The 230,686-nt window shown below is 67.4% G+C and carries 205 protein-coding genes, 7 tRNA genes and 1 other RNA gene (2 of these 213 running past the window's edge); 144 read left to right on the forward strand and 69 right to left on the reverse strand.

What is annotated here, in order from left to right:
* Window positions 1-500: the 3' portion of an ABC transporter permease gene (locus ASF06_RS15110; RefSeq protein WP_235497249.1), read on the forward strand. Its footprint begins 289 nt before the window's first position; only the last 500 of its 789 coding nucleotides appear in the window; its start codon lies off the left edge, out of view; it ends in the stop codon at window positions 498-500.
* Between the two features lie 27 nt (window positions 501-527).
* On the opposite strand, the gene ASF06_RS15115 is transcribed toward ASF06_RS15110, so the two are convergent.
* Window positions 528-1,508: an asparaginase gene (locus tag ASF06_RS15115; RefSeq protein WP_055948915.1), complete on the reverse strand. Its 981-nt coding sequence runs from the start codon at window positions 1,506-1,508 to the stop codon at window positions 528-530.
* Window positions 1,505-2,860 (reverse strand): 4-aminobutyrate--2-oxoglutarate transaminase, encoded by a 1,356-nt coding sequence (gabT, locus tag ASF06_RS15120; protein WP_082500991.1) that lies wholly within the window; start codon window positions 2,858-2,860, stop codon window positions 1,505-1,507. Before gabT ends, ASF06_RS15115 begins: the two co-directional genes overlap by 4 nt.
* A gap of 52 nt (window positions 2,861-2,912) precedes the next feature.
* Here gabT and ASF06_RS15125 point away from each other — a divergent pair, with 52 nt between their 5' ends.
* Together ASF06_RS15125 and ASF06_RS15130 are read left to right on the forward strand one after the other, a co-directional pair.
* A complete protein-coding gene (locus ASF06_RS15125; protein WP_055948922.1) occupies window positions 2,913-3,377 on the forward strand; it encodes an OsmC family protein in 465 nt (154 codons plus the stop codon).
* Entirely contained in the window at window positions 3,374-3,952 is a 579-nt protein-coding gene (locus ASF06_RS15130; protein WP_055948927.1) for a 4'-phosphopantetheinyl transferase family protein, read from the forward strand. The genes ASF06_RS15125 and ASF06_RS15130 overlap by 4 nt, the downstream gene beginning before the upstream one ends.
* 48 nt (window positions 3,953-4,000) lie before the next feature.
* Here ASF06_RS15130 and ASF06_RS15135 read toward each other — a convergent pair whose 3' ends face one another.
* Both ASF06_RS15135 and ASF06_RS15140 read right to left on the reverse strand, forming a co-directional pair.
* The gene (locus ASF06_RS15135; RefSeq protein WP_055948930.1) at window positions 4,001-5,335 is read right to left on the reverse strand and encodes a M1 family metallopeptidase; all 1,335 of its coding nucleotides are present in this window, start codon (window positions 5,333-5,335) and stop codon (window positions 4,001-4,003) included.
* A 7-nt stretch (window positions 5,336-5,342) separates the two neighbouring features.
* Entirely contained in the window at window positions 5,343-9,287 is a 3,945-nt protein-coding gene (locus tag ASF06_RS15140; RefSeq protein ID WP_055948934.1) for a Pls/PosA family non-ribosomal peptide synthetase, read from the reverse strand.
* 126 nt (window positions 9,288-9,413) lie between these two features.
* Between ASF06_RS15140 and ASF06_RS15145 the strand changes: the two genes are divergently transcribed.
* From ASF06_RS15145 to rbfA, 20 genes are all read left to right on the forward strand, one after another.
* Window positions 9,414-10,808 (forward strand): DHA2 family efflux MFS transporter permease subunit, encoded by a 1,395-nt coding sequence (locus tag ASF06_RS15145; protein ID WP_326942073.1) that lies wholly within the window; start codon window positions 9,414-9,416, stop codon window positions 10,806-10,808.
* On the forward strand, window positions 10,805-11,344 hold the full coding sequence (locus ASF06_RS15150) for a GNAT family N-acetyltransferase (RefSeq protein WP_055948940.1): 540 nt from the start codon (window positions 10,805-10,807) through the stop codon (window positions 11,342-11,344). Before ASF06_RS15145 ends, ASF06_RS15150 begins: the two co-directional genes overlap by 4 nt.
* A 101-nt stretch (window positions 11,345-11,445) precedes the next feature.
* Window positions 11,446-12,450, forward strand: coding sequence for an FKBP-type peptidyl-prolyl cis-trans isomerase (locus tag ASF06_RS15155; protein ID WP_055948944.1), 1,005 nt, complete (start codon window positions 11,446-11,448; stop codon window positions 12,448-12,450).
* 48 nt (window positions 12,451-12,498) lie between these two features.
* The gene (dxr, locus tag ASF06_RS15160) at window positions 12,499-13,578 is read left to right on the forward strand and encodes a 1-deoxy-D-xylulose-5-phosphate reductoisomerase (RefSeq protein ID WP_055948947.1); all 1,080 of its coding nucleotides are present in this window, start codon (window positions 12,499-12,501) and stop codon (window positions 13,576-13,578) included.
* A gap of 73 nt (window positions 13,579-13,651) precedes the next feature.
* Complete coding sequence (locus ASF06_RS15165; RefSeq protein WP_055948952.1) at window positions 13,652-14,974, forward strand: M50 family metallopeptidase; 1,323 nt, start codon at window positions 13,652-13,654, stop codon at window positions 14,972-14,974.
* Between the two features lie 101 nt (window positions 14,975-15,075).
* Window positions 15,076-16,401, forward strand: coding sequence for a sensor histidine kinase (locus ASF06_RS15170; protein ID WP_055948955.1), 1,326 nt, complete (start codon window positions 15,076-15,078; stop codon window positions 16,399-16,401).
* A complete protein-coding gene (locus ASF06_RS15175; RefSeq protein ID WP_055948960.1) occupies window positions 16,398-17,066 on the forward strand; it encodes a response regulator in 669 nt (222 codons plus the stop codon). The genes ASF06_RS15170 and ASF06_RS15175 overlap by 4 nt, the downstream gene beginning before the upstream one ends.
* A gap of 46 nt (window positions 17,067-17,112) precedes the next feature.
* On the forward strand, window positions 17,113-18,273 hold the full coding sequence (gene ispG, locus ASF06_RS15180) for a flavodoxin-dependent (E)-4-hydroxy-3-methylbut-2-enyl-diphosphate synthase (RefSeq protein WP_200920394.1): 1,161 nt from the start codon (window positions 17,113-17,115) through the stop codon (window positions 18,271-18,273).
* Window positions 18,270-19,265 (forward strand): AAA family ATPase, encoded by a 996-nt coding sequence (locus ASF06_RS15185; protein ID WP_055948963.1) that lies wholly within the window; start codon window positions 18,270-18,272, stop codon window positions 19,263-19,265. The genes ispG and ASF06_RS15185 overlap by 4 nt, the downstream gene beginning before the upstream one ends.
* Window positions 19,266-19,269: 4 nt before the next feature.
* Window positions 19,270-20,139 carry a DUF58 domain-containing protein gene (locus tag ASF06_RS15190; RefSeq protein WP_055948966.1) on the forward strand — a complete coding sequence of 290 codons (870 nt, stop codon included), beginning with the start codon at window positions 19,270-19,272 and terminating at the stop codon, window positions 20,137-20,139.
* Window positions 20,132-20,593: a hypothetical protein gene (locus ASF06_RS15195; RefSeq protein WP_055929322.1), complete on the forward strand. Its 462-nt coding sequence runs from the start codon at window positions 20,132-20,134 to the stop codon at window positions 20,591-20,593. The genes ASF06_RS15190 and ASF06_RS15195 overlap by 8 nt, the downstream gene beginning before the upstream one ends.
* Window positions 20,584-21,564, forward strand: a complete 981-nt coding sequence (locus ASF06_RS15200) for a vWA domain-containing protein (RefSeq protein ID WP_055948971.1) — start codon at window positions 20,584-20,586, stop codon at window positions 21,562-21,564. The genes ASF06_RS15195 and ASF06_RS15200 overlap by 10 nt, the downstream gene beginning before the upstream one ends.
* Window positions 21,561-22,568 carry a VWA domain-containing protein gene (locus ASF06_RS15205; RefSeq protein WP_055948975.1) on the forward strand — a complete coding sequence of 336 codons (1,008 nt, stop codon included), beginning with the start codon at window positions 21,561-21,563 and terminating at the stop codon, window positions 22,566-22,568. The genes ASF06_RS15200 and ASF06_RS15205 overlap by 4 nt, the downstream gene beginning before the upstream one ends.
* On the forward strand, window positions 22,565-23,272 hold the full coding sequence (locus tag ASF06_RS15210; protein WP_055948984.1) for a hypothetical protein: 708 nt from the start codon (window positions 22,565-22,567) through the stop codon (window positions 23,270-23,272). Before ASF06_RS15205 ends, ASF06_RS15210 begins: the two co-directional genes overlap by 4 nt.
* A gap of 227 nt (window positions 23,273-23,499) precedes the next feature.
* On the forward strand, window positions 23,500-24,645 hold the full coding sequence (locus ASF06_RS15215; protein WP_055929310.1) for an LCP family protein: 1,146 nt from the start codon (window positions 23,500-23,502) through the stop codon (window positions 24,643-24,645).
* A gap of 45 nt (window positions 24,646-24,690) precedes the next feature.
* Window positions 24,691-26,454, forward strand: a complete 1,764-nt coding sequence (locus ASF06_RS15220; RefSeq protein WP_055949717.1) for a proline--tRNA ligase — start codon at window positions 24,691-24,693, stop codon at window positions 26,452-26,454.
* Window positions 26,455-26,565: 111 nt separating this feature from the next.
* Window positions 26,566-27,585, forward strand: a complete 1,020-nt coding sequence (gene nusA, locus ASF06_RS15225) for a transcription termination factor NusA (protein ID WP_055948987.1) — start codon at window positions 26,566-26,568, stop codon at window positions 27,583-27,585.
* Window positions 27,586-27,625: 40 nt separating this feature from the next.
* Entirely contained in the window at window positions 27,626-27,943 is a 318-nt protein-coding gene (locus ASF06_RS19255) for a YlxR family protein (protein WP_082500992.1), read from the forward strand.
* Window positions 27,944-28,033: 90 nt separating this feature from the next.
* The gene (gene infB, locus ASF06_RS15230; RefSeq protein WP_055948990.1) at window positions 28,034-30,856 is read left to right on the forward strand and encodes a translation initiation factor IF-2; all 2,823 of its coding nucleotides are present in this window, start codon (window positions 28,034-28,036) and stop codon (window positions 30,854-30,856) included.
* Between the two features lie 52 nt (window positions 30,857-30,908).
* The gene (gene rbfA, locus ASF06_RS15235; protein ID WP_055948993.1) at window positions 30,909-31,400 is read left to right on the forward strand and encodes a 30S ribosome-binding factor RbfA; all 492 of its coding nucleotides are present in this window, start codon (window positions 30,909-30,911) and stop codon (window positions 31,398-31,400) included.
* On the opposite strand, the gene ASF06_RS15240 is transcribed toward rbfA, so the two are convergent.
* The 3 genes from ASF06_RS15240 to ASF06_RS15250 are packed head-to-tail and all read right to left on the reverse strand — an operon-like array spanning window position 31,397 to window position 34,066.
* A complete protein-coding gene (locus ASF06_RS15240) occupies window positions 31,397-32,401 on the reverse strand; it encodes a ketopantoate reductase family protein (RefSeq protein WP_055948996.1) in 1,005 nt (334 codons plus the stop codon). The genes rbfA and ASF06_RS15240 overlap by 4 nt on opposite strands.
* A gap of 31 nt (window positions 32,402-32,432) precedes the next feature.
* Window positions 32,433-33,095, reverse strand: coding sequence for a hypothetical protein (locus ASF06_RS15245; protein ID WP_055949000.1), 663 nt, complete (start codon window positions 33,093-33,095; stop codon window positions 32,433-32,435).
* 47 nt (window positions 33,096-33,142) lie between these two features.
* Complete coding sequence (locus ASF06_RS15250) at window positions 33,143-34,066, reverse strand: A/G-specific adenine glycosylase (protein ID WP_082500993.1); 924 nt, start codon at window positions 34,064-34,066, stop codon at window positions 33,143-33,145.
* A 30-nt stretch (window positions 34,067-34,096) separates the two neighbouring features.
* Here ASF06_RS15250 and ASF06_RS15255 point away from each other — a divergent pair, with 30 nt between their 5' ends.
* From ASF06_RS15255 to ASF06_RS15275, 5 genes are all read left to right on the forward strand, one after another.
* Entirely contained in the window at window positions 34,097-34,726 is a 630-nt protein-coding gene (locus tag ASF06_RS15255; RefSeq protein ID WP_055949003.1) for a hypothetical protein, read from the forward strand.
* A 35-nt stretch (window positions 34,727-34,761) separates the two neighbouring features.
* Entirely contained in the window at window positions 34,762-35,730 is a 969-nt protein-coding gene (gene truB, locus ASF06_RS15260) for a tRNA pseudouridine(55) synthase TruB (protein ID WP_082500994.1), read from the forward strand.
* On the forward strand, window positions 35,727-36,095 hold the full coding sequence (locus tag ASF06_RS15265; RefSeq protein ID WP_055929291.1) for a hypothetical protein: 369 nt from the start codon (window positions 35,727-35,729) through the stop codon (window positions 36,093-36,095). Before truB ends, ASF06_RS15265 begins: the two co-directional genes overlap by 4 nt.
* A 72-nt stretch (window positions 36,096-36,167) precedes the next feature.
* Window positions 36,168-36,617, forward strand: coding sequence for a hypothetical protein (locus ASF06_RS15270; protein ID WP_055949007.1), 450 nt, complete (start codon window positions 36,168-36,170; stop codon window positions 36,615-36,617).
* Window positions 36,614-37,543, forward strand: coding sequence for a bifunctional riboflavin kinase/FAD synthetase (locus ASF06_RS15275; protein WP_055929285.1), 930 nt, complete (start codon window positions 36,614-36,616; stop codon window positions 37,541-37,543). Before ASF06_RS15270 ends, ASF06_RS15275 begins: the two co-directional genes overlap by 4 nt.
* 42 nt (window positions 37,544-37,585) lie before the next feature.
* On the opposite strand, the gene ASF06_RS15280 is transcribed toward ASF06_RS15275, so the two are convergent.
* On the reverse strand, window positions 37,586-38,563 hold the full coding sequence (locus tag ASF06_RS15280) for an ROK family protein (protein WP_235501037.1): 978 nt from the start codon (window positions 38,561-38,563) through the stop codon (window positions 37,586-37,588).
* Window positions 38,564-38,645: 82 nt separating this feature from the next.
* On the opposite strand from ASF06_RS15280, the gene ASF06_RS15285 reads away from it, so the two are divergent.
* The 4 genes from ASF06_RS15285 (at window position 38,646) to ASF06_RS15300 (ending at window position 42,862) form a co-directional block, all read left to right on the forward strand.
* Entirely contained in the window at window positions 38,646-39,122 is a 477-nt protein-coding gene (locus tag ASF06_RS15285; RefSeq protein ID WP_055949009.1) for an SRPBCC family protein, read from the forward strand.
* Window positions 39,123-39,183: 61 nt separating this feature from the next.
* Window positions 39,184-40,716 (forward strand): SDR family oxidoreductase, encoded by a 1,533-nt coding sequence (locus ASF06_RS15290; protein WP_055949012.1) that lies wholly within the window; start codon window positions 39,184-39,186, stop codon window positions 40,714-40,716.
* Between the two features lie 45 nt (window positions 40,717-40,761).
* A complete protein-coding gene (locus ASF06_RS15295; protein WP_055949015.1) occupies window positions 40,762-41,337 on the forward strand; it encodes a GDSL-type esterase/lipase family protein in 576 nt (191 codons plus the stop codon).
* 28 nt (window positions 41,338-41,365) lie between these two features.
* On the forward strand, window positions 41,366-42,862 hold the full coding sequence (locus tag ASF06_RS15300) for a flavin monoamine oxidase family protein (RefSeq protein WP_055949020.1): 1,497 nt from the start codon (window positions 41,366-41,368) through the stop codon (window positions 42,860-42,862).
* Here the strand turns inward: ASF06_RS15300 and ASF06_RS15305 are convergent.
* Genes ASF06_RS15305 through ASF06_RS15325 form a run of 5 tightly spaced genes read right to left on the reverse strand, consistent with a single transcriptional unit; the run spans window position 42,838 to window position 47,159 of the window.
* On the reverse strand, window positions 42,838-43,512 hold the full coding sequence (locus tag ASF06_RS15305; protein ID WP_055949023.1) for a Pr6Pr family membrane protein: 675 nt from the start codon (window positions 43,510-43,512) through the stop codon (window positions 42,838-42,840). The two genes, ASF06_RS15300 and ASF06_RS15305, sit on opposite strands and share 25 nt — an antisense overlap.
* A gap of 5 nt (window positions 43,513-43,517) precedes the next feature.
* Complete coding sequence (locus ASF06_RS15310) at window positions 43,518-44,876, reverse strand: M20/M25/M40 family metallo-hydrolase (protein ID WP_055949026.1); 1,359 nt, start codon at window positions 44,874-44,876, stop codon at window positions 43,518-43,520.
* Between the two features lie 9 nt (window positions 44,877-44,885).
* Window positions 44,886-45,827, reverse strand: coding sequence for a carbohydrate kinase family protein (locus tag ASF06_RS15315; protein WP_162237717.1), 942 nt, complete (start codon window positions 45,825-45,827; stop codon window positions 44,886-44,888).
* Window positions 45,820-46,743 carry a pseudouridine-5'-phosphate glycosidase gene (locus ASF06_RS15320; protein ID WP_055949032.1) on the reverse strand — a complete coding sequence of 308 codons (924 nt, stop codon included), beginning with the start codon at window positions 46,741-46,743 and terminating at the stop codon, window positions 45,820-45,822. The genes ASF06_RS15315 and ASF06_RS15320 overlap by 8 nt, the downstream gene beginning before the upstream one ends.
* An 8-nt stretch (window positions 46,744-46,751) precedes the next feature.
* The gene (locus ASF06_RS15325; RefSeq protein ID WP_055929259.1) at window positions 46,752-47,159 is read right to left on the reverse strand and encodes a hypothetical protein; all 408 of its coding nucleotides are present in this window, start codon (window positions 47,157-47,159) and stop codon (window positions 46,752-46,754) included.
* Between the two features lie 79 nt (window positions 47,160-47,238).
* Here ASF06_RS15325 and ASF06_RS15330 point away from each other — a divergent pair, with 79 nt between their 5' ends.
* The 3 genes from ASF06_RS15330 to ASF06_RS15340 all read left to right on the forward strand — a co-directional run bounded on the left by ASF06_RS15330 (window position 47,239) and on the right by ASF06_RS15340 (window position 50,958).
* Window positions 47,239-48,249, forward strand: a complete 1,011-nt coding sequence (locus ASF06_RS15330; protein ID WP_055949733.1) for an epimerase — start codon at window positions 47,239-47,241, stop codon at window positions 48,247-48,249.
* 12 nt (window positions 48,250-48,261) lie between these two features.
* Window positions 48,262-48,618, forward strand: coding sequence for a DUF6804 family protein (locus tag ASF06_RS15335; protein ID WP_055949035.1), 357 nt, complete (start codon window positions 48,262-48,264; stop codon window positions 48,616-48,618).
* A gap of 219 nt (window positions 48,619-48,837) precedes the next feature.
* Complete coding sequence (locus ASF06_RS15340) at window positions 48,838-50,958, forward strand: DEAD/DEAH box helicase (protein ID WP_055949038.1); 2,121 nt, start codon at window positions 48,838-48,840, stop codon at window positions 50,956-50,958.
* Window positions 50,959-50,960: 2 nt separating this feature from the next.
* On the opposite strand, the gene ASF06_RS15345 is transcribed toward ASF06_RS15340, so the two are convergent.
* A complete protein-coding gene (locus ASF06_RS15345; RefSeq protein ID WP_055949041.1) occupies window positions 50,961-52,007 on the reverse strand; it encodes a glutathione S-transferase family protein in 1,047 nt (348 codons plus the stop codon).
* Between the two features lie 65 nt (window positions 52,008-52,072).
* Between ASF06_RS15345 and ASF06_RS15350 the strand changes: the two genes are divergently transcribed.
* Both ASF06_RS15350 and ASF06_RS15355 read left to right on the forward strand, forming a co-directional pair.
* Complete coding sequence (locus tag ASF06_RS15350; protein ID WP_055949044.1) at window positions 52,073-53,206, forward strand: magnesium and cobalt transport protein CorA; 1,134 nt, start codon at window positions 52,073-52,075, stop codon at window positions 53,204-53,206.
* A gap of 95 nt (window positions 53,207-53,301) precedes the next feature.
* Complete coding sequence (locus ASF06_RS15355; RefSeq protein ID WP_055929246.1) at window positions 53,302-54,924, forward strand: stealth family protein; 1,623 nt, start codon at window positions 53,302-53,304, stop codon at window positions 54,922-54,924.
* Window positions 54,925-54,932: 8 nt separating this feature from the next.
* Here ASF06_RS15355 and ASF06_RS15360 read toward each other — a convergent pair whose 3' ends face one another.
* From ASF06_RS15360 to ASF06_RS15370, 3 genes are all read right to left on the reverse strand, one after another.
* Complete coding sequence (locus ASF06_RS15360) at window positions 54,933-55,889, reverse strand: phosphodiesterase (RefSeq protein WP_055949047.1); 957 nt, start codon at window positions 55,887-55,889, stop codon at window positions 54,933-54,935.
* A 108-nt stretch (window positions 55,890-55,997) separates the two neighbouring features.
* Complete coding sequence (locus ASF06_RS15365; protein ID WP_055949050.1) at window positions 55,998-58,124, reverse strand: S9 family peptidase; 2,127 nt, start codon at window positions 58,122-58,124, stop codon at window positions 55,998-56,000.
* A complete protein-coding gene (locus ASF06_RS15370; RefSeq protein WP_055949053.1) occupies window positions 58,121-59,545 on the reverse strand; it encodes a maltokinase N-terminal cap-like domain-containing protein in 1,425 nt (474 codons plus the stop codon). The genes ASF06_RS15365 and ASF06_RS15370 overlap by 4 nt, the downstream gene beginning before the upstream one ends.
* Window positions 59,546-59,612: 67 nt before the next feature.
* Here ASF06_RS15370 and ASF06_RS15375 point away from each other — a divergent pair, with 67 nt between their 5' ends.
* Entirely contained in the window at window positions 59,613-60,452 is an 840-nt protein-coding gene (locus ASF06_RS15375; protein WP_055949056.1) for an aldo/keto reductase, read from the forward strand.
* Window positions 60,453-60,481: 29 nt separating this feature from the next.
* On the opposite strand, the gene ASF06_RS15380 is transcribed toward ASF06_RS15375, so the two are convergent.
* Complete coding sequence (locus ASF06_RS15380) at window positions 60,482-61,351, reverse strand: alpha/beta hydrolase (RefSeq protein ID WP_055949059.1); 870 nt, start codon at window positions 61,349-61,351, stop codon at window positions 60,482-60,484.
* 188 nt (window positions 61,352-61,539) lie between these two features.
* Between ASF06_RS15380 and ASF06_RS15385 the strand changes: the two genes are divergently transcribed.
* From ASF06_RS15385 to ASF06_RS15400, 4 genes are read left to right on the forward strand one after another with little or no spacing between them, the layout of a single operon-like run.
* Window positions 61,540-62,733, forward strand: a complete 1,194-nt coding sequence (locus ASF06_RS15385; protein ID WP_055949062.1) for an inorganic phosphate transporter — start codon at window positions 61,540-61,542, stop codon at window positions 62,731-62,733.
* Window positions 62,730-63,026: a hypothetical protein gene (locus tag ASF06_RS15390; protein WP_055949065.1), complete on the forward strand. Its 297-nt coding sequence runs from the start codon at window positions 62,730-62,732 to the stop codon at window positions 63,024-63,026. Before ASF06_RS15385 ends, ASF06_RS15390 begins: the two co-directional genes overlap by 4 nt.
* Window positions 63,027-63,051: 25 nt before the next feature.
* A complete protein-coding gene (locus tag ASF06_RS15395; protein ID WP_055949068.1) occupies window positions 63,052-64,446 on the forward strand; it encodes an aldehyde dehydrogenase family protein in 1,395 nt (464 codons plus the stop codon).
* Between the two features lie 54 nt (window positions 64,447-64,500).
* Window positions 64,501-66,051, forward strand: a complete 1,551-nt coding sequence (locus ASF06_RS15400; RefSeq protein ID WP_082500996.1) for an aspartate ammonia-lyase — start codon at window positions 64,501-64,503, stop codon at window positions 66,049-66,051.
* Here ASF06_RS15400 and ASF06_RS15405 read toward each other — a convergent pair.
* A complete protein-coding gene (locus tag ASF06_RS15405) occupies window positions 66,032-67,078 on the reverse strand; it encodes a YihY/virulence factor BrkB family protein (protein WP_055949072.1) in 1,047 nt (348 codons plus the stop codon). The two genes, ASF06_RS15400 and ASF06_RS15405, sit on opposite strands and share 20 nt — an antisense overlap.
* A gap of 55 nt (window positions 67,079-67,133) precedes the next feature.
* Here ASF06_RS15405 and ASF06_RS15410 point away from each other — a divergent pair, with 55 nt between their 5' ends.
* The 4 genes from ASF06_RS15410 to ASF06_RS15425 all read left to right on the forward strand — a co-directional run bounded on the left by ASF06_RS15410 (window position 67,134) and on the right by ASF06_RS15425 (window position 72,780).
* Window positions 67,134-68,564, forward strand: coding sequence for an FAD-binding oxidoreductase (locus ASF06_RS15410; protein ID WP_055949077.1), 1,431 nt, complete (start codon window positions 67,134-67,136; stop codon window positions 68,562-68,564).
* Between the two features lie 67 nt (window positions 68,565-68,631).
* Window positions 68,632-69,990 carry a PrsW family intramembrane metalloprotease gene (locus ASF06_RS15415; RefSeq protein WP_162237718.1) on the forward strand — a complete coding sequence of 453 codons (1,359 nt, stop codon included), beginning with the start codon at window positions 68,632-68,634 and terminating at the stop codon, window positions 69,988-69,990.
* Window positions 69,991-70,054: 64 nt separating this feature from the next.
* On the forward strand, window positions 70,055-72,343 hold the full coding sequence (locus ASF06_RS15420) for a HelD family protein (RefSeq protein WP_055949080.1): 2,289 nt from the start codon (window positions 70,055-70,057) through the stop codon (window positions 72,341-72,343).
* 65 nt (window positions 72,344-72,408) lie between these two features.
* Window positions 72,409-72,780 carry an FKBP-type peptidyl-prolyl cis-trans isomerase gene (locus ASF06_RS15425; RefSeq protein ID WP_200920223.1) on the forward strand — a complete coding sequence of 124 codons (372 nt, stop codon included), beginning with the start codon at window positions 72,409-72,411 and terminating at the stop codon, window positions 72,778-72,780.
* A gap of 18 nt (window positions 72,781-72,798) precedes the next feature.
* Here ASF06_RS15425 and ASF06_RS15430 read toward each other — a convergent pair whose 3' ends face one another.
* Window positions 72,799-73,533: an IclR family transcriptional regulator gene (locus ASF06_RS15430; protein ID WP_055949085.1), complete on the reverse strand. Its 735-nt coding sequence runs from the start codon at window positions 73,531-73,533 to the stop codon at window positions 72,799-72,801.
* Complete coding sequence (locus ASF06_RS15435) at window positions 73,526-75,001, reverse strand: APC family permease (RefSeq protein WP_055949088.1); 1,476 nt, start codon at window positions 74,999-75,001, stop codon at window positions 73,526-73,528. The genes ASF06_RS15430 and ASF06_RS15435 overlap by 8 nt, the downstream gene beginning before the upstream one ends.
* A 227-nt stretch (window positions 75,002-75,228) precedes the next feature.
* Between ASF06_RS15435 and ASF06_RS15440 the strand changes: the two genes are divergently transcribed.
* From ASF06_RS15440 to ASF06_RS15450, 3 genes are all read left to right on the forward strand, one after another.
* Window positions 75,229-76,716: an APC family permease gene (locus ASF06_RS15440; RefSeq protein WP_055949091.1), complete on the forward strand. Its 1,488-nt coding sequence runs from the start codon at window positions 75,229-75,231 to the stop codon at window positions 76,714-76,716.
* A gap of 73 nt (window positions 76,717-76,789) precedes the next feature.
* On the forward strand, window positions 76,790-78,814 hold the full coding sequence (locus ASF06_RS15445) for a primary-amine oxidase (protein ID WP_055949094.1): 2,025 nt from the start codon (window positions 76,790-76,792) through the stop codon (window positions 78,812-78,814).
* Window positions 78,811-79,368 (forward strand): hypothetical protein, encoded by a 558-nt coding sequence (locus tag ASF06_RS15450; protein WP_055949096.1) that lies wholly within the window; start codon window positions 78,811-78,813, stop codon window positions 79,366-79,368. The genes ASF06_RS15445 and ASF06_RS15450 overlap by 4 nt, the downstream gene beginning before the upstream one ends.
* Before the next feature lie 8 nt (window positions 79,369-79,376).
* Here ASF06_RS15450 and ASF06_RS15455 read toward each other — a convergent pair whose 3' ends face one another.
* Both ASF06_RS15455 and ASF06_RS15460 read right to left on the reverse strand, forming a co-directional pair.
* Complete coding sequence (locus ASF06_RS15455) at window positions 79,377-80,702, reverse strand: MFS transporter (protein WP_082500999.1); 1,326 nt, start codon at window positions 80,700-80,702, stop codon at window positions 79,377-79,379.
* A complete protein-coding gene (locus ASF06_RS15460) occupies window positions 80,699-81,547 on the reverse strand; it encodes a LysR substrate-binding domain-containing protein (RefSeq protein ID WP_055929198.1) in 849 nt (282 codons plus the stop codon). Before ASF06_RS15460 ends, ASF06_RS15455 begins: the two co-directional genes overlap by 4 nt.
* A 185-nt stretch (window positions 81,548-81,732) precedes the next feature.
* Here ASF06_RS15460 and ASF06_RS15465 point away from each other — a divergent pair, with 185 nt between their 5' ends.
* Window positions 81,733-83,007: an MFS transporter gene (locus ASF06_RS15465; protein ID WP_055949099.1), complete on the forward strand. Its 1,275-nt coding sequence runs from the start codon at window positions 81,733-81,735 to the stop codon at window positions 83,005-83,007.
* 119 nt (window positions 83,008-83,126) lie between these two features.
* Window positions 83,127-83,396, forward strand: a complete 270-nt coding sequence (gene rpsO / locus ASF06_RS15470) for a 30S ribosomal protein S15 (RefSeq protein ID WP_044438586.1) — start codon at window positions 83,127-83,129, stop codon at window positions 83,394-83,396.
* Between the two features lie 91 nt (window positions 83,397-83,487).
* On the opposite strand, the gene ASF06_RS15475 is transcribed toward rpsO, so the two are convergent.
* The gene (locus ASF06_RS15475; protein ID WP_055929192.1) at window positions 83,488-83,775 is read right to left on the reverse strand and encodes a hypothetical protein; all 288 of its coding nucleotides are present in this window, start codon (window positions 83,773-83,775) and stop codon (window positions 83,488-83,490) included.
* 62 nt (window positions 83,776-83,837) lie between these two features.
* Here ASF06_RS15475 and ASF06_RS15480 point away from each other — a divergent pair, with 62 nt between their 5' ends.
* The 8 genes from ASF06_RS15480 to ASF06_RS15515 all read left to right on the forward strand — a co-directional run bounded on the left by ASF06_RS15480 (window position 83,838) and on the right by ASF06_RS15515 (window position 91,586).
* Entirely contained in the window at window positions 83,838-84,305 is a 468-nt protein-coding gene (locus tag ASF06_RS15480) for a VanZ family protein (protein ID WP_055949104.1), read from the forward strand.
* 4 nt (window positions 84,306-84,309) lie between these two features.
* Entirely contained in the window at window positions 84,310-84,741 is a 432-nt protein-coding gene (locus ASF06_RS15485; RefSeq protein WP_055949107.1) for a hypothetical protein, read from the forward strand.
* 83 nt (window positions 84,742-84,824) lie between these two features.
* Window positions 84,825-85,250, forward strand: a complete 426-nt coding sequence (locus ASF06_RS15490) for a hypothetical protein (RefSeq protein ID WP_055949110.1) — start codon at window positions 84,825-84,827, stop codon at window positions 85,248-85,250.
* Window positions 85,251-85,290: 40 nt separating this feature from the next.
* Entirely contained in the window at window positions 85,291-85,929 is a 639-nt protein-coding gene (locus tag ASF06_RS15495) for a hypothetical protein (protein WP_055949112.1), read from the forward strand.
* 339 nt (window positions 85,930-86,268) lie between these two features.
* A complete protein-coding gene (locus tag ASF06_RS15500) occupies window positions 86,269-88,542 on the forward strand; it encodes a polyribonucleotide nucleotidyltransferase (protein WP_055929176.1) in 2,274 nt (757 codons plus the stop codon).
* Window positions 88,543-88,641: 99 nt separating this feature from the next.
* Window positions 88,642-89,574, forward strand: a complete 933-nt coding sequence (locus ASF06_RS15505) for an aldo/keto reductase (protein ID WP_162237719.1) — start codon at window positions 88,642-88,644, stop codon at window positions 89,572-89,574.
* Window positions 89,575-89,589: 15 nt separating this feature from the next.
* Window positions 89,590-90,987, forward strand: coding sequence for a M16 family metallopeptidase (locus tag ASF06_RS15510; RefSeq protein ID WP_055949115.1), 1,398 nt, complete (start codon window positions 89,590-89,592; stop codon window positions 90,985-90,987).
* Window positions 90,984-91,586 (forward strand): histidine phosphatase family protein, encoded by a 603-nt coding sequence (locus ASF06_RS15515; RefSeq protein ID WP_055929168.1) that lies wholly within the window; start codon window positions 90,984-90,986, stop codon window positions 91,584-91,586. The genes ASF06_RS15510 and ASF06_RS15515 overlap by 4 nt, the downstream gene beginning before the upstream one ends.
* Before the next feature lie 4 nt (window positions 91,587-91,590).
* Here ASF06_RS15515 and ASF06_RS15520 read toward each other — a convergent pair whose 3' ends face one another.
* Window positions 91,591-92,070, reverse strand: a complete 480-nt coding sequence (locus ASF06_RS15520) for a GNAT family N-acetyltransferase (RefSeq protein ID WP_055949118.1) — start codon at window positions 92,068-92,070, stop codon at window positions 91,591-91,593.
* 44 nt (window positions 92,071-92,114) lie between these two features.
* On the opposite strand from ASF06_RS15520, the gene dapB reads away from it, so the two are divergent.
* Window positions 92,115-92,861 (forward strand): 4-hydroxy-tetrahydrodipicolinate reductase, encoded by a 747-nt coding sequence (gene dapB / locus ASF06_RS15525; protein ID WP_055949121.1) that lies wholly within the window; start codon window positions 92,115-92,117, stop codon window positions 92,859-92,861.
* A gap of 37 nt (window positions 92,862-92,898) precedes the next feature.
* The gene (locus ASF06_RS15530; RefSeq protein ID WP_055949123.1) at window positions 92,899-93,342 is read left to right on the forward strand and encodes a tetratricopeptide repeat protein; all 444 of its coding nucleotides are present in this window, start codon (window positions 92,899-92,901) and stop codon (window positions 93,340-93,342) included.
* Between the two features lie 45 nt (window positions 93,343-93,387).
* Here ASF06_RS15530 and ASF06_RS15535 read toward each other — a convergent pair whose 3' ends face one another.
* Window positions 93,388-94,290, reverse strand: a complete 903-nt coding sequence (locus tag ASF06_RS15535; RefSeq protein ID WP_055949126.1) for a TIGR01777 family oxidoreductase — start codon at window positions 94,288-94,290, stop codon at window positions 93,388-93,390.
* 204 nt (window positions 94,291-94,494) lie between these two features.
* Here ASF06_RS15535 and leuA point away from each other — a divergent pair, with 204 nt between their 5' ends.
* Entirely contained in the window at window positions 94,495-96,261 is a 1,767-nt protein-coding gene (leuA, locus tag ASF06_RS15540) for a 2-isopropylmalate synthase (protein WP_055949129.1), read from the forward strand.
* An 18-nt stretch (window positions 96,262-96,279) separates the two neighbouring features.
* Here the strand turns inward: leuA and ASF06_RS15545 are convergent, their stop codons facing one another.
* A complete protein-coding gene (locus ASF06_RS15545) occupies window positions 96,280-96,996 on the reverse strand; it encodes a trimeric intracellular cation channel family protein (RefSeq protein WP_055949132.1) in 717 nt (238 codons plus the stop codon).
* Window positions 96,997-97,061: 65 nt separating this feature from the next.
* On the opposite strand from ASF06_RS15545, the gene recO reads away from it, so the two are divergent.
* Window positions 97,062-97,856, forward strand: a complete 795-nt coding sequence (gene recO / locus ASF06_RS15550; protein ID WP_082501000.1) for a DNA repair protein RecO — start codon at window positions 97,062-97,064, stop codon at window positions 97,854-97,856.
* Window positions 97,853-98,659 (forward strand): isoprenyl transferase, encoded by an 807-nt coding sequence (locus ASF06_RS15555; protein WP_055949135.1) that lies wholly within the window; start codon window positions 97,853-97,855, stop codon window positions 98,657-98,659. The genes recO and ASF06_RS15555 overlap by 4 nt, the downstream gene beginning before the upstream one ends.
* Window positions 98,660-98,859: 200 nt before the next feature.
* Here the strand turns inward: ASF06_RS15555 and ASF06_RS15560 are convergent, their stop codons facing one another.
* From ASF06_RS15560 to ASF06_RS15570, 3 genes are all read right to left on the reverse strand, one after another.
* Entirely contained in the window at window positions 98,860-100,059 is a 1,200-nt protein-coding gene (locus ASF06_RS15560; protein WP_157439230.1) for an HNH endonuclease signature motif containing protein, read from the reverse strand.
* Between the two features lie 20 nt (window positions 100,060-100,079).
* Window positions 100,080-100,754 (reverse strand): DUF222 domain-containing protein, encoded by a 675-nt coding sequence (locus ASF06_RS20225; RefSeq protein WP_082501001.1) that lies wholly within the window; start codon window positions 100,752-100,754, stop codon window positions 100,080-100,082.
* Between the two features lie 235 nt (window positions 100,755-100,989).
* Window positions 100,990-101,478: an aminoacyl-tRNA deacylase gene (locus ASF06_RS15570; protein WP_055929135.1), complete on the reverse strand. Its 489-nt coding sequence runs from the start codon at window positions 101,476-101,478 to the stop codon at window positions 100,990-100,992.
* A 113-nt stretch (window positions 101,479-101,591) separates the two neighbouring features.
* Between ASF06_RS15570 and ASF06_RS15575 the strand changes: the two genes are divergently transcribed.
* The 14 genes from ASF06_RS15575 (at window position 101,592) to ASF06_RS15635 (ending at window position 115,796) form a co-directional block, all read left to right on the forward strand.
* Window positions 101,592-102,293, forward strand: coding sequence for a DsbA family oxidoreductase (locus ASF06_RS15575; protein ID WP_055949144.1), 702 nt, complete (start codon window positions 101,592-101,594; stop codon window positions 102,291-102,293).
* Window positions 102,290-102,427, forward strand: coding sequence for a hypothetical protein (locus ASF06_RS19595; RefSeq protein ID WP_157439231.1), 138 nt, complete (start codon window positions 102,290-102,292; stop codon window positions 102,425-102,427). Before ASF06_RS15575 ends, ASF06_RS19595 begins: the two co-directional genes overlap by 4 nt.
* A gap of 110 nt (window positions 102,428-102,537) precedes the next feature.
* On the forward strand, window positions 102,538-103,740 hold the full coding sequence (gene dusB / locus ASF06_RS15580; RefSeq protein WP_055949147.1) for a tRNA dihydrouridine synthase DusB: 1,203 nt from the start codon (window positions 102,538-102,540) through the stop codon (window positions 103,738-103,740).
* Window positions 103,741-103,744: 4 nt separating this feature from the next.
* Complete coding sequence (locus tag ASF06_RS15585; protein ID WP_442853934.1) at window positions 103,745-105,022, forward strand: deoxyguanosinetriphosphate triphosphohydrolase; 1,278 nt, start codon at window positions 103,745-103,747, stop codon at window positions 105,020-105,022.
* Window positions 105,022-106,917 carry a DNA primase gene (gene dnaG / locus ASF06_RS15590; RefSeq protein ID WP_055929121.1) on the forward strand — a complete coding sequence of 632 codons (1,896 nt, stop codon included), beginning with the start codon at window positions 105,022-105,024 and terminating at the stop codon, window positions 106,915-106,917. Before ASF06_RS15585 ends, dnaG begins: the two co-directional genes overlap by 1 nt.
* Window positions 106,918-107,110: 193 nt before the next feature.
* The gene (locus ASF06_RS15595) at window positions 107,111-108,742 is read left to right on the forward strand and encodes an ABC transporter substrate-binding protein (protein ID WP_055949150.1); all 1,632 of its coding nucleotides are present in this window, start codon (window positions 107,111-107,113) and stop codon (window positions 108,740-108,742) included.
* Between the two features lie 108 nt (window positions 108,743-108,850).
* Window positions 108,851-109,951, forward strand: a complete 1,101-nt coding sequence (locus ASF06_RS15600; protein ID WP_055929116.1) for an ABC transporter permease — start codon at window positions 108,851-108,853, stop codon at window positions 109,949-109,951.
* A 2-nt stretch (window positions 109,952-109,953) separates the two neighbouring features.
* Window positions 109,954-111,015: an ABC transporter permease gene (locus tag ASF06_RS15605; protein WP_235501039.1), complete on the forward strand. Its 1,062-nt coding sequence runs from the start codon at window positions 109,954-109,956 to the stop codon at window positions 111,013-111,015.
* A complete protein-coding gene (locus tag ASF06_RS15610) occupies window positions 111,012-112,736 on the forward strand; it encodes a dipeptide ABC transporter ATP-binding protein (protein ID WP_082501004.1) in 1,725 nt (574 codons plus the stop codon). Before ASF06_RS15605 ends, ASF06_RS15610 begins: the two co-directional genes overlap by 4 nt.
* An 11-nt stretch (window positions 112,737-112,747) precedes the next feature.
* Window positions 112,748-113,560 carry an ATP-binding cassette domain-containing protein gene (locus tag ASF06_RS15615; protein WP_055949158.1) on the forward strand — a complete coding sequence of 271 codons (813 nt, stop codon included), beginning with the start codon at window positions 112,748-112,750 and terminating at the stop codon, window positions 113,558-113,560.
* A complete protein-coding gene (locus ASF06_RS15620) occupies window positions 113,557-114,552 on the forward strand; it encodes a D-isomer specific 2-hydroxyacid dehydrogenase family protein (protein WP_055949162.1) in 996 nt (331 codons plus the stop codon). The genes ASF06_RS15615 and ASF06_RS15620 overlap by 4 nt, the downstream gene beginning before the upstream one ends.
* Window positions 114,553-114,620: 68 nt before the next feature.
* Window positions 114,621-114,693: transfer RNA gene (locus ASF06_RS15625), tRNA-Asn, on the forward strand.
* A 75-nt stretch (window positions 114,694-114,768) separates the two neighbouring features.
* Window positions 114,769-115,494 carry an AzlC family ABC transporter permease gene (locus ASF06_RS15630; protein ID WP_055949166.1) on the forward strand — a complete coding sequence of 242 codons (726 nt, stop codon included), beginning with the start codon at window positions 114,769-114,771 and terminating at the stop codon, window positions 115,492-115,494.
* Window positions 115,491-115,796, forward strand: coding sequence for an AzlD domain-containing protein (locus ASF06_RS15635; RefSeq protein WP_055949169.1), 306 nt, complete (start codon window positions 115,491-115,493; stop codon window positions 115,794-115,796). The genes ASF06_RS15630 and ASF06_RS15635 overlap by 4 nt, the downstream gene beginning before the upstream one ends.
* 25 nt (window positions 115,797-115,821) lie before the next feature.
* Here the strand turns inward: ASF06_RS15635 and def are convergent, their stop codons facing one another.
* Window positions 115,822-116,388: a peptide deformylase gene (gene def, locus ASF06_RS15640; protein WP_055949171.1), complete on the reverse strand. Its 567-nt coding sequence runs from the start codon at window positions 116,386-116,388 to the stop codon at window positions 115,822-115,824.
* 42 nt (window positions 116,389-116,430) lie between these two features.
* Here def and ASF06_RS15645 point away from each other — a divergent pair, with 42 nt between their 5' ends.
* From ASF06_RS15645 to ASF06_RS15660, 4 genes are all read left to right on the forward strand, one after another.
* Window positions 116,431-117,348, forward strand: a complete 918-nt coding sequence (locus tag ASF06_RS15645; protein WP_055949174.1) for a DMT family transporter — start codon at window positions 116,431-116,433, stop codon at window positions 117,346-117,348.
* Window positions 117,349-117,412: 64 nt separating this feature from the next.
* Window positions 117,413-118,672 carry a glycosyltransferase gene (locus ASF06_RS15650; RefSeq protein WP_235501040.1) on the forward strand — a complete coding sequence of 420 codons (1,260 nt, stop codon included), beginning with the start codon at window positions 117,413-117,415 and terminating at the stop codon, window positions 118,670-118,672.
* A 54-nt stretch (window positions 118,673-118,726) separates the two neighbouring features.
* Window positions 118,727-118,803, forward strand: a tRNA-Ile gene (locus ASF06_RS15655).
* A gap of 218 nt (window positions 118,804-119,021) precedes the next feature.
* Window positions 119,022-120,347 (forward strand): hypothetical protein, encoded by a 1,326-nt coding sequence (locus ASF06_RS15660; RefSeq protein ID WP_157439233.1) that lies wholly within the window; start codon window positions 119,022-119,024, stop codon window positions 120,345-120,347.
* On the opposite strand, the gene ASF06_RS15665 is transcribed toward ASF06_RS15660, so the two are convergent.
* Window positions 120,344-121,900, reverse strand: a complete 1,557-nt coding sequence (locus ASF06_RS15665; protein WP_055949183.1) for an SPFH domain-containing protein — start codon at window positions 121,898-121,900, stop codon at window positions 120,344-120,346. The genes ASF06_RS15660 and ASF06_RS15665 overlap by 4 nt on opposite strands.
* A gap of 253 nt (window positions 121,901-122,153) precedes the next feature.
* Between ASF06_RS15665 and ASF06_RS15670 the strand changes: the two genes are divergently transcribed.
* The 4 genes from ASF06_RS15670 (at window position 122,154) to ASF06_RS15685 (ending at window position 127,386) form a co-directional block, all read left to right on the forward strand.
* Window positions 122,154-122,678 (forward strand): hypothetical protein, encoded by a 525-nt coding sequence (locus tag ASF06_RS15670; RefSeq protein ID WP_055929092.1) that lies wholly within the window; start codon window positions 122,154-122,156, stop codon window positions 122,676-122,678.
* Between the two features lie 164 nt (window positions 122,679-122,842).
* Window positions 122,843-123,775: an AAA family ATPase gene (locus ASF06_RS15675; RefSeq protein ID WP_235497248.1), complete on the forward strand. Its 933-nt coding sequence runs from the start codon at window positions 122,843-122,845 to the stop codon at window positions 123,773-123,775.
* Between the two features lie 3 nt (window positions 123,776-123,778).
* Window positions 123,779-125,101 carry a DUF58 domain-containing protein gene (locus ASF06_RS15680; protein WP_055949186.1) on the forward strand — a complete coding sequence of 441 codons (1,323 nt, stop codon included), beginning with the start codon at window positions 123,779-123,781 and terminating at the stop codon, window positions 125,099-125,101.
* Entirely contained in the window at window positions 125,098-127,386 is a 2,289-nt protein-coding gene (locus tag ASF06_RS15685; protein WP_055949188.1) for a transglutaminase family protein, read from the forward strand. Before ASF06_RS15680 ends, ASF06_RS15685 begins: the two co-directional genes overlap by 4 nt.
* Here the strand turns inward: ASF06_RS15685 and ASF06_RS15690 are convergent.
* Window positions 127,383-127,934 (reverse strand): PadR family transcriptional regulator, encoded by a 552-nt coding sequence (locus ASF06_RS15690; RefSeq protein ID WP_055949191.1) that lies wholly within the window; start codon window positions 127,932-127,934, stop codon window positions 127,383-127,385. The two genes, ASF06_RS15685 and ASF06_RS15690, sit on opposite strands and share 4 nt — an antisense overlap.
* Window positions 127,935-128,139: 205 nt before the next feature.
* On the opposite strand from ASF06_RS15690, the gene ASF06_RS15695 reads away from it, so the two are divergent.
* The gene (locus ASF06_RS15695) at window positions 128,140-128,643 is read left to right on the forward strand and encodes a DUF3145 domain-containing protein (protein ID WP_055929075.1); all 504 of its coding nucleotides are present in this window, start codon (window positions 128,140-128,142) and stop codon (window positions 128,641-128,643) included.
* Between the two features lie 82 nt (window positions 128,644-128,725).
* On the opposite strand, the gene ASF06_RS15700 is transcribed toward ASF06_RS15695, so the two are convergent.
* The 6 genes from ASF06_RS15700 to aceE form a co-directional block, all read right to left on the reverse strand.
* Window positions 128,726-129,964, reverse strand: a complete 1,239-nt coding sequence (locus tag ASF06_RS15700) for a beta-ketoacyl-[acyl-carrier-protein] synthase family protein (RefSeq protein ID WP_055949194.1) — start codon at window positions 129,962-129,964, stop codon at window positions 128,726-128,728.
* A 105-nt stretch (window positions 129,965-130,069) separates the two neighbouring features.
* Complete coding sequence (locus ASF06_RS15705; RefSeq protein WP_044438497.1) at window positions 130,070-130,318, reverse strand: acyl carrier protein; 249 nt, start codon at window positions 130,316-130,318, stop codon at window positions 130,070-130,072.
* A gap of 86 nt (window positions 130,319-130,404) precedes the next feature.
* The gene (locus ASF06_RS15710; RefSeq protein ID WP_055949197.1) at window positions 130,405-131,412 is read right to left on the reverse strand and encodes a beta-ketoacyl-ACP synthase III; all 1,008 of its coding nucleotides are present in this window, start codon (window positions 131,410-131,412) and stop codon (window positions 130,405-130,407) included.
* Window positions 131,413-131,446: 34 nt separating this feature from the next.
* The gene (locus tag ASF06_RS15715; RefSeq protein ID WP_055949200.1) at window positions 131,447-132,367 is read right to left on the reverse strand and encodes an ACP S-malonyltransferase; all 921 of its coding nucleotides are present in this window, start codon (window positions 132,365-132,367) and stop codon (window positions 131,447-131,449) included.
* Between the two features lie 88 nt (window positions 132,368-132,455).
* Window positions 132,456-133,688 carry a PucR family transcriptional regulator gene (locus tag ASF06_RS15720; RefSeq protein WP_055949204.1) on the reverse strand — a complete coding sequence of 411 codons (1,233 nt, stop codon included), beginning with the start codon at window positions 133,686-133,688 and terminating at the stop codon, window positions 132,456-132,458.
* Between the two features lie 66 nt (window positions 133,689-133,754).
* Window positions 133,755-136,481, reverse strand: a complete 2,727-nt coding sequence (gene aceE / locus ASF06_RS15725) for a pyruvate dehydrogenase (acetyl-transferring), homodimeric type (protein WP_055949208.1) — start codon at window positions 136,479-136,481, stop codon at window positions 133,755-133,757.
* A 244-nt stretch (window positions 136,482-136,725) separates the two neighbouring features.
* Between aceE and ASF06_RS15730 the strand changes: the two genes are divergently transcribed.
* The 7 genes from ASF06_RS15730 to ASF06_RS15760 all read left to right on the forward strand — a co-directional run bounded on the left by ASF06_RS15730 (window position 136,726) and on the right by ASF06_RS15760 (window position 146,764).
* On the forward strand, window positions 136,726-137,199 hold the full coding sequence (locus ASF06_RS15730; protein WP_055929058.1) for a peroxiredoxin: 474 nt from the start codon (window positions 136,726-136,728) through the stop codon (window positions 137,197-137,199).
* An 8-nt stretch (window positions 137,200-137,207) separates the two neighbouring features.
* Window positions 137,208-138,461 (forward strand): alpha-amylase family glycosyl hydrolase, encoded by a 1,254-nt coding sequence (locus ASF06_RS15735; protein ID WP_055949212.1) that lies wholly within the window; start codon window positions 137,208-137,210, stop codon window positions 138,459-138,461.
* Between the two features lie 94 nt (window positions 138,462-138,555).
* A tRNA-Val gene (locus tag ASF06_RS15740) sits at window positions 138,556-138,628 on the forward strand.
* Window positions 138,629-139,017: 389 nt separating this feature from the next.
* The gene (locus ASF06_RS15745; RefSeq protein WP_157439234.1) at window positions 139,018-141,144 is read left to right on the forward strand and encodes a hypothetical protein; all 2,127 of its coding nucleotides are present in this window, start codon (window positions 139,018-139,020) and stop codon (window positions 141,142-141,144) included.
* Entirely contained in the window at window positions 141,126-143,255 is a 2,130-nt protein-coding gene (locus tag ASF06_RS15750) for a toll/interleukin-1 receptor domain-containing protein (protein WP_055949220.1), read from the forward strand. Before ASF06_RS15745 ends, ASF06_RS15750 begins: the two co-directional genes overlap by 19 nt.
* Before the next feature lie 12 nt (window positions 143,256-143,267).
* Entirely contained in the window at window positions 143,268-144,305 is a 1,038-nt protein-coding gene (locus ASF06_RS15755; RefSeq protein ID WP_082501006.1) for a PASTA domain-containing protein, read from the forward strand.
* The gene (locus ASF06_RS15760) at window positions 144,302-146,764 is read left to right on the forward strand and encodes a GDSL-type esterase/lipase family protein (RefSeq protein ID WP_157439235.1); all 2,463 of its coding nucleotides are present in this window, start codon (window positions 144,302-144,304) and stop codon (window positions 146,762-146,764) included. Before ASF06_RS15755 ends, ASF06_RS15760 begins: the two co-directional genes overlap by 4 nt.
* A 62-nt stretch (window positions 146,765-146,826) precedes the next feature.
* Here the strand turns inward: ASF06_RS15760 and ASF06_RS15765 are convergent, their stop codons facing one another.
* From ASF06_RS15765 to ASF06_RS15780, 4 genes are all read right to left on the reverse strand, one after another.
* Complete coding sequence (locus tag ASF06_RS15765) at window positions 146,827-147,309, reverse strand: hypothetical protein (protein ID WP_157439236.1); 483 nt, start codon at window positions 147,307-147,309, stop codon at window positions 146,827-146,829.
* Window positions 147,302-148,078 carry a hypothetical protein gene (locus ASF06_RS15770; RefSeq protein WP_055949232.1) on the reverse strand — a complete coding sequence of 259 codons (777 nt, stop codon included), beginning with the start codon at window positions 148,076-148,078 and terminating at the stop codon, window positions 147,302-147,304. Before ASF06_RS15770 ends, ASF06_RS15765 begins: the two co-directional genes overlap by 8 nt.
* Entirely contained in the window at window positions 148,075-148,665 is a 591-nt protein-coding gene (locus ASF06_RS15775; RefSeq protein WP_055949235.1) for an RNA polymerase sigma factor, read from the reverse strand. The genes ASF06_RS15770 and ASF06_RS15775 overlap by 4 nt, the downstream gene beginning before the upstream one ends.
* 98 nt (window positions 148,666-148,763) lie before the next feature.
* Window positions 148,764-149,294 carry a hypothetical protein gene (locus tag ASF06_RS15780; protein WP_055949236.1) on the reverse strand — a complete coding sequence of 177 codons (531 nt, stop codon included), beginning with the start codon at window positions 149,292-149,294 and terminating at the stop codon, window positions 148,764-148,766.
* 141 nt (window positions 149,295-149,435) lie between these two features.
* On the opposite strand from ASF06_RS15780, the gene ASF06_RS15785 reads away from it, so the two are divergent.
* The 3 genes from ASF06_RS15785 (at window position 149,436) to rnpB (ending at window position 151,465) form a co-directional block, all read left to right on the forward strand.
* A complete protein-coding gene (locus ASF06_RS15785) occupies window positions 149,436-150,254 on the forward strand; it encodes a Nif3-like dinuclear metal center hexameric protein (RefSeq protein ID WP_157439237.1) in 819 nt (272 codons plus the stop codon).
* A 55-nt stretch (window positions 150,255-150,309) separates the two neighbouring features.
* Window positions 150,310-151,044 carry a zinc ribbon domain-containing protein gene (locus tag ASF06_RS15790; protein WP_055949239.1) on the forward strand — a complete coding sequence of 245 codons (735 nt, stop codon included), beginning with the start codon at window positions 150,310-150,312 and terminating at the stop codon, window positions 151,042-151,044.
* Between the two features lie 36 nt (window positions 151,045-151,080).
* An RNA gene (rnpB, locus tag ASF06_RS16845) (RNase P RNA component class A) lies at window positions 151,081-151,465 on the forward strand.
* Between the two features lie 32 nt (window positions 151,466-151,497).
* Here rnpB and ppgK read toward each other — a convergent pair.
* Complete coding sequence (gene ppgK / locus ASF06_RS15795; protein WP_055949242.1) at window positions 151,498-152,316, reverse strand: polyphosphate--glucose phosphotransferase; 819 nt, start codon at window positions 152,314-152,316, stop codon at window positions 151,498-151,500.
* A gap of 167 nt (window positions 152,317-152,483) precedes the next feature.
* On the opposite strand from ppgK, the gene ASF06_RS15800 reads away from it, so the two are divergent.
* The gene (locus ASF06_RS15800) at window positions 152,484-152,672 is read left to right on the forward strand and encodes a hypothetical protein (RefSeq protein WP_055929032.1); all 189 of its coding nucleotides are present in this window, start codon (window positions 152,484-152,486) and stop codon (window positions 152,670-152,672) included.
* Between the two features lies 1 nt (window position 152,673).
* On the opposite strand, the gene panB is transcribed toward ASF06_RS15800, so the two are convergent.
* Window positions 152,674-153,507, reverse strand: coding sequence for a 3-methyl-2-oxobutanoate hydroxymethyltransferase (gene panB, locus ASF06_RS15805; RefSeq protein WP_055929028.1), 834 nt, complete (start codon window positions 153,505-153,507; stop codon window positions 152,674-152,676).
* A 106-nt stretch (window positions 153,508-153,613) separates the two neighbouring features.
* Between panB and ASF06_RS15810 the strand changes: the two genes are divergently transcribed.
* The 3 genes from ASF06_RS15810 to ASF06_RS15820 all read left to right on the forward strand — a co-directional run bounded on the left by ASF06_RS15810 (window position 153,614) and on the right by ASF06_RS15820 (window position 160,013).
* On the forward strand, window positions 153,614-155,557 hold the full coding sequence (locus ASF06_RS15810) for an alpha/beta fold hydrolase (RefSeq protein ID WP_055949244.1): 1,944 nt from the start codon (window positions 153,614-153,616) through the stop codon (window positions 155,555-155,557).
* A 72-nt stretch (window positions 155,558-155,629) separates the two neighbouring features.
* The gene (locus ASF06_RS15815) at window positions 155,630-156,967 is read left to right on the forward strand and encodes a glutamine synthetase family protein (protein ID WP_055929022.1); all 1,338 of its coding nucleotides are present in this window, start codon (window positions 155,630-155,632) and stop codon (window positions 156,965-156,967) included.
* Window positions 156,968-157,022: 55 nt separating this feature from the next.
* Entirely contained in the window at window positions 157,023-160,013 is a 2,991-nt protein-coding gene (locus ASF06_RS15820; protein WP_055949247.1) for a bifunctional [glutamine synthetase] adenylyltransferase/[glutamine synthetase]-adenylyl-L-tyrosine phosphorylase, read from the forward strand.
* An 89-nt stretch (window positions 160,014-160,102) separates the two neighbouring features.
* Here the strand turns inward: ASF06_RS15820 and glnA are convergent, their stop codons facing one another.
* Entirely contained in the window at window positions 160,103-161,527 is a 1,425-nt protein-coding gene (glnA, locus tag ASF06_RS15825; protein WP_055929015.1) for a type I glutamate--ammonia ligase, read from the reverse strand.
* 155 nt (window positions 161,528-161,682) lie between these two features.
* Between glnA and ASF06_RS15830 the strand changes: the two genes are divergently transcribed.
* Entirely contained in the window at window positions 161,683-162,111 is a 429-nt protein-coding gene (locus ASF06_RS15830) for an RDD family protein (RefSeq protein WP_055929012.1), read from the forward strand.
* A gap of 6 nt (window positions 162,112-162,117) precedes the next feature.
* On the opposite strand, the gene ASF06_RS15835 is transcribed toward ASF06_RS15830, so the two are convergent.
* Window positions 162,118-162,837, reverse strand: coding sequence for a DUF4191 domain-containing protein (locus tag ASF06_RS15835; protein WP_055929010.1), 720 nt, complete (start codon window positions 162,835-162,837; stop codon window positions 162,118-162,120).
* A 151-nt stretch (window positions 162,838-162,988) separates the two neighbouring features.
* On the opposite strand from ASF06_RS15835, the gene ASF06_RS15840 reads away from it, so the two are divergent.
* Window positions 162,989-164,650, forward strand: coding sequence for a protein kinase (locus ASF06_RS15840; protein WP_055949250.1), 1,662 nt, complete (start codon window positions 162,989-162,991; stop codon window positions 164,648-164,650).
* Here ASF06_RS15840 and sucB read toward each other — a convergent pair.
* From sucB to ASF06_RS15855, 3 genes are all read right to left on the reverse strand, one after another.
* The gene (sucB, locus tag ASF06_RS15845) at window positions 164,644-166,140 is read right to left on the reverse strand and encodes a 2-oxoglutarate dehydrogenase, E2 component, dihydrolipoamide succinyltransferase (RefSeq protein WP_055949253.1); all 1,497 of its coding nucleotides are present in this window, start codon (window positions 166,138-166,140) and stop codon (window positions 164,644-164,646) included. The two genes, ASF06_RS15840 and sucB, sit on opposite strands and share 7 nt — an antisense overlap.
* A 73-nt stretch (window positions 166,141-166,213) precedes the next feature.
* Window positions 166,214-167,587 carry a dihydrolipoyl dehydrogenase gene (lpdA, locus tag ASF06_RS15850; RefSeq protein WP_055949255.1) on the reverse strand — a complete coding sequence of 458 codons (1,374 nt, stop codon included), beginning with the start codon at window positions 167,585-167,587 and terminating at the stop codon, window positions 166,214-166,216.
* Window positions 167,588-167,694: 107 nt separating this feature from the next.
* The gene (locus ASF06_RS15855; RefSeq protein ID WP_055949258.1) at window positions 167,695-169,212 is read right to left on the reverse strand and encodes a leucyl aminopeptidase; all 1,518 of its coding nucleotides are present in this window, start codon (window positions 169,210-169,212) and stop codon (window positions 167,695-167,697) included.
* Window positions 169,213-169,297: 85 nt separating this feature from the next.
* Between ASF06_RS15855 and ASF06_RS15860 the strand changes: the two genes are divergently transcribed.
* The 7 genes from ASF06_RS15860 to alr all read left to right on the forward strand — a co-directional run bounded on the left by ASF06_RS15860 (window position 169,298) and on the right by alr (window position 176,981).
* Window positions 169,298-170,233 carry a proteasome assembly chaperone family protein gene (locus ASF06_RS15860; protein ID WP_055928993.1) on the forward strand — a complete coding sequence of 312 codons (936 nt, stop codon included), beginning with the start codon at window positions 169,298-169,300 and terminating at the stop codon, window positions 170,231-170,233.
* Window positions 170,234-170,270: 37 nt separating this feature from the next.
* On the forward strand, window positions 170,271-171,587 hold the full coding sequence (locus tag ASF06_RS15865; protein ID WP_055949259.1) for an MFS transporter: 1,317 nt from the start codon (window positions 170,271-170,273) through the stop codon (window positions 171,585-171,587).
* Between the two features lie 200 nt (window positions 171,588-171,787).
* Window positions 171,788-173,122 carry an RNA polymerase sigma factor gene (locus ASF06_RS15870; protein WP_082501007.1) on the forward strand — a complete coding sequence of 445 codons (1,335 nt, stop codon included), beginning with the start codon at window positions 171,788-171,790 and terminating at the stop codon, window positions 173,120-173,122.
* 7 nt (window positions 173,123-173,129) lie between these two features.
* Complete coding sequence (locus ASF06_RS15875) at window positions 173,130-174,410, forward strand: MurT ligase domain-containing protein (protein WP_055928987.1); 1,281 nt, start codon at window positions 173,130-173,132, stop codon at window positions 174,408-174,410.
* On the forward strand, window positions 174,407-175,156 hold the full coding sequence (locus tag ASF06_RS15880; RefSeq protein WP_055949262.1) for a type 1 glutamine amidotransferase: 750 nt from the start codon (window positions 174,407-174,409) through the stop codon (window positions 175,154-175,156). Before ASF06_RS15875 ends, ASF06_RS15880 begins: the two co-directional genes overlap by 4 nt.
* Window positions 175,157-175,221: 65 nt before the next feature.
* Entirely contained in the window at window positions 175,222-175,911 is a 690-nt protein-coding gene (locus ASF06_RS15885; RefSeq protein ID WP_055949265.1) for an alanine racemase C-terminal domain-containing protein, read from the forward strand.
* Entirely contained in the window at window positions 175,908-176,981 is a 1,074-nt protein-coding gene (gene alr, locus ASF06_RS15890) for an alanine racemase (RefSeq protein WP_055949266.1), read from the forward strand. Before ASF06_RS15885 ends, alr begins: the two co-directional genes overlap by 4 nt.
* Before the next feature lie 42 nt (window positions 176,982-177,023).
* On the opposite strand, the gene ASF06_RS15895 is transcribed toward alr, so the two are convergent.
* A complete protein-coding gene (locus ASF06_RS15895; RefSeq protein WP_055949269.1) occupies window positions 177,024-179,108 on the reverse strand; it encodes a DNA gyrase/topoisomerase IV subunit B in 2,085 nt (694 codons plus the stop codon).
* Window positions 179,109-179,314: 206 nt separating this feature from the next.
* On the opposite strand from ASF06_RS15895, the gene ASF06_RS15900 reads away from it, so the two are divergent.
* Window positions 179,315-179,542, forward strand: coding sequence for a DUF7455 domain-containing protein (locus ASF06_RS15900; protein ID WP_055928973.1), 228 nt, complete (start codon window positions 179,315-179,317; stop codon window positions 179,540-179,542).
* Window positions 179,543-179,609: 67 nt separating this feature from the next.
* Here the strand turns inward: ASF06_RS15900 and ASF06_RS15905 are convergent, their stop codons facing one another.
* Complete coding sequence (locus ASF06_RS15905; protein WP_055949272.1) at window positions 179,610-182,102, reverse strand: DNA gyrase/topoisomerase IV subunit A; 2,493 nt, start codon at window positions 182,100-182,102, stop codon at window positions 179,610-179,612.
* Between the two features lie 114 nt (window positions 182,103-182,216).
* Here ASF06_RS15905 and ASF06_RS15910 point away from each other — a divergent pair, with 114 nt between their 5' ends.
* On the forward strand, window positions 182,217-183,362 hold the full coding sequence (locus ASF06_RS15910) for an alkaline phosphatase family protein (RefSeq protein ID WP_055949275.1): 1,146 nt from the start codon (window positions 182,217-182,219) through the stop codon (window positions 183,360-183,362).
* Window positions 183,363-183,382: 20 nt separating this feature from the next.
* Here ASF06_RS15910 and sepH read toward each other — a convergent pair whose 3' ends face one another.
* Complete coding sequence (gene sepH / locus ASF06_RS15915) at window positions 183,383-184,543, reverse strand: septation protein SepH (protein WP_235501041.1); 1,161 nt, start codon at window positions 184,541-184,543, stop codon at window positions 183,383-183,385.
* A gap of 161 nt (window positions 184,544-184,704) precedes the next feature.
* On the opposite strand from sepH, the gene ASF06_RS15920 reads away from it, so the two are divergent.
* The gene (locus ASF06_RS15920; protein ID WP_055928962.1) at window positions 184,705-184,998 is read left to right on the forward strand and encodes a DUF4193 domain-containing protein; all 294 of its coding nucleotides are present in this window, start codon (window positions 184,705-184,707) and stop codon (window positions 184,996-184,998) included.
* A gap of 32 nt (window positions 184,999-185,030) precedes the next feature.
* Here ASF06_RS15920 and ASF06_RS15925 read toward each other — a convergent pair whose 3' ends face one another.
* On the reverse strand, window positions 185,031-185,462 hold the full coding sequence (locus ASF06_RS15925; protein ID WP_055928958.1) for a DUF3093 domain-containing protein: 432 nt from the start codon (window positions 185,460-185,462) through the stop codon (window positions 185,031-185,033).
* Between the two features lie 40 nt (window positions 185,463-185,502).
* Between ASF06_RS15925 and dut the strand changes: the two genes are divergently transcribed.
* The 5 genes from dut to dxs all read left to right on the forward strand — a co-directional run bounded on the left by dut (window position 185,503) and on the right by dxs (window position 192,441).
* Entirely contained in the window at window positions 185,503-185,991 is a 489-nt protein-coding gene (gene dut / locus ASF06_RS15930) for a dUTP diphosphatase (RefSeq protein WP_200920395.1), read from the forward strand.
* Entirely contained in the window at window positions 185,988-186,656 is a 669-nt protein-coding gene (locus ASF06_RS15935; RefSeq protein WP_055949283.1) for a DUF3710 domain-containing protein, read from the forward strand. The genes dut and ASF06_RS15935 overlap by 4 nt, the downstream gene beginning before the upstream one ends.
* Entirely contained in the window at window positions 186,656-187,381 is a 726-nt protein-coding gene (locus ASF06_RS15940; protein WP_055949286.1) for a DUF3159 domain-containing protein, read from the forward strand. Before ASF06_RS15935 ends, ASF06_RS15940 begins: the two co-directional genes overlap by 1 nt.
* A gap of 166 nt (window positions 187,382-187,547) precedes the next feature.
* Complete coding sequence (locus ASF06_RS15945) at window positions 187,548-190,367, forward strand: aconitate hydratase (protein ID WP_055949289.1); 2,820 nt, start codon at window positions 187,548-187,550, stop codon at window positions 190,365-190,367.
* Window positions 190,368-190,503: 136 nt separating this feature from the next.
* The gene (dxs, locus tag ASF06_RS15950) at window positions 190,504-192,441 is read left to right on the forward strand and encodes a 1-deoxy-D-xylulose-5-phosphate synthase (RefSeq protein ID WP_055949292.1); all 1,938 of its coding nucleotides are present in this window, start codon (window positions 190,504-190,506) and stop codon (window positions 192,439-192,441) included.
* Between the two features lie 26 nt (window positions 192,442-192,467).
* On the opposite strand, the gene ASF06_RS15955 is transcribed toward dxs, so the two are convergent.
* From ASF06_RS15955 to ASF06_RS15975, 5 genes are all read right to left on the reverse strand, one after another.
* Window positions 192,468-193,013 (reverse strand): dihydrofolate reductase family protein, encoded by a 546-nt coding sequence (locus ASF06_RS15955; protein WP_055949295.1) that lies wholly within the window; start codon window positions 193,011-193,013, stop codon window positions 192,468-192,470.
* A 37-nt stretch (window positions 193,014-193,050) separates the two neighbouring features.
* Window positions 193,051-195,195 carry a 3-hydroxyacyl-CoA dehydrogenase NAD-binding domain-containing protein gene (locus tag ASF06_RS15960; protein WP_055949298.1) on the reverse strand — a complete coding sequence of 715 codons (2,145 nt, stop codon included), beginning with the start codon at window positions 195,193-195,195 and terminating at the stop codon, window positions 193,051-193,053.
* Window positions 195,192-196,403: a thiolase family protein gene (locus ASF06_RS15965; protein ID WP_055928933.1), complete on the reverse strand. Its 1,212-nt coding sequence runs from the start codon at window positions 196,401-196,403 to the stop codon at window positions 195,192-195,194. Before ASF06_RS15965 ends, ASF06_RS15960 begins: the two co-directional genes overlap by 4 nt.
* Before the next feature lie 75 nt (window positions 196,404-196,478).
* Window positions 196,479-197,777 carry an HRDC domain-containing protein gene (locus tag ASF06_RS15970; RefSeq protein ID WP_055949302.1) on the reverse strand — a complete coding sequence of 433 codons (1,299 nt, stop codon included), beginning with the start codon at window positions 197,775-197,777 and terminating at the stop codon, window positions 196,479-196,481.
* Window positions 197,752-198,348, reverse strand: a complete 597-nt coding sequence (locus ASF06_RS15975; RefSeq protein WP_055949305.1) for a DUF3000 domain-containing protein — start codon at window positions 198,346-198,348, stop codon at window positions 197,752-197,754. Before ASF06_RS15975 ends, ASF06_RS15970 begins: the two co-directional genes overlap by 26 nt.
* A 112-nt stretch (window positions 198,349-198,460) precedes the next feature.
* Between ASF06_RS15975 and ASF06_RS15980 the strand changes: the two genes are divergently transcribed.
* Window positions 198,461-199,663, forward strand: a complete 1,203-nt coding sequence (locus tag ASF06_RS15980) for an alpha/beta hydrolase family protein (RefSeq protein WP_055949308.1) — start codon at window positions 198,461-198,463, stop codon at window positions 199,661-199,663.
* Here ASF06_RS15980 and ASF06_RS15985 read toward each other — a convergent pair.
* The gene (locus ASF06_RS15985; RefSeq protein WP_055949310.1) at window positions 199,639-200,076 is read right to left on the reverse strand and encodes a SufE family protein; all 438 of its coding nucleotides are present in this window, start codon (window positions 200,074-200,076) and stop codon (window positions 199,639-199,641) included. The two genes, ASF06_RS15980 and ASF06_RS15985, sit on opposite strands and share 25 nt — an antisense overlap.
* Window positions 200,077-200,108: 32 nt before the next feature.
* Window positions 200,109-201,008: a sulfurtransferase gene (locus ASF06_RS15990; protein ID WP_055949313.1), complete on the reverse strand. Its 900-nt coding sequence runs from the start codon at window positions 201,006-201,008 to the stop codon at window positions 200,109-200,111.
* A gap of 160 nt (window positions 201,009-201,168) precedes the next feature.
* Here ASF06_RS15990 and zapE point away from each other — a divergent pair, with 160 nt between their 5' ends.
* Both zapE and ASF06_RS16000 read left to right on the forward strand, forming a co-directional pair.
* On the forward strand, window positions 201,169-202,209 hold the full coding sequence (gene zapE, locus ASF06_RS15995; RefSeq protein WP_055949316.1) for a cell division protein ZapE: 1,041 nt from the start codon (window positions 201,169-201,171) through the stop codon (window positions 202,207-202,209).
* A 245-nt stretch (window positions 202,210-202,454) separates the two neighbouring features.
* A complete protein-coding gene (locus ASF06_RS16000) occupies window positions 202,455-203,723 on the forward strand; it encodes an ammonium transporter (protein ID WP_055930720.1) in 1,269 nt (422 codons plus the stop codon).
* Window positions 203,724-203,818: 95 nt separating this feature from the next.
* Here the strand turns inward: ASF06_RS16000 and ASF06_RS16005 are convergent, their stop codons facing one another.
* Both ASF06_RS16005 and ASF06_RS16010 read right to left on the reverse strand, forming a co-directional pair.
* Entirely contained in the window at window positions 203,819-204,364 is a 546-nt protein-coding gene (locus ASF06_RS16005) for a Dps family protein (protein WP_055930717.1), read from the reverse strand.
* A gap of 79 nt (window positions 204,365-204,443) precedes the next feature.
* Window positions 204,444-206,222 carry a glycoside hydrolase family 15 protein gene (locus ASF06_RS16010; protein ID WP_055949320.1) on the reverse strand — a complete coding sequence of 593 codons (1,779 nt, stop codon included), beginning with the start codon at window positions 206,220-206,222 and terminating at the stop codon, window positions 204,444-204,446.
* Window positions 206,223-206,287: 65 nt separating this feature from the next.
* Between ASF06_RS16010 and ASF06_RS16015 the strand changes: the two genes are divergently transcribed.
* Window positions 206,288-206,866, forward strand: coding sequence for a type II toxin-antitoxin system PemK/MazF family toxin (locus tag ASF06_RS16015; RefSeq protein ID WP_082501011.1), 579 nt, complete (start codon window positions 206,288-206,290; stop codon window positions 206,864-206,866).
* Window positions 206,867-206,875: 9 nt separating this feature from the next.
* Here the strand turns inward: ASF06_RS16015 and ASF06_RS16020 are convergent, their stop codons facing one another.
* From ASF06_RS16020 to ASF06_RS16030, 3 genes are all read right to left on the reverse strand, one after another.
* Entirely contained in the window at window positions 206,876-208,312 is a 1,437-nt protein-coding gene (locus ASF06_RS16020; RefSeq protein ID WP_055949323.1) for an MFS transporter, read from the reverse strand.
* Complete coding sequence (locus ASF06_RS16025) at window positions 208,309-209,346, reverse strand: LLM class flavin-dependent oxidoreductase (protein ID WP_055949326.1); 1,038 nt, start codon at window positions 209,344-209,346, stop codon at window positions 208,309-208,311. Before ASF06_RS16025 ends, ASF06_RS16020 begins: the two co-directional genes overlap by 4 nt.
* 95 nt (window positions 209,347-209,441) lie before the next feature.
* Window positions 209,442-209,514, reverse strand: a tRNA-Val gene (locus ASF06_RS16030).
* A gap of 244 nt (window positions 209,515-209,758) precedes the next feature.
* Here ASF06_RS16030 and ASF06_RS16035 point away from each other — a divergent pair.
* The 16 genes from ASF06_RS16035 to ASF06_RS16110 all read left to right on the forward strand — a co-directional run bounded on the left by ASF06_RS16035 (window position 209,759) and on the right by ASF06_RS16110 (window position 223,739).
* Window positions 209,759-209,830 (forward strand) — tRNA-Gly (locus tag ASF06_RS16035).
* Between the two features lie 53 nt (window positions 209,831-209,883).
* Window positions 209,884-209,957, forward strand: a tRNA-Cys gene (locus ASF06_RS16040).
* 46 nt (window positions 209,958-210,003) lie between these two features.
* Window positions 210,004-210,075 (forward strand) — tRNA-Val (locus tag ASF06_RS16045).
* A 201-nt stretch (window positions 210,076-210,276) separates the two neighbouring features.
* On the forward strand, window positions 210,277-212,199 hold the full coding sequence (gene thrS, locus ASF06_RS16050) for a threonine--tRNA ligase (RefSeq protein WP_235497246.1): 1,923 nt from the start codon (window positions 210,277-210,279) through the stop codon (window positions 212,197-212,199).
* Window positions 212,199-212,762 (forward strand): HIT family protein, encoded by a 564-nt coding sequence (locus ASF06_RS16055; RefSeq protein ID WP_055930711.1) that lies wholly within the window; start codon window positions 212,199-212,201, stop codon window positions 212,760-212,762. The genes thrS and ASF06_RS16055 overlap by 1 nt, the downstream gene beginning before the upstream one ends.
* Window positions 212,763-212,804: 42 nt before the next feature.
* Entirely contained in the window at window positions 212,805-213,722 is a 918-nt protein-coding gene (gene pdxS / locus ASF06_RS16060; RefSeq protein ID WP_055928900.1) for a pyridoxal 5'-phosphate synthase lyase subunit PdxS, read from the forward strand.
* Window positions 213,712-214,335, forward strand: a complete 624-nt coding sequence (gene pdxT / locus ASF06_RS16065; RefSeq protein WP_055949328.1) for a pyridoxal 5'-phosphate synthase glutaminase subunit PdxT — start codon at window positions 213,712-213,714, stop codon at window positions 214,333-214,335. Before pdxS ends, pdxT begins: the two co-directional genes overlap by 11 nt.
* A gap of 33 nt (window positions 214,336-214,368) precedes the next feature.
* Entirely contained in the window at window positions 214,369-215,010 is a 642-nt protein-coding gene (locus ASF06_RS16070) for a hypothetical protein (protein ID WP_055949331.1), read from the forward strand.
* Between the two features lie 40 nt (window positions 215,011-215,050).
* On the forward strand, window positions 215,051-215,815 hold the full coding sequence (locus tag ASF06_RS16075; RefSeq protein ID WP_055928891.1) for a YebC/PmpR family DNA-binding transcriptional regulator: 765 nt from the start codon (window positions 215,051-215,053) through the stop codon (window positions 215,813-215,815).
* Window positions 215,816-215,828: 13 nt separating this feature from the next.
* Window positions 215,829-216,419, forward strand: coding sequence for a crossover junction endodeoxyribonuclease RuvC (gene ruvC, locus ASF06_RS16080; RefSeq protein WP_055928888.1), 591 nt, complete (start codon window positions 215,829-215,831; stop codon window positions 216,417-216,419).
* Complete coding sequence (ruvA, locus tag ASF06_RS16085) at window positions 216,416-217,033, forward strand: Holliday junction branch migration protein RuvA (protein ID WP_055949334.1); 618 nt, start codon at window positions 216,416-216,418, stop codon at window positions 217,031-217,033. Before ruvC ends, ruvA begins: the two co-directional genes overlap by 4 nt.
* Complete coding sequence (ruvB, locus tag ASF06_RS16090; protein WP_055928883.1) at window positions 217,030-218,082, forward strand: Holliday junction branch migration DNA helicase RuvB; 1,053 nt, start codon at window positions 217,030-217,032, stop codon at window positions 218,080-218,082. The genes ruvA and ruvB overlap by 4 nt, the downstream gene beginning before the upstream one ends.
* 89 nt (window positions 218,083-218,171) lie before the next feature.
* Window positions 218,172-218,597 (forward strand): preprotein translocase subunit YajC, encoded by a 426-nt coding sequence (gene yajC, locus ASF06_RS16095; RefSeq protein ID WP_082501013.1) that lies wholly within the window; start codon window positions 218,172-218,174, stop codon window positions 218,595-218,597.
* An 85-nt stretch (window positions 218,598-218,682) separates the two neighbouring features.
* Window positions 218,683-220,398: a protein translocase subunit SecD gene (gene secD / locus ASF06_RS16100; protein ID WP_055928877.1), complete on the forward strand. Its 1,716-nt coding sequence runs from the start codon at window positions 218,683-218,685 to the stop codon at window positions 220,396-220,398.
* Complete coding sequence (gene secF / locus ASF06_RS16105) at window positions 220,398-221,429, forward strand: protein translocase subunit SecF (protein ID WP_055949339.1); 1,032 nt, start codon at window positions 220,398-220,400, stop codon at window positions 221,427-221,429. The genes secD and secF overlap by 1 nt, the downstream gene beginning before the upstream one ends.
* Before the next feature lie 57 nt (window positions 221,430-221,486).
* A complete protein-coding gene (locus ASF06_RS16110) occupies window positions 221,487-223,739 on the forward strand; it encodes a RelA/SpoT family protein (RefSeq protein ID WP_055949341.1) in 2,253 nt (750 codons plus the stop codon).
* Window positions 223,740-223,751: 12 nt separating this feature from the next.
* On the opposite strand, the gene ASF06_RS16115 is transcribed toward ASF06_RS16110, so the two are convergent.
* The 3 genes from ASF06_RS16115 to ASF06_RS16125 form a co-directional block, all read right to left on the reverse strand.
* The gene (locus ASF06_RS16115; RefSeq protein WP_055949344.1) at window positions 223,752-224,351 is read right to left on the reverse strand and encodes a hypothetical protein; all 600 of its coding nucleotides are present in this window, start codon (window positions 224,349-224,351) and stop codon (window positions 223,752-223,754) included.
* An 85-nt stretch (window positions 224,352-224,436) separates the two neighbouring features.
* Window positions 224,437-225,666 (reverse strand): DUF349 domain-containing protein, encoded by a 1,230-nt coding sequence (locus ASF06_RS16120; RefSeq protein WP_055949754.1) that lies wholly within the window; start codon window positions 225,664-225,666, stop codon window positions 224,437-224,439.
* Window positions 225,667-225,730: 64 nt separating this feature from the next.
* On the reverse strand, window positions 225,731-226,531 hold the full coding sequence (locus tag ASF06_RS16125; RefSeq protein WP_055949347.1) for a peptidylprolyl isomerase: 801 nt from the start codon (window positions 226,529-226,531) through the stop codon (window positions 225,731-225,733).
* Window positions 226,532-226,692: 161 nt separating this feature from the next.
* On the opposite strand from ASF06_RS16125, the gene ASF06_RS16130 reads away from it, so the two are divergent.
* The 6 genes from ASF06_RS16130 to alaS form a co-directional block, all read left to right on the forward strand.
* Window positions 226,693-228,054: a replication-associated recombination protein A gene (locus tag ASF06_RS16130; protein WP_082501014.1), complete on the forward strand. Its 1,362-nt coding sequence runs from the start codon at window positions 226,693-226,695 to the stop codon at window positions 228,052-228,054.
* 279 nt (window positions 228,055-228,333) lie between these two features.
* A complete protein-coding gene (rpsD, locus tag ASF06_RS16135; protein WP_055930703.1) occupies window positions 228,334-228,963 on the forward strand; it encodes a 30S ribosomal protein S4 in 630 nt (209 codons plus the stop codon).
* A gap of 113 nt (window positions 228,964-229,076) precedes the next feature.
* Window positions 229,077-229,472, forward strand: a complete 396-nt coding sequence (locus ASF06_RS16140) for a DUF948 domain-containing protein (RefSeq protein WP_055928862.1) — start codon at window positions 229,077-229,079, stop codon at window positions 229,470-229,472.
* A 7-nt stretch (window positions 229,473-229,479) separates the two neighbouring features.
* Window positions 229,480-230,250, forward strand: coding sequence for a hypothetical protein (locus ASF06_RS16145; protein WP_055949351.1), 771 nt, complete (start codon window positions 229,480-229,482; stop codon window positions 230,248-230,250).
* Window positions 230,251-230,291: 41 nt separating this feature from the next.
* Entirely contained in the window at window positions 230,292-230,510 is a 219-nt protein-coding gene (locus tag ASF06_RS16150) for a hypothetical protein (protein ID WP_055949354.1), read from the forward strand.
* A 73-nt stretch (window positions 230,511-230,583) separates the two neighbouring features.
* Window positions 230,584-230,686: the 5' portion of an alanine--tRNA ligase gene (alaS, locus tag ASF06_RS16155; protein ID WP_055949357.1), read on the forward strand. 2,555 nt of this gene lie beyond the right edge of the window; the window shows 103 of its 2,658 coding nt (coding positions 1-103); its start codon is at window positions 230,584-230,586; the stop codon falls past the right edge of the window.

Here is a 230,686-nt window from a genome sequence, read left to right on the forward strand (position 1 = left end):
GCCTGCTGCTGTTCCTGCCGATGGCCACACCCGAGGTGGTGCTGGGCGCGGGCCTCGCCGCCCAGTTCCTGGCGCTCGGCACGCAGAAGGGCATCGTCACGGTGATCCTTGCCCATACGATGTTCTGCATCAGCTTCGTCGTCGTGACGGTCAAGGCACGGGTGGCGGGACTCGATCCTGCGCTCGAGGAGGCCGGACGCGACCTGTACGGATCTGCTGCGCAGGTCTTCTGGCGCATCACCTTCCCGTTGCTGCTCCCGGGCATCCTGGCCGCGGCACTGCTGTCGTTCGCGCTGAGCTTCGACGACTTCATCATCACGAACTTCAATGCGGGCTCGGTCGACACCTTCCCGAAGTTCATCTACATCGCGGCAGCCCGGGGGATCCCCGCCGAGGCGAATGTCATCGCGTCGGCCGTCTTCATCCTCGCGATCGCGATCGTCGTGGTGAGCCAGGTCAGTCGAGCGGCCCGGCAGAAGAGACTCGACCGGCTCTCGTGATCGCGGCGTGGGCGGCGAGCCTCCGAGTCAGGCGGTGACCCTGATCGCTCCGACGGGCTTGCCCCCGCCGAGCACGGTCAGGTCGAAGCGCGCGAGAAGAGTGTCGACGTCGCGGCGGTCGATCGCTTGCGCGCGCACGAGGAGTTCGAGCGCGACGAGAGCGGCCGCGCGCAGGCTGCCATCGAGGATCTTGAGTGCGACCGCCACGCCGGAGAGCGTGGACATGACCATGACCCCTTCGGCGCCGAGCTTCGCGAAGATCTGCAGCTCGTCGATCACCAGCGTGTTCTGTTCGCCGGGAGCGTCGACCGCCCAGCCGTTGGCGAGAACCGAGTCGACGAGCCATTCGGAATCGGGCGTGCTGCGCTGCGCTATGCGTGACACGCCGCGGGCGAGGCCTCGCAGCGAGATCGCGTGCACGGGTGCGCCGCATCCGTCGACACCGGATGCCACGATCGTCTCGCCGGTCTCCCGCTCGATGACCTCGCGCACGCGCAGCTGCAGGGGATGGCCCGGGTCGAGGTAGTCGGTCGTGCTCCAGCCCTGCTGAACGCACGCCAGCAGCATGGCGGCGTGCTTGCCCGAGCAGTTCATGAAGACACGCTGCACTCCGGCGTCGGCGCGGATCACGGCGTCGCGGGCGGCCCTGTCACCTGGCCAGTCCGCCGGGCATCCGAGGTCGGATTCCTCCAGAGACGCGAGTGCGAGGATCTCGCGCACGACCTCGACGTGCGCCGACGTGCCACCGTGACTCGCCATCGACAGGGCAGTCTGCAGGGGACTGAGGTGCACGCCCGCCTCGCGGATGGCCAGAGCCTGGAAGGGCTTGAGGCTGGAACGCGGAAACGCGGGCGCCCCGGCGTCGCCCAGTTCGTCGATGATCGCGCCGTCCGGTGCGACCACGACGGCCGCGCCCACATGACGCGACTCGACGAACCCGCTGCGCTCGAGGACCGCCAGCTCGACGGCCCCGTCGATCGTGACGGCGCCCGCTGCCACCGAGCTCATCGCAGGGTCGCCATGGCCTCGTCGATCACGCCGAGCGCGTCGGTGAGGAGCGCGTCGGAGATGGCCAGACTCGGCAGGAAGCGCACGATGTTGCCGTACGTTCCCGCATTCAGCACGAGGACGCCGTGCTCGGCGGCGTAGGCCACGATGGCGTCGACGGCCTTCGGGTTGGGCTCCTTCGTCGTCGCTCCTGTTCCGGGCTGCACCAGCTCCATCGCGATCATGGCGCCGACGCCCCGGATGTCGCCGATGATGTCGTATTTCGAGGCGAGGGTCTCGAGGCCGGTGACCAGCGTCTGCTCGATGCGTGTCGCTTCGGCCAGCAGGTTGTCGTTCTCGATCTGCTCGAAGACGGCGACGGCTGCTGCGGCGGCCACGGGGTTTCCGCCGAAGGTGCCGCCCAGGCCACCGGGGAGGGCTGCGTCCATGATGTCCGCGCGTCCGGTGACGCCGGCGAGGGGGAGACCGCCCGCGATGCCTTTGGCGCTCAGTACCATGTCGGGCACCAGGCCGAAGTGCTCGCTCGCGAAGTACGCGCCCGTGCGGGCCATGCCGCTCTGGATCTCGTCGGCGATGAAGACGACCCCGTTGTCGGTGCACCACTGCTGCAGTGCCGGCAGGTAGCCGTCGGCCGGCACGACGAAGCCGCCCTCGCCCTGGATCGGCTCGACCACCAGGCAGGCGAGGTCGTACGCTCCGACGGTCTTCTCGAGGTAGCCGATGGTGCGCTCCGCCGCCTCGGCGCCGGTGAGGCCGTCGTGGTAGGGATACGAGTTCGGGGCACGGTAGACGGCTCCCGCGAGGGGGCCGAATCCGGTGGCGTACGGCGCCGCCTTGAAGTTCATGGCCATGGTCAGGTTCGTGCGGCCGTGGTAGGCGTGCTCGAGCACGGCCACGCCCGTGCGGCGCGTGTACTTGCGTGCGATCTTGACCGCGTTCTCGACGGCCTCGGCTCCGGAGTTGACGAGGACGGTCTTCTTTGCGAAGTCGCCCGGGGTGTGCTCCGCGAGCAGCTCGGCCACGCGCACGTACTCCTCGTAGGGCGTGACCGTGAAGAGCGTGTGCGTCACCTTGCCCAGCTGGGCAGTCGCCGCCTCGATGACACGGGCGGAGGTGTGGCCGACCGTGGTCACGCCGATGCCGGCTCCGAGGTCGATGAACTGATTGCCATCGACGTCGACGAGGATGGCGCCGTTGGCCTTCTCGATGTAGACGGGAAGAGCCGTGCCGACCCCCACCGGCACAACGGCCAGTCGTCGCTCGTGCAGTTCGATGCTTCGAGGGCCGGGGATCGCCGTGACGACCTTCCGCTCCTGGGCGACGGTGTAGGAGGAACTCAGCGTGTCAGTCATGATGAGGGCAAGTTTACCGTCGGGTCGCTGGGCGCCCGGTTAGGCTGATCGCGTGAAAGCGCAGCATTCCTACACGGTGACCGTAGAGTGGCTTGGAAATCGGGGCACGGGCACGAGCGGCTACCGCGACTACGGGCGCCAGCATCTCGTCCATGCCGAGGGCAAGCATCCGATCGAGGGCAGCGCCGACCGCACCTTCCACGGCGACATCGACCGCTGGAATCCGGAGGAGATGCTGCTCGCTGCGCTCAGCCAGTGCCACATGCTCTCGTATCTCCACGTCGCCGTGCTGCACGGCGTCGTGGTCACGGGATACACAGACCAGGCGACAGGCACGCTGGCACTCGATCGCACGGGCGGTGGCCGCTTCACATCGGCGACGCTGCACCCGAGGGTCGAGCTCGCCGATCCCGACCAGGCCGAGCTCGCCCAGACTCTTCACGCCGAGGCGAGCGAGAAGTGCTTCATCGCCAACTCGGTGAACTTTCCCGTGCTGCACGAGCCGCGGGCCGGATGACGACGAGCCATGTACGGGTCGTGCTGGAATCGGCACCGGCGGTCGACGCGCTCGAACGAGCCGTCGCATCCATCGCCGGAGTTCGACCCGACCAGGTGGTCATCGACTCGTCGTGCGACGACTGCGGCAGGCCGCACGGCAAGCCGCGGGTGTCGTCGCCCAGAGCTCCGGACGGCTCCGAGATCGTGGTGAGCAAGAGCTCGGCCGGCGGTCTGGTCGCGGTCGCCGTGTCGATGGATGCCGCGGGTCGAGATCTCGGGGTCGATGTGGAATCGCGGACGAGCGTCTCGAGGGCCCGGGTCGACGAGGTGGCGTTCTCCGACGCGGAGCGCGACCTGATCGACGACGAGCCGGCCGCCACGCGCGCCCTGCTCCGCACGCGACTGTGGTCTCGCAAGGAGGCTTATCTCAAGGCGACCGGCCGAGGTCTGCGACTCGATCTCACGACCGTCGATCTCGCATCCGGTTCTCGTGTCGACGCCGTCATCGTGGATGTTGCCATGAACGACCCCGACCTCGTGCTCAGCGTCGTGCTGCTCGGCACGGACCCCGTGCACGTCGACCTGATCGAGTGATCGGAGACGGCGCCGAGGTCGGTGCGGTCGACCTCAGTGCTATCGACCTCAGTGCGGCAGAACCGGCAGTCGTTCGGAGAAGAGCCACGTCTCGAACAGCTCGCCGAGGTCGATCGGGCTGCGGTCGTTCGCATGAAGGTAGAAGCCCTCGGTCGTGACGTTGCCGTAGCGGTTCTCCGTCGCCCACGAGCTCAGCAGCTCGAAGAACGCGTCGTCACCGACGGTGAGGCGCAAGGCGTGAAGGGTGAGGGCGCCCCTCTTGTAGACGCGGTCGTCGAACATCAGCTCGGGGCCGGGATCGCCGATGGTCAGGTCCTGCGGCAGGTGCGACAGCCGGGCCCAGTGCTGGTGGGCGAGCCTGTCGGCAGACAGTCCTCCCGACTCCTCCGACCACAGCCACTCGGCGTAGCAGGCGAAGCCCTCGTGCAGCCAGATGTCCTTCCAGGTGGTCGCGGTGAGGCTGTTGCCGAACCAGGAGTGGGCGAGCTCGTGCGCGATGAGCCTCTCCGAGCCGCCGAGGCCGTCGATGTGGTTCTTGCCGAACACGGCGAACCCGTGGGCCTCGACGGGGATCTCGAGGTCGTCGTCGGTCACGACGACCGAGTACTCGCCGAACGGGTAGGGACCGAACGAACGCTCGAAGAGCGCGAGCATGCGTTCCTGGTCGGCGAAGTCGCTCCGCGCCCGTGAGACGATCGCGGACGGCGCGAACACGGATTGCGGCACGGGAACGCGCGCAAGGACGATCTCGCGATACGCGCCGATCTGGATGCTGGCCAGGTAGGTGGCCATGGGTTCGACGGTCTCGAACGTCCACGTCGTGCGGCTGGCCCGGCGCACCTTCGAGAGGAGCCGGCCGTTGGCCAGAACCGAGTACGACGACTCGGTCGTGATGCGGATGCGGAAGGCGGCCTTGTCGCTCGGGTGGTCGTTGCACGGGAACCAGCTCGCGGCGCCGCTCGGCTGCGAGGCGACCAGCACACCGTCGCTGAGCTCCTCCCAGCCGAGTTCGCCCCAGGGGCTGCGCACCGGATGAGGGGAGCCGCCGTAGCGCACGGTGACGACGAACTGCTCCCCGGCCGGGATCGTGCGAGCCGGCGTGATGGTGAGCTTCCTCGCCGACTCGACGAGCTTCGAGGGCGCGACGCCGTCGACGGTCACGCGGGTGGCGACGAGTCCGCAGAAGTCGAGGCTGAACCTGCTCAGATCACGACTGGCCGTGGCCGTGATGACGGCGGTGGCGGCGAGACGGTTGTTCGCGACGCGGTAGTCGAGGTCGAGATCGTACGACGAGACCGTGTATCCGCCGTTGCCGCTCGAGGGAACGTAGCTGTCGCCTATCGAGAGCGACCCGTGACTGGGGTGAAAAGGTGTGTGCGGCATCGGTCGCTCAAGTATTCCACGGGGCGATGGGGTTGCCGGTCCACCGGCTGGCCGCCGGAACGACCTCGCCCCGCATCACGAGGGAGGCGGGACCGACGGTCGCGCCGTCGTCGATGCGCGCCGCGGGCAGGATCACGCTGTGCGGGCCGAGGGTCGCGCCCGCTGCGAGCGCCACACTGTCGAGCGACATGACCCTGTCGTGGAAGAGGTGGGTCTGCACCACGCAGCCGCGGTTCACGGTCGAGCCGTCGCCGAGCGAGACGAGGTCGGCCTCGGGAAGCCAGTACGTCTCGATCCAGGTGCCCGCGCCGATGCGTGCGCCGAGGGACTTCAGCCACACGGCGAGTGCGGGACTGCCCGTCGCCGCCCGCGCGAACCATGGCGCGGCCACCATCTCGACGAAGGTGTCGGAGACCTCGTTGCGCCAGATGAACGACGACCAGAGCGGATGCTCGGTGGCGCGGATCCGGCCCACGATCGTCCACTTCGCGACGGTCGTGACCGCGGCCGCGACTGCTCCCGCCGCCAGCAGCACGGGACCGGACACGGCGATCGTCCACCCCAGTCCCCAGGCGACGAGCGCGGTCTCGAGAGCGAGCAGCACGCCGAGCCCGATGGCCACCGTGACCATGACCGGCACGAGTCTGCCCAGCTCCCACAGGGCCCGCGCGATTCTCAGAACACGCGACGGTTCGTAGGTGCGGCTCTCGTCGAATTCGGCCACGGCGCGGCGGAGGCGCACCGGGGGGTTGCCCAGCCACGACGATCCGGACTTCGCCTTGCGCGGCGTCGCCGACAGCACGGCCACGAGTCCGTTCTTCGGCACCGTGCGCCCCGGTCCCGTCATGCCGCTGTTGCCGAGGAACGCGCGTCGACCGATCTTGGCCTCGTCGATCCGCATCCAGCCGCCGCCCAGTTCATAGGACGCCACCATCGTGTCGTCGGCGAGGAAGGCGTGGTCGGCGATCGTCGTCATGGCGGGCAGCAGGAGCACCGTCGACGCCTCGACATTCGACCCGACCTTCGCGCCGAGAAGGCGGAGCCATAAGGGGGTGATGAGACTCGCGTAGAGGGGGAAGAGCATGGTGCGCGACAGATCGAGCAGGCGCTCCGTGGCCCACACCTGCCAGCCGACGCGCGAACGCACCGGATAGTGCCCCGGGGCGAGGCCGATGCCGAGGAGCCGCACGCTGCCCACGATGAGCGCCGCGAACACGACGCCCGCGGCCAACGTGGCGAGCGGAACCGACGCGAGGGCACGCAGGGCGAGCTCACCGAGCGAATCCGAGCCCCGCACCATCGCACCCGTGACGAGCGCGCCGACCGCGAGCGCCGCGAGGGGGAGAAGGGACAGCACGACCGAGCCCGCGCCGTAGGCCGCGACCCAGCCGGATGCGCGCGGCGGCCGTTCGGCCGGCCAGCCCGGGCGGGCCTTGCCCATCCGCTCGGCCGGCGAGCCCGCCCATCGTTCGCCGCCGGGCACTCGGCCGGACACCGATGATCCCGCGGCGATCTCGGCGCCTCGACCGACTCGGGCGCCCGGAAGCATCGTGCTCCGCGAGCCGATCGTCGCGTCCGCGCCGATCGTGATCGTGCCGATGTGCAGCAGGTCGCCGTCGATCCAATATCCCGAGAGATCGACCTCGGGTTCGATGGCGACTCGGGCTCCCAGCTTGAGCATTCCCGTGACCGGCGGCAGCGAGTGCAGATCGACGCCTTCTCCGATCGTGGCTCCCAGGGCGCGCGCGTAGTACGAGATCCACGGTGCGCCCGCGAGGCTGGCCGCACCCACCAGCCCGGCGACCTGCTCGGCGAGCCACAGGCGCACATGCACGTGCCCTCCACGCGGATACGAGCCCGGCCGCACGCCGCGCAGCAGGATGCGGGCGGCGACGACCGAGACGGCCATGCGGCCGACGGGCGTGACGAGCACCAGGAATCCGATGATCAGCCACCACCAGGAGATCTCGGGCAGCCAGTCGATGCCGGCGAACGCGGCGAGAAGGAGGTTCGCCGCGAGCAGGTAGACGCTCCAGCGCGCACCCACGATGATGTGGAGCGGGATGCCGAGGAGGGTCTGGGCCCACTGGGTGGAACGCGGCGTGGGAACGACGGTGCGGGGCTCAGCCGCCTCGCGTGGGGTGCGCGAGTCGAGTTCGGTGGCCAGCGCCCCGATGCGGGGGTGGTCGTAGATGTCGGACACCCGCGCTTCAGGGAAGCGTGCCCGGATCATGCTCGTGAGCTGGGCCGCGGCGAGGCTGCCGCCGCCGACCGCGAAGAAGTCGTCGGAGGAGTCGGACACGGCCGTGCCGAGGACGCTCGTCCAGAGCTCCGCCAACCATCCGGCGGTTCCCGTGAGCTCGGCAGTCGACCCGGGCTGACCGGCGCCGCCGCTCGCGGGCAGGGGCCACGGGAGTGCGGAGCGGTCGACCTTGCCGGAGATGCGCGTCGGAATGGACTCGACGACGGCCAGCGCCGGCACCAGTGCGGCCGGCAGCTCCTCGCGGAGCCTGGCCACGGCCGCCGCGCGGTCGAAGTCGGACTCGGCGATGCTCTGGTCGAGCGCGAGATAGCCGACGAGCACCTGATTGCCCGCGCCCGAGGTCTGCACGACGGCCGCGGCGCCCGCGACACCCGGCAGTGCCTGCAGGGCCGCCTCGATCTCGCCCAGCTCGATCCTTCGGCCGCCCAGTTTGATCTGGTCGTCCGCTCTGCCCTGGAAGACCAGTCCCGCCCGCTCGAATCGCACCAGGTCGCCGCTGCGGTAGGCGCGCGGCCAGCCGAGGCTGGGCATCGGCGCGTATTTCTCCGCGTCTTTGGCCGGGTCGAGGTAGCGGGCGAGTCCCACGCCTCCGATGATCAGCTCGCCGACCTCGCCCTCGCCCACCGGTTCGCCTGCCGCATCGACGACGGCCAGGTCCCAACCGTCGAGGGGGAGGCCGATGCGCACGGGCGTCGATCCGTCGAGGAGCGCGCCGCAGGCGACGACCGTCGCCTCTGTCGGCCCGTAGGTGTTCCACAGTTCGCGGGCCGGAGTGGCGAGCCGTGCCGCGAGCTCGGGCGGGCACGCCTCGCCGCCGAAGATGAGCAGGCGCACGTTCTCGAGCGACTCGGCGGGCCAGAGTCCGGCCAGGGTGGGAACCGTCGAGACGACGGTGATGCCGTGCGCGATGAGCCACGGGCCGAGGTCGGCGCCCGAGCGCACCAACGAGCGGGGCGCGGGAACCAGGCAGGCCCCATGCCTCCAGGCGAGCCACATCTCCTCGCACGACGCGTCGAAGGCGACGGAGAGGCCGGCGAGCACCCGGTCGCCCTCGTCGAGCGGTTCCGAGCGGAGGAAGAGGCGGGCCTCGGCGTCGACGAAGGCGGCGGCCGAGCGGTGGGTGACGGCGACCCCCTTCGGCACTCCGGTGGAGCCGGAGGTGAAGATGATCCAGGCGTCGTCGTCGGGAGTGGGCGAGCCGAGCGTGGTGATGGTTCCGGTTCCGGTGCGAACGGGCTCGAGGCCGACGCTCGGTCGGGTATCGAGTCGGCGCGTGCCGTCGGCCGAGGTCCGGGGCACGATCGTGCCATCCGCTCCGATGAAGCCCACGACGTCGGCCTCGCCGAAGACGAGTTCGGCCCGCTCCTCCGGATCGTCGGCGTCGACGGGCACGTAGGCGGCGCCGAGCACGAGCACGGCCAGGATCGAGATGTACAGCGTGCGGCCCCCCGAGGGGATGCGGATTCCGACCCTGTCTCCCTGGCGGACTCCGGCGATCGACAGCGCGACGGCGGCCTGCGAGACGAGCCGCATCAACTCGCGATAGCTGATCGATCCGTTCGCGTCGGCCAGCGCCGCCGATTCCGGATGCCTGTCGGCCGATTCCCGAAGGATGTCGACGAGGGTGCGCTCCGGCGGCGTTCGCTCGCTGCCCAGAAGGAGTCCGCGGTCGGCGGGGGAGTCGGTCACGTCAGTCTCCTGGTGTGTCGGTCGCCGCGCGCCCACGCGGCGCTCGAACCATAGGGGCCGGAGGTGGACGAGAGGTTAACGACCCGATCGGGTACGGATTCGTCGTCTGTGGAGTTAGCTAGGAATGTGTCCACACCTCCCACCCCCGTCATGCAGCGCCTGGTCCTGATCGTCGCCGTGCTCTCCGCCTTCGTCGCGTTCCTCGACGGTACCGTGATCACGGTCGCGCTCCCCGCCATCACACGAGAACTCGGAGGCGGCATCGTGACGCAGCAGTGGGTGATGGACGCGTACCTCATCACGCTCGGCTCCATCATCCTGCTGGCCGGTTCGCTGTCCGACGTCTTCGGGCGCAAGCGGGTGCTGTTCTGGGGTGTCGTCGGGTTCGGCGTGTCGTCGTTGATCTGCGCGGTGGCTCCCACCGCAGGGGTGCTCATCGGGGCGCGGGCGCTCCAGGGAGTCGCAGGGGCGCTCCTCGTCCCCAGTTCCCTCGCCCTGATCCTCTCCGCGTTCTCCGGCCCGGCCCAGGCGAAGGCGATCGGGTCGTGGACAGCGTGGACGAGCACGGCTTTTCTCGCCGGGCCACTCATCGGAGGCCTCCTTGTCGACCTCGTCTCGTGGCGGCTCGTCTTCGCCATCAACGTGATCCCGATCGCCGTGACCCTCTTCTTCCTCGCCCGGCTTCCCCACGACCGTCCGGCGGCGCCGGGATCCCGCGTCGATGTGATCGGCGCGGTGCTCGGAATCGTCGGCCTGGGTCTGCCCGTCTTCGCGCTTATCGAACAGTCCAGGTTCGGCTGGACGAGTCCCGTCATCATCGTTCCCGCATGTGTCGGTGTCGTCTCGTTCGTTCTCTTCATCGTGCACGAGCGGCGCACGGCGCAGCCGATGATGCCGTTGTCGCTGTTCCGGGTGCGCAATTTCTCGGTGGGCAACGTCTCGACGTTCCTCGTGTACGGCGCGCTCTCGCTGGGAACCTTCCTCCTCGCCGTGTTCCTGCAGCAGGTGGCCGGTTACACCGCCACCCTGGCAGGCCTGAGCATGCTCCCCACCACGATCATCAGCATCGCCCTCTCGACACAGGTCGGCCGGCTCGCCGGAAAGTACGGATCGCGGTTCTTCATGTTGGTCGGGCCGATCGTCGCGGGTGCCGGGTTCTTCCTGCTCCTGCGCCTCTCGAGCACGGCCGACTACTGGAGCGAGGTCTTTCCCGGGATCGTCGTGTTCGGACTGGGCATGACCATCACGGTCGCGCCACTGACCTCCGCCATCCTCGGTTCCATCGAGCCGGCCCGTGCGGGCATCGCCTCGGCCGTGAACAATGCGGTCTCCCGGGTCGCGGGCCTCATCTCGGTCGCGGCCGCCGGGCTCATCGTGGGAGCGAATCTCGATGTCGACGGATTCCACCGCGCCGCGATCGTCACCGGTGTGCTCCTCGTCCTCGGCGGCATCGTCTCAGGAATCGGTATCGTGAATCCCCGCCGCTCGGATGCGCCCGAGAAGGCGCCGACAGCGGCATGACGTCACCAGACGTGCGGCTGGCCTATCTCGGCGACGAGGTCTACGCGCTGCTGCAGGCCGGCGACCTCGCCGCGGCGTCGCTGCGGGCGGGCGTCGAGCTGCCTCGGCAGTTCACCACCACCGAATCGTGGCTCTGGCCCGTCTTCCGGGCAAAGCTCGCCGCAGACCCGCTGGCGGAGCCTCTTCTCGTCAGGGCGATCGTCGACCGGCAGACAGGCGTCGTCGTCGGCCACGCCGGGTTCCATGCATCTCCGGATGCCCGGGGCATGGTCGAGATCGGATACACCGTTCTCGAGAACCACCGCAGGCAGGGATACGCCACGGCGACGGTCGCCGTGCTGCTTCGTGAGGCGGCCTCGCGGGGAGCCCGCAGCGTGCGGGCAAGTGTCAGCCCGCAGAACGAGGCCTCACTCGCCGTCGTTCGGCGCCTCGACTTCGTTCAGGTCCGGCAGCAGATCGATGAGGAGGACGGGCTGGAGCTCGTCTTCGAGCGGGCCCCCGCCGGCGCGGTCGACGAGGCCCCTCCCAGCCGCTGAACAGGAACGCCCACGCTCGATGGTCCAGACTGGGCCACAGTCATCCGTCGCGCGCCGTGGCGCGCGATCTCGTCATCCCCGTCACCCTGTGAGGCCCGCTCGTGCGCAAATTTCCCGTCATCCTCGCCGTCTCGGCCCTCGCCCTGACCCTTGCTGGATGCTCCGGTTCGCCGTCGCCCAGCTCCACGCCGGGCGCGGGCGCGACGAGCGCGCCGCAGGCCGAGGCGGGTTCGTGCACCGACACTCCGAGCGGCGACGCCTCCGATTCGATCTCCGTCACGGGCGACGCGGGAGCGAAGGCGGAAGCGACGTTCGATTCGCCCGTCGACCTCGACACCACCCAGCGCACCGTGCTCTCCGAGGGCGACGGCTCCAAGGCCAACGTCGGCGATCTGGGCATCCTCAACTTCACCCTCTTCAACGGAACGTCGGGCGACGAGGTCTTCTCCACCTACGACGAGGGTTCGGCGGCGCTCAGCATGGTCGTCGACGCGACCCAGTTCCTTCCCGGGCTGGTGAAGGGCGTCGAGTGCCTCAACGGCGGCTCGCGCATCGCCGTGGCCGTTCCGGCCTCGGAGGGCTTCGGCGAGGCGGGCAACTCCTCGCTGGGCATCGCCGCCACCGACCCGCTCGTCTTCGTGGTCGACTTCGGCCAGGTCGTCGCGGTCACCGACCCCGACCAGCTCAAGGCGAACGGTGCCGTGCAGCCGGTCGTCGACGGTGTGCCGACCGTCGTCGATGCCGAGGACGGCACCCCGACGGTGACCATTCCCGACGCCGCGCCGCCGGCCGACCTCACCGTCACCGTGCTGAAGAAGGGCGACGGCAAGGTCGTCGAGTCGGGCCAGCCGTCGATCGTCCAGTACCAGGGCAGCATCTGGGGCAGCAAGACGGTGTTCGACCAGAGCTGGGGGAAGACGCCGTTCGCGGTTCAGCCCGGCAGCACAGTGCAGGGCTTCGAAGCGGCGATCACCGGCCAGACCGTGGGATCCCAGGTCATCGTCTCCATCCCGCCGGCGCAGGGCTACGGAGACCAGGGACAGGCGCAGGCGGGCATCTCCGGCACCGACACCCTGGTGTTCGTCATCGACATCCTCGCCGCGTAGCACCGCGCGCCCTCAGGGCCGTTCGCACCCAGGTGCGAGGATAGCGATGTGAAACGCGTAGTCATCCTTGGTTCAACCGGCTCGATCGGCGTTCAGGCGCTCGACGTCGTTCGCTCGAATCCCGAGAGATTCGAGGTGGTCGGGCTCGGGGCCGGACGCAATAGAGAACTCCTCGACGAGCAGGCCGCGGAGTTCGGAGTCGCCGACACCGCCCTGGGCGCCGACGAGGCCTCGCACCTCGTGCGAGACGTCGATGCCGACGTCGTCCTCAACGGAATCACGGGCTCTGTCGGGCTCGGGCCCAGCGTCGCGGCACTGAAAGCCGGACGCGTTCTCGCCTTGGCCAACAAGGAGAGCCTCATCGTGGGCGGCGACCTGCTGAAGGATCTCGCCCGCCCGGGCCAGATCGTTCCTGTCGACTCCGAGCACTCCGCGATCGCCCAGGCATTGCGCGCAGGGTCTCCGGAAGAGGTCGAGCGACTGGTGCTCACCGCGTCGGGCGGGCCGTTCCGCGGGCGGAGCCGGGCGTCGCTCGTCGACGTGACCCCCCGCGAGGCCCTCGCGCATCCGACCTGGGACATGGGGCTGGTCATCACGACCAACTCGGCCACGCTGGTGAACAAGGGCCTCGAGGTCATCGAGGCGCACCTGCTGTTCGACGTCGCCTACGGACGGATCGACGTCACCGTCCACCCCCAGTCGATCATCCACTCGATGGTCGAGTTCATCGACGGCTCCACCATCGCGCAGGCATCGCCGCCCGACATGAAGCTGCCCATCTCTCTCGGTCTCGACTGGCCCAACCGGGTGCGCGGCGTCGGCCGCCCCCTCGACTGGACGTCGGCGCAGACCTGGACATTCGAGCCGCTCGACTCCGAGGCGTTCCCCGCCGTCGAGCTCGCGAAAGAGGTCGGCAGGGCCGGGGGCAGCTACCCGGCGGTCTTCAACGCGGCGAACGAGCAGGCCGTCGCCGCGTTCCACGCCGGCCGCATCGGATTCCTCGACATCGTCGACACCATCCGCAGCGTCGTCGAGCGGCACGACGCACCGGCCGAGATCTCCCTCGACTCGCTGGCGGCGACGGAGGAGTGGGCGCGACGCACCGCCGATGAGCTCATCGCAAGCTGACTGACGGCGGGAACACGGCCGGCGTCCAGCGAAACGCCAGCAGTCGAACGACACCGCGCTGTAACGTGTGCACGTGGAAACGGTCCTGCAGTTCATCATCGGCGTGCTCGTCATCGTCCTGGGCCTCGCCGTCTCCATCGGCCTGCACGAGGTCGGACACCTCGTTCCGGCGAAGCTCTTCGGGGTCAAGGTCACGCAGTACATGATCGGCTTCGGGCCCACCCTGTGGTCCCGGCGCCGCGGCGAGACCGAGTACGGGCTGAAGGCCATCCCCATGGGCGGCTACATCTCGATGATCGGCATGTTCCCGCCCGCGAAGACGGGCGGCGCCGTACGCAATGCCAGTACCGGATTCTTCAACACCCTCGTGCAGGACGCACGCGAGGTGAGCGCAGAGACGATCGGCGACGACGACGACCGGTCGTTCTATCGACTCCCCGTATGGAAGCGCATCATCATCATGGCCGGCGGCCCCGCCATGAACTTCGTCATCGCCATCGTGGTCTTCGCGATCGTGCTCTGCGGTTTCGGCCTGTCGACCACCACCATCGGGTCGATCAGCCAGTGCGTGCTTCCCGCCACCAGTGAGCGGCAGACGTGCGAGGCATCCGACACCCCGGGCCCGGGCGTCACCGCCGGCTTCCAGGAGGGTGACATCATCACCGCCATCGACGGCGTTCCGGTGGCCGACTGGAACGAGTCGACCGCCATCATCCAGAAGTCGCCGAACAAGTCCCTCTCCGTCGAGGTGCAGCGCGGTGGAGGGCAGACGACCCTGACCGTCGTTCCCCTGCTCGCAGAGCGCTACGTGCAGAACGCCGACGGCGAGCAGAAGCTCGACGCAGACGGCCAGCCCGTCACGCAGGAGGTCGGCTTCGTGGGCATCGGTCCGAAGCAGGAGCTCGTGCCGCAGAGCCCCGCCGCCGTGCTGCCCTTCGTGGGTGAGAACATCGCCAATGTCGTGAACCTCATCCTCCACCTGCCGCAGAGACTCGTCGACGTGGCCAACGCCGCATTCGGGCCGGGGGAGCGCGATCCGAACGGCCCCATCAGCGTGGTCGGCGTCGGGCGTGCGGCGGGAGAGATCGCGAGCATCGAGCAGGTGCCCCTGGGTTCCAAGGTGGCAAGCCTCCTCGGCTTGGTGGGCTCCCTCAACGTCGCGCTCGGAGTGATCAACCTTGTTCCCCTGATGCCGCTCGACGGCGGACACATCGCCGGCGCCCTGTGGGAGGCCATCCGACGCGGCTTCGCGAAACTGTTCAAGCGCAGGGATCCCGGCCCCGTCGACACGGCTCGGCTGATGCCGCTCACCTTCGGTGTGGTCATCGTGCTGGGCGCGATGAGCGCGCTGCTCATCTACGCAGACATCGTCAAACCGATCAATCTCTTCGGCTGAGCACCGTCGTACTCCAGAAGCAGCTGTACTCCTGAGGGAGTATGGGCGGTCGCCCCGTCGGGCGGACGACGACGGGGGAGCCGCTCGCTAGCATCGAGACCATGAGACCGCAGCGACCGCCGCACGATCCGAATCCTCGGGGTCGTGACGACTGGGGCGCGCCGGCCTGGTCGCCCGGCCCCCATGGGCGATTCGGCGACGGCCGACGCCATCCGCACGGCCCGCATTCCGGATGGCGAGGCGCGTACGGCATCGGCCCACGGGGCCCGTTCGTTCCGCCGCAGGCCCGGCTCTGGCTGCCGGTCATCGTCTCTCTCGTCGTGCAGCTCGCCGTCGTCACCGCCCAGTTGTCGGCCGCGTCGCCCCCTGTTCCGCCTGCGGGTGTCGCCGTCGCGCTCCTTCTCTCGGTGCTCGGCCCTGCGGCCCTGATCGGTGCACGCCGCTTCGCCGGCCCGGCCGTGGTCGCCGTGACCGTGGTGGCGGTTGCGGATGCGCTCGTCGATCCCGCGGTCTTCTCCGCCTACGTGGCCGTCCTGTTCGCCGCGGCCCTCGCGGTCGTGCGCGGCGCCGGCGTGTGGGCCGTCGCATCCGTGACCGTGGGATGGGCCGCGAGCTTCGTGGGGGCCGGGCTCCTCGGAATAGCCTGGGAGCCGGTGCCGGTGGTGCTGCTGACGGCGGGGCTCGTCGTCTCGCTCGGATTCGGCTCGTCGATCCGCTCCAGACGGGAGCGCTTCGCGCAGCTGCGGACCCTGCAGAGTCGGCGCCGCGTCGATGCGGCACAGCAGGAGCGGGTGAGGATCGCCCGCGAGCTGCACGATGTGCTTGCGCACTCGCTGTCGTCGATCAATGTGCAGGCGGGCGTCGGGCTGCATCTCCTCGAGTCCCAGCCCGACAAGGCCGGTGAGGCCCTGGCCGCGATCAAGGCGACGAGCAAGCAGGCCCTCGATGAGGTCAGGAGCGTGCTCGGGATCCTGCGCGGCGATGCCGACGAATCCGAGGCGCCGCTCGTGCCCGAGGCCGATCTCGCGAGCCTGCCCCGGCTCGTCGAGAACATCCGGTCGGATTCCCTCTCCGTCGAGCTCGACTCCGATCTCCGCTCGGCGCCGTCTGCGGCGGCGCAGCTCGCGCTGTACCGCATCGCCCAGGAGTGCCTCACGAACATCGTGAGGCACTCCGGCGCGACGTCCGCCCGCGTCGAACTCCGGGAGGTCGGCGACGACCTGATCCTCCGGGTGAGCGACAATGGCAGGGGAGTCGCCGACGATCTCGGCGACGTGGCGGGAAAGGGCCTCTTGGGCATGCGGGAGAGGGCAGAGCTGCTCGGAGGACGCCTCGAGGCGGTCACCCTCGAGCCGCACGGCTTCGCCGTGACCGCGACCATTCCCCGGTCGACGGACCGCTCCTCTCCGATGGCCGGCACCCGATGATCAGGGTCGTGATCGCCGACGACCAGCAGCTCATCAGGGCCGGCTTCGCGGCGCTCCTCGCGAGCGAGGCCGACATCGACGTCGTCGGCGAGGCCTCGACCGGCGCCGAGGCCGTGGAACTCGTGACGCGACTGCGCCCCGACGTCGTGCTCATGGACATCCGGATGCCCGACGGCGACGGCATCTGGGCGACCCGGCAGATCGTGGCCGACCCCGAGAGTGCGGCGACCCGCATCGTGATCGTCACCACGTTCGAGCTCGACGACTACGTGGTCGACGCGATCCGCGCGGGCGCCTCGGGCTTTCTCGTGAAGGACACCGAGCCGGTCGAGCTCATCAGGGCGGTGCGGGTCGTGGCGGCGGGCGACGCGCTGCTCTCGCCCGGCGTGACGAAGCGGCTGCTGGGGCGGGTCGCCGGCGGCCTGTCGGCGGTGGTCGACACCGAGGCGCTCTCCGTACTCACCGATCGGGAGCGCGAGGTGCTGGCCCTGGTCGGGCACGGGCTCACGAACGAGGAGATCGCGGCGAGGCTGTTCCTCAGCCCTCTCACAGCGAAGACCCACGTGTCGAGGATCATGCAGAAACTCGGCGCCAGGGACCGAGTCCAGCTCGTCGTGACGGCCTATGAGACACACCTCGTTCGCACCGGCTGGAGCGGCCGATAGAGCGAGGCAGGCTCGGGCCGTTCGGGTGACGCCTACACTGGATGACGTGGCTGCTATCAATCTGGGAATGCCGAAAGTGCCTGAGACCCTCGCACCTCGGCGCAAGTCCCGTCAGATCAAAGTCGGCAAGGTTCTCGTAGGCGGTGACGCTCCCATCAGCGTCCAGTCGATGACCACCACCCCGACTCCGAACATCAACGCGACTCTCCAGCAGATCGCCGAGCTCACCGCGTCGGGATGCGACATCGTGCGCGTGGCCGTGCCGAGCCGCGACGATGCGGAGGCTCTGCCGATCATCGCGAAGAAGAGCCAGATCCCGGTCATCGCCGACATCCACTTCCAGCCCAACTACGTGTACGCCGCCATCGATGCGGGCTGCGCTGCTGTTCGGGTGAACCCCGGGAACATCCGAAAATTCGACGACCAGGTCGGCAAGATCGCCGCGGCGGCCAAGGCCGCGGGCGTCTCCATCCGCATCGGCGTCAACGCCGGGTCGCTCGAGCCCTCGCTTCTGCAGAAGTACGGAAAGGCCACGCCGGAGGCCCTCGTCGAGAGCGCCGTCTGGGAGGCCAGCCTCTTCGAGGAGCACGACTTCCACGACTTCAAGATCTCGGTCAAGCACAACGACCCGATCATCATGGTCAAGGCCTACCGCCTGCTCGCCGAGCGCGGCGACTGGCCGCTGCACCTCGGAGTCACCGAGGCGGGCCCCGAGTTCCAGGGCACCATCAAGAGCGCCACAGCGTTCGGCATCCTTCTCTCCGAGGGCATCGGAGACACCATCCGCGTGTCCCTGTCGGCACCGCCCGCGCAGGAGATCAAGGTCGGCCTGCAGATCCTGCAGTCGCTGAACCTGCGCGAGCGCAAGCTCGAGATCGTGTCGTGCCCCAGCTGCGGACGCGCTCAGGTCGACGTCTACAAGCTCGCCAACGACGTCACCGACGGTCTCGAGGGCATGACCGTGCCCCTGCGCGTCGCCGTGATGGGATGCGTCGTCAACGGACCGGGCGAGGCCCGCGACGCCGACCTGGGCGTCGCATCCGGTAACGGAAAGGGTCAGATCTTCGTCAAGGGAGAGGTCGTCAAGACCGTGCCCGAGTCCGAGATCGTGTCCACGCTGATCGCGGAGGCGAACCGGCTCGCGGCCGAGATGCCGCCGGCCGACACGTCGACAGGCAGCCCCGTCGTGACCGTCGGAGCCCGATGAGGCACGAGCCTCTCACTCCGGCCGAGATGGAGCGGGCGGGCACCGTGGTGCACGCCATCGAATCGTCGTATTCGGCCACCGTCGTCGGTCAGGTGACCTTGCGCCGCGCCCTGCTCGTCGCCCTCGTCGCCGGCGGCCACGTGCTGCTCGAGAGCGTTCCCGGGCTCGCGAAGACCACCGCGGCGACGACGCTGGCCCGGGCGATCCACGCCCAGTTCACGCGCATCCAGTGCACCCCCGACCTGCTGCCCAGCGACATCACGGGCACGCAGGTGTTCGACGCGCGCACCAGCACCTTCGAGACCCAGCTGGGCCCGGTGCACTCCAACTTCGTGCTGCTCGACGAGGTCAATCGTTCGAGCGCGAAGACGCAGAGCGCCATGCTCGAGGCGATGCAGGAGCGCCAGACCACCATCGGCGGCACCGTGCATCCCCTGCCGGAGCCGTTCCTGGTGATGGCGACGCAGAACCCGATCGAGCAGGAGGGCACCTACCAGCTGCCCGAGGCCCAGATGGACCGGTTCCTGCTCAAAGAGATCATCGACTATCCGACGATGGAGGAGGAGCTCGAGGTGCTGCGCCGCCTCGACGCCGGAGTCTTCGACGCCTCGAGCCAGCACGAGGGGTCCGTGTCGCTCGACGACGTGCTCTTCCTGCAGGACGCAGCGTCCCGTGTCTACGTCGACGACGCAATCCGCAACTACATCGTGTCGATCGTCTACGTGACGCGCAATCCGCTCAACTACATCGGCGAGGAGCTGGCGGGCTACGTCGAGTACGGGGCGAGCCCGCGGGGAACGATCGCGTTCATGCAGGCCGCCCGTGCGCTGGCCCTGCTGTCGGGCCGGGCCCACGTGGTGCCCGACGACGTCAAGGCCATCCGGCATGCCGTGCTGCGGCACCGCGTCATTCTGAACTTCGAGGCCGACGCGGAGGGTGTGCGTCCCGAGGCCGTCATCGACGCGGTCTTCGCGTCCGTCCATACGCCCTGACCCGATGGACGGTCTGCTCGTGCGAATCAAGTCGCGGATGTTCATCCACGCGCACCGCAAGGCGCTGCATCTGCTCGACGGTGAATACGGCTCGCTCGTCACAGGGCGCAGCATGGACTTCGAAGATCTGCGCAGCTACGTGGCTGGCGACGAGGTGCGCGACATCGACTGGAAGGCCACAGCCAGGCACGGTTCGACCCTGGTCAGGCGCTACACGGCTCTCCGCCGTCAGACCGTGCACTTCGTGCTCGACACCGGGCGCAATATGGCGGCCAGGGCGGCAGACGGCGAGGCGAAGAGCGAGGTGGCCCTCACCATCGTGGGCGTGCTCGGCTACCTCGCCGTGAGGCACGGCGACGAGGTCTCGCTGCTGTCCGGAGACTCCGAGCGCACGATCCGGCTTCCCGCCCGATCGAGCGAGAACCACCTCGAGCGGGTGCTGCGGGCGATCGACGCGGCGCACGGCCTCGACGCCCCGCCGAGCGACATCGATCGTGCGCTGGGGCTCGTCGCGCGCACGGTTCGTCGGCGGGCGATCGTCGTCGTGATCACCGACGACACCGTGCTCGGGCCGGAGCAGACCAGGGTCGTGCGGCGGCTGCGCGCCCAGCACGAACTGGTCTGGGTCACCGTCGGCGACATCGACCCTCTGAGATACGCGGGCGCCGCAGCCGTCGACGACGGCTGGAGAATCCCCGAGGCCCTTCGCGCTGATCGGCGGCTCACCGCCGAGCTCACCCGCTCGATAGACGACGAGATCCGTGCACGGCAGGCGATGTTCGACGATCTCGGCGTCTCGCACCGCCGCATCGGCCGGGTCGACGACGTCGTCCCGTCTCTTCTGCATCTGTTGAAGGCGCGGTCCCGTGCCTGATACCGAACTCATTCCCCCCATCGGCTACGGCGGCGGCCTTCTCGTCGTCGGCATCGTCCTGCTGGTGCTTGTCGTCGTCACGATCCTGCTCATCGCCCTGCTGCGCCGTCGTCGGCCCGCGACGTCGCCCGCTCCGATGCGGCCGGGCGGTCTCGCCGGAATCAAGGCGGATCACCACGCGAGAATCAGCGCCATCGAGGCGGAGTTCGCGGCGGGCACCCTGTCGGCTCGGCGTGCCCACCACCGGCTCAGTGCCGTGGTGCGTGACTTCGGACGGGCCGTCAGCGGCATCGACGCCCCGGTGATGACGCTCACCGAACTGCAGTCCGTGTCGCTGCCGACGGTCACCACGGCGGTCGCCGAGTACTACCCGGCGGCATTCGAGCCGGAGGACCGCACCGACATCTCCTCCTCCGTCGTGCGGGCGAGGCAGGTGATCGAATCGTGGGCCTAGCCAATGCCTGGATCCTCATCGGGCTCATCCCCGTTGTCGTGGCGGTCGTCGTCGCGTCGCGACTGGCGCGTCGTCGGCGACCATCGGATGCCGCCGTTCCGGTCGCGCACACGGGTCGCCTGACCCGGCTCCCGGGCTTCATCGCGGCCGTGTCGAGGATGCGTGCCCTCACGATCACGGCGATCGTGCTGGTCTCCCTCCTGGGCGCGACGGCGGCGGTGCTCGCGGCCCGACCCATCGTGACCTCGACGGAGAAGCCGGCCACGTTCACCCGAGACGTGGTGCTCTGCCTCGACGTGTCGGGATCGATGACCGATGTCGACATCGATGTGCTCGCTCGGTTCACCGAGCTCTCCGAGGGTTTCGAGGGGGAGCGTCTGGCGCTCGTCATCTTCAACTCCTCTGCCGCCCAGGTGTTTCCGCTGACCGACGACTACGACTACATCGCCGAGCAGCTCGAGGCGGTGCGATCGAGCCTCGACGGCACCGGCACGTTCAGCGACGCGTTCGGCGGAACGCTCACCGGAGAGGGGGCGTCGCTCATCGGTGACGGCCTCGCCTCGTGCGTGCTCACTTTCGACAGAACCGACGAGGAGCGCTCCCGTTCGGTGGTTCTGGCGACCGACAACGATATCAACGGCATCCCCATCATGACCCTCGACGAGGCGGGTGCATTCGCGAAGTCCCGCGATGTGCGGGTGTACGGCATCGATCCGAGCGTCTCGAACCCGGGCGACTCGGAGGATTCCGCCGAGTTCCAGCGGGTCGTCGACTCGACAGACGGCGACTACTTCGTGCTCGACTCGGCCGACACGGTGCCCGCCATCGTCGACAGCATCGAGGCGACGGAGGCGGCCCTGGTCGACGACGAACCTCAACTGCTCGTGACGGATCAGCCGGTCATCTTCACGATTCTCGCCATCGTGCTTCTCGGGGCACTGCTTGTCGTCGTCTGGAGGGCCAGGCTGTGACCCTCTCTCCCGCCTTCCCATTACCCCTCGTCGTCGCCGTGTTCGTCGTTCTCCTGGGATTCGTGGTGTGGCAGCTCGTGTCGCGAGGCAACCGCAGCCGCCGACTCTCGTGGTCGCTTCGGGCCGCGATGGTCGTCCTCCTGCTGTTGGTCGCCCTGCGCCCCGGAGTCTCGGGCGGCGGCGGTGTCGAGGCGACGACCGATGTCGACGTCTTCTTCGTCGTCGACACGACGACGAGCATCGTGGCCGAGGACTACGACGGCTCCGACCCGCGACTCGACGGGGTGAGGTCCGACATCGTCGACCTCGTCGAGGCCTACCCGGGAGCGAAGTTCGCACTCCTGTCGTTCGACAGCTCGGCGATCGTGCGTGTTCCGCTCACCTCCGACGCGACCGCGATCGCGAACGCATCCGAGGTCCTTGCCCCCGAGATCACCATCTACTCGACGGGAAGCAGCATCTCGCAGGCCAACGACCTGCTCGCCTCGACCCTCGAAAGGGCCGAACAGGCGGAGCCCGACCGCTCCCGCATCGTGTACTACTTCGGCGACGGCGAGCAGACCTCGTCGGCCCCGGTGGAGAGCTTCGAGGACTCGGCGCAGTTCGTGAGCGGCGGATACGTGTTCGGTTACGGCACCGACGCCGGCGGCGCCATGCGAGAGCAGACGGGGTACTACGACGACGACAAGAGCGACGACGGGTATGTGACCGACGATTCGGGTTCGCCGGCACGATCGGTGATCGACGAGCAGAACCTGCGCGCCATCGCCGACCAGCTGGGCGTCGAGTACGCGCATCGGACTGCTCCCGGGGGTGCGCCGCGCGCCGACGCCAGCGCGTCGTCGATCCGCTCCGACTCCGATCCGTCCGGGGGCGGCGTCATCGAGCTGTACTGGATTCCCGCCGCGGCACTCGTGCTGCTGGTCGCAGCCGAGGCCGTCGTGGTGCTGCGCCGGCTTCGCGAGATCCGTGCGGCTGCGGATCGACAGGGGAGCGGGGCATGATGCGCAGACGCACCAAGGCCGGCCTGATCGCCCTGCCCGCGACGGTGATCGCCACGGTGGTGGCCGTGAAGCTGATCGGCGTTGTGCTCGTGTCGGGGCAGGTTGCCGCAGCATACGAGCGGGAGGACTACGTCTCCGCGACATCGTCGGCCCGGTGGTTGACCGTGCTCAACGTCATCGAGCCGTGGAAGGCCCACTTCGCCGTCGGCGACGGGCTCGCCGGCCAGGGCCTCGATGCGGATGCGCAGGCCGAGTTCGAGCGGGCGCTCGGCATGGCCGCTCCCGCAGACCAGTGCCCCGTGCGGGTGAACCTCTCGCTCGTGCTCGAGCGGCAGGGCGACGCGGTGATCGCGGCCGATCCGACCGAGCGAGACGAGGCATCCGCGTTCTACGACCAGGCGCTCGAGGTCATCGACGAGGCGGACGAGTCGTGCACCCGGCCGCCGGAGAACGGGGAGGACGGCACCGACGACGAGCTGTCGGACTCGGAGCAGCGGCTCACAGACAAGAAGGAGGCGCTCGAGGAGCCCTCTGACGAAGAGTCCGACACCGGCGACGACCAGCCGTCCGACGACGGAACCCCGAGCGACGCCACCGTGGAGCAGCTCGAGGAGAAGCTCCGCGACGCCGGGCAGGACCGCAGCGACCAGCAGACCGCGGAGCGCACCCCGAGCAGTCCGGACTACGTCGACAAGCCCTGGTGATCGACGTGCAGGGCGGTCTTACGCCGCGAACACAGGGAATTCCGAAGTTCACTCGCTAGTTTCGGGAATCTTGCCGACCTCCCTCCGGGGCCCGACACAGGAATCCGATTCTCATCAGCTCGTTACGCTCCTCCTCATCCATCACTCCGCGACACGGCCGCCTCGGCAACCGCTCCAGCTTCTGGACTGTCATCCGGCTCGTCGCGATCGTCGCCGTCGTCGGCGTCGTGAGCACGGTCTCCATCGCGGCCATCGCCGTGAACAGCCTCGCCTCAGAGGTGCAGGCGAATACGGTCGATCTCGGCAATGAAGACGACGTGCAGCAACTCGTCGACGTGGGAGCGATCGAGGGTGGAGTCAACGTGCTGATCGTGGGCAGCGACACCCGCATCGATCAGCTGGCCACCCCGGGCGACGACACCGACGGCGCCCGCAACGACGTCACCATGCTGATGCACATCAGCCAGGATCACCAGAACGTCAGCGTCATCAGCTTCCCGCGCGACACCATGATCGACATGCCAGAGTGCACCGACCAGGGCGACGGCGAGGTCAAGCCCGCCCAGGACTACCAGCAGCTGAACACCGCCCTCGGCAAGGGAGGGCTTCCCTGTGTGGTGTCGGCCGTCGAGCAGATCACCGGCCTCACAATCCCCTACGCGGGCGTGATCGCCTTCGACGGGGTCGCCGCCATGACGAGCGTCGTCGGGGGAGTCGACGTGTGCGTCTCCCAGGCCATCAACGATCCCTACAGCCAGCTGTCGCTCAGCGCGGGCGTGCACACGCTGTCGGGAACCGAGGCCCTGGCCTTCCTGCGCACCCGCGAAGGCGTCGGAGACGGCAGCGACCTCGCCCGCATCAGCTCGCAGCAGGTGTACCTGTCGGCGCTCGTGCGCAAGCTGCTCTCGAGCGACACGCTCACCAACCCGGTCACGCTCTACGGCATCGCGCGTTCTGCACTGACGAACATGCAGTTCTCGACGCAGCTCGCCTCCGTCGACTCCATGGTCTCGATTGCGAAGGCCCTGCAGGGCGTGCAGCTCGACAAGGTCGCGTTCCTGCGGTATCCGGTCGCCGGAGATCCCGACGATCCCAACCGGGTCGTGGTGAACGAGGCCGACTCCGAGATCCTGAACCTCGCCCTGGCGAACGACACGCCGCTCGACCTCAGCCAGGTCGCGACGGCCGACTCGGCGACATCGGCCGACGGCACCGACGATGTCCCGGCCACCGATCCGGCGACGGATCCTGCGGCCGACCCGGCAGCCGATCCTGCTGCCACGGCGACACCGGATGCCGGGGGAGCCACCGTTCTGCCCGACTCCTTCACGGGTCAGACGGCGGCCGAGGTCACCTGCTCGGTGGGCAACTAGCCCCGCTGGCGGGTCTACGCCGCGTCGGTCAATAGACTGGTGGGCGTGTCAGTTCGCCTCAGCAACTATTTCCTCCGTACCCTCCGCGAAGATCCCTCCGATGCGGAGGTCGCCAGCCATCGCCTTCTCGTGCGCGGCGGCTACATCCGCAGGCAGGCGCCGGGCATCTTCGCCTGGCTGCCCATCGGCCTGCGGGTCAAGGCGCGCATCGAGAACATCATCCGCGAGGAGATGACCGCCGCCGGCGCGCACGAGGTGCATTTTCCCGCGCTGCTTCCCAAGGAGCCCTACGAGGTCACGGGTCGCTACACCGAGTACGGCGACGGCATGTTCCGACTCAACGACCGGCACGAGGCCGGCTACGTTCTGGCCCCGACGCACGAAGAGGTCTTCACTCTCCTCGTCAAAGACCTGGTGAACAGCTACAAGGATCTGCCGCTGTCGATCTACCAGATCCAGGACAAGTACCGCGACGAGGCTCGTCCGCGCGCGGGCCTGCTGCGCGGGCGCGAGTTCACCATGAAGGACGCCTACTCGTTCGACGTCACCGACGAGGGGCTCGAGGCCTCCTACCAGGCCCAGCGCGCGGCATACGAGCGCATCTTCACGAGGCTCGGCCTCGAGTACGTGATCGTGAAGGCCGACGCCGGGGCGATGGGCGGCTCGAAGAGCGAGGAGTTCCTGCACCCCACGCCCATCGGCGAGGACACCTTCGTTCGCAGCGCCGGCGGCTACGCGGCGAACGTCGAGGCGTTCACCACCACGCCTCCCGCACCCCGTTCCTACGACGGCCTCACTCCTCCCGATGTGCACGACACCCCCGACACCCCCACGATCCAGACTCTCGTCGACGTCGCGAACGCTAACCACCCCCGCCCCGACGGCCGCTCCTGGACCGCCGCAGACACGCTGAAGAACGTCGTCCTCGCCCTGCGTAACCTCGACGGCAGCCGCGAGCTCGTCGTCGTCGGTCTTCCCGGTGACCGCGAGGTCGACCTCAAGCGCGCCGAGGTGGCCTTCGCACCCGCCGAGGTCGAAGCCGCCATCGAGAAGGACTTCGTCGCGAACCCCGGCCTCGTCAAGGGCTACATCGGACCGTGGTCTGTCGACGGGCCCGTGCTGGGCACGACCGGCAGCACCGGCATCCGGTATCTGCTCGACCCCCGCGTCTCCGACGGCAGCGGCTGGATCACGGGCTCGAACCAGCATGGGCGTCACGTCTTCGGTCTCGTGGCCGGACGCGACTTCTCGTCGGACGGCACGATCGAGGTCGCCCAGGTGCTGGCCGGCGATGAGGCACCCGACGGCTCCGGACCCGTCGAGCTCGCACGCGGCATGGAGATCGGCCACGTGTTCCAGCTCGGACGCAAGTACGCGGAGGCACTCGGCCTGAAGGTTCAGGACGAGAACGGCAAGCTCGCGACCGTGACGATGGGCTCCTACGGCATCGGCGTCACGCGCATCCTGGCCATCATCGCCGAGCTCAACAACGACTCCAAGGGTCTTATCTGGCCCAAGGCCGTCGCCCCCTTCGACGTGCACGTCGTCGCCACCGGGCGCGACGCGGCCGTCTACGAGACCGCCGAGACGATCGTCGAGGCGATCGAGGCATCCGGCCTTGACGTTCTCTACGACGACCGGCCCAAGGTCTCGCCCGGGGTCAAGTTCGGCGACGCCGAACTGCTCGGCGTACCGACGATCGTGATCGTCGGCCGGGGCGCCGTCGACGGCGTCGTCGAGCTGTGGGACCGCGCATCGGGTGAGCGCACCGAGGTGGCGGTCACGGAGCTGGTCTCCCGACTCCGCTGATTCCTCCGGGCGGTACCGCGGAGTCGATCCGTCGGGTAAATTGGTCTGTTGGACCCGACGCCATCCGCGTCGGGGGACCACGAACTTAATACAGAAGAAGGAGGCCGGGTTATGGACATCGACCTCAGCGTGCTCAGGCTCTTGGAGCGCGAGCGGGAGATCCCGTTCGACGAACTGGTGGAGATCATCGAACAGGCGATCCTGACCGCCTACATCAAGCACACGACGCCGGTTCTGCCGGTCGACGCGCCGAAGGACACCCCGGCGCCCGTGGCCAAGACCGCGCGGGTGCACCTCGATCGCAAGAGCGGACACGTCAGCATCTACGTGCCCGAGGTCGACGACGAGGGCGCGGTCATCGGCGAGAGCGAAGACAGCCCGAGCGACTTCGGCCGCATCGGTGCGTTCGCCGCCAAGCAGGTCATCAACCAGCGTCTTCGCGACATCGCCGACGACGCCGTTCTCGGCGAGTTCAAGGGCCGCGAGGGCGACATCGTGGCCGGCATCATCCAGCAGGGCCCCAACCCGCGCATGATCCACGTCGACCTCGGCACCATCGAGGCCATCCTGCCTCCCGAGGAGCAGGTGCCGGGCGAGGACTACTCGCACGGCTCGCGCATCCGGGTCTACGTCACGAGCGTGTCGAAGGGCACCAAGGGCCCGTCGATCACCGTGTCGCGCACGCACCCCTCGCTGGTGCGCAAGCTCTTCGCCCTCGAGGTTCCCGAGATCGCGTCGGGCGCCGTCGAGATCGTCTCTCTCGCCAGAGAGGCGGGCCACCGCACCAAGATCGCCGTGCGTGCGACCGAGCCCGGCATCAACGCCAAGGGCGCGTGCATCGGCGAACTGGGCCAGCGGGTGCGAGCCGTCACGAGCGAGCTGGGCAACGAGAAGATCGACATCGTCGACTTCTCGACCGACTTGCCGACGTTCGTCGCGAATGCCCTGTCTCCCGCCAAGGTGTCGAGTGCGTTCGTCATCGACGAATCGTTGAAGGCCGTTCGGGCCCTGGTTCCCGACTACCAGCTCTCCCTCGCCATCGGCAAGGAGGGCCAGAACGCCAGGCTCGCCGCGAAGCTCACGGGTGCCAAGATCGACATCCAGCCCGATTCGGTGATGGACGAGGCCTGAGGCCGCGTCATCACAGGGATCGATTCGGGGGAGGTGTAGTATGGAACCCGTAAGAACGTGCGTCGGTTGCCGCGCGCGTGCCGATCGATCCTCACTTCTGAGGGTCGTCGCCCGGATTCCAGTCGTGGTCGTCGATGAGACGGCCGTTCTGCCCGGCCGGGGCGCGTGGGTGCATCCCCGCATCGAGTGCGTCGACACAGCGCGAACACGCAAGGCCTTCGGCCGGGCGTTGCGCGTCACGACGGCGCTCGACACGTCTCCTGTTCTCGAATTCCTCGAGCGGGAGACGATTCATCCATCAATCCGCAGACATTCAGTTTCTACAGAACAGGCTGAAACGTACATCGTGACCAACTAATGAGTGACAACTAATGAGCGGCTCCAAATGAGCCCCGCGCACAACTAATGGTCTGCCCCTGTTTGGGAGCGGATCCCAGACAGGAGAATTGTGGCTGCAAAACCACGCGTACACGAAGTCGCCGCCGAACTCGGCGTCGACAGCAAGATCGCCCTCGCGAAGCTGAAAGAAATGGGTCAGTTCGTCAAGGGCCCCTCGTCGAGCATCGAACCGCCCGTCGCCCGTCGCCTGAAGGAAGCCCTTCTCGCCGACGGTGCCGGTAGCGCGACGCCGACGCCCGCCCCGGCCAAGGCCGCCCCGTCGCCGGCCCGCCCCGGTGGAGCACGCACGACGGCGACGCCCGGTCCCGCTCGTCCCGCCGCTCCGGCAGCGCCGACCCCGGCCGCACCGGTCGTGGAGACCCCCGCCGCCCCCGCGCCAGCCGCCTCCCCGGCGGCTCCGGCGGCTCCGGCAGAGACTCCCGCCGCAGCTCCGACCCCCGCTCCCACGGTCGAGACCAGCCAGCCCGCGGCCCCCGTCTCCACGGGTGAGACCGCACCCGCCGGAGGTGCGCCCCGTCCGGGTGCCCCGCGTCCCGGCAACAACCCCTTCGCCAGCCAGCAGGGAATGCAGCGTCCGGGTGCCCCGCGCCCCGGCAACAACCCCTTCGCCAGCCAGCAGGGCATGGGCACCACCCCGGCACCCCGAGCGGGTACCGGCGGCGGCTCGACCGGCGCCATCCCGCGTCCGGCGGCTCCCCGTCCCGGTGCACCTCGTCCGGGCGCTCCGCGTCCCGGCGGCGCAGGCCAGGGTGCACGTCCCGGCGGATTCGGACAGCGTCCCGCAGGCGCCGGCGGCGGATTCCGTCCCGGTGGCGCGGGCGGCGCCCGTCCCGCGGGCGGCGGCTTCCAGCGTCCCGGCGGCGCTCCCGGAGCGACTCCCGGTTTCGGTGCTCCCCGTCCCGCGGGTGGTGGCGGCCGCGGTCGTGGCCCCGGTGGCGGCACGGCCGGAGCATTCGGTCGCGGCGGCGGTCGTGCCAAGGCACGTAAGTCGAAGCGCACGAAGCGGGCAGAATTCGAGCTGCGGGAAGCCCCGTCGCTCGGAGGCGTCAGCGTTCCCCGTGGTGACGGCTCGACTGTGGTGCGACTGCGCCGCGGCGCATCGATCACCGACTTCGCCGACAAGATCGACGCGAGCCCCGGAAACCTCGTGACCGTGCTGTTCCACCTCGGTGAGATGGCGACGGCCACGGAGTCCCTCGACGAGGCGACCTTCGACATCCTCGGAGAAGAGCTCGGCTACAAGATCCAGATGGTCTCCCCGGAGGACGAGGATCGCGAGCTGCTGAGCGGCTTCGACATCGACATCGACCAGGAGCTCGAAGACGAGACCGACGAGGATCTCGAGATCCGTCCGCCGGTCGTCACCGTCATGGGCCACGTCGACCACGGTAAGACCAGGCTCCTCGACGCCATCCGCAGTGCCAACGTGGTCGCCGGCGAGGCCGGTGGCATCACCCAGCACATCGGTGCCTACCAGGTCTCTGCCGAGCACGAGGGCATCGATCGCAAGATCACCTTCATCGACACCCCGGGCCACGAGGCGTTCACCGCCATGCGCGCCCGTGGTGCGCAGGTCACCGACATCGCCATCCTGGTGGTCGCGGCCGACGACGGCATCATGCCGCAGACGGTCGAGGCGCTGAACCACGCCCAGGCGGCGAACGTGCCGATCGTGGTCGCGGTGAACAAGGTCGACAAGGTCGGCGCGAACCCCGCCAAGGTGCGCCAGCAGCTCACCGAATTCGGCCTTGTCGCCGAGGAGTACGGCGGAGACGTGATGTTCGTCGACGTGTCGGCGCTCAACAACATCGGCATCAAGGAACTCCTCGACGCCGTGCTGCTGACCGCAGACGCCGGACTCGACATGCGGGCCAACCCCAACAAGGATGCCCGCGGCGTCGCCATCGAGGCGAAGCTCGACAAGGGCCGTGGTGCTGTCGCAACCGTGCTCATCCAGTCGGGAACGCTGCGCGTCGGCGACCCGATCGTCGCCGGAACCGCCTACGGCAAGGTCCGGGCCATGCACGATGAGGATGGAAACATCGTCACCGAGGCCACGCCCGCCCGCCCCGTGCAGGTGCAGGGACTCTCGACGGTGCCCCGCGCCGGCGACACCTTCCTGGTCACCGAAGACGACCGCACCGCTCGGCAGATCGCCGAGAAGCGCGAGGCCGTCGAGCGCAACGCCCTGCTCGCCAAGAGCCGCAAGCGCATCTCGCTCGAGGACTTCACCCGTGCACTCGAAGAGGGCAAGGTCGAGTCGCTCAACCTCATCATCAAGGGTGACGTCTCCGGTGCCGTCGAGGCACTCGAGGAGTCGCTGCTCAAGATCGAGGTCGACGATTCGGTGCAGCTGCGCATCATCCACCGTGGTGTGGGTGCCGTCACCGAGTCCGACGTCAACCTGGCAACGGTCGACAACGCGATCATCATCGGATTCAACGTTCGACCCGACACGAAGGCGCGCGAGCGCGCCGCTCGTGAGGGCGTCGACGTTCGTTTCTACTCGGTCATCTACTCCGCGCTCGAAGACATCGAGAACTCGCTCAAGGGCATGCTCAAGCCCGAGTTCGAAGAGGTCCAGTCGGGTGTTGCGGAGATCCGCGAGGTGTTCCGTTCCTCCAAGTTCGGAAACATCGCCGGTGTCATCGTGCGCTCGGGAACCATCACGAGGAACGCCAAGGCGCGGGTCATCCGCGACGGCGTCGTGGTCGGCGACAACCTGGCCATCGAGTCGCTGCGTCGCTTCAAGGACGACGTCACCGAGGTTCGTACGGACTTCGAGGCCGGTATCGGTCTCGGCAAGTTCAACGACATCCAGATCGGCGACGAGATCGAGACCATCGAGATGAAGGAGAAGCCGCGCGTCTAGTCCTCACGGACAAAGATTAGCGTCGGCTTCCGACAAGAGAACGGAAAGCACCATGGCTGATCCCGCCCGCGCCAGAAAAATGGCGGAGCGAATCCAGGTCATCGTGGCGAAGACGCTCGAGCGGGGGTTGAAAGACCCCCGCCTGGGCTTCGTCACCATCACTGACGTGAAGGTGACGGGAGACCTGCAGCACGCATCGGTCTTCTACACGGTGTACGGCTCAGACGAGGAGCGCGCAGACAGTGCGGCCGCTCTGAAGTCGGCCACGGGCATGCTGCGGAGCGAGGTGGGCAAGAACATCACCGCCCGCCTCACCCCGAGTCTGGAGTTCATTCCGGATGGCATCCCCGAGAACGCCCAGCTGATCGACGGCCTGCTGGCCGAGGCGCAACAGCGTGATGCTGAAACGCTCCGGCTCGCCCGCGAGGCGAAATTCGCCGGCGACGCAGACCCGTATGTGAAGCCCCGACAGCTCGACGACGATGACGACGAGTTCGACGGCGACGACGAAGACGATGAGCCGGTGACGGCTCCCCGTCACTAGCTCAGCAGTTCACGGAACACGGCGGCGACTTCCTCGACTTCGAGGAAGTCGCCGCTTTTCTCTACCCGGTGCACCAGCTCGGTCAGCGTCTCGTTGAGCGGAGCCGACATTCCTGCGGCGTGCGCGGCGCGCACCACGGCGCCATTGAGGAAGTCGATCTCGGTCGGTTGCCCGCGGCGGATGCTCTGGAGAGTCGATCCGGGATTGGGCGCGTCGCCCATGCGCCTCGCCATCACGCGCCCAAGAGTACGCGCGATCGGGATCGGCGCAATCGAGAACGCGCGCAGCAGGGGCTGGCTGAGACCCTGAAGTGAAGCGAAGCGCACGTGCGACGCGAGTCCGATGCGCACCGCCTCCCGCATGCTCGCGGCCACGATCGCGCCGAGAACCGGATGCCGCAGGGTCACCTGGGCGGAGAGGCCCGTGATGGCGGGCATCGCGTTGACCTGGTTGACGATCAGCTTCGACCACTGCGCACCTCGGAAGTCGCGCACCAGCCGCGTCGGCATGGCAGAGCCGAGCACCGCCTCGACCTCGCGGGCGACGCCCTGTCTCGCCGGGTCGTCGACGCCGACGAACGTGGGACCGGGGGCCGTGACATCCACATGCCCGGCGCGGAGGTAGCTGGCCGCGTACAGGGCGATCGCGCCGACGACGGGAGAGCCGGGCAGCAGATCCTCGGCGATCCGCACGCCGTCGAGACCGTTCTGCACGATGACCACAGGCACTCCGGCGAGCCGGGAGGCGTTCGCCGAGATGGCGGCGGCCGCATCCTGCGCCTTCGTGCACACGAATGCCATCTCCGGTGCCTCGTCGAGCACGGCGGATGCGCGGGGGCGCGCTGTGTGATCGCCCCAGCCACCCGAGATCTGCAGGCCGGATGCCCGGATCACCTCGAGCTGGTCGCCCCGTGCGGTGATGGTGAGGTCGTGCCCGGCGCGGTCGAGGAGAGCCGCGATGGTGCCTCCGATCGCACCGGCCCCGATCACGGCGATTCGCATACGGCCAGCCTAGGCGCTGGGGTGCACCGGCCTAGCCCCACACATCAGTGACGAGGGTGTCCATCAGCTGTGGCGTCGAGACATTGGCCTGGTTCACGCGGATGAACACGCCGTCGCGCACGAGCACGGTCTGACCGACCTCGACGTTGTACTTGCTCTCCGTCTCGAACTTCTCACACGTCTCGGCGGAATCATCCTGGGTGCAGCTGAACCCCTCGGCCGGCAGCGACTGCAGGTAGGCGGCCGAAATGGCGGGATCGACCTCGCCGATCTCGACCGACAGGTTCGTGATGTCGGCCTGCGGTTCTCTCCACACGCATCGGAGCTGGGTCGCAGACAGCATCGCCTCGAGCAGAGTGGCACCGCTCGGTGCGGGGGTCGGCGAGATGGAGCCGGACGGCGTGTAGTACGGCCCATCCGGGCTTCCGACCACGGCAGGGTCGTTCAACGGCCAACTTCCGAACGTGGACGTGAAGGGCGTGGAGGCGATGAGCGAGGCGCAGTCGGTCGGGATCGCGTATGCGGCCGACTCGGGAACCGGGGGCGTGGTCTCGGGAACGGCGGGTTCGGCGCTCGACGTGGGGGTTGCTGCCGAGGGCGGGGGTGTCGTCGCCTGGCCGTTCGACGGTGCCCCCGCGCATCCGGTCAGCACCACCGCGAGAAGGGTGACCGAAACGCCAAGGAGAGTTCTCACTGTGTTACCGCTTTCGTCGATCGACCTGGTGGCCAGCATACGGCCGCTCACGACGGCAGGGCGAAGCCATCGGGTGTGCGAGCGAGAAGGCCGTCGCGGACGAGCCCGTCGATGGCCCGCTCGAGCTGCACGCCGTCGTGCCAGACCGCATCCACTGCGCCGACGGGTACGCCGTGGGCGCCGTCGCTCGCGCGAAGGAGCGCGAGGACCAGACCGCGCACCTGGCGGTCGGAGCCCTCGAATCTCTTCTGCACCCTCTTCTTCGGCCCACCCGTCTCGGGGAAACCTGCTTGAAGCCACGCGCAGGAGGAGCGTACGGGGCAGATGTCGCAGTCCGGTCGGCGCGCCGTGCACACCACGGCGCCGAGCTCCATGATGGCCGCGTTGAATCGACGGGCGTCGTGCTCGTCGTGGGGCAGCAGGCGCTCCATGGCCTCGAGATCGCGCCGCGCGCTCGGCGGGCCCGCATTGTCGCGTCCTTCGATCGAGCGGGCGATGACGCGGCGGGTATTCGTGTCGACGACCGGATGCCTGTCGCCGTACGCGAAGACGGCCACGGCTCTCGATGTGTAATCGCCGATGCCCGGAAGCGCCCGCAGTGCCGCGACGTCGGACGGAACCACGCCGCCGTGCGTCTCGGTGATCGCGACGGCGCAGGCGTGCAGCCACAGGGCGCGCCGCGGGTATCCGAGCGACTGCCAGGCGCGCACGGCCTCACCGGGGGAGTCGGCGGCGAGGGCCGCGGGTGTCGGCCAGCGCTCGAGCCACTCGGCCAGGCGCGGAACGACCCTTGTCACGGGTGTCTGCTGCAGCATGAATTCACTGACCAGGATGCCCCAGGCCCCGAAGTCGGGAGCGCGCCACGGAAGATCGCGGGCAGATGCGTCGAACCACTCGATAAGCGCTCGCGCATAATCACTCGTCGTGCACTCCGCCTCGGTTGTGGCGTCGGGACAGGCGTTCGGGGTCACCGTGACAGCCTAGTTCGGTAGAATCGCGGCGTGTCCACAGACTCCGCAGACTCCGCAGACTCCGCAGCGCTCCGCAGTTTCTTCGACGCCCAGGCCTCGGAGATCGCCCACAACTACGGGCGGGGCCGAGCCGTCGTCGCCGTCGACGGGGCTGTCGGTTCGACGGAGTTCGGTCGCGAACTGGTGGCCGCCCTGGTGCGGGCGGGGCACGCATCCGTGTTCGCGTCGATCGACGATTTCGTGACACCGCGAACCGATCTGGTCGGGGCCCGTCAGACCGCGTCCGAGTACTACGAGCAGCGTTACGACTACGCGACCTTCAGGCGGGTCCTCATCGACCCCTTCCGGCTGGGCGGCAGCACCGGCTTCGTCGTGGCAGCCTTCGACGAGGCGGCATCCCGCAGCATCGAGCCGGTCTGGCGAACGGCGCCGCCCGACGCGATCCTCGTCGTCGCCGGTCCGTTCCTCGCGCGGCGGGAGATGCGGGGCACGTTCAACTACACGATCTATCTCGAGACGCCGCAGCGATCGCGCGATGTCGTTCTCGACGAGGCGCTCGACCACTACGCCGGCGTGGCCGAGCCCCGCTTCACGGCCACGGCCATCGTCGACACCACGAACCCCGACCTCCCGCGTCGGGTCTTCGCCGACAGCTGCTGAGCGGTGGGCCCCGACGCTGCGTCTAGGCTTGTCGAGTGCCAGATCCGTTCACCCGCCCCCGAGCCGAGCCGTCTACCCGCAGCGGCATCCTGCTCGTCGACAAGCCGGGCGGCATGACGAGCCACGACGTGGTCTCCGCCACCCGCCGTCTGGCGGGCACCCGCAAGGTCGGGCACGCCGGCACCCTGGATCCGATGGCAACGGGACTTCTCGTGCTGGGCGTCAACAGCTCGACGCGTCTTCTGACGTTCGTCGTGGGCCTCGACAAGGAGTACCTGGCCACTATCCGGCTCGGCGAGGCGACGACGACCGACGACGCGGAGGGCGAGGTGATCTCGACCGCCGCGGACGGAATTGTGGCCGCGCTGGATGACGACGTGATCGACATGCAGATCGGCCGGCTCACGGGCGACATCGTGCAGGTTCCCAGTACGGTGAGCGCCATCAAGGTCGACGGCAAGCGCGCCTACGCTCTCGTTCGCGAGGGCGTCGACGTGCAATTGAAGGCGCGTCCCGTGACGGTCAGCGAATTCGAGGTGCTCTCGCGGACATCCGCGACGAGCGCGTCCGGCGCCCCTGTGGTCGACCTCGAGGTGCGCGTCGTCTGCTCCTCGGGAACCTACATCCGTGCCCTCGCGAGGGACCTCGGCACATCCCTCGACTCGGGCGGGCACCTGGTCGCGCTGCGCCGCACTCGCATCGGCCCGTTCTCCGTGGAGGCGGCGGCCCACCTCGATACCGTAGTCGTTGCCGACGCGCTGCACTCGCCGTCTCAGGCCGCGTCGGAGCTCTTTCCGACGCTGCGGCTGAGCGAGGAGCAGACGATCGACCTCGGGCACGGCAAGAGGCTTGCGTTGAGCGATGTTCCGGATGCGTCGGGCCCGGTCGCCGCGATCGCGCCCGACGGCAGATTGGTGGGCCTGGTGGCGGTGTCGCACGGCACCGCGAAGATCCTCGCCAATTTTCCCTCGGACGAGCCCCAGACCAAGCCGGTCGACGCATGATCGAGTGGTTCACCACGGTGCAGGTCGCCGTCGCCGTCCTCGCCGGTGTGCTGTGTCTTGTGCTGGGCTTCGCCAAACGCGCGCCCAACGACATCACCCTCGGGGCGACGGCCCTCGTCGAACTCCTGCTCGTGGTGCAGCTCGTGGTGGCGATCGTGGCTCCGGCCGTGGGCAACCCGCCGAGCGGGGATCTGCTCGAGTTCTACACCTATCTGGTCTCGGCGCTGCTGCTGCCGATCGCCGGCGGCTTCTGGGCGCTCGTCGAGCGCAGCCGGTGGAGCACGGTGGTGCTGGGCGTCGTCTGCCTCGCCATCGCCGTGATGGTCTACCGCATGAACGTCATCTGGTTCGTGCAGCTCGCGTGATCGGCGTATTGGGCCCATCGGACGCATCAGACGCGTCGGGCAGGGCCGCGGCACCGGTAAACTGAATCGGCCATGGCACAGGACAAGACAATCGCACAACGCACAGGCCGCTCCTCGGGAGTCGGACGAGTGCTCATCGTGGTCTACGGCATCCTCGCCCTCGGAGCAACGGGCAGATCGTTCGTGCAGATCGCCGGCCTCGTCCGCGACTCCGAGCCTGTGTCGCTCGCCTATTGGCTCTCGGCTCTCGCGAGCGTCGTCTACATCGTGGCGACGGTCGCCCTCATCGCGCCGGGCCGCGCGTGGTATCGGGTCGCATGGACGACGATCACCTTCGAGCTCGTCGGCGTGCTGGTGGTGGGAACGCTGAGCCTCACCCACCCCGAGTACTTCGCCCGGCCGTCGGTGTGGTCCTGGTTCGGCAACGGCTACCTCTTCATTCCCCTGCTGCTGCCGGTGCTCGGCATGCTCTGGCTGAGGGCGCACCGGCCGTCCCGTGAGCCGGAGGGCACCGCGTCGTGAAGATCTTCACCGACCTCGAGTCCGTGTCGATAGACCGGGAGCGCTCAGCCGTCACGATAGGCAAGTTCGACGGGGTGCACGCCGGCCATCGGGCCGTCATCCGGCAGCTCCTCGACGTGGCGGCACGCAACGACCTCAGCAGTGTCGTCGTGACCTTCGACCGCCACCCGCTCGAGCTGCTGGCGCCGGGCAGTTGCCCCGCGACTCTCGTGGGCACGGAGCGCAAGCTCGAACTGCTGTCGTCGACGGGAGTCGAAGCGGCACTGGTCGTGGCGTTCGACAGGCCGTTCGCCGACCAGACACCCGAGGAGTTCGTCTCCCGCATCCTCGTCGACGCCCTGCACGCCAAGGTCGTGCTCGTGGGCAGGGACTTCCGCTTCGGCGTGCGCGGCACGGGCGACGTCGACGCCCTCCGACGCCTCGGCGAGGCCAACGACTTCACCGTCGAACTGATCGAGGACGTGCGGCTGGAGGACGACCGCCGCGTGTCGTCCACCTGGATCAGGGAGCTGCTGCGCGACGGCGATGTCGAGGGTGCCGCCGGCCTGCTCGAGCACACTCCCACGGTGCGGGGGGTCGTTGTGCACGGTGCCGCCCGTGGGCGCGAACTGGGATTCCCCACGGCCAACCTGTCGCCCGAGTCGCAGGGGCTGATCCCGGCCGACGGCGTCTACGCCGGATGGCTGACCGACCAGGGTGTGCGCTACAGGGCGGCGATCTCGGTGGGAAACAACCCCACCTTCACCGGCGTTCCGCAGAAGCAGGTCGAGGCCTTCGTCCTCGACCAGGACATCGACCTCTACGACCACGTCGTCGACGTCGAGTTCACCCATCGCATCCGGGGCATGGTCAAGTACACCGGCGTCGGGCCGCTCATCGCGCAGATGAACGACGACGTGCAGCAGGTCAGGCGCCTTCTGGCCTGACCTGTCGACAGGTCGAGGCCGTTGCAGTGGGGCGGGGTGCGGTCAGACCGAGCGGTACACGAGGGCCGCGGCGCCGATCAGTGGACCGTCGGTGTCGAGGCCGGTGGGAAGCACCTCGACGCGGCGTGCGTAGTCGAAGCGCGAGTAGCGGTCGATGGCCGTGCGGATGATGTCGAACAGGTCGGGGGAGACGCGCGCGAAACCGCCGCCGATCACCACGACCTCGAGGTCGAGCAGGGTCGAGACGGATGCGATCGCCCGCCCGATGGCCGTTCCGCTGCGGGTCACGGCCGCCACGGCGATGCGATCCTTCGCCGCGTAGGCGCGGGCGAGGTCCTCACCGGTCTCGCCCTCGAATCCACGGGCCTGCGCCCACGCGACCGTGTGCGGACCGGCGGCGATCTCCTCGAGCGTGCACGGGGCATCCACGTCGGTGAAACCGGGAACCTCGAGCTGCCCGATGTGGCCCGCGTTGCCGGAGAACCCGGCGACGACGGAGCCGCCGGAGATGACGCCGCCGCCGACACCGGTCGACACGATCATGCCCATCATGTTGTCGCGGCCACGGCCGGCGCCCACCCAGTTCTCGGCCAGGGTGATGCAGAGGCCGTCGAGGCGGAGCACGGCCGGGGCCGAGTGCCCGAACTCGCGGGCGACCGCGGCGACGGTGTCGCGCAGCGGAAAGTCGCGCCACACCTGGAGGTTGACGGGGGAGACGAGCCCCTTCTCGCGATCGATAGGCCCTGCGGCGCCGATTCCGATGCCGCGGATGGTGAGCCCTTCATCCAGGGCCTGGAGCGAGGACCTGCACACGGAGGAGACGGCCTCTGCGAGTTCATCGGCGGAACGGTCGCGGCCCGTCGGATGCCTGAAGCGGCTGCCCTCGAGAAGAGTTCCGTTCTCGTCGACCAGCGCCGACTCGACCTTGGTCCCGCCGAAGTCGACGGCGAGCACGACGCCCGTGGAACGCTCCGTCGGCTCGGAGATCGACGCGGTCGGATTCAGGCTCTCTGCTGGCACCGAACCAGCCTAGGGCACCTCGCCCGCCATGCGGTGAAAGCCCGACACGGGTGCTGTCGGAAGGGCCGGATATCGTGAGGGCATGGTGTTCGACGCGTCCGCAGCCGCCCCCAGGCCCCGCCGTGTCGTCGATCAGTCGGTCGTGCTCCCGTTCGCTCCGTCGATCGTCTGGCACTGCTTCGTCGACCCCGTGCTCGCCGACGGCTGGCTCGCGCATCTCCTGATCGACGAGCGCGTGGGCGGCGGGTATTCCGTCGTGTGGCCGACGGACGAACCGCACGAGGCCGACTGGTTCGGAACGATCGAGGAGATCGTTCCCGACGGTCGACTGCTCGTGAGCTTCGCACCCCACACGCTCCTCGAGTTCACGGTCACTGCGCACGACGGTGCTCCCGACGCGGCGGGCGACTCCTCGAGCGTGGTGCAAGTGAGGCACGAGTCCTTTCTCACCGCAGACGAGCAGCGCACGGTGCGCGCATTCTGGCGGGCCAGGCTCGTCGATCTGGGGCAGCTGCTGCGGGGCAGACCCGTCGAGTGGAACAGGAGCCCCGGCGGCTGAGTGTCATTGGCTGAGTGTCAATGCCTCGCCTGTGCGCGCCGGCGGGTCGTACCGTGAGCACATGGATTCCTCTGCTCTGCCCCTCGTCCTCGTCACCGGCGCGACGGGGTACGTCGGGGGCAGGCTCGTGCCCCGCCTCATCGACGCCGGATTCCGCGTGCGCGTCCTGGTGCGCGACCCCCTCAAGCTCACCGACGTTCCCTGGGCCTCAGACGTCGAGATCGCCACGGGCGATCTCGACGATGCGTCGACCCTGCCGGCGGCCACCGAAGGCGTCGAGGTTCTCTACTACCTCGTGCACTCCATGGGCAGGCCCGGACACTTCCGGGAGCAGGAGGAACGGGCAGCCCTGAACACCGCCCGCGCGGCGAAGGCCTCCGGTGTGAAGCGCATCGTCTATCTCGGCGGTCTGCACCCCGTGGAGGGCCGCCTGTCGGAGCATCTGGAGAGCCGCAAGCGCGTCGGCGAGATCCTGCTCGCCTCGGGCGTGCCCACGATCGCGCTGCAGGCCGGGGTCATCATCGGCTCCGGGTCGACGTCGTTCGAGATGGTGCGCCATCTGACCGACGTGCTTCCCTACATGCCGGCCCCGCGCTGGGTGCGCAACCGTATCCAGCCCATCGCCGTGCGCGACGTGCTCTACTACCTCGTCCACGCTGCCTCCGTGCCATCCGAGGTCAACAGGGCGTTCGACATCGGCGGGCCGGATGTGCTGCGGTACGGCCAGATGATGAACGGATACGCCCTCGAGGCGGGCCTGAAGCAACGGCCGATCGCCGCGCTGCCGGTGATGACCCCGTGGCTCGCGTCGCAGTGGGTCAACCTCGTCACGCCGATTCCTCGTGCTCTCGCCGTGCCCATCATCGCCTCGCTGCAGTTCGACTGCGTGGCGCACGACGAAGACATCCGGCAGCTGATCCCCGATCCCGAGGGGGGACTCACCTCGTACCGCCGTGCCGTTCGTCTCGCGCTGGGCAAGATGAAGGCGGGCGAGGTCGAGACGAGCTGGCAGAACGCCGTCGTGCGGGGCGCGGCGAGCGACCCGCTGCCCTCGGACCCGGAGTGGGCCGGCCACACCGTCTATCTCGATGTCAAGCAGCGGAGGAGCGGCGCAAGCGCATCCGAGCTCTGGAAGGTCATCGAGGGCATCGGGGGCGACAACGGGTGGTATTCGTTCCCCCTCGCGTGGGCCGCCCGGGGCTGGATGGACAAGCTGGTCGGCGGCGTCGGTCTGCGCCGCGGACGTCGCAGTGCCACGGAGCTGCACAGCGGAGACGCGCTCGATTTCTGGAGGGTGGAGGCGATCGAGCGGGGGTCGCTCTTGCGGCTTCGAGCGGAGATGAAGGTTCCCGGTCTCGCCTGGCTCGAGATGCGCGCCACCGCCGCGGACGACGGGCGTGGGTCCGTCTATGACCAGCGCGCCGTGTTCTTTCCCCGCGGTCTGGGAGGTCGTCTGTACTGGTTCGCCATCCTCCCGTTCCACGGCGTGATCTTCAACGGCATGGCGAATCGCATCACGGCGACGGCGGAGAAGGCGACCCGTGATCGGGGCGCTGAAGTGTCGTCTCCGCCGGAGGTGGTTCCCACCCCCTGAAAGGGGTGCCGCGTATCATGTCTGAAGAGCACTTACGGAGGCACGATGACTGACAAGCCTGTGACCGCATTCGTCGGAGACAGCATTACCGCAGCAGGAGCCTGGCAGGAGTGGTTCGCCGATGTCGATGCCCGCAACTTCGGAGTCGACGGTGAGACGACCGACGGGCTTCTCGAGAGACTCGATGCAGTGATCGAGAGCGACCCGCAGACGGTCGTGCTCCTTATCGGCACGAACGACCTGGCGGAGCGTCGCGGCATCGAGCGCATCGTCCGCAACATCGAGAGCGCCCTCGTGCGCCTGCACCAGGAGCTGCCGGACGCACGCATCCTGCTGCAGTCCGTCCTTCCCCGTGGGCGCGAGTACGCAGAGAACATCAGAGAGATCAACCGTCACATCTGGCAGTTCGCTGCAACCCAGAGGGTGCACTATCTCGATCTGTGGCCGGCGATGGCCGATGCCGACGGCGAATTGAAGGCCGACTACACCGATGACCGGCTGCATCTCAACGAGGCCGGATACGACGTCTGGCTGTCGGAGCTCCGCCCCGCGTTCGAGAGGGTGAACGACCTCCCTCCCATGTCTCGTCCGATCAGGCTGCCCGACCTCTCCGCGAAGTGACGCGCGCCCGAATACCGGAGCAGATGCAATGACCGTGGATCGTCGCACCTTTCTGCTGGGCGCGGCGACGGGAGCCGCCGTGCTCGCCCTGACGGCCTGCGTCGGTCCGCCCAAGCCCATCCCCACGACGGCAGCGGGCACGCCGACGCCCACGCCGGGCGCCGTTCCCCGTCCGAACGGATTCATCCGCTCCAACTGGGCGGCAGACCCGTTCTCGCTCGGCAGCACAAGCTACCTGCCCACGGGGTCGGCTCCCGACGCCCGCGAGGTGCTCGGTGAAAGCGTGTCCGACAGGATCTTCTTCGCCGGCGAGGCCACCAGCACGGAGTTCCCCGGCACCCTGAACGGTGCCCAGAGTTCCGGCGCGCGGGCCGCCGCCGACGTGCTCCAGGCGGCATCCGACGGCGAGCGCATCGGCATCATCGGCGCTGGCCTCGCGGGCGCTGCGGCCGCCAAGGCTCTCGTCGCTGCGGGCTACGAGGTTCTGGTGTTCGAGGGCCGCGACCGGGTGGGCGGCAGGGTGGATGCGCATGGGCCCGGAGACTGGCCGGTGGTCGTCGACCTCGGCCCGTCATTCGTGCGTGGCGTCGACTCCTCCACCCTCACCGACTCGCTCGCCGAGCTCGACGTGGTGACCGTTGCCGTCGACGCGACGTCGCGCGTGCAGCTGACCGTGGCATCCGATGCCGTGCCCGACAATGCCGTGGGACCGGATGCGCTGGCCGCTGCCGTGACCTGGGGCGCGATGCAGAGCAGAGACCCGAGCCTCACCGCATCGCTCGCCGGCTCGGGCGGTGCGTCGGTCGACGGCACCGCCGATGAGATCGGCGTCAGCCCCGCGTCCCGCGTGGCGGAGTACGTCGACCGCACGGTCGTCACCGTGCTCGGCGCAGACGCGGCACAGCTGTCGACCTGGTACGGGCTCGACGATGTGGCGCAGGGTGAGGGCGGCGACGCCTTCGTCGTGGGCTCGGCGCTCCCTCTTGTGACAGAGCTGCTCGACGGAGCAGACGTGGCCCTGTCGACGCCGGTTCGCGAGGTGTCGGTCGACGACGACGCGGTTCGCCTGAAGATGGCCACCGGCGAATCGCTCCGCGTCGACCGGGTGATCGTCACGGTGCCGCTCGGCGTGCTGCAGTCGGACTCCATCACCTTCGACCCCCCGCTTCCGTTCGCTCACAGATCCGCGATCGCGTCCCTCGGATCGGGAGCCGTCGAGAAGGTCTGGCTGCGCTACGACACCCCGTTCTGGACCGAGGAGGCCGCCTTCTGGAGCCTCGTGGTCGACTCGCCCCCGTTCAGTGCCGACGAGGCGTCCTCTCCCGCCGCCACGCCGACGCCGTCGCCGGATGCCGCGGATTCGATCCTGATCCGGCAGTGGATCAACCTCATGCCCCTGACGGGCGACGCCGTGCTGATCGGTCTCATCGGGGGCAGTGACGCGGTCGCCCTGTCGGAGTTGGGCGACGACGACGTTCGAGAGATCGCCCTGGCGAGCCTTCAGCCCTTCCTTCCCGCGCCCTGACGGCCTCTCCTCGAGAGTGCGATCAGACCGGCGGCAAGTCCCATGATGACGAGCAGGATGGCGCCGGAGTAGGCGGAGAATTCCAGGGGGCCCGACACCTGGCCCGGGTCGAGGAAGAAGTAGGGGTACCAGCCCACGATGGCGCCACGGACCATGGTGAAGCCTCCCCACACGAGCGGGTAGATGAGCACGAGCCAGATCTTCTTCCAGGCGATAGGAGTCCGCCCCGGGGCGAAGATCCAGTCGATGATGACGTACGACGGAATCCAGAAGTGCAGAAGCTGGCTCGACCACGGAACGACGATCCGGTAGTTGTAGTCGCCGGCCTGGCTCACGATGAGTCCGAAGACGATGCCGGAGATGATCGTGAAGGTGGCCGTCAGCATCCGGGCCGTCATGAGCCAGCCCGGGTCGACGGGTCTCCTGAACGAAAGCCACGCCCCGAGGCACATCACCACGACTCCGGCGGCGTTGCTCTGGTTGGTGAAGTAGGCGAAGTAGTTGGCTTTGGAGAAACTGCTGAACCCGAGGATGTACTGGTAGTCGCCGACGAGCGCGACTATGCCCACGATCGCCACGACGACGCGCGCCACCCCGAAGGCGGTGCGCGCTCTGCTCTGGCCGGAGGACGGCCCGGTACGACGCCGCACGCCGACTAGAGTCGCTCGATCAGGGTTCTGTAGAACCGGATTCCGGACAGGAAAGTCGCCACGTGCATCCGTTCGTCGATGGCGTGCAGGGTGGCACGCTCGTCGGAGGACATCTCGAAGGGCGTGAATCTGTAGACGAACGGGCTGATCGTGGTGAAGTGTCTGGCGTCGCTCGCCCCGAGCATGACGTAAGGCGACACGATCGCGCGGGGATAGACCGCCGAGATGGACTCGGAGATGAGCTGCCAGGCCTCACCCGAGGAGGGGGAGACGGGGGACGGTTCGCTCGGCGTGCTCGCGGCGACCACGACGAGAGGGTCGTGTATCGCTCGCCGGAAGTGGCTGAGCGTCTCGTCGACCGTGGAGTCGATGGCGATGCGGGTGTTCACCACGGCGACGGCCCTCTCGGCCAGCGCGTTGGCGGAGTCGCTCGCCCGCAGCTGCGTCACGGCTGCGGTGGTTCGCACCATGGCGTTCGTCTCGTCGCTGAGCCGGGCGAAGAGGGCGAGCAGAGGTCGCCTGAACGTGTCGACACGGGTGAAGACGAACCGCAGCAGCGGCGTCGAGTGCGCCCCGATCGTGCGGATCATCTCGATGTTGGGAGCGGTGAACGAGGCGGGGAAACGCCGGGCGTTCAGGCGCACGAGTGCCCGGGCCAGCCGGGTGGTCGCCGTCATGCGCGGGGGAGTCGAGGCGTGACCGCCGGACTGCTCGACCGTCAGCGAGATGTTCGCCATGCCCTTCTCGCTCACCCCCACGACCGCGCTCGGGCGACGCACACCCGGGAACACGTTCTCGATGACGGCACCGCCCTCGTCGAGAACGAGACGGGGGCTGACCCCTCTGCTCGAGAGCTCGGCCACGAGGCTCGCCGCTCCGGAGCCCGCCGTCTCCTCGTTGTGCCCGAAGCTCAGATAGACGTCGTGTTCGGGAACGAAGCCCGCGCGAAGGAGCTGCTCGACCGCCTCGAGGATGGCGGCAACCGCTCCCTTGTCGTCGAGGGTGCCTCGCCCCCACACGATCGCATCGGCACCAGCGCCGGTCACGACCGCGTCGAACGGCGGATGCGTCCAGGCCGCAGGATCGTCGGCCGCGACCACGTCGTAGTGCGCCATCAGCACGGCCTCCCGCTCGGGCCGCCTGCCGGCCCACCGCATGAGGAGCGCGTGGCCATCGACGACATCGACGACGAGTTCGCGATGCACGAGCGGATACAGCTCCTCGAGCGCGCCGATGAACTCGTCGAACCGCGCCCAGTCGATGCGCGACTCGTCGAGCCGCGACACGGTCGGGATTCTCAGGAGGGTACGCAGGTGCTCGAGCGCAGTAGCGTCGTCGTGCCGCTCGGTCGCCTCGTCTTCCACACGACGACTTTACGCGGTGGGCCGGGGCCTCGCTCCGATACTCGCCACGGCGAGGGCGGCGGCGTCGAGGCCGGACGACAACGCCCGCGAGAGAACATCCGGTTCTCGGGACGATTCCCGCAGGAGGACGGCGAGAAAGGATGCGCAGAATGCGTCGCCCGCGCCGGTGGTGTCGAGCGCGGAGATGGCCTTGCTCGGAGCAGTCAGCCGGATGCCCTCCTGCGTGCCGAGCGCCACCCCGTCGCGGCCCAGGGTCAGGGCCACGAGCGGAAAACGGGCGACGAGCGCGTCGAGCACCTCGGCCGGATCGTTCTCTCCGGTGAGCGCGCGACCCTCGTCGAGGTTCGGAACGATGATGTCGCTGCCGTCGATCGCCTCGAGGAATCTCTCGCCGCCGAAGTCGCCGATGAACCCCGCCGATCCCGGGTCGACGCTGACCGTCACACCCGCATCGTGGGCGCGTCGGATGAGGTCGGGGAAGTCCTCCACCCGCGGATGCCGGAACACCGAGTAGCCGGTGAAATGCAGGTGACCGGCCCTCGAGAGGCGGTCGGCGCCGATGTCGCGGGGAGTGAGCGCGGCGTTCGCGCCACGCTGGGTGAGCATCGTGCGCGCCCCGTCGGCCGAGACGATCACCACGATGGCCCCGGTGGGGAGATCGGGCTCGCCCAGCAGATGAGGGCTGACCCGTGCCTCGACCAGGAGGGCGCGGTGCCTGTCGAGATCGGTGACGTGCACGCGGCCGATGAAGTCGACATGGCACCCGGCCCACGCCAGCCACGCCGCCGAGTTGGCAGCGGAGCCTCCGGCCGTTCGAACGATGCTCGCGGGGGTGTCGGTGTCGGGCCGGATGTCGCCGGTCGGCGTCACGATGATGTCGTCGATGACGTCGCCGAAGACGATCACCCGCGGAGATCCCGCAGCGGCATGCGCGGAACCGAGCTCAGCCACGGACGGGCGCACCCTCGCTCCACGCCGTGGCGATCTCCGCGGCGAGGCGCACGTTGTTGCGCGCGATGTCGAGGTTCACTTCGAGGCTTCGTCCGCCCGAGGCGTCGACGATGTAGCCGAGCAGAAAGGGCGTGACCGCCTTGCCGTGAACGCCCGCGGCCTCCGCGGCCTCGAATGCCTGGGCGAGAACGCGGTCGTGCTCCTCCGGGTCCCACTGCTGCTCGAGGGGGATCGGATTCGCGACGACGATGCCCTGACCGTGACCCAGAGCATCCTGGTTGCGCATGACCGCCGCGATCTCGGCCGCCGAATCGACCGACCAGTCGATCGTGTGGCCCGATTCGCGGAGCCAGAAGCTCGGGAAGTTCGTGGTGCGGTACCCGATGACGGGCACCGAGAGGGTCTCGAGCCGTTCGAGCGTGGCGGGGATGTCGAGAACGCTTTTGACGCCGGCCGACACCACGGCGACGGGCGAGATCGCGAGGGCGGAGAGGTCGGCCGACTCATCGAAGGTCTGGTCGGCCCCGCGGTGCACTCCGCCCAGGCCGCCCGTGGCGAAGACTCGCACGCCCGCCTTCGCCGCGAGGTAGGCCGTTGCGGCGACCGTCGTCGCTCCGCTGATGCCCTTGGCAGCCAGAATCGGCAGGTCGCGCACGCTGGCCTTCGCCATGTCCTCCGACGCGATGCGCTGCACGCCGTCGGCCTCGAGGCCGATGCGGGGGATGCCGTCGAGGACGGCGACCGTGGCCGGGGTGACACCCCGGGAGAGCAGGATCTGCTCGAACTCGCGCGCTGCCTCGAGATTGCGGGGTCGCGGGAGGCCGTGCGAGATGATCGTGGACTCGAGCGCGACCACGGGGCGCCCGTCGGCCAGTGCCTCGGCGACGGCAGGAGAGACGAGGAACGGCGAGGTCATGCCCAGGGTCAGCCGAGTCGGCCGCGCAGCGCGGCGACGGGGTCGGCGGCCTGCAGGACTCCCGGGCCGAACCGCAGAACGGTGACCGTGTGGGAGACCGGGCCGGCACCGGCGGACAGACGCGTCGCGATGGTGGCGCGCTCCCAGGTGAGGATCGCCTCCTGGGCGAGCTGCACGGTCAGGGCCAGGGGCTGCGTGTTTCCGACGCGCTGGGCCGGCAGGGTGTAGCCGCCGAGGGCCGCGAGTGCGTCGTAGATGTCGGACACCTCCCTCTGGGGCAGCGGCGCGGATGCCTGCGGCTGGAACACGGCGACGAACAAGCGGGCGGCGAGTTCGACGGGGTCTGCGTTCCAGACGCCTTCCGGGCCGGAGAACAGTGCGGGGGACGGGGCGCCGAAGGGCACAGGAGAGGTCATAAGGAAAACCTAGCGTCGTGGCCCGCCGTGGACAATCGTCGTGACCGTGAATGTCGGCGCCATCGTCCAGACTGGTGTCATGACTCCCGACTCCAGAGGCGCACGAGCCCCGGGCCGAGCGGTGATCGCCGGCGCCGGTGGCTTCATCGGCCAGGTGCTGCAGCGCGAACTCCGTTCAGAAGGCTACGAGGTCGTGCTCATCGGTCGAGCGGCTCCGGCCGTGGGCTGGCACGATGCCGCCGCCATCGACCGGGCCATCGACGGAGCCGCGCTCGTCATCAATCTCGCGGGCAAGAGCGTGAACTGCCGCTACACCGAGCCCAACCGGCTCGAGATCAGACGCTCGCGCGTCGAGACGACGAGACTCCTCAGCGAGTCGATCGCCCGCGTCGCCTCACCGCCGCCCCTCTGGCTGAATTCCAGTACGGCGACCATCTACCGGCACGCAGAGGATCGACCGCAGACCGAGTCGACCGGCGAGATCGGCTCGGGATTCTCCGTCTCGATCGCCACCGACTGGGAGCGCGAGTTCTTCGACGCAGACCTTCCGAAGACCCGGCGGGTCGCGCTCCGCATGGCGATCGTGCTCGGTCGGGGCGGCGCCCTCGAACCGCTCGAACGGGTCGCCCGGCTGGGGCTCGGCGGCACCCAGCACGACGGCTGGTGGTTCCGGTCGCTCTTCGGTTCGGCCGCCCGTCGTCGGGCGGGCGTCTGGCACCAGAAGCAGGGCACGAAAGGCCTCCAGAAGTTCAGCTGGGTGCACATCGACGACGTCGTCGGTGTCGTCCGCTTCATCCGCGACAGGCCGAACATCTCCGGCGTCGTCAATGTCAGCGCCCCCGAGCCGAGCGACAACAGACGCCTCATGGCCCTGCTGCGCCGCAACGTCGGAGCTCCCGTCGGGCTGCCCGCATACCGGTGGATGCTCGAGCCGGCCATGTGGCTGCTCCGAACCGAGACGGAGCTTATTCTGAAGAGCCGGTGGGTGCTGCCGGAGCGACTGCAGAACGCGGGCTACGTGTTCCGTCACGGCACGCTCGAGCAGGCGCTCGACGAACTCGCGCGGCCCGCGCCCCGCCCGACGAGTTAAGCTGACGGCACGATGTCGCAGCGCTATCCGAACCCGTCCTTCGCCCGTCTCGCCCTTGCGCCCGGACTTCTGGCGGCGATCCTGCTGCTCGCGGGGGTCGCCCTGGTCGAGAGCGACTGGTTCACGATCTTCCGCTACGCGATCAGCATCCTGGCGGCCATCATCGGAGTCTTCGCGTTCCAGGCCCGCCAGTGGTGGTGGCTTCCGGCGCTTGCGGCCATCGTGGTCGTCTGGAACCCCATCGTTCCCCTGCAGCTGGAGCTGCTCGTGTGGCAGATCCTCCACCTCGTCGCCGCGGTGGTGTTCGTCGTCGCCGGACTGCTGATCAAGGTGCCTCAGGCGCCAGACCCCGCCTCCACGCGACGCTGAGCCTCTCGAACGACCGTGTTCGCGGCCGTGTTCGCCGTGTCGTAGACTTTCCGAAAGGCCGGGTTGCATCGCTCTCCCCGTCGACCGTGACCATGTCATGTTGCTCGACGCCACATCCGGCTTGCACGACCGCACCGATCCCGGCTCGGGATCGTTATTGAAGCCTCGTCGTCCACTGAGGGAGCACGGACGGCGGAGCCCACACTCCACAGGAGGAGCATGTCTCGATCCGGCGGACGCCGATCACCCAAGAGCGTCGACAACACCGGCCTCATCCCGATCCTCGCGCGCAAGGTGCGCGAGGTCGAAGCGGCAGCGCAGCGCGGAAAGGTCGCGCCCTCCAACCGCACGAAGTTCCTGGTCGTCGCCCTCCTCGCCCGGGAGGAGCGCACGGCCGTGCGCAACAACCCGGATCTGGCCGAGTCCGACCGAGCGGAGCAGATCAAGCGTCTCGACGGCATCGGTTCGATCCTCGCTAAGACGGCGGCCCGCGACACCTCGCTGATCACGCTGCTCGAGAACGATGCACCGATCTCCCCGGTCGCGCAGAAGCTGCGCCGTCAGTACCTCGAAGATGCAGGCATAGAGGTGCCCGACGAGATCGTCGAAGCGCCGAAGCAGACCACGATGCTGCCGCCCGAGCTGGCGGAGCGCCAGGTGATTCCACAGTCGGTCAAGGCGCGTCAACTCGCGAATCCGTTCCTCGCACCCGACTTCGCGTCGTTCGAGACGCAGAAGCACTCGACGCACGGCCGCCTCTCGAACTGGGAGCTCCTCGGACCGCTCTTCCGCGCGTTCGAGTACGGCGCCGGCGGCCAGGTGGCCAGCATGGAGCTGCCCGAGGCGCCGCGCATCGACAGGCTCTCCCCGCCCGGGCAGGAGCTCATGCGCCACCAGGCCCGCTTCGTCGCGAGCGTGTCCCAGGGGCACCGGTCCTTCCTGCTGGCCGACGAGCCCGGCCTCGGAAAGACCGCGCAGTCGCTGCTGGCCGCATCCGTCGCCGATGCCTACCCGCTGCTCGCTGTCGTACCCAACGTCGTGAAGATGAACTGGGCGCGCGAGGTCGAACTCTGGACCCCGCACCGTCGCGCCACCGTCATCCACGGCGACGGTGCAGGGCTCGACGCCTTCGCCGACGTCGTGATCGTGAACTACGAGGTGCTCGACCGGCACCTCGCGTGGCTCAGCACGCTCGGCTTCCGCGGCATGGTGGTCGACGAGGCCCACTTCATCAAGAACCTGTCGTCGCAGCGATCGAAGCACGTGCTCGCACTGGCCGAGCGCATCCGGTCGCAGGCGCCCGGCGGAAACCCGCTCATGATGGCGCTCACCGGCACCCCGCTCATCAACGACATCGACGACTTCCGGGCCATCTGGCAGCTTCTCGGCTGGATCGACGGCACCAAGCCCACCCCGCAGCTGATGCAGCGACTCGAGGAGACCGGGCTCACCCCGGCCGACTTCGGGTTCTTCTCCGAGGCGCGCGAGGCGGTCATCGACATGGGCATCGTGCGGCGACGCAAGCTCGACGTCGCGGCCGACCTGCCGGCGAAGAGGGTCGTCGACCTGCCCGTGGAGCTCGACGACGACCTCGGCCGTTCGATCCGCGAGGCGGAGGCGGAGCTCGGTCGCCGGCTCGTCACCCGATACACGCGCCTGCTCGCCGCCCGCACGAAGTCCGATCCCGATGCCGAGGTGTCGACCGAGAACCTCATGCGCGCCGTCGCCCGACAGGAGATCGAGGAGTCGAAGGCCCAGGGCGGAAGCGGAGACAACGTCTTCACGATGGTGCGGCTCATCGGCCAGGCCAAGGCGTCGCTCGCCGCGGACTACACGGCCCAGCTCGCCCGTTCGGTCGGCAAGGTCGTGTTCTTCGCCAAGCACATCGACGTCATGGATCAGGCCGAGGAGGCCTTCGCCAAGGCGGGACTTCAGACCGTGTCGATCCGCGGAGACCAGTCGGCGCTGCACAGGCAGAAGGAGATCGACGCGTTCAACAACGATCCCTCCGTCGCCGTGGCCGTGTGCTCCCTGACCGCCGCCGGTGTGGGACTCAACCTGCAGGCCGCATCGAACGTGGTCCTGGCCGAACTGTCGTGGACCGCGGCCGAGCAGACCCAGGCGATCGACCGGGTGCACCGCATAGGCCAGGAGGAACCGGTCACCGCGTGGCGCATCGTCGCCGCCCAGACCATCGACGCGAAGATCGCCGAGCTCATCGACAGCAAGCAGGGTCTCGCCGCGCGAGCACTCGACGGTAGCGACGAAGAGGTCTCGTCGGGCGACAGCGTGCAGCTCGACGCGCTCGTGCACCTGCTGGAGCAGGCGCTCGAGAGCTGAACCTAGACCAGGTCGGGCACGCGTTCGCCGGCCGGTGGCGGGGGAGGCGGGGTGCCGTCTCCGAACGGGCGGCCCCCGAGGCTCTCGCGGCCCGACGGCTCGAGCCAGCCCGTCGCATCCGGCCCGACGGGCACGATCTGCGTCGGGTTCAGATCGGTGTGCACGATGTAGTAGTGCTGCTTGATCTGCTCGAAGTCGATGGTGTCTCCGAAACCGGGCGTCTGGAAGAGATCGCGCGCGTAAGCCCAGAGCACGGGCATCTCGGTGAGCTTCTGCCTGTTCGTCTTGAAGTGGCCGTGGTACACCGCATCGAAGCGCACGAGTGTCGTGAACAACCGGATGTCGGCCTCCGTGATCGTGTCGCCCACGAGATACCGTCGGCGGCTCAGCCGGTGGCCGAGCCAGTCGAGCCGCTCGAAGAGGGTGCGGTAGGCGCGCTCGTAGGACTTCTGCGAGCCCGCGAAACCGCACCGGTAGACGCCGTTGTTCACATCGGAGAAGACCAGGGCGTTCACCTCGTCGATCTCGGCGCGCAGGTGCTCGGGGTAGAGATCGGGAGCTCCCTCGCGGTGCCAGGCCGTCCACTCCGTGGCGAAGTCGATGGTGATCCGGGGGTAGTCGTTCGTCACCACCTTTCCGGTCGGCACGTCGACGATCGCGGGCACGGTGATGCCGCGGGGGTAGTCGGGGTACCGGGCGAGGAAGGCGTCCTGCAGGCGCGGGATCTTCAAGACGGGGTCGAGTCCGTCGGGGTCGAGATCGAAGCTCCAGCTGCGTTTGTCGTGCACCGGGCCAGCGATGCCCAGCGAGATGGTGTTCTCGAGGCCGAGCAGGCGCCGTGAGATGACGGCGCGATTCGCCCATGGGCAGCCCCGGGCCACGATCAGCCTGTACCGGTCGGCCTCGGCGGGCCACAGCATCCGGCCCTCGGCATCGTGGCCGGACTCGGTGCCCGAGGCGGTGATGCGGTCGTCGATGTAGTTCGTGTCTCGGGTGAACTCGGAGCCGGGGGTCACATAGGAGCCGGCCGTGCTCAGGTCGTCGTTCATATCTCGTTCACATCCATGTGGCAAGGTTAACCGCCCTTGCCGGGGTATGTGCTGGAGAGGTGACTATGAAAAAGCCGAGTGTGTCGCAGGCCCTCCGGGTGATGTCGTCCCTTCGACCGGGTTCGCATGCCCCGACTCCTCCCGCGCAGCCGCCCAGAGCCGAGCCGCATCCCAAGCACAACAGCACCGTCGACAACGCCGTCTACGCCGAGGGGCGTCGCGTGCTGTCGCCGACCAGCCTCGAGGACACGCTGGCCGGATGCTCCCGGTACGCCTCGTCGATGGCCTGGATCGGCCTCTACCGGCCCGACGAGACCGAGCTCGCCGCCATCCAGAAGGAATTCGATCTGCACCCTCTCGCGGTCGAGGACGCCATCGGTGCCCACCAGCGGCCCAAGCTCGAGCGCTACGGCAAGACCCTGTTCGTCGTCCTCCGCGCTGCCAGCTACTCCGATGAACGGGAGGAGGTCGACTTCGGCGAGCTCCACCTGTTCGTCGGCCCCAACTTCGTGGTCAGCGTGCGGCACAGCGAGTCGCCCGACCTCGCGGTTGTACGCCAGCGCATGGAGGCGGAACCGGAGCTGCTCGCCCTCGGCCCCGTCGCCGTGCTGTACGGCATCCTCGACGCGGTCGTCGACCAGTACCTGCCGGTCGTGTCGGGCCTCGAGAACGACATCGACGAGATCGAGGCCCAGGTCTTCGCCGGCGATGCCGAGGTGTCACGACGCATCTACGAGCTCTCGCAGGAGGTGCTCGACTTCCAGAGGGCCACGCTGCCCCTCGTCGGGATGCTCGAGACGCTGAGAGAGGGATTCGACGCGTTCGAGACGAACCTCGAGCTGCGTCGCGCGTTGCGAGACGTGGCCGATCACGTGGCGGTCGTGAACGATCGCGTCGACGGGTTCCGCAGCACCCTCCGCGAGATCCTCGCCGTGAACGCGACCCTGGTGGCCCAGCGCCAGAACGAGGACATGAAGGTTCTCGCCGAGGCCAGCAACCGGCAGAACGAGGAGGTGAAGAAGATCTCGGCGTGGGCGGCGATCTTCTTCGCGCCGACCGTGATCTCCGGCATCTACGGCATGAATTTCGCGGCCATGCCGGAGCTGCAATGGCAGTTCGGCTACCCGGTCACGATCGGCGTCATGCTGGTCGCGATGACCGGGCTCTACGTGATGTTCAAGCGTCGAGGGTGGCTCTGAGACCACCGAGCGACGTGGGCGGCCGCGCAGGATAGAATTGTCGTCAGCACAGACTGGGGCCGCCTGGGTACTGCTCAGAAAGGCTTGATATCTACTTGACCGGAAGCTCCGCCACTCACAACATCGACCTCGACGAGAGCGTCGAGGCCTTCACCCCCGAAGAGCTCTTCACTGCAGCCACGGGGGTGCACGGTGCACCCCGCTCGTGGCCCGAGCTGCACGGCAGGCCCGACGTCGTCGTCAAGAAGGGTCTCGCGACCCTCATCAACACGTCGCTGACTCCTCATCAGGCGCTCGTCGAAGACCTGCTCTTCATCCGCGACGCGTTCATCGCGGCCGGCATCGACTTCGTGCTGGTTCGCGGCAACGACGAACGGCCCGTGCTCGTGGTGGATGCTCCGCTGCGGCGCCGGGTGGAGAAGGCCCTCGCGGTCGCCTGCGCGAACGAACCGTTCTACTCGCGAACGGTCGGCGGTCGACGCAGGCCGCCCGTGCTGCTCGGCGACGGTCTGCTGTCCGAGAAGCGCAAGGCGAAGATCTTCCGGCTCTTCCGTCCGAGGCTCGAGCCGCTCGGCGGTCTCGCCTACGGGTCGTCGACCGGCATCGAGCTGCAGTTCTGGAGCATCGAGGGCGACGACTACATCTGCCCCGTCGAGAACTCCCTGACCCGCCGCGTGCTTCCGCTGGTCGAGGCCATTCCCGCCACGGTCGAGCTGTTCGGCCGCAACTGGGACACGTTCCAGGGCATGTTCGAACCGCACGCCACAGACGTGACATTCGACATCGACGTCGTCTTCTCCTGGGTCGACGGCAACGATGTCGAGTACCAGAAGGCGCGCGCCGCGCGCATGGAGGGCGTCGTGGTCGGCGAGGGCGACGAGGCGGATGCGCGCTACCGCCAGGTCGACGAGCTCAAGTACGCCCTCCGCTCCGTCTACCTCTTCGCACCCTGGGTGCGCAACATCTTCATCGCGACGGACTCGCCGCGACCCGCCTGGCTCGACGAGCACCCTCGCGTGCAGCTGATGCGCAGCGAGCAGTTCTTCGCCGACCCGTCGGTGCTGCCCACGCACAACTCGCAGGCCGTCGAGAGCCAGCTGCACAACATCCCCGGGCTGAGCGAGCACTTCCTGTACTCCAACGACGACATGTTCTTCGGTCGGCCTGTGCAGCCCTCCATGTTCTTCTCGTCGGGCGGCGTCACCAAGTTCATCGAGGCGACCACGCGCATCGGACTGGGATTCAGCGATCCGAGCCGCAGCGGCTTCGAGAACTCCGCCCGGGTCAACCGCGACCTGCTGCTCAAGAAGTTCGGTCACGTGATCACGCGCCACCTCGAGCACACGCCCGCCCCGCTGCGCAAGAGCGTGATCTCGCTGCTCGAGGCCGACTTCCCCGAGGAGTTCCGGCGTACGGCGGCGAGTCGCTTCCGCTCGAAGTCCGACATCTCGGTCACGAACTCGCTGTACCACTATTACGCACTGCTCGAGGGGCGCGCCGTCACCCAGGAGGACGCGAAGGTCCTCTACGTCGACACCACGCTGAAGAGCGGCCTGGGCCGCCTGCCGGCTCTCCTCCGCCGTCGTCAGTACGATCTCTTCTGCCTCAACGACGGCAGCTTTCCCGAGGTTCCCGCGGGGGAGCGCGCCGCGCTGATGGTCGACTTCCTCGAGAAGTACTTCCCGATCGCCGCTCCGTGGGAGAAGACGACGAACTGACCGTCGGCTCAGGGAGCCAGGGCGGGCTCCTGAGCGACCAGCTGCGGAACGGTGAGGACATCGTCGACGGGCAGCTCGATCGCTCGGGCAGGCCGGATGACGACGTTCTCGCGTTCGAGGATGCGAGCGGTCTCCTCCGCCGACGTGTACGACGTCGTGCTGTAGGAGCCGATCGGCACGACGGTATGAAGGATCGTGTTCTCGTACACGTGCACGAGGTTGAACCCCTGCGCCCCGTCGCGCGCCCGTGTTCCGCCGACCGGCACGTTGAGGTCTTGGGTGTAGCACGTCGCCGATGCGACGGAGACGGGGATTCCGGCGAACGTGGCCGTGCTCGAGTAGTGCAGGTGGCCCGCCAGGATCGATCGCACGTCGGATCCCTCGAGCACCTCGGCCAAGGCCGACTGGTCGCGAAGCTCCACGAGCACGGCGAGGTCGAGGACGCTCGGAACGGGAGGGTGGTGCAGGGCGAGGATCGTGCCGTGCGGCGCGGGGGAGGAGAGTTCCTCTGCCAGCCAGTCCAGTTGCTCGGGCGCGATCTCGCCGTGGTGGGCACCGGGCACGCTCGAGTCGAGCGCGATGATCCTCAGCCCGTTGACGTCGTGCACCCGGTCGATCGGCTTCATCGAGGGCAGCTGACCCAGCAGGCCGGCGCGGAACGACGCCCGGTTGTCGTGATTGCCCATCACCCAGATGAGCTGGGCGCCGAGCCGAGCGGCGACGGGCTCGACCATGGCGCGCAGCTTCTCGTATGCGCGGGGGTCGCCCTTGTCGGCGAGATCACCCGTGAAGACGATGGCCTCGGGGCGGGCTTTCGAGCTCTCGAGTTCGTCGAGCAGCTGGGCCAGGTGTGCCTCGGCGTCGACGGCCCCGTAGAGAAGGCCGTCACCGCCGATGAAGTGCGTGTCACTCAGGTGCAGGATGAAGTGATCGGGGCGGGCGTACTCGGCGGTTCTGACAGACATGTCAACCTCGGGTGTATGCCGGAGGTTCGCTCGACCTCCGTGCGGTTGCACCTAATAAACCATGTCCGACTGAACGATGGGTAAACGGCGCGCAGATTCGACGGTATTTCAGACCGGCGTCGCAGCCGTCAGCCCGAGGCGATCGAGCACCCAGGCGTACTCCTCGGCGACTTCCTTCCAGCGCTCGTAGCGCCCGCTGACGCCGCCGTGCCCGGCTGTCATCTCGGTGAGGAGAAGCACGGGCGCGCCCGCCTGGCGGAGCCGCGCCGTCCACTTGGCGGGCTCGACGTATAGCACGCGTGTGTCGTTGAGGCTCGTCACAGCAAGGATCGGCGGATAGGCGACGTCGTCGCGCACGTTCTCGTAGGGCGAATACGACTTCATGTAGGCGTAGACCTCGGCGTCGTGCAGCGGGTCGCCCCACTCGTCCCACTCGATGACCGTCAGGGGAAGATCGGGGTCGAGGATCGAGGTCAGCGCATCGACGAACGGCACCTGGGCCAGGATCCCGGCGAAGCGGTCGGGGGCCATGTTCGCGACCGCGCCCATGAGCAGTCCGCCGGCGCTTCCGCCCTGGGCGACCATCAGATCCGCCGTCGTCCTGCCGGAACGGATGAGTTCGTCGGCCACGGCGACGAAGTCGGTGAAGGTGTTCTTCTTCGTGAGCGTCTTGCCCTGCTCGTACCAGTGGCGGCCGAGCTCGCCGCCGCCGCGCACATGGGCAATGGCGAAGACCACTCCACGATCCAGCAGCGAGAGCCTCGGCACGGAGAAGCCGGGATCGATGCTCGCCTCGTACGAGCCGTAACCGTAGAGGAGCGTCGGCCGCGGCATCCCGTGCTCGTCGATCCGACGTCGCACGATGGAGACGGGAATGCGCGCGCCGTCGTCCGCCGTCGCCCAGACGCGCTCCTGCTCGTAGTCGAGCGGGTCGTAGTCGCCCTGAACGGACTGACGCTTCAGCAGCGTCATCGAGCCGTCGGTCACGGAGTAGTCGAAGACGGTCGACGGGGTCACGAACGAGGTGTAGCCGAGCCGTACCGTGTGCTGTGTCCACTCGGGGTTGCCCCCGGTGCCGACCTGGAAGAGGGCCTCGTCGAAGGGGATCTCCTCGATGGGGCCGAACGGATTCTCCGCATCGCCGAGCCGGATGACGGCCACGCGCGTCAGGCCGTCACGACGGTATTCGAGCGTGAGGTGATCGGCGAAGGCGTCGACCTCCTCGATGCGGCGGCCGGGGCTCGGCGCGACCACCGTTCGCCGGGTCGTCTCGTCGTGCGGGCTTGCTACGGGCACATCGACCACCTGGAAGTCCTCGGCGCCGTCGTTGTGCACGATGAGCAGGCGGTCCTCGCCCGAGACCACCGCGTGCTCGACCTGGTACTCGACTCCCTCTCGTCGCGGCCACACGACCTGGAACTCGCCCTCGAGGTCGTTCGTGTCGAGGATGCGCACCTCGCTGGTGATCTTCGAGGCGATGTCGAGCACGAGATAACGGCCGCTGCGGGTGAGTCCGACACCGACCCAGAACCTCTCGTCGGGCTCGGAGAAGACCGCGACGTCGTCGGACGGATCGGCGCCGACCGTGTGCCGCCAGATGGTGTCGGGGCGCCACGAATCGTCGACGGTCGGGTAGAAGACGACGCTCGCGTCCGGCGAGAACGTGGCCCCGGGGAAGGTGTCGGGAACCACGTCGGACCGGTTTGCGCCCGTGTCGAGGTCCCGTATGCGGAGCGTGTACCGCTCGTCTCCCGTCGTGTCGACCGAATAGGCGAGAAGGCGGCCGTCCAGCGACACGTCGAAGCTGCCCAGGGAGTAGAAGTCCGTTCCCTCCGCTTCGAGGTTGTCGTCGAGCAGCACCTGCTCCCGGTCGTCCTGCGCCGCGAGGTCGGGTGGCGTCCAGTCGTCGTCGCCGGAGATCGGAATACGGCAGTGGATGCCGTACTGCCGGCCTTCGACGGTGCGGGAGTAGTACCAGAATCGGCCATGGCGCACGGGCACCGAGAGGTCGGTCTCGAGCGTGCGCGCCTTGATCTCGTCGAAGATCGACTGGCGGAGTCCCTCGAGATGCGCGGTCGATGCGCGGGTGAACTCGTTCTCGGCATCGAGATAGGCGCGAACCGCCGGGTCGTCCTTCTGGCGCAGCCATTCGAACTCGTCGATGACCGTATCGCCGTGGTGGGTGCGCTCCGACGGGCGGCGCTCCGCTCGAGGAGCGTCGGGAACACGCGTCATATCAGGGCGACCAGTCTCGAGATGGCGGTCACGGGGATCGGCAGCCAGGCGGGGCGGTTGCGTGCCTCGTAGATGGACTCGTAGAGGGCCTTGTCGATCTCGAACGCGTCGAGGAGAACCCGGAAACGCTCGATGTCGACTCCGGCCCGGTCGGAGTATCCCTCGAGGAACGCCGTTCGCGAGGCCTGCGCCCAGCTCGCGGCGGATGCTCCGGGATGCGACTGCTCGAAGGATCCGGCCACATAGTCGAACGACCTGAGCATCCCGGCGACATCGCGAAGGGTCAGATCGGGGCGCGATCTCTCCGCCAGCGGCCTGAGCGGCTCGCCTTCGAAGTCGAGGAGCACCCACCCCCGATCAGGCACCGCGACCACCTGTCCCAGATGGTAGTCGCCGTGGATGCGTTGGAGCCTCGGCCACTCGGCCGACTCCGCTCCGGTGATGATCGCGTCGACCGCCGAGGCGTAGACGCCCAGTTCGGGCACCTCGGCGACGGCGGCGCCCAGGCGGCGGCGCATGCGGGAGGCCACCCCCGCCCGCTCCTCGGCCGTCGCGGCCACCGTCGGCATGATGTCGGCGAGCACGGCGTGCACCTCGGCCGTCGCGGCCCCGAGGCTGCGAGCCCGATCGGAGAAGTCCTCGTTCTGCTCGACCGCGTCGAGCGCCACGCGCCACGCGTCGCGCACTCCGGGGAGGAACCGCTGCGCGAAGGCGAGGTGGCCGCCATCGATCGGCGAGTCGAGTGATGCCTCGGCGCGCCAGGTGCCCGAGACGAATCCCACAGACGGCGGAACCAGCGTGCACCCGGCCTCCGCGAGCGCCGACTGCACGATGATGTCGGGATTCTCTCCGTGGTGCAGCGTTCGGAAGACCTTGCAGATGATGGGAAGGGAAGGCTCGCCTGAGGCATCGACCGTGTCGAAGATGATCGAGGTGTTCGACTGCTCGCCTCGGAGAACCTGCGAGTGAGCGAACGACGAGTGCGAGGCCGTGGGATGGCGATGACCGGCAGCGGACGCTCCCGAGGAGCGCTCGCTCTGCACCCCGACGCCTCCATCGAGGATGAACTCCAGAAGGGCCGCGCAGTAGGCGGGATCGTGCGGCGCGTCGTACACCCAGAGCGTGGCAGGCGCGCCGTCGACGATGCCGTCGACCGTGCCGACGAGGGTCGTTTCCGCCGCATCCGGTCTCGGCGCGGAGCGGTAAGCGAGGGGCACCTGGTAGAGCGTGGATGCCGCGCCCGAACTGTCGCGCAGCAGGTGCGTGACGAAGGCGGTGCCGTCGGGCCCAGGTGGCAGCAGCCATTCGCCCACGAGCGCGAGGTCGGGATTCGACCCTGCACTCTGGTACCAGCGCTGACGCGCGACCCACTCGGGGAGGGTGTTCGGACGGCGATCAGGACGGACAACACCAGCGGTCATTCCTTGACCCTACCTCGGGCACGGTGCGAGTCAGGGGGGCTTGCCCGCACGGGATTAGGCTCGAAGCATGACGAGTGCACCCACACACCTGCTGGCCGACGGCAATTCTCTTCCCGCCGTGGGGCTGGGAACCTACCCGCTCACGGGTCCGGATGCGGTCGCCGCCGTGAGCGCGGGGCTCAGGGCCGGTTACCGCCTGGTCGACAGTGCCGTGAACTACGGAAACGAGGATGCCGTCGGCGAGGCGATCCGCACCGCAGGGATACCTCGCGACGAGATCGTCGTCACGACGAAACTGCCCGGTCGAGACCACGGCTACGAGAGCACGCTCTCCTCGTTCCAGTCGTCGCTCGACAGGCTCGGGCTCGAGCGCATCGACCTCTATCTCATCCACTGGCCGAACCCGGGCGACGACAGGTACGTCGACAGCTGGCGGGCCATGGTGCACCTGCACGAACAGGGCCTCGCCCGGTCGATCGGTGTCTCCAACTTCACCGAGGACTACCTGACGCGGCTGCAGTCCGAGACGGGCGTTCTTCCCACCGTGAACCAGGTGGAGCTGCACCCGTACTTCCCGCAGCTCGCATTGCGCGAGTTCCACGAGCTGCACAACATCCGCACCGAGTCGTGGAGCCCGCTCGGCAAGGGTTCCGACGTGCTCGCCTCGCCGGTAATCGTTCGCGCGGCCAGGGCGCATGGAGTGACGGAGGCGCAGGTCGTTCTGCGCTGGCACGTGCAGCTCGGCAGTGTGCCGCTGCCGAAGTCGGCCGACCCGGCGCGGCAGGCCCAGAACCTCGACATCTTCGGCTTCGAGCTCACCTCAGAGGAGATCGAGGAGATCACCCTGCTGGGCCGGCCGGACGGCAGGCTGTTCGGTGCCGACCCGGTGACTCACAACGAGCGGTGACCCGCAACGAGCAGTGACGTTCGGTCCGCTCAGCCGAGCGATCCGATGATCGACTCGACGATCGCCCGGGCTTCGTCGCCCGCAGTCCCCGGCGTCATGGTGAAGATGTGGTCGGCACCCGAGAAACTCGTGAGCTCGAAGTCGACGCCGGCGGCCTCGGCGCGGGTCTCGAGCACGAGTGTGTCCGGATAGAGGATGTCATTCGTTCCGGCGAGCACGGTGGTCGGGGCGAGGCCGGTGAGGGTGCCGTTCACCGGACTCAGCCGGTACCCGGACGGATCGTCGCCGTGGGCCCAGGCGAGGCCGTTCGGCACCAGCGCGTCTCGGTCGAGCAGCACGTCTGTCGTGTCGATCGCGGGGATGGCGGGATTCGTCAGGGTCAGATCGAGCCAGGGCGAGAGCAGCACGATGCGATCGGGCTGGGCGACCCCCGCCTCGAGCAGGCTCTCCGCGAATCCGAGAGCCAAGCCGCCGCCGGCGGAACCGCCCATCAGCACGATCGGCGAATCGGGATGCGATCTGCGGAGCTCGAGGTAGACATCCATGATCTGCTCGTACGCGACCCGGTAGCCGTACTCCGGCGCAAGGGCGTAGATCGGCATCGTGATGGTCGCATCGACGGTGTCGAGGATCCGATCGAAGAACGGGGCGTGCAGCGCCGAGGCCTCATGCACGTACGAGCCCCCGTGAATGAAGAGCACCTGCACGTCGGAGGCCTTCTCCGCGCTCGAGAAGACCTCGGAGGTGACACCGGCGACGAGCGCCTGTTTCGGTGGCAATGCGGCGGATGCGGCGGCGACCCGGTCCGCGTCGTTGCGGCCCGACCACGCCTGCCCGCAGGCGACGACGAGGAGCCCGACGAGGAGCATTCCGCACAGGGCGACGAGAAGACGACGCATCGGCACTACCCGTCCATCTGCTCGGGACCCGCCGAAGAAGTTGACCGTGCGGATCGAAGAATGCCAGTATCGACATGCCCGTCAACAGGGCAACCCTAGACACCCTAATAGTGTGTGAACTCATCGCGAACGAATGCGGTGTAATTCGCCTTACGCGAACGTGTGTGCACCTCTAGAGAGAGTCGCTGGTGGATCTCACCCTCATCGTTGTCCTGGTCGTCGTCCTGGCCCTCTTCTTCGACTTCACGAACGGTTTTCACGACACCGCGAACGCCATGGCGACGCCGATCGCGACGGGTGCGCTGAAACCCCGGATGGCCGTCGGGCTCGCCGCCGTGCTGAACCTGGTGGGCGCGTTCCTCAGCACGGAGGTCGCCCGTACGATCTCGGGCGGCCTGATCAGGGAGGGCGACGGGGGCATCCAGATCACCCCGGAGATGATCTTCGCCGGGCTCATCGGTGCAGTGTGCTGGAACATGGTCACGTGGCTGTTCGGCCTGCCGTCGAGCTCGTCGCACGCCCTGTTCGGCGGACTCATCGGGGCCGCGATCGTCGGAGCCGGCGTCGGTGCGGTCGACTTCAGCGTGCTGGTCTCCAAGGTCGTTCTGCCCGCACTCGTCGCTCCGATCGTGGCCGGCTTCGTCGCCTTTGCGGCCACGCGGCTCGCCTACGCGATCACGCGCGACCCCGCCACGGGCCGAGGGCTCGGGCGCGGCAACTTCCGGTACGCGCAGATCTTCTCGTCGTCGCTCGTCGCGCTCGCCCACGGCACGAACGATGCCCAGAAGACGATGGGCGTGATCACCCTCACCCTGATCGCCACCGGCTCGCAGGCGGTCGGCACGGGCCCGGAGTTCTGGGTCATCGCGGCCTGCGCCCTGGCCATCGCGCTCGGCACGTACACCGGCGGCTGGCGGATCATCAAGACGATGGGAACCGGACTCACGGACATCAAGCCGGCCCAGGGCTTCGCAGCGGAGACCTCGACCGCCGCCACCATCCTCGCCTCGAGCCACTTGGGCTTCGCGCTCTCGACCACGCAGGTCGCCTCGGGCTCCGTGATCGGCTCGGGACTCGGACGCAAGGGTGCGTCCGTGCGATGGCGCACCGCGGGCCGCATCGGCGTCGGGTGGCTGCTGACGCTTCCGGCCGCTGCGGCGGTCGGTGCGATCGCCGCCCTTCTCGCCACCATCGGACCGGTCGGCATCGTCATCGACGCCGTGCTCGGCCTGGGAGTGATCGTGGCGATCTTCGTCATCTCCTCCCGCGACCAGGTCACCAGCGGCACGGTCGTCAGCGAGGTCGACGCGGCCGTCGGCGCCGTGCGTACCCCCAAGGCCACACGCAGGAACCTGAAGAAGAAGAGGCAGGCGGCCGAATGATCGACTGGGCAGCATTCGCCATCGTGGCCGTGGCCGCGCTCGTGTCGGCGTCGGTGGTCGTGAGTCTGTTCGCTTTCGGGCTCCGCCTGTTGAACGTGGGACGAGGCGTCGACGCCGACGACAGTCCGGGCGCGATAGAGACCACCGAATCCGGCTCCGTCTCGGTCGTGCCCGCACAGCAGGAGGGCCGTCCACGATGGGCCACATTCTGCGCGGTGATCTGCTTCGGCCTCTGCATCCTGGCCGTGCTGTTCGGCATCTACCTGATCGTGCCGTTCTTCCACGCGAGCTGAGGCGAGGGGCGCTAGTCTCGGGGCCATGGATTCCTCGACGGCCATTCCCGATCTCGTCGCCGCCGTGCGCGGCCGCTTCGACTCGGGGCGCACGCGTTCTCTCCGCTGGAGGCTCGAGCAGCTGACGGGACTCCGCGACTTCCTGATCGAGCGGGGTCCTGAACTCGAGAAGGCCCTCCGTTCCGACCTGGCGAAGAACCCGAGCGAGTCCCAGCTCACAGAGATCGGCGTCGTGCTCTCCGAGGTGACGCACACGATCTCGCAGCTACGGGCATGGCTCCGCCCGCGTCGGGTGGGCGTTCCCCTCGCCCTGGCTCCGGCCACCGCGTCCGTCATGCTCGAGCCGCTGGGCGTCGTGCTCATCATCTCGCCGTGGAACTACCCCGTTCAGCTCCTGCTGGCGCCGCTGGTCGGCGCCCTCGCCGCGGGCAACGCCGTCGTGCTCAAGCCGAGCGAGCTCGCTCCCGCGACCTCGGCCGTGATGGCCCGCTTCCTGCCGCGCTATCTCGACGACCGCGCCGTCGCGGTGGTAGAAGGGGCGGTCGACGAGACCACCGAGCTGCTCGCGCAGCGCTTCGACCACATCTTCTACACCGGCAACTCGAGGGTTGCGCGCATCGTGGCGCAGGCGGCGGCGAAGAACCTCACGCCCGTCACCCTCGAGCTCGGAGGCAAGTCGCCCGTCTACGTCGATGACACCGTCGACATCGACGCCGCAGCCAGGCGGATCGCGTGGGGCAAGTTCCTCAACGCCGGGCAGACATGCGTGGCGCCCGACTACGTTCTGGCGACGCCGGATGTCTCGGCTCGCCTCGTCGACGCTTTGCGCGTCGCGATCTCCTCGCTCTACGGCGGCGACGCGCACGAGACGGCCGACTACGGCCGCATCGTCAACGACGCCCAGTTCGCGCGGCTCACGGGTCTCCTGAACGACCAGCAGGCCGCCATCGGCGGTCGATCCGAGGCGACGGAGCGGTACATCGAGCCGACGGTGCTGGTCGACGTCGGTCTGCACGACGAGGTCATGACGCAGGAGATCTTCGGACCGATCCTGCCGATCGTGACCGTCACCGGCCTCGACGACGCACTCGCCGTCATCCGTGCCGGTGACAAGCCGCTCGCGCTCTACGTGTTCAGCGACGACAAGGATGCCCGCCGCCGGTTCCTGACCGAGACGTCGTCGGGCGCGGTCGGCTTCGGTGTGACGGTGGCTCATCTCAGTGTGCCCGGGCTGCCGTTCGGCGGAGTGGGGGAGAGCGGCACCGGCAGCTATCACGGGCGGAGGAGCGTGGAGACGTTCAGCCACGAGAAGGCCGTGCTGTCGAAGCCGCTTGCGCCGGACACCCTCGGTCTGGTCTACCCGCCCTACACGCCGAAGCGCAGCTCGTTCATCAGAGGCCTGCTGCGCAGGCTGAGTTAGGGTTGTTTCCGGGGGCCACGAGCCCCTTTCCCAAGCAATGGAGCTGATATTCACATGACGAATGCCTCGACGACCGCGCCTACGACCGCCGCGGAGAGACTGGCCGCGCAGACCTCCGCAGAGACGGCCGCGAGCCCCTCGAAGGCCACCCGCTTCCGCACCGAAACCGACTCGCTCGGAAGCGTCGACATTCCGTTCGATGCCTTCTGGGGCGTGCACACGGCCAGGGCCCTCGAGAACTTCCCCATCAGCCGTCGCCCCATCTCCGTCTACCCTGACCTGATCGACGCGCTCGTGATCGTGAAGCAGGCGGCGGCGAGGGCGAACGTCGAGATCGGTGTTCTGACGGCCGAGAAGGGCGAGATGATCGACGCCGCGTGCGAGGCGATCCGCCGGGGGGAGTACCACGACCAGTTCGTCGTCGGCGTCATCCAGGGCGGCGCGGGCACCTCGACCAACATGAACACGAACGAGGTCATCGCCAACGTGGCCCTGCAGCTGGCCGGCGAAGAGAAGGGGCGCTACGACCTGCTGCACCCCCTCGACGACGTGAACCGCAGCCAGAGCACGAACGACACCTACCCCACCGCTGTCAAGCTCGCACTCGTCTTCTCCCTGCAGCGGCTGCTCGTCGAGCATGCGCTGATGCGCGACTCGTTCGGCGCCAAGGGCAAGGAGTTCGCGGGCATCCTGAAAGTGGGTCGCACCCAGTTGCAGGACGCCGTGCCGATGACGCTCGGCCAGGAGTTCCACGGGTTCGCCACCACCCTCACCGAAGACCTCGAGCGCATGGAGGAGACCGTTCCGCTGCTGTGGGAGATCAACCTCGGCGCCACGGCGATCGGCACCGGAATCACCGCCGACCCCCGCTACGTCGAGTCGGTACGCGCCCACCTGAGCGCGCTCACCGGCTACGAGCACATCACCGCCGTCGACCTCATAGAGGCCACCAGCGATGCGGGCGTGTTCATGCAGCTCTCCGGCATCCTCAAGCGCAGCGCGATCAAGCTCTCGAAGATCTGCAACGATCTGAGGCTGCTCTCCAGCGGCCCGCAGGCCGGCTTCGGCGAGATCAACCTTCCCCCCAGGCAGGCGGGGTCGAGCATCATGCCGGGCAAGGTGAACCCGGTGATCCCCGAGGTCGTGAACCAGATCGCCTTCTCTGTCGCGGGCGCCGACCTCACCGTGACCATGGCGGCCGAGGGTGGCCAGCTGCAGCTGAACGCGTTCGAGCCCGTCATCGCCCATTCCCTGCTGCAGAGCCTCGCGTGGATGAGGCAGGGATGCCGCACACTGCGCATCAACTGCATCGACGGCATCACGGCCAACCACGAGAGGCTCGACGCCATGGTCGCGTCGAGCGTCGGCGTCGTCACCGCCCTCACGCCGTACATCGGATACGCCGCCGCCTCGTCGCTGGCGCACGCGGCCCTGCTCACGAAGCGCAACATCGCCGACCTCGTGGTCGAGGCGGGCCTCATGGATCGGGAGCGCGTGCTGAAGCTGCTCTCTCCGGCCCGGCTCTCCGGCCTGGAACCCGTGACCGACGTGCTGCAGGTGATCGCGCAGGCAGAGGCAGAGGCCTCTACTCGCCAGGACCCGTAGAACGCGCTTCCGTCTCTCGCAGCATCTGCGAGAGACGGCGCAGTTCGCGACCGTCCGAGACATCGGCCGACCAGCGGCGGGCCAGGATGCTGTTGCGTGCGGTGTCTCGCAGCGGCACCTGGATGGTCTCCTCGGCCGGCAGCCCGGCCAACAACTGGCGCGCCCGGGTGAGCTCGGCATCCACCTCGACGCCGATCATCAGCACGACCGACGAGATGTACAGCCAGATGAGCGCCGCGATGGGAACGCCGAGCCAGCCGTACAGCCGGTCGTAGTTCGCGAATGTCGCGAGGTAGAGGCCGAAACCGACCGCGGCCAAGGTCCAGATGGCGACGGTGAAGGTGGCCCCGACCGACAGCCAGCGCAGTCGCGGCCGATGCAGGTTGGGCGTGCCGTAGTACAGGAACCCGACGGTGAAGATGGCCACGAGCGCCAACGGAATCCACTTGAGCGCCGACCAGAGCTCTGCGACGACGCGGGGCCAGCCCAGGGAGTCCACCAGAGCTCCGGCCACGGTGGGTGTGAGCCCGACGATGACACCGATCACGAGATAGCACACGATCAGTCCCGCGGCCACGCCGAGCATCAGGATGCGGTTCTTCGTGAGCCGGCGTCCTTCCTCCACCTCGTACACGTTGTTCATGGCGCGGCCGAACGCCGTGGCGAACCCGGACACGGTCCAGAGAGTGAGCACCGTTCCGATGAGCAGCGCCCAGCCGGAATTCGGCAGCAGCGACAGCTGGTCGAAGATCGCGCGGACGGCCTGCGACGTGTCCGGCTGGGAGAGGCGCCCGACCACGTCGAGGATCAGCTGGATCGTCGCATCCCCGTTGTCGAACAGGGCCAGGCCGGAGACGATGGCGAGGGCGGCCGGGAAGAGCGACAGGGCGGAGAAGAAGGTGATCGAAGCGGCCGCGTCGATGTCGCGGTGGAGGATGAAGCCGTGCCAGGTGCGACGGATGGCGTAGCGGGTGGCCCTGCGATCGAGCTGCCTGCGGGTGAGAAGGGGATCACCCGCGCGCGTCATGATTCGATAGTAGAGGCGGCCCGCACAGCGGAGTGACACGGCTTAGCATGGCCGTATGCACGTTGCCGAGACCGCGCCGCAGGTGATCGTCGAACTGCTCGAAGCAGAGTTGGGCGAGGCCGTGTCGACCGATCCCGCGCTCCTGCAGTCCGTTCGCACAGACAAGTCGGGCTGGGTCGCGCCCGGCACGCCCCTCGCGGTCGTACGCGCACGCACTGTCGATCAGGTTCAGGCGGCCATGCGCATCGCCGCGCGGTACCGCGTTCCCGTCGTTCCCCGGGGAGCGGGCACGGGCCTGGCCGGGGGAGGCGTGGGCACCGATGGCGCGCTCGTCATCTCGACCGAGCGCATGGCCGAGGTCGTCGAGGTGAACCTCGCCGACGAGCTCGCCGTCGTTCAGGCCGGCGTCATCAACCAGCACCTGAGCGATCTCGCGGCACCGCACGGCCTCGTCTTCTCGCCGGATCCCGCATCCAAGGCCATCTCGACGATCGGCGGCAACATCGCCACGAACGCCGGCGGGCTCCTCTGCGCGAAGTACGGGGTGACCAGAGAGGCGATCCTCGGTCTTCTCGTGGTGCTGCCCGACGGATCGCTGCTCCGCACCGGCCATCGCAGCGTCAAAGGCGTCACGGGTTACGACCTCACGGCCCTCTTCACCGGCTCGGAGGGCACGCTCGGCATCATCGTCGAGGCCACTGTGCGTCTTCGACCCATTCCCCCCGGCGACGTCGTGACGATCGGTGCTTTCTTCGCCGACCTGGCGGCCGCCGCCTCCGCTGCAGCGGCCATCACCGCCGCCCGCATCAGGCCGGCGGTCATGGAGCTCATGGACTCCGCCTCGCTGGTCGCGATCGACGCCTACTCCGGCACGCGGCTGGCCGAGGGCGGCGCGGCGTACCTCCTCGTGCAGACGGATGCCCGCGGTGCCGCAGACGAGGCAACGGCGATCACCGAGATCCTCGCGTTGGCAGGGGCCGACGTCAGGCTCGCACGCGATGCCGCGGAGGGCGAGGCCCTGCTCGCCGTGAGGCGGAACTTCCACCCGGCCCTGGCCTCCCGGGGCGAGGTGCTCATCGAGGACGTCTGCGTTCCCCGCTCACGGCTCGTCGAGATGTTCGCGGCCATCGAGGACATCTCGAGGCGCTACGGCATCTCCATCCCGACCGTCGCGCACGCGGGCGACGGCAACCTGCATCCGAACTTCGTGCTTCCCGAGCGGCCGCCACGACCGGTCGGCGGCCTTGCAGGCAGTGGGGCGGGCGTCGACGAGCAGTGGGTGCCCGATGCGGTGTGGGCGGCGGCCGACGAGCTCTTCCAGGCGGCCGTGGCGCTCGAGGGAACGCTGACCGGCGAGCACGGTGTCGGAGTGCTCAAGAAGCGCTGGCTCGAGAACGAGATCGGTCCGCATTCCCTCGCGCTCCAGCGCGGTATCAAAGCGGTGTTCGACCCGCAGTCGATCATGAATCCCGGCGCGGTGTTCTGACGCATCGGCCTCCCCGAATCATCGCCGTGCCGATAGGCTCGGTGGCCTGTCCCCGATGAGGAGTCCCGTGACCCAGCCTTACCAGCCCGGCTACTACGCGCAGCAGCAGGCAGCACCTGCATTCGCCCCCGCTCCCCAGCAGGCGGTGAACCCCGTCTACGCCGAGCAGGCGGTGTGGAGCGCACCCACCCCGCCGACGCAGAAGTCGACGGGGCTCGTGCTGTCGATCATCGGCATCAGCGTTCTGGGCTTCGTCTTCCTCGCCGTCCTCGTCTACATCCTCATCGGACTCGGCCCGTTCGCGCTCTTCGTCTGCGGCCTCGTGGCGCTCATCCCGCTCGCCGTCGTCATCCTCACCATCACGTGGATCGACCGGTGGGAGCCGGAACCGCGGGGGGCCCTCTGGTTCGCCTTCCTCTGGGGCGCGGCCGCATCCGTCGCCATCGCCCTGCTCGTCGGTCTCGGCGTGCAGCTCGCGGTCTACTACGCCACGCAGGGCCAGGGCGGCGTCGGCGACTTCTTCTCCGCCGTCATCCAGGCTCCGCTGGTCGAGGAGGGCGCCAAAGGCCTGGGCGTACTGATCCTGTTCTTCGTGCTGCGCCGCCACTTCGACGGTCCGGTCGACGGCCTCGTCTACGGTGCCACTGTCGCCGCCGGCTTCGCCTTCACCGAGAACATCCTCTACTTCGGCTCGTCGCTGATCGAGTCGGGAGGAATCGGGCTCGGCTTCACGTTCTTCCTGCGCGGCATCATGTCGCCCTTCGCCCACGTGATGTTCACCGCCTGCACCGGCGTGGCCCTCGGCTTCGCATCGCAGAAGAAGGGCTGGCTGCCCGGCATCGGCTTCTTCTTCATCGGGCTCGTCCCCGCTGTTCTCCTGCACGCCCTGTGGAACGGGTCGTCGTTCATCGTCGAGGGCCTGGGCGGCTTCTTCATCGTCTACGCCCTCGTCCAGGTTCCCCTGTTCGCCCTGGCCATCGTCGCCGTCGTGTTCCTGCGCAAGCGCGAGGCCGCACTCACGCGGGTTCGACTCGACGAGTACGCGGCGGCCGGGTGGTTCACGCCCGAGGAAGTGGCGATGCTGTCGACCGGCACCGGTCGGCGGCAGGCTCGCACCTGGGCGAAGGCGCAGGGTGGAGACAAGGGCACGGTCATGCGACGGTTCACGCAAGATGCGACGCGCCTCGCCTTCGCGCGCCAGCGCGTCGTCACCGGGCGTGACGGAATCGGCGGACGCCGAGACGAGGCCGACCTCTTGCAGGCCGTGTCCACCGACCGCGCCATGCTGCTGTCGACAGGGCCCCAGGCGCCGGTTCAGGGTTCGTACTCACCGCCCGCCGCCGATCCGTATTCGCCGCCGGCTGCCGACCTTTACTCGTCGCCATCTCCGCAGCAGCCTCCGCATCAGGGTCCGCCCGTCATCTGACGGCGGGGGCGGCGTCCTCAGACCCGCGTAAACTGGTTGGCCGCTGCCAAGGAGTGTCAAAAAAGTGGTTTCAACCGAGCTCGCCCAGGAACGTCGCTATGTCGAGGGGCTGTACACCCGCCTCGACGCCCTGAGGGCGGAGGCGCGCACGGCTCTCGAGAGGGTGCGGCGCGAGAGCGTGGGCGGCAACCATCAGAGCCGCTCCGAGCGCGACGCGTACGCCCGGCTCTACGAGGACCGCATCGCCCAGCTCGACGAGGTCGACGACCGGCTCGCGTTCGGGCGGCTCGAGCTGGTCGACGTCGACGCCGAAACGGCCGAGGCTGCCGACGATCCCGACGACAGCTCCCCGTTCCGCTACATCGGTCGCATCGGTCTGCGCGACGAGCAGTTGAGGCCGATCCTGCTCGACTGGCGGGTGCCGCAGGCAGCCGCGTTCTACCAGGCCACCGCCGCCACGCCGCTCGGCGCCCGGGCACGGCGGCACCTCATCACCGAAGGCCGCACCGTCACGCGTATCGACGACGAGATCTTCGATGCAGAGCTGCTCGTCGAGCAGGCCGATTCGCTGCAGGGCGAGGCGGCGCTGCTCGCCGCTCTCACGAGCCAGCGAACGGGCCGCATGTCGGACATCGTCGCCACCATCCAGGCCGAGCAGGACAGGATCATCCGTTCCGAGCTCGGGGGAGTGCTCGTCGTGCAGGGAGGGCCCGGCACGGGAAAAACCGCCGTGGCCCTGCACCGCGCCGCCTACCTGCTGTACTCCCACCGTGAGCGACTCGCGTCATCCGGTGTGCTGGTGGTCGGCCCGTCGAGGGCCTTTCTGCAGTACATCGAGGCCGTGCTGCCGAGCCTGGGCGAGACGGGTGTCGTCGTCTCGAGCGTCGGGGGCCTCTACCCGGGCCTCGAGGCGACGCACGACGATGCCCCGGAGACCGCGCAGGTGAAGGGAGCCGCCGAGATGGCGGCACTCATCAAGCGCGCTGTGCGCTCGCGCCAGCGTGTGCCCGCCGAGGCGACCGACCTCGAGGTCAACGGCGAGCGACTCACCCTCGAACCCGGGCTCATCTCCTCGGCCATGCAGCGGGCATGGGAGAGCCGCAAGCCGCACAACGAGGCACGGGTCGTCTTCGTCAAGAGCGCGTTGAACCAGCTGAGCCGACTGCTCGCCGATCAGCTGCGCTCGCACGGCAACACGGTCGACGATGCCGACCAGGCCGTGCTCCGCGAAGACCTGCGCACATCGCCCGATGTGGTCGTGGCGCTCAATACGGCGTGGCTGCCGCTCACGCCCGAGAAGCTTCTCCAAGACCTCTACGCCCGGCCGCAGTGGCTGGCGTCGTTGACCCCGTCGTGGAGCGATGCCCGACGCGCACTGCTGCGTCGCGACCGCGATGCGCCGTTCACGATCTCCGACGTGCCCCTGCTCGACGAGGCGGCCGAACTGCTCGGCGAGTACAACGCCCAGAACGCCGCCCTGAAGCGCGAGGAGAAGCTGCAGAAGAAGCGCGACATCGAGAACGCCGAGAACGCGATCCGCAACATGCAGGTCGAGGGACTCGTGCACGCGGAGGATCTGGCCGCGGGATTCGCCGAACGCAGCGTGCGTGGCACGACGGCCGAGCAGGCCGCAGCTGACAGAACCTGGACCTACGGGCACATCGTCGTCGATGAGGCGCAGGAGCTCTCCGCGATGCAGTGGCGTGTGCTCGCCCGCCGCTGCCCTCTGCGATCGTTCACCGTCGTGGGCGACATGGCCCAGGCGAGCTCGGCGGCCAGTGCCCGCAGCTGGCAGGATGCCGTGCGCCCGCTCGTCGGTGCGTCGCCCCTCGGAGAGAAGTGGCGCCTCGAGGAGCTCACCGTCAACTACCGCACACCCGCTCAGATCGCGGCCGAGGCCGAACGGATGGCCGAGCGCAACCACCTGCCGATCACCCGTGCGACCGCCGTGCGCGAGAGCGAGTGGCCCGTCACCACGACGACGGTCGAGCTCAGCCCGGCCGGTCGCGCCGCCGATCCCGACGCCTTGGGCGATGCGGTGATCACGGTGATCGAAGACGATCGCGACATCGACTCCCGGGGCACGGTCGCGGTGATCGCGACCGAGGCGACGGTGGATGCGCTGTACCCCGCCCTGTCGGAATCGTTCGGCCGCGACATCGGGCTCGGTGCACAGGGCCTCAACCGCTCGATCGCCGTGCTGACGGCGCAAGACGCGAAGGGCCTGGAGTTCGACGCGGTCGTCGTCGTGGACCCCGACAGCATCCTCGCCGAGTCGACCCGCGGGGCATCCGGCCTCTACGTCGCCATGACGAGGCCCACCCAGCGCCTGCACCTCGTGCGCCCGGCGTGACACTCGCGATTACCCCGTGAGAGAACGCTTTTGACCGGCGCACCCGGGAACGGTTGGATGGTGTCATGACCGAAAACATGAACACCAAGCCCGAGATCGATTTTCCCGAGGGCCCCGCTCCGACCGAGCTCGTCATCGAGGACATCGTCGTCGGAGACGGCGCAGAAGCGACGCCCGGTGCAACCGTCGAGGTGCACTATCTCGGTGTCGAGTACGAGACCGGCGAGGAGTTCGACTCCTCGTGGGGTCGCGGCGAGACCATCAGCTTTCCGCTGAACGGCCTCATCGCGGGCTGGCAGGAAGGCATCCCGGGAATGAAGGCGGGCGGCCGACGCAAGCTCACCATTCCGCCCCACCTGGCCTACGGCCCCGCCGGCGGTCACTTCCTCGGCGGAAAGACCCTGGTCTTCGTCATCGACCTCATCAGCGTCCCGTAACCACCCATCGTGGCCGGACTAGGCGAGCAGGGGTGCCAGTGAGCGTCCCGAGTTCGCGAGTTCGGCCACGATCCGTTCAGGGCTTTCGATGCGAGTGCGCGGCCCGGAGAAGCACAGCCCGGCCACGAGCAGCCCGCTGGAGTCCCTGATCGGCACCCCGATACATCCGAAGCCCGGAACGAATCGCCCGATCTGGCTCGAGTAGCCGCGGGCGAGCGCCGCAGCGAGATCGTCGTCGATCCCGCGTCCCGCGTGTGCCGTTCGAGCGCTGGCCCGGCCGAGGCTCCTCTGCTCCGCGAGCAGCAGCAGTCCGATGGCCGATGCGTCGAACTCACGGAGCACTCGCAGCTCGTCGTTGAGCGGAAAATCGGGGTCGCTGTCGACGATGCTGATGCTGTCGTCGCCGTATCGCACGACGTGCACGCCCCCGCGGATCCTCTGGCGCAGCTCCGCGATCACCTCGCGGGCGGCCTGAGGTGGACGCGACGGCGCTACCGAGCCGACGAGTTCCGTCACCTTCCGACCCAGCGCGAAGCCGCGCAGGTCGGGCATGCGCACCAGGTACTCGTCCTGCACGAGCAGGTTGAGAAGTCGGTAGGTCGTCGCCCGGGGCAGACCGAGGCCCTCGGAGACCTCTCGTGCGGTGACGCCGGCGCCCGCCCTGGCGACCTCCTCCAGCACCGTCAGGGCGCTGTGGATCGCCTTCGGCTGCCGCGCCCGAAGTTCGCCGGATGCGCCGAGAGGATCAGCCACCGAGCACGTCCTCCCTCGTGGGCTCGTCGTATGCGCCCACACTGCGGCGCCGGTCGGGATACCGGACTCCGAGCAACCCATGCCCGGCCACGGCGAGGAGCACGATCACGACGACGATGACCACGCTGGGCCACTGTGGTGTCGCCAGTTCGGCGACGAGATAAACAGTGAGCACGATCGCGAGGGCGACCGCGGCCACCGACGCGCGTACGACCGGCCAGACGGTCGCCTCGCCGATACGCCCGAGAAAGACGGGCACGGCGGCGCACACGAGGATGTAGGCCGCGATGTACCCGCCGGCCGCCCCGACGATGAAAAAGCTCATCGCCTGCCAGGCGTCGTTGCCCACGGCGATCACGAGCACGGGAACGAGCGTCAGGATCGGCAGGGTCACGCAGATCGCGACGATCGGAGTCGAGAAGCGGCGATGCGTGCGGCCGAACGCGGAAGGGAGAAGGCCCTCCCGCCCCATGGCGAAGACGACCCGCACGAGCGCAGTGGTGGAGCTGACGGCACAGGCGAAGAACGATGCGGCGATGCTCACGTCGAGCAGCAGCCCCATCCACTCCACGCCGTAGGCGGTGGCCAGGTCGTTGACCGGCGATCCACTGTCGACGAAGTCGCGACCCAGGCCGGAGAAACCGACGAACTGCGTGTAGGACGCCACGAGATAGAGCAGGCCGGAGACGATCACGGTCCACACGATGGCCCGGGGGATCGTGGCCAAGGGCCGTCGGGCCTCGACGCCGAGCGTCGCGGAGCTCTCGAACCCGACGAAGGCCGTGATGGCGAGCACGGCTCCGATGGCGAAGTCTCCGGCAGTGGTATCGCCGAGCGAGAGCAGGGACCAGTCGATTCCGGGCCCCTGCGTCGAGAGCAGTGCCACGACGAGAACGAGGATGATGCCCACCGAGAGGGTCTCGACCAGAAGGGTGACCCTGGTCGAGATTCGGATGCCTCGGGCGAGCACCACGAACGAGAGGCCACCCATGGCGACGATCAGGATGCACACCAGCAGCCCGGACGATTCGGCGCCGGGCACGAAATGGCCGACGAGGATGGCGAGGTAGTACCCGGCGCCCGCGAGGGAGAACATGGCGATGAAGCCGTAGCCGATGAGCAGCGTGACACCTGTGATGAATCCGGCACCGCCGCCCAGGCCCTTCGACACGAATGTGAAGAGCGAGCCCGGTGCCGACAGGCGACGGGTGAACTGGTTGACGGTCGTAGCGACGAGCAGACACAGGAGCAGGGCGGCGAACAGCGCCAGAACCGTAGCCTTGCCCGCGGCCGCGGCGACCATGAGCGGAACGGTCGTCGCTGCGGCCGACGGAGCGACGGCCGATACCGACTGGGCCAGCACATCGTAGAAGCCGACGCTTCTCCGTGCGAGTCCAGCCATGGGAGAGCGATCGCCGAGGCCCTCGACGGGTCGGGGATCGGCGATTGCGCGTTCGAGAGCTGTCACGGACCGACGCTAACCCGCACGCATTGCGCACACGTTCCGATCGTGTTTCGGCTTCGAGTTGTGCAAATGAGACACCTCGCGCCCGGTGTCTCGTTTCGGATGCGGAGAGCTTCATCCGAGCGGAACGCGCCCGCAACGAGCCCCCGCGATGCTGGATCGCGAACGAGCGAATCGTTCCATCCGAGACCACCACCAGGCACGTCCTCACCCCCAGGGAGCACATCGACATGACCTCAACACGCGATCAGGCAGCGGCCGGCCTCAGCGGCCTTCCTGCCACCAGACGGAGTCTCAGCGGTTCGCTGGGAGTGGGGCCCATCGTCTTCATGGTGGTCGCCGCCGCTGCTCCGCTCACCGTCATCGGCGGCGCTGCGCCGCTCGGCATCCTGCTCGGCAACGGCGTCGGCTTTCCGAGCCTCTACGCCGTCTCGGCGGTCATCCTCGTGTTCTTCGCCGTCGGCATGGTGGCGATGACGCGCAAGGTTCCCAAACCGGGAGCATTCTTCACGTACGTGGGCTACGGGCTCGGCAAACCCGCCGGACTCGCGACGGCCTACCTCGCGCTGCTGACCTACACCACCATCCAGATCGCCGTTCACGGCTACGTCGGATACATCCTCGAGGTCACGGTGGCGGGCATCGGGGGACCGGACATCCCCTGGTATGTCTACTCGATCGCATCCATCGCCATCGTGGGAGTGCTGGGCTATCGGCACATCGATCTCAGCTCGAAGGTCCTGGGCGTTCTGCTCGTCGCCGAGGTGGGCATCGTGCTCGTGCTCGTGGGCGCGGTCGTATTCTCGGGCGGTGCCGCCGGCCTCTCGCTCGAGCCGTTCGAGCCGAACAACATCTTCTCGGGATCTCCGGGCGTGGGACTCATGTTCGCCATCGCCGCGTTCATCGGATTCGAGGCGACCGCCATCTTCCGCGACGAAGCCAAGAACCCGGACCGCACGATTCCTCGAGCGACCTATACCGCCGTGATCGGAATCGGCATCTTCTACACGCTGGCGTCCTGGGCGATCGTGATGGCGTGGGGCCCGGACAACGTGCTCGCCGCCGCCGCCGAGGATCCGGGCGCGATGGTCATCGTCACCACCCTGAACTACCTCGGGGTGGTCGGTGAGATCATCATCAACGTGCTGCTCATCACGAGCATGTTCGCCTGCGTGCTGTCGTTCCACAACGTGATCACGCGCTACCAGCACACCATGTCTAATGCCGGGCTGCTTCCGGCCAGGGTCGGGTCGGTGCACTCCCGGCACCTGTCGCCCCACCTGTCGTCGCTCGTTCAATCGGGCACGGCGCTGGTGCTCATCGTCGTGTTCGCGCTGCTCGGCCTTGACCCGGTACTCCAGGTGTTCACCTGGTTCTCCGGTGTGGCCACACTCGCGATCGCCCTGCTCATGGCCCTCACCAGCGTCGCGGTGATCGTCTTCTTCGCCCGCACGAAGTCGGACAGGCGGATCTGGAACACCGTCGTCGCTCCGGCCATCGGCTTTCTCGGCCTCATCGGCTCGGCCGTCGTGATCGCCGCGAACTTCCCGATGCTCGTGGGCGACGTGGATGCCGACGGCGCTCCGGAGTTCGGTGTCATCAGCGCTGTGCTGCTGGCCCTCATCGTCATCTTCCCGCTCATCGGCGTCGTGCAGGCGCTCGTCCTCCGAAAGCGGAGCCCCAAGACCTACGACGCGATCACCGACGCGATCGCCTGACGCCCGATCCCCGACGTCCGCTCACCACCCTCAACGTCCCCGCCACCAGAACCACACAGAAAGACGGCATCTCATGACCTTGCTCGAACCGAAGACCGACCCGACCGCTGCCTCGACCACCTCGTCACGCGGCCCGCTCGCCAGCCTCAGCACCGACGAATTCACGCGCATCCAGCAGATCGTGCTGGGCAGCGGCCTCACGACGCCCAGCACCCGGTTCGCCTACGTGGGCCTCGAGGAACCGCACAAGAACGAGGTGCTCGCATTTCAGGCCGGCGAGGGCCCGACGCCCGACCGGCGAGCCCGCGTCATGCTGCTCGACATGACCACCGGTCACTCGACCGACTCGGTGCTCTCCGTGGCCACGGGCGAGGTCCTCAGCACGACGGTGCTCGACGGCAGCACGGGCCAACTGCCCATTCTCATCGAGGAGTTCGACGCGATCGGCCCAATCGTCGCCGCCGACCCGCGGTGGGTCGACGCCCTCGCGGCCCGAGGATGCACGGTGGAGAGCGTGATGTGCGTGCCGCTGTCGGCGGGGTCCTACGGATTCCCCGAGGAGCAGGGCCGGCGCATCGTGCGGGTCCTCGCATTCCGCCAGGACTATCCGGAGGATCACCCCTGGGCGCATCCCGTCGACGGCCTGTGCGCCTACGTCGACGTCGCGGCCCGCACGATCACTCGGCTGATCGACAGCGAGGTCATGCCCATCCCCTCCGAAGGCGGCAACTTCGACGACGCCGTCATGCAGGGGGAGCCGCTCACGACGCTGAAGCCGATCGTCATCTCCCAGCCCGAGGGACCGAGCTTCACCGTCGACGGCGAGACGGTCAGCTGGGCCAACTGGAACTTCCAGGTGGGTTTCGACTCGCGCGAGGGACTCATTCTGCGTCAGCTCAGCTACACCGATGGAGGCGAGGCGCGACCCGTGATCTATCGGGCCTCCATCAGCGAGATGGTTGTTCCCTACGGCGACCCGTCGCCGGTGCGGTTCTGGCAGAACTACTTCGACACGGGCGAGTACCTCTTCGGACGGTTCACGAACTCCCTGGCCCTCGGATGCGACTGCGTGGGCGAGATCCACTACTTCGACTGCGTGCTGTCCGACGAACTGGGCAATCCGTTCACGATCGAGAATGGGATCTGCATGCACGAGGAGGACTACGGAACGCTGTGGAAGCACAGTGACATGTTCACGGGCTCGAACGAGGTGCGTCGGCAGCGCCGACTCGTCATCAGCTTCTTCACGACGGTCGGCAACTACGACTACGGCTTCTACTGGTACCTCTACCTCGACGGCACGATCGAGTGCGAAGCCAAGCTCACCGGTGTCCTCTTCACGTCGTCGTACCCCGGAGCCGGCTACCCGTATGCGAGCGAGGTCGCACCCGGGCTCGGGGCGCCCTATCACCAGCACCTCTTCAACGCCCGGCTCGACATGATGGTCGACGGCCTGGCCAACGCCGTCGACGAGGTCGAAGCCGTGCGGCTGCCGGTCAGCGATCAGAACCCGCACGGCGGCGCCTTCACCAACAGCACGACGAGGCTCACGGAGCCGTCCGACGGCAGGCTCGCCAGCTCGTCGACAGCGCGCGCCTGGCACATCGTGAACACCGAGAAGACCAACAGGCTCGGCGGCCAGACGGGATACGTGCTCTATCCGGAGGAGAACCCCACGCTGATGGCCGACCCGTCGTCATCGATCGCGCAGAGGGCGGCCTTCACGACGAAGCACCTGTGGGTCACGCCCTACGACCCGAGTGAGAAGTACGCCGCGGGCGACTTCGTGCACCAGAACCCCGGCGGCGCGGGCATTCCCGCCTACACGAACACCGAGGCGTCGATCGACGGGCAGGACATCGTGCTCTGGCACACGTTCGGCCCGACCCACTTCCCTCGCCCGGAGGACTGGCCCGTGATGCCGACGGACTACGCGAAATTCACCCTGAAGCCCTACGGGTTCTTCGAGCGCAATCCCACGCTCAACGTTCCCGCCAATGAGCCTGTGCACATGTGCTCGCACGGGCACGACCAGACGGCGCACGTCGAGCATGCTGCGCACCAGCATGCTGCGCACGACCACACGGCGCACGGATGATCGAGGCGCTGCACGTCGGAGCCCTCCTCCCCGCGACTGTCGGTCTCTGCTGCACGGCGGCCTCGCCGCGGCAGCGCGGCTTCTCCGCCGTCGCGGGGTGGGCTCCGGCCGGCGTGATGACCGCGGCGATGGCCGACGCAGCCCTCGGTTCGCGTCTGGTTCCGGCGGTGCTCTGGACAGTCCTGCTGGTCGTCGTCGCAGTCCTGCCCGCGGCGCAACTCCGGAGAGAGCGTATGCGGGCCGGCCTGCCGGTGGCGAGACACGCGACGGCGATGGCCATCCATCGCTCTCTCGGAACGCTGCTCATGGGCGGCCTCATGCTTGTGATGGCGACCCCGGCGCTGGGCGCGGGTGCCGCGACCCCCGCGCACCATGCCGGCGGGGGCGGGGGTGTCGAGTGGATGCTCGGCGCCTCGTCGATCGCATTCGTCGCGCTGAGCGCGTGGCTGCTGGGCCGGGTTCAGCGAGCGCCCCATCCGGCGCGCATCGTGGCGCTGGAGGTGGTCTCGATGTCGCTGTCCGTCGGGACGACGGCCGTGGCGCTGCTCGTCTGAACCGAGCGCTACGGCGCGGGGGCGAAGGCGTCGTACTCGCGGAGCGACCGGTGCAGTGCGATGGCGGCGAGCGAGAAGACCACGACGACGATGCCGCCGAGAAGCGGCGGCAGCCACAGCAGCGCTGTGGCCGCCGCCAGGCCGACGTAGGCGTCTCCGAGCCTGGGCCCTCCGGTCACGACCACGGTGAACACACCCTGGATGCGACCGCGCATGATGTCGGGAACGGCGGACTGCATCATGGTCTGCCGGAAGATGGCGCTGACGTTGTCGGCCGCACCCGCACCCGCCAGGGCGATGCTCGCCAGGGCGAGCGCGGGAAGATTCGCGTCCTCGAAGGCCGACGTGATGCCCTCGATCGGGCCGTGGTCCATCACGAGGAGGACGAGGCCGAACGCGGCGATGAAGGCCCCGTAGACGGCCACGGCTCGTCCGATCGCGCGCCCCTGCAGACGCACGTGCCCCAGTCGACCGGAGAACACCGATGAGAGCAGGGCTCCGACGGCGAAGGCGGCCGAGAGGATGCCCACGGTGATCGCGCCGCCGCCGATGAGGAGGGCGCCGACGGCCGGGAACACGACTCGCGGCATACCGAAGGTCATCGCCACGATGTCGATGAGGAAGGACATGCGGATGTTCGGGGCGCGTTTCAGGAACGCCAGGCCCTCCCAGACGGCCGCGAAGCCGGCCCGCCGGCTGCCTCCCTCCGGAACGATGCGGGGCAGCGTGACCACGCCCGTGAATGCCGCGATGAACAGCACGACGTCGACGGTGTAGGTCCACTGGAATCCGACGGTGGCCACGAGCACGCCGGCGAGGGCCGGGCCGACGGTGACCTGCACGCCGAAGCTGATGCCTCCGAGCGCTGAGGCCGCCGGAAGCAGATCGGGCGTGAGCAGCCGCGGCACGATGGCCGAGCGTGTGGCGCCGATGACCGTGGTGGCGACGGCCGTCACGGTGGTGAGCGCGTAGAACATCCACAGCTCGTCGATGTGGTTCCAGGCCAGCAGGGCGAGCCCCAGCGTGGAGCCCCATGCGAGGAACTCGGCGATGAGCACCACGGTTCGCCGGTCGAAGCTGTCGGCGAGCACCCCGCCGTACACCCCGGCGATGATCATCGGAACGAGCGCGAAGACGCCCACGAGCGAGACCGCCGTCGTCGAGCCGGTGATGTCGTAGATGTGCAGGCCGACCGCGATGATGGTCATCTGGCCACCGATTCCCGCGATCAGGCCTCCGAGCCACAGTCGGAAGAACGCCGGGCTGCGGCGGAAGGGGGCGAGGTCGACGAAGTGGGTGCGGCGGGTCTCTGCCGGCGCCGGTGAAGTGCTCACCTGTTCAGCGTACGGCCCATGATGGCCGAGATGAGCGCGTCGACCGGCTCGGCCGGTGCACCGGGGTTGCGCAGCAGCGTGAGGTCGACCTCGCCGAGAACGGGCAGGGCGAAGCGCGTGCCGACGACGACCAGATCGTCGGGAATCAGCGAGCGGGGGAACACGGCCACGCCGAGACCGGCCCGCACCGCGGCGAGCAGGCCGTTCACCTCGCGCGTGTTGCAGGTGATGCGCCACCGCCGCCCCGCCTGCTCGAGCGCTTCGATCGCGCTCGTGCGGCTGACGGTCGTTCCCTGGTACGTGATGAGCGGAACGGGAGCGCCGAGTTCGACGATCGTCTTCTCCTGTCCCACCCACACGAGCTGGTCCCGTCGCACGACGGTGCCGTCCGTGGTCTCCGGCTTCTGCTTGATGAAGATGAGATCGAGCGACCCGGCGTGCAGCTTGCGGAAAAGCGGGGCCGACTGGTCGACGGTGAGCTCGAGGTTGATCTGCGGGTAGAGCTGGCGGAAGTGCCTGAGGATGCGGGGGAGCTGGGTGATCGCGAGGTCGTCGGCGGCGCCGAACCGCAGCTTGCCCTTCATGGCGGAGCCGCTGAAGTAGTCGTCGGCCGCGCTGTGTGCCGCGAGGATCGTGCGCGCGAATCCCGCCATCGCATCCCCGTTGTCCGTCAGGGAGACGTCTCGGGTGTCGCGGGCCACGAGCAGTCGTCCGGATGCCTGTTCGAGCCGCCGGACGTGCTGGCTGACCGTGGGCTGGCTGATTCCCAGACGCTGGGCCGCCAGGGTGAAGCTCGAGGTCTCGGCGACGGCGAGGAAGGTGCGGAGCAGGGTGGGGTCGAACATGCGCCTCATTCGAAAAGGTAATGGGAGTTATAGGGTCAATTTACTCGGGGAATGATCCGGTGGGGCAATAGCGTTGAGGAATCGGATGCCCGGCATCCGCACCCATACGAAACCGCCTTTCTCATCTCGCACCTGGATTACTCGTGACACCGCCTCCTTCCGACCCGTTTCCCGTTACCGCCCCCATGCCCGTCCTGGCCTCCGCGCCACCGTGGAGAGACACGTTCTCCTCACTGAGGGTGCCGAACTTCCGCCTCTTCACCTCCGCGAACATCGTGGCCATGACCGCACTCTGGATCCAGAGGATCGCCCAGGACTGGCTCGTGCTCGAACTCTCCGGCAGCGTCGCCGCCGTCGGCATCACCGTCGCGCTGCAGTTCGCGCCGATGCTCTTCCTCGGCCTCTACGGCGGCGTCCTCGTCGACCGATACTCCAAGCGGATGCTCCTGGCGATCACCCAGAGCGTGTCGCTCCTCGCGAGTGTCGCCCTCGCCGTGCTGGCACTGACCGGCGTCGTCGAGGTGTGGCACATCATGCTCGTCGCCCTCATCGTGGGCCTCGCGACCGTGATCGACAACCCCACCCGCCAGGTCTTCGTCAACGAACTCGTCGGTCCGAAGTACCTGCGCAACGCCATCAGCCTCAACTCCTCCGTGTTCCAGCTCGGAGCGCTGATCGGACCCGCGATCGGAGGCGTACTCCTCGTGTCGGTCGGCGCCGGCTGGTCGTTCGCGATCAACGCTGTGGCCTGCCTGGGGGTGGTCATCACCGTGCTGATGCTCAACCCGAAGACCCTCTATCCCGCACCCGTGGCGCCGCGGGCCAAGGGGCAACTCCGCGAGGGCCTCTCTTACGTCTTCGCCAAGCCGACGATCCTCTGGACCGTCGTGATGGTCGCGTTCGTCGCCGTGTTCGCGCTGAACATGCCCGTGCTCCTCGCGGCATACGCATCCGACGTGTTCGACACGGGCCCCGGCGGATACGGCCTCTTCAACTCGCTCGTGGCCGTCGGCGCGCTCGCCGGAGCCGTCCTCTCGACGCGGCGCACGAGCATCCGGCTTCGCGCCGTGGTGATCACGGGTCTCGCCTGGGGAATCGTGCAGGCGATCGTCGCGGGCGCGCCCTCGGAGCTGGTCGTCGGCATCCTGCTCGTCTTCGTCGGATTCTGCACGCTGCAGTTCCTGACGGGCGCCAATCAGCTGATCCAGCTCTCGAGCAACGTGTCGATCCGAGGCCGAGTCATGTCGGTGTACGTGCTCGTGCTGCTGGGAGGACAGGCGCTCGGTGGGCCGCTCATGGGGTGGCTCGTCGAGAGCTACGGCCCCCAGTTCGGCATGCTCGTGTCTGGTGTCGTTCCGGCCGTCGCCGCCCTCGTCGTGGGAATCGTGCTCGCCAGGAGCGGCAGGCTCACCGTGCGGCTGCGCCGTCGGCTGCCGCTCGTGGCCATCGTGCAGCATTGAGCGGCGCGAATCGTTCATCTGCTAGAATCTCAAGGTTGCCGTCTGACGGCCGCGGATAAAGAGAGCCCGCACATTCTGTGACGGGCACCGCGCAATGAGGAGAAAGGGGATCACCAACTATGGCTCTTGAAGCTGATGTCAAGAAGGCGATCATCGAAGAATACGCAACCCACCCCGGTGACACCGGATCCCCAGAGGTCCAGGTCGCGATGCTCACGCGTCGCATCAAGGACCTCACGGAGCACCTCAAGGAGCACAAGCACGACCACCACTCGCGTCGTGGCCTCCTGCTCCTGGTCGGACAGCGTCGCCGACTGCTGGGTTACCTGGCCGATGTCGAGATCGAGCGCTACCGTGCTCTGATCGAGCGTCTCGGCCTGCGTCGATAGTTCGCCGCATTTCTTGACGATGGGCCGTTCTCCCTCACGGGAGAACGGCCCATTCTCGTTGTGCGGCCGGGTTGTGCGGCGGCGCTGAGGATCAGACGCGGTCGTCGTCGCCGAGTTCGGCCGCGCTCTCCGCCTCGTAGTCCTCGTCGTCGAGATCGTCGTTCGTCTCGTCGGGGTCGTCGATCTGCAGGGTGTCGATGTCGTTCTCGACACCGAACTCGGTGTCGGCGCCGTCGAGCAGTCCCTCGTCGAGGCTCTCCTCGTCGTCGACCGACGGGTCGCCCGGATTCGTGAACTCGGCGTCACCGCGACCATCGAGTTCGCTCGATACCTCGAGCAGGTCTTCGTTGCTGTATTCGTCTCGCTCTTTGTCAGTCATATCTCGACTCTAGAACAGCGGATGCACACGATCCACCAAGACTCGTACGGCAGGATCGACACATGTTCCGACGCCACCCCGTGCTCTCCGTGCTCACGGTGCTCTACCTCGCGGGGGTCGCCTGGGTGACGCTGGGCCCGGAGCCCTACGACTCGGACACGAGCGGGGTGCTCTGGCGTTTCCTGCGCTTCTTCGCGCGGTACGAGGCCACCGACTGGATCACGTTCGGTCGGGTCGAGTTCACGGCCAACATCGCCATGTTCGTGCCCCTGGGCGTCTTCTTCGTGCTGCTGTTCGGTCGGCGGCACTGGTGGCTCGCCATCCTCCTGTGCGGCGCGCTGTCGTGCGCCATCGAGATCTCACAGGGCGCGCTGCTTCCCACGCGTGTCTCCGATCTCGCCGACGTCATCGCCAACACCTCCGGCGGCGCGATCGGCGCCGTCCTCGGCGTCGTGCTGATGTCGATCTCCCTCGCGCGGCGCAGCCGACGCGGTCGTGTTCGCGCGAACGCCGCGCACGCGCTTGGATAGGGTCATGAGATTCTTTTCGTTCGGTCGCCTCAACAATCCGAACCTCGCGAAGACCGATCAGGGCACGGGCTCGCTCGACGACTACCTCTACGACCTCGTGCCGCGCAACAAGCGGGTGCGCATCCAACTCGCCGACAGCGACCCCTGCCAGGACGCACTGCGCACCGTGATCGAGCAAGGCGTGACAGAGACCGAGGCTTTCATCACTCGCCGGAGCGCGGCCGATGAACGAACGGATGCGCCGACGCCGGTGCGCCTGTTCGTGAACCAGCGGCCGACCCCGGTCGTCGGCTTCGTGCCCCGCGGCCTCGAGGCTCCTGTCGAAGCCGCCCTCGGGCGCCTCGCGGACTCGGGAAAGTCGACGCGCATGGAGGCGACGATCCGCGAGACGAAGAACGGTCTCAGGGTCGACCTGGCCATCGGCCTCACGCGCTGAGGCCCACAGCCACGGGGCCGGCTCACCCGCTGGCATCGTCGTTCCCGCTTCCCTCGCGCGCCGCGGAGGGGTTGAATGGCGATATGGTCATCGGCGATCCTCGGCGCTCAGGCGTTCCCGACCGGCACGATGCCGGGACGGGCTCGCTGGCCGACTACACCTACAACCTCTTTCCCCGGTTCACGAGCGTGGTGCTGCGGGTCGCCGGCAGCACGCCGTTCCAGTCCGAGCTGCGAGAACTCCTCGAATCGCCGACGCCACCGCATGACGCGTTCGTCGAGCGACGGCCGCCGGCGGAGGACCGTGTCGACGCACCGATGCCCGTGCGCCTCTGGATCGGATCCGAGCTGAGCGGGATGGTCGGGTACGTTCCCCGGGGCCTCGAGGCACCCGTCGACGCGTGCCTCGGCCGACTGTCCGACAGGGGCAAAGGACCGCGGATCCCGTGCACGATCGTCTCGACCCGGCACGGGCTGCGGGTCGACCTCGGCATGGGGCGGGCCTACTGACTCGTCGCTCCCTCATGGGCGAACGTGCTTGGATTGACGGATGCATCCCCGGTCTCGCAAGCTCCCGCTGTTCGACTGGGAGCCCTTCCTCCTGGGTATCGTGCTCCTCGCGGCCCTCGCCGCGTCGCTCACGGTACGGCTCGCCGTGACCGGAACGATCGTGGGAGTGATCGCCGCACTCGTGGCCCTGCCCGCGATCGTGCAGCTCGTCAGGATCGGACTCAGGACCGGGGGAGAGCGCAACTCGGCGTCGAGGCTGGTGCGCCTCGACGGATTCGACCTGCGGCCCGTCGCCACGGACGGAACGCTCATGCTCGACGAGACGAACAGGCGCCAGGACTCGATCGACCTCGCCCTCGGATGGACCGAACACTCCTTCACCGTCGTGCTCTGGCCCTCTGCCACCCGCTGGCTCGGTCGCGAACTGCGCACCGAGGCGTACTTCGTCGGGGGCCCGCGACCCGCCCGGGCGGGATTCCTGCCCCGCGGAACCGACGCATCCATCGGCGAGGCCCTCGAGAGCCTGCGTGATACGGGCGTGCTGGTCACCGTCGACGCACGCATCTTCGGCGACGGCAAGCTGCCCGATCCCACTCGGCCGTTCACTCGTCTCGCCCGTCCTCTCACCGTCGAGGTCGGCCGACCCGTCGACGACGCACTGGCCGGCATCCGGCCCTGATCAGCCCCCGCCTGCTAGGATCGGCTTGTCGCCCTTACTGGGCGGCGCGAATAAATCAATACACGAGCACCAATGCGGAGCAGGCCGGCAGGACGCTGGTCACCGGTGGTGGGTTTCGGAACGCGACGCGCGGTCCGAGGTTTTCTACTGTTGGCCAGACATGCGCCCCTACTCTCAGGGTTCCAATGCGCGTACGTGCACGGGTCTCGCAATCGGCGAGCACCCCCATGTCGCTCTGTCACCCCACTCCGCTGTACGCATCGCGAGAGCCCACACGGGGCCGCGAATCCCCTGGGCCTGCATGGCAGGGGGAGACAAAACAAAAGGAGAAACCCCCATATGGAGGGTCCAGAAATCAAATTCGCCGAAGCCGTTCTCGACAACGGCAAGTTCGGCACCCGCACGGTCCGCTTCGAAGCGGGTCGTCTGGCACAGCAGGCACAGGGCGCCGTCGCGGCCTACCTCGACGAGGAAACCATGCTGCTGAGCGCCACCAGCATCGGAAAGCACCCGAAGGACAACTTCGACTTCTTCCCGCTCACCATCGATGTCGAAGAGCGCAGCTACGCCGCCGGAAAGATCCCCGGATCGTTCTTCCGCCGCGAGGGCCGCCCCTCGACCGAGGCCATCCTGGTCTGCCGCCTCATCGACCGCCCCCTGCGCCCGTCGTTCGTCAACGGCCTCCGCAACGAGGTCCAGGTCGTCATCACGGTGCTGAGCATCGCGCCCGACGAGTTCTACGACACCCTGGCGATCAACGCGGCTTCCGCGTCGAGCCAGATCTCGGGAATCCCGTTCTCGGGTCCCATCGCCGGTGTGCGCCTCGCACTCATCGGTGACCAGTGGGTCGCCTTCCCCAAGTACTCGCAGCTCGAGGAGGCCGTCTTCGACCTCGTCGTCGCCGGCCGTGTCGTCACCGACGCCCAGGGCAACGAAGACGTCGCGATCATGATGGTCGAGGCCGAAGCCACCGAGAACAGCTGGAACCTGATCCAGGCCGGCGCCACGAAGCCCAATGAGGAGATCGTCGCCCAGGGCCTCGAGGCCGCCAAGCCGTTCCTCAAGCAGCTCGTCGCCGCCCAGGCCTCGCTTGCCGCGCAGGTCAACAAGGCCGTTCGCGACTACCCCGTCTTCCCCGCCTACAGCCAGGCCGGATACGACGCCGTCGCGGAGCTCGCCTACGACGAGCTCGTCTCGATCTACCAGATCGCCGACAAGACCGAGCGCCAGGACGCAGACGACGCGCTGAAAGAGCGCGTCAAGCTGGCGATCAACGACAAGGTGACCGCGGGCGAGCTGTCCGGCGACATCCCGCCGATGGTCTCCGCCGCCTACAAGTCGGTCACGAAGACGGTCGTCCGCGGCCGCATCCTCACCGAGGGCATCCGCATCGACGGTCGTGGCCTCGCCGACATCCGTCCGCTCGACGCCGAGGTGCAGGTCATCCCGCGCGTCCACGGCTCTGCCATCTTCCAGCGCGGTGAGACCCAGATCCTGGGCGTCACCACGCTGAACATGCTCAAGATGGAGCAGCAGATCGACTCGCTGAGCCCGATCAAGAAGAAGCGCTACCTGCACCACTACAACTTCCCGCCCTACTCCACCGGAGAGACGGGTCGTGTCGGTTCGCCGAAGCGTCGCGAGATCGGGCACGGCTTCCTCGCCGAGCGCGCCATCGCGCCGGTGCTGCCGAGCCGCGACGAGTTCCCCTACGCGATCCGCCAGGTGTCCGAGGCTCTCGGCTCCAACGGATCCACGTCGATGGGTTCCGTCTGCGCCTCCACCCTGTCGCTGCTGAACGCCGGTGTGCCGCTGCGCGCACCCGTGGCCGGTATCGCCATGGGCCTCGTCTCCGACACGATCGATGGAGAGACCCGCTACGCGGCGCTCACCGACATCCTCGGCGCTGAAGACGCGCTCGGCGACATGGACTTCAAGGTCGCTGGAACGTCCGAGTTCATCACCGCGATCCAGCTCGACACGAAGCTCGACGGTCTGCCCACGAGCGTGCTCGACGGCGCCCTGAAGCAGGCGAAGGCTGCGCGTACCGCGATCCTGAACGTCATCAACTCCGCGATCGACGCTCCCGACGAGATGGCACCGACCGCGCCCCGCGTCATCAGCGTGCAGATCCCCGTCGACAAGATCGGCGAGCTGATCGGCCCGAAGGGCAAGACGATCAACGCGATTCAGGACGAGACCGGCGCCGACATCTCGATCGAGGAAGACGGCACCGTGTACATCGGAGCCGTCGACGGTCCTTCCGCAGAGGCCGCGCGTGCGCAGGTCAACGCGATCGCCAACCCGACCAACCCCGAGGTCGGCGAGCAGTTCCTCGGAACCGTCGTCAAGATCGCGACGTTCGGTGCGTTCGTCTCGCTGCTGCCCGGCAAGGACGGCCTGCTGCACATCAGCGAGGTCCGCAAGCTCGCCGGTGGCAAGCGCGTCGAGAACGTCGAAGACGTGCTCGGCGTCGGCCAGAAGATCCTGGTCGAGATCACCAAGATCGACGACCGCGGAAAGCTGTCGCTCGCTCCCGTGGTCGCCGACGACGCAGACACCGAGGGCTCCGCTGCCGCCAGCGAGGGCCCCGAGGCTCCGGCCGAAGGCTAGTCACGCGTCAGTCGAATGCCCGTCCCACTGAAGGTGGGGCGGGCATTCGTCGTTGGGGGCATTCGTCGTTTGGGTCCCCTGCCCAACTACACTGCCTTCATGACGCCGAACGACGACGCCAGCACCTCTACGGCCTTGCCACCTGCCCGATTCCGACTCGCGATCGACGGAAGCATCTTCGGATGGGCCTCGGGAGTCGAGGCCACGGCCGCCGTTCTCGACGCGTTCTACGACGCGGGCGGTCGTCTGATCTCTACGGCGGACCACTACGCGGGCGGCCGCAGCGAGGTCATGATCGGCAACTGGGTGCGCACGCGCAAGAGGCGTTCGCAGGTGTTTCTCGCGACCAAGATCGGTCGTCACCCGGATGCGCCGGGGCTGAGCGCCCACAGCATCGCGGCAGCGGCCGACGCGTGTCTCGAACGGCTCCAGACCGACCACATCGATCTGCTCTCGTTCGATGGAGATCATCCCCAGACGCCTTTGGAGGAGAGTCTCGCGGCCGCAGCGGCTCTCATCGACAGCGGCAAAGTGCGAGCCCTCTCCGCATCGTCGTATTCGGGCGCGCGCCTCCTGCAGGCCAGGCAGGCTGCCGACGAACTCGGACTGCCGCGATTCAGGGCCGTGTTCAGCCCGTACAGCCTCATGACCCGTCGCCCCGTTGAGAACGACCTGCTCCCGGCCGTGTCGACCCTCGGCATCGGCATCTTCGCGCGACTGCCCCTCGCGAACGGCTTCCTCACCGGCGCCTACCGCAGTCAGAACGATGTCCCCGACTCCGTCATGTTCGTCGACGCCGCCCAGCATCTCGGTCGAGCCGGCTTCAGGGTCCTCAAGGCGCTCGAGCAGGTCGCGTCCGAGCAGGGCGCATCGCTCGGCGCGTGCGCCCTGGCCTGGGTGCGTTCCAGACCCAACGTCATCGCCCCCGTGGTGCGGGCGGCGTCGGCCGATCAGGTCGCCGAACTCGTGGCATCCGTCGATATCGTTCTGCAGCCGCACCAGCTCGCCGCCCTCGATCGCGCGTCGGAGTGACATAGGCTGGGCGCGATGAACACCGCCGTGCCACTGCCCTTGACCCTGCCTGAACTCCGCGTCGAAGCCTCGGGTGGTTCGCTGGTCCGCCGCACGATCCTGCCGTCGGGGGTGCGCATCCTCACCGAGAAGATGCCCGGCGCCCAGAGCGCAACGGTCGGCTACTGGGTCGCTGTGGGCTCGCGCGACGAACGCGGCAGCGTGCTCGCGGGACCGACGGAGGCCGCCGTTCCCTCGCGTTTCGGCTCGACGCATTTTCTCGAGCACCTGCTGTTCAAGGGAACGCCCACTCGGTCGGCCCTCGACATCGCCGTGGCCTTCGACGCCGTGGGTGGAGAGCACAACGCCGCCACCAGCAAGGAATACACCTGCTACTACGCCAAAGTGCGAGACCAGGACCTGCCCATGGCGATCGACGTGATCGCCGACATGCTCACGTCCTCGCTGATCGAACCCGGCGAATTCGAGACCGAACGGGGCGTCATCCTCGAGGAGCTGGCCGAGGCATCCGACGACCCCTCCGACGTCGCGGGTGAACGATTCTTCGAGGCCGTGCTGGGGGATCATCCGCTCGGCCGTCCCGTCGGTGGCAGCGCCGAGACCATCCGGGCCGTCTCCCGTGACGCGGTCTGGCAGCACTACCTCGAGAACTACCGCCCTCAAGACCTCGTCATCACAGCCGCCGGCGCGGTCGACCACGACGAGCTCGTGTCGAGGGTCACGGCGGCGCTCACCGCTGCGGGCTGGGACCTGAAGCGCACAGCCGATCCTGTGGCCCGTCGCGAATCGGCCGGAGCCGTCGTGCGCCGGGGATCTCCCCTCGTGGTGGTTCAGCGCCCGAACGAGCAGGCGAGCCTGATCGTGGGCACCTCGGGTTTCACAGCGAACGACGAACGCCGTTCCGCACTCAGCGTGCTCGGCTCGGTATTCGGCGGAGGCATGTCGTCGAGGCTGTTCCAGGAGATCCGGGAGAAGCGGGGGCTGGCCTACTCGGTGTACTCGTTCGCTCCGTCGTACTCCGACGCCGGACTCTTCGGCATGAACGCGGGCTGCACGCCGGCCCGTGTCGGCGAGGTCGCCGAACTCATGATCGACCAGCTGCACCTGCTCGCCGACCAGGGCATCACGGCAGAAGAGTTGCGACGCGCGCACGGGCAGCTCTCCGGTTCCGCGGCCCTTGCGCTCGAAGACTCCGACACGCGGATGTCGCGGCTCGGGCGGGCGGAGATCACCCAGGGCGAGTTCGTCGATCTCGACGAGGCTCTGCGACGACTCGACCGGGTCACGCCGAGCGACGTGCAAGATCTGGCCCGCGACATCGCCTCCCGTCCGCTCTCCATCTCGGCCGTGGGCGCCATCTCGGACGGCGCGTTCGATCGCCTCGAGGCAACGCTCGCGGGAGCGACATCGTGACCCGCACGCTCTACCTCGTGCGGCACGGCGAGCAACAGGATGCCGAGTACGGCATGGACGACGGCCCCCTGTCGCCGAGGGGCCAGCGACAGGCTCGGCTCATCGCGGAACGACTCGGGGGCGTGCCCTTCACCAATGTCTGGCATTCGCCTCTTCAGCGCGCCGAGGACACGGCCGCGATCATGGCGGAGCATCTGCCGGCGCTGCAGCCCGAGTCCACGGCTCTGCTGTTCGACTGCGTCCCCACCGGCTACTCGCCCCAGATGCCGCATGCGTTCCAGCCGTTCTTCAACTCCGTGACCATCGAGCAGGTCGACGCCGGCAGGGCGCAGATGGCCGACGCCGTCTCGGAGTTCCTCTCACCGACCCGTGAGACGACGAACGACCTGCTCATCACGCACAACTTCGTCATCGGCTGGCTCGTGCGCGAGGCCATGGGCGCTCCCGATTGGCGCTGGGTCGGCGTCAATCAGGCCAACTGCGGGCTCACGATCATCAACATCAAGGCCGGCAGGCTGCCCGAACTCGTGACGCACAACGACCTGGGCCATCTCCCTGTCGAACTGCGCACCGGTCTTCCCGAGGCCCAGCCCTACTGACCGACTACCCAGCGGCAGCCAGCTGCTTCGCGTACCAGACGGTCGCGTTGGGGTTGTCGTTGTAAGGATCGACGCGCACATAGCCCCGCTTGGAGTACAGTCGCCCGGCGTCGGTGAGGGTGTGATGCGTGTCGAGAACCATCACGTCGGCCCCGAACTGCCGAGCACGGGACTCGAGCTCGGTCATCAGGGCTCCGGCCACCCCCTGCCCCCGACTCTCCGGCGCCAGCCAGAGGTGCTTGACCTCGAAACGCACCCGGCCGTGCTCGTCGGGCGAGATCCGGCGGATGCCGCCGCATCCGACCGGCCGGTCGTCTCCGGCGAGGAGGAACACCCCGTCCGGCTCCTGGAACGCGCTCGGATCGGGGTAGACCACGGTGTACGCGCCCTGCGCCGGCGGGAACTCGATGGCCCTCCACGTGAAGTAGTCGGTGAGCAGCCGGTGGGCTTCGGGGGAGTCCGTTCTGGCCTCGCGTATGGTCATACGTCAAGGCTAGGCGAGGTGCCGCGACTTGGTAGGTTGGTTCAATGACTACGAAGGTCGCCGTCGTCGGCGCATCCGGCCGCATGGGACGACTCGTCTCGAAGATCGTCACCGAGACGCCGGGCTTCGAGCTCTACGCGCAGATCGGATCGACGGGCGACCTGTCGGAGATGCTCGGAGCCGACCTCGCCGTCGACGTCACCATTCCCGCCGTGTCGCACACCATCGTCGAGTTCGCCGTCTCCCACGGCATTCCCGTGCTGGTGGGCACCTCGGGCTGGTCCGCCGACCGCATCCGCGCGCTCGAGAGGCGTCTGGCCTCGACCCCCGACCTCGGCGTGGTCATCATTCCGAACTTCTCCGTCGGGTCGGTGCTCGCCAGCTCGTTCGCCGCCATGGCGGCACGATTCTTCGACTCCATCGAGATCGTCGAGGCGCACCACGCCACGAAGATCGACTCGCCGTCGGGCACGGCGGTCAGAACCGCGGAGCTCATCGCCGCAGCCAGAGGAACACTGGGCCCGGTCTCGGCCCCGCACACGGATCAGCGCGCGCGTGGCCAGCAGGTCGCGAGCGTTCCCATTCACAGCCTTCGCCTGCAGGGCGTCGTGGCCAAGCAGGACGTGATCCTCGGGGGAGTGGGCGAAGTGCTCACGATCAGTCACGAGACCCTGGCCCCGAGCGCATACGAGGCCGGAATCGCCATCGCACTGCGCGCGAGCATCGAGGCTCGCGGTGTGGTCGTCGGGCTCGACAGGCTCATCGACCTCTCGGCAGGACAGGGCGATTGAGCACCGTGCTCCCCATGATGTTCGACCGGGCCGGCCGATGAAGGGGCGCATCGCCGCCCTGTCGATGGCCGTGCTTCTGGCCCTGTACCTCGTGCTCGTCGCCGATCGCGCGATACGCCTCGTCGCGACGGGTGTGCCCGTTGCCATCGGACTGGGTGTCGCGCTCATCGTCTTCCCGTTCATCGCCGCCTGGGCGCTGATGAGGGAACTCCTCTTCGGCATCCGCACCGAACGATTGGTCAAAGACCTCGCGGCGGAGCACGCCCTGCCCGAGGACGACCTGCCGAGACGGCCGAGCGGGCGTCCCGACAGGGAGGCCGCCGACGCCGAGTTCGATCGGTATCGGGCAGAGGTCGACGCCGCCCCCGAGAGCTGGCGCGCCTGGTTCAGGCTGGGCCTGGCCTACGACGCGAGCGGCGACCGACGCCGGGCTCGGGCGGCCCTGCGGCGAGCTATCGCCCTGAACCGCCAGGCTGCCTGACCGCCAGGCTGCCTGACCTCTCGAGCGCTGGCAGTTCGCCCCGTGCTACTTCGACAGGGCCGTGGTCAGGCCCTGATCGACGCTCTCGTCGCGGAAAGAGAACCCGTCTGCCACGAGCAGCTGCGACGACACGTTCTGATCCGACAGGAGCAGCTCCTTGCCGGCATCGGCGAGGGCCGCCTTGATGGCCCATCCGGGTGCGGGAAGCCAGAACGGCCTGTTGAGCTTGCGCGCCAGGGTCTCCGACAGCTCGGTGGCCGTCACCGGATGCGGCGCCGCGAGGTTCACAGGCCCGACCAGCGACGAGTGGAGTGCGAGGTGCATGATGGCCGCAGCCTCGTCGTGGAGGCTGATCCAGGGCCAGATCTGGGTTCCGGCGCCGAGCGGTCCGGCCACGCCGAGTCGGGCGAGGATCTCCAGTGGCTTCAGGGCGCCGCCATCACCGAGAACGAGACCGGTGCGAGCCATCACGACCCGTGTATTCGACGAGGCCTTCGATGCGGCGCGCTCCCAGGCCTCGACGACCTTGGCGAGGAATCCATCGCCCTGCGCCGAGGTCTCGGTGAGGATCTCGGCCGGACGGTCGCCGTAGAAGCCCACGGCCGAGCCGTTGACCAGCGTGTGCGGGGGAGAGGACGACTTGGCGATCGCGGCCGCGATCGTGCTCGTGGCCTGGATCCGCGACGAGAGGATCTGCTTCTTGTACGGCAGGGTCCACGGCAGTCGTGAAATGGATGCGCCCGACAGATTCACGATGACGTCGGCGGCATCGACGGTGGCCACGTTCAGCCACGAGACCTCCGGGTCCCACTGGCGTTCCTTCGGGTGGTGGGTGGGGTGCCTCACGAGGCGGATCACCAGGTGACCGGCCTCCTCGAGCTGGCGCGTCAATTCGGTGCCGATCATGCCGGATGCGCCGGCAATGACGATGGTCTGCTGTTCAGGCATACGGCCTCCCCTTTGTTCCAGCCTAACCGCCTCGTCTGCTCCGGCCTCGAACGTCTTCGCCGGCGTGGGCAATCGGTGCTACCGTTGCAGGGTGTTGTTCGGTCTGCTCCTTCTTAGCTGCCGCGACGAGTCCTAGTCTCAGGCCTCCCTCGTCGCGGAGTTCGCCGTTGGCTGACCATCTGAAGACCTAAGAGGAACCAGACCGTGAAGAACAATCAATCAGCGTCGGCCATGCCGATTCACAAGTACCGACCGTTTCACGAGCAGATCGTCGTCGACCTGCCCGATAGAACATGGCCCGCGAAGCGCATCACCGAGGCGCCCCGCTGGTGCGCCGTCGACCTGCGCGACGGGAACCAGGCGCTCATCGACCCGATGAGCCCCGAGCGCAAGCGTGTGATGTTCGACCTGCTCGTGCGCATGGGCTACAAGGAGATCGAGGTCGGGTTCCCGAGCGCGAGCCAGACCGACTTCGACTTCGTACGCAGCCTCATCGAAGAGAACGCCATCCCCGACGACGTCACGATCCAGGTCCTGACGCAGGCTCGCGAACACCTCATCGCCCGCACCTACGAGTCGATCGCCGGGGCGAAGCAGGCGATCGTGCACCTCTACAACTCCACCTCCATCCTGCAGCGCGACGTCGTCTTCCGCAGCGACAAGCAGGGCATCATCGACATCGCCCTGGCCGGCGCTCGCCTGTGCCGCCAGTACGAGAAGACCGTGCCCGAGACGACGGTGTACTACGAGTACTCGCCCGAGAGCTTCACGGGCACCGAGCTCGAGTTCGCTCTGGATGTCTGCAACCAGGTCATCGAGATCTTCGAACCGACCGCAGATCGCAAGGTCATGATCAACCTGCCGGCCACCGTCGAGATGGCGACGCCCAACGTCTACGCCGACTCGATCGAGTGGATGAGCCGCAGGCTCGCCCATCGCGAGAACATCGTCCTGTCGCTGCACCCCCACAACGACCGGGGAACGGCCATCGCCGCGGCGGAGCTCGGCTATCTGGCCGGCGCCGACCGCATCGAGGGATGCCTGTTCGGCAACGGCGAGCGGACGGGCAACGTCGACCTGGTCGCGCTCGGCATCAACCTGTTCACCCAGGGCATCGATCCGCAGATCGACTTCTCCGACCTCGACGAGATCCGGCGCACGGCCGAGTACTGCAACCAACTGAAGGTCCCGGAGCGCAGCCCGTGGGCCGGCGACCTGGTCTACACGGCCTTCAGCGGCTCCCATCAAGACGCGATCAAGAAGGGCTTCGAGGCCATGGCCGTCGACGCCGCCGCCCAGGGCAAAGACGTCGACGACCTGGTCTGGGCCGTGCCCTATCTGCCCGTCGACCCCAAAGACCTGGGTCGCAGTTACGAGGCGGTCATCCGCGTCAACTCCCAGTCGGGCAAGGGCGGCGTGGCCTACCTGCTGAAGAACGACCACGCGCTCGACCTGCCGCGCAAGCTGCAGATCGAGTTCTCCGGGGTCGTCCAGGCGAAGACCGACGCCGAAGGCGGCGAGGTCACGAGCGAGCAGATCTGGGAGATCTTCCAGGACGAGTACCTGCCAGCTCCGGCCGAGCAGGCCGAATCGAAGTGGGGCCGCTTCGAGCTCACCCGCACGCGCACGGCGAGCGACATGTCCGGAAGCGTCTCCCTGCAGGTCGAGTTGCGCATCGGCGACGAGACGCTCGACACGCAGGCGTCCGGCAACGGTCCCATTGCGGCGTTCCTGAACGTGCTGTCCGAGCAGGGTGTCGAGGTGAAGCTCTACGACTACGTCGAGCACGCGCTCAGTGCCTCGGGCGACGCCCTCGCCGCCGCTTACGTCGAGCTGCAGGTCAACGGCACGCGGCTCTGGGGTGTGGGTATCGATGCCGACATCTCGACGGCGTCTCTGAAAGCCGTCGTCAGCGCCGTGAACCGCGCCATCCGGGTCTCTGATGCGGATCGCGAGCTCGCCGCGGTCTGATTCGGCCCGCCGCCGCTGTCAGCCCTGCCCCGGCTTCGCCGTTCGGCGGAGTCGGGGCCAGCGCGGCCGCAGCGCGGCGCGAGAGATGCGGGGCATACGCCGGATGGCGCGCTGCTCGGGCAGGCTCCATCCGTAGCGCACCGCCAGCAGGCGCACCACGGTGGTGACGATGACGCAGATGATCGCCGCGACGGTGATGTCCATGCCGCCGGTCCAGAACGCGACCAGCACGGCCGAACCGGCTCCCGCGGCGACGGCGTACAGCGATCCCACGTGCATCAGGGCGATGGGCATGGCGAGCAGAACGTCGCGCACCACGGACCCGCCGACCGCCGAGACGACGCCGACGAAGATCGACGGGATGACCGGAAGGCCCAGCGACAGCGCCTTGGTCGTACCGATCGCTCCGAAGAGTCCGATGGTGAGGGCGTCGAGGATCGTGATGACCGTGTCGAGCCTCTCGAAGAGGCGCACGAGCAGCATGCCGAACAGCGCCGAGAGCACGGCGACGCTCAGGTACCAGTTGGTGTGCAGGGCGACCAGCGGCACCACGAGGAAGATGTCGCGGAGCAGACCTCCGCCGAGTCCGGTCGCGACGCCGATGATGGCGACGCCGAGCAGGTCGAGGCGCCGGTCCCTGAACTGGGAGGCGAACATGGCGCCCTGCAGACTGCCGATGCCGACGGCCAACAGGTCGGCCCAGAGAGGGATGGAGAAGGGCTCGGCTGCTGACACCTTCAAGGTGTACCACGACCGCGCGTGCGCCGGGCATTCGCGTGGCCGAGGGTCGATAATGGATCGTGCCTGTTTACCGTGACGACTGTGTGGTGCTGCGCACCCACAAGCTGGGTGAAGCGGATCGCATCGTCACCATGCTCACGCGCCAGCATGGCAAGGTTCGGGCCGTCGCCCGCGGAGTGCGCCGCACGGGATCGAAGTTCGGAGCGCGCCTCGAGCCGTTCATGGTCGCCGACGTGCAGTTCTACGAGGGCCGGTCGCTCGACACGGTCACCCAGGCCGAGACGATCTCCTCCTACGGGGCCGCCATCACCGCCGACTACGCCAGCTACACGGCGGCCAGCGCCATGGTCGAGACAGCCGACAAGCTCAGCGAGGCCGAGGCCGGCCTTCCGCAGTACCTGCTGCTCGTCGGGGCGCTGCGCTCGCTCTCCCGAGGCGAGCATGGCGCGAGCCTCACTCTCGATTCCTATCTGCTGCGCGCCCTGTCGATGGCGGGTTGGGCGCCGAGCTTCCACGACTGCGCGGTCACCGGCGAGCCCGGTCCCCATTCCGCTTTCGTCGTGCAGCTCGGGGGAGTCGTGAGCGACTCGGTGGCTCCTCCCGGCACCCCTCGGCTCGACGCGCAGACCGTGGGTCTCCTCAGCGCCCTGCTCACGGGTGACTGGGCGCGCGCGGACGCGTCCGACCAGGCATCCCGTTCGAAGGCCAGCGGTGTCGTCTCGGCCTACACGCAGTGGCACCTGGAGCGGGGACTGCGTTCCCTCGAGCACGTGGACCGCTCGGCGCAGAAAGAACAGCGCCAGCAGCAGCAGCAGCGCCAGGAGCAGCAGCAGCGCCAGGAGGCCGCGTCATGAGCAGATCCCGAGCGTCGGACGTTCCGGAGTTCCGCCCCCTCGACTGGACCGGAGTGTATCCGCCCGACATTCCGCGAGGCCAGGTTCCCGCCCACGTGGCCGTCGTGATGGACGGCAACGGTCGCTGGGCGAATTCGCGGGGCCTGACCCGTGTCGAAGGACACCGTGCGGGCGAGGCGGCGCTGCTCGACGTCGTGGCCGGCGCCATCCAGATCGGTGTCAAGCACCTCAGCGTCTACGCGTTCTCCACCGAGAACTGGAAGCGTTCGCCCGACGAGGTGCGTTTTCTCATGGGCTTCAATCGAGAGGTGCTGCACCGTCGCCGCGACCAGCTCAACGAGTGGGGCGTTCGCATCCGGTGGGCGGGGCGCAAGCCCAGGCTGTGGGCGAGCGTCATCAAAGACCTGCAGCTCGCGGAGCAGCTGACCGCGTCGAACAGCACGATGACGCTGAGCATGTGCGTCAACTACGGCGGTCGCAACGAGATCGTTGATGCCGTGACCGCCATCGCCGATGAGGTGCGGGCCGGAAGGCTCAAGCCTTCCGGCATCAGCGAGAAGACCATCCAGAAGCACCTGTACCTGCCCGACCTGCCCGACGTCGATCTCTTCGTGCGCAGTTCGGGCGAGCAGCGCACCAGCAATTTCCAGCTCTGGCAGTCGGCCTATGCCGAGATGGTATTCCTCGACAGGCTGTGGCCCGACTTCACCCGCGCCGACCTGTGGCAGGCGATCGAGCACTACACAGGCCGCTCCCGCCGCTTCGGTGGCGCCATCGACGCGCCCTCGTCGCCGACCCGCTGACACTGTTTGGGCCCGCTGAGGCGGCACACCGTCTTTTCTGTGGGCTTTGCGGAGGTTTCTGCTGGGTTTGCGGAGGGCTCTACAGGGTTTATTCGGATCCCGGCATCCGGCTGGCGCCATCGGTTGATCCGAGGTGATGGGATTATCAGCGACCGACACCGAGCTGGTCGGGGTCACCAGGGTCACCAGGGTTACCGGGGTCACCATGGTCTGCCTGTTCGTTGGTGTCCGGCGGGCCTCGGTGATCGGTTCGGGTCTTGCCAGCTCGGTGGTCTGACATGCGGTCTGCCGTGGATCATCACGAGTTGCCATGCCGAGGTGTGGATGGTGGCGTGGTGGAACGGGCACAGTAGCGCGAGGTTGTCGATGTCGGTCCGTCCGGGGGGATAGTCCTCACTCACCCACGGGGTCACGTGGTGGGCCTGGCACCGTGAGGGTGGCGCGGTGCAGCCGGGGATGACGCATCCTCCGTCCCGGGCGGCGAGTGCTCTGCGTTGCCTTCGGGTGGCCAACCGTTTCGTCTTGCCGTGATGCAGGACCTCGCCGTGCTGACCGAAGAGGGTGGTGATGGTGTCGCCGTGGCAGCGGAGTTGGTCGACGGTGCTGATAGGGATGGGCTCCGAAGTGCCGTCGATCCATGCGGCGCCGTGCCCGGATTGGAGGTCGTCGAGGGTGACGTGCACGTTCACGGTCGGCGCCGCCCCGTTCAGCAGCGACGCGGTCGGCGAGGTGGCGGCCAGCTCGAGGAGGGTCATGACCGCATCGAGAAGCTTCTGCTCCGCCGTGCGCGAGTCGATGACCGCCTCGTCGCCCGTGGTGTCGTCTTGTGATGCGGGTTCGTGCGGAGAGAGGCCGTCGCTCGCGAGCCCACCGTCTGCCTGGTCCCCGAAGATGCTCTGATTGCCGGTGATGCCTGCACCGGCATGACCGAAATCGGTCACTTCTTGGCTTGCCGTGCGTGGTGGCGGATTCGGTGTGTCGGGGGTGCGCGGGCTGAGGATGGAGTCGACCGCGGCGAGGAACACTCCGAGTTGCAGAGGTGGGAGCGCGTAACGGCCTCTCGCCATGCCATCGGCGCCCACTTTCGGGTAGCTGAACCCACGCAGGGACTGTTTTACGGCGTCGCGGGGTTGGGCACCGTCGGGGTCGAGGTGTTCGCGGATGCGGATCACAAGCCGGCCGATCTCCTCGACCGTGTACCGCCTCGGCACCCTCCACAAGGCGTCCACGTCGCCTGTGCCGCCTCCCTCGTCCAGACCTGCATCCGCGCCGGCATCGGCGTCGGCGTCAGTATCGGTATTGGCATCGATGGCGGCATCGGCGATCGTGGCCATCGCGGCGGCGACCAGATGCCGTTCGGCCCGGTCGGTGGCATCCGACCAGCCAGTGCGGTTCACCACCTCGGACAGGGTGCGGCAGATCACCGCCGCCGTATCGACACCCACCTGACCGGCGAAGAACGCCTCCTCCACGACCGGGAAGAAACTCGGATTCGGGGTTCCCGAGATCGCCGCGGCGACCAGATGCCGTTCGGGATCGCCGCGGCGACCAGATGCCGTTCGGCCCGGTCGGTGKCATCCGACCAGCCAGTGCGGTTCACCACCTCGGACAGGGTGCGGCAGATCACCGCCGCCGTATCGACACCCACCTGACCGGCGAAGAACGCCTCCTCCACGACCGGGAAGAAACTCGGATTCGGAGTTCCCGAGATCGAGATCGACGACCGCAACCGCTGACCCAGACCGATGCGGGCCGCCGCAGTGCGCTCCGAGACGTTCGCGGTCGCGGCGAGGAGCTTTCGCGCTGACGGGAACCCGTGACGGTATGCCAGCCCTGTGGTGTCGAGTTCGCGGCGGGACTCGTTCGCGACTTCGGCCGCGACCCAGGTGCGGGCCGCGTCGCCGGCGCGACCGATCGCCTCCCAGGCGTGGGCCGGACTCGTTCGCGACTTCGGCCGCGACCCAGGTGCGGGCCGCGTCGCCGGCGCGACCGATCGCCTCCCAGGCGTGGGCCGCTTCGAGCAAGGCGTCACCGGGATCGGCGCCTGGGCTGGCACCGGTGTACAGGGCTGCGCGGTTCTCGTCGAGGAGCTCACGGAGGCGCTCGGCGATGTCGCCGAGGGATGCGTCGTGGAGGTCCATACGAGAAGTCAAACAGTAGCCACTGACATTGGGTCGGCAGGGGCATTTAATGCATGATCAGGGAATATGGGTGTGGATAACTTGGCCAGAACGGGGGCTGTGGAGGAGAGGATGAGGCGAGCTCGGGCGGCCCTTCGACAAGCTCAGGGAACGGACGGGGAGCCCAGCGCGCGGCACGCGGCCGTGCCGTCAGGCTGAGCGCGGCTTCAGTTCGTCGGTGATGTCCGCGACCGTCGCGCCGTAGGCATCCAGGAGCGCGTCTGCGTCGACGAAGGCCGACAGGCCGTGCGCGCCGGCGCCGAGCGCGATGCGCCGTCCGACGATGCGCTCGTCGGCGAACACCGGCCACGCCGTGGTGCTTCCCAGCGGAGTGATAGTGCCGCGCTCGTAGCCGGTAGCATCGCGCGCCACGTCCTGGTGGGGAAGCGAGAGCTTGTTGACCTTCACGATCGCGCGCAGCTTCGCCCAGCTGATCTGCCGATCGCCCGGCACCAGCGCGAAAACGAAGTCGCCGTCGTGTCGCTTCACGACGAGGGTCTTCACGATGCCCGACGGCTCGAGGCCCAGGCCTGCCGCCGCCTCTTCGAGGCTGTTCGCGGGCGGACGCTCGACGATCTCCACGGAAAGCCCTCGGCTCGTCGCATCCTCGATCACCCGGTCACGTCCTGACGTCGTCATAGAAGAAGTCAACCACGCAGCTGCGAGAACCTTCCCGACGCAGATCGCGATCGCGACGATCATCGAGACCACGACGTGGGAATAGCAACGATCATCCTGCCGTTGCCACCCGTGTGACCGATCTTCAGAATCCCGCAGCCCTCACTCCCATCAAGGTCGACGTCTGGAGCGACATCGCCTGCCCGTGGTGCTATATCGGCAAGCGCAAGCTCGAGGCGGGCATCGAGGCATTCGCGGCGACGCCCGGCACCCCGTCGGTCGAGATCGAGTACCACAGCTTCGAGCTCTCGCCTGATACGCCCGTCGACTTCGAGGGCGACGAGGTGGAGTTCCTCGCGAACCACAAGGGCATTCCGGCGGAGCAGGCCCGGCAGATGCTCACCCGCGTGGTCGGCATCGCCGAAGACGTGGGACTGCACTACGACTACGACGCGCTGCAGCATGCCAACACGGTGAAGGCGCACGAACTCATCCACTATGCGAAGGCGCACGGCCTGCAGCTCGAGGCCAAGGAACGACTGCTCAAGGCGTACTTCGAAGAGGGCCGCAACGTCGGCCGCATCGATGATCTCGCCGATCTCGCCGCCGAGATCGGACTCGACCGCGACGACGTCGTGCGATCGCTCGAATCGAGCGAGTACCTCGCCGCTGTGAGGGCCGACCAGCGCCAGGCGCAGGAGTACGGCATCCAGGGCGTGCCGTTCTTCGTGATCGACGGCAAGTACGGCGTCTCGGGTGCGCAGGATGCCGCCACGTTCTCCGAGGTGTTCGGCCAGGTGGCGGGCGAGCGCACCGACGCGCCGGCAGCACGATGACCGACGCCGTAGACAGCGCGAAGATCCTCGCGCCCGCAACCGCCCCTGCGCTGCGACTCCTCGGAGCAGCCGGTGCCGTCTGCGTCGACGGCACCTGCACCGTCGAACCGACCGTCGCCGCCGACCTGCAGTAACCGACCCGCAGTGAGCCGGCCGCGGTGACAGACCCGACGCGCCCATCGTCGTCCACAGTTCGTCTGCCTCCGGCACGATGCACCGATTTCTCTGGGAGAATCGATCAGTCATGACTTCCTCCCTCGCCACAGCCACCCAGACAGCTCCGGCGCCGAAACTCTCCATCGGCCCGATCGAGCTCGATGTTCCGGTGGTGCTCGCGCCGATGGCCGGTATCACGAACACCGCGTACCGCAGGCTCTGCCGCGAGTACGGCGCCGGTCTCTACGTCAGCGAGATGATCACCAGCCGCGCCCTCGTGGAACGCACCCCGGAATCCATGCGGCTGATCCGCCACCACCCGTCCGAGACCCTTCGATCCATCCAGCTCTACGGTGTCGACCCGGCCACCATGCGCCAGGCGGTCACCATGCTGGTCGATGAGAACCTCGCCGATCACATCGACATGAACTTCGGATGCCCCGTGGCCAAGGTCACGCGCAAGGGCGGTGGGTCCGCGCTGCCCTGGAAGCTCGGGCTGTTCCGCCAGATCGTCGAGGAGGCGGTCGACGCCGCCGGCGACATCCCCGTCACCGTGAAGATGCGCAAGGGCATCGACGACGACCACCTCACCTACCTCGAGGCGGCCAAGGCTGCCGAGGGTGCGGGAGTCAAGTCCATCGCCCTGCACGCCCGCACGGCGGCCGACTTCTACTCGGGCCAGGCCGACTGGTCTGCGATCGCCACCCTCAAAGAGACGATCACGAGCATCCCGGTGCTCGGCAACGGCGACATCTGGTCGGCCGACGACGCGATACGCATGGTCGACGAGACCGGATGCGACGGGGTCGTCGTCGGGCGCGGGTGCCTCGGTCGTCCGTGGCTGTTCGGCGACCTCGCCGACGCGTTCCGTGTGCGAAGCGGCGAGCTCGACCCCTCTGTGGCGTCCGCATCGCGGGCGGCTCCGACACTCGGCCAGGTGGCATCGGCGATCCGTCGACACACCGAGCTGCTGAGCGAGTTCTTCGACGATGAAGACCGCGCCTGCCGCGACATCCGCAAGCACGTGGCCTGGTACTTCAAGGGCTACCCCGTGGGCCACGAGGTGCGGGCCAGCCTCAGCATGGTCTCCTCGCTCGCCGAGATGGACGACGTGCTCGCCACCCTCGACGGCTCCCTCCCGTACCCGGGCATCGACGCCGAAGGTCCGCGCGGCCGCGCCGGCTCGCCCAAGCGCCCCTCGCTCCCCGACAAGTGGCTCGACTCCCGCGAGCTCGCCATGCCCGAGCGCGCCGAACTCGCCAGCGCAGAGCTCCACCACAGTGGCGGATAGTGCCGTGACCTCACTCTCCGACACCGCATCCCCGATCACCGTCCTGCCCCTCGGCTACGAGTCAAGAGACAGCGACCGCATCGTCGCCGAGCAGCACTCCTCGCGCCGCAGCGACTTCGCCCGCGACCGCGCGCGCATCCTGCACTCGAGCGCATTCCGCCGGCTCGCCGCCAAGACCCAGGTGCTCTCGCCGGCAGACCTCGACTTCGCCCGCAACCGTCTCACGCACTCGCTCGAGGTCGCCCAGGTCGGCCGCGAACTGGCGACGAGTCTCGGGCTCGACCCCGACGTCGTCGACACGGCCTGTCTCGCCCACGACCTCGGGCATCCGCCGTTCGGGCACAACGGTGAGCGTGCGCTGGCCGAATGGGCGGCCGACATCGGCGGTTTCGAGGGCAACGCGCAGAGCCTCCGCATCCTCACCCGGCTCGAGCCCAAGGTGGTCTTCGCCGACGGCACGAGCGCCGGGCTCAACCTCACCCGGGCGAGCCTCGATGCCAGCTGCAAGTACCCGTGGACCATCGCCGACGCCATCGGCGACCCCAGCGGGCGAGCGAAGTACGGGGTCTACCCCGAAGACGACGCCGCGTTCCGCTGGCTGCGCGATGGTGCGCCCGCGGGGCAGAAGTGCATCGAGGCACAGGTCATGGACCTCTCCGACGACATCGCGTACTCGGTGCACGACTTCGAAGACGCCGTGCTCACCGGCTACATCGACGTCGGAGCCCTGGGCGCTCGGGCCGACCACGACGACCTCGTAGCCGCCATCTCGTCGTGGGTGGGCGGCGAGTTCAGCCGCGACGAACTGACCGCGGCGTTCGATGAGCTGACCTCCCTCGAGATCTGGCTCGACGGCTGGGACGGCTCCCGGCTAGCGCAGGGCAGGCTGAAGGATCTCACCAGCCAGCTGATCGGCCGCTTCGCCGGGCGATCCACGGCGGCCACCCGCGAGGCGTACCCCGCCGAGGCGCTTGCACGGTTTGGCGGAAGCGTCGTCGTTCCTCGCCCCGTGCAGGCGCAGATCGCGGTGCTCAAGGGCATCGTCGCCGCCTACGTGATGGCCAGCGATTCGCGCCAGCCCCTCTACGTCGAGCAGCGCGCCATTCTCACGTCGCTGGCCACCGAGCTCTTCAGGCTGGGCGAGGGCGCGCTCGAGGTGGCGTTCGCGGCCGACTGGCGCGAGGCATCCGACGACGCCGCCCGCAAGCGCGTGGTCGTCGACCAGGTCGCCAGCCTCACCGACCAGTCCGCGATCGCCTGGAGCAGGGGACTGCTCGGCTGATGGCTGGACTCATTCTCAGGCGTGACATCGATGAGGTGCGCTCCCGCATCAATCTGGGCGACGTCGTCGGCGAGTACGTCACGCTGAAGAGCGCGGGAGTCGGGTCGATGAAGGGGCTCTGCCCGTTCCACGACGAACGCAGCCCCAGCTTCCACGTTCGCCCGCAGGTGGGCTACTACCACTGCTTCGGCTGCGGCGAGGGCGGCGACGTCTTCACCTTCCTGCAGAAGATGGACCACGTCTCGTTCAGCGAGGCCGTCGAGCGCATGGCCGCGCGCATCGGCTTCGAGCTGCACTACGAAGACGGGGGAGCACCGAGCGACTACTCGAGCAGGGCGAGGCTGCTCGCCGCCAACGACGCCGCACGCGAGTTCTTCATCGAACAGCTGATGACTCCCGATGCCGAGGTGGGCCGGCGCTTCCTCGGCGAGAGGGGCTTCGACGCCTCTGCGGCTGAGCGCTTCGGCGTGGGCTTCGCGCCGAAGGGGTGGGACATCCTCGGCAAGCACCTGAGGTCGAAAGGATTCACCGCCGAGGAGCTGAGCGCCGCCGGACTCACGAGCACCGGCGAGCGCGGAAGCTACGACCGGTTCCGGGGTCGGCTCATCTGGCCCATTCGCGACCAGACGGGCCAGACGGTCGGATTCGGCGCGCGCCGCCTGCTCGACGACGACAAGGGCCCGAAGTACCTGAACACGCCCGAGACCCTCGTGTACCACAAGTCGCAGGTGCTGTACGGGCTCGACCTCGCCAAGCGCGACATCGCCCGCAGCCACCAGGTCGTGATCGTCGAGGGTTACACCGACGTCATGGCCTGCCACCTGGCCGGGGTCACGACCGCGGTCGCCACCTGCGGCACCTCCTTCGGCGTCGATCACATCAAGGTGATGCGTCGCGTGCTGTCCGACGACACGGCCGGGCTCGGCGAAGTGATCTTCACCTTCGACCCCGACTCCGCGGGCCAGAAAGCGGTGCTGCGCGCGTTCAGCGAGGAGCACCGGTTCGCCGCGCAGACCTATGTGGCGGTCGCTCCCGACGGGCTCGACCCCTGCGATCTGCGGCTGGGCCGGGGCGACGACGCGGTGCGCAGACTCGTGACCGGCAAGAAGCCCATGTTCGAATTCGTCATCAAACAGCGACTCTCGACGTTCGACCTCAACTCGGTCGAGGGCCGCGTGGCCGCGCTGCGGGCCGCCGCTCCTGTCGTGGCCGACATCCGTGACCCGTCGATCCGGCCCGGCTACGCCCGCGAGCTCGCCCGGCTGCTCGGCATGGACCTCGGCGAGGTCGGCCGAGCGGTGGATGCCGCCGGCAGGTCGAGCGAGCACGCCACGTCCCGCGAACTGGAATCTCCACGACTGGCACCGGCCGCAGAAGGCGGGCCGGCATCCATCACCTCGCTCGAGGTCGCGCCGCCCGTCGCGATATCCCTCACCAGCCTGCCGAGCACCACGGCGACCCGCCTCGAGCGCGACGCGCTCATGGCGATGCTCCAGTTTCCGACCAGCGTCGGAAAGGACCTGCTTGCGCGCGGCACAGCTGTCGCATTCAGCAACGGTGCGTTGGCGGCGGTGCGCGACGCGGTGGCCATGCGCCTGAACTCGTTCGACAGGCCCGACTGGGCGTCGATCATCCAGGAGACCGTGCCCGACCCCGTGAAGACGCTCGTCGCCCAGCTGGCGGTCGCCCCGGTGCCCGAGCGCCCGGAACGAGAACTCGACGTCTATCTCCAGCAGGTCGTGCTGTCGCTGGTCGAACGCGACCTGGTTCGTCGCAAGGAGGAGCTGCTCGGCCAGTTCCAGCGCACCGATGCGACCGCACACCCCGACGAGCATCGCTCGTTGCAGCGCCAGCTGATGCAGGTCGAGGCCGACAGGCGCGCACTGCGCGAATAGTCGAGGTTGGCAGCAAAGCGATGCTGCTGGACAGAAAGCGACTTGTTTCGATCCGGTAAACATGTCCGCCGCCGCATGCTGTCAGCTTGGTGACAGTTCATGCGCTGCGGTATGACTGGGATACAGCAATCACGGAAAGCCCCGTTCGGGGTACATCTGTGTCTGAAATATCACTCCAGAGAGGTAGACGGATATGAAATCCGCATCCACACGCACGACCCGAGTCGTCGCGTCGCTCGCCGGAACAGCAGCGGTGGCCCTCGTGCTCGCCGGGTGCTCCGGCGGTTCGACCGGCGGCAGCACGAGCGGCAGCGCAATCACCATCGGCACGACCGACAAGGTCACGGTGCTCGACCCGGCCGGTTCCTACGACAACGGCTCGTTCGCCGTGATGAACCAGGTGTTCCCCTTCCTGATGAACACTCCCTACGGCAGCCCCGACGTCGAGCCCGACATCGCCGAGTCGGCCGAGTTCACCTCGCCCACCGAGTACACCGTGAAGCTGAAGCCCGGACTGAAGTTCGCCAACGGCAACGACCTCACGTCCTCCGATGTGAAGTTCACGTTCGACCGCCAGGTCGCGATCAACGACGAGAACGGCCCCGCGTCGCTGCTCTACAACCTCGACTCCGTCGCCGCCCCCGACGACACCACCGTCGTCTTCACGCTCAAGTCGGCCGACGACCAGGTGTTCCCGCAGATCCTGTCGAGCCCTGCCGGCCCGATCGTCGACGAAGACGTCTTCTCCGCGACCGAGCTCACCAGCGACGAGGACATCGTCGCGGGCAAGGCCTTCGCCGGACAGTACGAGATCACCAACTACGACTTCAACAACCTGATCTCCTACAAGGCGTTCGACGGCTACGAGGGTGTACTGGGTGCCGCCAAGAGCGACCAGATCAACGTGAAGTACTACGCGGACTCGTCGAACCTGAAGCTCGACATCCAGGAGGGCAACATCGACGTGGCGTTCCGCAGCCTCTCCGCGACCGACATCGACGACCTCAAGGGCAACGACAAGGTCAAGGTCGTCGACGGTCCCGGCGGCGAGATCCGCTACATCGTCTTCAACTTCGACACGCAGCCGTTCGGCGCGAAGACCCCCGAGGCCGACCCGGCCAAGGCCCTCGCCGTGCGTCAGGCCGTCGCCGACCTCATCGACCGCGACGAGATCGCCGACCAGGTCTACAAGGGCACCTACACGCCGTTGTACTCCTACGTTCCCGCGGGCCTGACCGGAGCCACCGAGTCGCTCAAGGCGCCCTACGGCGACGGAAACGGCGGCCCGGATGCCGACAAGGCCAAGTCCACGCTCGAGGCCGCCGGCGTCACCGGCCCGGTCGAGTTGTCGCTCCAGTACAGCAACGACCACTACGGCCCGTCGTCGGGTGACGAGTACGCGCTCATCAAGGACCAGCTCGAGTCGAGCGGCCTCTTCACGGTCAACCTCGAGACCACCGAGTGGGTCCAGTACTCGAAGGACCGCACGACCGACGTGTACCCGGCCTACCAGCTCGGCTGGTTCCCGGACTACTCCGACGCCGACAACTACCTGACGCCGTTCTTCCTCACCGAGAACTTCCTGGCCAACCACTACGACAACCCGGCCGTCAACGACCTGATCCTCAAGCAGGCCGTGACGACCGACCCGGCGGAGCGCACGGCGATCATCGAACAGATTCAGGATGCCGTCGCGGCGGACCTCTCGACGGTTCCGTACCTGCAGGGCGCCCAGGTCGCCGTCACAGGAACGACCATCGAGGGAACGTCGGACACGCTCGACGCCTCGTTCAAGTTCCGCTACGGAGCACTGACAAAGGGCTGATCGGCCACAGGCTAGAGTCGCTCTAGCATTGTGGCTCAGGGGCGAGGCGCAGACGCGCTTCGCCCCTGAGTCACGTCACCCGTCGTTTATATCAAGGGACACACGCACGTGACTGCAGAACTCAGCTCTCCGGATCCGGCATCGGCCGCACCTCCGGCCGTTCTCCGACGCAGGTCGTCGTCGGGTGGGGGAGGACTCGGCCGCTACATCCTGGTGCGGTTCCTGCTCATCATCCCGACGGTGTTCATCCTCGTCACCCTCGTCTTCCTCCTCATGCGCACCACAGGCGATCCCATCACCGCGGCCCTCGGCGGCAAGCTCACGGGGCCCCAGCTGCAGGAGCGCATCCACGAGGCCGGATACGACCGACCCCTGATCGTGCAGTACCTCGAGTACCTCGGCAACATCGTCACCGGCAACTTCGGCAGCACGCTCAGCGACAACCGGCCGGTCACCCAGGTTCTGCTGACCTACGGCGGCGCCACCCTCGAGCTCGCGTTCTACGCCCTCATCGTGGCGTTCATCGTGGGCATTCCGCTCGGAATGGTCGCCGCCTATTTCCGCGACCGGGCTCCCGATGCGTTCCTCCGCATCTTCGCCATCCTCTGCTACGCCACCCCCGTCTTCTTCGCGGGACTCCTGCTCAAGCTCGTCTTCGCCGTCTGGCTGCAGGTGCTCCCGGTCGCGGGTCGCGCATCCACCGGGGCCGAGCTGCAGATGCAGTTCCTGCAGTCGAAGACCGGCATCTACCTCATCGACGCCCTTCAAACCGGCAATCCCGAGGTGATCGGCGACGTGCTCTCGCACGCGGTGCTTCCCGGCGTCGCACTCGGTCTGCTCACGGCCGGCGTCTTCCTCAGGCTCGTGCGCACCAACCTCATCGGCACGCTCGGCACCGACTACGTCGACTCGGCCAGGTCGCGCGGCGTGACCGAGTTCCGGCTCGTGCGCAAGCACGCCTACCGTCCCGCGCTGATTCCGATCATCACGGTCATCGGCCTCCAGATCGCGCTCCTGCTCGGCGGCGCCGTGCTCACCGAGACGACCTTCGAGTGGAAGGGCCTGGGATTCCAGCTGGCCCACTACCTTCAGGCGCGTGACTTCGTCGCGGTTCAGGGCATCGTCGCCCTCCTGGCCGTGATCGTGGCCGTGACCAACTTCATCGTGGACATCATCGCCGCGCTCATCGACCCGAGAGTCAGGTACTAGTCGTGACGGCAACCACCGCTCAAACCCGCCCGAAGCGCAGTCTCGCCTCGCGCATCCCGCTCTTCGAGCAGGTGCGATCGAGCATCGGCCTGCAGCGCGGAATGCTGATCGCCGGCGTCGTCATCACCGGTGTCTTCGTGCTCACGGCGGTCTTCGCACCGCTCCTCGCGCCCTACGGGTTCGCGCAGCTCCGCAGCGACGGCACCCCGTTCGGGGCGCAGGAGGCCCCGAACGCCGAGCACCTGCTGGGCACGACCGTGGGCGGCTACGACGTGCTCTCGCGGGTGATCTGGGGAGCGCAGACCGCGATCCTCACCATCGTCGTGTCGGTCATCCTCTCGATCTTCGCGGGAATCTTCCTCGGCCTCGTCTCCGGCTACATCGGAGGGTGGCTCGACCGCGTCCTGGTCGTCGTCTGCGACGCGATCTACGCCTTCCCGTCGCTGCTGCTGGCCATCGTGATGTCGATCGTGATCTCGGGCGGGCGAAGCGATCTCTTCGGTGGGATCCTGGCCGCATCCATCTCGATCACGGTCGTCTTCATTCCCCAGTACTTCCGGGTCATCCGTGCCGAGACGGTGCGCATCAAGAGCGAGGCGTACGTCGAGTCCGCGAAGGTGATCGGAACGCGTGCTCCCCGCATCGTCTTCCGGCACGTCCTGCGCAACGCCACCCGCTCCCTGCCCCTCCTGCTGACCCTCAACTCGTCCGAGGCGCTGCTCACGCTCGCCGGCCTCGGGTTCCTGGGCTTCGGCATCGAGCCCACGGCCGCAGCCGAATGGGGATACGACCTCAACAAGTCCCTCTCCGACGTGACGAGTGGAATCTGGTGGACGTCGCTGTTCCCGGGTCTCGCCATCGTGCTCGCCGTGCTGGGCATCACGCTCCTGGGCGAGAGCCTGAACGACCTCGCCGATCCGCGACTGCGCGGCCGGCGTGCCGCACTCGACACCGGTGCGCCGACACCCGACAACGGGGCGGAGCCGCACGGCGCCGGAGCGACAGGGGAGTCGATTGTCGCCGACGACGCATCGACAGCAGACGACGAGGAGCGGGTCTCATGAGCGCAGAAACCACCGATGCAATGACGAGCGAGTCCGACATCGTCTCGATCGTCGACCTCCGGGTCACCTTCGCCACCGACGGCGGAGCGGTGCGGGCCGTCGACGGCGTCTCCATCGCCGTGCGGCCGAGGGAGATCGTGGCCATCGTGGGGGAGAGCGGCAGCGGAAAGAGCGTGACCGCGAAGTCGATCCTCGGACTCGTGCCGTCGACCGCCACCTCGAGCGGATCCATCCTGCTCCGCAGCCGCGACCGAAGCCGCACGACCGACATCGTGGATGCCTCGCAGAACGCCCTCCGGAGTCTTCGCGGCGAAGACGTGGCGATGGTCTTCCAGGAGCCGTCGACCGCGCTGAACCCCGTCTACACAGTGGGATGGCAGATCGCGGAGGGCATCCGCGCCCACGGATCCGTCTCACGCAAGGACGCGAAGAAGCAGGCGATCGACATCCTGCGTCGAGTCGGCATTCCCGACCCCGAGACACGGGTCAACTACTACCCTCACCAGTTCTCGGGTGGACAGAAGCAGCGTGTCGTGATCGCGATGGCTCTGGTCCTCAACCCCGGCCTCATCGTCGCCGACGAGCCGACCACGGCCCTCGACGTGACGGTGCAGGCTGAGATCCTCGACCTGCTCCGGCGCCTCCGAGACGAGTTCGACACCGCGATCGTGCTCATCACGCACAACATGGGCGTCGTGGCCGACCTCGCCGATCGGGTCGTCGTCATGTACCAGGGCAAGGTCGTCGAAGAGGCGGATGCCCGCACCCTGTTCTCGTCGCCCCAGGCCGACTACACGAAGCAGCTGCTCGCAGCCGTTCCGCACATCGGCCAGGGCGAGGCCCGCGCTGCCGTGCGCACCCAGGAGCGTCTCGAGCGCGACTCGTCGACCACGCCCGTCGTCGTCGCTCGCGACCTGGTCATCGAATACCCGGGTCGCCTGGGCCGCGGCGGCTTCCGTGCCGTCAACGGCGTCTCGTTCGAGATCAAGGAGGGCGAGGTTCTCGGCCTCGTGGGGGAGTCCGGCTCGGGAAAGACCACGATCGGACGCGCGATCGCGGGCCTCTCGAAGGTGACCGGCGGGTCGCTGAGCGTGCTCGGCCGCGAGATGCTCGGCATCCGGGAGCGGGCGTTCCGCAGTGCGCGGGTCGATATCGGGTTCGTGTTCCAGGACCCGGCCTCGAGCTTCAACCCGCTGCTGACGATCGCGGACTGCGTCGCGGAGCCGCTGGTCGTTCACGGCCGCGCCGCCGATTCCCGCGATGCCCGAGCCCAGGTCGACGAGCTCCTCGAGGCCGTGCAGTTGCCCAAGGCGTTCGGCGATCGCTATCCGCACGAACTCAGCGGCGGTCAGCGGCAGCGCGCGAGCCTGGCCCGGTCGATCGCTCTCAGGCCCAAGCTCCTCATCGCCGACGAACCGACGAGTGCACTCGATGTGTCGGTGCAGGCGCGCGTTCTCGATCTGTTCACCGAGCTGCAGCGGGAGTTCGGCTTCGCCTCGCTGTTCATCAGCCACGACCTCGCCGTGGTCGATCTGCTGGCGGACCGCATCGCGGTTCTCTATAAGGGAGAACTCGTCGAGGAGGGCACGGGGGCCGAGGTGCTCGGTGCGCCGCAGCACCCGTACACCCAGCGGCTGCTGGCCTCGCTGCCGGTGCCCGATCCGATCGAACAGCAGGCCAGGCGCGAGGCGCTGCACCGACTCCAGGCGGTCGACGGCTAGGGTCGGTATCCATGAGCGAACGGATAATGACGGCGTCTGACGTCACGATCGAATATCCGGCACACAGCGTCAGCGCCGCCCACACGGCGGTCAAGGGTTTCACGCTGAATGTCGAGCCGGGCGAGATCATCGGGCTGGTGGGATCGAGCGGCTCGGGCAAGTCGACAATCGCGTCGGTGATCTCCGGCTCGGCGGCCATGGCGCCGTCGCGCGAGGGAGCACCGCGCATCGTCGGAGGCGCGCTCTCCGTGCTCGGCTACGACATGAAGCGAACGCGCGGCCGCAAGCTGGGCAGGCTCACGTTCGGCATCGGTCATCTGGCGCAGGATGCCGGTTCGACGTTGACGTCGAACATGACGGTCGCCGAGATCATCGCCGAGCCGCTGTTCCTGCGCGACAAGCACTTCGACGCCAACGACGCCGGGCTGAAGGCCGCGACCCTCGTCGACAGGCTCCTGCTCCCGGTAGGCATGCTCAACATGCTCCCGCACGAGCTCTCGAGCGGTCAGCGCCAGCGTGTCGCCGTCGCTCGTGCCCTGGTGATGGACCCTGTGTTCCTCGTCGCCGACGAGCCGACCGCCGGTATCGACGTCTCCGTGCGCGGGCAGGTCGTCGACGTCATCGCCTCGCTGCAGCGCGATCGTGGGGCCAGCGCGATCATCATCAGTCATGATCTCGACGTCCTCCGCCGCTCCGTCGATCGGATCGCGGTTCTGCACGAGGGCATGGTCGTGGGGCTGGGAACCATCGACGAGGTTCTCGACGACCCGCACCACCCCTACGTTCAGGGCCTGGCCCGCACGGTGTCGGGCGATCAGCGGTGAGCGATTCGCAGCATCGCGAGATCCTCGCATCCCCGGCCTTCGTTCCGTCTGACGACGCTCGACCCACTCCCGGTCCGATCGCGGTTCTGCCCGAGCCTGAGCCCCTCTTCGTCGACGCCGTCGAGTCGGCCGGGGGCGAGGTCGCACCGCTCTCGGCGGCGACCCGCGGCCTGATCTGGCTCGACCCGAAGGGCGCCGAACGCTTCGGCGCGGTCCTCGCCGAGAATCCGCAGCTCAGCTGGATCCAACTGCCCTATGCGGGCGTCGACGCCTTCGCCTCCATCCTCGCGTCGTCTGCACGGCCGTCGTTGACCGTCACCAGCGCCAAGGGCGCGTTCGCCCAACCTGTCGCCGAGCACGCCCTTATGCTCTCGCTCGCTCTGCTGCGCCGCCTCCCGCTCCGGATGTCCGCCCGCTCCTGGGGCGACGGCACGCTCGGTACCTCGCTGTACGGTCTCCACGTCGTGATCGTGGGCGCCGGGGGAATCGCACTCGAACTCATCCGGCTTCTGCAGCCGTTCGGCGTCTCTGTGACGATCGTGCGAAGGGGCAGCGCCCCCGTGGAGGGCGCGTCCGAGACGGTGTCGACGGATCGACTCGATGCTGTTCTCCCGAGCGCGGACGTGCTCATTCTGGCGGCGGCGCTCACCGACGACACGCGCGGGCTCATCGGCGAGCAGCAGTTCGGTCTGATGAAGAACTCCGCCATCGTCGTCAACATCGGACGGGGCGGGCTCGTCGTCACCGATGCCCTGGTCGATGCCCTGCAGGCGGGCGTCATCGCCGGCGCCGGCGTCGACGTGACGGACCCTGAGCCGCTTCCCGACGGGCATCCGCTCTGGACTGCGCCGAGTGTCATCATCACGCCGCACAGCGCCGACACGCCCGACATGACCCGTCCGCTGCTCGCCCGGAGGGTGGCGAACAACACGCGCGCCTTCCTCGGCGAGGGCGGTTTCGACGGAGTGGTCGACCCGGTTGTGGGATACTGATGGAGGTCGATGCGCGTGACAAAGGCATCGCCGAATAGGTGATAGTGTAACTACGCTGTTTCCAGCAATCCTCGATAGCTCAATTGGCAGAGCAGCCGGCTGTTAACCGGCAGGTTCTTGGTTCGAGTCCAAGTCGGGGAGCGAAAAGGCCACCACGGGCTCCACCCCTGGTGGTCTTTTTTGTACCCTCCGCCGACTCAGTAGAACGATGACCTGATGAAGATCCGTAGCGCAGAGGACACCCGTGCCGTCCGCGCGGCCCTGGCCGTCGGTCTGCCCACCGCGGCATACGGCATCTCGTTCGGAGCCCTCGCCACGCTGGGTGCAGGTCTCGACCTGTGGCAGACGATGGTGCTCAGCCTCGTCATGTTCACCGGCGGGTCGCAATTCGCTCTCGTGGGCGTGCTCGCGTCCGGCGGTCTGTCCGCGTGGCCGGCAGCCGTCGCATCCGCGGTGCTGCTGGGTTCGCGCAACGCCGTGTACGCGATCAGGATGTCTCCCGTCATCGGTCGGGGATTCGCGCGTCGGGCGGTCGCGGCCCATCTGACGATCGACGAGTCGACGGCGGTCTCGACCGCGCAGGGGTCGATCCGGTCGCAGAGGATCGGATTCTGGGTGACCGGACTCGTGGTCTACCTCGGGTGGAACCTCACGACGTTCGTCGGAGCGGTCATCGGCGATCTACTGGGAGACGTGAGCGCCTATGGACTGGATGCGGCTGCTGCGGCCGCGTTCCTGGGGTTGCTCTGGCCGCGTCTGGCCACGCTTCAGGCACAGGCCGTCGCCGTGGCGGCGGGCTTCGTGGCCGCCCTCCTGACTCCGGCGCTCATGCCCGGCCTGCCCGTGCTGGTGGCCGCCCTCGTCGCCGTGGTCTTCGGCGCGACGAACTGGCTGGGATCAACACGCCGCCCGCCGCACACGTCGTCGGAGGGCACGCCATGACCACCTGGCACGTCGTGCTTCTCGCGTCGATCCTGTGCTTCGGCCTCAAGACGCTCGGCTATCTCGTGCCGGCACGACTTCTCGAGAGACCGACTCCGGCGCGCATGGTCGATCTGCTGACCGTGGCCCTGCTGGCGGCACTGATCTCGCTGCAGACCTTCGCCCACGGGCAGGAGCTCACGCTCGACGCCCGGGTGCCCGCCGTCATCGTGGCCGCGGTGATGTTCGCGCTGCGGGTGCCGTTCATCGTGGTCGTCGTCAGCGCGGCCGTCGTCGCCGCGGGCATCCGTGCCCTGACGTGACGGACAGGCCGACGAGGATTGCCCGCTAGGCGTCGAGGTCGTCGACTCCGGGCAGCCAGCTGCTGCCGGGCGCGGTCCAGCCCTTCTTGCGCGCGACCTTCGAGGCACGGCGCCCGTAGATGAACTCGAGCCGATCGACGTAGAGGATGCCGTTCAGGTGATCGAACTCGTGCTGGAAGATGCGGGCCAGCCATCCGGATGCGGAGATCTCGAACGGCTTCTGATCGAGATCGACGGCACGCAGCAGGGCGTCGGCCGAGCGCACGAGCGGAAAACGTTCGCCGGGGAACGACAGGCAGCCCTCGGCGTCGGAGTCCTCGTCGCTCTCGATCACGGGAGGCGGACTGATGAAGAGGACAGGGTTGATGGCGACGCCGCGGTGCTCGACGTCGTCGTCATCGGTCCAGCCGAAGGTGAACAGCCGGAGCGGAACTCCGACCTGGGGGGCGGCGAGCCCGACGCCCGGCGCCGCATCCATGGTCTCGAACATGTCGGAGACGAGCTGGCGGAGGGAGTCGTCGAACGACGTCACCTCGGCGGCGGGGGAGTGGAGAACGGGGTCGCCTGAGATGCGAATCGGAAGAACGGCCATTCGCTAAGCCTATCGGCGCGGCGGTCAGGGTAACCTCGGGGGGTGCCTCCCGAACTCACCGACATCCAGGACCAGTTCGCCCTCGATCCGGCCCAGTTCATCGGTATTCCGATCGCCATCGTCGGCGCGGTCTTCCTGAGCCTCGGAGCGCAGTTCCAGTCGCGCGGAGTCGCCAAGGTCGAGAAGAACACCAAGTCGTCCGGGTCGAGCGGGCTCAACCTCAGGCAGCTGTGGTCGTTGCTCTCCCGACCGTCGTGGGTGTTCGGAACCCTCATGCTCGGCCTCGCCGTCGTCTTTCAGCTGACAAGCCTGGGCTTCTCGCCGATCATCGTGGTGCAGCCGCTCGGCGTCGTCGCGCTCGTGATGACGGCGTTCCTGAACTCGCGGTTGAGCAAGGTGAAGCTCGATCGCAAGTCGATCCTGTCGATCGTGCTCTGCGTCGGGGGAGTGTTCCTCTTCGTGGTGCTCGCCGCGTTCACCGCGCGCGACCGGCCGATCGACGAGCTGCAGCTCGCCGTCATCCTGGTGATTCTCGCCGTGGTGCTCCTCGTCTTCGGGGCGGGATTCATCGTCTTCCGCCGCCGCGTGCGCGCGGTCGGCTACATCATCGGCGCCGGCGTGCTCTACGGCTTCGTCGCGACCCTCGCCAAGGTCGTCATCAAACGCTTCCAGCAGGGCGACTTCGAGTGGCTCACGCTCGTCTGCGTCGCAGGTCTCGTCGCCGCCTTCGCCCTCGGCGGCTACTTCGTGCAGACGGCGTATTCGTCGGGTCCGCCCGACCTGGTCGTCGCCGGACTCACCGTCGTCGACCCGCTCATCGCGGTGGGAATCGGCATCATCGTGCTCGGTGAGGCCTCGCAGGCCCCGTGGTGGGCCATGATCGGCTACGTCATCACGGGCCTGATCGCCATCGTCGGCGTCTTCGGACTCGCCCGCTACCACCCTCAGATCGCGCGCTAAGGTAGTTTGTCCTTTTAGTCCCGACCGCGCTCGACCCCTCATCTCCCAACAGAAGGCTCATTCCGTGTCAGATTCCTCCGACCCACGTCCCGCCTCGGCGGAGGTGCCGTCGCCGGCTTCCTCCGAACGGCCGCTGCGCATCGTCATCGGCGCAGACACCTTCTCGCCCGACGTCAACGGCTCGGCCCGCTTCTCCGAACGACTGGCATCGGGCATGGCCTCGAGGGGTCACGACGTGCACGTGGTTGCGCCGGCGGCCTCCAAGAAGCACGGCACGTGGACGGAGACCTACGACGGTCACGACATCACGGTGCACCGGCTGCGCAGCTTTCGCTGGTATCCGCACGACTGGTTGAGGTACGCCCTTCCCTGGGTCATCAACCAGAACAGCGCCAAGATCCTCGACGCGGTCAAGCCCGACGTGGTGCACTTCCAGTCGCACATCGTCGTGGGCCGCGGGCTCTCCATCGAGGCGGAGAAGCGCGGCATCCGCATCGTGGGCACCAATCACTTCATGCCCGAGAACCTGCTCGAATTCACGCTCCTTCCCAAGTCGTGGCAGGACTGGGCCGTCGGTCTCGCGTGGAAGGCCGCCAAGCGCACCTTCGGCCGCGCGAGCGCGATCACCACGCCGACCAGGCGCGCGGCGGAGTTCCTCGAGAAGTCCACCGGACTCAGCAACGTCTACGCGATCTCGTGCGGCATCAACGCCGACAACTACACTCCCGACTTCACTGTTCGACCGAAGAACCGCATCCTGTTCGTCGGGCGCGTCACGGGTGAGAAGCAGATCGACGTGCTCCTGAAGGCCGTGTCACTTCTTCCCTCCGAGCTCGACGCGCAGCTCGAGATCGTGGGCGGCGGCGACCAGAAGAAGAATCTGGAGACGCTGGCCTCCACCCTCGGCATCGCCGACCGCGTCACCTTCACGGGCTACGTCACCGAGCAGGAGCTGCGCGATGCCTACACACGCGCGACGGTGTTCGCCATGCCGTCGATCGCCGAGCTGCAGAGCATCGCCACGATGGAGGCCATGGCGTCGGGGCTGCCGGTCGTCGCGGCCGACGCGATGGCACTGCCGCACCTCGTGCACGACGGCGAGAACGGGCACTTGTTCGCGCCGGGGGATGCCCAGGAGATGGCCGACAGGCTTGCCGACGTGCTCACGCTCCCGCAAGACGAGCTCGACCACCTCAAGAACGCGTCGCTGCGTCTCATCGCGGCCCACGACATCCAGCGCACCCTCACGACGTTCGAGAAGCTGTACCGGGGCGAGGTCGTCACCGACCCCCTGATCGTCTCGCCGAGCGCCTCGCACGAATAGCGGTAATGTGGTGACTCGGCATCCGGGCGCTCGTGAGAGTCGCGGATCCCGCAGGGGGCGTTAGCTCAGCCGGTTAGAGCAGCGGACTCATAATCCGTCGGTCGTGGGTTCAAGTCCCACACGCCCTACCAACACACATGCGCTCGAAATGTCGACCGCACATTCTTCGCTCGATGCGATTCTCCTTGGTTCGACTCCGATTCCCCGGCGATCTGACGCTGTCCGCGGCGATATGACGCTTAGGCGTTTCTCTCACCGGTGAACTCGTGTTGAAGAAGCGAAAAGACTTTGCTGAAAATGACTCATTTCCTGACAGAATGAGCGGCACGGAGTGATCAAGGAGGATCGCATGTCGGAAATCGGACTGGGATTGGCTTACTGGCTGCCTCAAACGCAGTTTTCGGTTGAAGTCACGAGTCGCTACATCGTGTCGCATCACCCTGATCCGTTCCCTGACGAGCCGTCGCCGAGCGACGAATCCGACCAAGGGAGTGCCCCGCCAACTGCAACGAGCCCGACCAGTGATCGCGAAGGAAAATCGTGGCGGGTCAAAGTGACCGATGTCGACGTGACGTCGCAAGCCGTTGAAGACCCAGATGGCAGACGGTCACTCCGCGTTGATGCCGGGCTGCTCGAGACGATATCTCTGACGATCGGGCTGGATGACCGTGGATTCATTCGATCGATCAACAGCGAGACCGTGCGGGACGTATCGCCGGTCATCAGTCTCGTCGCCAAGGTCGTTGGCGCCATCATGCCTTTCGCCGGTGTCGCCTTCGACCTTGGTGACCGACCCTCGCTTGAATCAGAATGGGACGAGAAGTTCCCCCAACTTCGTGTCTTACGCGATCAACTCATCGCTCATGTCGAGGGGTTGCTGAGGGTGGTTTCCTCTCCGGATACCTCAGCATCGGTGATCATCGAGACCGGTGCGGCTATCGAGGTGTTGCAGTCCCAGCTTGCGTCCGTGAGTCAGGTTCGGCGCGCGTGGATTGCGAATCAAGCACACATCATCGAGAAGCAGACGTTCATATTGAGCCCCTCGGAGTTGCTTCGATTCCCCGGACCGAGCCTGCCGCAGGTTCTCGACCGAAACAGTCTGCCTGCCGGTGACAGCCAGGCGGTGCTCATGGACCGCTTCCGGACGTTCATTGCCATCGTCGACACCGCCCGCAATTCCGAGCCGCCTCGAGGTGAGAGAGATCTCAAGGACTCGGTAGCCCTTCGACGGAGCCGCAGGTCCATCGTCGGCACGTACATCAAACAACCCGACAACTCCTGGAAGCTGCAGGAACAGTCGGTCAGGCAACTCGACATTGTCGACAGCCACTCCGAGACGGACTACTTGGAGTTGGACGGGTCATGGTTTCGGTCCAGAAAGTTCGAACTCGTCTATCACCCTGATATGTCGCTCAAGTCCTATGGCGTAGGGTCGGCATCTAGTCTCTCAACCATTGCAACCGCGACTGGCGAGGTCCTGGATGCGGTCGGCGCAGCTCGTAAAGAAGCCAACGCGCGGAGTAGTGCCGACGAAGAGAAACTCGCTAAAGCGAAGACGCAGTTAGAACTCCTTCAGACGTCGGACCAGTTCGAAATCTTGTCGGCCACGCACGCCATGTCCGCCGAGCTGGCAGCCCTCGAGCAACTCGAGAAGCTCAAGGCGGCGCGAAGCTAGCTCGGATTGCCCGATGCGGGAGGCGGGGGAGCAGCCGCCGCCATGCCCTCGCCGATCCCACGCCCGACAGCCTGCCCCTGGATGATCGATGCGAGGTCGAGGCCCGTCGCGGAGCTGACGGTGTCGAATACAGACTTCAGTGCTTTTGCGCTGTCCGCACCGACGAGATTCGACGCTCCGTCTTCGCTTGATCCGCCGACGATCGACACGCTTCCGATCGCGGAGTATCCCTTTGCGAACTCGGCCATGATCGAGGGCAGCACGTCGAGAACGCGCTGCGAGAGGAAGGCCTCCTGGTTCGAGGCGATGGCCTTGGCTTCCGCTTCCAGTGCGGCGGCGCGGGCGTCACCTTCTGCGCGGATGGCGTCAGCCTCGGCGTTTGCGCGCAGGCGGCGAGCCTCGGACTCGGCCTCGGCCTGCGCACGGAGCGCGCTCGCCTCACCCGTGGCCTTGGCGACAGCGGCTGCGGCCTCACCGTCGGCACGGGCCTTGTCGGCCTGCGCCTGCTGCTCGGCGATACGGGTACGGGCCTCTGCCTGCTTGACCTGCTCGATCGCCGCAGCCTCCGCTGCCCGCTCGCGGGTGTACAACTCGGCCTGTGCGCGCGTCTCCGCCTCGTATCGCTGAGCATCCGCGACACGCTTGACGTCGGCATCCAGTTGGGCCTGACGGTTCTCGGCCTGCTGCTGGAGAACGGCCTGCTGCGCCTGCTCGCGGGCGAGGTTCTCGGCCTGTTCCGCCTCGGCCCTCGCTCGGCCGATGCCGGCGTTCGAGTTGGCGGTGTTGGTGTCGAGGCCGGTCTGCTCGACGAGGTTGGCTTCCTTGTTGGCGATGTTCTTCTGGTTGATCGCCCGGTCTGCATTGGTCTGCGAGATCTCTGCGGCCTGGCGCTTCGCCTGGATCTCAGGAGCACCGAGTGACTGGATGTAGCCGACCTTGTCGGTGATGCCCTTGATCTGGAACGAGTCCAGGATCAGTCCCTGCTCCGCGAGCTCCTGAGAGACGTCGGCGGCGATCTGGTCGGAGAACTTCTTGCGCTCCCGCATGAGCTCGACGACCGACAGCGTGGCGACGATTCCACGGAGCGCGCCTTCCAGCTGCTCGGTGGTGAACTGCTCGATCGCCGTGTCCTGCGAGGCAAAACGCTCGGCGGCACGTCGCACCAGCAGGGGATCTGATCCGATCTTCACGATGGCAACACCATCGACGTTCAATGTCACACTGTCGAGCGATTGCGCCTCGGCGTTCAACGAGACCTGGCGCGAGCGAAGCGAGATGATCTCGTGGCGCTGCGTGATCGGATTGACAAGCGACTTGCCATTGACGATGACCGTGACAGGAGACTCGGACATCTCGTCGCGGCTCGTGCCGTCGGCGCTGAGGACCGCGAGCTGGACTTTCTGCTTGCGACCAGAAATGACGAGAGCCTCGTCGGCTCGAGCCACTTTGATCCAACTGCGCGCGAACACCAGCAGGATGAGAACGACGACGACGGCGACGACGATGGCTATCCCGACGATGACGAGGATGCCGGTGAGTTCGGCGTTGTCCATGAGTACCTCTCTGGATCCCTGAAGGGACGGTCTCGGATGCCGCGGCGGACGCGCGGCCGTTCAGGCTCCACCATGCCAGAAAAGGCCGGATGGCGTGTCAAAGGCAGGGCGCGGTCGACGCGGCGTTTACCTGTTCGGTTTCGGCACGGCTGCAAAACGGATGATTCAGACAGGCACGGCGCGCCGCTCATGTTTCATCGCGCACAGTGCAACGGTTAGAGTCAAGGCTAATCATGTGCCGGGGAGGAGTCTCGTGTTCAGCTCGTTCGAGATCCGCATCCCCGCGCCTATTCCGCGGGCGCTTCAGTTTCCGATGCCCAAGTCGGTCACGTACATCAGCACCTATCGACTGCTCGACCCCGAGACTCCCAGCCTGACCATCGGCATCGGCATCGCCAACGCGAACTACTGGGTCATCGACGGCGAACTCAAGTACCGCTACTTCTCCGAGAGCGACAAGACTCTGCGCAACTGCCCCTGGGACGCGAAGACCGACTTCGACCTCGTGGCCTGGGCTCAGGGAGTCTTCCAAGACGGAGAGGACTACGGGCCGTCGTTCACCGTTCATCTGCAGGCGGCACAGGCGGCGTACCGCCGCGGTGCCGCGAGCTACCTTCCTGTAGAAGAAGGACTCGTCACGACGGCGCTCATCGATCATCCCGACCTGGGCGAGGTGCAGATCCGCGACGACATGGTGATGTTGTTCACCGAGTGGCTGACCGACCCGGCAGAGGGCGCGAAGTACCTCACGACGGGGCATCCGGCGCACCGGTCCTGACACTCGGGGTCTCCTGGCCCACATGAGGAACACCCATGTTTCGCGGTTACAATCGAGCGAAACGAGGGAGTTTCCTGTTGCCCGATACGACCGCCCAGTCCAGTGCCCGCGCCGCCACGCCCGACATCGACCTCGACGAGTTCGCCCGCCTGTCCGGCTCGATCATGTCGAACCTCGAAGCAGTCATCAACGGCAAGACCGAAGTCGCGACGCTGTCGCTCATCGTTCTTCTCGCTGAGGGCCATCTGCTCGTCGAAGACGTTCCCGGTGTCGGTAAGACAACCTTGGCGAAGGCCCTCGCCCGCTCCGTGAGCGCGTCGGTGAGCCGCATCCAGTTCACGCCCGACCTGCTGCCGTCCGACGTGACCGGCGTCTCGATCTTCAACCAGCAGGAGAACAGGTTCGAGTTCAAGCCGGGCGCCGTGTTCGCGAACATCGTGATCGCCGACGAGATAAACAGGGCATCGCCCAAGACGCAGTCTGCCCTGCTCGAGTGCATGGAGGAGCGACAGGTATCTGTCGACGGTGTCACGCATCAGCTCGACACCCCGTTCAGTGTGGTCGCCACCCAGAACCCCATCGAGATGGAGGGGACCTTCGCGCTGCCCGAGGCGCAGCGCGACCGGTTCATGGCGAGGGTATCGATGGGATATCCCGATGCCGAAGCCGAGCTGGCCATGCTGCACAACCGCGAACTGCAGAGTCCGCTCGACGACATCCAGGCCGTCGTCGGCCGCGACGAGCTCCAGTCCATGATCCGCAGCGCTCGTGAGGTCTTCGTGTCGCGAGCGGTCGAGCAGTACGTGGTGAACATCGCCCAGGCCACGCGACGCGATCCCGAGGTACGACTCGGCGTCAGCCCGCGCGCCACCCTGCACCTCGTTCGCGCGGCCAAGGTCGCGGCAGCCCTCGACGGTCGCGACTTCGTTCTGCCCGACGACATCGACGCCCTGGTGGTGCCGGTGCTCGGTCACCGCATCGTTCCCACCCGCAGGTCGGTGAGCGACCACCGCAACGGAGTGAGCGCCATAGAGGAGACCCTCATGAGGATCGTTCAGGCGACACCTGTGCCTCTCGTCGCCGCCCGGTCGCTCTAGGCTATGGCCGCTCGCACGAAGCTCCGTCAGCGCATCGAGCGGTGGCCGTCGCTCACCGTTCGCGGTTATGGATTCCTGGCGGCGTCCATAGCCCTCTACATCGTCGCGCCCATCCTCGGGCAGCGCGAGATCGCGTTCGCCGCATCCGCAGCCCTCGCGCTCCCGCTGCTCTCGCTGATCCTTGTTTCCGTCAGGCACCCGAAGCTCACCGCCGTGCGCCGATTCGATCCCGAGACCGCCAATGCGGGCTCGGACTGCGAGGTCAGCCTGGCCATCCAGAACTGGGGCATGGCACCGACACCTGCGGCGAACTGGTACGACGACGCCACCTCTCCCGTTCACCGCAGTGCCCTCGCCCCGCTTCCCGCTCTGCCGGCGTTCCGGTCGCTGGAGACCGACAAGCCACGGGTGACGACTGTGCGCTACCTCATCGAGTCCCCTCGTCGAGGGCAGCACTCCATCGGTCCGCTCTGGATCCGGTTCGGCGACCCGTTCGGTCTGGCTACCCGCCGCCTCAGCGTGGACGGAACCGACACCCTCACCGTCACTCCCGACGTCGAGACGCTCACCCGCGGGTCGTTCCGGCTTCCGAGCGGCGACGGCCAGGCCATGCAGTCCCGACGACCGGCCGCCAGCGGCGAGCAGGACGTGATCGCGCGCAAGTACCAGACGGGCGACAGCATCCGGAGGGTGCACTGGCCCGCGACCGCCCGGCATTCGGAGCTCATGGTGAGACAGGACGACCAGCACACCGACCACGAGGCCGTCATCGTGCTCGACACCCGCCTCGAGAGCTTCTCGAACGGCGCCGGTCGACGAGTCGCAGATTCCCACTCCGAGGCTTTCGAATGGGCGGTCTCCATGGCCGTCTCGATAGGCCTGCACCTGCAGCACGAGGGATACCGCACCGTGCTCGTGGAGTCGCCCGAGCCGACGGCGCCACGCACAGCGGAGTACGCGGCCGGTGCCGCAGCCGAACTGCTGCTCCGTGGCGCGCGCGCCCGGCTCGACGCCGGGCATCCGCCGCTCGCCGTTCGTGACATCGTGGCGGATGCCGGACGCGTGTCGGGCGAATTGGCCCCGCTTTTCGCCGTGCTGGGCGACATCGACGCGGAGTCCGTCGACGCCCTGCGGCGGTCGGCGGCCACGACGTCGTCGGCCCTCGCCTTCGTCGTGCACGACGCGGCGACGCGGAGCACCGTGCCGGCGTGGGCGGAGCGCCTCCGAGACGATCTGGTGCAGGCCGGCTGGGTCGTCCGGCTCGTCTCCCCAGACGAGGCCCCGTCGTCCGCGTGGGAGTCCGAGCCGGCGGGAGTCCTCCGATGACGGCCCGGAGCCGCTCCGACCGACGGCAGCAGCAGCGCGGCTCGTGGATGGTGTCGATCGCTGTCCTGGTGACGATCGGCGTGCCACTCGCGGGCCTCGGGCCCTTCGTGCAGGGGGACTCGTGGTGGTTCGCGGCGATGGCCATGGCCGTCGCGTGCATGACCGCCTCGTGGGCCGTGCGGGCCTCGGGCCTGCGCCCCGCACTGGGGATCGTCGCGGCCGTCGCCGTGTGGATCGTCGCCAGCGAGTGGTTCTTCGCTCCGGGCACGGCGTTCCTCGGCGTCATTCCGACACCCGAGACGGTCGACACCCTGCTCTCGGGCTTCATCGACGCCGGTACACAGATCCAGGTGCAGACGATTCCCGCGGATCCGGTCGCGTCTCTCGTGCAGCTGATCGCCATGGCCTGCGGGCTCCTCGCCATCCTCGCCGATGCGGCTGTGGTCGTGCGCTTTCCGGCGTTCGTCGGCGTGCTGGCACTCGGTCTCTTCATCGTTCCCTCCGCCGTGCAGATACGAGACGTCGACGTCGTGCGATTCGTCGCGACGGTGGCGTCGTTCCTGCTGGTGCTGTGGCTCGCCGCACGAACCGACGGCCATCGTTCACAGGGTCATCGGAACGCCACCCGCGCGGGCCGTTCTCCCCTCACGGCGCTCGCCCTGGGAGCCGGGGCCATCGTGTGCGCCCTCCTGATTCCGGCGGTGACACCAGGATTGACCGCCCAGGCCTTCGCCGATTCGAGGAGTAGCGGACGCATCCCCTCGATCTACGGGGCGGGCATCGACCCCGTCATCCAGCTCGGTCGAGATCTTCGTCGCACGACCCCCATCCTGTCGCTCAGCTACGTGACGACGGCCGACAGTCCCCTGTACCTCAAGATGGTCGACCTGAACGACTTCTCGACGGGCACCTGGCAGCCCGAGGAGACGGACGGCGGCACTGTGGAGGAGCTGGCGGCCCCGCCCGGACTCGCCGACGACGTGGAGCGCAGCACGGTCAGCACCGAGGTCTCGATCGAGGGCCTCCGCAGCGAATGGCTGCCGCTGCCGTCTCCCGCGACGTCATTGGACAACGCGGGGCGCGGATGGACCGCCGACCCCGACACCGGTGTCGTCACCCTCCCCCCGAGCCGCAACGACAGCCGTGGAGACGACTACAGCGTCGAGAGCCTGGTCGTGGCGCCCTCGGCTGATCAGCTCGCCGCGGCCGGCAGCATCGTGCCCGTCGCCTTGAATCCGCTTCTCGAGCTGCCGCCGGAGCTCCCGTCGGTCGTCTCCGATGTGGCCCGCGAGGTCACGGCCGGCGCGACGACCAACTACGACCGTGCCGTCGCGCTGCAGTCGTATTTCACCTCGGGCGAATTCGACTACTCAGTCGAGACGCCCGTCGCCGGCTCGTTCGACGGAACCAACGCCGACGCTCTGGCAGCCTTCCTCGAGGTGAAGAGCGGATACTGCGTTCACTTCGCCGCGACCATGGCCACGATGGCACGCGTCCTCGGCATCCCGTCGCGCATCGCCATCGGATACTTCCCCAGCTCTGCGGCCACGCGCTACATCGACGGCGAGCCGCAGTACGAGGTCCTCACGGACCAGCTGCACTCATGGCCCGAACTCTACTTCGACGGCATCGGATGGCTGCCGTTCGAGCCCACCCCGAGCCTCGGCATCTCCGTTCCCGAGTACACGCTGCCCGCCTATGCCCAGCAGAGTGCCGGTTCGCAGGCCGCGGCTCCGCAGACGACGGATGTGACGCCCACGTCGCAGGCACGTGATGACGTCGATCCCGCGGCGGCCACGTCGACGGGGGAGGCCCGGTCACTCGCCCAGCTGCGGGGATGGCTCACCGCACTGGCCGTGGCGGCGGGTGTCGCGCTCCTCGGGCTCGTGCCCGCAGGCATCCGGTCGTGGCGTCGGCGCCGCTCGCTGGCCGCGATCGACGGCTCCCAGAGGCCGGCGACCGGAGCGTGGCTGGAGTTGCAGAACTTCGCCCGAGACTATGGAATCGAGGTGTCCCGCGGGGATACGCCCGCGGTGTTCGCGGGGCGTCTGCAGAGGATCCGTCGTGTCGCTCGCGATGACGTAGACACACTGCGTCGGGCCGTGGAACGCGAACAGTTCGCTTCAGCGCGCAGTGCGCCCGTGGGTGGCGCCGAAAGGGGGGCGGTGAGGGCCGCGGTCCTCTCGGTCGAGAAGTCGATCGCAGACGAGGCCGACCAGTCGGTGCGGCGACGGGCGAGACTGCTGCCTGCCTCGCTCTTCGTGCGCTCCGAGAAGAGGGACTAGCTGCTCTGTCGAGGACGGCGACCACGCCGGGGACGCATGCTGCCCAGCGGACGCGCGTGATCTGACGTCGACAGAACCCTCTGCACGTCGTCGAGCCACGCCAGAGCGGACCTCGAGAGCACCCGGGTCGCCTGCTCGCCGAGCGCGGCGAGTGGCTCGTCAGTGCTGTCGGCCGTGGGCACAGCCTCCTCGCCGAATGCGTCGCGATACCCCCGCACCAGGTCGTCGACGGGTGCACCGGGAAGCGAGGCGACCAGAAGCACGTGGCCGACGAAGTCCGACCAGCTGGAACCGGCATCCGCCGTCGTCAGCCATGTCTCGACCTCCGCCCGGCCGCGCGCAGTGAGGGCGTAGAGCGGCAGTCCGTCGCCCGTCATGCCTTCGTTGATCACGAACCCCTGGGATTGCAGCCTGTCGAGGGTCGAGTAGATCTGCCCGACGTTGATCGATCCGACGCGGTGCATTCGCGTCTCGACTTCGCCGTGCACCTGGGAGCCGTAGGCCGGTCCGAGGCTCAGCACAGCCAGGATTCCCGACCTCACCGACATGTCGCACTCCATCGAAGTAATTGTCTACTCAGTATGCCCCTCGCGGATAAGGGAACCCGAGCGGCTCGCCGGTTCCGCTGCGGCAATTCATCTGGCAGTACGCAGCCCTATCGTGCATAATGCAAGAACAACTTCAAAACAGTGCCGCCGCAGTTCCATTTCACAGGTCGTTGGGGAAGACGTACCTCACGAAATGGAGACAACAATGGTGGCACCCGTCGCACACGGAATGATCTTCGTTCATTCCGCCCCCCGCGCGCTCTGCCCCCACGTCGAGTGGGCCGCAGGTCGCGCAATTGGTCGTGCCGTCAACTTCAGCTGGCGCGAACAGCCCGTGCTCCGTGGATCCCAGCGAACCGAGTTCTACTGGGAGGGGCCGGCCGGCACCGGTGCGGCCATCTCCTCAGCGCTCCGCGGCTGGGAGCACCTGCGCTACGAGGTCACCGAGGACCCCGCCGCCGGCTCCGACGGCGGACGCTGGGTGCACACACCCGACCTCGGAATCTTCTACGCGCAGACAGACAGCGCGGGCAACACTGTCATTCCCGAGGATCGCGTTCGCGCGGCCATGGAGGCTGCCGGCACCGATGCCCTCGAACTGCACCGCGAGCTCCGCCTGGCCTTAGGACAGGCATGGGACGACGAGCTGGAGCCCTTCCGCCACGAGAGCGATTTCTCGCCCGTGGTGTGGCTTCACTCCGTCGGTTAACCAGTTCGGTCCCCTCCCTCCAAGCGACGTGAGTCGACTGGAGGGAGGGGACCGAACGACAACCTTGTTGCCGCGACGCGGCTCAGGCGGTCTTGAACGCGACGACGGCGTTGTGACCACCGAAGCCGAACGAGTTGCTGATCGCCACGAGATCGCCGTCGGGCAGGGTGCGCGGGGCAGTCACGACGTCCATCTCGATCTCCGGGTCCTGCTCGGTGAGGTTGATCGTGGGCGGGGCCGTGCGCTCGTGCAGCGCGAGGATGGTGAAGATCGCCTCGATGCCGCCTGCACCGCCGAGCAGATGCCCGGTGGATGCCTTCGTCGCCGATACGGGGATGCCCGCGAGTGAATCTCCGAAAACGTGCCGCAGAGCCTTGTATTCCGCAATGTCGCCCACCGGGGTGGAGGTGGCGTGGGCATTGATGTGCGCGACGTCGGAGAGGGAGTAGCCGAAGTTCTCGACGGCGGCGATCATCGCGCGGGCCGCCGCGGACCCCTCGGGGTCGGGAGCGGTGATGTGGTACGCGTCGCTGGTGACGGCACCGCCCACGACCTCGGCATAGATGCGCGCACCACGGGCGAGCGCGTGCTCCTCGGTCTCCATGACGATCGCTGCCCCGCCCTCGCCGAGAACGAATCCGTCACGGGTCACGTCGTAGGGGCGCGAGGCCGTGGCAGGGTCGTCATTGCGCTTCGACAGCGCCTGCATGGCCGCGAAGGATGCGATGGGAAGCGGGTGGATGGCAGCTTCGGATCCGCCCGCGATGATGATGTCGGCATAACCGGCCTGCAGGTGGTCGTACGCATTGGCGATCGACTCGGTGCTGGATGCGCAGGCCGAGACGACCGTGCGGGCGCCGGCACGAGCACCCAGGCTCATCTCGATGGCCGCAGCCGGTCCGTTGGGCATGAGCATGGGCACCGTCATGGGGAGCACACGGCGAGGACCACGTTCGCGCAGGGTGTCCCACGCGTCGAGGAGTGTCCAGACGCCGCCGATACCGGTGGCCCAGTCGACGCCGAAACGCTCGGGCACGACCTCGGGGGAGCCCGCATCGGCCCATGCCTCGCGGGCGGCCGTGAGTGCGAACTGGCTCGAGGGGTCGAGACGCTTGGTCTCGATGCGCTCGAGTACCTCGCTCGACGGCACCTTCGCCTGGGCAGCGAATGTGATGGGGATCTCCCACTTGGCGACCCACTCCTGCTCGAGGGTGGTGGCGCCCGAGACTCCGGCAAGAAGCGCGTCCCACGTTTCGCGGGCTGTGCCGCCGAGGGGGGACGTCGCGCCGATTCCGGTGACGACGATTCGTTTGGAACTCATGGAAAAACTCTCTTGCACGTGGTCAATCGTGGGCAGGTCAGGTGCGTGGACGACGGGCCCGGGCCAGATGCCCGGGCCTGCCGTCTGCGCTGCAGCGGTGGAGTATTAGTCCTGCGCTGCGACGATGAATGTGACAGCGTCGCCGACGGTCTTGAGGTTCTTGACCTCTTCGTCGGGGATCTTCACGTCGAACTTCTCTTCAGCGTTGACGACGATCGTCATCATGGAGATCGAGTCGATGTCCAGGTCGTCGGTGAACGACTTGTCCATCTCGACGGTGTCGGTGGCGATACCGGTCTCGTCGTTGATGAGTTCGGCCAGGCCGGCCAGCACTTCTTCGGTGGACAATGCCATTGTGTTTCTCCTTGAGGGTTGAATTGACCGTCACTTAGTTTAGGTCAGGCCGTGCGCGTTCTTGACGAAGCAACGCGCGTTGGTTACTAGGGCAGTACGACGACCTGAGCGCCGAACACCAGGCCGGCGCCGAAGCCGATCTGCAGGGCGAGTCCGCCAGAGAGCTCGGGGTTCTCCTCGAGCAGTCGGTGGGTTGCCAACGGAATGGACGCCGCCGAGGTGTTGCCGGTGGTGGCGATGTCTCGTGCGATGGCGACGGATTCGGGAAGTTTGAGCTGCTTCGCGAACTCGTCGACGATGCGCATGTTCGCCTGGTGGGGAATGAACGCCGCGAGGTCTGCGCTCGTGATGCCCGCGGCATCCAAAGCGCGCTGAGCGACCTTCGCCATCTCCCAGACGGCCCAGCGGAAGACCGTGGCGCCCTCCTGGCGCATGGTCGGCCACACGTCGATCTCGCCGTCGCGGAACTGCGCGTGGGTGCCCGTCATGTAGATCGTGTCCCACTTAGAGCCGTCGGAGCCCCAAATGCTGGGAGAGATGCCGGCGAAGTCGCTCGGTCCCACGATGGCCGCGCCGGCGCCGTCGCCGAGGAGGAACGAGATCGACCGGTCCGCCGGATCGATGAACTCCGAGAGCTTCTCCGCTCCCACCACGAGCACGTACTCTGCAAGCCCCGCGCGGATGAGCGAGTCGGCCTGGGCGATGCCATACGTGTATCCGGCGCACGCCGCCTCGATGTCGTAGGCGGCAGCAGGATTGGCTCCGACGCGCTCCGCGAGGAGCGACGAGATCGACGGGGTGACCACCGGGTTGCTGATCGTGGCGACGATGACGGCACCGATCTGCTGGGGGTCGATTCCGGCGCGCTCGATGGCCTCGCGGGCTGCGGTCGTCGCGAGGTCGACGGCCAGCACATCTTTGCCCGCTCGGCGGCGCTCGATGATTCCGGTGCGCTGCCTGATCCACTCGTCGGACGAGTCGATCGGACCGACGAGGTCGTCGTTGGGCACGACGTTCTCGCCGCGGGCCGCGCCCACGCTGTGGATGCGTGTGAACTCGCTGCCGCGATTCTGCTTGAGAGGGGCGTGCTTCATATCGTCTCCGGGACTGTCGAATCGGGTATCGTGCTCACGCGTCGCCGTCGAGCAGCGCGAAGGCCGCCTCGAGGTCGTCGGGTGTCTTGACCGCCACGGTGGGTGTGCCGCGAAGGCCTCGCTTGGCGAGGCCGGTGAGTGCGCCCGCGGGCGCGACCTCGATGATGCCGGTGACGCCGGAGTCGGCGAAGGCCTGCATGTCCAGATCCCAGCGCACGGGCGAGGAGACCTGACCGACCAGAAGATCGACGAACGCTCGGCCGCTCGTGACGACGCTGCCGTCCCTGTTCGTCCAGAGGGTCGTCGTCGGGTCGGCGGGCTCGAGTCTCGACGCGACCTCGGTGAGGGTCGCCACCGCGGGCGTCATGTATCGGGTGTGGAACGCGCCCGCGACCTGGAGCGGGATGACCCGGGCCTTGGCCGGAGGGTCTGCCGCGAGGGCGGCAAGCGCCTCGGGCTCGCCGGCGACGACGATCTGCCCGGCGCCGTTGAAGTTGGCCGGCTGGAGTCCGAGTGACTCGAGGCGGGCGAGGAGCTCCTCTTCGTCGGCTCCGATGACGGCGCTCATGCCGGTGGTCGTCTCTGCTGCGGCCGCGGCCATCGCGAGCCCGCGCTGGCGAACGAACGCCATCGCATCCGTCTCGCTGAGCACCCCGGCGCCCGCGGCGGCGGTGATCTCACCGACGGAGTGTCCGGCGATACCGCCGATACGAGCCTTGCGACCGTCGGCGAACAGGGCGCGCAGAGTCAGGATGCCGGCGGCGACGATCAGAGGCTGGGCGACCGCGGTGTCGCGAATCGTGTCGGCGTCGCTCGTGGTGCCGTGGGCGACCAGGTCGAGACCTGCGGCTTCTCCCAGTTCGTCGAGATGTTCGCGGTAGCCCGGAACATCGAGCCAGGGGGAGAGGAAGCCGGGGGTTTGCGAGCCCTGGCCGGGACAGACGATGACGATCACTAGATCATCCTCCCAAGAGTTGAGCCGAAAGGTGTGTCGAGATCACACCAACAATGACGAGAACTGCTGTCGAAAGGATACAGAGGCATCACTTGCGACTGATGGCGCCGTCGTGATCGTGCATGGTGCCGAGGATGAGCGCCGACTGCAGGATCAGGGCTTCACGCGCTCCGGTCGCGTCCCACCCGATCACCTGGGACACACGCTTGAGGCGATAGCGCACGGTGTTCGGGTGCACATACAGCTCACGCGCGGTCGCCTCGAGCGAACGACCGTTGTCGAGGTAGCACCACAGCGTCGCCATGAGTTCGGGCGACTGGTCCTGCAGCGGGCGGTAGACCCTGTTGACCAGGGTCGAGCGTGCCAGGGGATCGCCCGCCAGCGCTCTCTCCGGAAGCAGGTCGTCGGCGAGTGCGGGGCGCGGTGCGTTGCGCCAGGCCCGGGCCACGGCGAACCCGGCGAGTGCCGCCTTCGCGCTGCGGGATGCGTCGACCAGGCTTGGCACCTCGTGTCCGAGCACGAGATGGCCGGGACCGAATCCCGGCTCGAGGGCACGGGCGATGTCCATGAAGCTCAGGGTGGGTTCCGTCGCCTGCTCGCCGGCGTCGTGCTCAGCTGTGCCGGCCGCGGACGGGGGAGACGCGCTGCCGGGAGCAGGGATCGATCGACCGATAACCAGAACGAGTCGATTGCCCTGCACCCCGATGAGCACGTCGGCCTGCAGGTGCCGCGCCGTGCGGCGCAGCTGATCGACGTCGAGCACACGCGGTGTCGTGCCGACGAGAACGCTCACCTCGCCGTGACCGTGCCAGCCGAGGGCCGCGATCCGGGACGGGAGCTCGTCGTCGTATTCGCCGCTCAGGATGGAGTCGACGACCAGGGCCTCGAGTCTCGCGTCCCAGAGTCCGCGCGCCTCGGCCGCCCGGGCGTACACGTCGGCGGAGGCGAACGCGATCTCGCGCGAGTAGAGGAGGATGGCCTCGCGAAGCGAGGCATCCGCGCCCTTGACCCTGTCTTCGACGACCTCGACGACCACCCTGATCAGCTGCAGGGTCTGCTGCAGCGTGACCGATCTCAGCAGCTCGCGCGGAGCGGAGCCGAAGACGTCCGATGCGATCCAGGTGGTCGTCGAGGGATCCTCGTACCACTGGATGAACGACTTGATGCCGGCCTGGGCGACGAGCCCGACCGCGCTGCGCCGCCCTGGCGGCATATCGCCGTACCAGGGCAGCGTCGCGTCGAGTCGCTTGATCGTGGTCGTCGCGAGCTCGCCCGAGATCGTGCGGAGCCACGCGAGCGTCTCCGCCTTACTCTTGGCCATGCTCGCGCACCCCTGCGATCGGTGTGCCTGATCTGTTCACGGAACGGTTCGGCTGACTCGCGTCCGTCAGCTCTCTCCGCCGGCCGAACCCGAGGTTCCGGCCGTGACGTCGTAGAGACGGTACTTCTCGATCGCCCAGGCGGGGGCGGATGCGTCGACCTCGCCCTTCGCGGCGAGCTGCTCGAGCGTGCGCACCACGACCGACGGTCCGTCGATCTTGAAGAAGCGACGCGCGGCGGGCCGGGTGTCGGAGAAGCCGAAGTCGTCGGCACCGAGGGTCGCGTACTCGCCGGGAACGAACTGCCTGATCTGGTCGGGCACGGCGTGCATGTAGTCGGTCACCGCGACGAACGGGCCGGCCGCGTCGGCCAGCTTCGTCGTGACGTAGGCGGTCTGCTTCGGGGCGTTGGGGTTGAGGAAGTTGTGCTCCTCGGCCTTCAGCCCGTCGCGGCGCAGCTCGGTCCACGAGGTCACGCTCCACACATCGGCGGAGACGCCCCAGTCGTCGGCGAGCAGCTGCTGGGCTTCGAGAGCCCACGGAACGGCCACACCCGAGGCGAGGATGTTCGCCTTCGGGCCTTCGACCGTGCCGTCCTTCAGCTTGTAGATGCCGCGCACGACGCCGTCGACGTCGAGCCCCTCGGGCTCGGCCGGCTGCACGTGCGGCTCGTTGTAGACCGTCAGGTAGTACATGACGTTCGGGTCGCTGTGCGAGCCGCCGTACATGCGCTCGAGGCCGTCGCGCACGATGTGGTTGATCTCGTAGCCGTAGGCCGCGTCGTACGACACGACGGCGGGGTTCGTGGATGCCAGCAGGAGCGAATGTCCGTCGGCGTGCTGCAGGCCCTCGCCCGTCAGCGTGGTGCGTCCGGCCGTCGCGCCGATCACGAATCCGCGAGCCATCTGGTCTCCAGCGGCCCAGAGGGCATCGCCCGTGCGCTGGAATCCGAACATCGAGTAGAAGACGTAGACCGGGATGAGGGGCTCGCCCTGGGTCGAGTACGACGTTCCCACCGCGGTGAACGCGGCCAGCGCGCCGGCCTCGTTGATGCCGACGTGGATGATCGTTCCCTGCGGGCTCTCCTTGTAGGCGAGCAGCAGGTCGCGGTCGACCGAGGTGTAGTTCTGACCGTTCGGGTTGTAGATCTTCGATGTCGGGAAGAACGCATCGAGGCCGAAGGTGCGTGCCTCGTCGGGAATGATCGGCACGATGCGGTGTCCGAAGCCCTTGGCCCGCGTGAGGTCCTTGAGCAGTCGCACGAACGCCATGGTCGTCGCGATCTCCTGCGTTCCCGAGCCCTTCTTCAGGGTCTGGTACGCCGAGTCGTCGGGCAGGGCGAACTGCTCGTACTTCGAGCGGCGCTCCGGCAGGTAGCCGCCGAGCTCTCGCCGACGCTCGTGCAGGTACTCGATCGCCTCGTCGCCTTCGGCCGGCTTGTAGTACGGCGGCAGGTACGGGTTCTCCTCGAGCTGGGCATCGGTGATCGGGATGCGCAGCTCGTCGCGGAACGCCTTGAGGTTGTCGAGCGTCATCTTCTTCATCTGGTGGGTCGCGTTGCGCCCCTCGAAGCTCTTGCCCAGGCCGTAGCCCTTGATGGTGTGGGCGAGGATGACGGTCGGCTGGCCCTTGTGCTCGGCCGCCGCCTTGAACGCGGCGTAGACCTTGCGATAGTCGTGTCCACCGCGCTTGAGGTTCCACACGTCGTCGTCGGTGTAGTTCTCCACGAGCTTGAGGGCGCGGGGATCGCGGCCGAAGAAGTTCTCGCGCACGTACGCGCCGTCTTCGGTCTTGTACGTCTGGAAGTCGCCATCCGGCGTCGTGTTCATGAGGTTGAGCAGCGCGCCATCGGTGTCGTTGGCGAGCAGCGAGTCCCACTCGCGGCCCCAGATGACCTTGATGACGTTCCAGCCGGCACCGCGGAAGAAGCTCTCGAGCTCCTGGATGATCTTTCCGTTACCGCGAACGGGGCCGTCGAGACGCTGCAGGTTGCAGTTGATGACGAAGTTCAGGTTGTCGAGGCCCTCGTTGGCCGCGACCTGAAGCTGGCCACGGCTCTCGACCTCGTCCATCTCGCCGTCGCCGAGGAACGCCCAGACCTGCTGGTCGGACGCGTCCTTGATGCCGCGGTTGGTGACGTACTTGGCCAGCTGCGCCTGGTAGATCGCGTTGATCGGTCCGAGACCCATCGACACGGTGGGGAACTGCCAGAAGTCGGGCATCAGACGCGGGTGCGGGTACGACGAGAGTCCTCCGCCCACGTGCGACTTCTCCTGGCGGAAGCCGTCGAGCTGGTTCTCGCCGAGACGACCCTCGAGGAAGGCCCGGGCGTAGGTGCCGGGGGAGGCGTGGCCCTGCACGAAGATCTGGTCGCCGCCGGACGCGTGGTCCTGACCACGGAAGAAGTGGTTGAAGCCGACCTCGTAGAGCGCGGCGCTCGACGCGTAGGTCGAGATGTGGCCGCCGACGGCGATGCCGGGACGCTGGGCGCGGTGCACGAGCACGGCGGCGTTCCACCGGATCCAGGCGCGGTAGCGACGCTCGATCTCCTCGTTGCCCGGGAAGGCCGGCTCGTTCTCGGGGGCGATCGTGTTGATGTAGTCCGTGGTGGGAACCATCGGAACACCGAGGTGCAGTTCCTTGCTTCGCTTCAGCAGGCTCAGCATGATCTCGCGCGCACGCCCGTGGCCGTGAGCCGCAACCAGCTGGTCGAGCGACTCGTTCCACTCCGCGGTTTCTTCGGGATCGGAATCGGTCGAGCTAGCCGAGTACGGGTCCTGGTCGTTGACAGTCAACGTCGACCTCTTTCTGTGGGTGACAGATTTTCTAGTGCCGGTGCGTGCCTGTGCCCGGATTCGTGTCCGGGGGTCAGCGATGCGCGCCACCCTCCAGCCTAGTGAATGTTCCTGCCCGTCTGGCCGCGTCCACGGTTGGTACTCCTGTGGATCAGGCGTAAGATCGGCGAAGTTCAGCGATCGGGCATCCAGGTCGGGGCCCACAAGGCGTCCATCCCCGCTCGCGAAAGGAAACAAGTACCTCATGGCTTTGGAGAACGACACCCGCGCTCCCGACTTCGATCTCGCCAACCAGTACGGCGAACGAATCCGGTTGAGCCAGTTCCGAGGCAAGAAGGCTGTCGCCCTCGTCTTCTTCCCCCTGGCATTCTCGGGAACGTGCACCAGTGAGCTCTGTGCTCTCGAAGAGAACCTCAACCTCTTCAAAGACAACGACGTCGAGCTTCTCGGCATCTCGGTCGACTCCAAGTCCGCACTGCGGTCATGGGCCGAGGTGCAGGGCTACGACTTCACCCTCCTTGCGGACTTCTGGCCCCATGGCGCTGTCGCCAAGGAGTATGGAGTGTTCCTCGAGGGCAAGGGCTTCGCCAACCGAGCGACCTTCCTCATCGACATCGACGGCATCATCCGCGAGAGCTTCATCACGGCCCCCGGCGAGGCACGGTCGATCGAGGCATACCGGGCGGCACTCGACGAGATGCGGTCGGTCGCGGTCTGAGCCGACGCATGCCCGCATGGACTGAGCACGTCATCTGGTGGCACGTCTACCCGCTGGGCTTCGTGGGCGCCGACACGACCTCGAACCCGCACGATCCGGTTCAGCACCGCCTCATGGACGTTCTCCCGTGGCTCGACGACATCGTCGACCTGGGTGCTAACGGACTCGCCCTCGGGCCGATCTTCGACTCCGAGTCGCACGGCTACGACACGATCGACCATCTCTCGCTCGATCCACGCCTGGGCGACGAGGCCGACTTCGATCAGCTCATCGCCGCGTGTCGCGAACGCGGCATCCGAGTCCTGCTCGACGGCGTGTTCAACCACGTCGCACGCAGCAATCCCCTCTGGCAGGCGGCCGTCGCCGCAGGGCCTGGTTCCGCCGAAGCGGCGTGGTTCCGCCTCGAGGCCGAGCAGCCGCCGGGCGGCGAACTGAAGCCGGCCGTCTTCGAGGGCCACGGCCATCTCGTGGAACTCGACCTCGCGCATCCACCGGTCGCCGACTATGTGACTCGGGTCATGCGGCACTGGCTCGACAGAGGAGCCGACGGGTGGCGCCTCGACGCCGCGTACGCGGTGGCTCCGGATGCCTGGCGGCCGATCCTCGACGCCGTCCGGTCGACGCATCCCGACGTATGGATCGTCGGCGAGGTGATCCACGGGGACTACGTTTCGATCGTCGATGAGTCCGGCATGGATTCCGTGACCCAGTACGAGCTGTGGAAGGCGATCTGGAACTCGCTCAACGAGAAGAACTTCTTCGAACTCGCCTGGTCGCTGGAACGCCACCAGGAGTTCGTGGAGCATTTCGTGCCCCTCACTTTCGTGGGAAACCACGATGTGACCCGCATCGCGTCTCTCGTGTCCGACCGCCGGCACGCGCTGCTCGCGCACGCGCTGCTGTTCTTCCTGCCCGGCGTGCCCAGCATCTACTACGGCGACGAGCGCGGGCTGACCGGCGTGAAAGAGGACAGGGCCGGGGGAGACGACGCGGTGAGGCCGTATGCTGACCGCGATGCCCCCGAATGGCAGCTCAACGACGTCTTCGCCCTGCACCAGAGCCTGATCGCCTTCCGACGCCAGCACGCGTGGCTGCACGATGCTCGCGTCGAGGTGCAGGAGTTGACGAACGAAACACTGCTGCTCGAGGCGACGGCTCGCTCGGGCGACGCACGCGCGGCGCTTGCGCTCAACCTGACCGATGAAGCGATGACCCTGCGCGGCACGCACGTTCCGGCCCATGGATACGCGCTCGTCGACTAGGGCCTGAGTTCGGGGCCGGCCCTGAGTTCCGGGATGGGCCCGCCGCCGTGTAATCTGTAGTCCGCACGAGATCTCGACTTCACTCGTGATGCAGGGGCCTTTAGCTCAGTTGGTAGAGCGCCACGTTTACACCGTGGATGTCATCGGTTCGAGCCCGGTAGGGCCCACCCCTGAGAGCATTTCTATCCGGTCAACTATTCCCGATTCGGCCCGATCATCGGCGGCCCATTCTCTTGGCGATCCTCCGTGCCAATGTGCTCGTCTTGGTACCGCCGGTGGCCGATCAGAACGGCTGGGCCGGATCCTTTGGTGCCGCCTCCAGCGTCGAACCCGCCTCTGCGACATGAAACTGATCAAAATTCATGTATACGCCTTGTCGCCCGACTGGTAGGAATAGCACATGGGGGATGATTCCGAGGCCACTGCGCCTCCGCTGGTGCACGTCGTGGATTCGCATGACACGGCTGCTATCGCCGATGAGATCATCCACGGTCTCGATCATCTCGGCGTCGACGCGTCAGGGCCTGTCCCGACCGCCGACAGGCATGTGAGGGCCGTGGTGATCCTGCTGTCCGCTCGGGCCCTGGAGGACACGGTCTGGCTCCGACGGGTCGAGTTGCTGCGGCACGAACGACTGGTACCCGTGCTCGTCGGCCAGGTTTCCGACGACGACGTGCCTGCCTACATTCGTGAACTGAACTGGATCATCCACAGCCAGGGTGACACGGCGTTCCTGGCACGTCTCTTCGTCGGCATAAACACGGAGGCGAGTCGCTTTCGTGACGCGCGTGACACTCGTGCCCTGTCCGAGCGGTGGCACGGGTCCGGTCGAAGTCCGGACCTGCTTATCGACAACCTCGGCGAAGTGAACCGTCGCGCCGACCTGACACGCGGCGCAACGACGACAGTCGAAGGCGTGGACCAGTTCTTGGCCGCTTCGAGACAGCACGCCGAGCGTCTCCGCCGGCGCCGAATCTGGCGGGCGTCGTATCGCAGCGGGATAGCCCTGGCGGCCGTGGCTGCTCTCGTTTTCACCATCAGTGTTGTGCAGAATGGCCTGCGCACGAGCAACAATGCCGTGTCCTTCGCGTTCGGCGACGCGGCGGGCAGCGGCAGACCCGACCTCGCAGCCATAAAGGCTGGCGGTTCGCTCGTCGACGCCGACGAGTACCCGGGGTCGGACGGGAGACTTCGAATAGCCGTCGACGCACTTTCGCGGCATTGGCCCGCCGGCTTCCTCCGTGCTGAGGGCGAAACAATGGTCGAGGGCAAGCTACTCGCCGACGGCTCGGCCGCTGCCCTGACCATCGACGGATCGCTCTGGCACTGGGACGAAGGGCTGGAGTCCCGGACACGCACGTCGACCGGTGCGCCCGAAATCCTGGCCGGTGACATCAGCGCCGCAGGCGACCTCGTTCTTGCCACGGATGGCGTCAGCCTGACGGTCGCCACATCAGGAGGGGACGCCACACGTGTTGCGGGGATCGACAGCGTGCAGCAGCTTCGACTTGCGCCGGCCAACGACCGGGCTCTCGTCGAATCTGCGGGAGGCATCTACTCCATCGATGACATCAGTTCCGAGTCTCCTACCGCCGTCTCGCTGGGTGCGTGGGACTCTGTGCTCGACATCGTGCAGACCGAGGATGGCTCTGCTGTCGCCCTCGCTGAACGCGACGGCTCCTTTTCTCTGGTGAGCGATGACGGATCCGTCGTCCCAGCCGGACCGGCGCCGAGCGGGGCGACAGCGGGATCGGTGTCCAGCGACGGCCACTCGTTCATCGTCGTGGCCGACGGCAGCATCTGGTATTCGACCGACGGCTCGATGGTCTCGAGCGGGATCGTCGTGTCAGGTGCCGTGGTGGCTTTGCAGCTCGTGGACGATGGCGTCGTGCTCATATCCGACCGGACGCGAGGCACCTGGGCGGGTGATGTCGGTCTCGGGCTCGACCTCGGTGCCATCTGCCAGACGCTCCCGCGAACGGCCAGCTTCGCTAGCACTCCGGCAGGCAATCAAATCCTCTGTCTGCAGGGCACGGCGGCTTCCGTCGACTCCCTCGACGACATCCGCCCAGGTGCCACGGCCGAACAACCTGGAGCCGCCGTGACCTCTGTGACATCATCCGCGTCGACTGCACGCGTGGGCGAGGTATCGCTCGTAGACGGGTTCATCCGTCTCGATCGTGCGGATGGTACGTCTTTTGCTCTCGACGCCGCCGGCTTCTCACTCGAACCCGGCTTCACACGCCCCGACTGGATCGACGATGTTTCGTTCTTTGGAACCGGTGCTCTCATTCAGGCTGAAAGCGTTCCAACCTCCGTCGCGTTGACCCCCGATGGCTCCACGTTCGCCGTCGGCTTCGTCGACGGGCGAGTGATCGAAGTTGATCTGTCGCAGGCTTACACGATGGCAACGGTGGGCTCCTGGCAACTACCGGATCACGCGGCTGTCGTGAGGATGGAGTGGTCCGAGGACCTCGCAACTATCTCGGCCACGACGGACAAGGGGACGACGTGGCATCGCCAGTCTTGCTCCGGCTGTTGGGGATCCTCGACTCTCACGCAGCACATCGCCGACCGCGTCTGGTTCTGCTACGCCGAAGGTGACATCGCTGAACTGGGCGAGACATCCAAGCGATCGTTCTCGCTCCGCGATTGCGAATCGCGATGGGGGTCGACATCGTGATGGACTTTTTCATCTCCTACGCCCGTGAAGACGCGATCTTCGCACGCGCTCTGGTGGGGCGTTTGAAGGAGGCCGGTTGGGATGTCTGGATCGACCAGGAGGACATCCCACCCTCCGTGCCGTGGATGACCGAGATCCAGCACGCCATCGACGAGTCGATGATGATGATCGCGATCGCATCACCCGATTGGCTGGCTTCGGCGGCCTGCCTCATCGAGGTCGACTTGGCCGAGAAGGGCCGAGTTCCCGTCGTTCGGGTGACGCCCGATTCAGACCGACTCGACGACATCGTTGGTCGCGTGGTCGCGGCAATTCGCGCACTGCCCGAGCAGAGAGCTGTTGCCCTGCAGGCGAACTCGGCCGCCGCCATCTGGGACTCTGCGGGCCGGACGAAGCCACTGCTTGTGCGAGGTCAACCACTGCGGCTGATGCGGGCGACCCTCACGAATCACCCAGTCGATTTCTCCGATACGGCACGAGTCTTCATCGCGACCTCGCGTCAAGCGTCCATCAGGCGTTGGATTCTGGGCCTCGCCCTCGGCTTCATAGCCCCGGTTCTCGGCCTCGGAATCTGGGTCAGTCTGCTCGTAGCGTCCAAGACGGATGAGCAGGTGGCGGAGAACGTCGCTCACTACACCGACCTCGCTGAGCAGAACACCTACGCCGACTGGAACATCTATTCAGGCCTGGAGCGGTCGCCCTCCGACGTCACTGGCTCGTACACCGACTACTACCAACTCTTCTCATTCCTGGCTGAGCGCACGCCGTCATCCTGGGACCCAGTTCCTGTCACGGATGGAGGTGCCCAGACCGCTGAATCACCGGACGGCAACTCATGGGCCGCGATCAGCGGCTCTGCGATCGAGGTAACGGATTCCTCGGGCTCGATCAAGCGGCTGCTTGCATCTGCGCCGGTGTCGGCGCTCGCCTGGAGCAACGATTCACGGTGGATCGCAGTAGCGACCAGCGTCGGAGCCGATGTCATCTCGGTTGACAACGGTCAGGCGATTCCACTGCGCGGGGGCAGCGGTACGACAGAGTCGGTGCGGTGGGACGGGGCCTCCGATGTGATCGTAGGTGGAAGTACCGGCAGCGGTACGTGGCGAGTCTTAGATGCATCGCCGGCCGCCGTGACGGACGGGGTGAGGTATGGCGCCTACGCCGACCACTACCTGTACACGGTGTCGGCACCGGGAGAGGTGAGCAAGACCGACGTTGTCTCAGGCACAACCACCGTGCTCGAGGACGGCAGTGACAGCACGCCGACCGCAATGGATTCCATGGGATCGACAGTTGTTGTCGCCTTCGATGCGTCGGAGCCGTTCCTGCTCGTCATCGACGCAACGAATGACTCGTCTCGAGTCATCCCGATGCCCGACTGCTCGCCACTGGCATTGTCACTGACATCAGACGAGCAAGCAGCTTACCTGGCCTGCAGTGAAGTGAACACGAACAGAACCCGGGTGAACCTGGGTACTGGTGCAATCGATTCGCAGCCGATGCAGGATCAGCTCGCCTACGGGGTTCGGGCCCTCGACGATCGTGTCATCTGGGGTGGCCACGCCGGCCTCGTGTCGCAAAGCGACCTCGATCTCACCCCGGGAGGGGTGTTGACGACCACGTGCCCAGCGCCGCTTCGAAAGTTCGTCGGCGCTCGGGACGGGTCGGCTCTTTTTCCCATCGGCGACGCGACGGGCAGCTTCACGTGCGCAAGCAGGATCCAGTTGCGGGGTGAGGACACAGACGGTGTCACGTTGAATCGACTGATATTGCCCGCTGCCGACGGTCACGCGGCACCGGACGCCGCGACGAGTCCCGATGGGTCACTCGTGGCGTACGGCCTCTCCGACGGACGCGTTCGGGTGTTTACGACATCGGGGTTCTACCCGGTCTATTTCGCGCAGGTGCTGCCTGACCAAGTTCGTGCGGTGTCGTTTTCGGACGACGGCACAAGTCTGGTGGTCGCCGGGCTCGGGGGAGAGATCGTGATCCTCCCACTACCGACAACGGTGGGCGAGGATCGCGCCGGCGAACTTGTCGATGACGCCGTGGCACGCCTCCAGAATGCGATCGACTGGGGCATCTACACATCCACTCAGGAGCAGCGGTAAGGGGCGACGTCCATGTCGGAGGGCGATGAGAACAACGACGTTGCGGGAACGGACGCGATGCTGACACGGGGGCATGATTCGGCGCGCCGTCGTCGAGGATGGCTGGCGGGAGGGATCGTCGCCCTCGTCGCCGCCCTCGTTTTGGCGGCGGGCGCTGGAGGCTGGTGGATTGCCAACATGACGCTCGTAGCGTCCCAACAGAATTCTTCTGAAGGAGAGGCCGCGTCTCCCGTGACGATCTCGGAGTCGCAGATGCCGGACGTACGGGGTCTCGACCTGGCGACAGCAGAACAGGTTCTCGCAGATTCAGGGATCGCATCGATTGCGATCACCACGTACGACGCACCTTCGGTCACCGAGCCAGGGCGAGTGGCCGAACAATCGCCTGCATTCGGCGCAACTGACGTAACGGAGGTTCGACTGGGCCTCGCAGTTCCCGTGACGATGCCGGATCTGGCCGGGATGACGCAGGAGGAAGCGATCGACACTCTCTCCGGCTACGGCGTCGGCGTCGACATCGTGTTCGGATACTCGCCGCAACTCTCGTCGGGAGTCGTGATGAAGTCATCTCCCGCAGTGGGTGAGCCGCTTGGTCAGACGGCATCCATTACGGTCGCCACCGCCGGCTCCACTGTTCCCCTCACACAGCTGTCCTCCAAAGGCGGTCGATGCGGATCCGAATCGAACGTTGCGATCGACGGCAAGGACTACGCGACGGCCTTGATCTGCCGAAGCGACACCGCGGTCGTATCGGACTCCACGTGGATCGTTTCGGGGAGCGTGGACCGGTTCACGGCGACGGTCGGAATCCCCGACGATGGTTCGCCGGGGACGGCAGTCCCGTACGAGGTGCTGCTCGACGGCGTCGTCGTCAGTCAAGGGTCCGCTGCCTTCGGCCAATCCGCAGCAATCGATATACCTTGCTCGGGCGCGATCCAACTCACCCTGCGAATCAGCCCAACGGGCGGCAATCGAGTCGACATCGCCCTCGGCGACGCCGTTCTTTTCGGCTCCGAAGATGGCATCGCCCGGTTGTCGGCGCTCTCGTGAAACGACATGCGGCCCTCGCCGTGATTCTGGTGGCAGCATTCCTCACCTCGTCGGGCCCGGCCGCCGGGGCGGCCCTGGATGGCGGTTCGACCGCTCCGGTCGCCGTGGAAGCGGCAACCGTTGAGCCCGTCATGGTTGGGTCGACGGCTGACACCGTGCAGGACAATGCGCCGGTCATCGTCGTACTCGACCTTTCGGGATCGATGAACGACGACGACGGTTCGGGCATGATCAAGCTCACCGGCGCAAAGAGGGCCGTCGACGATGCAATCAGAAACATCCCGTCGAGCCAGCCGTTCGGCTTGTGGACCTACCCCGGCGGTTCGGATGCGTGCGGTTCCGGGTCGTTCGCCATCGTGCCTTCCAGAATCACTGATCCGAACGGGACGATCGCCACGGTAGACGCTCTCACCGCCGACGGAGGAACCCCCACTGGACCAGCTCTTCTCAGCGCAGTCGGAGCACTCACGGCACAAAAGGTCAGCGCGGCGACCCTCGTCCTTGTCTCCGATGGGGAGAGCAACTGCGGTGAGGGACCCTGCGACGTTGCGAAGCAGCTTGTCGGCACGGGTTTCGACCTGACAGTCCATACCGTGGGATTCCAGGTGTCGGACCAGGGCCGCGCAGAGCTGACATGTGTAGCTGGCGCGACCGGCGGGTCGTACATCGATGTCGACGACGGTGACCACCTCAACACGACCCTGCGAGAACTCACTCGCGCCAGCCTGAGCGTGCAGGCATCCGGCCGACTGAACCCATTGGCCGGCGTACCCGCGCGCATCACGGCCACCGTCACCAACCGTTCAACCATCGCAGCGACTGACGTGCAACTGAACCTCAGCCTCGCGGGAGGAGCTCCGGCAGGACTGGTGACGTCTCTTCGGGTCGGAAACCTGCGCCCTGGCGCGTCCGCTGAACGGACCTGGACCATCAGTACCGGTATCGAATCTCCGAACGCTGTCGTCAGCGGGGCGAGTCCCCAGGAGGGGCGGGCCTTTACGATCAGTGGCTGGGGGAGAAACGCGGATCGGGTCGCTGCGGACGGAATGATAGGTGCCAGAGGAGCGGCCAGCGGGGGCGCCGACCTCAGTGAGCATATTGGTGACATCCTTCGCGCGCCGATAGACGCAGGGCACCCTGTAGTCGTGATGGGTGATTCGTACTCGTCGGGTGAAGGCACGTTCGATTACGTGACGCCCCCGGACGACGTATCAGCGAAGTGCCACCGAAGCGACCGAACGTACCTCATTCCCGAGCTCGGCCCTGGGAATGCCGTCAATCTCGCCTGTTCCGGCGCGGTCGCCTGGGATTTCTACTATTCAGGCCGTGATGGCACACCGCCCCAGTTGGAACAGATCGAACATCTCCCCGAGGCGCCCGGAGCGGTCGTCATGACCCTTGGAGGGAACGACATAGGCTTCGAAAAGATCATCCGAAACTGCATCATGCCCGGCATGAATGTCGGGTGCGATCACAGTCCTCGAGACGTCGAGACCTGGATCGGTTCCGCCGACTCCATGCGAACCTGGCTGGCCCCTGTCTACGAAGACGTATGGCGTGCCATCAATACTCCGAAACATCGAGAGGAACGCGAGGGGGTCTACGCCCCGGTCATCGTGCTCGCCTACCCTCAGATGACGCACGCGACGAAGTTCGGGGCCTGTGGGAGCGTTCAGATCACGGCGGGTCTGAAAGGCATCTTCGGCCCTGGTGAAGTGCGGGTGGCCAATGAGCTGGCCGCTCATCTGAACGCGGCCATCAAGGCCGCCGTGGCCGATGCGCGCCAAGCGGGATACGAGGTCTACTTCGTGCCGGATACGGCTGATGTGACCCTCCCGAACCACACACTGTGCGACGGAGCCGATTCATACATAAACGGCGTGGTCGGGATCGGGAAGCCCGAGAGCCTTCACCCGAACACCAAAGGCTACGCTGCGGAGACCGGCGCCATCATCACGTGGTCCGAGTCGGTAGAGGAGCAAGCTCCGGAACCCGACCTCATCGGCACGCCGCCCGACCGGGAGTTCGCAGCTCCGTGGGGTGCACGGCCCCCTGCCCGTGTCGGGGTCGACGCGACACCGAGTATCGACGGTCTCCTGCTGCAAAACGGGCAGCTGGGCGTACAGGGGTCGGGCTATCTTCCGGGAACTCCGGTCACCGTCACCATGCACTCGACACCTGTCGTACTGGGCGTACTCGTGGCCGACGAGCACGGCAGGATAGGCGCGATGCTGCGGGTGCCGTTCGCCGTGCCGCTGGGGAAGCACGATCTTCTGATCTCCGGGTCCGATGACTCAGGCGCGTTCCGCGAAGAAAGGATTCCTGTTTCGGTGCTCGCTCAACCGCCTGCGTGGGTGGAGCTGGCATTTCCGTTGGCGGGCGCCGCTGCGATAGTCGCCGTCGTGTTCGGAGGCGTCTGGTGGCGAACTCGCAGGCCTCAGCGCGCGGCCGGCAATTGACCGCTCGCACGAGAAAATACTCAGGCTCCAGGGTTGTGGCTTCACCAGGCACGTGCTCGTTCTCACTCAGCCACGAGAGTGACCGTGTCACCGAAGGGGCCCGTGAACTCGACCGTGATTGGTCGAGCGGCGGGGGCCGAGGCGAGGGCGAATTCGGTGGCGTACGCGATGCCGACGGTGTCGCAGACGCCCTCCGGGTTGGGCACGACGAAGTCGAAGGTGACGGCATAGGTGCCCTCGCCATCGAAGCTGAACGCTGTCGGTTGGGTGATGCAGTGACCGTCCACTCTGCTGATGGTCAGGGTCGTTCCATCTTCTGACAGCTCCACGATGGGCTGCTGCATCCTGCCGAAGCGCTTGAAATCTGCAGGCCCCTCGCTGTGCGGCGGCATCTCGTTGCTCGCCACTGGTGCGGCCGCAGTCGTTACGGCAGGGGCTGGGGTGAAAGTGCAGGCCGTCGAAGCAAAGAGTGCAAGAAGCAGCATTAATGCCGCCGACGCCAGACGGGGTGCGCGTCGTCTCCAGTTTTCGCCGAGGTCAGTCATGGGTGAACTCTCCGATCCGAGTGGTTCCGTCCGAGTCGTACAGGGGGAGTGAGGAGCCGCTGGCGGCGTCTGCCGGCGCGCCCGTGATCTCGTCCGTCGGACCTGTGGGCGAGTTCGCGACGACGCTCCCCACCGCCCGTTCGAGATCGGTGCGCCGGATGTAGCCGGTTGCGCCGTCGGCATTCCTCACGGCGACGAGATCTGGGGGCCCGATCTCGCTGATCGCACCATAGCTCTCCCCGTTTCCATTCCTGGCCCACTCCGAACTCGACGACGTGGAGTAGGCAGCCAAGACAGTCCAGTTGCTCTCGGGTGGTGCGGTGACGATCAGAGCGCCGTCGCTCGCATCGCTGAGAGCGATGACGTCGTAGACGAAGTCCGGCTGCGCATCGCTTCCGGCAAGGTCGTCGGCTGCGCAGCTTACGACGGTTCCTCCGGGAAGGCCGAGGTATCCAGGGGTGAGGCAGTGCAGAGAGACGACGATGCCGTTCGCGTCGTCGGGCGCGGGGCCCAGGTGCACGGTTTCGGTGCCGGCATAGGTGCCCGTGACGAAGGAGCTCACCGGTGTGACCTGGGTACCTCCAGGCAGCACAAGCACGCCGGTTGCGGCGGCCGTCGCGGTGCTGGCAAGCAGAGTGAGGGCTGCGATGGCACTGCCGAGAACCCACCGGCGTTGTCGGCGGCGGTCATGAGTCGGAGCGTCGACGTGGGTGACGAGTGCTTGGCGGAACGCCTTCGCGAAGCTGTCGCTCATCTGCGGGGCGGTCATGATGCATCTCCTAGGGAGGACTGGAGGTAGAGGGCGAGGGTGGGATGGCCGAGGTGCCGGCGCAATGCCACACGGGCGCGATGCAACCGGGTGCGGGTGGCTCCGGCTGACAGGCCGAGGATCGGGGCGGCGGAGGACACGGTGTAGCCCTCGATCATGACCAGCGTCACGAGCTGCAGATCGATCGACGAGAGCTGTGCCAGTGCACCGGCGAGCTGCGTGTCGGCCACGACATCGTTCAGAGCCTCGTCCTCGGCGGAACGATGGTGGCTCTCGTGGGGAAGCGAGTCCAGAAGGGCCCGGTACCGGCTCCTGCCCCGGTTGAGGTTGCGGGCGGAATTGGTGGCCGTGACCAGCAGCCATGGCAGCACCGAACGATCTACGATCCGCACGGACGAGCGGCACCGCCACAACTCGAGGAAGGCGATCGCCGTCGCGTCCTCGGCTTCGCTCGCGTCGACCAGCAGGCGGTACGAGTGCCGGTACACGCGAGCCCGGTGCAGGTCGAAGATCGATCCGAACGCCGAACCGTCGCCCGACAGACCGCGCTGCCACAGGGCGGTTTCATCGATGCTGGTTGCGTCCACACTTCATAGTGTCCGCACAGCCCCAAAACGTTACGTCGCGACACCGATCACGAGTCACTCGGCCGAACGCGCTGCCTGGTCTGACGTGCCGAGATGCGTCACGCCCGCAGCAGCTCGGGAAGCGTCGCCAGCGTCTGCAGCATCCTGTTCTCGGACTCGACGTCGCCCGCGGCCGCGAAGAGTGCCGCGGCCTCTTCGAGGCGGAGCCGCGCCTGCAGGCCGTAGCCGTCTTTGATGGCGTGTCCGGCGAGCAGCGTGGCCGCGCGAGCGCACCAGGTGCGGTCGCGCTGCTCGTCTGACGAGGTGCGCAGCACCTGGGCGAGCGCCTGGCCGCCCGATCGATCGGCGTCGTCGAACTCGTCGGTGGCCGTGCTGTAGAGCCGTTCGCGCAGCGATTCCAGTACGGCGCCGAACGGTGTCTCGGTCTCGCCCAGCGACGACGATCGCGCGCCACTGCCCGACACCGTCTCGAGGCGCCAGACTCCCGACACGGCGGAGAGCCGAACGGAGTAGGGCGCGACGACGTCGAACTCGATCGACTGCTCGCCCGTTCGCTGCCAGGCGAGGTGGGCAGCGTTCTCGGCCGCCCAGCGCATCAGGGCGTCGACTGCCTGCGCGTCGTTCGTCATGTGTGTTCTCCCGTGGTCGATCCCGGGAATCGACGATAGCGAGAGCCGCCGACATCCGGTCGTTGCGACACAGCGGGAGGGAGTCGCCGGCGGCGTCGGACTCAGAGGATCGTACTGGCACCGCGCCGGTAGGCTGGGCACGTGATGCACACGCTCCAGGATCTCGAGGCCGCCGTCGAACGACTCTGGCCGACGCGGTTCGCCGAGGACTGGGATCGTCCGGGACTGACCACGGGCGACGCGACGGCTTCAGCCATGCGCATTCACCTCGCCGTGGATGCCGTGGCCGAGACGGTCGCAGAAGCGCTCGAACTCGGGGCGGACGTTCTCTTCGTTCACCACCCGCTGCTGCTCAGGGGAGTCACGTCCATCTCGACGGATCGGTACAAGGGCGCCCTGCTCACCGACCTCATCCGCGGCGGGTGCGCCCTCGTCGCCGCCCATACGAATGCCGACATCGTCGACGATGGCACCTCGTCGGTGATCGCGAAGCGTCTCGCACTCGTGAAGTCGACGCCCATCGTCGCCGGCGAACGCCCCGGAACCGGCCTCGGCCGCGTGGGAGACCTGGCCGAGCCGACGACTCTCGGTCGACTCGCGCTCGCCCTCGGCGAGATCCTCCCGGCAACTGCCACGGGCATCCGGGTGTCGGGCGATTACGACCAGCGGATCTCTCGCGTGGCCCTGTGCGCGGGCGCCGGCGATTCCCTGCTGGCCGATCCCGCTGTCACCTCCGCCGACGTGTACATCACGAGCGATCTGCGCCACCATCCCGCGTCGGAGTCGAGGCAGCAGTCGATACTGTCGACCGGTCCTGCGCTGATCGACGTGTCGCACTGGGCCAGCGAGTGGCTCTGGCTCGAGTCCGCCGCGGCCTCTCTGCGCGCGGAGCTGCCGCAGGCCACGATCACCGTCAGCGAACTCCGCACCGATCCGTGGGACTTCGTCGTCACCCAATGACCCCCAGATCTCGCCGTTGCACGGCGATGAACACCGTTTGCCCAGGAAGGCACCCATGAAGGCACCGATCGCCGAGCAGCTCGCACTGCTCGATCTGCAGGCCGCAGACACCCGACTCGACCAGCTCGCGCACACCGTGAAGACGCTGCCCCAGTCGCTGGCACTCGCCGAGCTCGCCAAAGACGTCGCACGCTCCCGAGCTCTCTCCGCGTCCATCCGCGGCGAACTCGAAGACACGAAGGTCGAGATCGGCCGGGTGGAATCCGATGTCGAGGTCGTGGCGGCACGCATCGCCCGAGACCGGGAACGGCTCGCGATCAGTTCGTCGCCGAAGGACATCCAGGGCCTCGAGCACGAACTCGCCTCGCTCCTCAAGCGGCAGTCCGACCTCGAAGACATCGAGCTCACCGTCATGGAGCGGCAGGAGGAGATCGACGCTCGATTCCAGGCCGCGTCCGCTCGCCTCGACGAGCTCCTGGTGACGGAGAAGGAGCTCGTGGCCGACCGCGACGACAAGCTCGAACAGATCAACGCGGAGATCGCGCTCGTCACGGAGCGACGAAACCGTATCGCGTCGTCGATCAGCGCCGAGCTCGTCGCTCTCTACGACAAGCAGCGGTCGAGATACGGCATCGGCGCCGCGTTGCTCACGCGGGGAGTCTCCGGCGGCAGCCACGTCAAACTCCACGAATCAGACCTGGCCGTCATCCGGGCGGCGGCTCCCGACGATGTCGTGCTCGACCCCGACAGCAGCTGCATCCTCATCCGCACGGAGGAGTCCGGCCTGTGATCGGCGCTGCAGTTCTGCCGTAGACTTCGACTCGAATGGGTCGGTGAGACGGTCGCGTCAGTCACGCATCTTCGGATGCTCGGCTGCCGAGGAACGTCCGGGCTCCACAGAGCAGGACGGTGGGTAACACCCACCCGGGGCAACCCGCGAGACAGTGCCACAGAGAACAGACCGCCGCAGGCTGATGCCTTGCGGTAAGGGTGAAACGGTGGTGTAAGAGACCACCAGGGGCCAGGGTGACCTGGTCTGCTTGGTAAACCTCGTCCGGAGCAAGGTCAGACAGGGAACGTTCGAGACGGCTCGTCGAGTTCCCGGGTAGACCGCTGGAGGGCTGCGGCAACGTAGTCCCGAGATAGATGGCCGTCACGGATTCGCGGTATCGCGGATCCGGACAGAACCCGGCGTACGGCCGGCCCATTCACTCCCTCGGCGGGCTTTGCCGCCCGCGCCGCCCTACAGGGCGGCTGCGGGGTGGCCGTCGGGCGAGCCGTCGGCGCCGGCGACGACCCGGGGCTGGGATGCGAGTGCCGCGGATCCGAGGATGCCCGCGTTATTGCGCAGCACGGCCGGCACGATCTCCGTCGTGAGGTCGAGCAGGGGCAGGAACTCCTGATAGCTCTTCGAGACACCGCCGCCCACGATGAAGAGGTCGGGCGAGAGCAGCTTCTCGAGCTCCGTGTAGTACTTCTGCAGGCGCTCCGCCCACTTCGACCACGACAGGTCCTCGCGCTCCTTCGCCGAGTACGCCGCCTTCAGCTCGTAGTCGCCCCCGTCGATCTGCAGGTGACCGAGCTCGGCGTTGGGCACGAGCACTCCGTTGTAGATGATCGCCGTGCCGATGCCCGTGCCGAGCGTCGTCATCATGATGAGCCCGGAGCGGTCTTTGGCCGCGCCGAACCGCACCTCCGCGTAGCCGGCGGCATCCGCGTCGTTGACGAAGAAGATGTCGCGACCCAGCGCGTCTTCGAACAGCTTCTCGGCTTCGAGGCCGATCCACTTCTTCGAGACGTTGGCGGCCGACATGGTGCGCCCGTTGCGCACGACGGCGGGGAAGCAGATGCCGATGGGCGCGTCCTGCGGGGCGTCGGTCAGCTTTTCGAGGATCTTCGTGACAGTTCCGACGATGTCTTTGGGCTTGCCCCCATCGGGCGTCGACAGCTTGACCCGGTCGCTGAGCAGCTCACCCGAGTCGAGGTCGACGATCGCCCCCTTGATTCCCGTGCCGCCGATATCGATGCCGATGGCCACGTTGGATGCGGAAGGGGTGCTCATGATCGGTCTCCTCGAACTATCACCGTCGACGCGTCCGGCGCGCCTGTGCGTTTCCTACCGAGCCTAGGGCAGTCGCGCCGCCCGCGCCGCCGTCGCCTGTGGGCCTAGGATCTGAAGTAGCCGAAGCGTCGACCGTCGGAGGTCGGCGCGATATCCCGGGAGTTGACATGTCGGAAGACGCCTCGAAGCAGTACTGGTACAACATGAAGACCGGCAAGGTCGAGCACGGCTACGAGTCCTCGGTGGTCGACCGCGTCGGCCCGTTCGCCACAGAGCTCGAGGCGTCGCACGCACTCGAGAAGCTGCGCGCGAACAGTGCGAAATGGGCCGAGGAAGAGGCCGACGAGCAGCGCTGAGCTACTCGTAGGAGTTCTCCGGACCCGGGTAGCTGCGGTCGGCGACGTCTGAGCGGAACTGCGACACGGCATCCGTCAGCACCCCGCGAAGGTCGGCGTACTGCTTCACGAACTTCGGGATGCGTCCGCTCGTGAACCCGGCGAAATCGGTCCATACGAGGAGCTGGCCGTCGACATGCGGACCCGCCCCGACTCCGATGGTCGGAATGCGCAGTCTCTCGGTGACCAGGCGGGCGGCCTCGCTCGGAACCATCTCGAGGACGACTGCGAACGCGCCCGCCTCTTCGACGGCGAGGGCATCGGCCATCAGCTGGTCGAGACCGGCTCCACGGCCCTGGATGATGTGGCCGCCGAGGCCGTGCTCGCTCTGCGGCGTGAAGCCGATATGGGCCATCACCGGGATGCCGGCGCCGACGATGCGTCTGATCTGCTCGACGCTGCGCACGCCGCCCTCGAGCTTCACGGCGTGGGCGTGCGTCTCCTTCATAAAGCGCACCGCCGTGTGGAGCGCCTCGAGTGGACCGCTCTCGTAGGAGCCGAACGGCATGTCGGCGACGACGAAAGCACGGCTGACGGCCAAGGCGACCGCTCGGGTCAGGGGGATCAATTCGTCGACGGTCACCGGCAGGGTGGTGTCGTACCCGAAGACCGTGTTGCCGGCGGAGTCGCCGACCAGGAGGAAGTCGATGCCGGCCTCGTCGAAGATGCGGGCGGAGAGCTGGTCGTAGCTCGTCAGGCCCGTGATCGGCGTTCCCGACTCCTTCGCATTCTGAAAGTGGCGCGTACGCACGCGCTTCGGCACAGCGGGGGGCATGGACGGTGGCGTCTCTGACATCGTTCCAGTCTACTGACGCTCATACCGAGACACTCTGCTCCGGCGACCGGGCGGGAAGGGCGATCACTGTATCGTGTGGCTGACTCGATAGTGACGGTGATGTGAAGTGATAGGTATCAATCGACTGCGGCTGCAGCTGCCGCTCGTCGCCCTCGTGGTGGGAATGACGCTCGCCTTCGGCGCGCCGGGAGTCGCCAGCGCGGCCGAGGGCGACGGATGTCCGGAGATCGCAGGAAGCGACGCCGACTGCGGTGTACTCACGGTGCCGGAGAACCGGAACAATCCCGCGAGCCGGACCATCGACATCCCCTATGCCGTTATACCCGCCAGTGTGCAGCCGGCCACGGGAACACCGGTGATCGCGCTCGCGCCGGGCCTCGGAGAGTCGGCGGAGTCGCTGGGGCGGCATCTGTCTCGCGATCTCGGCTTCGGAACCCACCGCGACATCGTCGTGCTCGAACAGCGCGGGGGACAGGCGTCCACTCCGAACCTCGACTGCCCCGGCGTCACGCGCACCTGGGTCGACGCGTTCACCTCGACCGACGACTCCCTGAAGGCGGAGGGCACCGCTGTGGGCCTCGAGCTCGGAGACTGCCTGGCCGAGTTCGCGGAGTCCGGTGGAGACGCGAACGGCTACACCATCGCCCAGACCGCGGCCGACGTCATCGACCTGCGGAACACCCTGCAGATTCCCGCGTGGACGCTCTTCGGCTCGGGCTGGTCCTCCAAGGTGATGTCCGCGGTGGCCGCGTACGACGCTGCAGGCAGCGATGCCGTGCTCCTCGACTCCCTGAGCCCCGCGGCGGCAGACCTCAAGGGGGAGGCATACGCGGCGCTCACCGCTTCGCTCACCGAACTGTCCACGCGATCCGGCGACGAGGGCACCGACTACGCGAAGACCGTGGCAGAACTCGCCGCGGGCTTCGATGACGATCCCTTCACAGGACCGGTGACCAACCCGTTCACCGGCAAGCAGCGTTTCGTCGAACTCGACGGAAGCGACTTCGTGAGCTTGGTGCAGCAGCTGCTCACCGACCCCGCCGTGACCAGCACATTGCCGCTGCTGTTCGACCGGCTGGAGGACGGCGATTCGGGAGCACTGGCTCCCTACGTCGTGCTGGGCGCGGATGCGCTCGGCTCGGTCGACTGGGGACAGTACCTCGTCTCGACCTGCCTCGATCAGAAGGCGAACTGGTCGCCCGACCCCGTCGCCCCCGAGGCGGCAGCGCCGGCCGAGGGCGAAGAGCCCGTCGTGCCGGTCGACCCGCCACTGCTCGTCACCTATTCGCTGGCCGATGCGGCGTGCGCGCAGGCCGGCATCGCTGCGGCAGGAACGGAGCTGAGGGTCGCCCCCTCCTTCACCCAGCCCACGCTGGTGCTCGCCGGCTCCAACGATCCGATCTCGTCGGCCGCGTCGGCGCAGGCGGCCGCGGCATCCATCCCCGGCAGCCAGTTCGTGTCGTTCACCGGAGCGGGACACCGGGTCGTCGACACGAGTGCGTGCGCCGCGAAGACCGCAGCGGCGTGGCTCGACAAGCCGGGCGACGATGTGACTGCGGTGTGCGACCACGACGATGCGATCACCCCGATCGTGACGGCCTCGTCGCTTCACGAGACCTCGCGTGCCGCATCAGTGGTTCGAGCCGTCGACGACCTCAACTGGTTCGAACTGCTCGTTCCCCTCATCTTCCTGGGCTTCTGCGCCCTCTGGCTGGTGGGATGGATCATCACGATCATCGTGCGGGGCATCCAACGCGAGCGACTCGGCCTCCTCATCGCGTCGGGCATCTCGCCCGTCACGGGCCTCGTCTTCGGCGCGGTCGCCGTGCTGGGCATGCAGTCCGCGATGTCTGCGCAGCCCGCCCTGGCCCTCGTGGGTGTGCCCTCCTACTTCCCGTACCTCGGCATCCTGCTCGCAGTGGGGCTCTTCGCCTTGATCGTCGTGTGGAAGCTCGGCAGCAGGGGAGCAGCGCTCCTCGCCTCCGCCGGTGTGCTCGTGTGGCTCGGCATGCTGGCCTGGTTCGCCTGGATCGTCCTCGTTCCGAGTTGACCGATTCGATCAGGGGTCGTGCACTAACCTGTAACTGGTTGAAAGACCCCGTTCGAGAGAGAGTGCACATAGATGGATAAGCAGCGTGACTTCGTTCTTCGCACCATTGAGGAACGCGGCATCAAATTCATCCGCCTCTGGTTCACCGACGTGGTCGGCACGCTGAAGTCGGTCGCGATCGCGCCGGCCGAGGTCGAGGGCGCGTTCGCCGAGGGCCTGGGATTCGACGGCTCGGCCATCGAGGGACTGACGCGTTCATACGAGGCCGATGTTCTCGCTCATCCCGACCCCACCACCTTCCAGATCCTTCCGTGGCGGGGCGAGATCGACCCGACCGCCCGCATGTTCTGCGACATCACGACGCCCGACGGGCTGCCCGCGGTGGCCGATCCTCGCAACGTTCTGAAGCGCACTCTCGCGAAGGCCGCCGACCGTGGATTCACGTTCTACACTCATCCCGAGATCGAGTTCTACCTCCTCAAGTCGTCTCAGTACGGCGCCGACGGCCCCGAGCCCGTCGACTCTGCCGGCTACTTCGACAACGTTCCCGGAGGAACCGCCCACGACTTCCGTCGTCGCTCGGTTCGCATGCTCGAAGACCTGGGCATCTCGGTCGAGTTCAGCCACCACGAGGCGGGCCCGGGCCAGAACGAGATCGACCTCCGGTACGCCGACGCGCTCACCACCGCCGACAACATCATGACGTTCCGCACGGTCATCAAGGAGGTGGCCATCGAACAGGGCGTCTACGCCACGTTCATGCCCAAGCCCCTCGCCGGACATCCGGGGTCGGGAATGCACACCCACCTCTCGCTCTTCGAGGGCGACGGCAATGCGTTCTACGAGGCCGGTGCAGAGTACCAGTTGTCGAAGATCGGCCGCCAGTTCATCGCCGGGCTGCTGCACCACGCGCCCGAGATCACCGCTGTGACCAACCAGTTCGTGAACTCCTACAAGCGACTCTGGGGCGGCGACGAGGCGCCGAGCTTCGTGTGCTGGGGCCACAACAACCGCTCCGCTCTCGTGCGCGTGCCCCTCTACAAGCCCAACAAGGGCCAGAGCTCGCGCATCGAGTACCGCGCCATCGACTCGGCCGCCAACCCGTATCTCGCGTACTCGCTGCTGCTGGCGGCGGGTATGAAGGGTATCGAGGAGGGCTACGAGCTGCCGCCGGAGGCAGAAGACAACGTGTGGAGCCTCAGCGAGGCCGAGCGCAGGGCTTTGGGCTACAACCCGCTGCCGGCCAGCCTCGACCGGGCCATCACCCTCATGGAGGGCTCGGAGCTGGTTGCAGAGACCCTGGGCGAGCACGTCTTCGACTACGTGCTCCGCAACAAGCGGCAGGAGTGGCAGGCGTACCGCGCCCAGGTGACGCCGTTCGAGCTCAAGAGCAACCTGGAAATGCTCTAACCCCAGTCACTGCACGGCAGTGCGGCGAGGTCGCCGCACTGCCTGCCGGAGGACCATGCGCGAGACGAGATCACTCACCTATCTGGCCCGTCTGGGTTTCGCCGATCTCGAGTGGGCCGACGAGCAACTGCACGTCGTCGCCACGCTGGCCGGCCTCGAGGTCGACGACCTCATCGCGGCCATTCCCTCCGCGGCCGACCCCGATCAGGCGCTCGGCTGTCTGGCCCACCTTCTGCGGCGGTCGCCCGACCATGTCGCCCCGATTCTTGCCGACGAACGCTACCGCCTCCGGCTGATCCGGGTCCTCGGCGCATCCAAGGGACTCGGCGACTTCTTCGCGCGGCATCCGGCGGAACTCGACGTCCTCGTCGATCCACGCCTGCAGCTCCCCACGGCAGACGACTCCCGCTCGGCACTTCTGGAGTCCGTGGGCTCTGTCGACGGGTTCGCGTCGGCATCCGGAGAACAGGCCTGGACCGCCCTGCGGGTGCGGTATCGCGGTCTGCTCGCGCGGGTGGCCGCCTACGACATCGAGCAGCCCGACCCCGTGGCCGGACTCGACCGCATCGCGGCCGTGCTCGCCGACCTGGCCGCCGGAGCTCTCGAGGCGTCTCTCTCCGTGGCGCGCACGACCCTGTCGACGAGGGGCCTCGGACTCTGGTTCTTCGACCGCGACAGTGTGTCCCAGACCCGGCTCGCGATCATCGGCATGGGCAAGGCCGGAGCGCGCGAACTCAACTACGTGAGCGACGTCGACGTGATCTTCGTCGGCGAGGGCGAGCCCGACAGCGAGCTGCCGCCGGAGCGAGCGATCGAGATCGCCACCCGGCTCGCGATGCTGACCATGAGGGGCATCTACGAGTCGGGCCTGGAACCGGGCCTGTGGGAGGTCGACCCGAACCTTCGTCCCGAGGGCAAGGACGGGGCGCTCGTGCGCTCGCTCGAGTCGCACGTCGCGTATTACGACCGCTGGGCGAAGAGCTGGGAGTTCCAGGCCCTCCTCAAGGCGCGACCGTTGGCGGGAGACGCGGAGCTCGGCCGGCAGTACGTCGCGGCGATGGCGCCCCGCGTGTGGTCGAGCGCCTCCCGCGAAGGGTTCGTCGAGTCGGCGCAGAAGATGCGCGAGCGCGTGACCCAGCACATTCCCGCCGACGATGTGCACTACCAGATCAAGCTCGGGCCCGGCGGCCTGCGCGACATCGAGTTCACCGTGCAGCTGCTGCAGCTCGTGCACGGACAGAACGACGACGAGATCCACCAGGCGGGCACCATCGCGGCACTGACCGCCCTCGCGGATCGCGGCTACATCGGCCGCGCAGAACAGGTCGAGTTCGCCGAGGACTACCGGATTCTGCGGCTTCTCGAGCACCGACTGCAGTTGCGCTTCCTGAAACGCACCCATCTGATGCCGCGCGACGAGCTGGGCCAGCGCGTGCTCGCCAGGGCCACCGACCTCGAGCCCTCCGCCGCGCAGCTCATCGAACGCTGGAACGGCATCAAGCACCGCGTCCGCAACCTCCACGTGCGCCTGTTCTACCGCCCGCTCCTCGCGGCAGTCGCCGGGCTCTCCGCCGACGACGTGGCGCTCACCAGCCAGCAGGCCGAAGCACGGCTCGCGGCCATCGGCTTCCTCGACCCCCGGGGCGCCCTGAAGCACATCGAGGCGATGACCTCGGGCGTGTCCCGCAAGGCCAGCATCCAGCGGCATCTGCTCCCGGTCATGCTCCAGTGGTTCGCCGACGGAGCCGACCCCGACTACGGGTTGCTCGCGTTCCGGCGCCTCAGCGACTCCCTCGGCGACACGTACTGGTTCCTGCGAATGCTGCGCGACTCGTCGGGAGCAGCAGCGCGGCTCACCCACGTTCTGTCCGCCTCACGCTACGTCGGGCAGCTGCTCCAGGGCATTCCGGAGGCGGCCGCCTGGCTGGAGAACGAAGAGGAGCTCCGACCCCGGCCGTACGCGCTGCTCGACGAAGAGATGCGCGCGATCATCTCGCGTCACGAGACACCGGATGCCGCGGCCAGCGCCCTGCGGGCCGCTCGCCGTCGCGAGGTGCTGCGGCTCGCCATCTCCTCCATCCTCGGAATCATCACGGTCGACGAGCTCGCCCACGGACTGGCCGACGTCACGACAGTGCTGCTGACGGGCATCGTCTCCGTGGTGCGGCAATCCTCCGCGGCGCAGGGCGGAGACGGCATCGAGTTCGCCATCATCGGCATGGGCAGGTTGGGCGGTCGCGAGGTCGGATTCGGGTCCGACACCGACGTGATGTACGTCTACCGCCCCGTGTCGGTCGAGAACGAGGTGGCCGCCTCCGCCGCTCGGGCCATCGTCACCGAGATCAAGCGCCTCACCGAAGACAACCGACTTCCCCTCGACATCGACATCGATCTGCGGCCCGAGGGCAAGAACGGCGCGATCGTGCGCTCCCTCGAGTCGTACAGGGCGTACTACGCCCGCTGGTCTCTCACCTGGGAGGCGCAGGCGCTGCTCCGGGCGCGTGGGCTCACCGGTGACGAGGCGCTCGTCAGGGACTTCGAGCAGCTCGCCGATACGGTGCGTTTCCCCGCCGACATCGCCGAGAAAGAGGTGCGCGAGGTCAAGAGGATCAAGGCCCGGGTCGAGAACGAACGCCTGCCCCAGGGAACCGATCCGCTCAGGCACCTCAAGCTGGGTCGAGGCAGCCTCAGCGATGTCGAGTGGCTCGTTCAGCTGACCCAGCTGCAGTGGGGGAGCAGGGTGCCCAGCCTGCGCACGACGTCGACGCTCGAGGCTCTGGATGCGGCCGTCGCGGCCGACCTCGTGAGCAGCACCGACGCATCCGTTCTTCGTGCGGCCTGGGTCTTCGCGTCGCGGGCCCGTTCGGCCGTGACCCTGTGGGCGAACAAGAGCTCCGACGTGCTTCCGAGCGATCGCAAGGCGCTCGAGGGCATCGCCCGGCTGCTGGAGTACCCGCCGGGATCGGCGACCATGCTGGAGGAGGACTATCTAGGGGTCACCCGCCGAGCACGGGCCGTCTTCGAGAGACTCTTCTACGGCTCCTGACGCGACGCAGACAACAGACAGGGCCGTAGAAAAAAGACAGGGCCGCACCCTCCGAGGAGGATGCGGCCCTGTCTGTATGAGCTCAGCGCTTAGACGCCGTAGTACAGCTCGAACTCGAACGGGTGCGGACGCTGCTGGAGCGGCTTGATCTCGTTCTCGCGCTTGTAGCTGATCCAGTTCTCGATCAGGTCGATCGTGAACACATTGCCCTGGAGCAGGAACTCGTGGTCGGCTTCGAGTGCGTCGAGTGCCTCACCGAGCGACGCGGGGCCCTGCGGGATGAGCTTGGCCTCTTCGGGCGGCAGCTCGTACAGGTCCTTGTCGACGGGCTCGTGGGGCTCGATGCGGTTGACGATTCCGTCGAGACCAGCCATGAGCTGGGCCGCGAACGCCAGGTACGGGTTGCCCGAGGCATCCGGCGTGCGGAACTCGATGCGCTTGGCCTTCGGGTTCGTGCCCGTGATCGGGATACGGATCGACGCCGAGCGGTTTCCGGCCGAGTAGACCAGGTTGACCGGGGCTTCGAAGCCGGGGACGAGGCGGTGGTAGCTGTTGACCGACGGGTTCGTGAACGCGTAAACGGCGGGGGCGTGAGCCAGGATTCCACCGATGTACCAGCGAGCGATGTCGCTCAGTCCGCCGTAGCCGGCCTCGTCATAGAACAGCGGCGCGCCGTCGTTCCAGAGGGACTGGTGCGTGTGCATGCCGGAGCCGTTGTCTCCGAAGAGCGGCTTGGGCATGAACGTCGCCGTCTTGCCCCAGCGCTCGGCCACGTTCTTGACGATGTACTTGAACTTCAGGATGTCGTCGGCCGCGTGGACCATGGTGTCGAACTTGTAATTGATCTCGCCCTGGCCCGCAGTGCCGACCTCGTGGTGACCGCGCTCGACCTCGAGACCGGCAGCCATCAGTTCGAGCACGATGTCATCGCGCAGGTCGGCGTGCTTGTCGACCGGGCTGACGGGGAAGTAGCCGCCCTTGTAGGGGGTCTTGTTGGCGAGGTTTCCGCCTTCTTCCGTACGGCCGGAGTTCCAGGCCGCCTCGTCGGAGTCGACCGAGTAGGAGCTGGAGTGCTGGTTCACCTCGTACTTGACGTCGTCGAAGATGTAGAACTCGGCCTCGGGAGCGAAGAACGCGGTGTCGGCGATGCCGGTCGACGCGAGGTACTTCTCGGCCTTCTTGGCCACCTGGCGCGGGTCGCGGTGGTAGATCTCACCGTTGCGCGGGTTGTAGATGTCGAAGATCATGATCAGCGTGCGGTTGACGCGGAACGGGTCGATGTAGGCCGTCGAGACGTCGGGGATGATCTGCATGTCCGACTCGTGGATCGAGGCGAAACCGCGGATCGACGATCCGTCGAACATCTGCCCGACGGTGAAGAACGACTCGTCTACCGTGGAGGCGGGGATGGTGATGTGCTGCTGGACACCGGGAAGGTCGGTGAACCGAATATCAAGGAACTTTACGTCCGTGTCCTTGATGAACTTGAGCACCTCGGAAGAATCACTGAACATGTGAGAGACTCCAAATGGCTTGGTACAGAGGAACAGCTGCGAACGCAGCCGTCCCGAGCCTACGGGGAAGCCATTACCCAGCAGTGACACAAATGTTTCGAGCATGTTACGGCTTGCCCTCAATGCGCCCGAGGCGACGGTCGTAAACTCGTCTGGTGCCCAACTCGACCGTCTCGTCATCGCCCAACGGCGCGCCCCCCAGCAACTGGCCGGGGGAGCGGATGGGCTTTCCGAGAACCGGCGTCGGGTCGGTCGCTCGAAGCGGTCGACGACTCGTGGCGATCCTCATCGACTTCGCCGCCTGCTACGTCGTCTACTTCGCCTTCTTCTTCGGCAACGACTGGGCGAGCCTGGTCATCTTCGCCGTCGAGCAGATCGTTCTACTCACGACGCTGGGCAGCGGGCTGGGACACTTCATTCTCGGCATACGCATCGTCAAGGTCGACGGAAGCTACGCGGGGGTATGGCGTCCGATTCTGCGCACGGCGCTGCTGCTGCTTCTCATCCCCGCCCTGATCTGGGACTCGGATCAGCGAGGACTGCACGACGTCTTCGCCGGCACGGTTCTCGTCATGCGCCGCTGAGTCGGGTCAACGACCTCGCTGGGGGCGAACCTTGAACGGGTCGACGCCCTTGGGGATCGGCATGCCCGTCGAGCCCAGGGAGGTGAGTCGGTTGCTCACGGCCATGACCTCGGCCTTGTTGAGCGCGGGCTTGACCTTGGCCATGCGGCTGGCGACCTTATGCAGGGGAAGCGCGTCGGGGTCGTGGGAGTCGACGTACAGGAACGTGACCGGCACGTTGGGGAGCACGCGCAGCACCTTGCGACGCTCTTCTTCGAGCATTCGCGTCGTGCGGGTCTTGGACCCCTCGCTAATGAGCACGACACCGCCTCGGCCGACCGCGCGGTAGACCGCATCTTGTGTCTTGCCGTTCACGGCCACCGGCATCTCGCTGCCGCGCCAGCTGCGCTTGAGGCTGGAGCGGAGGACGGCGCCGACCGCGCCGGGCTGACCTGCGATCTGACCGTAGGCAGCGCGTTCGGCTCGACGGCCGAGAATGATGAGGGCAACGAGGAAGCCCGCGAGAACACCGGCCACGATCCACATGGCCATGGCGAAGCCGTTGCCGTCCGACAGGAGGAGGGCGACGATCAGGCCGGCGGCGACGGGGAGCAGAAAGCCGAGAGCCATGATCCAGACGACGTTCTTGTCGTAGCGACGGGTCATCGTGAAGACCTGCCACATCTGCTTGATGCGGCCCGGCTCTTTGGGGGGCTTGGGGGTGGATTGCTCAGTCTTGCGTGCCATGCGTCAAGGATACCGAGTCGGCTTGGATCGTGCGGACACGTTCGCTCATGGCAGCGTCACCGCTCCTCCACAGACGCCGCCCATGGTCGATCATGCACAGATCGTTCAGCCCACCGAGCGGCCTGGCCCCTGCGAACGGCACTGTCGAGAGATGAGATACGGCCGCAATCTTCCGACAGCCCCGCCGCCGGGCGCCGAGCAGGCCGAGCGCGAGCGGCTGCCGCCGGGGGAGCTGCACGGATCGCGGCTCGACGACGTGGCGGGCCACAGGGTCATGAGACGGTTCGCCGTCGGCTCGAGGGCCACTCTCCTTCTTGCGCGTCCGTCTTCGCCGAGCGCCGAGCCGAACCCTCGCGCACGGCTCGTCAAGGTCTTTCACGCCGATACGTCCGCGAGCAGCATCGACGTCGAACTCGCGGCGTTGAGTGCGCCGGCGACCACTCATGTCGTGCGGCTCATCGACATCGCGACGGTCGAATCGGGCGAGCCGCCCTGCCTCGTGCTCGAAAGACTGCCCGGCCCCGCGCTGTCTGCATACCTCGACGAACAGCAGAGGCTGACAGCGGGGCAGGCCGTGACGATCCTCGCACCCCTGTGTGCGGCGGTGCAGGCGCTGCACGAGGCCGGCGTCACGCACGGCGCCGTCCACCTCCGCCGGATCGTCTTCGATCAGCGCGGCGCGCCGGTACTGACAGGATTCGGTCGCGGCGCGCTTCGCACGCCGCCGCTCGCGCAGGGGGCGATCCCCGGGTCGCGTGCGCGGTCTCGCACCGGGGAGCCGGCGGAGTCGCCTGAGTCGGTCTGGCGTTCCGCGGTCCTCGAGGACCATCGGGACCTGCTCTCTGTCATCGAGGGCGTGCTCGCCCACGTCGACCCGGGCGAGCTGCGAGGCTTCGACATCGTGACCTCAGCCGCCGAGGTCGGCATCGGCCCGAGCGCGGACTTCCTTGCACGGGTCGAAGGGCGGCTCTTCGCCATGGCGTCGCCGAATGCCATCATTCTGCAGAGCCACGCCACGGTCGGCGCACCGCCAGACTCGCCTGGGCGCGAGCCGGCCGAGCACGCCGCATTCAGTTCGGCGATCCGGCCGACACAGCCGTCCGAAACGACGGAGTACGACTGGAAGGAGTCTATTGCCGTTCCGTCGCCCACGCCGGCGGAGAACAGGCTGGTAGCCGCCCTCCGCATCCTCGGTGCACCGTCCTCGGTGCTCGAGGTCGTCTCCCGCTTCGTCGACGCGGCGGCGCGGCGGTCGAACCGCATGGCTCCTGTTGCCTCGTCTGCCGCCGACACCGGTGGCGAGGGAGGGCGCCCGGCCCGGCGGCTGGGTCGCCGACCGCTCCTCGTCGGTGCCTTTTGTGCGGTGGTCGCGGCGACAGTGTTGCTTCTCGCGCTTCCGGCGCCGCGAGATCAGGCCCAGGCGGGAGTCGATGTGGTGGCGTCGAGCGAGGCGTCCGAGGTACCTGGTCCGACAGACGAGCCGCAGAGCGAGGCGATGGGCGACGATGCGACGCTCGCACAGACAGACGACCCCGCCGCCGCTCTTCGCGCCTTGTCAGAAGCCAGCGATGGGTGTGCCGCCGCTGCCGAGCAGGAGGCCTGCCTGACGGCCGTCTTCCAGCCCGACTATCTGGCGTCTGGTATCGATGCCGCCGGCCCGCTCGTGATCGACGCCTCGGAGGCGATCGTGACCGGGGCGTGGGGCGGCTCAGCGCTCGTCGCCGCCCGGCTTAACGACCAACCGGCCTCGTTCCTTCTGATGAAGGAGGAGGCCGGCTGGAGGGTTCGTGACGTATTCGTCAGCGATCAGTAACCGAGGTTGCCCTCGAACGCGCCCTCTTCGAGGCGGTTCTTCACGGCGACGAGGAAGCGTGCCGCGTCTGCGCCATCGACAATGCGGTGATCGTAGCTCAGCGCCAGGTAGACGGTCGAACGAATGGCAATGGCCTCGCCCTCGTCGGTCTTGATGACGAGCGGCTTGCGCGAGACGATGCCCGTGCCCAGGATCGCAACCTGCGGAAGGAAGACGACGGGCGTGTCGAAGAGCGCTCCGCGCGAACCGGTGTTGGTCAGCGTGAACGTGCCGCCGGCAAGCTCGTCGGGCTTGAGCTTGTTGTCGCGGGTCCTGGTGGCCAGGTCGGCGATCTCGCGAGCGAAACCGGCCAGGTCGAGTTCGCCGGCGTTCTTCACAACGGGCGTCAGCAGTCCACGCTCGGTGTCGACGGCGATGCTCACGTTCTCGTGGTCGGGGTACACGATGCTGTCGCCGTCGACCGTGGCGTTGATGATCGGGTACGCCTTCAGCGCCTCGGTCGCCGCGAGGGCGAAGAAGGGGAGGAAGCTGAGCTTGTTGCCCGTCTTCTCCTGGAACGTGGCCTTGACCTTGTCTCGCAGAGCGGCGACGCGGGTCACATCGACCTCGACCACGCTGGTCAGCTGGGCGGTGGACTGCATGGACTCGACCGCACGCTGAGCGACGACCTTGCGGAGGCGCGACATCGGCTGCGTGGTTCCACGGAGGTCGGAAACCGGCAGCGTCGTGGAGACGGCCTTCGGTGCCTCCGACGTGGCTGCAGCGGGGGCGGACTTGGCCGCCTCGGCCGCGGCGAGCACGTCTTCCTTGCGGATGCGGCCACCGACGCCGCTGCCGGTGAGCGTCGACAGGTCGATGCCGTTGTCGCCAGCGAGCTTGCGGACGAGCGGGGTCACGTAACCGGCGTTGGCGGCACGCGACGAGTCGTCTGATGATGCGGCAGGCGCAGCTGCGGCAGGGGCAGCGGCAGCAGGAGCCGGGGCAGCTGCGGGAGCCGGTGCAGGTGCAGCAGGAGCAGGCGCAGCTGCGGGAGCCGAGGGAGCAGGTGCAGCAGCTGCAGGAGCGGGCGTCGCGGCTGGAGCAGCAGGCGCCGCCTCGGGCTCGGGCGCCGGAGCGGGGACCTCGGCTTCGGTCTCCGCCTCGGTCGACGGTGCCTCGGCGGGGATCTCCTCAGGTGCCTCGGGAGCAGGCGCGGCCTCAGGTTCGGCAGCCGCCGCGGGCTCGGCCGGAGCAGCGGACGAACCCGCCGAGCTTCCGTCTCCGATGCGCACGAGTGCTGTGCCGACCTCGACGGTCTCGTCCTCCTGGACCAGGATCTCCTCGATCACACCGGCTACGGGTGACGGGATCTCGGTGTCCACCTTGTCCGTTGACACTTCGAGCAGGGGTTCGTCGACCTCGACGCGGTCTCCCACACTCTTGAGCCAGCGGGTTACCGTTCCCTCTGTGACACTCTCACCGAGTGCTGGAAGGTTGACGGATTCGCTCATTAGCTTGTCTCCTTTAGAAACCGATCGTGGTTTTTAGCTTACTTGTATTGAGTCTGTGCGGAACGCGAGGGGGTCAGAGCGCGTGCAGGGGCTTGCCTGCGAGGGCGAGGTGTGCCTCGCCGAGTGCCTCGTTCTGAGTCGGGTGGGCGTGCACCAACTGCGCGACGTCCTCCGGGTAGGCCTCCCAGTTGACGATGAGCTGTGCCTCGCCGATCAGTTCTCCGACCCGGGCGCCGATCATGTGGATTCCCACCACAGGACCGTCGGCCACTCGTACGACCTTGACCGAACCGGTGGTACCGATGATGTGGCTCTTGCCGTTGCCGCCGAGGCTGTAGTCGTACGAGGTGACCCGCTCCTGCCCGTACTGGGCGATCGCCCGCGCCTCGGTGAGCCCCACGGATGCGACCTCCGGGTCGGAATAGGTGACCTTGGGGATGTTGACGTCGTCGACGACCTGCGGCGCGAGCCCTGCGATCTCCTCGGCCACGAAGATGCCGTGCTGGAATCCGCGGTGCGCGAGCTGCAGACCGGGAACGATGTCTCCGACGGCGTAGAGGCCGGGGATGTTCGTCTCGAGGCGCTCGTTGGTGATGACGAATCCGCGGTCGATCTCGACGCCGACCTCTTCGAATCCGAGGTTCTGCGTCGACGGTCCGCGACCGACGGCGACGAGGAGAAGCTCCGCCTCGATTCGTCGGCCGTCTTCGAGCGTGACGACGACACCGTCGTCGTTCTGTTCGACGGACTGGAACCGGGTGCCGAGCGAGAACTCGATGCCGCGCTTGCGGAAGGCGCGCTCGAACTGCTTGCTGATCGATTCCTCCTCGTTCGGCACGAGGTGAGGCAGCGCTTCGATGATCGTGACCTCGGAGCCGAACGACTTCCACACGCTGGCGAATTCGACGCCGATGACGCCGCCGCCGAGGATGGCCACTTTCTTCGGAACGAAGTCGAGTTCGAGCGCCTGTTCGCTGGTGATGACGCGCCCCCCGATCTCGAGGCCGGGAAGGGAGCGGGCGTAGGAACCGGTCGCGAGCACGACGTTCTTGCCGGTGACGACATCGTCGCCGACACGCACCTGGGTGGGGGAGACCAGACGGCCCTCGCCCCGGATGACCGTGATCTTGCGCGCCTTGATGAGCCCTTCCAGACCCTTGAACTTGCTCGAGACGATGCTCTCGCGGTAGGCGGTGACGCCGTTCATGTCGACCCCGTCGAACGAGGCCTGGATGCCGTACTTGGCCGCGCCACGTGCAGCGTCGGCCACCTCGGCGGAATGAAGGAGGGCTTTCGTGGGGATGCAGCCGCGATGCAGGCAGGTTCCGCCCAGTTTGTCCTTCTCGATCAGCCCAACGGTGAGGCCGAGAAGACTCGCTCGGAGCGCGGCTGCGTAGCCGCCGCTTCCGCCGCCGAGGACGACCAGGTCGAAATTCTGTTCAGACACTCGCGGTGACTCCCTCTGAAGCTGCATCTCTGCCCGCACTCCGCAGGATGGGCGGAACGGGCGGTGGCGACGTGTTTTTTCGCCTTGTCGAGCCTACTACGGTCATCTCACTCGGACCGCACGGGAGTCGGTGCCGCCGCCAGTGCGAGCAGCGTGCGCACTGTCACTCCGGTGGGCCCCTTGCCGGTGTAGCCGTAGAGGGCGTCCTTGTTCGTTCCGGCTCCGGCGATGTCGAGGTGAACCCACGGAATGCGTCCGGATCCGTCGGCCGCCTCCCCGATGAACTCGTTCAGGAAGACTGCGGCGATCAGCATGCCGCCGGCCGTGTTGCCCGGCTTGATGTTCGCGATGTCGGCGATGTCCGAGTTGAGCATCGACCGGAACTCCTCGCCGAGGGGCATGTGCCAGAAGAGCTCGCCCGCGTTCGATGCGGCGCCGAGAACCTCTGACACGAGCGGGGATGTACCCAAGGTCCCGACGTAGCGGTTACCGAGCGCGACGCTCGCCGCTCCGGTGAGAGTGGCCACGTCGATGATGGCGTCGGGCGACTCCTCGCTCGCGGCGACGAGGCCGTCGGCGAGAACGAGGCGGCCCTCGGCGTCGGTGTTGAGCACCTCGACCGTCTTGCCGCCGCGGATGCGGAGGACATCCCCGGGCCGTATCGCCGTGGCCGACGGCAGGTTCTCGGCGAGGCAGAGCCACGCGGTCACCTTCGTCGGCAGCGCGAGGCGTGCGGCGGCGAGGACGACCGACAGCACGGTGGCCGCGCCGGCCATGTCGTACTTCATTCCGATCATCGAGGCGGCGGGCTTCAGCGAGAGTCCGCCCGAGTCGAACGTGATTCCCTTGCCGACGAGGGCGATGTGCCTCGCGTTCTCGACATCGGCGGGGGAGTAGACGACCTTGACGAGCCGGGGCGGTCGCGACGATCCCTGGCCCACTCCGAGGATGCCACCGAAGCCGTCGGCCGCCAGCTGGGTCTCGTCCCAGGTGGTGACCTCGACGCCCGGCAGGTCGGCGAGTTCGGATGCGCGTGCGGCGAACGATTCCGGGTACAGGTCGAGCGGCGATTCGTTCACGAGGTCGCGAACCAGGTGCACCGCGCGGCCCACCTCGGTCGCATACGAGAGCGCCTCGGGCGAGACGGCGACCGATGTCACGAGCGTGAACGACTCGGCCGGGCGGGTGCGCGGGCTGCCTCCCTCACTGCGGTACTCCACGTACTCATACGCACCGAGCAGGCAGCCCTCGAGAACCGCCTGCGCCTGGGCCTCGTCTGCGACGGGCAGGGCGAACGCGACCGACCCGACCCCGAGCATCCGGCGCGCGACCGAGCCCGCGGCGTAGCGCAGGTCGTCGGCGCTCGGGTCGGCGGAGGCGAGTCCGACGAGAGCGATCGAGCGGGCCTCGATGCCGGCCGGCGCCGTCAGGCGAACGAGGTCGTCCTTCGACCCCGTGATGCCGAGCACGGCGAGGTCGGAGAACGCCGGATCCGCCCCGAGCAACGACTCGGCGGCTCCGACGAGCGCGGGCCCGTCGCCGGTGCGGGTCACCCCGAGCACGAGAACGTCGACGGCGACGTCGGCGGGGTTCGAGGAGGAGGTGGCAAGAGAGGCGAGAGTCATGCCTCAACCCTAGGCCGGGCGTTGTTCGCTCTCGGCATGCCGAGTCGGCGGGGCTCCGACTCCTGCCGCGATTAGAGTTGAATCCATGACGGATTCGAGCGAGCTCTACGAGATCACCGGCGAGCTCGGCAACATTCCCGAGGGACTCGACCTGGTGATGTCGCTCACCGGTTTCACCGACGCGGGCGGCGCCAGCGCGCAGATCGGCGACTACATCCTCGACAATCTGAGCAATCGCGTGATCGCCGAGTTCGACACCGACTCGCTGCTCGACTACCGAGCGCGTCGTCCCATCATCTACTTCGACCAAGATCACTTGAGCGACTACCAGCCCCCGGCGCTGCGTCTCTACCTGGTGCAAGACGAGCTCAACCAGCCCTTCCTCTTTTTGAACGGCTTCGAGCCCGACTTTCGGTGGGAGGCCTTCTCCAAGGCCGTCATCGACCTGATCGGCCGGCTCAAGATCAAGACCACGACGTCGGTGCACGCCATCCCCATGCCCGTTCCGCACACCAGGCCCATCCGTGTCACGGTGAGCGGCAACCGCATCGAGCTCATCGACGCCCTGTCCGTGTGGAAGCCGCACACACAGGTGCCGGCCAACGCGATGCACCTCGTGGAGTTCCGTCTGCAGGAGCTGTCGCATCCGGTCGCCGGATTCGCGCTGCTCGTTCCCCACTACCTCGCCGATACCGAATTCCCGCTGGCGGCGCTGTCGAGCCTCGAGAGCATCAGTGCGGCCACCGGCCTCATCTTCCCCACAGACAAGCTCCGCGAAGAGGGTCGGGTCTTCCTGTCGAAGATCGACGAGCAGGTCGGAACCAATGTCGACCTCGAGAAGCTCGTGGGCACGCTCGAGGAGCGTCACGACGCCTACATGCAGGGCACTCCGCTCAAGTCGCCTCTCACCGATGAAGACGGCGAGCTGCCTTCGGCCGACGAGATCGCCGAGGAGCTCGAGAAGTTCCTCGCCATCCGGCGCGCGGGCGACGACGACGCAGGGCCCTCACTCGGCCTCTGACGAATCCGGCATCGGTCGTCGCCGTACGATTGAGTACGTGAATTCTCGACGCGCCTGGCTTGTCTTCGGTGTCGGCGTCTTCGCCTACATGATCTCGGTCATGCAGCGCACGACGCTCGGCGTCGCCGGAGTCGACGCGGCGGAGAGATTCGATTCGTCGGCCGCGCTGCTCTCGACGCTCGCCGTCGTGCAGCTCATCGTGTACGCCGGTCTTCAGATCCCGGTCGGCATCCTCATCGACCGCGTGGGGCCGAAGTGGCTGATCACCGTCGGCTGCGCCTTCATGGTCGTCGGACAGCTCGTGCTGTCGATCGCGCCCGACATCCCCACGGCCGTACTGGGCCGCATCTTCGTGGGCGCCGGCGACGCCGCCGTGTTCATCTCCGTGATGCGGCTCGTCAACTCCTGGTTCTCGGGCCGGATCGTTCCCCAGCTGAGCCAATGGGTCGGCAACATCGGCCAGCTCGGCCAGGTGCTCTCGGCGCTGCCCTTCGCCTGGATCCTGCACGGATTCGGGTGGACGCCCGCCTTCTCGGTCGCGGCGGCGGCGTCGTTCTGCGCCCTCGTGCTCTCGGCCGCCTTCCTCAAGAACCGCCCGCCGGGAGCGCCCGGCGACGGGCGCGTCGCCAGCATGGGCGAGGCGATCCGGATGCTGGCGCCCACCTTGCGCAGGCCCGGAACGCAGTTGGGGTTCTGGTCGCATTTCGTCAGCCAGTCCTCGGGAACGGTGTTCACCATCTTCTGGGGCTTCCCGTTCCTGGTCTCGGCAGTGGGGCTCGACCGTCCCGCGGCCGCGGCGTTTCTCGTCGTCATCGTGGTGTCGGGCATGATCGCCGGCCCGATCCTCGGCATCCTGAGCGCCCGATTCCCGCTCCGGAGATCGAATCTGGTGCTCGGCATCACCGCGTCTCTCGGGCTCGTCTGGGCAGCCGTCCTCCTCTGGCCCGGCATTCCGCCGATCTGGCTGATCGCGATCCTCACCATCACCCTGGGAATCGGAGGGCCGGGCTCGCTCATCGGATTCGACTTCGCACGCTCGTTCAATCCGGCTCGATCGCTCGGCTCGGCCAACGGGGTCGTGAACGTGGGCGGATTCATGGCGAGCTTCGTCATGCTGTTCCTCATCGGGCTCATCCTCGACGTGCAGTTCGACGCAGGCCTCAGCACCGCCCTCTACTCGATGGATGCGTTCAGGCTGGCGTTCGCGGTGCAGTATCTCGTCGTCGGCACCGGTGTGTACTTCCTGCTCCGTGCTCGTCGCCACACGAGACGGCGACTCCAGGAGGACGAGGGAATATCCGTGGCCCCCTTGTGGGTTGCACTTGCAGGGAAGTGGTCACGTCGACGCCGCTAGTCGGCAGGCCTCGTCTTCATTCCGTGCAATAATTGAGAATCGAGACCCGTTCTTGTGCAGGGTGTCCGGTCAACCGGGCGCAACAAAAAACCCGCACTTGACATGGGTCTTAGTAATGTCAGAAAACAACTCCAGCCTCCAATTGGCATCGACTCGCGAAGTCGAATCCACCCGGTGAGACCGGCGTGAAAGGTGATCGTATGGCCACCCGCAAATCAACCACAACACTCGAACCCACCCCAGACGAGCCTGCCGCTGTCGCGGCCAAGCCCGTGACGAAGGCCGCAGCCGCGAAGGCTGCTGCCGCTGCGAAGGCGCCCGCCGGCAAGACCGCCGCCGCGAAGGCGCCCACCAAGGCTGCCGCGGCGAAGACCGCTGCCGCCGCCAAGAAGGCCAAGGCCGCCGCCGAAGCAGACGGCCCCGGATCCGATGACGACGATGCCGATGGCGCCGTGGTCGTCGAGGTCGTCGTCGACGAAGACGAGACCACGACAGACGACGAGTCCGACGACAGCGCTCCCAAGGCTGCTGCCGAGATCGTTCTGCCCGCTGGCGCTCTCGTCATCTCCGACGCCGACGACGACAGCGATGTTCCGGTCTACTCGACGGCCATCACCGGCGCCACCGCCGACCCTGTCAAGGACTACCTGAAGCAGATCGGAAAGGTCGCGCTTCTGAACGCGGCCGAAGAGGTCGAACTGGCCATGCGCATCGAGGCCGGTCTCTTCGCCGAGGACACCATGTCGACGATGAGCGAGGCCGAGAAGAAGTCGGCCTACGGCCGCGAGCTGCAGTGGGTCGCCCGCGACGGCGCCCGGGCCAAGAGCCACCTGCTCGGCGCCAACCTGCGACTCGTCGTGAGCCTCGCCAAGCGCTACACGGGCCGTGGAATGCAGTTCCTCGACCTGATCCAGGAAGGAAACCTGGGCCTTATCCGTGCGGTCGAGAAGTTCGACTACACGAAGGGCTTCAAGTTCTCCACCTATGCCACGTGGTGGATCCGCCAGGCGATCACCCGCGCGATGGCCGACCAGGCCCGCACCATCCGCATCCCGGTGCACATGGTCGAGGTCATCAACAAACTCGCCCGCGTTCAGCGCCAGATGCTTCAGGATCTCGGTCGCGAACCGACCCCCGAGGAACTGTCGCGCGAGCTCGACATGACGCCCGAGAAGGTCGTCGAGGTTCAGAAGTACGGCCGCGAGCCGATCTCCCTGCACACCCCGCTGGGCGAAGACGGCGACAGCGAGTTCGGTGACCTCATCGAAGACACCGAGGCCGTCGTTCCTGCCGACGCCGTGGGCTTCACGATGCTGCAGAAGCAGCTCGAGTCGCTTCTCGACTCGCTCTCCGAGCGCGAGGCCGGAGTGATCCGCATGCGCTTCGGTCTGGGCGACGGAATGCCCAAGACACTCGACCAGATCGGTGACACCTTCGGCGTCACTCGTGAGCGCATCCGCCAGATCGAGTCGAAGACGATGGCGAAGCTCCGCCACCCGTCGCGGTCGCAGTCACTGCGCGACTACCTCGAGTAGGCCGCGGATGCGTTATATCGCGCCCGTCCTCGTCGGTCGCGCCGTCCGGGCTGTCACCCGGGCGCGCGGCGGAGGGTCGGCGCTGCCCGGATACGTCGTCAACAAGATGGCGCCGGGGTTCATCAAGAATGTCGTCGCGCAGTTCGAGTACGGCATCGTGTTCGTTCTCGGCTCCAACGGAAAATCGACGACGACCCATATGCTCACCGAGGTCCTCAGGGCCCACGGCCTGACGGTCTTCACCAACCCCTCCGGTGCGAACCTGCCCCAGGGCATCTCGTCGGCCCTGCTCTCCGAGGTCGGCGTGACGGGAAAGCTCAAGGCCGACATCGGCATCCTCGAGGTCGACGAGGCGTTCGCGCTCGAGCTCTCGAAGACGCTGCTGCCGTCGACGATCCTGATGCTCAACGTGCAGGTCGACCAGTTGTACCGGTTCTTCGAGACCGAGGTCGTGGCCGACATGATGCTCGACACCGCTGCCGTCGCCACCTCGCACGTGATCAGCAATCGAGACGACGCCTACCTCTCGAAGATCGGCGAGATCCTCGAGGCCAAGGGCGCTCGGGTTCCCGACGTCACCTACTTCGGGGCATCCCCGAAGCTGGTGGCGAGCTCGGCGCACGGGCTCTTCAACGCGGCGAACCATCGAGAGAAGGCGTCCGGCGCGACACTCGATGCACTCGCCGAGCTCGAATCCTGGGACAGCACGGGTGCACGCATCCGCGTCGATGGCACCCTCGCCGAGGTCGCTCTGCCCGCCAAGGGCCTGCATTACGGAGTCGACGCCGCAGCGGCGCTCGCCACCGCGGCGAAGGTGCTGGGGGCCGACTTCGACCTCGCGAAGGCATCGGCCGCGTTCTCGGCAATGACGCCCGCCTACGGTCGCGGTGAACTGCTCGACTTCGGTGACGAGAAGGTCGAGTTCGTGATGTTCAAGAACGCCGCGAGCCTTCAGCTCAACCTCGACGCGCTTCCCGCAGCACCGGAACAGGTGATGGTCGCCATCGACGAGGGCACCCCCGACGTCTCCTGGCTCTACGACATCGACTTCGCCCAGCTCGACCACGTCGACGTGCTGACCGGAGCCAAGGCCTGGCAGTTCGCGCTGCGCCTCGAGCACGAGGGAATCCCCGTGGGCACGATCGAGCCCGATCTCAAGAAGGCGATCGAGTTGATGCGTGCGCTGCCCGCACCCCAGACGGGTCACAAGACCTGGGTGGTCAACTACGAGCAGATGATGCTCGCGCGAAAGATCATCGGCTACGGCGACATGGAGGTCTCATTTTGAGCTCGTCATCCGGAATCTCTGTCTCGATTCTCGAGCTGTACCCCGACGAACTCGAGGCGAGCGGCGAGCGGGGCAACGTGACCGCCCTCAAGACACGGCTCGAGCGAGCCGGTCACCGCGTCGACGTCGTGCAGCACACCGTAGGCAAGCGGCTGTCGAAAGACCCGGACATCGTCGTCATCGGCAACGGGCCGGTCTCAGCCGTGCGGGCGGTGCATAACGACCTCCTCGACAACGCGGCGGCCCTGCGCTCTCTTGCCGAGGACGGCGTTCCGTTCTTCGCCGTGGGCGCCGGCGCCGAGCTGCTCGGCACCGGTATCACGCTCGCCGACGGCACGGTTCTCGAAGGGGTGGGCATCTTCCCCTTCTCCGCCCGCAGGGGAGTCCCGCGCCAGGTCGGCTACATCGTCGTGGAGACGGCGCAGGGCACCGTCGTCGGGTTCGAAGACAACGCGTCGGAGTGGAACCTCGAGACCGGCGCCGTTCCACTCGGGGCCGTCACCTCGGGCGGGGGCAACGGCAATGGCCGGGAGGGTGTGCTCGCCGGTGCATCCGTGGCCACGCAGACGAAGGGTCCGATCCTTCCGCTCAACCCCTCGCTCAGCGACGCCGTCATCCGAGCGGCCCTCGAGCGCCGAGACGAGGCGTACGCGCCATCCGCCGCCCACGCCGAACTGGATCGGCTTGCGGCGAAGTCCCGTGAAGTGATCGTGGCGAACGTCAAGAGCGTCTTCACCACGATCTAGTGATGTCCGGGCCCCACGAGTTACATCCGGCACCGCCTCGCAGAGCTGTCATCAGCCTCGAGACGGTGCGCAGCAACACGCGCCTCCTGCTCGCTGAACCGTCCTCCGGGCAGGTCGTGGCCGATCTGCGGGGCGACGCCTACGGACACGGTGCGGCCGCCGTGGCCAAGGCACTCGACGACCTGCCGTTCGACGCGTTCCTCGTCTCGAACGAGACCGACGCGCAGGCCATCGACGCACTCGCCCTCTCGACGCCGTCGATCCTCCGGTCGCAGCTCTCGCCCGACTCGACGACACTCCTCGGGCCGCAGCTGTTCGGTCTCGACACCACCGAATTCAGGGACCCTCGAGCCCTTGGGCTGCTCCCAGCCCTCACCCTCTCGGCCCGCGTTCTGTCGGTCAAGAAGGTCGGCGCGGGCGAGGGCGTGTCGTACGGCTACGTCTATCGCACCCCCCGCGCGACGACCCTGGCAATGGTCTGCCTCGGCTACAGCGACGGCATAGACCGACACGCCTGCGACGGAGGACGCGCCTGGTTCGGAGGCGGCACCCACCCCATCGCAGGACGCGTGGCCATGGATGTCTTTATGCTCGACGTCGACGACTCGCCCGTGTCACCCGGCGACGAGGTGGTGCTCTTCGGCGACGAGCAGCACGGCTACCCGTCGCCCGTCGCTTGGGCGGGCGCCCTCGGCAAGACCGGCGCCGAGGTCACGGCCTCGCTCGGCGACAGGATCGTTCGGAGCTATCGATGACCGATGTCACCAGAGAGATCGTCGTCGATCTCGACGCACTGCGTCACAACATCGACGTGCTGTCGGCGAGGGTCGCACCAGCGGAGGTGATGGTCGTGGTCAAGAACGACGCCTACGGTCACGGACTCCTCGACGTCGCCACGACGTCGGTCCGGGCCGGCGTCACGTGGATCGGCGCCCTCGATGTGCCCACGGCCCTCACGCTTCGACGGGGTGGAATCGCGCCGCCCACACGGATCTTCGCCTGGCTGATCGATCCGGAGGAGGATCTCGCGACCGCGATCGCGGCGGGCATCGATCTGGGCATCTCCACGGTGCCGCAGCTCGAGACCGCCGCCGCGTCGACCAACGCGGCCGCGGCGCGCATCCATCTCAAGATCGATACGGGCCTGCACCGCAATGGCGCCACGGCGGAGGAGTGGCCCCGGCTGGTGGAGCGAGCCCGGGAGCTCGAGCAGCGAGGTGTCGTCGAGATCGTCGCCATCTGGACCCACATAGCCGAAGCCAGCGACGACGAGGACACGCAGTCGATCCGTCGCTTCGAGGCGGCGGTCGATGTGGCACGCGGGCTCGGGGTGCGGGCGCCCGTTCGTCATCTGGCGGCCAGTGCAGCCGCGTACGCGCGTTCCGACGCGCGCTTCGACCTCGTGCGCCTCGGTGCCTTCGTATACGGCCTGCCGCCCGGTGACGGGCCGAGCGCGGAGGACATGGGCCTGCGTCAGGCGATGACCCTGCGCGCCCGCGTCACCGCAGTCGAGAGCGATTCGGATGGCCGCCGCCGGGCGTCGATCGACCTCGGCTACGCCGATGGCATCTCGACGTTCGCCCCAGGCCGCATCGACGTGGCGATCCACGGTCGACGCCGCCCCCTGATCTCGCCACTCGAGGTCGACCGTGCGTGGATCGGCCTCGACGGCGACACGGATGTCTCGATCGGAGATGTCGTGACGCTCTGGGGAGATGGCAGCGCGGGGGAGCCGACCCTGCAGCAGTGGGGAGACGCCACGTCGACGATGTCCGAGGAGCTCGTGGTGCGGCTCAGCCCAAGCATTCCCCGTCGCATCGTCTGACGCGCCGCACCCGGCACTGCGCCCGGCTGACCGGGCACGTCATCAGGTGTCGATGCGCTCTCGGGACATTCCTTCGGATCCGGCGATGATGAACTCCTTGCGAGGGGCGACGTCGTCACCCATCAGCAGGTCGAAGGTGCGCTCCGCCCTCTCGGCGTCGCTGACGCCGACCCGACGCAGCGTGCGATGCCGCTTGTCCATCGTCGTCGTCGCCAGCTGGTCGGCATCCATCTCGCCGAGGCCCTTGTAGCGCTGGATCGGATCCTGGTAGCGCTTCTTGGCCTTGTCGAGCTGCGTGAGCAACGTGTGCAGCTCGGCCTCGGAGTAGGTGTAGATGGTCTCGTTGGGCTTCGTGCCCGGATTCATGACGACGACCCGATGCAGCGGGGGCACGGCGGCGTAGACCCGGCCGTCTTCGACGAGAGGCCTCATGTAGCGGAAGAACAGCGTGAGGAGCAGCGTGCGGATGTGCGCACCGTCGACGTCGGCGTCGCTCATCAGGATGATCTTGCCGTAGCGCGCGGTCGACAGGTCGAACGACCGGCCGGAGCCGGCGCCGATGACCTGGATGATCGACGCGCACTCCGCGTTGCCGAGCATGTCGGCGACGGAGGCCTTCTGCACGTTGAGGATCTTGCCCCGGATGGGCAGAAGGGCCTGGAACTCGCTGTTGCGGGCGAGCTTCGCCGTTCCGAGTGCCGAGTCTCCCTCGACGATCATCAGCTCGCTCAGGGCGACGTCGTTGGAGCGGCAGTCGACCAGCTTGGCAGGAAGCGACGACGATTCGAGGGCGTTCTTGCGGCGCTGGGTCTCTTTGTGCGCCCGAGCGGAGATGCGGGACTTCATCTCAGCGACGACCTTGTCGAGCACCAGGGCGGTCTGCGCCTTGTCGTCGCGCTTCGTCGACTCGAACCTCTCCTTGAGGCCCTTCGTCACCACCTGCGAGACGATGTTGCGCACGGCCGGCGTTCCGAGGATCTCCTTGGTCTGGCCCTCGAACTGCGGTTCGGGCAGGCGCACCGTGAGCACCGCCGTGAGTCCCGCGAGCACATCGTCTTTCTCGAGCTTGTCGTTGCCCGCCTTCAACCGTCGGGCATTCGCCTCGACGGTCTGGCGCAGGAACTTGAGCAGGCCCGCCTCGAAGCCGGCCTGGTGGGTGCCGCCCTTCGGGGTCGAGATGATGTTCACGAAGCTCCGGAACGTGGTCTCATAGCCCGTTCCCCAGCGCAGCGCCAGGTCGACCTCGCACTCCCTGCTGAGCTCGGTGGGAACCATGGCGCCCTGCGGGGAGAGCACGGGCACTGTCTCGGTGAACGACCCCGTTCCCTGCAGACGCCACGTCTCCGTGACACCGGAATCGGTCGCGAGGTGCTCGACGAACTCCGCGATGCCCCCGTCGAAACGGAACGCGTCGCGCCGGATCTCCTCTCCCCGCTCGTCGGTGATGCCGATCGAAAGACCGGGAACGAGGAACGCGGTCTGGCGGGCCCGATCGAAGAGCTCCTCCGTTTGGAAGCGTGCCGTGGTGCTGAAGATCTGCCTGTCGGCCCAGTACCGGATGCGGGTGCCGGTCACGCCCCGCTTGACCTTGCCGACCACCCGCAGTTCGCTGCCGTTCTCGAACGGCGTGAACGGCGCATCCGGTGTCGGTGCGGAACCGGAGTCGTCGAAGACACCCGGCTCGCCGCGGTGGAACGACATGGCGTAGGTCTTGCCGTCGCGGTCGACCTCGACGTCGAGGCGCTCCGACAGGGCGTTGACGACAGAGGCTCCCACGCCGTGCAGACCACCGGATGCCGCATACGACCCGGAACCAAACTTTCCGCCGGCGTGAAGCTTGGTGAAGACGACCTCGACACCCGACAACCCGGTCTTCGGTTCGATGTCGACGGGGATGCCTCGAGCCCGGTCTCGTACCTCGACACTGGAGTCGGCGTGCAGCTGGATCTCGATCTCGGAACCGTGGCCGCCGAGCGCCTCATCGACCGAGTTGTCGATGATCTCCCACACGCAGTGCATGAGTCCGCGCGAGTCGGTCGATCCGATGTACATGCCCGGACGTTTGCGAACAGCCTCGAGTCCTTCGAGTACCGACAGGTGCCGTGCGGAATAGTCGGCCGATGCCACGTGTTCTCCCAAGTAAGCGTCAGGCCTACGGATCGGGCCCAACGCTCAACTGTAGTTACCCGAGAGGGTGCGCCCGCCCATCGACACGAATGCGCCGATCCGACATACGCGCAGAGCGAAACACGAGCGAAAGACGCACCCGCGAAACATACACGTGATTTGATGACTAGACCGGTTGTCGACCAGCGAGGCGTGAGGAGCATCACATGCACACAACAGCAACGGAGAACGGCATCATCACCGAAGAGACCACCTACCAGCTGACCGGCGCAGATCGCTGCGACAGCTGTGGCGCCCAGGCGTACGTCCGAGTCGAGATGGAGTCGGGCAGCGAGCTCTTCTTCTGCTCGCACCACGGCAAGAAGTTCCACGACAAGCTTTCGCCGCTCGCGAAGAGCTGGCTCGACGAGTCAGCGCGTCTGCTCGAGAAGTAACCCTTCAGAGGGCGACACCGACAAGGCGACGAAGAGAGGCCGTTCCCCGATGGGGAACGGCCTCTCTCTATGTCTGTGGACCCTGCGGCATCCTCGATGCGATCGAGGAGCCGATCGAGCCGACGATGGCCTCGAGCGGAAGTCCGGAAGCGTCGCGTCGGGATCCGCCGTCGGGCAGCTGTCGCACCGTTCCGTCGGTTCCCACGGCCAGGGCCGGCTTCGGTCCCACCCAGGCGTGCAGCATGATGTCCTCGCCCTTGAGGAACCGCTGGGCGCGCACGCCGCCCGTTGCCCGCCCCTTGGCGGGGAACTCCGAGAAGTCCGAGACCTTGCCGCTGCCCGCATCCGTGCCCGGCAGCACCGACGTGCTGCCGGCGATCGTGGCCACGGTCGCGTCGTCACTCGGCGAGACAGCACCGAAGAAGATGCAGCGCGCGCCGGCTCCGAGCTTGATTCCCGCCATTCCGCCGGCGGTACGGCCCTGCGGTCGCACCGAGCTCACCGAGAACCGCAGCAGCTGCGCGTCGGAGGCGACGAAGACGAGTTCACTCTCCTCGTCGGGCTGCGCGACGCCGACGAGCTGGTCGCCCGGCTTGAGGGCGATGATCTCGAAGTCGGGCTTGTTGGCGTAGTCCTGGGGGATCAGGCGCTTCACCACACCGCTGATCGTGCCCAGGGCGATGGGCAGAGCCGAGTCGAGCGACACCAGTCCCACGACACGTTCCTTCTTGGTGTCGAGGCCGAGGTACTCCGCGATCCGCACCCCGGCGGCCAGTTGCACGGAATTGACCGGCACGACGGGCAGGTCGAGCACGGGCATCCGGATGAGCCGGCCGAGGGTGGTCACGGCGCCCACCTCGCTGCGCGTCGTCGTGGTGACGAGCGACAGCACGGCGTCGTGACGCGCTCGGCGGGCCGCGGCACCCGGAAGCGGTGCGGCATCCACGCCATCGGGATAGTCGATGCGGATGGCCCTGCCCGTTGTGCTGAGCACGATCACACAGGCGGTGTCGGCGAGCTCGAGAACGACGGGCTGCGCCCGGCGGGAGGCAGGGGCGTCGCCCGGCCGCGCCTCCGTGAGCACGGTGCGTCGGGGGGTGCCGAGCGCCTCAGCGACGGCGTCGAGTTCCGTCGACACGGCCCGGCGGATGAGCGCGGGGGAGCCGAGGAGCTCGGTGAGCTGTTCGATCTCCCGGCGCAGGGAGTCTCGCTCGGCCTCGAGCTCGATGCGTGAGAACTTGGTGAGTCGCCGGAGGCGCAGCTCGAGGATGTAGTCGGCCTGGAGCACGCTCAGCTCGAACACGTCGATCAGTCGCACGCGTGCCGCCTCGGTGTCATCGCTGGCGCGAATGACCTGGATGACCTCGTCGATGTCGAGGATCGCGATGAGCAGACCCTCGACGAGGTGCAGGCGCTCGGTGCGGCGGGCGAGGCGGAACCGGGTGCGCCGGGTGATCACGTCGATGCGGTGATCGATGTAGACCTGCAGCAGGTCACGAAGCCCCAGGGTCTGCGGCTCGCCCTTCACGAGGGCGACGTTGTTGATGTTGAACGACTCCTCGAGAGGGGTGTACCTGTAGAGCTGCTCGAGCACGGCGTCGGGGCTGAACCCGGTCTTGATGCCGATGACCAGGCGCAGGCCGTGCGTGCGGTCGGTCAGGTCGGTGACGTCGGAGATGCCGGCCAGCTTCTTGCTGGTGACTCCGTCTTTGATCTTCGAGATCACCTTCTCGGTGCCCACGAGGTACGGCAGCTCCGTGACGACGAGCCCCACCTTGCGCGCCGTGAGGTTCTCGATGCTCACGCGAGCCCGGGTCTTGAAGCTTCCACGCCCGGTCGAGTACGCGTCACGGATGCCGGCGAGGCCCACGATGGTTCCTCCGCCGGGCAGGTCGGGGCCCGGGATGAACGACATCAGGTCGTCGATGGATGCGTCGGGATTCTCGATCAGGTATCGCGCCCCCGCGACGACCTCCACCAGGTTGTGCGGCGCCATGTTCGTCGCCATGCCCACGGCGATGCCCGCGGCACCGTTGACGAGCAGATTCGGGAAGGCAGCGGGAAGCACATCGGGCTGGGTCAGCTGATTGTCGTAGTTCGGCACGAAGTCCACGACGTCTTCGTCGAGACCATCGGTCATGGCGAGCGCCGCGGCCGCAAGCCGGGCCTCGGTATAACGAGGCGCCGCAGGGCCATCGTCGGGAGAGCCGAAGTTGCCGTGTCCGTCGATCAGGGGAACGCGGAGAGTCCACGACTGCGCCATGCGAACGAGGGCGTCGTAGATGGCGGTGTCGCCGTGGGGGTGCAGCTTTCCCATGACCTCGCCCACGACCCGGGCGCTCTTCACGTGGCCGCGATCCGGCCGGAGCCCCATGTCGCTCATCTGATAGAGGATGCGGCGTTGCACGGGCTTGAGTCCGTCGCGGGCGTCGGGCAGCGCGCGCGAGTAGATGACCGAGTACGCGTACTCGAGGAAGGAGTCCTGCATCTCGGTGGAGACGTCGACGTCGAGGATCTTCTCGGGGGTCTCGGGCGAGGCGTCCGGTGTCTGTGGGGTCATTCCTGAATGGGGCTTTCGTCAAGAGAAAGGCGGCGCACCGATGAGGCATCGGAGGACGTTCGGGTCGTGATCGGGACGACTCGTGCGGCAGTCACCTGTGCCAGACTTGGCCCGATGCCCCCCATGCTACCGGCGACCCGATCCGACGAGCCCCGTCTGTCAGACGTGTTGCCCAGTTGCCTCGCGGCGGTCCGCGGCGAAGAGAATCGCCTGGGCCTCCCGGCCGTGTCGAAGGCGGTGGTCGTCCTCGTCGACGGCCTCGGGGCATCCGCCCTGCGCCAGCGAACCGGTCACGCCCGCTTCCTCTCGTCGCGATTCACCAAGAAGGCCACGATCGTCAGCGGGTTCCCCACGACCACTGCTGCGGCACTCGCGTCACTCACCACCGGTGCATCGCCCGGTGAGCACGGGCTCGTCGGATACTCGGCCCTCGTGCCGGCCACGGACAGGGTCGCCAACCAGCTCACCGGGTGGGGGCCCGACATGGAGCCCTCCGTGTGGCAGAGGCGGGCCACGGTGTTCGAGAGGGCAGCAGAGTCTTCGATCGACGCGGTGGCGATCGGCCCACGTCGGTATGAATCGTCGGGCTTCACTCACGCCGTGCTGCGCGGGGCCCGCTATGTTCCGGGCGACTCGATCGCCGACCGGTTCGACGCGGCCCGATCGATTCTCGACGCACCCGGACCCTCCATCTCCTACGTCTATGTTCCCGAGCTCGACATGACGGCCCACGCCGAGGGGTGGCAGTCGGATCGCTGGACGCACCTTCTCGAGGAGCTCGACTCGGCCGTTCAGTCCTTCGTGCGCACGCTGCGCGCGGGGGAGGGAGTGCTGCTCACGGCCGACCACGGTGTGATCGACGTGCCCTCGACCTCCCACGTGCTGTTCGGCGACGACGAGACCCAGATGCGCGGGGTCACCCATGTCGCCGGCGAGCCACGGTGCCTCCAGCTGCATCTCGATCACGCCTTGCCGACCGACGCGCGTCAGGCGGTTCTGGATGCGTGGCGCGCGACCGAGGGCGACCGCGCGTGGGTGCTCACCCGAGACGAAGCGATCGAGGCCGGCTGGTTCGGCGAGGTCGACGACGAGGTCCGTCCGCGCATCGGCGACATCATCGTCGCAGCGTCGAAGAACATCGCCTACTACGACGGCCGAAAGCTCAACGACTCGGCTCGCCGCATGGTCGGCCAGCACGGATCATGGAACTCCGATGAGCTGATCGTGCCCCTCGTGAGACTCGGCGGATTCGAGCGCTGAGTCAGCGCTCGACCCGCCGGTCAGGCAAGGTCGTCGTCTGTTCGCGCTCCGAACACGATCTCATCCCAGCTCGGCATCGCCGCACGACTGCGACGAGGAGGCTTTGGCTGCGAGGCCGTCGGAGGCGGCGTGTCGGACTCTGGAGCGTCCATACCGTCGAGCGTGGAGTCTGTTCGAGCGGCCGAGGCCCAGATCGACGAGGTGAGGGTGGGTCGGCCTTCGTTCTGCTGCGGCTTCTTCTCCTCATCGCGATCGGTCGGCGACGACCCCCGTGAAGCGGATGCGCTGTCGTCGAAGTCGTCGACGAACACGGCCGCCTCGCGCTCGCCTCTGCGTCGCCGGAGCGCCTCGAGCAGGTCGGCCGTCTGGTTGAGGTTCTCTGCCGGCCGTTCCTCCGCACGGGAGATGGCCGCGCTCGTCGCGGCGGCCGAGGACTCGCCGGACGCCGAGCTGCGCCCGTAGGGAATCACCTCGGGGTTGGGAGCCGTGTCATTGGTCACGGTGACGGGCGGAGCGTCGATCGGAGCCTCTGCCTCGACGCGGGGCGCGACGACGCGCAGCCGGGGGATGAGTCCCTCGGTGATCTCGCCGTTCTGCGACAGCGTGACGGCCTCTGTGTTGAGCGGCGTCAGGGCGTGGCGCTTCGGGTCGTACTGCCAGCGGGCGTCGTGATCGATCTCGTTCGCGGTGAACGACAGCTTGACGATCCATCCGGACTCGTCCTTCCAGCTGGCCCACCGTTCATCCGATGCTCCCAGGCCTTCGAGACGCTCCTGGATGGCCTCGCCGAAGGTGGAGGTCGGCTCCTCGCCGAGAGGATCGAGCGCGGAGTCGACCTGCACGGCCACCTTGAGCGCGGAGTTGACGACGTAGGCGCGTTCTGCGAGGACCGGGCCTTCGAATCTCTCGACATAGTCGAGGTCGGCGCCCGTGAGTCGGCTCACCTCTTCGGCGGACAGCCCGGACCTGATGTGGCCCTGGATTTCGCGCGGTGAGATGCGCTTGCCGCTCGACGAGGGCGTCAGGGTCTGCCTGATTCGGCTCTGAAGCACGTCGTCGATGGCGATGCGATAACGCTCGCCGGCATCGGATGCAACGAGGAGGGCGCCGTCTTCGACGCCGATTACTGTCAATTCCTGCATGGTGAAGGGGCCTCCAGCGGTCACTGTTGCTACGACCATGCCACGACCCTGACCCGAATACGGGGAATGTAATGGGCGTGCCGCGAGTTGATGGCGTCGATGAGCAGGACGGGCAAGAATCCGAATTGCTATTCCGGTGGCTTTCGTGCAAACTAACGCCGCCGATTTGGTTTTATCAATCTCCTCAGAAGTGGATGGGCATGGCAACTGATTACGACGCTCCGCGCAAGAACGACGACGATTCGGAGTCGATTGAAGCGCTCAAAGAGCGCGTTCCAGACAAGATGTCTGGTGTCGTAGATGTTGACGACGCCGACAACCCCGGTGGCTTCGAGCTGCCTGGAGCCGACCTTTCCGATCTCGACCTCGATGTCGTCGTCCTGCCTCCGCAGGCCGACGAGTTCACCTGCGTCAACTGCTTCCTCGTGAAGCACCGTTCGCAGATCGATCACGAAGAGAAACTCGGCCCCATCTGCGTGGAGTGCGCTGCCTGACGACAGCGCGCACCACGCATGGCCGCCGCCTGCTAGGCAGACAGGGCGGCCTTCAACCCCTCGGGATTCCGGGATGACACGAGCCAGTACGGCGTCGGGTCGTCCGGATCCTCGAGGGGTATTTTTACGACCGGATCGACCCAGCCGCGCAGGCAGAGCCACGCCCGCGCATCCAATCGCTGACCGCGCTGGAGCGTGGCGGCATCACCCCTGAAGATGGCCGGGGTGCCGAGCAGGCCGACGGGGATGCGCGCCTTGCCCGCCGTGAACGTGCCGTCCTTCACCTCGATGACGGGGGCGAGCACGACGAAGATTCCTGAGAGTCCTCCGAAGAGCACGGCGGCCGCGACGACTCCCGCGACGATGTTGACCGGAGCGAGCACGAGGATGCTGGCCGGGATGACGAGTGCGGTGGCGAGGTAGATCCAGATTGAGGGCCAGAGCCGCTCACGATACGAAGACATGCTCCTATTCGACCAGACAAACTGCACTACCCTCGACTTCGTGACCCAGTCAGTCGAACTACTCATCCAGGCCGCCGACGTTCCCGAGTATTCGCACCCCGGTGACGCGGGCGCCGATCTCACATCGACCGAGGCCCTCACCCTCGCCCCGGGCGAACGACGACTCGTCGGCACCGGCGTGAGTATCGCCCTGCCCGACGGCTTCGCTGCGTTCGTGGTTCCCCGCAGCGGGCTCGCCGCTAAGCACGGCATCACGATCGTCAATTCTCCGGGCACGGTCGACGCCGGCTACCGGGGCGAGATCAAGGTGGCCCTTCTGAATACCGACAGCACCGTGCCGTACGATATCGGCGTCGGGGATCGTATCGCCCAGCTCATCGTTATGCCCGTCACGCGGGCCGTATTCATTCCCGTCGACACCCTTCCCGGCAGCGACAGGGGAGCGGGAGGCTTCGGTTCGACCGGCTACTCGTCACCTCTCGCAGCAGGCGGGCCTGTCACACCCGAACTACAAGGAGAGAACGCATGAGCGATCTGGAAAAGCCGAACGCCGACGGAGTCGACTCGGCGATCGATGACCTCGAGGACGAGCAGCCTCTCGATTCGAAGTCGGCGCCGGAGAATCGCGCAGAAGAGGGCCCGTTCGACGCGGACGAGGCCAACCCCGCCAGGCCGTATGTCGACCTCGGCGGACTCAAGATCCTTCCCCGCGAGGGTCTCCACCTCAGGCTCGAGGTCGAAGAGGGAACGAATCGGGTCGTGGCCGTCGGGCTCGACTACGCCGGTTCGACCCTGCAGGTGCAGGCGTTCGCCGCACCCCGGTCGACCGGACTGTGGCACGAGATCCGGGCCCAGATCGAGGACCAGATCATCAAGCAGGGCGGCACGAGCACCGCGCGCGAGGGAACATTCGGACCCGAACTCGTGGGCGAGGTGCCCGTCGCCGCCGGCGCGACGACCGACGCGTCATCGTCACGCCTGGCCCGCTTCGTCGGCGTCGACGGACCCCGGTGGTTCCTTCGCGGTGTCATCGCGGGCGACGCGCTGACCAACCCCGCCGCCGAACTCGCGATCGAGGAACTCTTCCGCAGCGTCGTGGTGGTTCGTGGATCGCAGCCGATGCCTCCACGCGACCTGATTCCCCTGAGCATGCCGAAGACGGCGGCGACGGCCCCGCCCACCACGAGCGCCTGATGTCCGAGCCGCAGTCCGACGACCGCGCTCCGGCACCCGGCCTGTCGCAGACTTTCGCCGACGCGGCCCGGCGGGCCGGCATCGGACAGGTCACGCCGGGGGAGACCCCGACGGCCGCGTCGTTGCTGCGTGCCATCGGCGGGGTGCGCGGGCTGATCGAATCGCTGCTGCCCGGGCTCGCGTTCCTCGTCATCTACACGATCACGGGCGACCTGACCCCCAGCGTCGTCGCCCCCGTCATCGTTGCGGTCGTGTTCATTGTGGTACGGGCCATCACGCGGAGTCCGGTCCTGCCGGCGGTCACCGGCCTTCTGGGCGTGGCCGTGTCGGCGGCTCTCGCACTGTTCACCGGCAGGGCGGAGGACAACTTCCTGCCGGGCCTCATCATCAACGCGGTCAGCCTCGTCGTTCTGCTCGTGTCGATCATCGCCCGGTGGCCCCTGATCGGCGTGATCGTGGGACTTCTCACAGGCGACACCACCGGATGGCGCTCCGATCGCGCGAAGTTCCGCGTCGTCCTCGTGGCGACCTGGTGCTGGGTCGGGCTGTTCGCGCTGCGTCTCGGCGTGGAGGGGCCCCTGTATCTGGCGGGCAATGCGGCGGCTCTCGGCTCCGTCAAGCTGATTCTCGGCGTTCCTCTCTATGCAGCGATGCTGTGGGTGACCTGGCTCCTCGTACGAACGGCCTTCGGACACGGCAAGACATCGGTGGACACCCGCGACTGATCGCCGTCGGCGGCGCTCCCGGGTGCTACCATTTATCTTGACGTCAAGATACATTGCGGACTCTCCACGGAGCCCGACCCCGCCGACGCGGTTAGGCAAGCCTTGCTAGCCCTCACACGTTCTCCGGGGCAAAGATTGACTTCAGGACTGCGAAGGAGAAGGCGACGTGTCGAAAGTCAACAGCTTTGGATCGAAAGATCAACTGAAGGTGGGGGATGACTCGTACGAGGTCTACCGCATCGACAAGGTTCCGGGATACGAGAAGCTCCCGTTCAGCCTGAAGGTTCTTCTCGAGAACCTCCTCCGCACCGAGGATGGCGGAAACATCACGGCGGAGCACATCAACGCCCTGGGCAACTGGGTTCCCACGTCGGAGCCCGACACGGAGATCCAGTTCACGCCCGCTCGCGTCGTGATGCAGGACTTCACCGGCGTCCCCTGCATCGTCGACCTCGCCACCATGCGCGAGGCGGTCGGCAGCCTCGGCGGCGATCCGACGAAGATCAATCCGCTCGCCCCGGCCGAGATGGTCATCGACCACTCGGTGATCGCCGATCTGTTCGGTTCCGACGACGCACTGGAGCGCAACGTCGAGCTCGAGTACGAGCGCAACGGTGAGCGCTACCAGTTCCTGCGCTGGGGCCAGACGGCCTTCGACGACTTCAAGGTCGTGCCGCCCGGAACGGGCATCGTGCACCAGGTCAACATCGAGTACCTGGCGCGCGTCACGATGACGCGAGAGGTCGACGGAGTGCTGCGCGCCTACCCCGACACCTGCGTCGGCACCGACTCGCACACCACGATGGTCAACGGCCTCGGGGTGCTCGGCTGGGGCGTGGGCGGCATCGAGGCCGAGGCCGCGATGCTCGGACAGCCCGTGTCGATGCTCATCCCCAAGGTCGTCGGATTCAAGCTCTCGGGCGCGATCCCCATGGGCGTGACCGCGACCGACGTGGTGCTCACCATCACGCAGATGCTGCGCAAGCACGGAGTCGTCGGCAAGTTCGTCGAGTTCTACGGCGCCGGAGTCGCCGAGGTCCCCCTCGCGAACAGGGCGACGATCGGCAACATGAGCCCGGAGTTCGGTTCCACCGCGGCCATGTTCCCCATCGATGACGTGACCCTCGACTACCTGCGCCTCACGGGCCGCAGCGAGGAGCAGGTCAAGCTCGTCGAGGCCTACTCCAAGCTCCAGACCCTGTGGCACGACCCGAGCGTCGAGCCGGTCTTCAGCGAGTACCTCGAACTCGACCTGGCCACCGTGGTTCCCTCGATCGCCGGCCCCAAGCGCCCGCAGGACCGCATCGAGCTCAGCGAGTCGAAGAGCCAGTTCGAGCACGACCTCAACGACTACGCCCGCGTCGAGCACGACATCGTCGACCTCATCGGCACGGGATCCTTCCCGGCCTCCGACCCGGGTGAGCTCTCTCCTGAGGATGCGGAACCGGCGCACGCGCACAGCCACTCGCATGCCAGCCACGCGCCCAAGACGGCATCCAAGCCCACCTCGGTGTCGCTCGGAGACGGCACGAACTTTACCCTCGACCACGGAGCCGTCGCCATCGCGGCCATCACGTCGTGCACCAACACGTCGAACCCGTCGGTCATGCTCGCGGCGGGCCTCCTGGCGCGCAACGCCAGCCAGAAGGGCCTCAAGGCGAAGCCGTGGGTCAAGACCACGCTCGCTCCCGGGTCGAAGGTCGTCACCGACTACTACGCGAAGGCCGGCCTCACGAGCTACCTCGAAGACCTCGGCTTCTACACCGTCGGCTACGGCTGCACGACGTGCATCGGAAACTCCGGTCCCCTGCTCGACGAGATCTCCTCCGCGGTGCAGGACAACGACCTCGCCGTCACGGCGGTCCTCTCCGGAAACCGCAACTTCGAGGGACGCATCAACCCCGACGTCAAGATGAACTACCTGGCGTCTCCGCCGCTGGTCATCGCGTACGCACTCGCCGGGTCGATGAACTTCGACTTCGAGACGGATGCCCTCGGCACGGACACCGACGGCAACGACGTGTTCCTGAAGGACATCTGGCCCGACGCGGCCGAGGTGCAGTCGACCATCGACTCGTCGATCGACACCGACATGTTCCAGCACGAGTACGCCGGCGTCTTCGACGGCGACGAGCGCTGGCGCTCGCTTCCCACCCCCGAGGGCGCGACCTTCGAGTGGGACTCCGAGTCGACGTACGTGCGCAAGCCCCCGTACTTCGACGGCATGACCATGGAGACGACCCCGGTCACCGACATCGTCGGCGCCCGCGTGCTGGCCAAGCTCGGCGACTCCGTGACCACCGACCACATCAGCCCCGCCGGTTCCATCAAGGGCGACAGCCCCGCCGGCCGCTACCTCGACGAGCACGGTGTGGGCCGCAAGGACTACAACTCCTACGGATCGCGCCGAGGAAACCACGAGGTCATGATCCGCGGAACCTTCGCGAACATCCGGCTCAAGAACCAGCTCCTCGACGGCGTGGAGGGCGGCTACACCCGTGACTTCACGCAGCCCGACGGACCGCAGTCGTTCATCTACGACGCGGCCCAGAACTACGCGGCAGCCTCGACGCCCCTCGTGATCTTCGGTGGCAAGGAGTACGGCTCCGGTTCGTCGCGCGACTGGGCGGCGAAGGGCACGAGCCTCCTGGGAGTCAAGGCCGTGATCACGGAGAGCTTCGAGCGCATCCACCGGTCGAACCTCATCGGCATGGGGGTTGTGCCGCTGCAATTCCCCGCGGGCGAGTCCTGGGCGTCGCTCGGCCTCGACGGCACGGAGATCGTGAGCATCGCGGGTATCGAGCAGCTCAACGAGGGCGTCACGCCGCGCACCGTCCGGGTCACCGCTGCCCCCAGCGACCAGTCGCCCGAAGGAAAGCAGACGGTCGAATTCGACGCCGTCGTGCGAATCGACACCCCCGGCGAGGCGGACTACTACCGCAATGGTGGCATCCTGCAGTACGTGCTGCGCAGCCTCGTAGCCTGATCCGAAGGAGCGCCCCCGATGGATGCCGCATAGCATCCCGGGGGCGCTCCGTCGTTCTCGAGGGCGGTCGAAGCGATCCGTCATAGACTCGGATGAGGGGTCGACCGGCCCTGCATCGAATGGAAAGGCCGTCTGCATGAGCCTGCTGGAGAACATCTCGGGTCCCCGGGACCTCGACGCTCTCACCCAGGAGCAACTCGTCGAGCTCGCGGCCGAGATCCGCCAGTTTCTGGTTGCCGAGGTATCGAAGACCGGGGGACACCTCGGACCGAACCTCGGTGTCGTCGAGACGACCCTGGCCATCCATCGGGTGTTCGACTCGCCCCGCGACGCGATCGTCTTCGACACCGGGCACCAGTCGTACGTTCACAAGCTCCTGACGGGACGTCAGGACTTCTCACGTCTTCGCCAGCAGGGCGGGCTCGCGGGCTACCCACAACGTTCCGAGAGCGTGCACGACGTGGTCGAGAGCTCGCACGCGTCGAGCTCGCTCTCGTGGGCCGACGGAATCTCGCGCGCCTTCGAGATGACCGGCCAGAACGACCGGCACGTGATCGCCGTCGTCGGCGACGGGGCACTGACGGGCGGCATGACCTGGGAGGCGCTGAACAACATCAGCGACGACAACACCCGCAAGCTCGTCATCGTCGTGAACGACAACGGCCGCTCCTATGCGCCCACCATCGGCGGCATGGCCCGCTACCTGAACTCGGTGCGCACCAACACGAAGTACCGCAACCTGCACCAGTCGTCGCGGCAGCTCTTCGACCGCTTCGGTGGTCCTGGCCGGGCCATCTACCGCGGCATCCGCGGCGGCACGCACGGCTTCCTCAGCCGGTTCTCGAACAACGAGGCCCTGTACTCCAACCTCGACATCAAGTACATCGGCCCGATCCACGGGCACGACCTCCAGGCGATGGAGGAGGCCCTTCTCCAGGCCAAGCGCTACGCTCAGCCGGTGATCGTGCACGCGATCACCGAGAAGGGGCGCGGCTACGAGCCCGCCCTGAGCGACATCGCCGACCAGTTCCACGCCGTGGGGCAGATCGATCCCGAGACCGGTGAGGCACTCGGAGGCCCGAGCGCTCCGTCGTGGACGGGTGTCTTCAGCGATGAGATCGTGGCCCTGGCCGAGAAGGATCCGACCATCGTCGGCATCACCGCCGCGATGCTGCGCCCGACCGGCCTGCACAAGCTGGCCGAGAGGTTCCCGTCGCGCGTCTTCGACGTGGGCATCGCCGAGCAGCACGCCGTCACCTCGGCCGCAGGCCTGGCCTTCGGCGGTCTGCACCCCGTGGTGGCCGTCTACGCGACATTCATCAACCGGGCGTTCGACCAGGTGCTCATGGATGTCGCGCTGCACCGTGCCGGTGTGACCTTCGTTCTCGACAGGGCCGGTGTCACGGGTCCTGACGGGCCGAGCCACCACGGCATGTGGGACCTCGCCATCCTGCAGGTCGTGCCCAACATCCGCCTGAGCGCTCCACGCGACGCGGAGCGGCTCCGAGAGGAGCTGGGCGAGGCCGTCGCCGTCTCCGACGGACCGACGGTCGTGCGTTTCCCCAAGGGAAGCGTGGGTGAGGAGATCGCCGCCGTGCGTCGTCTCGACGACGGCGTCGACGTGCTGGTCGAGCACGAGCGCAAGGATGTCCTGATCGTGACCGTGGGACCGATGGCGACGACCGGCCTCGAGGTGGCCGAGCGGCTGGCGGCACAGGGCATCGGCTCGACCGTGATCGACCCTCGCTGGGTGGTTCCCGTTCCGCGCAGCGTGCTCGACCTGGCCGCGGAACACCGCATCGTGATCTCCATAGAAGACGGAATCCGTGTCGGCGGCGTCGGCACACGCATCCGGCAGGACCTGCGTGAGGCCGGAATCGACACCGCGGTGACCGAGCTGGGCCTGCCCGACGAGTTCCTCGACCACGCGGAGCGCGCGCAGATTCTGGAGCGCGTGGGACTTACCCCCCAGCGCATCGCGCGAGACGTCGTGGCGCAGGTTCTGGGCAGCAAGATTCCGATCGCCCGCCCGCTCGAGGGCGAGAACGAGGACGAGCGCCGGATCACCCGCTAGGCCTTCGCTCGGTCGGTGTTCGCGCGCTAGGCGTCGCGAGGCCCCTCGACGGCATAGGTGAGCTCGACGGCGCCCTGAGGCAGCGCAACAGACGAGATCAGCTCGAGCTCGAGCTGATCGACGATGGGAAGCAGTCGCACGCCGGAGCCGAGCACGACCGGCATCATCGTGACGATGACCGTGGTCAGCAGGCCCGCTGCGGCGAACTGGGCCGCGACGTCTCCGCCGCCCACGACCCAGACGGCACGGTCGCCCGACAACGCGGCCAGCTCGGCCGCGACGGCATCGATGTCGCCGCTCAGAAACCGGATGTCGGCACCCGCGACGGCGACGGGAAGGTCACGACGCGTGAGCACCACGGTGGGCACCGAATAGGGCCACTCGCTCATGCCCTCGGAGAGCAGGAACTCGTAGGTTCGGGCTCCCATGACGATTGCTCCGACGCCGGCCAGAAACCGCTGGTAGCCCTCGTCGAAGTCGGCCGTGCCGAAGCGGAGGAGCCAGTCGATGCGGTTGTCGGAGTCGGCGATGAAACCGTCGAGGGAGCTCGCCACGTAGTACTGGATGGTCATTCCATCAGACTAGGACGAGCCCCCGACAGTGCTCGGGTCAGTCGGTGCCGACGATCGGCGGGTGGTGGAACGTGTCGCCGAAGACTCGCTCGCTCGCGCCGACGCGATCGAGGTACGGGGTCGCTCCGCCCATCTGGAACGGATATCCCGCCCCGAGGATGAGGCACAGGTCGATGTCCTCGGCCGCGTGAACGACCTCGTCGTCGAGCATGCGCTTGATCTCGTCGGCCAGTCCGTCTTCGACCCTGCGCAGGAGCTCGGCCTCCGTGAGGGCGGTTCCTCCCGGTCCTCCGTCTGCGACGATCTTGACGGCCGTCTTATCGAAGCCCTTGATCGCACCCTTCGAGTCTCGATCGAAGATCTTGCCGTGCTCTGCGAGCTTGTGCAGGTTGGGGCTCTCGAAGAACCGATCGGGGAAGGCCGAGTGGTGGGTGTCGAGCACGTGCGCTCCCACCTTCAGCCCTACGAGCTCGAGCAGTTCGAACGGCGTCATCGGCAGACCGAACGGCTTGAGGGCGTTATCGACCACCTCGAACGGGGTTCCGGTGTCGACGGCGTGCATCGCCTCTCCGAGCAGCTTCGCCAGGATGCGGTTGACGACGAACCCGGGGGTGTCCCTCGTGATGACGGCGTTCTTGCGCAGCTTGGCGGCCGTGACCATGGCCGTGCTGAGCGTGGCCTCATCGGTCGACGGCGTGTTGACGACCTCGATGAGGGGCATCACGGCGACGGGGTTGAAGAAGTGGAAGCCGACGAGGCGCTCGGGGTGAGCCAGCTTCGCACCGATCTGCTCGACCGACAGCGACGACGTGTTGGTGGCGAGCACGGCCGTGTCCGACACGTACTTCTCGACGTCGGCGAAGACCTCCTGCTTGACACCGAGCTCCTCGAAGACCGCCTCGATCACCCAGTCGGCGTCGGCGAAGTCGGCCTTGTCGGTGGTGCCCGAGACCAGGGCGCTGAGCCGGTTGGCCTCGTCCGACCCGATTCGACCTTTGTCTTTGAGCGCGGTGATCTCATCTCGGATGTAGGACAGGCCCTTGTCGACCCTGGCCTGGTCGAGGTCGGTGATCACGACGGGAACGCGCAGTCGACGGACGAACAGCAGAGCGAACTGGCTGGCCATGAGCCCGGCGCCGATGACGCCGACCTTGGTCACGGGCTTGGCCAGTGCCTTGTCGGGCGCGCCTGCGGGCCGCTTGGCCCTCTTCTGCACCAGGTTGAAGGCGTAGATGCTCGCTCGGAACTGATCGCCCGAGATGAGGTCGGCCAGGGCATCGTCCTCGCGCGCGAACCCCTCTTCCGCGGATCCGGACTTCGCGGCCTTGAGCAGGTCGAGTGCGGCGTAGGGGGACGCGGCGACCGATCCGATCTTGGACTCCAGCATCTTGCGTGCGATCGAGATGGCGGCGTCCCACTTGACGAGGCGCTCGAGCTTTCCCGGCGCGTTCGGACGCTTGACGCTGATGCGACCCGCGAGAACCTCGTCGGCCCACACGAGGGACTGCTCGAGATACGACGCCGGTCCGAAGATGGCATCCGCTATACCGAGGTCGAACGCCTGCTGGCCCTTGAGCGTGCGGTTGTTCTTCAGCGGGTTCTCGACGACGACCTTGAGCGCGTTCTCGATGCCGATGAGGTTCGGAAGCAGGTAGGCGCCGCCCCATCCGGGAATGATGCCCAGGAAGACCTCGGGGAGGGCGAGGGCGGGGATCGAGGAGTCGATGGTGCGGTAGTCGGCGGCGAGGGCCACCTCGACCCCGCCTCCCAGCGCCAGCCCGTTGATGAACGCGAACGTCGGAACGCCGATCGTGGCCATCTTGCCGAAGGTGAAGTGCCCGAGCTGGGCCATCTGCTTCGCGAGCTCGCGGCTCGGGATGTCGCTGACCTTCGAGAGGTCGGCGCCCGCCGCGAGGATGTACGGCTTGCCCGTGACGGCGACGGCCTGGATCTCACCGGCGGCAGCCCTCACGGCCAACGCGTCGAGTGCGGCGCCGTACTCGAGGAGCGAGTTGGGTCCGAGCGTCGACGGACGGGTGTGGTCGCGATCGTTGTCGAGCGTGATCAGGGCGAGCACTTTGCCGCTCGGCAGGGGAATGTCTCGCACGTAGGAGTGGGTGACGACTTCGTCGGCCGAGAGAGCGGCCAGGCCGGAGAAATCGATTGTCGAGTAGTCGGTCATCGCTTCGCTGCCTTCGCCTTCTTGTTGTAGTGCGGGTTCTCCCAGATGACGGTTCCACCCTGTCCGAGACCGATGCACATGGCGGTGAGGCCGTAGCGCACCTCGGGGTGCTCCTCGAACTGGCGCGCGAGCTGGTTCATCAGCCGCACTCCGGAGGAGGCGAGCGGGTGGCCGATCGCTATGGCGCCACCGTATTCGTTGACCCGGGGGTCGTCGTCGTCGATGCCGAAGTGGTCGAGGAACGAGAGCACCTGCACCGCGAACGCCTCGTTCAGTTCGAAGAGTCCGATGTCGGTGATGCTCAGTCCGGCCTTCCGGAGTGCCTTCTCTGTTGACGGCACGGGTCCGATTCCCATGATCTCGGGCTCGACACCGGCGAAGGCGAAGCTCACGAGCCTCATCTTGGTCGTGAGGCCCAGCTCCTTGGCCGTCGCGCCGCTCGCGAGGAGGCAGGCGGTCGCCCCGTCGTTGAGTCCCGACGAGTTTCCCGCGGTCACACGCCCGTGCGGTCTGAACGGCGTCCGCAGCCCGGCGAGGCCTTCCATCGTGGTCTCGGGGCGGGGTGCCTCATCGCGGGTGGCGAGACCCCAGCCGGCGGCGCTACGCGTGGCGACGGGAATGAGGTCGGGCTGGATCTTGCCCGCCTCGTACGCGGCCGCGACCTTCTGCTGGCTGCGAAGCGCATAGCGGTCGGAGCGCTCCTTCGTGAGGGAGGGGAAGCGATCGTGGATGCGCTCCGCCGTCGACCCCATGTTGAGCGCCTCCTCGGAGACGAGCTTCTCCGCGAGGAAGCGGGGGTTGGGGTCTGCGTTGAATCCCATCGGGTGCCGGCCCATGTGTTCGACGCCGCCGGCGATGGCGAGGTCGTAGGCTCCGAATCCGATTCCACTGCCGAGCGTCGTGACGCTCGTCATCGCGCCGGCGCACATGCGGTCGATCGCGAATCCGGGCACCGATTGGGGGAGCCCGGCGAGCAGCGCGGCGGTGCGGCCAAGGGTGAGCCCCTGGTCGCCCTGCTGAGTCGTAGCCGCGATGGCCACCTCGTCGATGCGGTCCTTGGGCACGGCTGGATTTCTCTCGAGCAGCCCGATGATCGCTTTCACGACAAGATCATCGGCACGGGTCTGCCAGTACATGCCCTTTTCGCCCGCACGCCCGAAGGGTGTGCGCACTCCGTCCACAAATACGACTTCGGCTATTTCGGCCACTTTGCCTCCTTCTGGTTGAGAACCGAGACGATCCTAGGCCGGGGCTTTTGAGCCGCCGAAATCCTTTGACTCTTCCTACGACGAGGCTTCGGACTCGTTCTCTGCCTTTTGGTGGGCATCGACAAAGGCTTGAGCGATCGGCTGTGCAGTTAGTTCAAGCTGCCAGGGTCGCGCTCCCAGCTCGGAGAGCGAGGCGGCGATGCCCTCGGCCGTCAGCGGCTCGGGCGGTGTCCACGCGATTCGACGCAGGATCTCGGGGGTCAGAAGGTTCTCGACGGGGATGTTGACGAACTCGGACAACTCCAGAAGGGAGGCACGGGCCGCCTTCAGCCGGGCATCGGCCTCGGGGTTCCGGTCGGCCCAGCTGCGCGGCGGAGGCAGTGTGTCCTCGCTTCGACGGTTCACCGGAAGGTCGGTGGCGGCCTTGCCCTCCTCGAGGGCAGCCCACCACCGGTCGATCTCCGTGCGGCTCGCCCGCCCGGAGAACTCCTTCAGGGCCGCGAGCTCGCGTTTGGACTCGGGCAGCACCCGCGCCGCCGCGACGAGGCTGGAATCGGGCACGAGCCGGCCGGGCGACACGTCGATCTCCCGCGCGAGCGCGTCCCTGGCCATCCAGAGCGCTCGAGCCACCGCCACGTTGCGGGGATTGCGCAGCGAATGCACTCCGGTGAGTCTGCGCCAGGGCTCGGCCGCGACGGGCTTCGGCTCCTTCGCCCTGGTGGCCTCGAACTCCTGCGCGGCGATCACGGCTTTCGAGTTCTCGATCAGGAGCTCGGCGAGCTTGTCACGCAGATCGGGCAGCAGCTCCACATCGAGTGCGGCGTATTCGAGCCAGGACTCGGGAAGCGGGCGGCGGGACCAGTCGGCTGCCGAGTGCTCCTTCTTGAGGTGGATTCCGAGGAACTCCTCGACGACGCTGCCGAGGCCGACCCGGGGGATGCCCAGCAGTCGCGCGGCGAGTTCGGTGTCGAAGATGACCCGCGGGTCGAGTCCGACCTCCCTGAGGCAGGCCAAGTCCTGGCTTGCGGCGTGGAGGATCCACTCCTCGCGGGAGATCGCGTCGTTCAGCTCGGCGAAGGAGCCGATCGCCGGGGGATCGAAGAGAAAGCTTCCGGCACCTCGCCGGTACAGCTGGATGAGGTACGCGCGCTGAGAGAACTTGAAGCCGGATGCCCGCTCCGCGTCGACCGCGATAGGCCCGTACCCCGCCGCGATCTTCTCGACGGCATCGAGGTAGGCCTCCCGCGTGTCGATGACCGTGAGGGCCAGCGTTCGCGGCGTCGGCTCGGCCGGCGCGGGGGTCGTCTCGACGTCGGAGGTGGACTCGCCGTCTTCAGTCAGGTTGTCGTCAGTCACGCCCGAAGCGCCTCGCATTCAATTGGGTGACTCCGTCGACCGCTGGGGGAAGACCGGCGAGCATGCAGAGCAGTTCCCCCCAGCCTTCCACATGGGCCGTCACGTCGTAATCGTGCGGTGTCCAGGATGCGCGGAGCTCGATCTGCGCACCGTCGCCCTGCGACTTCAATTCGCCGAATCCGCTCGAGATGATCTTGGTGGCGGTGCCGGACGCCGCGGAGTACCGCGCGCCTCGCGTATCGAGCGCGTCGACCAGCCACGACCAGGTCACGTCGGCCAGGAACGGGTCGAGTCCGATGTCGGTCTCGAGCGGCGCCTGCGCGAAGCAGACCACCCGGAACGCCCCGCCCCAGGCCTCGGGTTCGTCGGGATCGTGCAGGAGGATGAACCGGCCCGTGCCGAGCTCGGAGTCGGAACCATGCCGCTCCGGGTTGACATCGGCCGCGAGGGCGAGCGAATAGGGTGCGAGGTTGGCCGGCGAGGGAATCTCATTCATCACGAGTTCCGGGCGGGTCACAGCCGCACGAACCGCTGCCACGGCAGCCTCAAAGGCTGCGGGGAGTTCGGACGTGGTTGGAGTGTCGGACACGTCTGCAGACTAGAGTTTCCCGCATGCTGCGCGCCGCAGGCACGCCGACGAGGCCCGTTGCGGGTGCCGTTCGGGCGAATTCCGCAGCGTCCGACACGGAAGACGAGAACGCATGACTGCACCATCCCCGCACCGTCCTGTTCCAGCCTGGGCCGTCGTGGCCATCACGGCAGGGGCGCTTGCCGCAGCCGCCGCGGCGGCGGGCGCGGTTCTCACGGCGCTCGTCTCCCGGTCTGTCGTCGTACCGCCGCGGCATCCTGCGGAGGACGCGCGGATCGAATGGGTCGACGTCGAGGCCGGAACCATCGCGCTCCAGGCCACCGCGGACACCCTGCTTCCCGGCCGCTACAGCATGTGGTTCGACCGCAACGGAGGCCACGCGCGCATCGGCGAGATCATCTCGGTGGCGGATGGCCTGGTGACCCGATCGCTGCTGGAGGTGGACTACGGCGACATCGAGGCGGCGACGACCGGGCGCATCAGCGGCTGGTACCACCTGCACCCGCGCGAGTTCCCGTTCCCCTATCGCGACGTCTCCATCGCCACGCCGCTCGGCGACGCGCCGGCCTGGCTCATCCCCGCCGCCGACCCCGAGTCCACCCGCTGGGTCATCCAGGTGCACGGCCGCGCAGTGCGTCGCGGCGAGACGCTCCGTGCGAACAGGGTGTTCCACGAGAGCGGCTACACCTCCCTGCTCGTGTCGTACCGCAACGACGGGGATGCACCGCGCAGCGCGGACGGACGGTTCCGGCTGGGGGAGACGGAGTGGGAGGACGTCGACGCGGCGCTCTCCTATGCGGTGAACGCCGGTGCGACGAGTGTGGTTCTGATGGGCTGGTCGATGGGGGGCGCCACCGTGCTGCAGGTCGCCACCCGCTCATCTATGCGACACGTGATCGACGGCATCGTGCTCGATTCGCCCGTGATCGACTGGCACGAGACGCTCCGCTACCGAAGCGCGCAGTTGCACATTCCTCGGCCCGTGCAGAACGCCGCCCTGGCCACGCTCACGCACGACTGGGGCAACGTCGCGACCGGGCTGCAGACATCCGTCGATCTCGATCGACTCGACTTCGTGGCCCGCAACGGCGACCTGGAGACCCGCACCCTGCTTCTGCACAGCGACGACGACGGCTATGTGTCGAGTTCGTCGAGCAGGCGGCTGGCCGAGCTCCGACCCGACATCGTGACGTTCGTCCCGTTCTCGATCGCCCGGCACGTGAAGCTCTGGAACTACGACCCGGAGCGCTGGACCGAATCGATCAGGGCCTGGCTCGCGCGGCTGGAGACTCAGACCGTGCGTTCGCGCACCTGACGCTTGATGCGCGCGAGCATGGCCGTCATTCCGCGGATACGGAGCGGTGAGACCGCTGCCGTGAGACCGAGCATGCTCGGATAGTCGTCTGCGAGCTCGAGCACCTGCGGGGCGGGCAGCCCCTCGATGCCCTGCACGAGGATCGACGCGAAGCCCCTGGTGGTGGGCGCCTCCGGGGGAGCGGTCGCGAACAGGTGGACAGCACCCTCCGCATCGACCTCGACGACGATGAAGATGGGTGACTGGCACTCCTCCACCCGTTCGAAGAGGTCGGGGTGGTCGCGGTAGCGCTCGGGCAGCTCGGGCAGCTCGTTCGAGAACTCGAGCAGCAGCTGCAGCCGCTCCTTGACCTCCAGTCCGAGGAAGTCGTCGCGGATCTCCGCGAGGGAGTCGGGAAGTTCTGTCGCATCCATGTCAGTGAAATTATGACCCACGAGGGCGGACCCTAGCGCGCCGGCGCCTCTCCCGGCTCCGCGCCCGTGGTGATCGGAACGCGCACGGCGCTTCCCCACTCGGTCCATGACCCGTCGTAGTTGCGCACGCCCTCGAATCCCAGGAGGTGGGTGAGCACGAACCAGGTGTGGCTCGACCGCTCGCCGATGCGGCAGTAGGCGATGATGTCGTCGCCGTCGACGAGGCCTGCGCCCTGCCGGTAGATCTCGTCCAGTTCCTCGACGGCGCGGAATCGGCCGTCGGCTGCGGCAGCGCGAGCCCAGGGCACGTTCTGCGCGGTGGGAATGTGCCCGGCCCGCAGCGCACCCTCCTCGGGATATGCGGGAGCCGTGGTGCGCTCTCCGGAGAATTCCTCCGGTGAACGCACATCGATCAGCGGGTTGCCGAAATGCTCGAGGACGTCGTCTTTGAAGGCACGGATGGCCGCGTCGTCGCGGTCGACGACGGGGTAGGAGGCGGGCGCGACCTCGACCTCGTCGGTCGTGACGGTCCTGCCCTCGGCGATCCAGGCATCCCGGCCGCCGTCGAGCAGGCGAACGTCGGTGTGGCCGAACAGGGTGAACACCCAGAGGGCGTACGCGGCCCACCAGTTGTTCTTGTCGCCGTAGACGACGACCGTGCTGTCTCTGGAGATGCCCTTCGATGACGCCAGAGCGGCGAACTGCTCACCAGAGATGTAGTCCCGCACGACCGGATCGTTGAGGTCGGTGTGCCAGTCGACCTTGACGGCGGTCGGAATGTGCCCGGTCTCGTAGAGGAGCACGTCCTCGTCGGACTCCACGACCACGAGCCCGGGTTCGCCCAGGTGCTGTTGCAGCCAGTCGGTACTCACGAGACGCTCCGGATGCGCGAAAGCGGCGAAGCGGGGCGACGGATCGGCGGCGACGGCCATGGGGTTCCTCCTGGGAATGCACGCGGACGGCGGGCCGTCCGGCGGGGTGTTCGCGGTTTAGTCTGGAGAGACGTGTCTCCCTCTCGAATCTATGCCGTTCCGGTGGTCGTTCTCCCGGAAATGTCTCCGTTCGACACAAACTCACCGGAAGAGCTTCCCCATGGCGTCATCGCTCCCGACCACACTCGTTCGACTCGTCGACCGCGCGCCGAGCCTGTCCGGAGCTGAGATGGCCGCGGTGCTGGTGCCGCCGCGCCAATTCGACGGTGCCTCGTTCGATTCCTATCGACCCGACCCCGAGTACCCCTCGCAGACGGAGGCGCTCGAGATCGTGCGCCCCTTCTCCACTTCGTGGGCGCCGACCGGTCGCACCGGAGGCTTCTTCTCTCGCCAGAAGAAGGCGGCGCCGGGGCCGAGCGGCATCTACCTCGACGGCGGCTTCGGCGTGGGCAAGACCCACCTCCTGGCGGCCCTCTGGCATGCCGCGCCGGGGCCCAAGTACTTCGGAACCTTCATCGAGTACACGGCGATCGTGGGCGCGATGGGGTACGCCGCGGCAGTGAAGCTGTTCACCGGCGCCAAGCTCATCGCCATCGACGAGTTCGAGCTCGACGACCCGGGCGACACGATGATGATGACGCGCCTTCTCGGCGAGCTGAGCGCATCCGGCACCCGCCTCGCGGCCACCAGCAACACGCCGCCCAACGCGCTGGGGGAGGGACGCTTCGCCGCCGCCGACTTCCTGCGCGAGATCCAGTCGCTGTCCGACCGGTTCGACACCGTGAGGATCGATGGGCTCGACTATCGCCGCAGGGACATCGAGGGGCACGCCCGAGTGATCGGCGAGGCAGAGATCGACGACGCCGTCTCCGCGGCCATCGAGAAGAGCACGCCAGGGTCGGTCTCACGCGACGACTTCAGCGAGCTCGTCTCGCACCTCGGCACCATCCACCCGTCGAAGTTCGTGAAGCTGCTCGACGGCATCGAGGCCATCGTGCTCGACCGTGTGGTGCCGCTGCACAGCCAGACCGACGCGCTGCGGTTCGTCGCGTTCATCGACCGTGTCTACGACGCGCAGGTTCCCATCCTCGCCACGGGCAGCCCTCTCGACGAGGTGTTCGCCGGCGACATGATGGCGGGCGGGTATCGCAAGAAGTACCTTCGCTCGGTATCGCGACTCATCGCATCCACCCAGGCCTGAGGCCGCGGGGCGAGTTGGCAGGCATCTCTGCGCTCATCGCCAGTCACGCGAAACACAGTTGTTACATTTCAGCCATGAGCGTTACGCCCCGGAAACATTGAGGCGCATGTTTTGAAACTTCTTCACACGATAGTTGGGCATACCCGAGTGAGGCGCGCGCGCTGGTTCCCTCCTAACAGCACCCCCGTTCGTCATCATCTCTCGGTGCACTTTTGCAACAACTAAGAGAGGTAAATTCAATGGAGCTGGACCAGGGCAATACCGCCTTTTTGCTCATAGCAGCGGCCCTCGTACTTCTGATGACGCCAGGTCTCGCGTTCTTCTACGGAGGACTCGTCAAGGCCAAGAGCGTGATCAGCATGATGATGCTGAGCTTCGGAGCCATGGGGCTCATCGGCGTTCTCTGGGTGCTGTACGGATACGCCATCGCCTTCTCGAACGGGGGCGTCGGAAACTACGTCGGCATCGACGGCTTCATCGGAATCGACCTCGACCAGCTCGGTCTGAACGGAGTCTTCGCGACGGCGAGCGACGGTGACGCCGCGTTCCCGGCCATCGCCTTCGCCGCGTTCCAGGCCACCTTCGCGATCATCACGGTCGCCCTCATCTCCGGCGCCATCGCCGACCGCGCCAAGTTCGGCGCCTGGATGATCTTCGCCGGTGTCTGGGCGACGGTCGTCTACTTCCCCGTCGCCAGCTGGGTGTTCAACTTCACCCTCGGTGACGAGGGTGTGGTCGACGGCGGCTTCATCGCGTACAACCTCGGCGTGATCGACTTCGCCGGTGGTACCGCGGTGCACATCAACGCCGGTGCGGCTGCCCTGGCCCTGGCGCTCGTCCTCGGCAAGCGCGTGAACTTCGCCAAGGGAATCCACAAGCCGCACAACCCTCCCTTCGTGCTCCTCGGTGCCGGCCTCCTGTGGTTCGGCTGGTTCGGCTTCAACGCCGGTAGCGAGCTCGCTGCCGACGGCATCGCCGCCATCGCCTTCCTCAACACGATCGCCGCTCCCGCCGCCGCCATCCTCGGCTGGCTCGTCGTCGAGAAGATCAAGGACGGCAAGCCCACCTCCGTCGGCGCCGCCTCGGGTGCCGTCGCCGGTCTGGTCGCGATCACCCCGGCCTGTGCCGCGCTGTCGCCCTTCTGGGCCATCGTTCTCGGTATCGTCGCCGGCGCCGTGTGTGCACTCGCCATCGACCTGAAGTTCAAGCTCGGCTTCGACGACTCGCTCGACGTCGTAGGCATCCACCTCGTCGGTGGTGTCATCGGTACCCTCTACATCGGCCTCCTCGGCGAGGGTGTCGGCCTGTTCTTCGGTGCCGGCCCGGCCCAGCTCGGTGTGCAGGCCCTCTCGGCCCTCATCGTGATGGTCTACTCCTTCGTGCTCTCCTACGTCATCGCGCTCATCATCGAGAAGACGATGGGCTTCCGGGTCAAGAACGAAGACGAGATCGCCGGTATCGACACGGTGGTTCACGGCGAAGAGGGCTACATCCTCCTCGAAGAGACCCGCTGACCTCTCCGCATCACTGACACAGCCAAGAGTGTCACTCCCACAGGGAGTGACACGCCGTTCTTCGTTGTACCGAGACCTCGTTGTACGGAGGAGGCCTAGGACTTCTTCGTGGCCGTACGGTTCTCGGCGGAGACCATCCAGGCGTACTGCTCGAGCTTCTCGATGATGCCGTGAAGGATGTCGGCGCTCGTGGGGTCGGCCTCGTCGACCTCGTCGTGCACGTCGCGCATCGTTCCCACTACGGCCTCGAGGCGAACGGTGATCAGATCGACGGTCTCGGCCGTGTCGACCTCGCCGTTCGGGTACTCGGGCAGCGTGGTCGTGGCCGAGACGGTGTCGCTGCGCCCGTCTGGAACCGCGTGCAGGGCACGGAGACGCTCGGCTACCGTGTCGCTGAACTCCCGGGCGGCGTCGATGATCTCGTCGAGCTGCAGGTGGAGATCGCGGAAGTTCTTGCCCACGACGTTCCAGTGCGCCTGCTTGCCCTGGAGGTGAAGCTCGATCAGGTCGACCAGCACCTTCTGCATGCTGTCGGTCAGCGACTTCGAGGCCTTGAATCCACGCTCCGCATTCTGGCGTCGGGTGCTTTTGGCTCCCGCGTCACTGGGGGCTTCGGTCGGACGTTCGATTGTGGTTGTCATGGTCTCCACGATAGGCACCGCCGCCGACACCCGTCAGCGGGTTGCATCACCATCGAAGTCGTGCTGGGATACGTCGCCTTCAGTCGAGCCCGGAGAGCTCCTCGATCGTGATCGCGGCGTTGACCAGGGCGAGATGGCTCAGCGCCTGCGGCAGATTGCCGAGGAACGACAGGTCGTCGGGGTCGATCATCTCGGAGAAGATCCCGACGTCGTTCGACAGCGCGATCATGGCGTCCATCTGGGCGACGGACTCCGCGGTGCGACCCACGCAGGCGAGGGCGGAGGCCAGCCAGAACGAGCAGGCCACGAACGCGCCCTCCTCAGCCTCGGCTCCCGAGTAGCGGTAAAGGAGGGGCCCGCGGCCCAGCTCCGCCTGCAGGGCGTCGATGGTGCTCGACATCCTGTCGCCGCGATCGAATCCGCTGGGCCCGTGCAGCAGCACCGAGGCGTCGAGCTCGTCCGATCCGGGGTAGGCGACATAGCTCTGCAGCTCGTCGGACCAGCAGTTCGCCTCGATCCAGTCCCTGATGTGACCGCGCTCGGCGATCCAGCGGGCCGAGTCGCCCGGGATCTGGCCCTTCTCGCACAACTCGACCGCGGCATCCAGAGCCTGCCAGCAGCCCATCTTCGAGGAGGTGTAGTGCTGCTCGTCCTCGAGTTCCCACATGCCCGCGTCGCGCTGACGCCACGCGTCGCAGGCGCGATCCGCGACCGATGCCAGGAGCCGGCCCGTCTCGGCATCCAGAACGTTGCCGGCCGAGACATAGAGCCTCATGACGTCGAACAGGTCACCGTAGACACCCAGCTGCAACTGGCCGCTCGCCGGGTTGCCCGTCACGACGGGCCCGGCGCCGTTCCATCCGAGGGCGTCGTGCTTCGTCACGCCCGACGGCAGCGAGCCGTCGAGCCTGTAGAAGATGTGCAGCTCGGGGCCGTTCTGCCTGATGGTGGTGAGCAGCCAGGCCACGGCGGCGTGGGTCTCCTCGCGCAGCCCGAACCGGATGAGCGCGTGCAGCGTGTACGCGACGTCGCGCACCCAGGCGAAACGGTAGTCCCAGTTCTTGCCGCCTCGCGGATTCTCGGGCAGGGATGTCGTGCCCGCGGCCGCGATGGCGCCCGTCGGACTGTAGATGAGCAGCTTCAGGGCCAGGGCGCTCCTGTGCACGTCGAGGGACCACGGGCCGTCATAGCTGAACTCCCGCGACCAGAACTGCCAGTTCTCGATCGTGCGGTCGATGCCTCTGTCGACGTTGGCCGCATCGGGAAGGTGCAGCGGTTCGTTCGCTGTGCCCACGACGGTGATCACGTGACGAGAGCCCTTCTCCGTGGTGAAGGAACCGGCGAACGCGGCGTCACCGCCGCCGCGCGGACCATGGCTGACGCCACGCACGGCGATCGTCACCCCGTCGACCCGAATGACGGGTCCGTGCGTGGTGGCCTGTTTCCACGGCGAGGCCGTCGACAGGCAGGTTCCCGGGGCCACTCGCCAACGGAACCGCACACTGCCCGAGGCGCCGTCGACGCGCCGGGCGATCTCCGTCCACGGCAGCCTTCCGGCGATCCCCGTCACGAGCGCGTCGGTGAGGACAGCGACGCCCGACTCGGTCGTGAAGGTGGTCTCGAGCACGTTGGTGCCGTCGATGTAGCGCCTCGACACGGTGAAGTCCTCGACGGGGGCCAGCTCGATGGCTCCGCCGTCCTGCGCGTCGAGCAGCCGTGCGAACACCGGCGTCGTGTCCATACCGGGCATGGGCATCCAGTCGACGCCCCCGTCTTCGGCGATCACGGCGATCGTGCGGCCGTCTCCGATGACACCGTAGGAGCGAAGAGGAACAGTGCCGTCGATACGAATCGTCATTCGATCTGTCTACCAGCGACGCCGCCGAGCGCCCCGGGGCTTGACGACGCTGTACGCTCAGCGACATGAGACTCGTGGGATTGACGGCGGTCGTGCGCAGCATCCTGGCCGTGTTCGGTTCGGGCACGACGACGAGGTCGCGGCCGACCGTCGATCGACGTCCGGCCGCCCGAGGCCCTGCCTCATCGAGCCGTCGCCGCGCATCCGATCTCTCTTCGGCGTCGTCGCCGGGACGCACCGGACCCGAGGCCACCATCGAGGTGCCGGCGGCAGCGCTCGCACGAACCCGGGTCGAGTACGATCCCCGGGTCGACGCGGAGCCCGACCCGGGCGAGGTCGTCTGGACCTGGGTGCCCTACGAGGAGAACGACGGCAGGGGCAAGGATCGGCCCGTGCTCATCGTGTCCCGCGACACGTCGCGATCCGTCCTGGCGCTCCAGCTCACGAGCAAGCCCCACGACGACGACTCCCGGCACTTCGTGTTCGTCGGCGCCGGCCCCTGGGATTCGCAGGGGCGACCGAGCTGGGCGAGGCTCGATCGCGTGTTCCGGGTGTTCGAATCGGGCATGCGTCGTGAGGCATCCTCTGTGAATGCGACCCAGTTCACCGCGGTCTCGTCGGCGCTGAAGGGCGGCCGCTCGTAGTCTTCGCGACTAGGCCGGTGCGTCGACGTGCTCCACGTCTTCGACCCGGGCCGGCGGCATCACCAGAGCGGCGACGATGGTGAGCGCGACGCACACGAGCACGGCCAGGAACACCGCGCCCGACGCGGCCGTCAGAACGGCCGGATCCTCTTCACCCCGTGCACTCGCGGCGAAGATGCCGTTCGCGATCGCGCCGAAGACCGCCACGCCGACGGCGCTGCCGATAGAGCGGGAGAACAGGTTGGTGCCGGTCACGACGCCGCGCTCGTTCCACGGCACGCTCGACTGCGCGGCGATCAGACTCGGGGTGGCGACGAGGCCCAGCCCGAGGCCGACCAGGAAGCAGCAAGCGGCGATGAGCACGACCTGCGGATCGGTGTAGCTGAAGAGCAGCGATACCGCGCCGAGGACGGCGAAGCCCATGCCGATGAGAACGGTCGTGCGGAAGCCGAGGCGCAGGTAGAGCCTTCCGGAGAGCGAGGCGGAAATCGGCCAGCCGATCGTGAGGGCCGCCAGGGCCAGACCCGCGAGCAGGGGGGATGCGCCGGTGACCCCCTCGAGGAAGGTCGGCACGTACGACGTGAGCCCGATGAGGATCGCCCCGACGCCGAGCGAGATCAGGGTCGTCGTGATCAGGAGTCGCCGGGAGAAGACCCACAGGGGGAGTATCGGTTCGGCTGCCCGCCGCTCCACCAGAACGAATGCCGTGAGCAGGGCGCCGCCCACGCCGAAGGCCGCGATGCTCGGAACAGAGTTCCACGCCCAGGCCTGCCCTCCCTCGAGGACGGCGAGGATCACGAGGCTGAGCCCGGCCGTCAACAGCGCCGCGCCGGCGATGTCGAGCCGATGCTTGCGTGGCGTGATCTTCTCGTGGAACCGGGTCACGAGCATCCAGCCTGCGACCACGCACAGAGGGATGTTGACGAAGAAGATCCACCTCCACGACACGAACTCGGAGAACACCCCGCCGAGAGTCGGTCCGGCGACGGAGCTGATGGCCCACACGCTCGCCAGGTAGCCCTGCACCTTGGCGCGTTCGGCCACCGAGTAGATGTCGCCCGCGATGGTGACGGCCATGGGCTGCACGGCGCCGGCCCCCAGTCCCTGCACTGCTCTGAATGCGATCAGGGCGGGCAGGCTCCAGGCGAAGCCGCAGAGGATGGAGCCCAGCAGGAAGAGGCCGACGCCGATCAGGATGATCGGCTTGCGTCCCACGGTGTCGGCGAGCTTGGCGTAGAGCGGCACCGACACGGCCTGTGCGAGCAGGTAGATGGAGAACAGCCAGGGGAACTGGGCGAATCCGCCGAGGTCGTCGACGATCGACGGCACGGCGGTGGCCAGGATCGTCGAGTCGATCGCCACGAGCCCCGTCGTGACCATGAGGGCGATGAGCACGGGGCCGCGCTTCGAGCGGAAGCCGACCCCGCTCGTGTCGACCGCCGTCATTCGGCGAGCAGTTCGCGAACGCGCGGGATGACCACCGTTCCGTAGAGCTCGATGCACGTCATCAGTCGCTCGTGCGACAGGGGCCCCGCGCTGTACTTGAGGTCGAAGCGGCTCGCGTCGATCGCGCGCACGGTCGAGGCGATCTTCTGCGCGACGGTCTCCGGCGATCCCACGTACAGCGATCCGTGCGGGCCCGCCTCACGGTCAAACTCCGACCGCGCCATGGGCGGCCATCCTCGGTCGGCGCCGATGCGGTCGCGCATCTTCTTGTACTCGGGCCAGAACTCCTGGCGAGCCTGCTCGTCGGTCGCGGCGACGTAGCCGGGGGAGTGCACGCCAATGGGAAGCTCGGGGCTCTCGAGCTGGGCGAGCGCGCGACGGTACAGGTCGGCATAGGGCGCGAACCGCACGGGGTCGCCGCCGATGATCGCGAGCATCAGGGGCAAGCCGTAGCGGGCCGCGCGCACGACGGACTCGGGGCTTCCTCCCACGCCGATCCAGGTCTTCAGGCTGCCCGACTCCGTCGTGGGGAAGACGCGCTGGTCGACGAGCGCGGGGCGCGTGCTTCCCTGCCAGGTCACGGGCTTCTCTGTCAGCAGGCGCGTGAAGATGTCGAGCTTCTCTTCGAAGAGTTCCTCATATTGACTGAGCTCGTAGCCGAACAGCGGGAACGACTCGGTGAACGATCCGCGGCCGAGGATGACCTCGGCTCGGCCGTCGGATGCGGCGTCGAGGGTCGCGAAACGCTGGAACACCCGCACGGGGTCGTCCGAACTCAGAACGGTGACCGCAGAACCGAGTCGGATGCGCGACGTCTGTCCCGCGATGGCCGCGAGGGCGACATCCGGTGCCGAGATCGCGAAGTCGTCGCGATGGTGTTCACCCAGGCCGATGAAGTCCACGCCGACCTGATCGGCGAGCACTCCCTCTGCGATCACGTCGCGAATGACCTGCGCGTAGGAGCGAGGTGTGCCGTCCGGCCCCGCCGTCACGTCTCCGAACGTGTCCAGTCCGAACTCGACCTGCTGTGACATGGGATCCCCTCACGTAATGCAGCCGGAGCCGTGACCACGCTGCCGAACAGAGAAAGCCCCGAACAATCTTGCGATTGATCAGGGCTTCCGACGGGTGGGCGATACCGGACTCGAACCGATGACCTCTTCGGTGTGAACGAAGCGCGCTACCAACTGCGCCAATCGCCCGTCACGCGCCGCACGAAGCAGCGCGGAATGATCCTAGCCGACGCGACGGCCGCATCGCACATCGAAGCTCCGATCCGCCTCGACACGCCCGGGCGTCGGGGTGCGGGCCTGGTGGGCGATCGGCGGCAATACCGGGGACGAAAGCGGTTCGGATGCCGTTTGTGACGCCCCGTGGATGCGTCGGTTTGGCCAAGCCGCGATCTATCGGCTAGAGTCTTCAACGCACGCTGAAAAGCGAGCAAATGCGGATGTGGCGCAGTGGTAGCGCATAACCTTGCCAAGGTTAGGGTCGCGAGTTCGAATCTCGTCATCCGCTCGAGTGAGAAGATTCACGACATGCAGTTCCGGTGTCGGGTAGCTCAAATGAATGGTGGCGTGGCCGAGAGGCGAGGCAGCGGCCTGCAAAGCCGTCCACACGGGTTCAAATCCCGTCGCCACCTCCACTCATAAAGGTCTCTCTTCGAGACACGTCATTGACTCACCACCAATGGGCGATTGGCGCAGCGGTAGCGCGCTTCCCTGACACGGAAGAGGTCACTGGTTCGATCCCAGTATCGCCCACAGAACGACAAGCCCCCGGGAGACCGGGGGCTTTCGTCGTTAAGGCTGTCTGAGGGGCACGGGCCCTCTGGCGGGACATAGGCCGTCTGGAGCGACCTGTCTCGGCCCGGCACTACAGTGGATAGGTCGGTGACATAACGAGGAGCAGGACTGAACGTGGTTGACGGATTCGAACTCTTTCCGGACCGGTCGATCGTGGCCATGAGGGTGAACGGCGATCTGCGCGACCTCGCCACGACGGTCGATGCGGGCGACGATGTGCAGCCCGTCGCCATCGATTCTCCCGACGGCCTCGACATCCTCCGTCACTCGGCCGCCCACGTGCTCGCCCAGGCCGTGCAGACCATCAACCCCGAGGCGAAGCTCGGTATCGGTCCGCCCATCACCGACGGCTTCTACTACGACTTCGACGTGGCCGAGCCGTTCACTCCCGAAAATATCAAGGCCATCGAGAAGGCCATGGAGCGCATCATCCGTCAGGGTCAGCGCTTCACCCGCCGCGTCGTCACCGAAGACGAGGCCCGCGCCGAGATGGCCGGCGAGCCCTACAAGCTCGAGCTGATCGGACTCAAGGGCGCTCCCGAAGAGGAGACGGCAGACGAGTCCGTCGAGGTCGGGGGAGCCGAGCTCACCATCTACGACAACGTCGATCCCAAGACGGGGGAGACCCTGTGGAAGGACCTGTGCCGCGGTCCGCACCTGCCGTCGACCCGCCTCGTCGGCAACGGCTTCTCCATCACACGCCTCGCGGCCGCGTACTGGCGCGGGTCCGAGAAGAACAAGCAGCTCCAGCGCATCTACGGAACCGCATGGCCGAGCAAAGACGAGTTGCGCGCGTATCAGGCGCGCCTCGAAGAGGCGGCGAAGCGCGACCACCGCAAGCTCGGCAACGAGCTCGACCTCTTCTCCTTCCCCGACGAGATCGGATCGGGCCTCGCCGTCTTCCACCCGAAGGGCGGCATCATCCGTCGTGAGATGGAGGACTACTCGCGTCGCAAGCACGAGGAGGAGGGGTACGACTTCGTCTACACCCCCCACATCACCAAGGCGCACCTCTTCGAGCAGTCCGGCCACCTCGGCTGGTACGCCGACGGCATGTTCCCCCCGATGCACCTCGACGAGGGCCGCAACGACGAGGGAGAGATCACCCGCCAGGGCGCCGACTACTACCTCAAGCCCATGAACTGCCCGATGCACATCCTCGTGTACCGCTCCTCGGGCCGCTCGTATCGAGACCTGCCCCTCCGCCTGTTCGAATTCGGCACCGTCTATCGCAACGAGAAGTCGGGAGTCGTTCACGGTCTGACCCGCGTGCGCGGTCTCACCATGGACGACGCACACATCTTCACATCGCGCGAGAACATGAAAGAGGAGCTGACGAAGACCCTCAACTTCATCCTCGCGCTCCTCCGCGACTACGGGCTGACCGACTTCTACCTCGAGCTCTCCACCAAAGACCCGGAGAAGTACGTCGGAGACGACGACGTCTGGGAGGAGGCGACCGCGACCCTCGCCGAGGTCGCCGCCGAATCCGGCCTCGAGCTGGTGCCCGATCCGGGCGGGGCCGCGTTCTACGGCCCCAAGATCTCGGTGCAGGCGCGCGACGCCATCGGCCGCACCTGGCAGATGTCGACCGTGCAGCTCGACTTCAACCTGCCCGAGCGATTCGAGCTGGAGTACACGGCGTCCGACGGCACGAAGCAGCGGCCCGTCATGATCCACCGCGCCCTCTTCGGCTCGATAGAGCGCTTCTTCGGAGTGCTCACCGAGCACTACGCCGGTGCGTTCCCGGTCTGGCTCGCGCCGGTCCAGGTCGTGGGAATCCCCATCGCGGAACAGTACGAGGACTACCTCGCCGAGGTCGTCTCGACGCTCAAGAAGCAGGGCGTGCGCGCCGAGCTCGACGTGTCGGCCGACCGCATGCAGAAGAAGATCCGAAACCACACACTCCAGAAGGTGCCCTTCCTGCTGATCGCAGGCGAGGAGGACAGGGCGCGCGGTTCGGTGAGCTTCAGGTTCCGCGACGGAACGCAGGAGAACGGCGTGCCGATCGCCGACGCCGTCGCCCGCATCCGCGCTGCCATCGACACCCGAGCGCAGGTCACCACCCAGGGACAGGCGTGATTCCCGCAGACCGCGAGTTTCCCGACGTTCCGGTCGAACGCTCGGGCTCCTTCGCCGCCGTTCCCGACGCCTACCAGCGCCTGTGGACCCCGCACCGCATGGTCTACATCGAGAACGGACCCGTGTCCGGCGAGGAGAGCTGCCCGTTCTGCCGGGCCCCGCAGCTGAGCGATGAAGAGGCGCTGATCGTGCACCGCGGCGAACACGCCTACGTTCTCCTCAACCTGTTCCCGTACAACAGCGGCCACCTCCTGGTCTGCCCGTATCGCCACGTCTCGCTCTACGACGACGCCACCGAGGCCGAGGTCATCGAGATCGCCTCGCTGACCCAGACGGCGATGAGGGTCGTTCGAGAGACGTCGCAGTGCCACGGCTTCAACATCGGCATGAACCAGGGCCGGGTCGCGGGCGCCGGCATAGCCGACCACCTGCACCAGCACATCGTGCCCCGATGGTCGCAGGACGCCAACTTCTTCCCGATCATCGCCCAGACCAAGGCACTGCCCCAGCTGCTCGGAGACGTTCGCTCGTCGATCGCAGCGGCTTGGCCCACGGCGGCCTAGACACACATCACCCCGAGTAGAATCGGGCCCGAGAGGACACCAATGAGCACCGTAGAGACACCTTCCCAGAATGGCCGTTCCGAGCACGGATCGAGCCGCGTCAAGCGCGGCCTCGCCGAGATGCTCAAGGGCGGCGTGATCATGGACGTCGTCAACGCCGAGCAGGCCAGGATCGCCGAAGAGGCGGGCGCCGTGGCCGTCATGGCCCTCGAGCGCGTTCCCGCCGACATCCGCTCGCAGGGCGGAGTGGCGCGCATGAGCGACCCCGACCTCATCGATGGCATCATCGGCGCCGTCTCCATCCCCGTCATGGCGAAGGCGCGCATCGGCCACTTCGTCGAAGCCCAGGTGCTCCAGGTGCTCGGCGTCGACTACATCGACGAGTCCGAGGTGCTGAGCCCCGCCGACTACGTGAACCACATCGACAAGTGGAAGTTCCAGGTTCCGTTCGTATGCGGCGCGACCAACCTCGGAGAGGCCCTGCGCCGCATCAACGAGGGCGCGGCCATGATCCGCTCCAAGGGTGAGGCCGGCACGGGAGACGTGTCCGAGGCGACGAAGCACATCCGCAAGATCAAGTCGGAGATCGCCGCCCTGTCGTCGATGTCGAAAGACGAGCTCTACGTGGCCGCGAAAGAACTCCAGGCTCCCTACGACCTCGTGGTCGAGATCGCCGAGACGGGCACGCTCCCCGTGGTGCTCTTCACCGCCGGCGGCGTGGCAACCCCGGCCGACGCGGCCATGATGATGCAGCTGGGAGCCGACGGCGTGTTCGTGGGCTCCGGCGTGTTCAAGTCGGGCAACCCGGCAGAGCGCGCGGCCGCCATCGTCAAGGCGACCACCTTCTACGACGACCCCTCGGTCGTTGCCGAGGTGTCGCGCGGACTGGGCGAGGCGATGGTCGGCATCAACGTGGCAGACGTGCCGGCTCCCCACCGCCTCTCCGAGCGTGGCTGGTAGCCCCGGCGCCGTCCCGCGCGTCGGAGTCCTCGCCCTGCAGGGCGATTTTCGGGAACACCTGAGCGTGCTTCGCTCGCTCGGGGCGGACGCCATAGCGGTGCGTCGCCCCGAGGAGATCGCCGATCTCGACGGCCTGGTCATTCCCGGCGGCGAATCCAGCGTCATGGACAAGCTGTCCCGGGCCTTCGGGCTCGCGGAACCCTTGAAGTCGGCCATCGCCGCCGGTCTCCCCGTCTACGGCACGTGTGCCGGCCTCATCATGCTGGCCGACACCGTGCTCGACGCGATAGCCGGTCAGCAGACGCTTGGCGGCCTCCCTATCTCGGTGAGGCGCAATGCGTTCGGCAACCAGATCGATTCCTTCGAGACCGACCTCGCGATCCCCGAGCTCGGAGATGCGACCGTGCACGCCGTCTTCATCCGCGCCCCCGTTGTCGAAGCCGTCGAAGACGGCGTCACCGTGCTCGCGCAGCTCGACGACGGCCGCATCGTCGCTGTGGAGTCGCAGAACCTGCTCGGAACGGCCTTCCACCCCGAGGTCACCGGCGATACGAGATTCCACCAGTACTTCCTCCACAAGATTCGAGATCGCGTCCTGCCCCCTGCCGACTGAGCGCAGCAGCCGATTCGTCGCCAAGATGGACGCATGACGTACTACTCCGACTTCGCACGCCGACGAACGCTTCAGGTGCTGGCAGACTGCGCCGCCCTCCTCGGCATCGTCGGGTCCGTCGTGCTGGGCGTGACCCTGCACGGCGCGATCCTTGCCCTGCAGGAGGTGGGAACGCGCCTCGCGGACGCGGGCTCGAGCTTCGAATCGACCATGAGCGAGATCAGCGAACGGCTGGGCCAGGTTCCCTTGATCGGAACCGGGATCAGGGCTCCCTTCGACGAGGCATCCGGTGCCGGAGGCACACTGCAGGAGGTCGGTCTTGCGCAGCAGCAGGCCACGCAGCAGCTCGCCGTCGGGGTGGGCCTCGCCGTCTCCGTGATCCCGATTCTCGCCATCCTGCTGCTCTGGCTGATTCCCCGCATTCGATTCGCGCGCCGGGCCCGCTGGGCACTCGCCGCAGCGGCGACACCCGCCGGAATCGACCTGCTCGCATCGCGGGCGCTGACCACGAGGCGCCTGCCCGACATCCTCAAGGCGCATCCGGATGCCGCGGGCGGGTGGCGTCGGCACGATCCGGATGCGGTGCGTGCGCTCGCCCGTCTCGAGCTGCGCGCATGCGGCCTCCGACCCGACCGGGCGGCGGTTCTCCGGGGCCAGGGCACGGCCCTCGCCTAGACTGGTCGTTGATTCAACAGAGCACGCAGGGAGCAGAACAGTGTCCGGGCATTCCAAGTGGGCGACCACGAAGCACCAAAAGGCCGTCAAAGACCAGCGCCGAGCAAAGTCGTTCGCCAAGCTGATCAAGAACATCGAGGTGGCCGCCAAGATCGGCGGAGCCGATGTCAACGGCAACCCGACCCTCGTCGACGCCATCCAGAAGGCCAAGAAGACCTCGGTTCCGATCGACAACATCAACCGGGCCGTCAAGCGCGGGGCGGGGCTCACCGGCGAGTCCGTCGACTACCAGACCATCATGTACGAGGGCTACGGCCCGAACGGCGTCGCCCTGCTCATCGAGTGCCTCACCGAGAACCGCAACCGTGCGGCCGCCGAGGTGCGCACCGCCATGAGCCGTAACGGCGGAGCCATGGCCGACCCGGGAAGCGTGGCCTACAACTTCGCCCGCAAGGGAGTCATCGCCGTGCCTCACGCCGACGGCGTGACGGAGGACGACGTGCTCCTCGCGGTGCTCGACGCCGGCGCAGAGGAGGTCATCGATCACGGAGCGCAGTACGAGATCGTGACCGACCCCAGCGAGCTCGTCGCCAACAGGGAGGCGCTCCAGTCCGCCGGCATCGAGTACGACTCGGCCGACGTCGAATTCGTCGCCTCGCTCAAGGTCGAGGTCGATGCGGAGGGCGCGCGCAAGGTGTTCAAGCTCATCGACGCACTCGAAGACAGCGACGACGTTCAGAACGTCTACAGCAATGTCGATCTCAGCGACGACGTGCGCGCCGAACTCGACACCGACGAGGAGTAGGACCCGCCCCGACGTGCGTGTACTCGGAATCGATCCAGGGCTCACACGCTGCGGCGTCGGGGTCGTCGACGTCACCGCGAACAGGGTCGCGACCCTGGTGGCGGTCACGGTCGTGCGAACCCCTCCGACGATGGACCTCGACCAGCGGCTGCTCGGCATCGCCCTCGGGCTCGATGAGCTGATCAGCGAGCACCGACCCGAGAGCATCGCCATCGAGCGGGTGTTCGCGCAGCACAACGTGAGCACGGTGATGGGCACGGCGCAAGTGAGCGGCATCGCCCTCCTGGCGGCAGCACGGCATGGCATCCCCGTGAGCCTGCACACCCCGACCGAGGTCAAGGCCTCGATCACGGGCTATGGCCAGGCCGAGAAGAAGCAGGTCGGCACCATGGTCGCCAAGATCCTCGGGCTCGCAGAGATTCCCAAACCTGCCGACGCGGCCGACGCCCTCGCCCTGGCGATCTGCCACGCCTGGCGTTCGCCCGCGACCTCCAGCGCACGGCCCGCGGCCGACGCGGCATCCGGTTCGGGAATGACCCGCGCGCAGCAGGCGTGGCGCGCCGCAGAGAAAGCAGCCGGGGCGCCCCGTAGGCTGGCACGGTGATTTCCGCCCTTCGAGGAACAGTTCTCCGCGTGAGCGGTTCGTCCGCCGTCATCGAGGTCGGCGGCGTCGGATTCGACGTCACCCTCACGCCGGCGCACACCCTGTCGTTGCGAGTGGGGCACGAGGCATCCGTGGTGACGAGCCTGATCGTGCGCGAGGACTCGCTGTCGCTGTTCGGCTTCGTCGACCACGATTCGCTCGACCTCTTCATCCTTCTCACGGGCGTCACGGGCGTCGGACCGAAGTCCGCGATGGGCGTGCTCGCCGAGTTGTCTCCCGCGCAGATCGCCATCGCCGTCGCCCAGGAGGACGACGCCGTGTTCCGCAAGGTGTCGGGCATCGGGCCCAAGACCGCGAAGCTCATCGTGCTGTCGCTCGCAGGCAAGGTCGCGGTCTACGCGGCTGCTCTGCCCGTCGCGAAGCACATCTCATCGACCGTGCGCGACGACGTGCTCGCGGCCCTGGTCGGTCTCGGATGGAATGAGAAGGCGGCCGAGGCCGGGCTGGATGCGGTGCTCCTGCACGCCGAAGACGACGAGGCCGCGTCGGTTCAGGCGCTCCTGCGCCTCGCCCTCACCGAACTCGGCCCGCGCAACCCGGGAGGTGCACGATGACCCCCGCCGATCCAGCGCTGCCGCGCGATGCGAGCCCGATCGTGAACCCCGAACCGCTGTCGGAGGGCGAGATCGCCTTCGAGGGCGCGCTGCGACCCAAGAGCCTGGCGGAGTTCGTCGGGCAGGCGCGTGTGCGCGGACAGCTCCAACTCCTCATCGAGGCCGCCGGCATCCAGAACAGAACGCCGGACCACATTCTGCTCGCCGGACCTCCCGGGCTCGGCAAGACCACCCTCGCCATGATCGTGGCCCACGAGAGCGACCGGCCGCTCCGACTGACCAGCGGTCCCGCGATCCAGCACGCGGGCGACCTCGCCGCCGTGCTCTCGTCGCTCGTTCCCGGCGAAGTGCTCTTCGTCGATGAGATCCACCGCATGGCTCGCACGGCGGAGGAGATGCTGTACCTCGCGATGGAGGACTTCCGCATCGACATCATGGTCGGAAAGGGCGCGGGCGCCACCTCGATCCCGCTCGACCTGGCGCCCTTCACCCTCGTCGGCGCCACGACCCGCTCCGGTCTGCTGCCGAACCCTCTGCGAGACCGGTTCGGCTTCACCGCCCACCTCGAGTTCTACTCGACGGAGGAGCTCGTGCATGTGCTTCGCCGCGCGGCTGCACTGATCGAGCTCTCGATCGACGAGGCCGCGCTGATCGAGATCGCGCAGCGATCCCGCGGAACGCCGCGCATCGCGAACAGGCTGCTGCGTCGAGTGCGCGACTACGCCCTCGTGCACGGCGGTCGCGCGAGCACCACGGTCGTTGACGCGGCGCTCGAGCTCTACGACGTCGACGTGCTCGGCCTCGACCGGCTCGACCGGGCGGTCATGAACATCCTCATCACCCGCTTCAACGGAGGGCCGGTCGGCCTGAGCACCCTCGCCGTGTCGGTGGGGGAGGAGGCCGAGACCATCGAGAGCGTCGTCGAGCCGTTCCTGGTGCGGGTCGGCCTCATCACGCGCACACCGCGCGGTCGGGTGGCCACTCCGGCGGGCTGGCGGCACATGGGAATCGGGCGCCCGTCCGATTCCCTCTTCGACGATGACCTATAATTCACTGTGGCCCATAGGCCCGTCTTCAGGCGGCGTCACTAGTATGAAGCCCACAATCACCCCCCATTGCTGGAAGGCTCGACTTTTTCATGGCTTTTGATCCCCTAACCATTGGCATGCTGGCGGTACTGGCCATCCTCGTGTTCTTCATGTTCCGCAACAGCCGCAAGCGCCAGCGCGAGGCTGCAGAGCTGCAGCAGAAGGTCCAGGTCGGCGCCGACGTCATGACCAACTTCGGTGTCTTCGGAACGATCCTCGACATCGACGACGAGAACAACAAGGTGCAGCTCGAGACGACTCCGGGAACCGTGCTGACGGTGCACCGCCAGGTCGTCACCCGTGTCATCGACGACCACGACACCGACAACCACGACTCCGATGACACGGTCGTCTCCACCACCGAGCCGGCCTTCGGCGAGCGAGTCGAAGAGACCCACGAGGTCGAGGCGTCCTCCGACCCGACTCCCACCACCCCCGGCACGACGCCGTCGAAGACCGACAAAGTCGACGAGTAACCTTCCTCCTCCCAACCCCTCGCGCACCAGAGACACCCGGTCGGTCACGGCCTCGGGCGTGCGCTAAAGAAAGCTGAGTTCGCCGGTGGCATCAACTCTTACCGCGGTCAAGCAGGCGTGGCGAACGCTCATCTGGCTCGTCGTGATCCTCGCAGTGCTTGCAGGAACCATCGCCGGAGGCGTGCTGCTGAACGCACCCGGTGCCAGCTGGGGCCTCAAGCTCGGACTCGACCTCGAGGGTGGAACGCAGATCATCCTGGCGCCGAAGCTCGAGAGCGGCCAGCAGGTCAGCGGCGAGCAGCTGTCTCAGGCCGTGTCGATCATCCGTCAGCGCGTCGACGCCTCGGGTGTCTCCGAGGCCGAGATCAGCACCCAGGGCGGCCAGAACATCGTCGTCTCGATTCCGGGAACGCCCGACCAGGACACGCTGAACCGCATCGAGTCGTCGGCGAAACTGGAGTTCCGCCCGGTGCTCGTCGCCGACGCGGCCCCGACCGCCGCGGTCACTCCCACGGCGACGCCGGCAGAGGGCCTCTCCGACACTCCAACGGTCGCACCGACGAACGCGAGCGACCTGAACTGGGTGACGCCGGCCCTGCAGGACGAGTTCACGAACTTCAGCTGCGACTCCGACGGTGCACAGGATGCAGGACAAGCGCCGGCCGACAAGCCGCTGCTCGCCTGCGATGACACCGGCGCCGCCAAGTACATCCTCGGCCCGGTCGAGGTGACCGGTGAGATGATCGCCGACGCCACCAGCGGCGTCGCCACCACCCAGACCGGCGCCTCCACGGGCCAGTGGGTCGTTAACATCGTCTTCGACGGAGAAGGCACCGAGAAGTTCGCCGACGTCACGACGCGACTCAACGCCCTGACCGGTTCGCAGAACCAGTTCGCCATCGTGCTCGACGGCAAGGTCATCTCCGCTCCGACGACCAACGCTGTGATCACCGACGGTCGACCGCAGATCTCCGGGTCGTTCACCGAAGACACGGCCAAGTCGCTCGCCGACCAGCTGAAGTTCGGCGCGCTGCCGATCGGATTCACCGTGCAGAGCAACGACTCCGTCTCCGCCACGCTCGGTTCCTCGCAGCTGCTCAGCGGTCTCATCGCCGGCCTCATCGGCCTCATCCTCGTGGTGATCTACTCGCTCTTCCAGTACCGCACCCTGGGTCTCGTCACCGTCGCCTCGCTCGTCGTCGCCGGAATCATGACCTACCTCGTGATCGCACTCATGTCGTGGCGCATCGACTTCCGCCTCTCGCTCGCGGGTGTGGCAGGTCTGATCGTCGCCATCGGATTCACGGCCGACTCCTTCATCGTGTACTTCGAACGAATACGAGACGAACTCCGAGACGGCAAGGGACTGGCCTCCGCCGTCGAGGCGGGGTGGCGTCGTGCAAAGCGCACCATCTACGCCGCCAAGGCCGTCAACCTGCTGTCGGCAGTGGTGCTCTACGTGCTGGCCGTCGGCAACGTGCGCGGATTCGCGCTCACGCTCGGCGTCACCACCATCATCGACGTGCTCGTCGTCATCCTGTTCACGCACCCCGTGCTGCGCCTCCTCGCCACGACCAGGTTCTTCTCGAGCGGGCACAAGGCATCCGGTCTCGACCCGACCGCACTGGGCGCCATCTACCGAGGCCGAGCGGAGTTCCGCAAGCCCGTCGAGGGTGCTGCCACGAAGAAGGCCGGCGCCGGACGAGAGGCCGCCATCCGGCAGACCATCGCCGAGCGCAAGGCCGCCCAGCTCACGGCTGAGAAGCCCGCCGATAGCAAGAAAGACGGGAAGGACTCCTGATGGCCAGTTTCGCGCAGTTCGGAAACGACCTCTACACGGGCAAGCGGTCCTTCGACTTCATCAAGCACCGCCGTATCTGGTACACGATCGCCATCGTGCTCATGATCGCGTCGGTCGCCATCCCCCTGATCAAGGGCGGATTCAACTTCGGCATCGAGTTCCGCGGCGGATCGCAGTTCGTCGTGAGCGAGGTGGCGAAGACCCCGCAGTCCGCGGCCGAGGAGGCCGTCGCATCCGTCGTGCCGCAGGCTGTGGCCCGCGTGTCGACCCTGGGCGCTTCGGGGCTGCGCGTTCAGACCGACCAGCTCACCACTGACGAGACCAACCAGGTGCGCACGGCACTGGCAGAGGCCTACAACGTGCCCGAGTCCGAGATCACCGCCTCGTTCATCGGCGCCTCGTGGGGCTCCGACGTGACCGGGCAGGCCATTCGAGGACTGGTCGTCTTCCTCATCCTCGCGGGTATCGCGATGGCCATCTACTTCCGCACGTGGAAGATGTCGGCCGCGGCAATGCTCGCGCTGCTGCACGACCTCGTGCTCACGGCCGGGGTCTATGCGGCTACCGGATTCGAGATCACGCCCGCCGCCGTCATCGGCTTCCTCACGATCCTCGGATACTCGCTCTACGACACGGTCGTGGTATTCGACAAGGTGCGCGAGAACACGGCGAGGCTCGGCAAGGACTCGCACCTCACCTTCGGGGAGGCGGTCAACCTGGCGGTCAACCAGACGCTCGTGAGATCCATCAACACAGCCGTCGTGGCGGCCCTGCCGGTGGCAGCCATCCTCTTCATCGGCGCCTTCGTGCTCGGTGCAGACACCCTCCGCGACATCTCGCTCGCACTGCTCGTCGGAATCCTCGTCGGCACGTACTCGACGATCTTCGTCGCGGCTCCCCTCTACGCGCAGATGCGGGAGCGTGAGCCCAAGATCGCGAAGCAGAACGAGCGCACCCTGGCCGAACGCGCCCGCGCGTCGGCCAGCGGCCGACCCACGGACGCCGTCGTGGAGGGTCAGCCCACGGCGTAACCCGGCGGTGCTCGACACGGTGCGGCACGGGGGATAATTGACAGCGGAGGCCTCACTATGACGGACAGCACGACGACGTCGAACGCCAGCCTGCGCCGCCTGGTTCCCCGCATCTTCTCGCGGGCTCAGCCGACCGGTGCAGTCGATGCGCTCATGCGCACCGTTCGACTGAATCACCCGAAGGCCGACCTCACCGTCATCGAGCGGGCCTACGCAGTTGCTGAGCGCGCCCACGACGGCCAGAAGAGGCGCAGCGGCGAGCCGTACATCACGCATCCGGTCGCCGTGGCGCAGATCCTGGCCGATCTGGGCATCGGGTCGAAGACGGTCGCGGCGGCGCTGCTGCACGACACCGTCGAAGACACGGAATACTCCCTCGACCAGCTGCGAGCGGACTTCGGCGACGAGGTCGCGATGCTCGTCGACGGCGTGACCAAGCTCGACAAGGTCAAGTACGGCGACAGCGCCCAGGCCGAGACCGTGCGCAAGATGATCGTCGCCATGTCGAGAGACATCCGGGTGCTGATCATCAAGCTCGCCGACCGCCTGCACAACGCGCGCACCTGGGGTTTCGTACCGGCGGCATCCGCCGAACGCAAAGCCAAGGAGACGCTCGAGATCTATGCGCCCCTGGCGCACCGCCTCGGTATCCAGACCATCAAGTGGGAGCTCGAAGACCTGAGCTTCGCCGTGCTGTACCCGAAGCTCTACGTCGAGATCGAGAACCTGGTGCGCCAGCGCACTCCGCAGCGCGAGGCCTACGTTCAGCAGGTCATCGACTCGGTCAACGACGACCTCAAGAGTTCGAAGATCCGCGGCAAGGTCGTCGGCCGGCCGAAGCAGTACTACTCGATCTACCAGAAGATGATCCTGCGTGGTCGCGACTTCGACGAGATCTACGACCTCGTCGGAATCCGGGTGCTCGTCAACTCTCTTCGAGACTGCTACGCCGTCCTCGGATCGATCCATGCACGGTGGAACCCGATCCCCGGTCGCTTCAAGGACTACATCGCGACGCCGAAGTTCAACCTCTACCAGTCGCTGCACACCACCGTCATCGGTCCAGACGGTCGTGCCGTGGAGATCCAGATCCGCACGCACGAGATGCATCGGCAGGCGGAATACGGCGTCGCTGCGCACTGGAAGTACAAGGAGCGTGTGAACGGCAGTCGCACCACTCAGGTCGACCAGGGCGCCGACAACGACATGGCCTGGCTCGCGCGCATCTCCGACTGGCAGGCCGAGACGGTCGACCCCGGCGAGTTCCTCGACTCCCTGCGCTTCGAGATCGGCGCCAAAGAGGTCTACGTTTTCACCCCGAAGGGCAAGGTCATCGGCCTTCCCGCGGGCGCGACGCCGGTGGACTTCGCGTACGCGGTGCACACCGAGGTCGGTCATCGCACGATGGGCGCGAAGGTCAACGGGCGACTCGTCCCTCTCGAATCGACCCTGAACAGCGGCGACTCCGTCGAGGTCTTCACCTCGAAGAATCCCGACTCCGGTCCGAGCCAGGACTGGCTCGCCTTCGTGCAGAGTCCGCGTGCGCGCAACAAGATCCGCCAGTGGTTCACCAAGGAGCGACGCGACGAGGCGATCGAGCAGGGCAAAGACGCCATCGCCCGCGCGATGCGCAAGCAGAACCTGCCCCTCCAGAAGCTCATGAGCCAGGATTCGTTCGCCGAGGTCGCGTCGCAGATGCGATACGACAGCGTCTCGGGCCTGTATGCGGCGATCGGTGAGGGCCACGTCTCGACCCAGTCGGTGATCGAGAAGGTGCTCGCCGGGCTGCAGAACGAGGCTATCAGCGAGGATTCCGACCTCGATGTCGTCGTGCACGGGCGCCGACGCAGCAAGCTCAGCGACTCGGGCGTGCTCGTCAGAGGCGCTCCCGACATCCTCGTGAAGCTCGCCAAGTGCTGCACTCCGGTTCCCGGCGACAAGATCGTCGGATTCGTGACACGCGGATCCGGCGTCTCGGTGCACCAGTCCGACTGCCACAACGTCGCCTCGCTGCTCAACGAGCCGGAGCGCATGATCGACGTGGAGTGGGCCCCCTCGTCGAAGAGCCTGTTCCTCGTTCAGATCCAGGTCGAGGCGCTCGACCGGTCAGGGCTGCTCTCCGACGTGACGCGGGTTCTCTCCGAGCACCACGTGAACATCCTCTCGGCCACCGTCAACACCTCGTCCGACCGTCTCGCCATCAGCCGCTTCGTCTTCGAGATGGGCGACACCACTCACCTCGATCGGGTGCTGAATGCCGTGCGTCGCATCGACGCCGTCTACGACGTGTACAGGGTCAGCGACGGCTGAGGCAGTACAGGGTCAGCGACGGCCGACGCCACCGCGGGTCGATGATTCGTCGGCCCATCCGCCCGTCGCCTCCGTCATGAGGGCGTCGGTGATGCGGCGCAGCGCGAGCGCCTTGTGGGGCAGGTTTCGTGCACGGTCGAGGTAGTCGCGGCACTCGGGCAGCCCTGACGTCGAGAGCAGTCTCGCGACGACGGGGGAGTCCCTGACGGAGTCGAAACCTCGATCTCGAGCGAGATCGACGGCCGTGCGCAGTTCAGTGGTGACCTCGATTCCGGCGATGGTCGTGGTGTCTCCCCGCCGCAGCACCACCTCGCGAACGGTCGTGAGGTGGTGCGAGGCGCGGGAACGGTGCTCGTAGCGCACAGCCACAGTGTGGATGCGAGGAGCACGCCGCAGCGCGCCGTGCACCCAGGCGGCGCTCCGGCGCTCGATGATCATGCGGTGGCCGAGCACGGGCTGCACGGCCAGTGCGCGCACCGCCGGGGTCTGCGGCAGGTCGGCGAAGATGAAGGCCGACGACGACAGGGGAACGAGTTCGCCGTCGCGACAGGCCGCCCACAGCTCGCTCAGCGGGAGGTCGGCTTCGGTCAGAACGGGTTGGAGTCGCGTCATCCGTCTACTGTGACGTCTCGTCGGATACTGCTGCTGCAGCGAGCGGAATCTGTGGAGAACTCGCGATCAGCGCGGTACGGCCGGATCAGCCGAGGGCGTCGAGCCAGACTTTGCGGGCATCGAGAGACTCCTGGAGCTCCTTCGCCTTGCGGGTGTCTCCCGCGGCCTGGGCCTCCGTGATCTCCGATTGGAGCTTCTCGATCGCGTCGTGAAGCTGTCCGGCAAGACCCTCTGCTCGAGCCTTCTTCTCCGGGTTGTTCTTCTGCCAGAAGTCCTCGTCGAGTTTGCGAACGGCGGCCTCGACCTTGCGCAGCCGATCCTCGATCGGCTTGACCTGGTCGCGCGGCACCTTGCCGATCTCGTCCCAACGACGCTGGATTCCGGTGAGCTTCTCTTTCGCCCGCGTGCGGTCGGTCTCCGTGAGAAGGGGCTCCGCCTCGGTCAGCAGTTCGAGCTTGAGCTGCAGGTTGCCGGCGAATTCCTCGTCGTCTTTCGCGACGATCTCGCTGCGCGCCCCGTAGAGCACGTCTCCGGCAGCCTTGAACTTCTCCCACAGGGAGTCGTCGTAGCGCTTGCCGGCCCGGCCCGCCTTCTTCCACTCGTCGAGAAGGTCGCGGTAGGCGTTGACGCCGTCGGCACCCTTCTCGGCCAGGGCCTCGGCGGCCACGACGAGCTGCTGCTTCTTCGTTCGCGCGTCGCGATGCGCGTTGTCGAGCTCGGAGAAGAACGCCTTGCGGTGCTGCTCTATGATCGTGCGAGCGTCGCGGAATCGCTTCCAGAGTTCGTTGGCCTCGGCCCGCGGAAGGCGGGGACCCTCCTGCTGGTGCTTCTGCCACCGGGCGAAGAGGGAGTCGAGCGTGCTGGTCACCTGCTTCCACTGCGCCTTGGCGGGGTCTTCGGCGGCCAGGGCCTCGATCTCTGTCACGATAGCGGTGCGGTACTCCACGGCCTCGGCCAGTTGCGCCTTCGCCTCGGCGGATTGCTGCTCGTTCAGGGCTCCGAGAGTCTCCGTGAGGGCAGCAAGGCGCGTGGACAGGGCCTCAAGGTTGCCCAGCGCGTTCGCGCTCGACACGGCCTCGCTGAGGGCCTTGACGGCCTTGCCGATGTCGGCGGCCGAAGCACCCCGCTTTGCACGCTGCTCGAGAAGGGTCACCTGCCCGGCCAGATCGGTGTATTTGCGTTCGAAGTACCCGAGGGCCTCCTCGGCCGTGCCATCGGGATACTGCCCGATCACACGCTCGCCGGACGCTTCGCGGAGATAGACCGTTCCGGTCTCATCTACGCGTCCAAATGGATGCTCAGCACTACTGGTCACGAAAATCACCCTGTCGACGTTGTTCGGAATGCGCGATTGAAGCCTATTGCACGAGGGCAGGAGGTTACTGAACCGCGATAGAGCCGATGGTAACGGGAATCGCCGGCTTGCCGTCGGCCGATCCGTCGGCGGTGCCCGCGGCGACGACCCCAGCCTTCAGCTCGTCGAGCCCGCTGGTCACGGTGCCGAGCACGGTGTAGCCGCCCGCCTCATCCGACGGAATGGTGGTGTCCTCGTAGACGATGAAGAACTGGCTGCCCATGCTCGAGCCGTTCGCGCCCTGGCGCGCCATCGCGATGGTTCCCGCCGGGTAGAGGTCGCCCTCCGGCGCGTTCTCGATGGGCCCGAAGCTGTAGCCGGGGCCTCCCGAGCCGTCGCCGTTCGGGTCGCCGCACTGGAGGACGCCGAAGCCGGGGGAGGTGGTGAGCCGGTGGCAGGTGAGCCCGTTGTAGAAGCCCTTCTGGGCGAGCGTCACGAAGTTCGCTACGCCCTGCGGGGCCGCGGCACCGTCGAGCGAGATTCCCACGGGAATGTCGTTGATGGTCATGTCGCCGGTCCAGGTGCGGCCTTCTGCCGCGGCAGGGTCGGGCACGTCGGCCGAATTGGGCGTCGAGGTCGGCGCGGGCGTGTCGGTGGGCGACGCGGTCGAACTCGGCGTCGGCGTCGGGGTTCCGGGACCGCCGGAGAAGTAGAAGACCTGCACGACGACGGCCGCGGCGATCACGAGGAGCGCCACGATCACGGCAAGGATGTTGTCGCGTCGGCGCCGTGCGATCTTCGAGGCGTGCATGGTCTGGCGCGCCTGGTAGTCGCGTAGACGCTGACGTGCAGCGCGGGCCTCTCGGTCCTGGTTCCTCGGTGCCACGGATCCTCCATCGCCCGATCGCTCGGGCGAACACTCTTCTTCGGGTACGGTCTGCTCGCGCCCTGTGCGCGAATCCCTCCTGAACTTTACGGGCCACGGGGCCTCCTTCCCAACCCGGCGTTCCCGGGGCCGGTGTCGGATGCTGCCGGTAGCCTTGGAGGATGGTCTCCTCCCAGCCGGGTCTGCACAGCGGATCGGTACCCCTCGCCGTGCGCATGCGGCCCCGCTCGCTCGACGAGGTGGCCGGCCAGAAGCACCTCCTGAGGCCCGGATCGCCGCTGGTCAACCTGGCCTCCGACACCGAGGGCACGCAGGGCTCCGTCTCCGTCATCCTCTGGGGCCCGCCCGGCACGGGCAAGACCACCCTCGCCCAGGCGATCGCGCACAGCTCCGGCCGCAAGTTCGTCGAGCTCTCCGCCGTCACCGCCGGCGTCAAAGACGTGCGCCAGGTCATGGAGGAGGCGTTCCGCAGTCGCGACCTCTACGGGCTCTCGACCGTGCTCTTCCTCGACGAGATCCACCGCTTCACCAAGGCCCAGCAAGACGCCCTTCTTCCGGGCGTCGAGAACGGCTGGGTCATCCTCGTCGCCGCGACGACCGAGAATCCCTCCTTCTCCGTCATCTCCCCACTGTTGTCGCGGTCGCTTCTGCTGACGCTCGAGCAGCTCAGCGACGACGATCTCGGCATCGTCGTCGATCGGGCCGTGTCGGATGCCCGTGGGCTCGACGATCGCGTGCGTCTCGACCCCGACGCCCGATCCGCCATCGTGCGGCTCGCATCCGGCGATGCACGCCGAGCGCTCACCGCCCTCGAGGCCTCGGCGGGCTCCATCCTCGCCTCGGCCGTTCCGTCGGGCTCCGACGACCCGAACGCGACCGCGGAGGCGCCCCTCATCACCGAGGAGACCGTGGCGCAGGCCGTCGACCGGGCGCTACTGCGCTACGACCGCAACGGCGACGAGCACTACGACGTGATCAGCGCCTTCATCAAGTCGATCAGGGGCTCCGACGTCGACGCATCGGTGCACTACCTGGCTCGCATGATCGAGGCGGGCGAAGACCCGCGTTTCATCTGCCGACGTCTCATCGTGTCGGCATCCGAAGACATCGGCATGGCCGACCCTCAGGCCCTCGTGATCGCCGTCGCCGCCGCCGACGCCGTTCAGTTCATCGGAATGCCCGAGGGGCGCATCCCGCTCGCCGAGGCCACCGTGTACCTCGCGACCGCCCCCAAGTCGAACGCGTCGTACCTCGCCATCGACCAGGCCATCGGCGACATCCGGGCCGGCAAGTTCGGGCGCGTACCGAAACACCTGCGCGATGCCCACTATCCCGGCGCCAAGAGGCTCGGCCACGGCAAGGGCTACAAGTACCCGCACGACGACGACAGGGGAGTCCTCGGCCAGCAGTACCTGCCCGACGAGCTCGGCCGCACCGAGTACTACCGCCCCACGGAGCACGGCAACGAGCGCGACGTGTCTGCGCGGCTCGCCAAGCTCCGGCAGATCACACGCGGCCGTTAGACGCCCCGCGCCCCACGTCGGCGACTCTTCTTCGGCATACATGCGCGACTGTGGTAGTGTCGATATGCCTGTTCCGGGTGGCTTTCGTGCGGCTGCGAATCCATCCAGTGAATGCGGTCGTGTTCTGTAGCCGAACCGATCCCGGCACAATCCTCTGACTTTCCCTCCGCCTCGAGACTCGATCCTCACAGATCTTGCTCGAATCGCGGTGTGTTCTCCGCGCGTTCAGACACTCTGTCCTCGCCTCATCCAGCACGACGATTCACTGAAAGGATGTACATGTCTACCAAGTCACGTACACGCAGCAAGACCCGCCTCTCGCGAGCCCTCGGCATCGCCCTCACCCCGAAGGCTGCGAAGTACCTCGAGAAGCGTCCCTACGCTCCGGGCGAGCACGGCCGCACCAAGCGCAAGGCCGACTCCGACTACGCCGTTCGTCTGCGGGAGAAGCAGCGTCTGCGTGCCCAGTACGGCATCCGTGAGGCCCAGCTCAAGATCGTCTTCGAAGAGGCGCGTCGCGCCAAGGGCCTGACCGGTGAGAACCTGGTCGAGCTGCTCGAGATGCGTCTCGACGCCCTCGTCGTGCGTTCGGGCCTCGCCCGCACCACCGCGCAGGCTCGCCAGCTCGTCGTTCACCGCCACATCCTGGTCGACGGCCAGCTCGTGGACCGTCCCTCCTTCCGCGTGAAGCCGGGCCAGCTCATCCACGTGAAGCCGAAGAGCGAAGGAACCGAGCCGTTCCAGGTCGCCGCCGCCGGTGGTCACCTCGACGTGCTCCCCAAGGTTCCGGGTTACCTCGAGGTCGAGATCGACAAGCTGCAGGCCCGCCTGCTCCGTCGTCCGCTGCGCGCCGAGGTCCCCGTGACCTGTGAAGTGCAGCTCGTCGTCGAGTACTACGCCGCACGCTGATTCATCGCGTGCCCATTGGGTACGCTGAGGGGCGGGACACCGAGAATTCGGTGCCCCGCCCCTTTTTCATTGCAATGGATGCCCATGGCCGGCATCCGCTAAGGAGCTCACCAATGTCAGGTGGAGACATCGCCGGACTCATCGCGGCCGGGGTCTTCGCGGTCCTCGTGGCGTTCCTCGCGCTTCCCCTCATCAAGCTGGGCGGCGTGTTCGACGAGACGCGCGCAGCCATCAAGGAACTGAGCGACAACGTCACCCCGATTCTCGAGGAGTCGACCGTGACCATCCAGGAAGCCAACAAGCAGATCGCCCGGGTCGACACGATCACGAAGAACGTCGCAGAGGTCACGGGCAACGTCACCAGCCTCGTCGCGCTCTTCGCCGCGTCCGTGGGCGGCCCCCTCATCAAGATCGCCGGATTCAGCGCCGCGGTGCGCGCCGGAATCCTGAGCTTCCGGGGTCCGAAAGACACCTCCACTTCCGCCGCCCGTCGCCGCAGGTCCAAGTAGCCGGGCCGTGAGCTTTCTCTTCATCGTCCTGGCCATCGGGCTCGCCGTCGGCCTGTTCTTCATCGTGCGCTCCACGGTGCGCTACATCCGGTACTCGGATTCGTCCTCCGATCCCGACGTGGGCGTGAACCCCCAGGCCGACTACATCTTCGGACGCGTCGGCGCCCAGGGCACACCGGTGGCAGCGGAGCCTGCTCCCTCCTTCGTGGATGCGCCGACGCGCGACATCGGGGTACCGACTGTCGCCGCCATGGAGGTCGGAACAGTGTTCGGCAACCCCGGCGGACGGCATCCCGTGACCACGTACGACATCCCCGACAGCCTCCGACTGACACTGCCCGAGCTCTACCAGGGCATGCGGCGCGACCTCGTCGACGGCGAGGAGGCCTGCAGCATCGTCGCAGCGGGCAAGGCGGCATCCTCCGACGCCCGTCTCGACTCGGCCGCACGCGTGGCCGCCCTCCGCGACGACGTCGCCGCGCTCGAGGCCGTGCTCGCGGAGAGCGCCGGGGGAGACATCGACGACGCCGTGCTCGACCAGGCCTGGATCTACGTGGTGCTCAATCGCATCGCCGTGTCGTGGGAGAGCTATACCCACCCGCGAGACGTGCTCGCGGCATCCGTTCGGCAGTTCGAGTGGCTCGACGCCGAGCTCTCCGGCTGGCTCACCGTGCTCGACGACGACACCGACGACGCCACGCTCGACGCGGCCTGGCGACGCCGGCTCGACGACGACGTCGCTCGGCGGGCGACCGCCTTCGCCGTGCGCGCCGACTAAACTCGACTCACCCGTCCCATCTGCGTCTCGAGGAGAGAACAATGAAGAAAATCCTGTGGCTCGCATTCGGAGTCGCCCTCGGATTCGTTGTCGCCCACCAGGTGAACCAGACGGCGGAGGGCCGGAGGTTCTTCTCCGATCTCGACAAGCACACCAAGGGATTCACCGAATCCATCGTCGACGGCTACCGCGAGCGGGAGTCCGAACTCCGCGCCGTGCTCGGCGACGCCGGCGAGGCGCTCTCCTCGACCGGCAAGTAATCCTCTTCACTTCCCCTTTCGCGTCTGTGGCTGCGACGCCTCGCAGCCCGATGCGCTGAACGCTACGGACACCATGCATACCGCCGATATCCGCCAACGCTGGCTCACCTTCTTCGCAGACAAGGGGCACACGGTCGTTCCGTCGGCCTCACTGGTGAGCGACGACCCGACACTGC

It is taken from the genome of Agreia sp. Leaf244, from assembly GCF_001422695.1.
GTDB lineage: Bacteria > Actinomycetota > Actinomycetes > Actinomycetales > Microbacteriaceae > Agreia.

Coding starts and splice junctions, on each gene's coding strand:
- ASF06_RS15115 (WP_055948915.1), bottom strand. CDS start 1,508: ATGAGCTCGGTGGCAGCGGGCGCCGTCACGATCGACGGGGCCGTCGAG.
- gabT (WP_082500991.1), bottom strand. CDS start 2,860: ATGACTGACACGCTGAGTTCCTCCTACACCGTCGCCCAGGAGCGGAAG.
- ASF06_RS15130 (WP_055948927.1), top strand. CDS start 3,374: ATGACGACGAGCCATGTACGGGTCGTGCTGGAATCGGCACCGGCGGTC.
- ASF06_RS15135 (WP_055948930.1), bottom strand. CDS start 5,335: ATGCCGCACACACCTTTTCACCCCAGTCACGGGTCGCTCTCGATAGGC.
- ASF06_RS15150 (WP_055948940.1), top strand. CDS start 10,805: ATGACGTCACCAGACGTGCGGCTGGCCTATCTCGGCGACGAGGTCTAC.
- ASF06_RS15170 (WP_055948955.1), top strand. CDS start 15,076: ATGAGACCGCAGCGACCGCCGCACGATCCGAATCCTCGGGGTCGTGAC.
- ASF06_RS15175 (WP_055948960.1), top strand. CDS start 16,398: ATGATCAGGGTCGTGATCGCCGACGACCAGCAGCTCATCAGGGCCGGC.
- ASF06_RS15185 (WP_055948963.1), top strand. CDS start 18,270: ATGAGGCACGAGCCTCTCACTCCGGCCGAGATGGAGCGGGCGGGCACC.
- ASF06_RS15190 (WP_055948966.1), top strand. CDS start 19,270: ATGGACGGTCTGCTCGTGCGAATCAAGTCGCGGATGTTCATCCACGCG.
- ASF06_RS15210 (WP_055948984.1), top strand. CDS start 22,565: ATGATGCGCAGACGCACCAAGGCCGGCCTGATCGCCCTGCCCGCGACG.
- nusA (WP_055948987.1), top strand. CDS start 26,566: ATGGACATCGACCTCAGCGTGCTCAGGCTCTTGGAGCGCGAGCGGGAG.
- ASF06_RS19255 (WP_082500992.1), top strand. CDS start 27,626: ATGGAACCCGTAAGAACGTGCGTCGGTTGCCGCGCGCGTGCCGATCGA.
- rbfA (WP_055948993.1), top strand. CDS start 30,909: ATGGCTGATCCCGCCCGCGCCAGAAAAATGGCGGAGCGAATCCAGGTC.
- ASF06_RS15240 (WP_055948996.1), bottom strand. CDS start 32,401: ATGCGAATCGCCGTGATCGGGGCCGGTGCGATCGGAGGCACCATCGCG.
- ASF06_RS15265 (WP_055929291.1), top strand. CDS start 35,727: ATGATCGAGTGGTTCACCACGGTGCAGGTCGCCGTCGCCGTCCTCGCC.
- ASF06_RS15270 (WP_055949007.1), top strand. CDS start 36,168: ATGGCACAGGACAAGACAATCGCACAACGCACAGGCCGCTCCTCGGGA.
- ASF06_RS15285 (WP_055949009.1), top strand. CDS start 38,646: ATGGTGTTCGACGCGTCCGCAGCCGCCCCCAGGCCCCGCCGTGTCGTC.
- ASF06_RS15290 (WP_055949012.1), top strand. CDS start 39,184: ATGGATTCCTCTGCTCTGCCCCTCGTCCTCGTCACCGGCGCGACGGGG.
- ASF06_RS15295 (WP_055949015.1), top strand. CDS start 40,762: ATGACTGACAAGCCTGTGACCGCATTCGTCGGAGACAGCATTACCGCA.
- ASF06_RS15300 (WP_055949020.1), top strand. CDS start 41,366: ATGACCGTGGATCGTCGCACCTTTCTGCTGGGCGCGGCGACGGGAGCC.
- ASF06_RS15320 (WP_055949032.1), bottom strand. CDS start 46,743: ATGACCTCGCCGTTCCTCGTCTCTCCTGCCGTCGCCGAGGCACTGGCC.
- ASF06_RS15325 (WP_055929259.1), bottom strand. CDS start 47,159: ATGACCTCTCCTGTGCCCTTCGGCGCCCCGTCCCCCGCACTGTTCTCC.
- ASF06_RS15330 (WP_055949733.1), top strand. CDS start 47,239: ATGACTCCCGACTCCAGAGGCGCACGAGCCCCGGGCCGAGCGGTGATC.
- ASF06_RS15335 (WP_055949035.1), top strand. CDS start 48,262: ATGTCGCAGCGCTATCCGAACCCGTCCTTCGCCCGTCTCGCCCTTGCG.
- ASF06_RS15340 (WP_055949038.1), top strand. CDS start 48,838: ATGTCTCGATCCGGCGGACGCCGATCACCCAAGAGCGTCGACAACACC.
- ASF06_RS15345 (WP_055949041.1), bottom strand. CDS start 52,007: ATGAACGACGACCTGAGCACGGCCGGCTCCTATGTGACCCCCGGCTCC.
- ASF06_RS15350 (WP_055949044.1), top strand. CDS start 52,073: ATGAAAAAGCCGAGTGTGTCGCAGGCCCTCCGGGTGATGTCGTCCCTT.
- ASF06_RS15360 (WP_055949047.1), bottom strand. CDS start 55,889: ATGTCTGTCAGAACCGCCGAGTACGCCCGCCCCGATCACTTCATCCTG.
- ASF06_RS15365 (WP_055949050.1), bottom strand. CDS start 58,124: ATGACGCGTGTTCCCGACGCTCCTCGAGCGGAGCGCCGCCCGTCGGAG.
- ASF06_RS15370 (WP_055949053.1), bottom strand. CDS start 59,545: ATGACCGCTGGTGTTGTCCGTCCTGATCGCCGTCCGAACACCCTCCCC.
- ASF06_RS15375 (WP_055949056.1), top strand. CDS start 59,613: ATGACGAGTGCACCCACACACCTGCTGGCCGACGGCAATTCTCTTCCC.
- ASF06_RS15380 (WP_055949059.1), bottom strand. CDS start 61,351: ATGCGTCGTCTTCTCGTCGCCCTGTGCGGAATGCTCCTCGTCGGGCTC.
- ASF06_RS15390 (WP_055949065.1), top strand. CDS start 62,730: ATGATCGACTGGGCAGCATTCGCCATCGTGGCCGTGGCCGCGCTCGTG.
- ASF06_RS15395 (WP_055949068.1), top strand. CDS start 63,052: ATGGATTCCTCGACGGCCATTCCCGATCTCGTCGCCGCCGTGCGCGGC.
- ASF06_RS15400 (WP_082500996.1), top strand. CDS start 64,501: ATGACGAATGCCTCGACGACCGCGCCTACGACCGCCGCGGAGAGACTG.
- ASF06_RS15405 (WP_055949072.1), bottom strand. CDS start 67,078: ATGACGCGCGCGGGTGATCCCCTTCTCACCCGCAGGCAGCTCGATCGC.
- ASF06_RS15410 (WP_055949077.1), top strand. CDS start 67,134: ATGCACGTTGCCGAGACCGCGCCGCAGGTGATCGTCGAACTGCTCGAA.
- ASF06_RS15425 (WP_200920223.1), top strand. CDS start 72,409: ATGACCGAAAACATGAACACCAAGCCCGAGATCGATTTTCCCGAGGGC.
- ASF06_RS15440 (WP_055949091.1), top strand. CDS start 75,229: ATGACCTCAACACGCGATCAGGCAGCGGCCGGCCTCAGCGGCCTTCCT.
- ASF06_RS15445 (WP_055949094.1), top strand. CDS start 76,790: ATGACCTTGCTCGAACCGAAGACCGACCCGACCGCTGCCTCGACCACC.
- ASF06_RS15450 (WP_055949096.1), top strand. CDS start 78,811: ATGATCGAGGCGCTGCACGTCGGAGCCCTCCTCCCCGCGACTGTCGGT.
- ASF06_RS15460 (WP_055929198.1), bottom strand. CDS start 81,547: ATGTTCGACCCCACCCTGCTCCGCACCTTCCTCGCCGTCGCCGAGACC.
- ASF06_RS15465 (WP_055949099.1), top strand. CDS start 81,733: ATGCCCGTCCTGGCCTCCGCGCCACCGTGGAGAGACACGTTCTCCTCA.
- rpsO (WP_044438586.1), top strand. CDS start 83,127: ATGGCTCTTGAAGCTGATGTCAAGAAGGCGATCATCGAAGAATACGCA.
- ASF06_RS15475 (WP_055929192.1), bottom strand. CDS start 83,775: ATGACTGACAAAGAGCGAGACGAATACAGCAACGAAGACCTGCTCGAG.
- ASF06_RS15480 (WP_055949104.1), top strand. CDS start 83,838: ATGTTCCGACGCCACCCCGTGCTCTCCGTGCTCACGGTGCTCTACCTC.
- ASF06_RS15485 (WP_055949107.1), top strand. CDS start 84,310: ATGAGATTCTTTTCGTTCGGTCGCCTCAACAATCCGAACCTCGCGAAG.
- ASF06_RS15490 (WP_055949110.1), top strand. CDS start 84,825: ATGGTCATCGGCGATCCTCGGCGCTCAGGCGTTCCCGACCGGCACGAT.
- ASF06_RS15495 (WP_055949112.1), top strand. CDS start 85,291: ATGCATCCCCGGTCTCGCAAGCTCCCGCTGTTCGACTGGGAGCCCTTC.
- ASF06_RS15500 (WP_055929176.1), top strand. CDS start 86,269: ATGGAGGGTCCAGAAATCAAATTCGCCGAAGCCGTTCTCGACAACGGC.
- ASF06_RS15505 (WP_162237719.1), top strand. CDS start 88,642: ATGACGCCGAACGACGACGCCAGCACCTCTACGGCCTTGCCACCTGCC.
- ASF06_RS15510 (WP_055949115.1), top strand. CDS start 89,590: ATGAACACCGCCGTGCCACTGCCCTTGACCCTGCCTGAACTCCGCGTC.
- ASF06_RS15520 (WP_055949118.1), bottom strand. CDS start 92,070: ATGACCATACGCGAGGCCAGAACGGACTCCCCCGAAGCCCACCGGCTG.
- dapB (WP_055949121.1), top strand. CDS start 92,115: ATGACTACGAAGGTCGCCGTCGTCGGCGCATCCGGCCGCATGGGACGA.
- ASF06_RS15530 (WP_055949123.1), top strand. CDS start 92,899: ATGAAGGGGCGCATCGCCGCCCTGTCGATGGCCGTGCTTCTGGCCCTG.
- ASF06_RS15535 (WP_055949126.1), bottom strand. CDS start 94,290: ATGCCTGAACAGCAGACCATCGTCATTGCCGGCGCATCCGGCATGATC.
- ASF06_RS15555 (WP_055949135.1), top strand. CDS start 97,853: ATGAGCAGATCCCGAGCGTCGGACGTTCCGGAGTTCCGCCCCCTCGAC.
- ASF06_RS15570 (WP_055929135.1), bottom strand. CDS start 101,478: ATGACGACGTCAGGACGTGACCGGGTGATCGAGGATGCGACGAGCCGA.
- ASF06_RS19595 (WP_157439231.1), top strand. CDS start 102,290: ATGACCGACGCCGTAGACAGCGCGAAGATCCTCGCGCCCGCAACCGCC.
- dusB (WP_055949147.1), top strand. CDS start 102,538: ATGACTTCCTCCCTCGCCACAGCCACCCAGACAGCTCCGGCGCCGAAA.
- dnaG (WP_055929121.1), top strand. CDS start 105,022: ATGGCTGGACTCATTCTCAGGCGTGACATCGATGAGGTGCGCTCCCGC.
- ASF06_RS15595 (WP_055949150.1), top strand. CDS start 107,111: ATGAAATCCGCATCCACACGCACGACCCGAGTCGTCGCGTCGCTCGCC.
- ASF06_RS15610 (WP_082501004.1), top strand. CDS start 111,012: ATGAGCGCAGAAACCACCGATGCAATGACGAGCGAGTCCGACATCGTC.
- ASF06_RS15615 (WP_055949158.1), top strand. CDS start 112,748: ATGAGCGAACGGATAATGACGGCGTCTGACGTCACGATCGAATATCCG.
- ASF06_RS15630 (WP_055949166.1), top strand. CDS start 114,769: ATGAAGATCCGTAGCGCAGAGGACACCCGTGCCGTCCGCGCGGCCCTG.
- ASF06_RS15635 (WP_055949169.1), top strand. CDS start 115,491: ATGACCACCTGGCACGTCGTGCTTCTCGCGTCGATCCTGTGCTTCGGC.
- def (WP_055949171.1), bottom strand. CDS start 116,388: ATGGCCGTTCTTCCGATTCGCATCTCAGGCGACCCCGTTCTCCACTCC.
- ASF06_RS15660 (WP_157439233.1), top strand. CDS start 119,022: ATGTCGGAAATCGGACTGGGATTGGCTTACTGGCTGCCTCAAACGCAG.
- ASF06_RS15665 (WP_055949183.1), bottom strand. CDS start 121,900: ATGGACAACGCCGAACTCACCGGCATCCTCGTCATCGTCGGGATAGCC.
- ASF06_RS15675 (WP_235497248.1), top strand. CDS start 122,843: ATGTCGAACCTCGAAGCAGTCATCAACGGCAAGACCGAAGTCGCGACG.
- ASF06_RS15680 (WP_055949186.1), top strand. CDS start 123,779: ATGGCCGCTCGCACGAAGCTCCGTCAGCGCATCGAGCGGTGGCCGTCG.
- ASF06_RS15685 (WP_055949188.1), top strand. CDS start 125,098: ATGACGGCCCGGAGCCGCTCCGACCGACGGCAGCAGCAGCGCGGCTCG.
- ASF06_RS15690 (WP_055949191.1), bottom strand. CDS start 127,934: ATGTCGGTGAGGTCGGGAATCCTGGCTGTGCTGAGCCTCGGACCGGCC.
- ASF06_RS15695 (WP_055929075.1), top strand. CDS start 128,140: ATGGTGGCACCCGTCGCACACGGAATGATCTTCGTTCATTCCGCCCCC.
- ASF06_RS15700 (WP_055949194.1), bottom strand. CDS start 129,964: ATGAGTTCCAAACGAATCGTCGTCACCGGAATCGGCGCGACGTCCCCC.
- ASF06_RS15705 (WP_044438497.1), bottom strand. CDS start 130,318: ATGGCATTGTCCACCGAAGAAGTGCTGGCCGGCCTGGCCGAACTCATC.
- ASF06_RS15710 (WP_055949197.1), bottom strand. CDS start 131,412: ATGAAGCACGCCCCTCTCAAGCAGAATCGCGGCAGCGAGTTCACACGC.
- ASF06_RS15720 (WP_055949204.1), bottom strand. CDS start 133,688: ATGGCCAAGAGTAAGGCGGAGACGCTCGCGTGGCTCCGCACGATCTCG.
- ASF06_RS15730 (WP_055929058.1), top strand. CDS start 136,726: ATGGCTTTGGAGAACGACACCCGCGCTCCCGACTTCGATCTCGCCAAC.
- ASF06_RS15735 (WP_055949212.1), top strand. CDS start 137,208: ATGCCCGCATGGACTGAGCACGTCATCTGGTGGCACGTCTACCCGCTG.
- ASF06_RS15750 (WP_055949220.1), top strand. CDS start 141,126: ATGGGGGTCGACATCGTGATGGACTTTTTCATCTCCTACGCCCGTGAA.
- ASF06_RS15755 (WP_082501006.1), top strand. CDS start 143,268: ATGTCGGAGGGCGATGAGAACAACGACGTTGCGGGAACGGACGCGATG.
- ASF06_RS15765 (WP_157439236.1), bottom strand. CDS start 147,309: ATGACTGACCTCGGCGAAAACTGGAGACGACGCGCACCCCGTCTGGCG.
- ASF06_RS15770 (WP_055949232.1), bottom strand. CDS start 148,078: ATGACCGCCCCGCAGATGAGCGACAGCTTCGCGAAGGCGTTCCGCCAA.
- ASF06_RS15780 (WP_055949236.1), bottom strand. CDS start 149,294: ATGACGAACGACGCGCAGGCAGTCGACGCCCTGATGCGCTGGGCGGCC.
- ASF06_RS15790 (WP_055949239.1), top strand. CDS start 150,310: ATGAAGGCACCGATCGCCGAGCAGCTCGCACTGCTCGATCTGCAGGCC.
- ppgK (WP_055949242.1), bottom strand. CDS start 152,316: ATGAGCACCCCTTCCGCATCCAACGTGGCCATCGGCATCGATATCGGC.
- ASF06_RS15800 (WP_055929032.1), top strand. CDS start 152,484: ATGTCGGAAGACGCCTCGAAGCAGTACTGGTACAACATGAAGACCGGC.
- panB (WP_055929028.1), bottom strand. CDS start 153,507: ATGTCAGAGACGCCACCGTCCATGCCCCCCGCTGTGCCGAAGCGCGTG.
- ASF06_RS15815 (WP_055929022.1), top strand. CDS start 155,630: ATGGATAAGCAGCGTGACTTCGTTCTTCGCACCATTGAGGAACGCGGC.
- ASF06_RS15820 (WP_055949247.1), top strand. CDS start 157,023: ATGCGCGAGACGAGATCACTCACCTATCTGGCCCGTCTGGGTTTCGCC.
- glnA (WP_055929015.1), bottom strand. CDS start 161,527: ATGTTCAGTGATTCTTCCGAGGTGCTCAAGTTCATCAAGGACACGGAC.
- ASF06_RS15835 (WP_055929010.1), bottom strand. CDS start 162,837: ATGGCACGCAAGACTGAGCAATCCACCCCCAAGCCCCCCAAAGAGCCG.
- ASF06_RS15840 (WP_055949250.1), top strand. CDS start 162,989: ATGAGATACGGCCGCAATCTTCCGACAGCCCCGCCGCCGGGCGCCGAG.
- sucB (WP_055949253.1), bottom strand. CDS start 166,140: ATGAGCGAATCCGTCAACCTTCCAGCACTCGGTGAGAGTGTCACAGAG.
- ASF06_RS15855 (WP_055949258.1), bottom strand. CDS start 169,212: ATGACTCTCGCCTCTCTTGCCACCTCCTCCTCGAACCCCGCCGACGTC.
- ASF06_RS15860 (WP_055928993.1), top strand. CDS start 169,298: ATGACGGATTCGAGCGAGCTCTACGAGATCACCGGCGAGCTCGGCAAC.
- ASF06_RS15870 (WP_082501007.1), top strand. CDS start 171,788: ATGGCCACCCGCAAATCAACCACAACACTCGAACCCACCCCAGACGAG.
- ASF06_RS15875 (WP_055928987.1), top strand. CDS start 173,130: ATGCGTTATATCGCGCCCGTCCTCGTCGGTCGCGCCGTCCGGGCTGTC.
- alr (WP_055949266.1), top strand. CDS start 175,908: ATGACCGATGTCACCAGAGAGATCGTCGTCGATCTCGACGCACTGCGT.
- ASF06_RS15900 (WP_055928973.1), top strand. CDS start 179,315: ATGCACACAACAGCAACGGAGAACGGCATCATCACCGAAGAGACCACC.
- ASF06_RS15905 (WP_055949272.1), bottom strand. CDS start 182,102: ATGACCCCACAGACACCGGACGCCTCGCCCGAGACCCCCGAGAAGATC.
- ASF06_RS15910 (WP_055949275.1), top strand. CDS start 182,217: ATGCCCCCCATGCTACCGGCGACCCGATCCGACGAGCCCCGTCTGTCA.
- sepH (WP_235501041.1), bottom strand. CDS start 184,543: ATGGTCGTAGCAACAGTGACCGCTGGAGGCCCCTTCACCATGCAGGAA.
- ASF06_RS15920 (WP_055928962.1), top strand. CDS start 184,705: ATGGCAACTGATTACGACGCTCCGCGCAAGAACGACGACGATTCGGAG.
- ASF06_RS15925 (WP_055928958.1), bottom strand. CDS start 185,462: ATGTCTTCGTATCGTGAGCGGCTCTGGCCCTCAATCTGGATCTACCTC.
- ASF06_RS15935 (WP_055949283.1), top strand. CDS start 185,988: ATGAGCGATCTGGAAAAGCCGAACGCCGACGGAGTCGACTCGGCGATC.
- ASF06_RS15940 (WP_055949286.1), top strand. CDS start 186,656: ATGTCCGAGCCGCAGTCCGACGACCGCGCTCCGGCACCCGGCCTGTCG.
- dxs (WP_055949292.1), top strand. CDS start 190,504: ATGAGCCTGCTGGAGAACATCTCGGGTCCCCGGGACCTCGACGCTCTC.
- ASF06_RS15955 (WP_055949295.1), bottom strand. CDS start 193,013: ATGACCATCCAGTACTACGTGGCGAGCTCCCTCGACGGTTTCATCGCC.
- ASF06_RS15960 (WP_055949298.1), bottom strand. CDS start 195,195: ATGACCGACTACTCGACAATCGATTTCTCCGGCCTGGCCGCTCTCTCG.
- ASF06_RS15970 (WP_055949302.1), bottom strand. CDS start 197,777: ATGCGAGGCGCTTCGGGCGTGACTGACGACAACCTGACTGAAGACGGC.
- ASF06_RS15980 (WP_055949308.1), top strand. CDS start 198,461: ATGACTGCACCATCCCCGCACCGTCCTGTTCCAGCCTGGGCCGTCGTG.
- ASF06_RS15985 (WP_055949310.1), bottom strand. CDS start 200,076: ATGGATGCGACAGAACTTCCCGACTCCCTCGCGGAGATCCGCGACGAC.
- ASF06_RS15990 (WP_055949313.1), bottom strand. CDS start 201,008: ATGGCCGTCGCCGCCGATCCGTCGCCCCGCTTCGCCGCTTTCGCGCAT.
- zapE (WP_055949316.1), top strand. CDS start 201,169: ATGGCGTCATCGCTCCCGACCACACTCGTTCGACTCGTCGACCGCGCG.
- ASF06_RS16005 (WP_055930717.1), bottom strand. CDS start 204,364: ATGACAACCACAATCGAACGTCCGACCGAAGCCCCCAGTGACGCGGGA.
- ASF06_RS16010 (WP_055949320.1), bottom strand. CDS start 206,222: ATGACGATTCGTATCGACGGCACTGTTCCTCTTCGCTCCTACGGTGTC.
- ASF06_RS16015 (WP_082501011.1), top strand. CDS start 206,288: ATGAGACTCGTGGGATTGACGGCGGTCGTGCGCAGCATCCTGGCCGTG.
- ASF06_RS16020 (WP_055949323.1), bottom strand. CDS start 208,312: ATGACGGCGGTCGACACGAGCGGGGTCGGCTTCCGCTCGAAGCGCGGC.
- ASF06_RS16025 (WP_055949326.1), bottom strand. CDS start 209,346: ATGTCACAGCAGGTCGAGTTCGGACTGGACACGTTCGGAGACGTGACG.
- thrS (WP_235497246.1), top strand. CDS start 210,277: ATGAGGGTGAACGGCGATCTGCGCGACCTCGCCACGACGGTCGATGCG.
- pdxS (WP_055928900.1), top strand. CDS start 212,805: ATGAGCACCGTAGAGACACCTTCCCAGAATGGCCGTTCCGAGCACGGA.
- ASF06_RS16070 (WP_055949331.1), top strand. CDS start 214,369: ATGACGTACTACTCCGACTTCGCACGCCGACGAACGCTTCAGGTGCTG.
- ruvB (WP_055928883.1), top strand. CDS start 217,030: ATGACCCCCGCCGATCCAGCGCTGCCGCGCGATGCGAGCCCGATCGTG.
- yajC (WP_082501013.1), top strand. CDS start 218,172: ATGGCTTTTGATCCCCTAACCATTGGCATGCTGGCGGTACTGGCCATC.
- secF (WP_055949339.1), top strand. CDS start 220,398: ATGGCCAGTTTCGCGCAGTTCGGAAACGACCTCTACACGGGCAAGCGG.
- ASF06_RS16110 (WP_055949341.1), top strand. CDS start 221,487: ATGACGGACAGCACGACGACGTCGAACGCCAGCCTGCGCCGCCTGGTT.
- ASF06_RS16115 (WP_055949344.1), bottom strand. CDS start 224,351: ATGACGCGACTCCAACCCGTTCTGACCGAAGCCGACCTCCCGCTGAGC.
- ASF06_RS16130 (WP_082501014.1), top strand. CDS start 226,693: ATGGTCTCCTCCCAGCCGGGTCTGCACAGCGGATCGGTACCCCTCGCC.
- rpsD (WP_055930703.1), top strand. CDS start 228,334: ATGTCTACCAAGTCACGTACACGCAGCAAGACCCGCCTCTCGCGAGCC.
- ASF06_RS16140 (WP_055928862.1), top strand. CDS start 229,077: ATGTCAGGTGGAGACATCGCCGGACTCATCGCGGCCGGGGTCTTCGCG.
- ASF06_RS16150 (WP_055949354.1), top strand. CDS start 230,292: ATGAAGAAAATCCTGTGGCTCGCATTCGGAGTCGCCCTCGGATTCGTT.